General features: G+C 72.0%; 217 protein-coding genes, 4 tRNA genes and 2 riboswitches (2 of these 223 running past the window's edge). Of the genes, 76 read left to right on the top strand and 145 right to left on the bottom strand.

Annotation, left to right across the window (positions count from 1 at the left end; translation table 11 throughout):
• Positions 1-477, top strand: partial view of a helix-turn-helix domain-containing protein gene (locus ASC54_RS09110; protein WP_200932308.1) — the 3' portion only. Its footprint begins 72 nt before the window's first position; the window shows 477 of its 549 coding nt (coding positions 73-549); its start codon lies off the left edge, out of view; its stop codon occupies positions 475-477.
• 21 nt (positions 478-498) lie between these two features.
• Here ASC54_RS09110 and ASC54_RS09105 read toward each other — a convergent pair whose 3' ends face one another.
• From ASC54_RS09105 to ASC54_RS09090, 4 genes are read right to left on the bottom strand one after another with little or no spacing between them, the layout of a single operon-like run.
• Positions 499-963 (bottom strand): thioesterase family protein, encoded by a 465-nt coding sequence (locus ASC54_RS09105; protein ID WP_055860180.1) that lies wholly within the window; start codon positions 961-963, stop codon positions 499-501.
• Positions 960-2,276, bottom strand: a complete 1,317-nt coding sequence (locus tag ASC54_RS09100; protein WP_235451478.1) for a DUF2254 domain-containing protein — start codon at positions 2,274-2,276, stop codon at positions 960-962. The genes ASC54_RS09105 and ASC54_RS09100 overlap by 4 nt, the downstream gene beginning before the upstream one ends.
• Positions 2,277-2,334: 58 nt before the next feature.
• Complete coding sequence (gene ettA / locus ASC54_RS09095) at positions 2,335-4,017, bottom strand: energy-dependent translational throttle protein EttA (RefSeq protein WP_055860174.1); 1,683 nt, start codon at positions 4,015-4,017, stop codon at positions 2,335-2,337.
• A 4-nt stretch (positions 4,018-4,021) separates the two neighbouring features.
• On the bottom strand, positions 4,022-4,513 hold the full coding sequence (locus tag ASC54_RS09090; RefSeq protein WP_055898519.1) for a hypothetical protein: 492 nt from the start codon (positions 4,511-4,513) through the stop codon (positions 4,022-4,024).
• A 373-nt stretch (positions 4,514-4,886) separates the two neighbouring features.
• Between ASC54_RS09090 and ASC54_RS09085 the strand changes: the two genes are divergently transcribed.
• From ASC54_RS09085 to ASC54_RS09070, 4 genes are read left to right on the top strand one after another with little or no spacing between them, the layout of a single operon-like run.
• Positions 4,887-6,269, top strand: a complete 1,383-nt coding sequence (locus tag ASC54_RS09085) for a hypothetical protein (RefSeq protein WP_156376806.1) — start codon at positions 4,887-4,889, stop codon at positions 6,267-6,269.
• Between the two features lie 29 nt (positions 6,270-6,298).
• Positions 6,299-6,694, top strand: a complete 396-nt coding sequence (locus tag ASC54_RS09080; protein ID WP_082515015.1) for a response regulator — start codon at positions 6,299-6,301, stop codon at positions 6,692-6,694.
• Positions 6,684-9,395 (top strand): PAS domain-containing protein, encoded by a 2,712-nt coding sequence (locus tag ASC54_RS09075; protein WP_055898516.1) that lies wholly within the window; start codon positions 6,684-6,686, stop codon positions 9,393-9,395. Before ASC54_RS09080 ends, ASC54_RS09075 begins: the two co-directional genes overlap by 11 nt.
• Positions 9,392-10,036, top strand: coding sequence for a response regulator (locus ASC54_RS09070; RefSeq protein WP_055860152.1), 645 nt, complete (start codon positions 9,392-9,394; stop codon positions 10,034-10,036). Before ASC54_RS09075 ends, ASC54_RS09070 begins: the two co-directional genes overlap by 4 nt.
• 70 nt (positions 10,037-10,106) lie before the next feature.
• On the opposite strand, the gene ASC54_RS09065 is transcribed toward ASC54_RS09070, so the two are convergent.
• Together ASC54_RS09065 and ASC54_RS09060 are read right to left on the bottom strand one after the other, a co-directional pair.
• On the bottom strand, positions 10,107-10,583 hold the full coding sequence (locus ASC54_RS09065; protein ID WP_055860149.1) for a single-stranded DNA-binding protein: 477 nt from the start codon (positions 10,581-10,583) through the stop codon (positions 10,107-10,109).
• A gap of 159 nt (positions 10,584-10,742) precedes the next feature.
• Entirely contained in the window at positions 10,743-11,444 is a 702-nt protein-coding gene (locus ASC54_RS09060) for a TetR/AcrR family transcriptional regulator C-terminal domain-containing protein (RefSeq protein WP_055860146.1), read from the bottom strand.
• Between the two features lie 87 nt (positions 11,445-11,531).
• On the opposite strand from ASC54_RS09060, the gene ASC54_RS09055 reads away from it, so the two are divergent.
• Both ASC54_RS09055 and ASC54_RS09050 read left to right on the top strand, forming a co-directional pair.
• Positions 11,532-12,215: a DUF4386 domain-containing protein gene (locus ASC54_RS09055; protein ID WP_055898514.1), complete on the top strand. Its 684-nt coding sequence runs from the start codon at positions 11,532-11,534 to the stop codon at positions 12,213-12,215.
• Between the two features lie 81 nt (positions 12,216-12,296).
• Entirely contained in the window at positions 12,297-12,797 is a 501-nt protein-coding gene (locus tag ASC54_RS09050) for a DUF2087 domain-containing protein (protein WP_055898512.1), read from the top strand.
• Between the two features lie 39 nt (positions 12,798-12,836).
• Here the strand turns inward: ASC54_RS09050 and ASC54_RS09045 are convergent, their stop codons facing one another.
• Together ASC54_RS09045 and msrA are read right to left on the bottom strand one after the other, a co-directional pair.
• Positions 12,837-13,046, bottom strand: a complete 210-nt coding sequence (locus ASC54_RS09045; RefSeq protein ID WP_235451438.1) for a methyltransferase — start codon at positions 13,044-13,046, stop codon at positions 12,837-12,839.
• A gap of 91 nt (positions 13,047-13,137) precedes the next feature.
• Complete coding sequence (gene msrA / locus ASC54_RS09040; RefSeq protein WP_055860140.1) at positions 13,138-13,665, bottom strand: peptide-methionine (S)-S-oxide reductase MsrA; 528 nt, start codon at positions 13,663-13,665, stop codon at positions 13,138-13,140.
• Between the two features lie 94 nt (positions 13,666-13,759).
• On the opposite strand from msrA, the gene ASC54_RS09035 reads away from it, so the two are divergent.
• The 3 genes from ASC54_RS09035 (at position 13,760) to ASC54_RS09025 (ending at position 16,693) form a co-directional block, all read left to right on the top strand.
• Complete coding sequence (locus tag ASC54_RS09035; RefSeq protein WP_055860138.1) at positions 13,760-14,767, top strand: aldo/keto reductase; 1,008 nt, start codon at positions 13,760-13,762, stop codon at positions 14,765-14,767.
• A complete protein-coding gene (locus tag ASC54_RS09030) occupies positions 14,768-15,718 on the top strand; it encodes a DMT family transporter (protein ID WP_055898509.1) in 951 nt (316 codons plus the stop codon). It abuts the gene before it with no gap.
• 69 nt (positions 15,719-15,787) lie between these two features.
• Entirely contained in the window at positions 15,788-16,693 is a 906-nt protein-coding gene (locus tag ASC54_RS09025; RefSeq protein ID WP_055860132.1) for a hypothetical protein, read from the top strand.
• 31 nt (positions 16,694-16,724) lie between these two features.
• Here the strand turns inward: ASC54_RS09025 and ASC54_RS09020 are convergent, their stop codons facing one another.
• Together ASC54_RS09020 and ASC54_RS09015 are read right to left on the bottom strand one after the other, a co-directional pair.
• On the bottom strand, positions 16,725-18,158 hold the full coding sequence (locus ASC54_RS09020; RefSeq protein ID WP_235451437.1) for an aminotransferase class V-fold PLP-dependent enzyme: 1,434 nt from the start codon (positions 18,156-18,158) through the stop codon (positions 16,725-16,727).
• Between the two features lie 112 nt (positions 18,159-18,270).
• Positions 18,271-18,343: transfer RNA gene (locus ASC54_RS09015), tRNA-Arg, on the bottom strand.
• A gap of 87 nt (positions 18,344-18,430) precedes the next feature.
• Here ASC54_RS09015 and ASC54_RS09010 point away from each other — a divergent pair.
• Positions 18,431-20,425, top strand: a complete 1,995-nt coding sequence (locus ASC54_RS09010; protein WP_055898507.1) for a hypothetical protein — start codon at positions 18,431-18,433, stop codon at positions 20,423-20,425.
• 16 nt (positions 20,426-20,441) lie between these two features.
• On the opposite strand, the gene ASC54_RS09005 is transcribed toward ASC54_RS09010, so the two are convergent.
• Positions 20,442-20,705 carry a thioredoxin family protein gene (locus ASC54_RS09005; RefSeq protein WP_055860127.1) on the bottom strand — a complete coding sequence of 88 codons (264 nt, stop codon included), beginning with the start codon at positions 20,703-20,705 and terminating at the stop codon, positions 20,442-20,444.
• Positions 20,706-20,748: 43 nt separating this feature from the next.
• Here ASC54_RS09005 and orn point away from each other — a divergent pair, with 43 nt between their 5' ends.
• On the top strand, positions 20,749-21,372 hold the full coding sequence (orn, locus tag ASC54_RS09000) for an oligoribonuclease (RefSeq protein WP_082515013.1): 624 nt from the start codon (positions 20,749-20,751) through the stop codon (positions 21,370-21,372).
• Between the two features lie 87 nt (positions 21,373-21,459).
• A tRNA-His gene (locus ASC54_RS08995) sits at positions 21,460-21,535 on the top strand.
• Positions 21,536-21,575: 40 nt separating this feature from the next.
• On the opposite strand, the gene ASC54_RS08990 is transcribed toward ASC54_RS08995, so the two are convergent.
• Entirely contained in the window at positions 21,576-24,056 is a 2,481-nt protein-coding gene (locus ASC54_RS08990) for an ATP-dependent DNA ligase (RefSeq protein WP_055898504.1), read from the bottom strand.
• 89 nt (positions 24,057-24,145) lie between these two features.
• Between ASC54_RS08990 and ASC54_RS08985 the strand changes: the two genes are divergently transcribed.
• The 6 genes from ASC54_RS08985 to ASC54_RS08960 are packed head-to-tail and all read left to right on the top strand — an operon-like array spanning position 24,146 to position 28,110.
• Positions 24,146-25,087: a Ku protein gene (locus ASC54_RS08985; RefSeq protein ID WP_055898500.1), complete on the top strand. Its 942-nt coding sequence runs from the start codon at positions 24,146-24,148 to the stop codon at positions 25,085-25,087.
• A 42-nt stretch (positions 25,088-25,129) separates the two neighbouring features.
• Entirely contained in the window at positions 25,130-25,600 is a 471-nt protein-coding gene (locus tag ASC54_RS08980) for an SHOCT domain-containing protein (protein WP_055860121.1), read from the top strand.
• 52 nt (positions 25,601-25,652) lie between these two features.
• Positions 25,653-25,961, top strand: coding sequence for an ATP-dependent Clp protease adapter ClpS (gene clpS, locus ASC54_RS08975; protein WP_055860119.1), 309 nt, complete (start codon positions 25,653-25,655; stop codon positions 25,959-25,961).
• Positions 25,958-26,449 carry a DUF2017 family protein gene (locus tag ASC54_RS08970; RefSeq protein WP_055898497.1) on the top strand — a complete coding sequence of 164 codons (492 nt, stop codon included), beginning with the start codon at positions 25,958-25,960 and terminating at the stop codon, positions 26,447-26,449. The genes clpS and ASC54_RS08970 overlap by 4 nt, the downstream gene beginning before the upstream one ends.
• Positions 26,446-26,838: a metallopeptidase family protein gene (locus tag ASC54_RS08965; RefSeq protein ID WP_055898494.1), complete on the top strand. Its 393-nt coding sequence runs from the start codon at positions 26,446-26,448 to the stop codon at positions 26,836-26,838. Before ASC54_RS08970 ends, ASC54_RS08965 begins: the two co-directional genes overlap by 4 nt.
• A 57-nt stretch (positions 26,839-26,895) precedes the next feature.
• Positions 26,896-28,110, top strand: a complete 1,215-nt coding sequence (locus tag ASC54_RS08960) for a D-alanyl-D-alanine carboxypeptidase (RefSeq protein WP_055898491.1) — start codon at positions 26,896-26,898, stop codon at positions 28,108-28,110.
• Here ASC54_RS08960 and ASC54_RS08955 read toward each other — a convergent pair.
• The 3 genes from ASC54_RS08955 to ASC54_RS08945 are packed head-to-tail and all read right to left on the bottom strand — an operon-like array spanning position 28,107 to position 31,633.
• The gene (locus tag ASC54_RS08955) at positions 28,107-28,586 is read right to left on the bottom strand and encodes a hypothetical protein (protein ID WP_055898488.1); all 480 of its coding nucleotides are present in this window, start codon (positions 28,584-28,586) and stop codon (positions 28,107-28,109) included. The two genes, ASC54_RS08960 and ASC54_RS08955, sit on opposite strands and share 4 nt — an antisense overlap.
• A gap of 10 nt (positions 28,587-28,596) precedes the next feature.
• Complete coding sequence (locus ASC54_RS13255; protein ID WP_055898484.1) at positions 28,597-30,978, bottom strand: ATP-binding cassette domain-containing protein; 2,382 nt, start codon at positions 30,976-30,978, stop codon at positions 28,597-28,599.
• A complete protein-coding gene (locus ASC54_RS08945) occupies positions 30,965-31,633 on the bottom strand; it encodes an ECF transporter S component (protein ID WP_235451436.1) in 669 nt (222 codons plus the stop codon). Before ASC54_RS08945 ends, ASC54_RS13255 begins: the two co-directional genes overlap by 14 nt.
• A gap of 20 nt (positions 31,634-31,653) precedes the next feature.
• Positions 31,654-31,764: riboswitch (TPP riboswitch) on the bottom strand.
• 35 nt (positions 31,765-31,799) lie between these two features.
• On the opposite strand from ASC54_RS08945, the gene ASC54_RS08940 reads away from it, so the two are divergent.
• Genes ASC54_RS08940 through ASC54_RS08925 form a run of 4 tightly spaced genes read left to right on the top strand, consistent with a single transcriptional unit; the run spans position 31,800 to position 35,650 of the window.
• On the top strand, positions 31,800-32,603 hold the full coding sequence (locus ASC54_RS08940) for a hypothetical protein (RefSeq protein WP_055860088.1): 804 nt from the start codon (positions 31,800-31,802) through the stop codon (positions 32,601-32,603).
• A 36-nt stretch (positions 32,604-32,639) separates the two neighbouring features.
• Complete coding sequence (locus tag ASC54_RS08935) at positions 32,640-33,446, top strand: TerC family protein (RefSeq protein WP_055860085.1); 807 nt, start codon at positions 32,640-32,642, stop codon at positions 33,444-33,446.
• 3 nt (positions 33,447-33,449) lie between these two features.
• Complete coding sequence (locus tag ASC54_RS08930) at positions 33,450-35,000, top strand: GAF domain-containing sensor histidine kinase (protein WP_055898480.1); 1,551 nt, start codon at positions 33,450-33,452, stop codon at positions 34,998-35,000.
• The gene (locus ASC54_RS08925; protein ID WP_055898477.1) at positions 34,997-35,650 is read left to right on the top strand and encodes a response regulator transcription factor; all 654 of its coding nucleotides are present in this window, start codon (positions 34,997-34,999) and stop codon (positions 35,648-35,650) included. Before ASC54_RS08930 ends, ASC54_RS08925 begins: the two co-directional genes overlap by 4 nt.
• A gap of 33 nt (positions 35,651-35,683) precedes the next feature.
• Here the strand turns inward: ASC54_RS08925 and ASC54_RS08920 are convergent, their stop codons facing one another.
• Entirely contained in the window at positions 35,684-36,187 is a 504-nt protein-coding gene (locus tag ASC54_RS08920) for a GNAT family N-acetyltransferase (protein WP_055898474.1), read from the bottom strand.
• A gap of 143 nt (positions 36,188-36,330) precedes the next feature.
• Here ASC54_RS08920 and ASC54_RS08915 point away from each other — a divergent pair, with 143 nt between their 5' ends.
• Complete coding sequence (locus ASC54_RS08915) at positions 36,331-37,779, top strand: NAD(P)/FAD-dependent oxidoreductase (RefSeq protein ID WP_055898472.1); 1,449 nt, start codon at positions 36,331-36,333, stop codon at positions 37,777-37,779.
• A gap of 192 nt (positions 37,780-37,971) precedes the next feature.
• On the opposite strand, the gene ASC54_RS08910 is transcribed toward ASC54_RS08915, so the two are convergent.
• The 3 genes from ASC54_RS08910 to ASC54_RS08900 are packed head-to-tail and all read right to left on the bottom strand — an operon-like array spanning position 37,972 to position 39,588.
• Positions 37,972-38,619, bottom strand: coding sequence for a CDP-alcohol phosphatidyltransferase family protein (locus ASC54_RS08910; RefSeq protein ID WP_055898470.1), 648 nt, complete (start codon positions 38,617-38,619; stop codon positions 37,972-37,974).
• Positions 38,619-39,377 (bottom strand): TVP38/TMEM64 family protein, encoded by a 759-nt coding sequence (locus ASC54_RS08905; protein ID WP_082515011.1) that lies wholly within the window; start codon positions 39,375-39,377, stop codon positions 38,619-38,621. Before ASC54_RS08905 ends, ASC54_RS08910 begins: the two co-directional genes overlap by 1 nt.
• Before the next feature lie 10 nt (positions 39,378-39,387).
• A complete protein-coding gene (locus ASC54_RS08900) occupies positions 39,388-39,588 on the bottom strand; it encodes a hypothetical protein (protein WP_156376805.1) in 201 nt (66 codons plus the stop codon).
• A 65-nt stretch (positions 39,589-39,653) separates the two neighbouring features.
• Between ASC54_RS08900 and ASC54_RS08895 the strand changes: the two genes are divergently transcribed.
• Genes ASC54_RS08895 through ASC54_RS08880 form a run of 4 tightly spaced genes read left to right on the top strand, consistent with a single transcriptional unit; the run spans position 39,654 to position 43,855 of the window.
• A complete protein-coding gene (locus ASC54_RS08895) occupies positions 39,654-40,907 on the top strand; it encodes an ABC transporter substrate-binding protein (protein ID WP_200932307.1) in 1,254 nt (417 codons plus the stop codon).
• A gap of 14 nt (positions 40,908-40,921) precedes the next feature.
• Positions 40,922-41,821, top strand: coding sequence for an ABC transporter permease (locus ASC54_RS08890; protein WP_082515009.1), 900 nt, complete (start codon positions 40,922-40,924; stop codon positions 41,819-41,821).
• 7 nt (positions 41,822-41,828) lie between these two features.
• The gene (locus ASC54_RS08885) at positions 41,829-42,734 is read left to right on the top strand and encodes an ABC transporter permease (protein WP_200932306.1); all 906 of its coding nucleotides are present in this window, start codon (positions 41,829-41,831) and stop codon (positions 42,732-42,734) included.
• A complete protein-coding gene (locus tag ASC54_RS08880; protein ID WP_055898464.1) occupies positions 42,731-43,855 on the top strand; it encodes an ABC transporter ATP-binding protein in 1,125 nt (374 codons plus the stop codon). The genes ASC54_RS08885 and ASC54_RS08880 overlap by 4 nt, the downstream gene beginning before the upstream one ends.
• Positions 43,856-44,032: 177 nt before the next feature.
• On the opposite strand, the gene ASC54_RS08875 is transcribed toward ASC54_RS08880, so the two are convergent.
• The 5 genes from ASC54_RS08875 to ASC54_RS08855 form a co-directional block, all read right to left on the bottom strand.
• Positions 44,033-45,496 carry a hypothetical protein gene (locus ASC54_RS08875; protein WP_200932305.1) on the bottom strand — a complete coding sequence of 488 codons (1,464 nt, stop codon included), beginning with the start codon at positions 45,494-45,496 and terminating at the stop codon, positions 44,033-44,035.
• A 111-nt stretch (positions 45,497-45,607) separates the two neighbouring features.
• A complete protein-coding gene (locus ASC54_RS08870; protein ID WP_055898461.1) occupies positions 45,608-46,321 on the bottom strand; it encodes a M23 family metallopeptidase in 714 nt (237 codons plus the stop codon).
• A gap of 252 nt (positions 46,322-46,573) precedes the next feature.
• Positions 46,574-47,680, bottom strand: a complete 1,107-nt coding sequence (locus tag ASC54_RS08865; protein ID WP_055860056.1) for a VIT1/CCC1 family protein — start codon at positions 47,678-47,680, stop codon at positions 46,574-46,576.
• 81 nt (positions 47,681-47,761) lie between these two features.
• A complete protein-coding gene (locus ASC54_RS08860; protein WP_055860051.1) occupies positions 47,762-48,271 on the bottom strand; it encodes a DUF427 domain-containing protein in 510 nt (169 codons plus the stop codon).
• Between the two features lies 1 nt (position 48,272).
• The gene (locus tag ASC54_RS08855) at positions 48,273-48,872 is read right to left on the bottom strand and encodes a hypothetical protein (RefSeq protein ID WP_055898458.1); all 600 of its coding nucleotides are present in this window, start codon (positions 48,870-48,872) and stop codon (positions 48,273-48,275) included.
• Positions 48,873-49,153: 281 nt separating this feature from the next.
• On the opposite strand from ASC54_RS08855, the gene ASC54_RS08850 reads away from it, so the two are divergent.
• Positions 49,154-49,357 carry a cold-shock protein gene (locus ASC54_RS08850; protein WP_055860048.1) on the top strand — a complete coding sequence of 68 codons (204 nt, stop codon included), beginning with the start codon at positions 49,154-49,156 and terminating at the stop codon, positions 49,355-49,357.
• A gap of 118 nt (positions 49,358-49,475) precedes the next feature.
• Here the strand turns inward: ASC54_RS08850 and ASC54_RS08845 are convergent, their stop codons facing one another.
• On the bottom strand, positions 49,476-50,354 hold the full coding sequence (locus ASC54_RS08845; protein ID WP_055898455.1) for a DUF3097 domain-containing protein: 879 nt from the start codon (positions 50,352-50,354) through the stop codon (positions 49,476-49,478).
• 16 nt (positions 50,355-50,370) lie between these two features.
• A complete protein-coding gene (locus ASC54_RS08840; protein ID WP_055860042.1) occupies positions 50,371-51,390 on the bottom strand; it encodes an aldo/keto reductase in 1,020 nt (339 codons plus the stop codon).
• Between the two features lie 228 nt (positions 51,391-51,618).
• Here ASC54_RS08840 and ASC54_RS08835 point away from each other — a divergent pair, with 228 nt between their 5' ends.
• Complete coding sequence (locus ASC54_RS08835; RefSeq protein WP_055898451.1) at positions 51,619-52,497, top strand: hypothetical protein; 879 nt, start codon at positions 51,619-51,621, stop codon at positions 52,495-52,497.
• On the opposite strand, the gene ASC54_RS08830 is transcribed toward ASC54_RS08835, so the two are convergent.
• On the bottom strand, positions 52,484-54,034 hold the full coding sequence (locus tag ASC54_RS08830) for a methyltransferase (RefSeq protein ID WP_055898448.1): 1,551 nt from the start codon (positions 54,032-54,034) through the stop codon (positions 52,484-52,486). The genes ASC54_RS08835 and ASC54_RS08830 overlap by 14 nt on opposite strands.
• A 128-nt stretch (positions 54,035-54,162) precedes the next feature.
• Between ASC54_RS08830 and ASC54_RS08825 the strand changes: the two genes are divergently transcribed.
• On the top strand, positions 54,163-54,720 hold the full coding sequence (locus tag ASC54_RS08825) for a YceI family protein (RefSeq protein ID WP_055860034.1): 558 nt from the start codon (positions 54,163-54,165) through the stop codon (positions 54,718-54,720).
• A 76-nt stretch (positions 54,721-54,796) separates the two neighbouring features.
• On the opposite strand, the gene ASC54_RS08820 is transcribed toward ASC54_RS08825, so the two are convergent.
• Positions 54,797-55,195, bottom strand: a complete 399-nt coding sequence (locus ASC54_RS08820) for a fasciclin domain-containing protein (protein WP_055898445.1) — start codon at positions 55,193-55,195, stop codon at positions 54,797-54,799.
• A gap of 249 nt (positions 55,196-55,444) precedes the next feature.
• Between ASC54_RS08820 and ASC54_RS08815 the strand changes: the two genes are divergently transcribed.
• Positions 55,445-55,939, top strand: coding sequence for an FBP domain-containing protein (locus tag ASC54_RS08815; RefSeq protein WP_055860027.1), 495 nt, complete (start codon positions 55,445-55,447; stop codon positions 55,937-55,939).
• 58 nt (positions 55,940-55,997) lie between these two features.
• On the opposite strand, the gene ASC54_RS12855 is transcribed toward ASC54_RS08815, so the two are convergent.
• Complete coding sequence (locus tag ASC54_RS12855) at positions 55,998-56,171, bottom strand: hypothetical protein (RefSeq protein WP_156376804.1); 174 nt, start codon at positions 56,169-56,171, stop codon at positions 55,998-56,000.
• A 194-nt stretch (positions 56,172-56,365) separates the two neighbouring features.
• Between ASC54_RS12855 and ASC54_RS08810 the strand changes: the two genes are divergently transcribed.
• A complete protein-coding gene (locus ASC54_RS08810) occupies positions 56,366-56,728 on the top strand; it encodes a hypothetical protein (RefSeq protein WP_055860023.1) in 363 nt (120 codons plus the stop codon).
• Positions 56,729-56,804: 76 nt separating this feature from the next.
• On the opposite strand, the gene ASC54_RS08805 is transcribed toward ASC54_RS08810, so the two are convergent.
• Positions 56,805-57,329: an SRPBCC family protein gene (locus ASC54_RS08805; protein WP_055898442.1), complete on the bottom strand. Its 525-nt coding sequence runs from the start codon at positions 57,327-57,329 to the stop codon at positions 56,805-56,807.
• A gap of 161 nt (positions 57,330-57,490) precedes the next feature.
• Between ASC54_RS08805 and ASC54_RS08800 the strand changes: the two genes are divergently transcribed.
• Positions 57,491-58,519 (top strand): NAD(P)-dependent oxidoreductase, encoded by a 1,029-nt coding sequence (locus ASC54_RS08800; RefSeq protein ID WP_055898440.1) that lies wholly within the window; start codon positions 57,491-57,493, stop codon positions 58,517-58,519.
• A gap of 6 nt (positions 58,520-58,525) precedes the next feature.
• On the opposite strand, the gene ASC54_RS08795 is transcribed toward ASC54_RS08800, so the two are convergent.
• Together ASC54_RS08795 and ASC54_RS08790 are read right to left on the bottom strand one after the other, a co-directional pair.
• A complete protein-coding gene (locus tag ASC54_RS08795) occupies positions 58,526-59,101 on the bottom strand; it encodes a luciferase family protein (protein ID WP_156376803.1) in 576 nt (191 codons plus the stop codon).
• A complete protein-coding gene (locus ASC54_RS08790; RefSeq protein WP_055860010.1) occupies positions 59,101-59,643 on the bottom strand; it encodes a hypothetical protein in 543 nt (180 codons plus the stop codon). Before ASC54_RS08790 ends, ASC54_RS08795 begins: the two co-directional genes overlap by 1 nt.
• 130 nt (positions 59,644-59,773) lie before the next feature.
• On the opposite strand from ASC54_RS08790, the gene ASC54_RS08785 reads away from it, so the two are divergent.
• Positions 59,774-60,451 carry a cold shock and DUF1294 domain-containing protein gene (locus ASC54_RS08785; protein WP_162242506.1) on the top strand — a complete coding sequence of 226 codons (678 nt, stop codon included), beginning with the start codon at positions 59,774-59,776 and terminating at the stop codon, positions 60,449-60,451.
• Positions 60,452-60,546: 95 nt separating this feature from the next.
• The gene (locus tag ASC54_RS08780; RefSeq protein ID WP_055898434.1) at positions 60,547-61,506 is read left to right on the top strand and encodes an NYN domain-containing protein; all 960 of its coding nucleotides are present in this window, start codon (positions 60,547-60,549) and stop codon (positions 61,504-61,506) included.
• Between the two features lie 14 nt (positions 61,507-61,520).
• Here the strand turns inward: ASC54_RS08780 and ASC54_RS08775 are convergent, their stop codons facing one another.
• Positions 61,521-63,533 carry a bifunctional diguanylate cyclase/phosphodiesterase gene (locus ASC54_RS08775; RefSeq protein WP_055898431.1) on the bottom strand — a complete coding sequence of 671 codons (2,013 nt, stop codon included), beginning with the start codon at positions 63,531-63,533 and terminating at the stop codon, positions 61,521-61,523.
• On the bottom strand, positions 63,530-65,860 hold the full coding sequence (locus ASC54_RS08770) for a glycosyltransferase (protein ID WP_082515004.1): 2,331 nt from the start codon (positions 65,858-65,860) through the stop codon (positions 63,530-63,532). Before ASC54_RS08770 ends, ASC54_RS08775 begins: the two co-directional genes overlap by 4 nt.
• 278 nt (positions 65,861-66,138) lie before the next feature.
• Between ASC54_RS08770 and ASC54_RS08765 the strand changes: the two genes are divergently transcribed.
• Positions 66,139-67,092, top strand: a complete 954-nt coding sequence (locus ASC54_RS08765) for a homocysteine S-methyltransferase family protein (protein ID WP_055898427.1) — start codon at positions 66,139-66,141, stop codon at positions 67,090-67,092.
• Positions 67,093-67,230: 138 nt separating this feature from the next.
• Here the strand turns inward: ASC54_RS08765 and ASC54_RS08760 are convergent, their stop codons facing one another.
• Together ASC54_RS08760 and ASC54_RS08755 are read right to left on the bottom strand one after the other, a co-directional pair.
• Entirely contained in the window at positions 67,231-68,040 is an 810-nt protein-coding gene (locus tag ASC54_RS08760; RefSeq protein WP_055898425.1) for a hypothetical protein, read from the bottom strand.
• A gap of 1 nt (position 68,041) precedes the next feature.
• Positions 68,042-68,635: an RNA polymerase sigma factor gene (locus ASC54_RS08755; protein ID WP_055898422.1), complete on the bottom strand. Its 594-nt coding sequence runs from the start codon at positions 68,633-68,635 to the stop codon at positions 68,042-68,044.
• Positions 68,636-68,766: 131 nt separating this feature from the next.
• On the opposite strand from ASC54_RS08755, the gene ASC54_RS08750 reads away from it, so the two are divergent.
• Together ASC54_RS08750 and ASC54_RS08745 are read left to right on the top strand one after the other, a co-directional pair.
• Positions 68,767-69,315, top strand: a complete 549-nt coding sequence (locus tag ASC54_RS08750; protein WP_055898419.1) for a type 1 glutamine amidotransferase domain-containing protein — start codon at positions 68,767-68,769, stop codon at positions 69,313-69,315.
• A gap of 165 nt (positions 69,316-69,480) precedes the next feature.
• Positions 69,481-70,410 (top strand): SDR family oxidoreductase, encoded by a 930-nt coding sequence (locus ASC54_RS08745; RefSeq protein ID WP_055898416.1) that lies wholly within the window; start codon positions 69,481-69,483, stop codon positions 70,408-70,410.
• Here the strand turns inward: ASC54_RS08745 and ASC54_RS08740 are convergent.
• From ASC54_RS08740 to ASC54_RS08730, 3 genes are read right to left on the bottom strand one after another with little or no spacing between them, the layout of a single operon-like run.
• Positions 70,407-70,946, bottom strand: a complete 540-nt coding sequence (locus ASC54_RS08740) for a DUF1697 domain-containing protein (RefSeq protein ID WP_055859979.1) — start codon at positions 70,944-70,946, stop codon at positions 70,407-70,409. The two genes, ASC54_RS08745 and ASC54_RS08740, sit on opposite strands and share 4 nt — an antisense overlap.
• Positions 70,943-71,251 (bottom strand): DUF1905 domain-containing protein, encoded by a 309-nt coding sequence (locus tag ASC54_RS08735; protein WP_055859975.1) that lies wholly within the window; start codon positions 71,249-71,251, stop codon positions 70,943-70,945. The genes ASC54_RS08740 and ASC54_RS08735 overlap by 4 nt, the downstream gene beginning before the upstream one ends.
• Positions 71,252-71,262: 11 nt before the next feature.
• The gene (locus tag ASC54_RS08730) at positions 71,263-71,712 is read right to left on the bottom strand and encodes a hypothetical protein (protein ID WP_055859972.1); all 450 of its coding nucleotides are present in this window, start codon (positions 71,710-71,712) and stop codon (positions 71,263-71,265) included.
• Between the two features lie 61 nt (positions 71,713-71,773).
• On the opposite strand from ASC54_RS08730, the gene ASC54_RS08725 reads away from it, so the two are divergent.
• Positions 71,774-73,153 carry an MFS transporter gene (locus ASC54_RS08725; protein ID WP_369813324.1) on the top strand — a complete coding sequence of 460 codons (1,380 nt, stop codon included), beginning with the start codon at positions 71,774-71,776 and terminating at the stop codon, positions 73,151-73,153.
• Between the two features lie 46 nt (positions 73,154-73,199).
• On the opposite strand, the gene ASC54_RS08720 is transcribed toward ASC54_RS08725, so the two are convergent.
• Both ASC54_RS08720 and ASC54_RS08715 read right to left on the bottom strand, forming a co-directional pair.
• Complete coding sequence (locus tag ASC54_RS08720; protein WP_055898413.1) at positions 73,200-74,129, bottom strand: CPBP family intramembrane glutamic endopeptidase; 930 nt, start codon at positions 74,127-74,129, stop codon at positions 73,200-73,202.
• A 54-nt stretch (positions 74,130-74,183) separates the two neighbouring features.
• Positions 74,184-74,834, bottom strand: a complete 651-nt coding sequence (locus ASC54_RS08715) for a hypothetical protein (protein WP_200932304.1) — start codon at positions 74,832-74,834, stop codon at positions 74,184-74,186.
• 91 nt (positions 74,835-74,925) lie between these two features.
• On the opposite strand from ASC54_RS08715, the gene ASC54_RS08710 reads away from it, so the two are divergent.
• The 4 genes from ASC54_RS08710 to ASC54_RS08690 all read left to right on the top strand — a co-directional run bounded on the left by ASC54_RS08710 (position 74,926) and on the right by ASC54_RS08690 (position 78,855).
• The gene (locus ASC54_RS08710) at positions 74,926-75,573 is read left to right on the top strand and encodes a TetR/AcrR family transcriptional regulator (protein ID WP_055898409.1); all 648 of its coding nucleotides are present in this window, start codon (positions 74,926-74,928) and stop codon (positions 75,571-75,573) included.
• On the top strand, positions 75,542-76,531 hold the full coding sequence (bla, locus tag ASC54_RS08705; protein ID WP_082515001.1) for a class A beta-lactamase: 990 nt from the start codon (positions 75,542-75,544) through the stop codon (positions 76,529-76,531). Before ASC54_RS08710 ends, bla begins: the two co-directional genes overlap by 32 nt.
• Before the next feature lie 457 nt (positions 76,532-76,988).
• Positions 76,989-78,044: a LacI family DNA-binding transcriptional regulator gene (locus ASC54_RS08695; protein ID WP_055898403.1), complete on the top strand. Its 1,056-nt coding sequence runs from the start codon at positions 76,989-76,991 to the stop codon at positions 78,042-78,044.
• Positions 78,045-78,057: 13 nt separating this feature from the next.
• Positions 78,058-78,855, top strand: coding sequence for an SGNH/GDSL hydrolase family protein (locus ASC54_RS08690; RefSeq protein WP_055898400.1), 798 nt, complete (start codon positions 78,058-78,060; stop codon positions 78,853-78,855).
• On the opposite strand, the gene ASC54_RS08685 is transcribed toward ASC54_RS08690, so the two are convergent.
• The 8 genes from ASC54_RS08685 to ASC54_RS08650 form a co-directional block, all read right to left on the bottom strand.
• Positions 78,818-80,008, bottom strand: a complete 1,191-nt coding sequence (locus ASC54_RS08685) for a sulfatase (protein ID WP_162242505.1) — start codon at positions 80,006-80,008, stop codon at positions 78,818-78,820. The two genes, ASC54_RS08690 and ASC54_RS08685, sit on opposite strands and share 38 nt — an antisense overlap.
• Positions 79,941-80,333, bottom strand: a complete 393-nt coding sequence (locus ASC54_RS13230) for a sulfatase-like hydrolase/transferase (protein ID WP_055898394.1) — start codon at positions 80,331-80,333, stop codon at positions 79,941-79,943. The genes ASC54_RS08685 and ASC54_RS13230 overlap by 68 nt, the downstream gene beginning before the upstream one ends.
• Positions 80,330-81,871, bottom strand: coding sequence for an alpha-N-arabinofuranosidase (locus tag ASC54_RS08675; RefSeq protein ID WP_055898391.1), 1,542 nt, complete (start codon positions 81,869-81,871; stop codon positions 80,330-80,332). Before ASC54_RS08675 ends, ASC54_RS13230 begins: the two co-directional genes overlap by 4 nt.
• Positions 81,868-82,737, bottom strand: coding sequence for a carbohydrate ABC transporter permease (locus ASC54_RS08670; protein ID WP_082514999.1), 870 nt, complete (start codon positions 82,735-82,737; stop codon positions 81,868-81,870). Before ASC54_RS08670 ends, ASC54_RS08675 begins: the two co-directional genes overlap by 4 nt.
• Positions 82,734-83,657, bottom strand: a complete 924-nt coding sequence (locus ASC54_RS08665) for a carbohydrate ABC transporter permease (protein ID WP_200932303.1) — start codon at positions 83,655-83,657, stop codon at positions 82,734-82,736. The genes ASC54_RS08670 and ASC54_RS08665 overlap by 4 nt, the downstream gene beginning before the upstream one ends.
• Positions 83,658-83,767: 110 nt before the next feature.
• Positions 83,768-85,054, bottom strand: coding sequence for an ABC transporter substrate-binding protein (locus ASC54_RS08660; RefSeq protein WP_055859944.1), 1,287 nt, complete (start codon positions 85,052-85,054; stop codon positions 83,768-83,770).
• A gap of 110 nt (positions 85,055-85,164) precedes the next feature.
• Positions 85,165-86,289, bottom strand: coding sequence for a helix-turn-helix domain-containing protein (locus tag ASC54_RS08655; RefSeq protein WP_055898388.1), 1,125 nt, complete (start codon positions 86,287-86,289; stop codon positions 85,165-85,167).
• Between the two features lie 28 nt (positions 86,290-86,317).
• Entirely contained in the window at positions 86,318-87,334 is a 1,017-nt protein-coding gene (locus tag ASC54_RS08650; protein ID WP_082514997.1) for an alpha/beta hydrolase, read from the bottom strand.
• A gap of 176 nt (positions 87,335-87,510) precedes the next feature.
• Between ASC54_RS08650 and ASC54_RS08645 the strand changes: the two genes are divergently transcribed.
• Genes ASC54_RS08645 through ASC54_RS08635 form a run of 3 tightly spaced genes read left to right on the top strand, consistent with a single transcriptional unit; the run spans position 87,511 to position 91,470 of the window.
• On the top strand, positions 87,511-88,677 hold the full coding sequence (locus tag ASC54_RS08645) for a sugar ABC transporter substrate-binding protein (protein ID WP_162242504.1): 1,167 nt from the start codon (positions 87,511-87,513) through the stop codon (positions 88,675-88,677).
• Positions 88,674-90,533, top strand: a complete 1,860-nt coding sequence (locus ASC54_RS08640) for an ATP-binding cassette domain-containing protein (protein ID WP_055898382.1) — start codon at positions 88,674-88,676, stop codon at positions 90,531-90,533. Before ASC54_RS08645 ends, ASC54_RS08640 begins: the two co-directional genes overlap by 4 nt.
• On the top strand, positions 90,520-91,470 hold the full coding sequence (locus ASC54_RS08635; protein WP_055859932.1) for an alpha/beta hydrolase: 951 nt from the start codon (positions 90,520-90,522) through the stop codon (positions 91,468-91,470). Before ASC54_RS08640 ends, ASC54_RS08635 begins: the two co-directional genes overlap by 14 nt.
• A gap of 32 nt (positions 91,471-91,502) precedes the next feature.
• Here the strand turns inward: ASC54_RS08635 and xylB are convergent, their stop codons facing one another.
• Both xylB and xylA read right to left on the bottom strand, forming a co-directional pair.
• Positions 91,503-92,927 (bottom strand): xylulokinase, encoded by a 1,425-nt coding sequence (gene xylB, locus ASC54_RS08630; protein WP_055898380.1) that lies wholly within the window; start codon positions 92,925-92,927, stop codon positions 91,503-91,505.
• Between the two features lie 79 nt (positions 92,928-93,006).
• Positions 93,007-94,197 (bottom strand): xylose isomerase, encoded by a 1,191-nt coding sequence (gene xylA, locus ASC54_RS08625; protein WP_055898377.1) that lies wholly within the window; start codon positions 94,195-94,197, stop codon positions 93,007-93,009.
• A 92-nt stretch (positions 94,198-94,289) separates the two neighbouring features.
• Between xylA and ASC54_RS08620 the strand changes: the two genes are divergently transcribed.
• From ASC54_RS08620 to ASC54_RS12845, 4 genes are all read left to right on the top strand, one after another.
• Positions 94,290-95,519 carry an ROK family transcriptional regulator gene (locus ASC54_RS08620; protein ID WP_055898374.1) on the top strand — a complete coding sequence of 410 codons (1,230 nt, stop codon included), beginning with the start codon at positions 94,290-94,292 and terminating at the stop codon, positions 95,517-95,519.
• Positions 95,520-95,683: 164 nt separating this feature from the next.
• Positions 95,684-97,789 carry a nuclease-related domain-containing DEAD/DEAH box helicase gene (locus ASC54_RS08615; protein WP_055898371.1) on the top strand — a complete coding sequence of 702 codons (2,106 nt, stop codon included), beginning with the start codon at positions 95,684-95,686 and terminating at the stop codon, positions 97,787-97,789.
• 91 nt (positions 97,790-97,880) lie between these two features.
• The gene (locus ASC54_RS12850; RefSeq protein ID WP_156376801.1) at positions 97,881-99,320 is read left to right on the top strand and encodes a type IV secretion system DNA-binding domain-containing protein; all 1,440 of its coding nucleotides are present in this window, start codon (positions 97,881-97,883) and stop codon (positions 99,318-99,320) included.
• 188 nt (positions 99,321-99,508) lie between these two features.
• Positions 99,509-100,138 carry a hypothetical protein gene (locus tag ASC54_RS12845; RefSeq protein ID WP_156376800.1) on the top strand — a complete coding sequence of 210 codons (630 nt, stop codon included), beginning with the start codon at positions 99,509-99,511 and terminating at the stop codon, positions 100,136-100,138.
• Between the two features lie 75 nt (positions 100,139-100,213).
• On the opposite strand, the gene gatB is transcribed toward ASC54_RS12845, so the two are convergent.
• From gatB to gatC, 3 genes are read right to left on the bottom strand one after another with little or no spacing between them, the layout of a single operon-like run.
• Positions 100,214-101,728 carry an Asp-tRNA(Asn)/Glu-tRNA(Gln) amidotransferase subunit GatB gene (gatB, locus tag ASC54_RS08605; RefSeq protein WP_055898365.1) on the bottom strand — a complete coding sequence of 505 codons (1,515 nt, stop codon included), beginning with the start codon at positions 101,726-101,728 and terminating at the stop codon, positions 100,214-100,216.
• Complete coding sequence (gene gatA / locus ASC54_RS08600) at positions 101,728-103,278, bottom strand: Asp-tRNA(Asn)/Glu-tRNA(Gln) amidotransferase subunit GatA (protein WP_055898362.1); 1,551 nt, start codon at positions 103,276-103,278, stop codon at positions 101,728-101,730. The genes gatB and gatA overlap by 1 nt, the downstream gene beginning before the upstream one ends.
• Complete coding sequence (gene gatC / locus ASC54_RS08595) at positions 103,275-103,574, bottom strand: Asp-tRNA(Asn)/Glu-tRNA(Gln) amidotransferase subunit GatC (RefSeq protein WP_055859915.1); 300 nt, start codon at positions 103,572-103,574, stop codon at positions 103,275-103,277. The genes gatA and gatC overlap by 4 nt, the downstream gene beginning before the upstream one ends.
• A gap of 112 nt (positions 103,575-103,686) precedes the next feature.
• Here gatC and ASC54_RS08590 point away from each other — a divergent pair, with 112 nt between their 5' ends.
• Positions 103,687-104,121: an META domain-containing protein gene (locus ASC54_RS08590; protein WP_162242503.1), complete on the top strand. Its 435-nt coding sequence runs from the start codon at positions 103,687-103,689 to the stop codon at positions 104,119-104,121.
• Between the two features lie 24 nt (positions 104,122-104,145).
• Here ASC54_RS08590 and ASC54_RS08585 read toward each other — a convergent pair whose 3' ends face one another.
• From ASC54_RS08585 to ASC54_RS08565, 5 genes are all read right to left on the bottom strand, one after another.
• Positions 104,146-104,595: a hypothetical protein gene (locus ASC54_RS08585; protein WP_162242502.1), complete on the bottom strand. Its 450-nt coding sequence runs from the start codon at positions 104,593-104,595 to the stop codon at positions 104,146-104,148.
• A 113-nt stretch (positions 104,596-104,708) separates the two neighbouring features.
• Positions 104,709-106,091: an alpha/beta hydrolase gene (locus tag ASC54_RS08580; RefSeq protein WP_055898354.1), complete on the bottom strand. Its 1,383-nt coding sequence runs from the start codon at positions 106,089-106,091 to the stop codon at positions 104,709-104,711.
• A 315-nt stretch (positions 106,092-106,406) separates the two neighbouring features.
• Positions 106,407-108,695, bottom strand: coding sequence for an NAD-dependent DNA ligase LigA (ligA, locus tag ASC54_RS08575; RefSeq protein ID WP_055898351.1), 2,289 nt, complete (start codon positions 108,693-108,695; stop codon positions 106,407-106,409).
• 74 nt (positions 108,696-108,769) lie between these two features.
• Complete coding sequence (gene mnmA / locus ASC54_RS08570; RefSeq protein ID WP_200932302.1) at positions 108,770-109,948, bottom strand: tRNA 2-thiouridine(34) synthase MnmA; 1,179 nt, start codon at positions 109,946-109,948, stop codon at positions 108,770-108,772.
• 37 nt (positions 109,949-109,985) lie between these two features.
• Positions 109,986-111,296, bottom strand: coding sequence for a cysteine desulfurase family protein (locus ASC54_RS08565; protein ID WP_055898348.1), 1,311 nt, complete (start codon positions 111,294-111,296; stop codon positions 109,986-109,988).
• A gap of 106 nt (positions 111,297-111,402) precedes the next feature.
• Here ASC54_RS08565 and glgX point away from each other — a divergent pair, with 106 nt between their 5' ends.
• The 3 genes from glgX to ASC54_RS12655 all read left to right on the top strand — a co-directional run bounded on the left by glgX (position 111,403) and on the right by ASC54_RS12655 (position 115,210).
• A complete protein-coding gene (gene glgX / locus ASC54_RS08560) occupies positions 111,403-113,532 on the top strand; it encodes a glycogen debranching protein GlgX (protein ID WP_082514994.1) in 2,130 nt (709 codons plus the stop codon).
• Positions 113,525-114,019 (top strand): Cys-tRNA(Pro) deacylase, encoded by a 495-nt coding sequence (gene ybaK / locus ASC54_RS08555; protein WP_055898345.1) that lies wholly within the window; start codon positions 113,525-113,527, stop codon positions 114,017-114,019. The genes glgX and ybaK overlap by 8 nt, the downstream gene beginning before the upstream one ends.
• A gap of 126 nt (positions 114,020-114,145) precedes the next feature.
• A complete protein-coding gene (locus ASC54_RS12655; RefSeq protein WP_082514993.1) occupies positions 114,146-115,210 on the top strand; it encodes an endonuclease domain-containing protein in 1,065 nt (354 codons plus the stop codon).
• A 158-nt stretch (positions 115,211-115,368) separates the two neighbouring features.
• On the opposite strand, the gene ASC54_RS08545 is transcribed toward ASC54_RS12655, so the two are convergent.
• From ASC54_RS08545 to ASC54_RS08480, 14 genes are all read right to left on the bottom strand, one after another.
• Positions 115,369-117,732, bottom strand: coding sequence for a DUF3488 and transglutaminase-like domain-containing protein (locus tag ASC54_RS08545; RefSeq protein WP_055898341.1), 2,364 nt, complete (start codon positions 117,730-117,732; stop codon positions 115,369-115,371).
• Entirely contained in the window at positions 117,725-119,068 is a 1,344-nt protein-coding gene (locus ASC54_RS08540; RefSeq protein WP_055898338.1) for a DUF58 domain-containing protein, read from the bottom strand. Before ASC54_RS08540 ends, ASC54_RS08545 begins: the two co-directional genes overlap by 8 nt.
• 10 nt (positions 119,069-119,078) lie before the next feature.
• The gene (locus ASC54_RS08535; protein WP_055861931.1) at positions 119,079-120,095 is read right to left on the bottom strand and encodes a MoxR family ATPase; all 1,017 of its coding nucleotides are present in this window, start codon (positions 120,093-120,095) and stop codon (positions 119,079-119,081) included.
• Between the two features lie 72 nt (positions 120,096-120,167).
• Positions 120,168-120,977 (bottom strand): coenzyme F420-0:L-glutamate ligase, encoded by an 810-nt coding sequence (cofE, locus tag ASC54_RS08530; protein WP_055898336.1) that lies wholly within the window; start codon positions 120,975-120,977, stop codon positions 120,168-120,170.
• 88 nt (positions 120,978-121,065) lie between these two features.
• The gene (locus tag ASC54_RS08525; RefSeq protein WP_055898332.1) at positions 121,066-121,443 is read right to left on the bottom strand and encodes a PLD nuclease N-terminal domain-containing protein; all 378 of its coding nucleotides are present in this window, start codon (positions 121,441-121,443) and stop codon (positions 121,066-121,068) included.
• Between the two features lie 58 nt (positions 121,444-121,501).
• On the bottom strand, positions 121,502-121,930 hold the full coding sequence (locus ASC54_RS08520) for a toxin-antitoxin system YwqK family antitoxin (RefSeq protein WP_055859882.1): 429 nt from the start codon (positions 121,928-121,930) through the stop codon (positions 121,502-121,504).
• Between the two features lie 4 nt (positions 121,931-121,934).
• Positions 121,935-122,228 carry a DUF4287 domain-containing protein gene (locus tag ASC54_RS08515; protein ID WP_055859879.1) on the bottom strand — a complete coding sequence of 98 codons (294 nt, stop codon included), beginning with the start codon at positions 122,226-122,228 and terminating at the stop codon, positions 121,935-121,937.
• An 8-nt stretch (positions 122,229-122,236) separates the two neighbouring features.
• Positions 122,237-123,238: a TIGR03557 family F420-dependent LLM class oxidoreductase gene (locus ASC54_RS08510; RefSeq protein ID WP_055898329.1), complete on the bottom strand. Its 1,002-nt coding sequence runs from the start codon at positions 123,236-123,238 to the stop codon at positions 122,237-122,239.
• Positions 123,235-124,515 (bottom strand): MFS transporter, encoded by a 1,281-nt coding sequence (locus ASC54_RS08505; protein WP_055859875.1) that lies wholly within the window; start codon positions 124,513-124,515, stop codon positions 123,235-123,237. Before ASC54_RS08505 ends, ASC54_RS08510 begins: the two co-directional genes overlap by 4 nt.
• The gene (locus tag ASC54_RS08500) at positions 124,512-125,255 is read right to left on the bottom strand and encodes a 5-oxoprolinase subunit PxpA (protein WP_255357378.1); all 744 of its coding nucleotides are present in this window, start codon (positions 125,253-125,255) and stop codon (positions 124,512-124,514) included. Before ASC54_RS08500 ends, ASC54_RS08505 begins: the two co-directional genes overlap by 4 nt.
• A gap of 2 nt (positions 125,256-125,257) precedes the next feature.
• Complete coding sequence (locus tag ASC54_RS08495) at positions 125,258-126,751, bottom strand: amidase (protein WP_055859869.1); 1,494 nt, start codon at positions 126,749-126,751, stop codon at positions 125,258-125,260.
• A 40-nt stretch (positions 126,752-126,791) separates the two neighbouring features.
• The gene (locus ASC54_RS08490; RefSeq protein ID WP_156376798.1) at positions 126,792-127,793 is read right to left on the bottom strand and encodes an ABC transporter permease; all 1,002 of its coding nucleotides are present in this window, start codon (positions 127,791-127,793) and stop codon (positions 126,792-126,794) included.
• Positions 127,790-129,340, bottom strand: coding sequence for a sugar ABC transporter ATP-binding protein (locus tag ASC54_RS08485; RefSeq protein ID WP_055898324.1), 1,551 nt, complete (start codon positions 129,338-129,340; stop codon positions 127,790-127,792). Before ASC54_RS08485 ends, ASC54_RS08490 begins: the two co-directional genes overlap by 4 nt.
• Positions 129,340-130,425, bottom strand: a complete 1,086-nt coding sequence (locus ASC54_RS08480) for a sugar ABC transporter substrate-binding protein (protein ID WP_156376797.1) — start codon at positions 130,423-130,425, stop codon at positions 129,340-129,342. Before ASC54_RS08480 ends, ASC54_RS08485 begins: the two co-directional genes overlap by 1 nt.
• Before the next feature lie 129 nt (positions 130,426-130,554).
• On the opposite strand from ASC54_RS08480, the gene ASC54_RS08475 reads away from it, so the two are divergent.
• Entirely contained in the window at positions 130,555-131,358 is an 804-nt protein-coding gene (locus ASC54_RS08475; protein WP_162242501.1) for a FadR/GntR family transcriptional regulator, read from the top strand.
• A 15-nt stretch (positions 131,359-131,373) separates the two neighbouring features.
• On the top strand, positions 131,374-132,054 hold the full coding sequence (locus ASC54_RS08470; RefSeq protein WP_055859854.1) for an RraA family protein: 681 nt from the start codon (positions 131,374-131,376) through the stop codon (positions 132,052-132,054).
• Positions 132,055-132,106: 52 nt separating this feature from the next.
• Here ASC54_RS08470 and ASC54_RS13075 read toward each other — a convergent pair whose 3' ends face one another.
• Genes ASC54_RS13075 through ASC54_RS08460 form a run of 3 tightly spaced genes read right to left on the bottom strand, consistent with a single transcriptional unit; the run spans position 132,107 to position 133,870 of the window.
• Complete coding sequence (locus tag ASC54_RS13075; protein ID WP_200932301.1) at positions 132,107-132,262, bottom strand: hypothetical protein; 156 nt, start codon at positions 132,260-132,262, stop codon at positions 132,107-132,109.
• A 50-nt stretch (positions 132,263-132,312) separates the two neighbouring features.
• Positions 132,313-133,281 carry an NAD(P)-dependent alcohol dehydrogenase gene (locus ASC54_RS08465; protein WP_055898320.1) on the bottom strand — a complete coding sequence of 323 codons (969 nt, stop codon included), beginning with the start codon at positions 133,279-133,281 and terminating at the stop codon, positions 132,313-132,315.
• Between the two features lie 13 nt (positions 133,282-133,294).
• Positions 133,295-133,870 (bottom strand): YdeI family protein, encoded by a 576-nt coding sequence (locus ASC54_RS08460; protein WP_055859848.1) that lies wholly within the window; start codon positions 133,868-133,870, stop codon positions 133,295-133,297.
• Between the two features lie 604 nt (positions 133,871-134,474).
• On the opposite strand from ASC54_RS08460, the gene ASC54_RS08455 reads away from it, so the two are divergent.
• Positions 134,475-134,738 carry a hypothetical protein gene (locus tag ASC54_RS08455; protein WP_055859845.1) on the top strand — a complete coding sequence of 88 codons (264 nt, stop codon included), beginning with the start codon at positions 134,475-134,477 and terminating at the stop codon, positions 134,736-134,738.
• A 131-nt stretch (positions 134,739-134,869) separates the two neighbouring features.
• Here the strand turns inward: ASC54_RS08455 and coaD are convergent, their stop codons facing one another.
• The 3 genes from coaD to ASC54_RS08440 form a co-directional block, all read right to left on the bottom strand.
• The gene (gene coaD / locus ASC54_RS08450; RefSeq protein ID WP_055859842.1) at positions 134,870-135,358 is read right to left on the bottom strand and encodes a pantetheine-phosphate adenylyltransferase; all 489 of its coding nucleotides are present in this window, start codon (positions 135,356-135,358) and stop codon (positions 134,870-134,872) included.
• 34 nt (positions 135,359-135,392) lie between these two features.
• A complete protein-coding gene (locus ASC54_RS08445) occupies positions 135,393-136,082 on the bottom strand; it encodes an endonuclease/exonuclease/phosphatase family protein (protein WP_055859839.1) in 690 nt (229 codons plus the stop codon).
• Between the two features lie 77 nt (positions 136,083-136,159).
• Positions 136,160-138,370 carry an ATP-dependent DNA helicase RecG gene (locus tag ASC54_RS08440; RefSeq protein ID WP_055899351.1) on the bottom strand — a complete coding sequence of 737 codons (2,211 nt, stop codon included), beginning with the start codon at positions 138,368-138,370 and terminating at the stop codon, positions 136,160-136,162.
• 65 nt (positions 138,371-138,435) lie between these two features.
• Between ASC54_RS08440 and rsmD the strand changes: the two genes are divergently transcribed.
• Positions 138,436-139,020: a 16S rRNA (guanine(966)-N(2))-methyltransferase RsmD gene (rsmD, locus tag ASC54_RS08435; RefSeq protein ID WP_055898318.1), complete on the top strand. Its 585-nt coding sequence runs from the start codon at positions 138,436-138,438 to the stop codon at positions 139,018-139,020.
• Here the strand turns inward: rsmD and ASC54_RS08430 are convergent.
• Positions 139,017-139,430 (bottom strand): putative immunity protein, encoded by a 414-nt coding sequence (locus tag ASC54_RS08430; protein WP_055898316.1) that lies wholly within the window; start codon positions 139,428-139,430, stop codon positions 139,017-139,019. The two genes, rsmD and ASC54_RS08430, sit on opposite strands and share 4 nt — an antisense overlap.
• Positions 139,431-139,531: 101 nt before the next feature.
• Positions 139,532-140,620 (bottom strand): thiamine-phosphate kinase, encoded by a 1,089-nt coding sequence (gene thiL, locus ASC54_RS08425; protein ID WP_082514991.1) that lies wholly within the window; start codon positions 140,618-140,620, stop codon positions 139,532-139,534.
• Positions 140,621-140,722: 102 nt separating this feature from the next.
• Between thiL and ASC54_RS08420 the strand changes: the two genes are divergently transcribed.
• Positions 140,723-141,088, top strand: a complete 366-nt coding sequence (locus ASC54_RS08420; protein WP_055898314.1) for a hypothetical protein — start codon at positions 140,723-140,725, stop codon at positions 141,086-141,088.
• Positions 141,089-141,229: 141 nt separating this feature from the next.
• A complete protein-coding gene (locus tag ASC54_RS08415; protein WP_055898311.1) occupies positions 141,230-141,760 on the top strand; it encodes a DUF3515 family protein in 531 nt (176 codons plus the stop codon).
• Positions 141,761-141,827: 67 nt separating this feature from the next.
• On the opposite strand, the gene ASC54_RS08410 is transcribed toward ASC54_RS08415, so the two are convergent.
• From ASC54_RS08410 to leuC, 8 genes are all read right to left on the bottom strand, one after another.
• A complete protein-coding gene (locus ASC54_RS08410; RefSeq protein WP_055898308.1) occupies positions 141,828-142,985 on the bottom strand; it encodes a hypothetical protein in 1,158 nt (385 codons plus the stop codon).
• 52 nt (positions 142,986-143,037) lie between these two features.
• A complete protein-coding gene (locus tag ASC54_RS08405; RefSeq protein WP_055898305.1) occupies positions 143,038-144,630 on the bottom strand; it encodes a Mur ligase family protein in 1,593 nt (530 codons plus the stop codon).
• Positions 144,627-145,367, bottom strand: a complete 741-nt coding sequence (locus ASC54_RS08400) for an alpha/beta fold hydrolase (protein ID WP_055898302.1) — start codon at positions 145,365-145,367, stop codon at positions 144,627-144,629. Before ASC54_RS08400 ends, ASC54_RS08405 begins: the two co-directional genes overlap by 4 nt.
• 79 nt (positions 145,368-145,446) lie before the next feature.
• Positions 145,447-146,475, bottom strand: coding sequence for an NAD(P)H-dependent glycerol-3-phosphate dehydrogenase (locus ASC54_RS08395; protein ID WP_156376845.1), 1,029 nt, complete (start codon positions 146,473-146,475; stop codon positions 145,447-145,449).
• A 46-nt stretch (positions 146,476-146,521) separates the two neighbouring features.
• Complete coding sequence (locus tag ASC54_RS08390; protein ID WP_235451435.1) at positions 146,522-147,316, bottom strand: 1-acyl-sn-glycerol-3-phosphate acyltransferase; 795 nt, start codon at positions 147,314-147,316, stop codon at positions 146,522-146,524.
• 44 nt (positions 147,317-147,360) lie between these two features.
• Complete coding sequence (gene murA / locus ASC54_RS08385) at positions 147,361-148,728, bottom strand: UDP-N-acetylglucosamine 1-carboxyvinyltransferase (RefSeq protein ID WP_055859813.1); 1,368 nt, start codon at positions 148,726-148,728, stop codon at positions 147,361-147,363.
• A gap of 26 nt (positions 148,729-148,754) precedes the next feature.
• Positions 148,755-149,351: a 3-isopropylmalate dehydratase small subunit gene (gene leuD, locus ASC54_RS08380; protein WP_055898301.1), complete on the bottom strand. Its 597-nt coding sequence runs from the start codon at positions 149,349-149,351 to the stop codon at positions 148,755-148,757.
• The gene (leuC, locus tag ASC54_RS08375) at positions 149,351-150,850 is read right to left on the bottom strand and encodes a 3-isopropylmalate dehydratase large subunit (RefSeq protein WP_055859807.1); all 1,500 of its coding nucleotides are present in this window, start codon (positions 150,848-150,850) and stop codon (positions 149,351-149,353) included. Before leuC ends, leuD begins: the two co-directional genes overlap by 1 nt.
• Positions 150,851-151,044: 194 nt before the next feature.
• Here leuC and ASC54_RS08370 point away from each other — a divergent pair, with 194 nt between their 5' ends.
• Positions 151,045-151,386: a DUF2200 domain-containing protein gene (locus tag ASC54_RS08370; protein WP_055859804.1), complete on the top strand. Its 342-nt coding sequence runs from the start codon at positions 151,045-151,047 to the stop codon at positions 151,384-151,386.
• A 25-nt stretch (positions 151,387-151,411) separates the two neighbouring features.
• Here ASC54_RS08370 and ASC54_RS08365 read toward each other — a convergent pair whose 3' ends face one another.
• From ASC54_RS08365 to ASC54_RS08285, 17 genes are all read right to left on the bottom strand, one after another.
• Positions 151,412-152,131, bottom strand: a complete 720-nt coding sequence (locus tag ASC54_RS08365) for an FHA domain-containing protein (protein WP_055898298.1) — start codon at positions 152,129-152,131, stop codon at positions 151,412-151,414.
• 28 nt (positions 152,132-152,159) lie between these two features.
• Positions 152,160-152,858: a hypothetical protein gene (locus tag ASC54_RS08360; protein WP_055898295.1), complete on the bottom strand. Its 699-nt coding sequence runs from the start codon at positions 152,856-152,858 to the stop codon at positions 152,160-152,162.
• On the bottom strand, positions 152,855-153,340 hold the full coding sequence (locus tag ASC54_RS08355; protein WP_055898291.1) for a hypothetical protein: 486 nt from the start codon (positions 153,338-153,340) through the stop codon (positions 152,855-152,857). Before ASC54_RS08355 ends, ASC54_RS08360 begins: the two co-directional genes overlap by 4 nt.
• The gene (locus ASC54_RS08350) at positions 153,340-154,983 is read right to left on the bottom strand and encodes a hypothetical protein (RefSeq protein WP_055898287.1); all 1,644 of its coding nucleotides are present in this window, start codon (positions 154,981-154,983) and stop codon (positions 153,340-153,342) included. Before ASC54_RS08350 ends, ASC54_RS08355 begins: the two co-directional genes overlap by 1 nt.
• Positions 154,980-155,285 (bottom strand): hypothetical protein, encoded by a 306-nt coding sequence (locus ASC54_RS08345; protein WP_055859785.1) that lies wholly within the window; start codon positions 155,283-155,285, stop codon positions 154,980-154,982. Before ASC54_RS08345 ends, ASC54_RS08350 begins: the two co-directional genes overlap by 4 nt.
• 51 nt (positions 155,286-155,336) lie before the next feature.
• Positions 155,337-157,700 (bottom strand): transglutaminase domain-containing protein, encoded by a 2,364-nt coding sequence (locus ASC54_RS08340; RefSeq protein ID WP_055898284.1) that lies wholly within the window; start codon positions 157,698-157,700, stop codon positions 155,337-155,339.
• Positions 157,697-159,031, bottom strand: coding sequence for a DUF58 domain-containing protein (locus ASC54_RS08335; protein WP_235451434.1), 1,335 nt, complete (start codon positions 159,029-159,031; stop codon positions 157,697-157,699). The genes ASC54_RS08340 and ASC54_RS08335 overlap by 4 nt, the downstream gene beginning before the upstream one ends.
• Positions 159,028-159,996, bottom strand: a complete 969-nt coding sequence (locus ASC54_RS08330) for a MoxR family ATPase (RefSeq protein WP_055859780.1) — start codon at positions 159,994-159,996, stop codon at positions 159,028-159,030. Before ASC54_RS08330 ends, ASC54_RS08335 begins: the two co-directional genes overlap by 4 nt.
• A 43-nt stretch (positions 159,997-160,039) precedes the next feature.
• The gene (locus ASC54_RS08325) at positions 160,040-165,616 is read right to left on the bottom strand and encodes an Ig-like domain-containing protein (RefSeq protein ID WP_055898281.1); all 5,577 of its coding nucleotides are present in this window, start codon (positions 165,614-165,616) and stop codon (positions 160,040-160,042) included.
• An 80-nt stretch (positions 165,617-165,696) separates the two neighbouring features.
• Positions 165,697-166,428, bottom strand: a complete 732-nt coding sequence (locus ASC54_RS08320; RefSeq protein ID WP_055859774.1) for a hypothetical protein — start codon at positions 166,426-166,428, stop codon at positions 165,697-165,699.
• Entirely contained in the window at positions 166,425-168,242 is a 1,818-nt protein-coding gene (locus ASC54_RS08315; RefSeq protein ID WP_055898279.1) for a serine/threonine-protein kinase, read from the bottom strand. Before ASC54_RS08315 ends, ASC54_RS08320 begins: the two co-directional genes overlap by 4 nt.
• A complete protein-coding gene (locus ASC54_RS08310; protein WP_055898274.1) occupies positions 168,242-169,351 on the bottom strand; it encodes an FHA domain-containing protein in 1,110 nt (369 codons plus the stop codon). Before ASC54_RS08310 ends, ASC54_RS08315 begins: the two co-directional genes overlap by 1 nt.
• A complete protein-coding gene (locus tag ASC54_RS08305) occupies positions 169,348-170,229 on the bottom strand; it encodes a PP2C family serine/threonine-protein phosphatase (RefSeq protein WP_235451432.1) in 882 nt (293 codons plus the stop codon). Before ASC54_RS08305 ends, ASC54_RS08310 begins: the two co-directional genes overlap by 4 nt.
• Positions 170,230-170,364: 135 nt before the next feature.
• Positions 170,365-171,447, bottom strand: coding sequence for a TerC family protein (locus ASC54_RS08300; protein ID WP_055898271.1), 1,083 nt, complete (start codon positions 171,445-171,447; stop codon positions 170,365-170,367).
• Positions 171,448-171,678: 231 nt separating this feature from the next.
• Positions 171,679-171,754 (bottom strand) — tRNA-Glu (locus tag ASC54_RS08295).
• 95 nt (positions 171,755-171,849) lie between these two features.
• Positions 171,850-172,770 (bottom strand): diacylglycerol kinase family protein, encoded by a 921-nt coding sequence (locus tag ASC54_RS08290; protein WP_200932320.1) that lies wholly within the window; start codon positions 172,768-172,770, stop codon positions 171,850-171,852.
• An 80-nt stretch (positions 172,771-172,850) separates the two neighbouring features.
• Entirely contained in the window at positions 172,851-173,132 is a 282-nt protein-coding gene (locus ASC54_RS08285; protein ID WP_055859760.1) for a metal-sensitive transcriptional regulator, read from the bottom strand.
• A gap of 85 nt (positions 173,133-173,217) precedes the next feature.
• Here ASC54_RS08285 and ASC54_RS08280 point away from each other — a divergent pair, with 85 nt between their 5' ends.
• Positions 173,218-173,850 (top strand): MBL fold metallo-hydrolase, encoded by a 633-nt coding sequence (locus tag ASC54_RS08280; protein ID WP_055898269.1) that lies wholly within the window; start codon positions 173,218-173,220, stop codon positions 173,848-173,850.
• Here ASC54_RS08280 and ASC54_RS08275 read toward each other — a convergent pair.
• The 3 genes from ASC54_RS08275 to ASC54_RS08265 all read right to left on the bottom strand — a co-directional run bounded on the left by ASC54_RS08275 (position 173,847) and on the right by ASC54_RS08265 (position 175,780).
• Positions 173,847-174,821, bottom strand: a complete 975-nt coding sequence (locus tag ASC54_RS08275; protein WP_055898267.1) for a Ppx/GppA phosphatase family protein — start codon at positions 174,819-174,821, stop codon at positions 173,847-173,849. The two genes, ASC54_RS08280 and ASC54_RS08275, sit on opposite strands and share 4 nt — an antisense overlap.
• Positions 174,822-174,893: 72 nt before the next feature.
• Positions 174,894-174,965 (bottom strand) — tRNA-Gln (locus tag ASC54_RS08270).
• 143 nt (positions 174,966-175,108) lie between these two features.
• Positions 175,109-175,780: a hypothetical protein gene (locus tag ASC54_RS08265; RefSeq protein WP_156376796.1), complete on the bottom strand. Its 672-nt coding sequence runs from the start codon at positions 175,778-175,780 to the stop codon at positions 175,109-175,111.
• An 83-nt stretch (positions 175,781-175,863) separates the two neighbouring features.
• On the opposite strand from ASC54_RS08265, the gene ASC54_RS08260 reads away from it, so the two are divergent.
• Entirely contained in the window at positions 175,864-176,808 is a 945-nt protein-coding gene (locus ASC54_RS08260) for a cytochrome b/b6 domain-containing protein (protein ID WP_055898263.1), read from the top strand.
• Between the two features lie 164 nt (positions 176,809-176,972).
• Here ASC54_RS08260 and gltX read toward each other — a convergent pair whose 3' ends face one another.
• From gltX to ASC54_RS08225, 7 genes are all read right to left on the bottom strand, one after another.
• Entirely contained in the window at positions 176,973-178,472 is a 1,500-nt protein-coding gene (gene gltX / locus ASC54_RS08255) for a glutamate--tRNA ligase (protein WP_055859742.1), read from the bottom strand.
• 41 nt (positions 178,473-178,513) lie between these two features.
• Positions 178,514-179,953, bottom strand: a complete 1,440-nt coding sequence (locus ASC54_RS08250; protein WP_055898260.1) for a cell wall-binding repeat-containing protein — start codon at positions 179,951-179,953, stop codon at positions 178,514-178,516.
• A 170-nt stretch (positions 179,954-180,123) separates the two neighbouring features.
• On the bottom strand, positions 180,124-181,407 hold the full coding sequence (locus ASC54_RS08245) for an MFS transporter (protein ID WP_055898257.1): 1,284 nt from the start codon (positions 181,405-181,407) through the stop codon (positions 180,124-180,126).
• A 52-nt stretch (positions 181,408-181,459) separates the two neighbouring features.
• A complete protein-coding gene (locus tag ASC54_RS08240) occupies positions 181,460-182,239 on the bottom strand; it encodes a fumarylacetoacetate hydrolase family protein (protein WP_055898253.1) in 780 nt (259 codons plus the stop codon).
• A 100-nt stretch (positions 182,240-182,339) separates the two neighbouring features.
• A complete protein-coding gene (locus tag ASC54_RS08235; RefSeq protein ID WP_156376795.1) occupies positions 182,340-182,840 on the bottom strand; it encodes a hypothetical protein in 501 nt (166 codons plus the stop codon).
• 14 nt (positions 182,841-182,854) lie between these two features.
• The gene (typA, locus tag ASC54_RS08230; protein WP_055859730.1) at positions 182,855-184,762 is read right to left on the bottom strand and encodes a translational GTPase TypA; all 1,908 of its coding nucleotides are present in this window, start codon (positions 184,760-184,762) and stop codon (positions 182,855-182,857) included.
• Between the two features lie 131 nt (positions 184,763-184,893).
• Positions 184,894-186,567, bottom strand: a complete 1,674-nt coding sequence (locus ASC54_RS08225) for an ABC transporter ATP-binding protein (protein WP_055898250.1) — start codon at positions 186,565-186,567, stop codon at positions 184,894-184,896.
• A 50-nt stretch (positions 186,568-186,617) separates the two neighbouring features.
• Between ASC54_RS08225 and ASC54_RS08220 the strand changes: the two genes are divergently transcribed.
• The gene (locus tag ASC54_RS08220; RefSeq protein ID WP_055898247.1) at positions 186,618-187,223 is read left to right on the top strand and encodes a hypothetical protein; all 606 of its coding nucleotides are present in this window, start codon (positions 186,618-186,620) and stop codon (positions 187,221-187,223) included.
• A gap of 23 nt (positions 187,224-187,246) precedes the next feature.
• Here the strand turns inward: ASC54_RS08220 and ASC54_RS08215 are convergent, their stop codons facing one another.
• From ASC54_RS08215 to ASC54_RS08205, 3 genes are all read right to left on the bottom strand, one after another.
• Positions 187,247-188,446: an ABC transporter permease gene (locus tag ASC54_RS08215; RefSeq protein WP_082514989.1), complete on the bottom strand. Its 1,200-nt coding sequence runs from the start codon at positions 188,444-188,446 to the stop codon at positions 187,247-187,249.
• Positions 188,446-189,969 (bottom strand): ABC transporter permease, encoded by a 1,524-nt coding sequence (locus ASC54_RS08210; RefSeq protein ID WP_055859721.1) that lies wholly within the window; start codon positions 189,967-189,969, stop codon positions 188,446-188,448. Before ASC54_RS08210 ends, ASC54_RS08215 begins: the two co-directional genes overlap by 1 nt.
• 87 nt (positions 189,970-190,056) lie before the next feature.
• Positions 190,057-191,871 carry an ABC transporter family substrate-binding protein gene (locus ASC54_RS08205; RefSeq protein ID WP_369813323.1) on the bottom strand — a complete coding sequence of 605 codons (1,815 nt, stop codon included), beginning with the start codon at positions 191,869-191,871 and terminating at the stop codon, positions 190,057-190,059.
• A 375-nt stretch (positions 191,872-192,246) separates the two neighbouring features.
• Between ASC54_RS08205 and ASC54_RS08200 the strand changes: the two genes are divergently transcribed.
• Positions 192,247-193,044 carry a CPBP family intramembrane glutamic endopeptidase gene (locus ASC54_RS08200; RefSeq protein ID WP_055859718.1) on the top strand — a complete coding sequence of 266 codons (798 nt, stop codon included), beginning with the start codon at positions 192,247-192,249 and terminating at the stop codon, positions 193,042-193,044.
• 9 nt (positions 193,045-193,053) lie between these two features.
• Entirely contained in the window at positions 193,054-193,563 is a 510-nt protein-coding gene (locus tag ASC54_RS08195; RefSeq protein WP_055859715.1) for a peroxiredoxin, read from the top strand.
• Here the strand turns inward: ASC54_RS08195 and gcvP are convergent.
• The 4 genes from gcvP to ASC54_RS08175 form a co-directional block, all read right to left on the bottom strand.
• Positions 193,560-196,514 (bottom strand): aminomethyl-transferring glycine dehydrogenase, encoded by a 2,955-nt coding sequence (gcvP, locus tag ASC54_RS08190; protein WP_055898244.1) that lies wholly within the window; start codon positions 196,512-196,514, stop codon positions 193,560-193,562. The two genes, ASC54_RS08195 and gcvP, sit on opposite strands and share 4 nt — an antisense overlap.
• 15 nt (positions 196,515-196,529) lie before the next feature.
• Complete coding sequence (gcvH, locus tag ASC54_RS08185; protein WP_055898242.1) at positions 196,530-196,904, bottom strand: glycine cleavage system protein GcvH; 375 nt, start codon at positions 196,902-196,904, stop codon at positions 196,530-196,532.
• Between the two features lie 2 nt (positions 196,905-196,906).
• Positions 196,907-198,082: a glycine cleavage system aminomethyltransferase GcvT gene (gene gcvT / locus ASC54_RS08180; RefSeq protein ID WP_082514987.1), complete on the bottom strand. Its 1,176-nt coding sequence runs from the start codon at positions 198,080-198,082 to the stop codon at positions 196,907-196,909.
• 166 nt (positions 198,083-198,248) lie between these two features.
• A riboswitch (glycine riboswitch) is annotated at positions 198,249-198,348 on the bottom strand.
• 48 nt (positions 198,349-198,396) lie between these two features.
• Positions 198,397-198,945 (bottom strand): general stress protein, encoded by a 549-nt coding sequence (locus tag ASC54_RS08175; RefSeq protein ID WP_200932300.1) that lies wholly within the window; start codon positions 198,943-198,945, stop codon positions 198,397-198,399.
• 36 nt (positions 198,946-198,981) lie between these two features.
• On the opposite strand from ASC54_RS08175, the gene ASC54_RS08170 reads away from it, so the two are divergent.
• From ASC54_RS08170 to ASC54_RS08160, 3 genes are read left to right on the top strand one after another with little or no spacing between them, the layout of a single operon-like run.
• Positions 198,982-200,313 carry a magnesium transporter MgtE N-terminal domain-containing protein gene (locus ASC54_RS08170; RefSeq protein WP_055859707.1) on the top strand — a complete coding sequence of 444 codons (1,332 nt, stop codon included), beginning with the start codon at positions 198,982-198,984 and terminating at the stop codon, positions 200,311-200,313.
• Positions 200,303-200,869 carry a DUF1003 domain-containing protein gene (locus ASC54_RS08165; protein ID WP_055859704.1) on the top strand — a complete coding sequence of 189 codons (567 nt, stop codon included), beginning with the start codon at positions 200,303-200,305 and terminating at the stop codon, positions 200,867-200,869. The genes ASC54_RS08170 and ASC54_RS08165 overlap by 11 nt, the downstream gene beginning before the upstream one ends.
• Positions 200,862-201,977, top strand: a complete 1,116-nt coding sequence (locus ASC54_RS08160) for an Mrp/NBP35 family ATP-binding protein (RefSeq protein WP_055859701.1) — start codon at positions 200,862-200,864, stop codon at positions 201,975-201,977. The genes ASC54_RS08165 and ASC54_RS08160 overlap by 8 nt, the downstream gene beginning before the upstream one ends.
• Before the next feature lie 56 nt (positions 201,978-202,033).
• Here the strand turns inward: ASC54_RS08160 and ASC54_RS12840 are convergent, their stop codons facing one another.
• Entirely contained in the window at positions 202,034-202,195 is a 162-nt protein-coding gene (locus ASC54_RS12840; protein WP_156376794.1) for a hypothetical protein, read from the bottom strand.
• Between the two features lie 53 nt (positions 202,196-202,248).
• On the opposite strand from ASC54_RS12840, the gene ASC54_RS08155 reads away from it, so the two are divergent.
• On the top strand, positions 202,249-203,175 hold the full coding sequence (locus ASC54_RS08155; protein ID WP_055898240.1) for a LysR family transcriptional regulator: 927 nt from the start codon (positions 202,249-202,251) through the stop codon (positions 203,173-203,175).
• A gap of 3 nt (positions 203,176-203,178) precedes the next feature.
• On the opposite strand, the gene ASC54_RS08150 is transcribed toward ASC54_RS08155, so the two are convergent.
• Positions 203,179-203,571, bottom strand: coding sequence for a hypothetical protein (locus ASC54_RS08150; protein ID WP_055859695.1), 393 nt, complete (start codon positions 203,569-203,571; stop codon positions 203,179-203,181).
• Positions 203,572-203,634: 63 nt separating this feature from the next.
• On the opposite strand from ASC54_RS08150, the gene ASC54_RS08145 reads away from it, so the two are divergent.
• Entirely contained in the window at positions 203,635-204,267 is a 633-nt protein-coding gene (locus ASC54_RS08145; RefSeq protein WP_055859692.1) for an O-methyltransferase, read from the top strand.
• A 91-nt stretch (positions 204,268-204,358) separates the two neighbouring features.
• Here ASC54_RS08145 and ASC54_RS12650 read toward each other — a convergent pair whose 3' ends face one another.
• From ASC54_RS12650 to dapE, 3 genes are all read right to left on the bottom strand, one after another.
• Positions 204,359-204,526 (bottom strand): DUF3117 domain-containing protein, encoded by a 168-nt coding sequence (locus tag ASC54_RS12650; RefSeq protein WP_082514986.1) that lies wholly within the window; start codon positions 204,524-204,526, stop codon positions 204,359-204,361.
• Between the two features lie 118 nt (positions 204,527-204,644).
• Positions 204,645-205,850 carry a hypothetical protein gene (locus ASC54_RS08140; protein ID WP_235451431.1) on the bottom strand — a complete coding sequence of 402 codons (1,206 nt, stop codon included), beginning with the start codon at positions 205,848-205,850 and terminating at the stop codon, positions 204,645-204,647.
• A 23-nt stretch (positions 205,851-205,873) separates the two neighbouring features.
• Positions 205,874-206,992 carry a succinyl-diaminopimelate desuccinylase gene (dapE, locus tag ASC54_RS08135; RefSeq protein WP_082514985.1) on the bottom strand — a complete coding sequence of 373 codons (1,119 nt, stop codon included), beginning with the start codon at positions 206,990-206,992 and terminating at the stop codon, positions 205,874-205,876.
• A 39-nt stretch (positions 206,993-207,031) separates the two neighbouring features.
• Here dapE and dapD point away from each other — a divergent pair, with 39 nt between their 5' ends.
• Together dapD and efeU are read left to right on the top strand one after the other, a co-directional pair.
• On the top strand, positions 207,032-207,997 hold the full coding sequence (gene dapD / locus ASC54_RS08130) for a 2,3,4,5-tetrahydropyridine-2,6-dicarboxylate N-succinyltransferase (RefSeq protein WP_055859686.1): 966 nt from the start codon (positions 207,032-207,034) through the stop codon (positions 207,995-207,997).
• 120 nt (positions 207,998-208,117) lie between these two features.
• On the top strand, positions 208,118-209,038 hold the full coding sequence (efeU, locus tag ASC54_RS08125; protein WP_055859683.1) for an iron uptake transporter permease EfeU: 921 nt from the start codon (positions 208,118-208,120) through the stop codon (positions 209,036-209,038).
• Here efeU and ASC54_RS08120 read toward each other — a convergent pair.
• From ASC54_RS08120 to ASC54_RS08095, 6 genes are all read right to left on the bottom strand, one after another.
• Positions 209,035-210,318: a citrate synthase gene (locus tag ASC54_RS08120; RefSeq protein WP_055898233.1), complete on the bottom strand. Its 1,284-nt coding sequence runs from the start codon at positions 210,316-210,318 to the stop codon at positions 209,035-209,037. The two genes, efeU and ASC54_RS08120, sit on opposite strands and share 4 nt — an antisense overlap.
• 178 nt (positions 210,319-210,496) lie before the next feature.
• Positions 210,497-211,648, bottom strand: coding sequence for a succinyldiaminopimelate transaminase (gene dapC / locus ASC54_RS08115; RefSeq protein ID WP_055898230.1), 1,152 nt, complete (start codon positions 211,646-211,648; stop codon positions 210,497-210,499).
• An 11-nt stretch (positions 211,649-211,659) separates the two neighbouring features.
• Complete coding sequence (fdxA, locus tag ASC54_RS08110; RefSeq protein ID WP_055898228.1) at positions 211,660-211,977, bottom strand: ferredoxin; 318 nt, start codon at positions 211,975-211,977, stop codon at positions 211,660-211,662.
• On the bottom strand, positions 211,974-212,402 hold the full coding sequence (locus tag ASC54_RS08105) for a hypothetical protein (protein WP_055898225.1): 429 nt from the start codon (positions 212,400-212,402) through the stop codon (positions 211,974-211,976). Before ASC54_RS08105 ends, fdxA begins: the two co-directional genes overlap by 4 nt.
• A 5-nt stretch (positions 212,403-212,407) precedes the next feature.
• Positions 212,408-213,532 (bottom strand): branched-chain amino acid aminotransferase, encoded by a 1,125-nt coding sequence (locus ASC54_RS08100; RefSeq protein ID WP_055859669.1) that lies wholly within the window; start codon positions 213,530-213,532, stop codon positions 212,408-212,410.
• Positions 213,533-213,637: 105 nt separating this feature from the next.
• On the bottom strand, positions 213,638-214,687 hold the full coding sequence (locus ASC54_RS08095; protein ID WP_055898222.1) for a 3-isopropylmalate dehydrogenase: 1,050 nt from the start codon (positions 214,685-214,687) through the stop codon (positions 213,638-213,640).
• Between the two features lie 208 nt (positions 214,688-214,895).
• Between ASC54_RS08095 and ASC54_RS08090 the strand changes: the two genes are divergently transcribed.
• The gene (locus tag ASC54_RS08090; protein WP_055859663.1) at positions 214,896-215,135 is read left to right on the top strand and encodes a DUF6458 family protein; all 240 of its coding nucleotides are present in this window, start codon (positions 214,896-214,898) and stop codon (positions 215,133-215,135) included.
• An 84-nt stretch (positions 215,136-215,219) separates the two neighbouring features.
• Here ASC54_RS08090 and serA read toward each other — a convergent pair whose 3' ends face one another.
• Positions 215,220-216,812, bottom strand: a complete 1,593-nt coding sequence (serA, locus tag ASC54_RS08085) for a phosphoglycerate dehydrogenase (protein ID WP_055859659.1) — start codon at positions 216,810-216,812, stop codon at positions 215,220-215,222.
• Positions 216,813-216,928: 116 nt separating this feature from the next.
• On the opposite strand from serA, the gene ASC54_RS08080 reads away from it, so the two are divergent.
• Positions 216,929-217,306, top strand: coding sequence for a hypothetical protein (locus ASC54_RS08080; RefSeq protein ID WP_235451430.1), 378 nt, complete (start codon positions 216,929-216,931; stop codon positions 217,304-217,306).
• A 3-nt stretch (positions 217,307-217,309) separates the two neighbouring features.
• Here the strand turns inward: ASC54_RS08080 and ASC54_RS08075 are convergent, their stop codons facing one another.
• The 10 genes from ASC54_RS08075 to ASC54_RS08025 form a co-directional block, all read right to left on the bottom strand.
• Complete coding sequence (locus ASC54_RS08075; protein ID WP_055898218.1) at positions 217,310-217,615, bottom strand: hypothetical protein; 306 nt, start codon at positions 217,613-217,615, stop codon at positions 217,310-217,312.
• Positions 217,612-218,106, bottom strand: coding sequence for a hypothetical protein (locus ASC54_RS08070; RefSeq protein ID WP_055859651.1), 495 nt, complete (start codon positions 218,104-218,106; stop codon positions 217,612-217,614). The genes ASC54_RS08075 and ASC54_RS08070 overlap by 4 nt, the downstream gene beginning before the upstream one ends.
• A 655-nt stretch (positions 218,107-218,761) precedes the next feature.
• Complete coding sequence (gene ilvC / locus ASC54_RS08060; protein ID WP_055859642.1) at positions 218,762-219,787, bottom strand: ketol-acid reductoisomerase; 1,026 nt, start codon at positions 219,785-219,787, stop codon at positions 218,762-218,764.
• 61 nt (positions 219,788-219,848) lie between these two features.
• Entirely contained in the window at positions 219,849-220,361 is a 513-nt protein-coding gene (gene ilvN / locus ASC54_RS08055) for an acetolactate synthase small subunit (RefSeq protein WP_055859639.1), read from the bottom strand.
• Positions 220,362-220,364: 3 nt separating this feature from the next.
• Complete coding sequence (locus ASC54_RS08050; protein ID WP_055859636.1) at positions 220,365-222,164, bottom strand: acetolactate synthase large subunit; 1,800 nt, start codon at positions 222,162-222,164, stop codon at positions 220,365-220,367.
• Positions 222,165-222,207: 43 nt separating this feature from the next.
• Positions 222,208-223,902 (bottom strand): dihydroxy-acid dehydratase, encoded by a 1,695-nt coding sequence (ilvD, locus tag ASC54_RS08045; RefSeq protein ID WP_055859633.1) that lies wholly within the window; start codon positions 223,900-223,902, stop codon positions 222,208-222,210.
• A gap of 9 nt (positions 223,903-223,911) precedes the next feature.
• Entirely contained in the window at positions 223,912-224,367 is a 456-nt protein-coding gene (mnhG, locus tag ASC54_RS08040) for a monovalent cation/H(+) antiporter subunit G (RefSeq protein WP_082514984.1), read from the bottom strand.
• Positions 224,367-224,696, bottom strand: coding sequence for a monovalent cation/H+ antiporter complex subunit F (locus tag ASC54_RS08035; protein WP_082514983.1), 330 nt, complete (start codon positions 224,694-224,696; stop codon positions 224,367-224,369). Before ASC54_RS08035 ends, mnhG begins: the two co-directional genes overlap by 1 nt.
• Positions 224,693-225,247, bottom strand: coding sequence for a Na+/H+ antiporter subunit E (locus tag ASC54_RS08030; RefSeq protein ID WP_082514982.1), 555 nt, complete (start codon positions 225,245-225,247; stop codon positions 224,693-224,695). The genes ASC54_RS08035 and ASC54_RS08030 overlap by 4 nt, the downstream gene beginning before the upstream one ends.
• Positions 225,244-226,017 carry the 3' end of a Na+/H+ antiporter subunit D gene (locus ASC54_RS08025; RefSeq protein ID WP_055859630.1) on the bottom strand. 804 nt of this gene lie beyond the right edge of the window, so the window shows 774 of its 1,578 coding nt (coding positions 805-1,578); the start codon falls outside the window, past its right edge; it ends in the stop codon at positions 225,244-225,246. Before ASC54_RS08025 ends, ASC54_RS08030 begins: the two co-directional genes overlap by 4 nt.

Genomic DNA, 226,017 nt, shown 5'->3' with positions numbered 1-226,017 from the left:
GTGGGCGCCGCCGCCGGGATCAGCCAGGGGTTCGTGAGCAAGCTCGAGCGCGACCAGGTCTCGCCCTCGGTCGCCTCCCTCGTCGCGATCTGCGAGGCCGTGGGCCTCAAGGTCGGCGAGCTGTTCGAGCCGCCGCCCTCGCAGATCGTGCGCGCCGGCGAGGGCTCCCCCATCAACTTCGGCGGCGAGGGCGCCGAGGAGGTCCTCCTCACGCCGGGCTCGCAGACCGACGTCGAGGTCATCCGCTCGATCGTCGAACCGGGAGGGTCCGCCGGCGACGACCTCTACAGCCTCGACTGCGACGTGGAGTTCGTCTACGTGCTCGGCGGTCGCATCACGATCACGCTCGGAGACGACGAGCACGAGCTCTCCACGGGCGACTCGATGACCTTCCGCGGCCGCGACCCGCACACCTGGCGGAACCCCTCGACGACCGAGGGGTGCGAGGTGCTCTGGGTGCTCGCCCCGGCGACCTGAGCCGCCGCGGCCGCCTCGGCTTCAGCTCCGGCGACGGAAGGCCACGGTCTCCTCGATGTACGGCGACCACAGCGCGCGCTCGCGGTCGCTGATGCGGCGCGGCCGACCCGATCCCTCGTCGACGAGCACGAGGGTCGACAGCGCACGGGCGAACACCACCTGCGGCTCGGCCCCCTCGGGCGATCGGACCTCGTAGCAGATGTCGAGGCTCGCGCCCCCGAGCGCCCCGATCCAGAGCTGGATGTCGAGCGGATCGCGCAGGTGCGGGATCGGCGCGAGGTACTCGACCTCCTGCCGCGCGATGAGGCTCTGCGCGCCCTCGTCGATGTGCAGCTCGGGCAGCGGGGTCGCCGTCTCCCCCCGGCCGCGCCAGAACACCTCGATGCGGGCCTCCTCGAGCAGCGTGAGCATGCGGGCGTTGTTGACGTGCCCGTAGGCGTCGAGGTCGCTCCAGCGCAGCGAGATGGGAACGTGGATGCGGGTCATGAGGCTCCTCCCTGCACGATGGTGGCGCGCCGCCGCTCGAGGGCCGCGGCGTCCTCCGCAAGCGTGCCCGGTCCGATCGCGGATCGCGCGACGCGGTCGCCCGCGTCCCGATACGCGGCGGTGCGAGCGGCGGCGACTCCCCCGGACGCCCCCTCCCGCGCGATGAGCCGCTCGAGCAGGTCGAGCAGCCGGTGGGCGACGAGCGGCTGATCCCCGACGTACTGGCGGATGATGTCGACGGCGTCGACGGCGAGGGCGGAGAGCTCCCGCGGAGCGACGAGCAGGCGCGGTGCGCCCGCGTCGTCGAGGAGGACGCGGCTCGGGTCGGGTCGCCCCGCCGCGCTCGCCAGGGCGATCGTGAGCGCGTCGATCGCCGTGAGCGCGGTGATGGGGTCGTTCACTCCGGGGCTCAGCGCTCGAGCCGCCACATCGACGAGCTGGCGGACGAGATGCTCGGCGTCCTGCACGGGCGTCCGCTCGTCATCGATCGAGATCGCCGCGAGCACGGCGGTCTTCAGGCGCGCGGCCTCCTGCGGGCCGGTGGAGGGCGCGGTCGAGCTCGACACGCGCGCGATCGGATCCCCGGCGCACACGAGAGTGCCGGGTCGCACGCGCAGCTCCACGCGCGCCCCCGCGGCGCACGCCTTCGACACGAGGTGCGCGTGGTCGATGCTCGCGACGTAGCCGCTCGCGCGGGCGCGGACCTCCGCGCCGCCCTCGATCGTCGCCCACTGCGCCGCCGGCGCGCGCCCCGCCGCCCCCCTCTCGGGGTAGAGGTCGTCGAGGAGGGCGACGAGCTGAGCGCGCACTCCGCTCGCGAGCCGGGAGATCTGGATGCTCGCGCTGATGTGGTGGATGAAGTACACGAGGGCGACGATCGAGGCCACGGCGAGCACGATCGCGACGTTGACGGCGAGGTGGGGCACGAACTCGGAGTCGGCGCCGGCGCGGACGTGGCGCACGACGAGCATCGCGAAGAGCGAGGTCGAGACGAGCAGGGCGAGCACGACCTGATTCCCCCGGTCGGCCATGAGGCTGCGCACGAGGCGCGGGCCGTAGGCCGATGAGGTCAGCGTCAGCACCGCGATCGTGATCGAGAACGTCGTCGCGGCGGCGGCGAGCATCGATGTCGCGATGGCGCTGAGCAGCCCGCGGCTGCCGTCGGGTCCGACGGCCGGAAGGATCTCGTCGATCGCGACGGGGAGCACGGGCTCGACGGCGACGAGCGCCTCGGCGACGACGAGCGCGAGCAGCAGCCCGAGCCCGGGGACGAACCAGAACGAGTCGAGGACTCGCCGGAGCCGGTAGCGCATGCCGTTCACGAGTCGCTCCGTTCTCGGCCCGGGCGGGCCGTTCGCCGCGGCGCCGTGCTCAGTCGCGCGTCAGCTTGCGGTAGGTCGAGCGGTGCGGCTTCGCCGCATCCGGGCCGAGGCGCTCGATCTTGTTCGCCTCGTACGCCTCGAAGTTGCCCTCGAACCAGTGCCAGTAGCTCGGGTTCTCGTCCGTGCCCTCCCAGGCGAGGATGTGCGTGGCGATGCGGTCGAGGAACCACCGGTCGTGCGTGATGACCACGGCGCAGCCGGGGAACTCCAGCAGCGCGTTCTCGAGGCTGCCGAGGGTCTCGACGTCGAGGTCGTTCGTCGGCTCGTCGAGCAGGAGGAGGTTTCCGCCCTGCTTGAGGGTGAGCGCGAGATTCAGTCGGTTGCGCTCACCGCCCGAGAGCACGCCGGCCTTCTTCTGCTGGTCGGGGCCCTTGAAGCCGAACTGCGAGACGTAGGCCCGCGACGGGATCTCGGTCTTGCCGACCTGGATGTAGTCCAGGCCGTCGCTCACGACCTCCCACAGCGTCTTGTTCGGGTCGATGCCGCCGCGGCTCTGGTCGACGTACGAGATGTCGACCGTGTCGCCGATCTTGAGCGTGCCGCCGTCGAGCGGCTCGAGGCCGACGATGGTCTTGAAGAGCGTCGTCTTGCCGACGCCGTTCGGTCCGATGATGCCCACGATGCCGTTGCGGGGCAGCGTGAACGACAGCCCGTCGATGAGCACGCGGTCGCCGAACCCCTTGGTGAGCTTCGAGGCCTCGATGACCTGCGCGCCGAGGCGCGGGCCGACGGGGATGACGATCTCCTCGAAGTCGAGCTTCCGCGTCTTCTCCGCCTCCGCCGCCATCTCCTCGTAGCGCGCGAGTCGCGCCTTCGACTTGGCCTGGCGGCCCTTGGCGTTGCTGCGCACCCACTCCAGCTCGCTCTCGAGGCGCTTGGCGAGCTTGGCATCCTTCTTGCCCTGGACCTGCAGACGGGCGGCCTTCTTCTCGAGGTAGGTCGAGTAGTTGCCCTCGTACGGGTAGAGCCGGCCGCGATCGACCTCGGCGATCCACTGGGCGACGTGGTCGAGGAAGTACCGGTCGTGCGTGATCGCGATGACGGCGCCCGGGTACTTCTGCAGGTGCTGCTCGAGCCAGAGCACGCTCTCGGCGTCGAGGTGGTTGGTGGGCTCGTCGAGCAGGAGCAGGTCGGGCTTCTCGAGCAGGAGCTTGCAGAGCGCGACGCGGCGCTTCTCGCCTCCGGAGAGGTGCGTGATCTTCTCGTCGCCCGGCGGGCAGCGCAGGGCGTCCATCGCCTGCTCGAGCTGCGAGTCCAGATCCCACCCGTTGGCGGCGTCGATGTCCTCCTGCAGGGCGCCCATCTCGGCCAGCAGCGCGTCGAAGTCGGCGTCGGGGTCGGCCATCGCCGCGGAGATCTCGTTGAAGCGCGTGATCTTGTCGTGCAGCTCGCGCACGCCGTCCTGGACGTTCTCCAGCACGGTCTTCGACTCGTCGAGCTCGGGCTCCTGCATGAGGATGCCCACCGAGTAGCCGGGGCTCAGGCGCGCCTCGCCGTTGGAGGGCTGGTCGAGGCCGGCCATGATCTTCAGGATCGTCGACTTGCCCGCGCCGTTGGGGCCGACCATGCCGATCTTGGCGCCGGGGAAGAACGACATCGTGACGTCATCGAGGATGAGCTTGTCGCCGACCGCCTTGCGGGCGCGGACCATGGAGTAGATGAATTCGGCCATGCCCTCAGTCTAGAGAGGCCGTCGCCCCCACCAGGCACGCGCCGGAGGCCAGCACCGGGGCCGTCGTCGTCATGAAGCCGTCGCCGTCGAACTGCCCGAGCACGCACGACTCGCCCGAGCGGACGGAGAACAGCAGCGAGTCGACCGGCAGACCGATCGAGGTGCGGTCCGCGGTGATCTGCAGCGCCTCGAGCGGGATGCCGGCCGCGGTGAGCGCGTCGACCACGCTGCGGCCCGCGGGGATCCCGCCCGCCGAGACCAGAGGCGCGAGCGAGCGCTCGACGAGGGGACGGTTCGCCTCCGCGTCACCCGCGGGGTCGAACGTCGGCTCGGGCGACGCGGTCGGCGCGGGCTCGGTCGGCGCGGGGGGCGTGCTCGCGGGCGGCGAGGTCGGTGCGCCGGAGGGGCGGGGCGACGGAGCGCAGCCGGCGAGAAGAGCCGCGATCGCGGCCGCGGCGGCGATGACGGCGGATGCCCGCCTCGCGCTCGTCCGCATCCCGACCGCCCCTTCCGGCGGCCAGGGAGGCCGACCGCGATGAGTCTACGGGCGCTCGGCTCCCGGGGGCTCGGTCGGGCGATCCGGCGTCGCGTTCGGAATCCGAACACAGCGCGCCCGGCATGTTTGCGCCCGGCGCGGAGGCGGAGCACTATCAATGCAAGGACAGCGGTTGGGAGTCGGGGGACTCCCGGGGGGCCGCCTACCGCAACCGGTTCTCTCGCCCGTTCGGGTCGGGTGAGAGCGCCGAGAGACACTGCGGCCGTCCCCGGCTCATTCGGGTTGAGCTGGGGCGGCCGCTTCTCATTTCCGCAACTGGTGCAGGATTGGCCCTGTGCCCCCTGCGGTGAGTTCCCGACGAATCGGAGACGTGGTGACGCTGCGGCAGATTCTCGGCGGCCCGTGGTCGACCCACTGGATGCTCTGGCTCGCGTTCTTCCCCGGCACGGCCGCGATCGTGCTGATCAGAGAGTCCGCGACCGACTACCCGCAGTGGTGGTGGCCGCTCCTCGCGGCCGTCCTGGAGCACCTCCTCACGGGCGTGATCCTCGTGGGCGGCGGGTATCTCGCGAGGCGCCGGCACCCGACCCTCCCGCTGACCGTGGTCGCCGCCCTCTGGCTGCTCACCTGCGTCGTCCGCGCGACCGTCGGCAGCGCCCTCGCAGAGGTCGTCGCCGGCGTTCCGGGAGACTTCCTCTTCCGCGCCGTGTCCTGGATCATCATGACGGGCGCCTGGGGGCCCTCGATCGTGTACGGAATGGCCCAGATCGATCGGCGGCGCGTCCTGATCGGCGAGCTCGAGGCCGCGCAGGGGGCGCTCGCGGAGGCGAACGCCCGCGCGGAGGAATCGGGCGAGGAGATCCGGGCCCGGCTCGCGCGGACCGTCCGGCGCTCGGTCGCGCCGGTGCTCGACGACCTCCTCGCGCGGCTCGTCGCCGTGCGGCAGGATCTCGACCGCGCCGCCTTCGTGGAGATCAGCATGCGCCTGTCCGCCCTGCACGACGAGACGGCCAACCTCGTCGACTCGGCGAGCCCCGCACCGCGCGCCACCGACGCCCCGACCCGCCGGGCATCGCTCAGGGAGGCGTTCGACGTCCCCCTCGCCCGACCGTGGCTCACCGCCGGCGTCGTCGCGCTGCAGACCCTCGCGGTGGCGCTTCCCGATGGCACGCGGATCTTCGGGGCGCCGGCCGCGCGGGAGATCGTCCTGGCCGTCGCGCTGGGCGCTCTCGCCCTCGGAGTCACCCTCCGCTTCTGCCAGGCGCCGCTGGTCCGGCGTCAAGCGCGCGCGTCGACCGTGACGTTCGCGGCGGTCGGGGCCGCGATCCTCGTCTCCGCCTGGGCGATGCTCGACAGCGGCGTGGACGACATCACCTGGCACGGAGTGACGACCCTGCCGCTCATCGTCTTCGGGATCATCACGTCGTCCACGACCGTGATCGCCTCCCTCGTCCTCGCTCGCGCCAACGCGGAGGAGGAGCGGGCTCTCGACGACCTCCGCGACTCGCTCCTCCATTCGGAGGAGCAGCGCGAGGCGGATCTCGAGCGCGAGCGACACCGGCTGAGCGAGCTCATGCACGGACCCGTCCAGGGCCGCATCGCCGCGTGCGTGATGGCGCTGACGTTCTTCTCCGACGGCGACGCGGCGCCGGGCTCCCTCGCGACCATCACCGAGCAGGTGCTCGACCATCTCGCCGCGGCATCCCGCGATCTGTCCCTGCTGGCCGAGGGTGTCCCCCCGAATGGAGGGACCTAGGCGAGAGGGCCCCGCCATACACTGAGGGCATGGCCCCCCTGGGTGGTTCCCCCGCCACAGTCCTGGTCGCCGACGATGACCCGTTGGTGCGGACGGTGCTGCGAATGGCGCTCGCGGGCATGGGGGCGAGCGTGGTCGAGGCCCGGACGACCGGCGAGGTCGTCCGCTTCGACCCCGATCGTGCCGTCGACCTGGTCATCCTCGATCTGAATATGCCGGGCGGCCCCGTCGACGAGAGCCTCGACGCCCTCGCCGCGCGCCCCCACCGGCCGCGCGTCCTGCTTCTGAGCGGCGAGGATGCCCCCGCCGGGCTCGACCGCGTCGACGGATTCGCGCGGAAACCCATCGAGCTCGCCGACTTCACCCGCATCGTCCAGTCGCTGCTCGCCCAGCACCCCGATCCGCCGGCGCGACATGACGGCTGAGAACCTGGACCCGCGCGTCGGCGAGCTCGCGCGCGCGCTCGAGACGCTCGCCGAGGGGTTTCCCGACCCGATCCTCCTCGTCGCCGCGGACGGCACGATCGCCGGGGCGACCTCGGCCCTCGCCGTGCGCAGCCCGCTCACCCGCGAGCACGTCGTCGGCACCCACTTCACCGCCTGGGCGGCCGAGGCGGACCGCGAGCTCATCGCCGAGCGCTTCGCCGAGGCGCTCGCCGGCCGGACCGTCCGCTTCCGGACAGCGGGACGCGCCGGGGACGGCAGCGCCCGCGCGGAGGTGACGTACAGCCCCGTCCGGGCCGGCCACAGGGTCGTCGCCGTGCTGCAGTACGCCTTCTCGATCGGCGAGCAGGAGGAGCGAGAGCGCACGCAGCGCGAGGCGGACGAGCTTCTCCGCATCGCCGGCGGCCTCGCCTCCTTCGGCGGCTGGTCCCTGCGTCGCGACACGGCGATGCTGGGACTCACCGCCCAGTCGCAGCGCATCCTCGGCTTCGAGGGCCACCCGACCGTCTCGCTCGCCGATGCGATCGAGACATTCGCTCCGGAGAGCGCGGAGGCGATCTCGCTCGCCGTGACCCGATGCTTCGATGACGGCACCCTGCTCGATCTCGAGCTTCCGATCTCGACGCCGGACGGCCGCGCGCGGATCATCCGCGTCCTCGGAGAACCGGCGGAGCCCGAGGGCCGCCCGCCCTTCTCCTCGCTCCACGGGGCGATCTGGGACATCACGGAGACGACCGCGGCCCGCGAGCGCGAAGCCCTCCTGCAGCAGCGTCTGGACCTGACCCTCAACTCGCTCGGCGACGGTCTGATGTTCCTCGACGAGGCCTGGCGCATCTCGTTCGTCAACGACGAGGCCCTGCATCTGATCGGGAAGCAGTTCGCGGAGCTCGAGGGCCGCAGCCTCTGGGAGGCCTTCCCCGAGCTCGAGGACACCGAGCTCGAGGTGGCCTACCAGCGCGCGGTGCGCGAGCAGCTGCGGACGACGGTGCGCACCGCGGGCGATGCGGATCAGTGGTTCGACGTCACCGCCTACCCGACCGCGACCGGAGTCGCCCTGTACATCCGCGACGTCACGGAGGACGAGCGCACCCGTCGCCAGATGGCGCAGGCCCAGCGGCGCATCGCCGATCAGGCGGAGCTCATCGACGCGTCGCGCGACGCCATCGTGGTTCGCGGGATCGACGGGGTCGTGCACTACTGGAACCGCGCCGCGGCCGAGCTCTACGGCGTCTCCGCCGACCAGGCGATCGGCCGGTCGATCCGCGGTCTCGTGCGCGTGGAGGATGCGATCGCCGATGAGGCGCTCGCCGCCACCCTCCGGGACGGGTACTGGGCGGAGGAGATCCCCTGCACGACGCTCGACGGCCGCGCCCTCGTCATCGACTGCCGCTGGCAGCTCCTCCCGGGCGACGACGGGGTCCCCGACCGCATCTTCACCGTCAGCAGCGACGTGACGCAGTGGCGTCGCGAGGAGAATCTGCGGACGCGAGCGAAGCGGATGGAGAGTCTGGGAACCTTCGCCGGCGGGATCGCCCACGACCTCAACAACGTCCTCACGCCCATCCTCATGTCGATCCAGCTCCTGGAGAACTCGGAGACCGATGACGGGCGGCGCGAGCTGCTCTCGACGATGGAGTCGGCCGCCAAGCGCGGGGCGGACATGATCCGGCAGGTGCTCGCCTTCGCGCGCGGGGTCGAGGGCCGTCGGGAGCGGGTCTCGATCTCCTCGCTCATGGAGGAGCTCGATCGCTTCGCGCACGACGCGCTGCCCCGCGGAATCCGCTTCAGCATCGAGATCGACGACGACGTGCCCGACACCTTCGGCGACGAGACGCAGCTCATCCAGGTGCTCATGAACCTCGTGACGAACGCGCGCGACGCGATGCCCGACGGCGGCGAGCTCCGCGTCACCGCGACGCGCCTGGTTCTCGAGGACGGCTTCTCGTCCGAGGCGTTCCGCATGACGCCGGGGCAGCACGTCGTCATCGACGTCGTCGATACCGGGCACGGGATGCCCGCGGAGGTCGCCGAGAAGATCTTCGAGCCGTTCTACACGACGAAGTCGGTCGGCAAGGGCACCGGTCTCGGCCTCGCCAGCTCCCTCGCGATCGTGCGCAGCCACGGCGGCACCATGCAGGTCTACAGCGAGCCGGATCGGGGAACGCGCTTCTCGGTCATCCTGCCCGTGATCACGGGCGAGCCGACGCTCGAGCGCGACAGCGCCCTGCCCGCTCGGACCCTCCCGCGCGGGCGCGGCGAGTTCGTCCTCATTGTCGACGACGATCCGACCATCCGGCTGATCACCTCGCGGACCCTCGAGAGCTACGGGTATCGCACGCGCACGGCGGAGAACGGGCGCGTCGCGATCGATCTGCTGGAGGCGCCGGGCGCCCGAGTGGATCTCGTGCTGACCGACATGATGATGCCGGTCATGGACGGCGCCGCGACGACGGCGTACCTCGAGGAGCATCACCCGCGGATCCCGGTGATCGCCGCGAGCGGGCTGACCTCGGCCGGCGGCGCCGCGCGCAGCGCGGGCATGGGCGTGGCGGCGTTCCTGCCCAAGCCCTACACGACGAGCCTGCTTCTGACGACGCTCCGCGATGTGCTTGACGACGCCGCCGGACGGAGCGACGATGACCGGGACCGAGCCTTCCCCGAGATCGACGAGGTGCCGACGTGACCACCGAGAGCAAGTCGCTGCGCGTCGTCGTGGCCGATGACGACGCCTTCACGGTGTCCCTCGTCTCCGGCGGTCTCGGCGCTCGGGGCTTCGACGTGACGACCGCGTCCTCCGCCGCCGAGGCGCTCGCGGCCGTCGGAGAGACCGACCCGCACGCGCTCATCACCGACCTGAACTTCGGGTCGTCGGAGTCGGGCGCCGACCTGCTGAGCGCGGTCGCCGCCGACTACCCGTGGATCGGGCTCGTCGTGCTGACCTCGCACCGCTCGCCCGAGCTCGCGGTGCCGAATCCCGACCGCATCCCCTCCGGGGTCATCTACCTCGTCAAGTCGCGGCTCGGCGCGATCGACGACCTCATCGATGCCGTCCACCGGTCGATCAGCGGGCAGCTCGACGACGGGGTGCCGGTCGGCGACGACGACGTGCCGGTGGTCACGGCCGCGCAGGCCGATGTGCTCCGGCTCCTCGCGGAGGGCGCCTCGACGCGCGCTCTCGCCGAGCACCGCGGTACGACGGTGCGGGCGGTCGAGACGATGCTCGCGCGCCTGTTCACGGCTCTCGGCCTCGACACGAGCGAGAACGCCAACCCGCGCGTCGCCGCGGTCACCCTCTGGCAGCGCGGCGGCATCCGCGTCCGCTGAGCGGCCGCGCGACCCGCGGGGCGCCGGAGCGCTCCGTCGGGCCGCGGGGTGCCGCGGGGCGGTTCCCTCGTCAGAAGGGCGCGTCCGCCGGTTCGCGCGGCTCGAGCGACGAGGCGTCGTCGGGCACCTCGACGGGCTCGGGCTGCTCCGGCGGAGCATCCGTCGCCGCGTCGTCGCGGCCGCGACCGACGATCACGCTCCGCGTGAAGCTCGAGCGGCCCCACGTGAGGTCGTGGCCCACGGCCTCGGCGTCGATCTCGATCGTGGTGCCGTTCCTCTCGCCGCTCGTCCAGTCGCGGATGCGCACCCGGCCCGAGACGATGACGCGCTCACCCTTGTGCACCGAGCTCGCGACGTGGGCGCCGAGCTGGCGGAAGCTCGTGATGGTGTACCAGTTCGTGTCGCCGTCCACCCACGCGTTCTGGGCGCGATCGAACCGGCGCTGATTGCTCGCGAGCCGGAACGAGGTGATCGCGAGACCCTCGCTCGTGACGATGTGGCGCGGGGTCGTGGCGACGAGCCCCGTGAGGGTGATGGTGTCGGTCATGGCGTCCTCCTGACGTCTTCGATGTCGGGTGGGCGCCGGCGGTTCGTGCCGGAGAGCGCCGGCGCCCGCAGCGAGAATGCCTGCCGGAGCGCGGGGTCGAGCGCCGACGGACTCGCCCCGTGGAGACCGTCGAGCCCGTGACCGGCTGGGGACGAGCGGTCAGCTCGACTGCCACCCCGCCTCGTGCAGCCGGGCGAAGGCCGCCAGCAGCAGGTCGAGCGTGAAGGAGAACTCGAACTGCTCGTCGCACCCGGCCGGGTGGCGCCGCTGCTGCTCGGCCGCGACGCCTGCGATGTGCGGGAAGGCTCGGGCGAGCGCCGCGAGCCGCTCGGGATCGGGGACCGGATCGGCCCCCTCGCCCGGCGCGGCAGGGGTCGAGAAGGCCTCGGGGCTGAACCCCCAGATGCGATGCCCGAGGGCGTGCATCGCGTGGTGCGCGAGGTCGTACGAGAGCCCTCCCGAGACGAGGTCGCCGACGAGCGCATCCATGTGGGCGAGCACGACGGGACTGGGAGCGGTCGCCGACTCGATCGCGGGTCGGAGCCACGGGTGAGCGAGGTGCGCGGCGCGCGCGCCGAGGACGCGCGTGCGGACAGCCGACGACCAGGGCTCGCCGGATGCGGGCCGCGGGTAGCCGGCGACGACGCTGTCGATCATCCCGGCGACGAGATCGCGCTTGTCGGCGACGTGCTTGTAGAGCGCCATGGGAACGACCCCGAGCTCGTCGGCGAGGCGGCGCATGCTGACCGCGTCGAGGCCGTCGCGGTCGGCGAGCGCGACGGCGGCCCCGACCACTCGGGAGCGGTCGAGTCGTTCACGCCCCGGGGTGCTCCCCCGTCGTCCGCGCGACGTTCCGTCCATGGCATCCTCCTTGACCGGTGTACAGCGTACGCCTATGCTCGGGAGACGACAGGTGTACGCCGTACACCTCAGACCCGGAAGGCCCTCATGACCCCCGACCGCCGCCTCGCCCTGTGGGCCGGAATCCTCTACCTGGCGACCTTCGCCACCTCTTTCCCCGCCCTCGCGCTCAAGACGCCGATCCTCGCGGGCGAGCCGCAGCTCGCGCAGGCCGCGGTCGGCACCGCGCTCGAGATCGCGCTCGCGTTCACGTGCATCGGCACCGCCGTGGCCCTGCACCCGATCGCGCGGCGCGTCAGCGAGCCGCTGGCGATCGGCTTCGTCGCCTCGCGCACGGTCGAGGCCGGCATGATCCTGTCGGGCGCGATCGCGCTCCTGGCCCTCATCGAGCTCGGCCCCGACTCGGAGGGCGCATCGGTGCTCATCGAGCTGCACGACGCCGCGTTCCTGCTCGGCCCTGCCTTCATGGCCTCGATCAACGCGGCGCTGCTCGGCACGGTCATGCTGCGCGGCCGCCTCGTGCCGCGCGTGATCCCGCTCATCGGTCTCATCGGAGCTCCGCTGCTGCTCGCGAGCTCCTTCGGCGTCGTGCTCGGCGCGTGGGATCAGCTCTCCGTCGTCGGAGCCCTCACGGCACTGCCGATCGCGGCCTGGGAGCTCTCGCTCGGTCTCTGGCTGACGATCAGGGGCGTGCGGATGCCCGCGCCCGCAACCGCAGACCCCGGCGTCGGCGACGCCCTCCCCGCGACCGCGGGAGGCGCTCGCGTCTGACGCGGTCGCCCGACCGCTCCCGCGGCCCTCCGCTCGACCCCGGGCGGAGGGCCCTGGCATGCTGGCTCGACAGGAGAAGTCATGACGAAGCCCGCCGCAGAGTGGCGACCGATCGTCGCCGCGCTCGCCGATGACGATGCGCGACCGATCGTCGGTGCGCTTCTCGCCGGCGGCGACGCGGCCGAGCAGCTCGCCGCGCTGCCGCCAACGAAGCGCGCACGGGTCGTCCGGGTGCTCACGGCCTCCGGACTCGCGCGCGAGCACGAGGGCCGCCTCGAGGCGCGCACCGAGGTCTTCCGGGAGCTGCTGCGCGCCGCTCCGGTCGACCGCCCGACGGGCATCGCGCGCTTCGTGCACGACGGGCGCATCGAGCACGGGCCGTCCGGGGCGAGCGATCGCGCCGAGGTGATGGCGTGGGCGGCCGATCGGGCCGTCGGGGTCGGCGAGCTCGCTGACGAGGCGACGGTGACCGAGCGGCTCGCGGCGATCTTCGAGGACCGCGCCGCCCCGCGGCGCTACCTCGTCGACGCCGATCTGATCGAGCGGCGCCGCGACGGATCCCAGTACGCTCGCCCGGCGTGACCCGGCACCGCCGGTCGACCGGGCGGAGCGCTCGATCGACTAGTGCTCGCGGAAGTCGGGCCGCTCCGCGCCGGGCCCGAGCGTCGCGTGCAGCGCCCGCTTCGCGGCCTCCAGCGTGGGGTACGGCCCTCGAGCCTCGCTCTCCATCCGCACCCGGACGAGGAAGGCCTCCCCCTCGCGGTGGATCGACCCGACCGTGCCGGCGGGGCCGGCGGCGACCCAGGTCTGCGTTCCGGTGGTCATGCTCATCGTCGAGCTCCTTCCGAGCGGCGCGCTCGCGCCGTGCGCCGCCGACGCTACGCCTCCACTGACCCCGTGTCGAGCCCTCTCGGGCGAGCGCTCAGGAGGCTCGGACGTACGGCGCGTAGGAGGAGCGGATCTTGTTGACCTTCGGCAGCGCGACGGCGAGGCAGTAGCCCTGGCCGGGGTTCTTGGCGAAGAAGTCCTGGTGGTAGTCCTCGGCGTCGTACCACTCGCCCAGCGGCGTGATCTCGGTGACGAGGCCGCCCTCCCAGTAGCCGTCGGCGCGGTCGCGCGCGGCCTCGAAGAGCGCCTTCTCCTCCTCGTCGGCGTAGTACATCGCCGAGCGGTACTGCGTGCCGACGTCGTTGCCCTGGCGGTTCAGCTGACGCGGATCGTGGAGGGTGAAGAAGACGTCGAGGATGACGTCGGCGGGGATCACCTCCGGGTCGAAGACGACCCTGACGGCCTCGGCGTGACCCGTCGTGCCCGTGCAGACCGCCTCATAGGACGGGTGCGGAACGGTGCCGCCGGTGTAGCCGGAGACGACATCGTGGACGCCGTCGAGGACGCGGTAGACGGCGTCGAGGCACCAGAAGCATCCGCCGGCGAGATGGAAGGTTCGCATGCCGCCATCGTAGGCGGGCGTGCGGGGCGCGAGCCGAGCATCCGCCCCGATCGAATCGGTTCGATGGTCGCGGGCCGGCCAGTAGAGTGACGGCATGCCGCACATCGCCGCCGACGACCGCTACGAGCAGCTCGAGTACGCCCGCGTCGGGCGCAGCGGCCTGAGGCTGCCGCGCATCTCGCTCGGCCTCTGGAACAACTTCGGCGACGACCGGCCGATCGAGACGCAGCGCGCCATTCTGCGCCGCGCCTTCGACCGCGGCGTGACCCACTTCGACCTCGCGAACAACTACGGCCCGCCGGATGGCAGCGCCGAGTCGAACTTCGGGCGCATCCTGCGCGACGACTTCCTGCCCTACCGCGACGAGCTCGTCATCTCCACGAAGGCCGGCTACTACATGTGGCCCGGCCCCTACGGCGAGTGGGGGTCGCGCAAGTACCTGCTGAGCTCGCTCGACCAGAGCCTGACGCGCATGCGCCTCGACTACGTCGACATCTTCTACAGCCACCGGCCCGACCCCGAGACGCCGCTCGAGGAGACCATGGGCGCCCTGGCGACCGCCGTGCAGAGCGGCAAGGCGCTCTACGCGGGCATCTCGAACTACGACGCGGCGCAGACGCGCGAGGCGCACCGGATCCTCGGCGAGCTCGGCGTGCCGCTGCTCATCCACCAGCCGCGCTACAACATGTTCGACCGGCGCATGGAGGAGGGGCTGCTGGACGCGATCGCCGAGACCGGGATCGGCAGCATCGTCTTCTCGCCGCTCGCGCAGGGACTGCTGACGAACCGGTACCTCGACGGCGTGCCCGCGGGCTCGCGCGCGTCGGAGGGCCGCTGGATCAGCGAGGACAACATCGACGACGCCTACCTCGAACGGGCCCGCGCCCTGAACGCGATCGCCGAGGCGCGCGGACAGTCGCTCGCGCAGCTCGCGCTGCTCTGGGTGCTGCGGCACCCGCAGGTGACGAGCGCCCTCATCGGCGCGAGCAGCGTGCGCCAGCTCGACAACAGCCTCGACGCGCTGCACGGCGACGCGCTCACGGTCGACGAGATCGCCGCGATCGAGCCCCACGCCGTGCACGGCACCGGTTCGAGGAGCTGAGTGGGCTACCTCCTCGCCCTCGCGGCCGCGGTGCTGTTCGGCGCGAACGGCAGCGTCACCAAGATCACCATGGAGGCCGGGCTGAGCCCCGCCCAGGTCACGCAGTTCCGGCTGCTGGGCACGGCCCTCGTGGCCGGCCTCGTGCTGCTGGCGATCGATCGCGCCGCCTTCCGGCTCCCCCGCCGGCAGTGGCCGATCATGATCGTGCTCGGCATCGTCGGTGTCGCGCTGCTGCAGGCGACCTACGCGGCGGCCGTGCAGCGCCTGCCCGTCGGCATCGCCCTGCTGCTGGAGTACACGGCGGTGCTCATGGTCGCGCTCGTGGCCTACTTCTTCTTCAAGGAGCAGGTGAAGACGCGGCTGTGGATCGCGATCGTGCTCGTGCTCGCCGGCCTCGCCGTCGTCGCGCGCGTCTGGGCCAGCACCCTCGACGCGCTCGGGGTGATCCTCGCGATCGCCGCCGCCGTCTGCCTCGCCCTGTACTTCCTCATCGGCGAGCGGCAGGTCGCGAAGACCTCGGCGCTCGCGGTGTCGTTCTGGACGATGCTCATCGCGACCGTGTTCTGGTCGTTCGTGAGCGGCTGGTGGGAGCTCGACCCGGGCGTCTTCGCGACCCCCGTCGACCTCGGCGGCGCCCACGGCTCGCTCGAGGTGCCGATGTGGCTGCCGCTGCTGTGGAACGTCATCCTCGGAACCTTCGCCCCGTTCCTGCTGAGCCTCGCCGCCCTCCGGCACCTGCCCGCCACGGCGGCGGGCATCGTCGCCTCCTCCGAGGTCATCTTCGCCTTCGCCGTGGCGTGGGCCTGGCTCGGCGAGACCCTCGACCTCGTGCAGATCATCGGAGCCGCGGTCGTGCTCGCGGGGATCATCCTCGCCCAGACCGCGCGCGTCGGGAAGGTCGTCGACGCCGACCTCGCGCTCACGACGGGACCCATCACGACCGTGCGGTGATCGGTCCGGATGCTCGGCGCAGGTGTGGCGGACCCGAGGCCCGCACCGCCCCAGGGGTAGCCTGCGGCCATGGAATGGGTTAACGGCATCCTCGACTGGCTCGGCTCGCCGGAGGGTCGGCGCGTGACCGCGAGCACGATCATCCCCGCGATCGCGATCATCGTCTCCGGCATCATCGCCGGTCTCATCGGTCGCGGTTCGACCAAGCGCGTGATCGCGCAGTACAACCGCGACGCCCTCACCGCCGCGGTGCAGGCGCTCGTGCTCGCCGGCCGCAAGGCCGCCGGCTGGAACGCGATCGGCACGATCGAGCGCGTGCAGGTCGACCACCTCATCGGCGAGGCCGAGACGCGCATCCGCCTGCTCCCGGTGCCCGGCGCTGCGCTCGCCGCGAACTGGGCCGCCCACCAGCTGGAGGACATGAAGCGGAACTCCGCCGGCTTCTCCTTCCAGGCCCAGCAGACCCTCGCCGAGTACCGCGACCGCCTCATCGCGTGGAGCGAGAAGCCCCGCCAGGCGAAGAAGCTCTTCGGCGCCGACCTCGAGCGCTGGAAGTACGAGGCCGACCCGGCCGAGCAGCAGCTCGTCGCCGATCAGGCGCGCTGGGAGGCCGAGCGGACGCCCGAGCGCGAGACCGCCGCCGTGACACCGGTCGTCTCGACGACCGCGGCACCCCCGGCGAGCGACGCGGCGACCGCGGTGGGCCCCATGTCGCACGACGAGCCCCCCGTCACTCCCCCCAACGCCGGAACGCCCCTCGTCGTCTCGACGCCGTTCGCCCCGCGGCTCACCACCACGACCTCGAGCCCCGGCGGCGAGATCGACGCGCGCGAGAGCGACCCGGTGCCGACGCAGGCGTTCGTCGTCGAGCGTCGCAGCGGCGAGAGCCCGTCGGCTCCGGGGGACGACGGCGCGCCGCCGCCCATGCCCGCGCAGAACGTCCGCGACCGGATCGACCCGCAGGACGAGAACTAGCGCTCAGCGATTCCCCGAGGCGCCCGTCGGCTCAGCCGACGGGCGCCTCCTCGCTCGCGGGGGACGCGCCGTCGTGGGTCGCCGCGTAGGCGCGGCGCGACCACATCGACACGTGGTGGTGCATCTCGGGGATGAGCGGCTCGTGCTCGGGCTTCATGAGCACGCTGCGCATGATGCGGCCGGTCGGCGCGTCGACCTCGAGGTCGATGCCGCGGGCGCGCAGCTGCTCGGGCTTCACGACGTAGGTCGCGAGGTGCGTCTGCTGCGGGCGCGTCGTGTCGGCCGCCATCTCGAAGATCGCGTGGCTCGTGCGGTCGAGCTCGGCCATCGACCGGACGCGCGGCAGGTAGGTGATGATGTCGATCTCGGGCCGCTGGTACGGCTGCAGGATGTCCGACTCCTCGATGAGCGCGTGCCACTGCTGCGCCGCGCGGTAGCCGGGCAGCACGATGCCGCCGAGCCCCTCCTTCGTGAGCGGGAAGACCCGCAGCGTCGCCCACAGCGCCGCCGCGCTCGCCCCCGCGCGCGAGCACTCCAGCTGGATCTCGCCGAAGTGCCGCTCGGTGCTCGCGAAGTACGTGTAGGGCGACTCGTGGTGGTAGTACCGAAGGATCGACTGGTCGTTGAACAGCACCGCGCCGCAGCCGTAGGGCTGCAGGCCGTGCTTGTGCGGGTCGACGACGACCGAGTCCGCGTCCTTGATCGCGCGGAAGTGGCGCGCGGTCTCCGGGGCGAGCTCGTCGGCGATGATCGCGAAGAACCCGCCGTAGGCGGTGTCGACGTGGATACGCGCGCCGTACCGCCGCGCGAGCGGGATGATGTCGGCGAGCGGGTCCACCGCGCCGAGGCCCGTCGTGCCGAGGGTCGCGACGACGACGCCGATGCGCCCGGTCGCGAGCTCGCGCTCGAGCGCCTCGAGCTCCATCCGGCCCGCGGCGTCGGTCGGGATACCCACGGTGTCGATGCCGAGCACCTCGCCCATCCGGGAGTGCGTGTAGTGAGCATCCGCCGAATGGGCGATCGCCTTGCCCGGCGCGATCTCGCGGCTGATCCAGAGCGCCTCGAGGTTCGCGGTCGTGCCGCTCCAGGTGAGGTGGCCCATGTACTCGGCCGGGTAGTCGAACATCGCCGCGAGCTGGTCGAGCACCTCGTGCTCCATCGCGGTCGTCGCGCGGCTCGCGTCGATCGAGTGGTTGTTGGGGTTGAGCTGCATCGTCGCGAGGTACGCGGCGGTCGCGACGGGGTGCGGGGGCTTGAGCATCTGGCCCGCGTACTGCGGGTGGAAGTAGGGGAAGTTGTCGTCGAGGCGCTCGATGAGCTCGCCCAGGACGGCGTGCACCTTCTCCGGGTCGGCGTGGGTCGAGGGATGTTGGCCCCAGCTCCCGTAGGTCGCCTTCAGACCGTCGATACCGGTCATCACCTGCGGCAGCAGCTCGTTCAGATCGACGGGACGCTTCGCGCTCACGACCGCACTCCTTCGTGTGGATGGGTTCCCGGCTCGGCCTGGTGGGCCTGCCCGGACGGTGCCCTCGAGTCTACGGAGGAACGGCGGCCGTTCGGTAGCGAACAATACGACGCGCCCCCGGCAGGACTCGAACCTGCAACCACCGGATTAGAAGGCCGATGCTCTATCCATTGAGCTACGAGGGCTGATGGCCTCCAGGCTATCGGAGGCGCCCATCACCGGCGCCGAAGTGGCATGATGTGCTGTCGCTCCTCTCGTCCGTTCGGAGAACCGTGTCGCACCCGCAGCACCCGCAGCACCCGCAGCACCCCCCGCTCCCCGCCTCCGTCCCCACGGCCGACCGCCGCGCGGCACCCGCGACGCCGCTCGGCCGATGGCTGCTGCACGACACGGTGCAGCCCCCCGGCCCGGAGGCGCCGACGTCGACGAGCGAGACGCACTCGTGGTGGAAGGTCATGTGCCTGACGGGGGTGGACTACTTCTCCACGCTCTCCTACCTCCCCGGCATCGCGGCGCTCGCGGCCGGCGCGCTCTCGCCGCTCGCGACCCTGCTGATCGTGCTGCTGACCCTCCTGGGCATGCTCCCCATGTACCGCCGGGTCGCGGAGGAGAGCCCGAACGGGCAGGGCTCCGTCGCGATGCTCGAGAAGCTGCTCCCCTTCTGGCGCGGCAAGTTCTTCGTGCTCGCGCTGCTGGGGTTCGTCGCGACCTCCTGGATCATCACCATCACGCTCTCGTCGGCGGATGCGACGGTGCACCTCCTGGAGAACCCGGCCGTCCCCGAGGCGTGGCGCGGCGCCGCCGTGCCGATCACGATCGTGCTGCTGCTGATCCTCGGCGGAGTGTTCCTCCTGGGGTTCCGCGAGGCCGTGATCGTGGCCATCCCCGTCGTGGCCGTGTTCCTGCTCGTCAACGCCGTCGTCATCGCAGCGGGTCTGCAGCAGGTCGTCCTCGAGCCCCGCTTCGGGGAGCTCTGGGCGGCGTCGCTGGCGATCTCCGACGGCTGGAGCGACGTGGCCCTGCCCGCGCTGCTCGCCTTCCCTCTCCTCGTCCTCGGGCTGTCGGGGTTCGAGACGGGTGTGAGCATGATGCCGCTCGTCTCCGCCGAGGGCGCGAACGCCGATCACCGTCGTCGGGCGAGGATCCGCAACACCCGCAAGCTGCTCACGGCCGCGGCCGTCATCATGAGCGCCTACCTCATCACCTCGAGCATCGTCACGACCCTCCTGATCCCCGCCGAGGAGTTCCAGGCGGGCGGCGAGGCGAACGGCCGCGCTCTCGCCTACCTCGCCCACGACCTGCTCGGCGAGGGCTTCGGGACGGTCTACGACATCTCGAGCATCGTGATCCTCTGGTTCGCGGGCGCCTCGGCGATGGCGGGCCTGATCAACATCGTGCCGCGCTACCTGCCCGCCTACGGCATGGCTCCGGAGTGGAGCCGCGCCGTCCGGCCCGTCGTGATCATCTACACGCTGATCAGCATCGCGCTGACGATCGGGTTCGGCGCGGACGTGGACGCGCAGGCCGGCGCCTACGCGACCGGGATCCTCGCGATGATGGTCTCCGGCGCGTTCGCGGTCACGGTCTCCGCCGTCCGTCAGCGTCAGAAGTGGCCGTCGATCGGGTTCGGCGCGCTCACCGCCATCATGTCCTTCGCCCTCGTCGACAACATCGTCGAGAAGCCCGACGGCATCGTGATCTCCGCGTTCTTCATCGGCGGGATCATCGTCGTCTCCCTCGTCTCCCGCGTGACGCGGACGACCGAGCTGCGCGCCGACGCGGTCGCCTTCGACGCGCGCGCGCGCGCGTACGTCGACGAGTCCATCTCCTCCGACGGCAGGCTGACGATCATCGCCAAGAGGCGCCGCAGCGACGTGGGCGACGACTACCGGGAGAAGATCTCCGACCAGCTCGAGCACGGCGCGCTGCCGAGCTCGGCGGACGTGCTCTTCCTCGTGATCGAGATCGTCGACCCCTCGGAGTTCGGCGATCAGCTGATCGTGCGGGGCGTGCAGGTGGACGGGCATCGGATCCTCCGCGCGCAGAGCCCGGCCGTGCCCAACGCGATCGCCGCGATCCTCCTCGCGCTCCGCGACGGGACGGGCGTCACCCCGCGCATCTACTTCGACTGGTCGGAGGGGAACCCGCTGCGCCACCTGCTGGAGTACCTCGTGCTCGGCCGCGGCGACACCGCCCCCGTGGTCCGGGAGATCCTCCGGGAGATCGAATCCGACCCCGCTCGCAGGCCCCGGGTCCACGTCGGCTGACGCGGGCCGCGAGAGGTCAGTCCGCGGCCTGCGCGAGCGCCGTCAGCAGCCGCGGGAGCGTCGGCACGCCGGCGGCGCGCACGACCTCGGTGCCGTCCGCGCGGCGGATGACCGTGGTCGGCGTGCTCGTGATGCCGAGCTCCTCGGCGCGCTCGGCGTGGGCCGCGACATCCCGCTCCTCCACGACGAGCGCGGGCACGAGCCGCTGCGCCTCGGCGACGACCTCGCGGGCACGGTGGCAGGGGTCGCAGAAGGCGGAGGTGTAGAGCTCGAGCAGCACCCGCCCAGCGTAGGCCGTCGGAGCTGACGGCTAGACTCCGGGGGTGAGCGCTGCGACTGACCGACTCGTCTGGATCGACTGCGAGATGACGGGTCTCGATCTGTCGAAGGACGAGCTCGTCGAGGTCGCCGTCGTCATCACCGACTACGAGCTGGAGCCCGTGCATCCGGGCTTCGCCGTCGTCATCAGGCCGTCGGAGACCGCGCTGGTCGGCATGGGCGACTTCGTGCGGCAGATGCACGAGTCGTCGGGCCTGCTGGCCGAGCTCGAGCACGGCGTGAGCCTCGAGGAGGCGGAGGCGGCCGTGCTCGCCTACATCGCCGAGCACGTGCCGACGGCCGGGCAGGCGCCGCTCGCCGGCAACACCATCGGCACCGACCGCGCGTTCCTCGCCCGCGACATGCCCCGCGTCGACGCGCACCTGCACTACCGCTCGGTCGACGTCTCGAGCATCAAGGAGCTCGTGCGCCGCTGGTTCCCGCGCGTGTACTTCAACGCTCCGGCGAAGAACGGCGGCCACCGCGCGCTCGCCGACATCCTGGAGTCGATCCGCGAGCTCGAGTACTACCGGCGCATCGGGTTCACCGCCGAGCCCGGCCCCACGAGCGAGGAGGCCCAGGCGGTCGCCGCGAGCGTCACCGAGCGGTGGGCGCCGCGCCTGGGCTGATCACCCGCCGCTGCGCTCGTCCGCATGGCGCGCGCAGGGCCCCGCCTGTATTAGCATTGACCGGTCGCGCCTCGGCGTCGACGCCTGGTGGGTATAGCTCAGTCGGTAGAGCACCTGGTTGTGGTCCAGGGGGCCGCGGGTTCAAGTCCCGTTACTCACCCCAGCTCGAGGCCCCGGTTCCGCAGTGCGGACCGGGGCCTCGTCTATTCGCGCCGAACGTCGCCGGGCGACTGGTCGGGCCGCCAGCCCCGCCAGACGGGGTGCCGAAGCCGCCCCCTGGATGTCCACTCCGTGAACGCGACCTCGCCGACGAGCTCCGGGCGCAGCCACACCGCATCGGCCGCATCCGCCTCCGGGATGCCCGTGAACGGGCACCGCGAGGTCTCGAGCGCGCGCAGGCGTTCGCGCAGCCCTCCGAGCTCGCGCTCGCCGAACCCCGAGCCGACCCGGCCCGCGTACGCGAGGCCGCGCCCCTCGGGAACCCCGACGAGGAGCGACCCGACGCCGTCGGCCCGCCGGCCGGACCCCGGCCGCCACCCGCCGACGACGACCGACTGCGTACGGACGTGCGTGAGCTTGATCCACGCGCTCGACCGGCGGCCGGGTCGGTACGGGCTGTCGCGCCGCTTGGCCATGACCCCTTCGAGGTCGAGCTCGCGGCTCGTGGTCAGGGCGTCGCCGAGGTCGCCGTCGAACGCGGGCGGGACGAGCACCGGGCCCCGCTCCGTGACGAGGGAGGCGAGCAGCTCGCGGCGGGCGTCGTAGTCGAGCCCCGTGGCATCCGCCCCGCCGGCGAGCAGGACGTCGAAGAGCATGATCCGCACGGGGACGGCGGAGGCGAGCGCGGCGATCTCACGCGGCCTCGAGAGGCCCATGCGGCGCTGCAGGAGCCCGAAGTCGGGGCGGCCGCGGTCGTCGAGGGCGACGATCTCGCCGTCGAGGACGACCGGGCCGGCGGCGCGCACGGAGCCCTCGACGAGATCGGCGAGCGCCGCGAGCTCGGGGTAGGCGGGGGTCAGGTCGACGCCGTTTCGGCTGCGCAGCCCGAGAGCTCCGTCGTCGAGGCCGGCGAGGGCGCGGATGCCGTCCCACTTCATCTCGAACGCCCACGCGGCGGGCTCGGCGATGTCGGAGACCTGCCCCGCGGTCGCGAGCATGGGGGCGAGGGAGGCACCCGCGGCGTCGCGTGCGGGGGCGGCTCGCGCGCTGCCGCGAAGGATGCGGCGGCCGGTGCGCTCGCTCAGCCGGGAGGACGCCGCCGGGGCCGACGGAGAGGACGTCGACGAGCGCCCGTCGTCCATGAGGTGCATGATCCACTGCGCGCGGCCCGGCCCCGCGACGCCCGCGGGCGCATGATCGCCCGTGCGGATGAGGGCGTACCGGTGCGAGCCGCGCTTCCCGTGGAGCGTCGCGATGACCTCCTCGCCATCGCGCCACTTCTCGAGCTCGTACGTCCCGGAGTCCCAGATCGTCATCTCCCCCGCGCCGTACTCACCGGCGGGGATGGTCCCCTCGAAGTCGAGGTACTCGATCGGGTGGTCCTCGGTCGGCACGGCAAGGCGGTTCACGGCCGGGTCGTCGGGCACGCCCTTCGGCACGGCCCAGCTGACGAGCACGCCGTCGCGCTCGAGCCGCACGTCGAAGTGCAGGCGCCGGGCGTGGTGCTCCTGGATGACGAAGCGACGGCCGTCAGTCAGGGGCGGCACCGACTCGGGCACGGGCTCGGGCGTGCGCCGGGCATCCCGCATCGAACGATACGTCGCGAGGCGGTCGTCCTCCTCGTCGTCGTCGGTGTACGCCTCCTCGAGCGGCGCGAGCAGGTCGCCGCGCGTCTGCACGCGCCGCACGACCTCCTGGTGGTCGAGGTGCGCGAGGGTCGGCGACGACAGCTCGCGCCACGTGCGCGGTGCCGCGACCATCGGCCGCGAGCGGCCGCGCAGCGAGTACGGCGCGACGGTCGTCTTCGCGGCGCTGTTCTGGCTCCAGTCGACGAGCACGCGCCCCTCGCGCTTCGACTTCTTCATGTCGCTCACGATGAGGTCGGGGTGGTCGGCCTCGAGAGCTCGCGCGAGCTCGTGCGCGACGCTCGAGATCTCGTCGGAGGTCTGCGTGCCGTCGAGCGCGCTGTAGAGGTGGATGCCCTTGCTCCCGCTCGTCACAGGCAGCGGGTCGAGCCCGATGTTCTTCAGGATGCTGCGCGCGAGCCGCGCGACCTCGGCGCACTCGAGCAGGCCGACGCCGGGCCCCGGGTCGAGATCGAGCACGAGCCGGTCGGGGCGCTTGGGCTTCCCGGCCCGCCCGATGCGCCACTGCGGCACGTGGATCTCGAGCGACCCGATCTGCGCGAGCCACGCGAGCGTCGCGGCGTCGTTGACGAGCGGGTAGGTGTTGACGTGGTCGGCGTGCGGGATCTCGGCGCGCTCGACCCACTGCGGCGTCGAGGCGTCGAGATTCTTCTGGAAGAAGACCTGACCAGGGTGCTCGGCCGTGCCCACGCCGTCGACCCAGCGCTTGCGCGTCGCGGGTCGGTTCCGCACGTGCGGCAGCATCACGGGCGCGACTGCCGCGTAGTACGCGAGCACGTCGGCTTTGGTCGTGCCGGTCTCGGGGTACATGACCTTATCGAGGCTCGTGAGCCTCAGCTCGCGGCCCTCGATGGTCACGCGGGTGTCGGAGCTCGCCATGCGGACCAGCCTCCGGCGGGGCATCCGCGCCCGCCACCCCTTTGCGCAAGGGGGTTGGTATGTGCTCGCGGCGCGCGCACGCTGGGAGCATGCGATCGATCTGGAAGGGCGCGATCACGTTCGGGCTCGTCAACGTGCCCGTGAAGGTCTACAGCGCCACCGAGGACCACGACCTGCCGCTGCACCAGGTGCACGACGCCGACGGCGGGCGCATCCGCTACCAGCGGCGGTGCGAGGTGTGCAGCAAGGTCGTGAGCTACAGCGACATCGACAAGGCCTACGACGACGGCGAGCGCACGGTCGTGCTGACGGACGACGACCTCGCGACGCTCCCGAGCGAGCGCAGCAAGGAGATCGACGTCGTCGAGTTCGTGCCGACGAAGCAGATCGACCCGATCATGCTCGACCGCAGCTACTTCCTCGAGCCCGACGGCTCGTCGCCGAAGGCGTACGTGCTGCTGCGGCGCACGCTCGAGGAGGCCGATCGGACGGCGCTCGTGCTCTTCTCGCTCCGGCAGAAGACCCGTCTCGCGGCGCTGCGCGTGCGCGGCGACGTGCTGATGCTGCAGACCCTGCTGTGGGACGACGAGGTGCGCGAGGCCCGGTTCCCGTCGCTGGATGCGGCGGTGCGGATCGGCGCGAAGGAGCTGCAGATGAGCCGGTCGCTCGTCGAGTCGTTCGCCTCCGACTTCGCGCCCGAGCAGTTCAGCGACGCGTACCAGGACGAGCTGCGGAAGCTCGTCGAGGCGAAGCTCGCGAAGGGCGACGCGCTGTCGACGGAGGAGACGTTCGGCGGGACCGCGGACGAGGAGGACTCCGGCGGCGAGGTGCTGAGCCTCATGGACGCGCTGACGCGCAGCATCGAGGCGAACCGGGCGAAGAAGAAGAACGGCGTGGCGGCGAAGAAGGCGGCGGCGCCCTCGACGAGCGCTGGGAGGGGCTCGTCCACGAGCGGGGCGAAGAGCTCGGCGAAGAGCTCGACCAAGGCTCCACCGAAGAAGAAGGCCGCGCCTCGGAAGAAGTCGGCCTGACCTTCTCGCTATCGGCCTTCGGCCAGGTCTAGAGTGACGCTCATGATGCTCTGGCGCTCGTTCGACCCCGGCTTCGACCCGGGCGGCGATGGAGGGTTCCCCGACCCCGGCATGCCCGGCTTCCCGGTCGAACCGGGAGTCGTCGCGGTCTCCGGCGCGGCCGGTCTGTTCGGCGTGCTCTTCTCTCTCGCCTTCGTCGCCGCGATCGCATTCGGCATCTACCGCATGGTCATCGCGCACCAGGCCTCGCAGAGGCTCGGTCTCGGCGCCACCGGCACCTTCCTCGCGGTGACCGACGAGAACGCGGCGACCGCGTTCGTCGCGAGCGCCGCGGTGAAGGACGCGGTCGACCGACGCGGCGCATCCGGCACCCTCGAGTCGGACGAGACCGACGCGCCTCCGGCGACCGATGTCGCCTCCCGGCTGCGCGCGCTCGCCGTGGCGCGCGACGAGGGCCTGGTCTCCGATGAGGAGTACACGCGGGCTCGCGAGCAGATCCTCGCCGAGGCCTGAGCGGAGCATCCGCGCGGCGACGCCTGTCCGGGCGGTGCGGGAGAATGGCTGCATGGTCGCCCTCCCCGCCGTCCCGCTCGTCGACGAATCCGTCGACGTCGAGCGGCGCGAGCTCCACGCGAGCGAGGTGCCGTGGATCACGATCGTCTGGAACGACCCCGTCAACCTCATGAGCTACGTCGCGTGGGTCTTCCGCCGCCATTTCGGCATGGATGCCCCCACCGCCGAGCAGCGGATGATGCAGGTGCACACCGAGGGCCGCGCCGTCGTCGCCGAGGGCAATCGCGAGGCGATGGAGCGGCACGTCGAGGCCATGCACGAGTACGGGCTCTGGGCGACGCTCGAGCGGGCACCGCGATGAGGGGCTTCGTAGTCGTCGACGGCGGCGTCGAGGCCGCGCTCGAACCGGAGGAGGCGCGGATCCTCGCCTCGCTCGCCGCGCAGCTGTCGTCCCTCCTCGGCGAGGCCGCCGACGACGAAGCGCTGTCCGACGCCGACCCGGCGGTAGCCCGACTGCTGCCCGACGCCTACCGCGACGACGAGGAGGCCGCCGCAGAGTGGCGCCGACTCAGCCGTCGCGCCCTCGCCGAGCGCAAGGGCGCGTTCGCCTCGCGGTTCGCGGCCGACCTCGCCGACGCGGCGGCCGCGTCTCAGACGACGCGCATCCGCCTCGATGAGGCCGGCGCGATCGATTGGATGCGGGCGATCGGCGACCTGCGCCTCGTGCTCGCCGAGCGCATGGAGGTCGGTGACGACCGCGAGGGCATGAGCGACCTCTACGACTGGCTCGCGTGGATGCAGGACGACCTCGTGCGCGTGCTCGACCTCGCCGAGGAGCGCGGCGCGTGACCGACGACGACGACCGCCCGCCGCTCGACCGCCCCCCGCTCGACCTCGACGCCGAGACCTTCGAGGCCCTCGTCGTCGGCGAGCTCGACGACCTCCCGGACGACATGGTCGACGGCCTCGAGAACCTCGTCTTCGTGGTCGAGGACCGCCCGGAGGACGGCTCGCTCGATCTCCTCGGCGAGTATCAGGGCGTCGCGCTCACCGACCGCGGGCAGTACGGCTTCGGCGAGCTCCCCGATCGCATCGTGCTCTTCCGCGAGCCGCTGCTCGCGATCGCCGCGGGCGACCTGGAGGAGCTCAAGGAGCAGATCCACATCACGCTCGTGCACGAGATCGCGCACTTCTACGGGATCGACGACGACGAGCTGCACCGACTCGGCTGGGGCTGATCGCCGCGCCCGGCGCGCCCCCTCCCGGCACCCCATCGACCCGCCTACCCTGACCGCATGGAACCGGCGAGGCGCGTCGCGCGCACCATCAGCAGCCTCTTCGCGCTCCTGCTCGTGATCGCGACCGTGTACGCGGCGGGCGCGCTGCTGAGCCCCATCCCACCGCTCACGCCCGTCGAGCGGGAGTTCGACACGACCGCGCTCGACGAGGGCGCCGCCTCGATCGTGCTGCCCGAGACCGGCGCGACGGCGGTCGCGCTGCCCGAGGGCGAGCCGATCACGGGCGGCGCCGCCGACCCCCTCCCGATCGCGGGCATCGCCAAGCTCGTGCTCGCCCTCATCGCGATCGAGGAGGCCGAGCTCGAGCCCGGGCGCACCGGGCCCGTCATCACCATCGACGAGGACGACCTGCAGCGGCAGCGGGGGCTGCAGGCCAGCGGCATCCGGGTCGTCCCCGTCGCCCTCGCCGAGAGCTGGACGGTGCGCGACCTGCTCATCGCGACCGTCATCGGATCGGGCAACAACACCGCCGAGCTGCTGGCCGAGGCCGTCTTCGGCAGCACGGACGCCTACGTCGAGAGGGCATCCGCCTGGCTGACCGAGAACGGGATGCCCGACACCGTGATCGTCGACGCGACGGGCCTGAACCGCGCCACCGTCGCCCCCGTGCGCGATCTCGGGGTGCTCGCGCAGCTCACGGCGGCCGACCCCGTGCTCGTGGACCTCCTGCGCGAGCGGCCGCTCACCGCCGGCGGCGCCCGCTTCGACGACAATGCCGCCGTCGCCCCCTCGCTCGGAGCTCTCGGAGCGACGAACAGCTACACCGACGCCGCGGGCGTGTGCGTCGTCATGCTCGTCCCGGTCGGCGAGGTGCTCGTCGGCGCCGTCATGATCGGCCAGCCCGGCTACGACGCCGCGAACGCGGCTCTGCAGACGCTCGTGCCGTCCATCCAGGCCGGCGTGCGGCCGCTCGCCGTCGTCGAGGTCGGCGACGTCGTCGGCGAGCTGACCTCCGACTGGGGGCGCACGGTCGACCTCCTCGCCGTCGAGCCGGCGACCGTGCTCGCCTTCGACGCGAGCGACGTCGAGACGCGCCTCGTGCTCGACGAGCGGCGCACGGTGCTGCGCGGCCAGAGCGTCGGCCGGCTCGAGATCGAGACGCCCGGCGGCACGCAGTCGGTGCGCGTCGAGACCACCGGGGCGATCGCCGAGCCGGGCATCGCGTGGCGCTTCGCCGACCCGCTCACGGTGCTCGACCGCTGGCTCGACTAGGAGCCGCCGCCGTCGACGAGCTCGTCGGCGCAGCCGTGCGGGTCGTGCAGTCGCGCGTGCCACTCCTCCTGGCGCGCCCAGCGCTCCCACTCGCGCTCGAAGGTCTCGCCGTCGCGCGCGATCGCGCGGGCGCGCCGCTCGGGGTCGGGCAGCTGGATCCACACGCCGTGGTGGGCGAGCGATCGCGACGCGGGGCTCAGCGCACCGCAGCCCTCGACGACGAGCGGGAGGGCCGCATCCACCGCTCGCCACTCGCCCGGGCGGGAGCGGGCCCAGTCCCACGTGCGGTAGCGGCCGTCGCGACCCTCGGCGACCGGCGCGAGCACGTGGGCGATGACGTGCGCCTCGGCGGCCTCGAGGCCGTCCCACCCCGGGTAGACCTCGTCGAGGCTCAGCAGGCGCGCGCCGGAGCGCTCGGCGAGCGCCGTCGCCCAGGTCGTCTTGCCGGAGCCCGAGCGCCCGTCGACGAGCGTCACGCGCGGCCGGTCAGTCGACGATCGCATTGAACTCCCCCGTCTGGAGGGCGGCGACGAGCGCGGCGACGGAGACGAGCACGCCCACGAGCACGGCGGCGGAGTCGACGCCGCGCCAGGGCGAGGCGCGCAGCCAGGTGCGACGGATGCGCGCGCCGAAGCCGCGGGCCTCCATCGCGATCGCGAGGCTCGACCCGCGGCGGATCGCGAGGACGAGCAGCGACAGCACGAGCCCCGCCGCGCGGCGGATCGCCCCGCGGTCGCCGACCCCGCGCGCGCGGCGGGCCCGCTCGAGCATGCGCGCGTCGTCGCGGAGGAGGGTGATCAGGCGCAGGGCGGCGACGGCGCCGAGCACGAAGCGGGCGGGCAGACGCAGGTTCTGGCTGAGGGCGTCGCCGAGGCGCGTCGCGTCGGGCCGCGCGAACAGGGCGATGGCGGGGATGCCGATGGCGAGCACCCGCAGGAACGTGGCGGCCGCGAGCTCGATCGAGTTGTCGCTGATGCGCACGAGCAGGAGCTCCGCGTAGACGCGGCCGCCCTCCTCGCCGTAGAGCAGGAGCGTGAGCGCCGTGAGCGGCGCGGCGATCAGCACGGGTGCCAGGCGCAGCAGGAGCAGGCGCGGCGCGACGCCCAGCAGCGGCAGCAGGGCGAGCTGCAGGGCGAGCGCGACGCCCGCCGAGACGACGTCGAGGGTGACGATGAGCATGAGCGCCGGCAGAAGGGTCGCGGCGATCGCCGCGACGGGGTTGAGCCGCTCGACCAGCGGGGCGCGCGGTCGTCGCGGTGCCTCTCCGTCGTCTGTCGGTCGTTCGTTGCGGGAGCCGGTGGACTCGCCCGCAACGACTGACCGATGGACGCCGCCGGTGGCAGTGATGGGTGACGCGGCCGCGGGCGCGGGCAGCACGACCTCGCGCGCGGTGAGCGCCGCGACGAGCTCGCGGTCGTGCGTCGCCATGACGATCGCGCCGCCGGCGTCGCGGTGCGCCGCGAGCAGGGCCGCGAGCTCGGCCCACGTGCGCGAGTCCTGCCCGAAGCTCGGCTCGTCGAGCACGAGCACGGGCGGTGCGGTCGCGAGAGCCGTCGCGACCGAGAGCCGCCGCTGCTCGCCTCCGCTGAGCGTGAACGGGCTCGAGCCGGCGAGCGCCCGCAGCCGCAGCCGGTCGAGCAGCGGCTCGACGATCGCCGCGACCTCGCCCTCGGAGCGGCCGAGGGCGCGCGGGCCGACCCCGAGCTCCTCGCGCACGGTCGCCGCGATGAACTGGTGCTCGGGGTTCTGGAAGACGACGCCGAGGCGGGCGACGAGGGCGCGCGAGCTCCATGCGGCGGGCGAGGGCTCGTCGACGGGCGGGACGATGCCGCGCAGGGCATCCCCCGCTACGACCTCGCCCGCGGCCGGCTCGAGCAGGCCCGCGAGCGTGAGGGCGAGCGTGGTCTTGCCCGCGCCGTTGACCCCCGTGAGCGCGATGACCTCACCGGCGCGCACCTCGAGGTCGAGCCCCGACTGCACGACCTCGCCGCCGCGGGGCCGCACCGCCACGCCCCGCGCCCGCAGCAGGGTCTCCCCCGGCTCGCGCGACGCCGGCGACGGATGCTCCGGCGCGCGCCCGGGAACCCAGACCCCGCGCGCGGCGAGCCGCTCCCCCTGCGCGCGCATCACGTCGGCGACAGGGCCGTCGGCCACGACCCGCCCCTCCTCGAGCACGATGACGCGATCGACGAGCGGCGCCCACACGTCCACGCGGTGCTCGACGACGAGGAGCGTCATGGAGCGATCGGCGACGAGCTCGGCGACCGCGGCGGCGACCTCGCGGACCCCCGCGGGGTCGAGCTGCGCGGTCGGCTCGTCGAGCAGGAGCGCGCCGGGGCGCAGCGCGAGCACGCCCGCGAGCGCGAGCCGCTGCTTCTGCCCGCCCGACAGGCGCGTCGTGTCGGCGTCGAGGGGCAGGTCGAGCCCCACCGCGGCGAGCGCGAGCGGCACGCGGCGGCGGATCTCCTCGACCGGCACGCCCAGGTTCTCGGGGCCGAAGGCGATGTCGTCGCCCGCGCGGGCGAGGACGAGCTGGGCGTCCGGATCCTGCAGGAGCAGCCCCACCCGGCCGCGTGCGTCGGCGGGGTCGCGGCCGTCGACCGTCAGCGTCCCCGCGCGCGTGCCCTCGTCGTCGGCTCCGAGCACGCCCGCGAAGGCCTGCAGCAGGGTCGACTTGCCGCTGCCGGAGGCGCCGAGCAGCAGCACGCGCTCGCCGGGCTCGATCGCGAGATCGAGGCCGTCGAGCACGGGGGCGGCGCGGCCCGCGGGGGTCCAGCTCCAGGCCTCGGCGGCGAGGGACGCCGCTCCCGCGCGCGACGCGAGAGCGGCATCCCCGCCCGGAGGTCGACCGGTGTCAGGAATCGGCACGCGCCGCGTGCTCGCGCCCCGCCGCGAACCGGCTGAGCGCGCCCGTGCGCGCGAGGGCGCGCGTCAGCAGCCACGAGCCGCCGCCCGCGAGGACGGCGCCCGAGATCATCGCGCTCACGGCGTAGAGGACGGCGAACTCGGGGCGCGAGTCGGGGTAGTAGAACGTGAGATCCATGACAGCCATGCCGACGCCCGCGCCGAGACCGGCGAGGAGGGCCGGGACGAGCCCCCACGCGCGGTAGAGCAGGATCGCGAAGACGAGCTCGGCGCCGAGGCCCTGCACGAGACCCCACTGGATCGCCGTCCAGCCCCAGAACCCGCCGAGCAGCGCCGAGGTCGCCGCGGCGACGAGCTCGCCGTAGAGCGCCGCGCCGGGCTTGCGCACGACGAGGCCGACGAGCACGGCCGGGAACAGCCAGACGCCGTACAGGAGCGCCTGCAGGCCCGGCAGGGCCGCCTCGATCGGGGCGGTGATCGGCTGGTAGGTGAGGTTCCAGACGACCATGACGAGGCCGCCGGCGACGCCGAGGACGCTCGCGACGACGATGTCGACGACGCGCCACCGCATCGAGGGGCGCGGTGCGCGCGCCGCGGGGGCGGTCGAGGATGCTGCGGTCGAGACCATGAGGATCGTGCCTTTCGAGAAGGGCGTCATGAGACGCCGAACGGTTCGGCACGGGTGCGAGAAGTCCTCCCTGCGCCGGCATGATCCGGATCAGGTTCGACGGTCGAAGCTTGGAGAAGCTTCCTCTCAGCCCGGCTCACCGGACTCCCGTGTACAGCGCTCAGTGTACGCCCCCGACCGCCCTAGGGTGGTGCGCATGCTCGACATCAGCGGCGTCCGCCGCGCGTTCTCCGCCTACCTCGACCGGCTCATCGACTCGCTCGAATCGCGGCCCGAGGTCACGGGCCTCGTCCTCGCCGGCTCGACCGCCGACCGCTCGCGCGTCGACGAGTGGAGCGACCACGACTTCCTCGTCGTCTGCTCGAGCCACCACGACGCGGAGGCGATGCGCACCGACCTGCGCTGGCTGCCCGACCACGACCAGCTCGTGATCGCCGCGCGCGAGACCGCGCACGGGCTCAAGTGCGTGTACCGCGACGGCCACGTGCTCGAGTTCGCCGTGTTCGGCCCCGGCGAGCTGAGCCTCGCGCACGCGAACGCCTTCGAGGTGCCCCTCGACCGCGGCGGCGTCTACGCGACGATGAAGGATGTCGCGGCGAAGCCCAAGCCGGGCTCCGAGCGCACGCCGCTCGAGCACGCCCAGCTGTTCCTGGCCCTCCTGCTCATCGGGGTCGGGCGCGCGCGGCGCGGGGAGACCCTGACGGCGGGGCAGTTCATCCGCACCCACGCCCTCGCGCACCTGCTCGCCCTGCACCGCCGCGTCGTGCCGGGCGCGGGCGACCCCCGGCTCGACGACCTCGACGTGTTCCGACGGCTCGAGCAGGTGCATCCCGACCTCGCCGCCGTGCTCGAGCGCGCCCTCGAGCGCGACCCGGAGACGGCCGCCCGCGGGCTCCTCTACGTCGCCGAGGCGACGGCCATCGCGCGATGGAGCGACTGGCCGACCGAGGCCGCCGCGGTCGTCAAGGCTCGCCTGGGGTGGGAGGGCGCGACGGGCTGAGCCCGCCCACCGACGGGCCTCAGTAGGATCCTGGGCATGGACATCGTCTTCACGCCCGAGCTCCTCGTCGCGTTCGCCACCCTTCTCGTCCTGGAGATCGTGCTGGGCATCGACAACGTCGTGTTCATCTCCATCCTCGCCGGCAAGCTGCCGCCCGAGCAGCAGAACAGGGCTCGCGTCCTCGGTCTCACCCTCGCGATGTTCCTGCGCATCGGTCTGCTGTTCGCCGCGTCGTGGGTGATCACGCTCACCGCCGACCTCTTCGAGCTGTTCGGCATGGGCTTCTCCGGCAAGGACCTGATCCTCATCGTCGGAGGCCTGTTCCTCGTCTACAAGGCCGTCACCGAGATCCACGAGCGGCTCGAGGGCGAGGAGGGCCACGCCTCCGGCGGCGGCAAGGCGGCGACGTTCGGCGCCGTGATCGTGCAGATCCTCCTCATCGACCTCGTCTTCTCCATCGACTCCGTCATCACCGCCGTCGGCATGGTCGACGAGCTCTGGGTCATGGTCGCCGCCGTCGTCATCGCCGTCGTCATCATGCTGTTCACCGCCAAGGCGGTGAGCGACTTCGTCAACCGCCACCCCACGGTCAAGATGCTCGCGCTCGCCTTCCTCGTGCTCATCGGCTCGATGCTCATCGCCGAGGGCTTCGACGTGAAGATCGACAAGGCCCTCATCTACGGCCCCATCGCCTTCGCGATCGGTGTCGAGGTGCTCAACCTCATCGCCCGCGGCCGGGCGGCCAAGAAGCGCCACCAGACGATCGAGCCCGTGCACCTGCGACCCGTCATGGTCAAGGAGACCGGCGAGACCGCCCCGGCCCCCGCCTCGACGAAGCCCTAGCGCGTGCAGCTCGAGGGGCACGACGACCTCACCGCGCTCGTCTCGCGGATCCTCGACCGCACCGACGATCCGACGGCCGGGCGCGAGCGCCTCGCCCTGCTCGTCTCGGCCGCGCAGACCGTCACGCGCGAGCTCGACCTCACCCACGCCCTGCAGCGCATCGTCGAGGTCGCTCGCGAGCTCGTCGGCGCCCACTACGGCGCGCTCGGCGTCATCGCCCCCGATGGCAGCCTCGAGCGCTTCCTGCACTCCGGGCTCACCCTCGACCAGGCCGAGCGCATCGGCAGCCTCCCGACCGGTCACGGCATCCTCGGCGCCGTCATCACCGAGGCGCACACCATCCGACTCGACCGGCTCGACGGAGACCCGCGCTCGGCCGGCTTCCCCGCCCACCACCCGCCGATGGGGTCCTTCCTCGGCGTGCCCATCCGCGTCGGCGGGGCCGTGTTCGGCAACCTCTACCTCACCGAGCGCGCCGGCGACGAGCCCTTCGACGACGTCGACGAGGCCCTCATCACCACGCTCGCCGCGATGGCCGGAACCGCCATCGCCAACTCGCGCCTCTACGAGCGGGCGCAGGCCGAGCGCCGCTGGCTGGAGGCCTCCGAGCGCGTCATCCAGCGCCTCCTCGCCGGTCGACTGAGCCCCGACGACGCCGCGGAGGTCGCCGAGACCGTGCTGGCCGTCTCCGAGGCGCGCGGGGTCGTGCTGCGCATCGGCGAGGGCGACAGCGAGCTCGCCGCCACGGCGGGCGACGCCGGAGGGGACGGCCCGCGCCTCGCCGTGCCCCTGCTGGGAGCGGAGGAGCGCCGCCTCGGAACGCTCGAGATCGTCCGCGGGCCGGGCGGGCATCCGTTCGACGACGGCGATCGCGAGACGGCCGAGCGCTTCGCGCGCTCGGTCGCGATCGCGCGCGAGCTCGCGGTGTCGCGCATCGACGAGCAGCGGCTCGCCCTCGCCGACGAGCGCGAGCGCATCGCGCGCGACCTGCACGACCACGTCATCCAGAGCCTGTTCGCGATCGGGCTCACCCTGCAGAGCGCCGTCGGTGACCCCGCATCGCCCACCGGCGCCAAGATCGCCGCGCAGGTCGACGCCATCGACGCCACCATCCGGCAGATCCGGCAGGCGATCTACCGGCTCTCCGCCCCTCCGTCGGCCGAGACCTACAGCCTCCGCGCGCGCATCAACACGCTCGTGCGGCAGACCCTCGAGGGCGAGGGCCTCGACTCCCGCCTGGAGTTCAGCGGTCCCGTCGACACGCTCGTCGACACCTCGCTCGGAGACGAGGTCGCCGCGGTCGTCCGCGAGGCCCTCTCCAACGCGGTGCGTCACGCCAGCGCGCGCGCCGTCGCGGTCAGCATCGCCGTGCGCGGCGCCCAGGTGGTCATCACGATCACCGATGACGGCATCGGGATGCCCGCCTCGGGCAGGCGCAGCGGGCTCGAGAACCTCCGTGCCCGCGCCGTCGAGCGCGGCGGAACGTTCTCGATCGGCCCGGCCTCGCCGCGCGGCACGCAGCTGCGCTGGGTCGTACCCTGGAAGGCGTCATGAGCGACCCCGTGCGCGTCTTCCTGCTCGACGATCACGAGATCGTGCGTCGAGGCCTCGCCGACCTCCTCGCGGAGGAGGACGGCATCGTCGTCGTGGGCGAGGCGGGCGAGGTCGCCGGCGCCGCCGACGCCATCATCGCCGCGGGCACCACGGTCGCCGTGCTCGACGGGCGGCTGCCCGACGGCAGCGGCATCGACGTCTGCCGCGACGTGAAGTCGGCCGACCCGACGATCGGCTGCGTCATCCTCACCTCGTACGACGACGACGAGGCCGTTCTCGGCGCAGTGCTCGCCGGGGCCGACGGGTACCTCCTGAAGGAGGTGCGGGCGACCCGCCTGGTGGAGGGGATCCGCCGGGTCGCCCAGGGAGAGTCGCTGCTCGACCCCGAGGTCGTCGCGCGCGTGCGCTCGCGCATGACCGCGGCGAGCGCGGACTCCCGGGCGGGCTCCCCCCTGGCCGACCTCACCCCGCGCGAGCGCGAGATCATCGCCATCATCGCCGAGGGACTCTCGAACCGCGAGATCGCGGGCCGGCTGTTCCTCGCCGAGAAGACGGTCAAGAACTACGTGAGCGGGATCCTCTCCAAGCTCGGGCTGCAGCGGCGCACCCAGGCCGCCGTGCTCGCGAGCGAGTGGATGCGCAAGGGCTAGCACCGCACCCCAACCCGGCGTCGTCCGTCGCCGTCAGGCGGGCACGGGCGCCGCGAGCAGCGCGACCACGACCGAGCCGCCCTTCGTCGCCTGCGTTCCGACCTGCACGAAGCCGAGCCGAGAGTGGAACGCGAGGCTCCCCGGGTTCGGCGGGTCGAGGTTGACCTCGCACGTGACCTCGGGGTGCCCGAGTCGACGCGCCTCGGCGAACACGGCGTCGTAGAGCACCGGGCCGAGACCCCGGCCGCGCTCGCTCTCGGCGACGACGATGCGGTCGACGTAGACGTGACCCGTGCCTCGCTGCTCGAACCAGCGGTAGTTCTCGCTCGCGTACGCGGCGCCGGGGTGCATCGCGATGACGAATCCGACGAGAGCACCGTCGCGCTCGAGACCGAGGGCGAGGCCCGCGAGCTCGAGCAAGGCCCGCATCTCATCGGCGGTCGTGATCGGGACGGCCGGATGCGCCGCGTCGTTGAGCGTCACGAGGGCGGGCGCATCCTCGCCCGTGAGGGGTCGGAGGAGGGGGCGAGGGGTCATGCAGGGGTCTCCTCGGGAATCGTGGACCGGGCTCGGCGCCCGGCGGCTCAGGTGCGGGCGCATCGCGTCGGCGCGCGGGCGGGCGATCGTCCGCGCGCCCCGTCCCGGAGCATAACGCGCCTCCGCCGAAGTACCCTCGGGCCATGACTGCGATCGCCGACCTGCCCGCCGACGTCGACCTCCTCGTGATCGGCGCCGGAACCGCGGGGCTCGTCGCCGCCAAGACCGCGGCCGGCTTCGGCGCTACGGCGCTGCTCGTCGAGGCGCACCGCATGGGCGGCGACTGCCTCTGGACCGGCTGCGTGCCCTCGAAGTCGCTCATCGCGGCGGCGGAGGCCGCGCATTCGGCGGGCGCCTCGCGCGCGCTGGGCGTCTCGGCGGGCGCCGTCGACGTCGACTTCGCGGCCGTCCTCGCCCACGTGCACGGCGCCATCCACGAGATCGAGCCCGTCGACTCGGTCGAGGCCACGGAGGCCGCGGGCGCCCTCGTCGCCCTGGGCCGCGCGCGCTTCACCGGCCCGCGCACCGCCGAGATCGACGGCCGCGCGATCGGCTTCCGCCAGGCCGTCATCGCGACCGGCTCCTCCCCCGAGCTGCCCGAGCTCCCCGGCCTCGACGGCCTCGACGTGCTCACGAGCGACTCGGTGTGGGAGCTGACCGAGCGTCCCGAGCGCCTCGTCGTGCTCGGCGGCGGCGCGATCGGCTGCGAGCTCGGGCAGGCCTTCGCGCGCCTCGGCTCGCACGTCACGCTCGTGCAGCGCAACGCGCGCCTGCTGCCGAAGGAGGATCCGGACGCGAGCGCGATCGTGGCCGAGGCGCTCGCCGCTGACGGCGTCGATGTGCGCGTGTCGACGACGGTCGAGCGGGTCGAGGGGGCGGATGACCGGCGCGCGGGCATCCTGCACCTGTCGACGGGAGACCGCGTGCCCTTCGATCGCCTCCTGATCGCCCTCGGACGACGCCCCCGCACGGCCGGCCTCGGGCTCGACGCCGCGGGCGTGCGCACCGACGAGCGCGGCCACGTCGTCGTCGACGACACGCTGCGGACGAGCAACCGGCGCATCCTCGCCGCGGGCGACGTGAGCGGGCTGCCGCAGTTCACCCACACCGCGGGCGTCAACGGCAGCATCGCGGCGACCAACGCGATCCTCGGCCTGCGCCGCACGATCGACCGCGACGCCGTGCCGCGCGTGACCTTCACGCACCCCGAGGTCGGCGCGGTCGGGCTCCTGCCCTCCGAGGCCGCGGAGCACGGCTGCACGGTGAGCGAGGTGCGCCACAGCCACACCGACCGCGCCATCGCCGACGGCCGCACCGCGGGCTTCACGCGACTCGTCGTCGACGGGAGGGGGCGCGTGCGCGGGGCGACGATCGTCGGGCCCCGCGCCGGGGAGTCGCTCGGCGAGGCGTCGCTCGCCGTGCGCCACGGCCTGCGCACGAGCCAGCTCGCCAGCACGACCCACGCCTACCCGACCTACAGCGACGCCCTCTGGAACGCGGCGGTGGCGGATGTCCGCGGCCGGCTGCGCACCGGCGCGCTCGCCGGCGTGATCGGCCTGCTCGCGCGGCTCACCGCCTGGCGCCTGCGCTAGCGGCCCGACCCGCGCCGCCGGCCGCTCGCCGTGGCCGCCGGGCGCTCGCCGCCGAGCATGCGCGGGTCTGATGACGATGCGCCACTTCGAACCCGCGCATGCTCATCGAACCGGCGCATCGTCGGGGTGCTGTCGCGGGCCGGACGGACGTGCGGGTGCCTGGCGCGCGCGGTGCGCGTCGCGCGTCGGCGCTCAGCGGAGGGCGCGGTAGCCGGCGACCACTCGTTGCACGGCGCTGATGCCGACGAAGACCGCCCACGCCGTCGCGAGCTGCCACGACCAGAACGGCACGATGAGCCACAGGCTGTGGACGACGATCGTCTCGGTGCCCTCGGCGAGCCGGCCGAGGAACGAGAGCGAGCGTCCGTCGTCGAGCTGCCGCCCGGTGCGCTCCGCGATCGAGCTGAACGCAAGGAACGCCGCGCCGTTGACGTAGTACGCGAGCAGCACCGCGGCGAAGGGTTGCCAGGGCGCGTCGAACGCCGCCGTCGCGCCGAGGGCGACGCCGAGCACGGTCGCGCCGTAGACGACGAAGTCGCACGTGATGTCGAGGAACCCGCCCGCCTGGCTGTCGCCCCCCGCCCGATCGTCGGCCGAGAAGCGATCGTCGGCGCGACGCCGGCGCGCGAGCGCCCCGTCGAGACCGTCGACGACGCGCGAGACGAGCCAGAGCACGAGCGCGAGCGCCCACAGCTGGGTCGCCGCGGCGACGGCCGAGCCGAGTCCGAGCCCGAGGCCGACGAGGGTGAGGCCGTCCGGCGTGACGCCGGGGCGATCGAGGGCCGCGGCGAGGGCGCCGACGGGGCGCTCGAGCAGGGCGCGGAGGGGGCGGTCGAGCATCAGGGGCGCTCCTCGCGGGAGGCGGCACGGGCATCCGTCACCGAACGCGCGTGGTCGGTGCGCGCCGCGCGCGCATCGGGCCTGCGGCGGCGACCGCGCCACGCGACGACGGCACCGGCGAGCGTGAGGGCCCCGAGCACGCCGAGCGCGACCCAGACCGGCCAGCCGAGCTCGAGGCCGAATGCGCCGAGCGCGACGTAGGCGACGGTGCCCGGGATGATGCCGAGCACGGTGCCGACCGCGTAGTCGCGACGGCGCACCGCCGTGAGGCCCGCGACGTAGTTGATCGCGGTGAACGGCACGACGGGGACGAGCCGGACGCCGATCACGGCGAGGAGGCCGCGGCGCGCGAGGAGGTCGTCGATCGCGGCGACGCGCGCGCCCGTGAAGCGCTCGACCGCGTCACGGCCGAGCGCACGACCCAGCACGAAGGCGACGGCCGCGCCGATCAGAGCGCCGAGGTAGACCCACAGCAGGGCGGTCCAGAACCCGAAGGCGAGGCCCGCGGCGATCGAGAGCACGTTCTTCGGCGCGGGCGTCAGAGTGACGGCAGCGTAGGCGAGAGCGAGAGCGACGCCGCCCCACGGGCCGAGGTCGGCGACCGCCGCCCGGACCTCGTCCACCGAGGGAAGAGGGACGAGCACCCCAACCGCGACGGCGACGGCGACGAACACTCCGAGAGCGGCGGCTCGCGCCACGGCACCCCGGGGGGCGAGCGGGGCTCGACCCGCGGGAGGGGACTCTGCGCCGGGTGTCATCGCGGTCAGTCTAGAGTCGGCCGTGGACGACGTCCGGGGAGGCCCGCCTCCCCGGGCTACCGCATCGCATCAGCAGCACCCGCAGCGCCACCACCAGCACCAGCACCAGCACCCGCAGCGCCACCACCAGCACCAGCAACAGCACCCGCAGCGCCACCATCAGCACCACCGGCACCAGCCACCGCACGACCGCACTGCGCGCCACAGCCACCAGCGCGCTCCGCACGATGACGACCCCGCCGCCGCGGTCGGGGTCCCGACCCTCCTGGAGTTCCCTTGCACAGCATCCCCCTGCGTCGAGGAGCCGTCGCCGGCGCCCTCGCGCTCGGCCTCGTCGCCTCCCTCGCCGCCTGCTCGGCCGAGACTGGCACCGGCGGCGCCTCCGACGACCAGCAGTACGGCTCGTGGGAGGAGGTGCTCGAGGCCGCCGACGGCCAGACCGTGAAGCTGTGGATGTACGGCGGCGACGAGCAGGGCAACGCCTACGTCAACGACGTGCTGGTCCCTGCGGCCGCCGAGGCCGGCGTGACGCTCGAGCAGGTGCCGATCGCCGACACGCCCGACGCGCTCAACCGCATCCTCAGCGAGGTGCAGGCCGGCGAGACCGACGGCGAGGTCGACCTCGTCTGGGTCAACGGCAACAACTTCGGCACCGGCAAGGAGGCCGGCGCGTGGGAGTGCGGCTGGACGGACATGCTGCCCAACATGGAGCTCACCGACCCCGAGGACCCGCTGCTGCTCGACGACTTCGGCACGCCCGTCGACGGCTGCGAGGTGCCCTGGCACAAGGCGCAGTTCACCTTCGTCTACAACAGCGACACCGTCACCGACGTGCCGAGCTCGCTCGATGAGCTGCTCGAGTGGGCGAAGGCCAACCCCGGCCGCTTCACCTACCCGGCGCCGCCGGACTTCACGGGCTCCGTCTTCGTCCGCGAGGTGCTCTACAGCGTGAACGGCGGCTACGAGAACGTGCCGCTCGCCTACAGCGAGGACGACTTCGCCGAGCTCACCCCGGCTCTCTTCGACGAGCTCCAGGCGCTCGAGCCGTTCCTGTGGCGCGAGGGCAGCACCTACCCGCAGAACTCGAACGAGCTGAACGAGCTCTTCGCGAACGGCGAGGTCGACTTCACGATGACCTACGGGCCCGCGACGCTCACGCAGCTCGTCGCCGACGGCACGTACCCCGCCGGCACGAAGGTGCTCACGCTCGACGAGGGCACGGTCGGCAACGCGAGCTTCCTCGGCCTCGCCTCGACCTCCGGAAGCAAGGCCGGCGCGATGGTCGTCGCGAACCTCGCCCTCTCGCCCGAGCAGCAGGCGGCGAAGGCCGAGCCCGACGTCTGGGGGCAGTTCACGGTGCTCGACCTCGACCGCCTCGAGGCCGACGACCGGGCGCTGTTCGACGCGCTGCCCGAGTCGCCGGTCGTGCCGGCCTACGACGTGCTGAGCGAGAACGCCAACCCTGAGCTCGCTTCGGCGTGGGTGACGCCGATCGACGAGGAGTGGCGCCGACTCGTGCTCGCGCAGTAGGCGAGCCGCGAAGAATGCTGCCGACCCCGGGGCCGGGCGCCGCGATCGCGCGCGCCCGGCCCCGGGCATCCGTCGCTCGCGACCGCTGGGTCGCGCTCGCCTCCGTCGCGCCCGCCCTGCTGATCGCGGGGCTCGTCGTCGTCGGCGGCATCGGGATGTCCGCGGCGCAGTCGGTCGGCCTGGTCCCGCTGGTCGGCGAGGCCGCGTTCACCCTCGACGCCTACGTCGCGAACGGCGACGAGCTGCTCACGGGTCTCGCGCTCTCGCTCGGCATCGCGACGGCCTCGACGGCGCTCTCGTGCGTCATCGGGCTCGCGGCCGCGATCATCATCACGCAGGGGCGCGTGACGGGCCGTGTGGTCGCGGCGCTGAGCGCGCTCACGATCCCCATCCCGCACCTCGTGGGGGCGGCGTCGGTGGGGCTGCTCATCGCCGACTCGGGGCTCATCCCGCGCGTGCTGGGCATCGCGCCGACGGCCTGGCCCGACCTCGTCGGCGGACCGTGGTGGGTCGCCGTCGTGCTCGAGTACACGTGGAAGGAGTCGGCCTTCGTCGCGCTCGTCGTCGCGGGGGTGCTCGCGACGCGCGTCGCCCGCTACGACGAGACCGCGGCGCTGCTCGGCGCATCCCGCGCCCGGCGTCTGCGGCACGTCGTCATCCCGCTCGCGACGCCCGCCGTCATCGTGAGCGCGATCATCATCTTCGTCTACACGCTCGGCTCGTACGAGGTCGCGTGGCTGCTCGGCCGGCCCTACCCCGAGCCGCTGCCGGTGCTGGCGTTCCGGCTGTTCACGTCGATCACGCTGACCTCGCGCCCCGAGGCTGCCGCGGTCGCGGTCGCGACGACGCTCGTCTCGCTGCTCGCGGTCGCGATCGGCATGGCCCTGCTGCGGCGCACGCCGCTGTGGAAGTGAGCCCGCGATGGCGATGATGATCCCGTACGGGCAGCGGGTCACGCCCGACCCCCGCACGACGCGCTCGCGCGGGCTCATGCGGCCCCGCCCGGTCGGGCGAATCGTGCGCATCGCCGTCGCGGCGCTGCTGGCGCTGTGGTTCGCCCTCCCGGTCGTTCCCCTCCTCATCTGGTCGGTCGCGAACCGGTGGTCGTTCCCGGCGACGCTGCCGACCGAGTGGGGCCTCGACGGGCTCTCGCAGGCGCTCGCGCAGGGCGCCGTGCCCGCGTTCGGCCGGTCGATCCTGCTCGGGCTCGCGGTCGCGGCGATCGCCACGCCGCTCGGCGCCCTCGCCGCCCGCGCCCTGACCTTCGGCCGTGTGCCGGCCCCGCGGCTCGTGAGCGCGATCCTGCTCGCGCCGCTCGCCCTTCCCGCCTTCGTCGCCGTGATGGGCCTCACGATCGTGCTCCTGCGGGCGCGCGTGCCCGCGACGCTCGCGGTGCTGCTGCTGCTCGTCGCGGCCGCCCTGCCGTACACCGTCTACACGATGCGCGTCGCCTACGCCGCCCACGACATCGCGTTCGAGGAGGAGGCCCGCACGCTCGGCGCCTCGCGCGCCCACGTGCTCGCGCGCGTGCACCTGCCGCTCGTGGCGCCGGGGCTCGCGCGCGCGGCCTTCCTCGCCTTCCTCGTCGGCTGGAGCGACTACGTCGTGACCGTCCTCGTCGGCGGCGGCTCTCTCGTCACCCTGCCGCTGCTCGTGGGCTCCTTCGCGGCGGGCGTCGGCAACGACGCGGTCGTCGCGGTGCTGTCGGTGAGCGCGATCGTCCCGCCGCTGCTGCTCCTGCTCGCCCTCGGGCGCTTCGGCCGCCGCTACGCGGGCGGGCGCCTGACCGGTCCGACGCCCAGCCGATCACCGAAAGGCTCGCCATGAGCGCCTCCCTCGCCCTCGACGCACTCACGAAGACCTTCGACGGGGCCGATCACGCCGCCGTCGACGCGGTGTCGTTCTCCGTCGCTCCCGGCGAGTGCCTCGCGATCCTCGGGCCGTCGGGCTCGGGCAAGTCGACCGTGCTGCGCTCGATCGCCGGGCTCGACGTGCCGAGCTCGGGGCGCATCCTCGTCGACGGCGCGGATGTCGCCGGCCTCGCCCCCGAGCGCCGCGGCATGGCGATGGTCTTCCAGCGCCCCCTGCTCTTCCCGCACCTGAGCGTGCTCGACAACGTCGCCTTCGCCGCGACCGTCGCCGGTCAGCCGAGGCGTGAGGCGCGGGCGGATGCGACCCAGTTCCTCGAGCTCGTGCAGCTCGCGGGCTTCGGGTCGCGCCCCGTCACCGCACTCTCGGGCGGGCAGGAGCAGCGCGTCGCGCTCGCCCGGGCGCTCGCCGCCCGGCCTCGGGTGCTGCTGCTCGACGAGCCGTTCAGCGCCCTCGACCCGGAGCTGCGCTCCGACATGCACGCGCTCCTCGCCGCGATCCGCGCGCAGGTCGCCCCGACCGTCGTCATGGTGACGCACGATCGTGACGAGGCGGCGATCGTCGCCGACCGGGTCGCCCTGCTCAAGCGCGGGCGCCTGCTGCAGCACGACGCCGTCGAGCGGCTCTACACGCGGCCGGTGTCGCTCGACGTCTCCCGCCTCATGGGCGGGCGCATCGAGCTCGCGGGCGTCGTCCGCGACGGGGCGCACGTGTCGGCGATCGGCCGAGTGGCCGCTCCCGAGGGCGAGACGTGGGCCGAGGGGTCGGGCGTGCTCGTCGTCCGGCAGGAGGCGATCCAGGTAGCCGCGGCAGGGGCGTCCGCCCCCGAGGGGTTCGTCGCGGTCGACGTCGTCGTCGCCGATCGCCGGGCGCGCGGGCCGCGGGCCGAGCTCGCCCTCGCGATCTCGGGCGCCGGCTCCGTCGTCGAGGCGGCCACCGATCAGGCGACGGATGCCCTCGCCGACGCGTCACCGGCCGCCGAGCTCGTCGCCGAGGTGCCGGCGAGCCGCCCGCTCGCGATCGGCGAGCGCGCGACGGCGCTCATCCCCCGCTCGGCCTGCACGGTCGTCGCGGGCTGACGGCCGCGCCCCGACCCGCGCGGTCGAGCCAGTTATTCGCGCTTGAGCCCGGAATTCTGAGCTCACGTGCGACGAACGTGCTCACCCGTCGTGCGCCAGGCGCCCCGAGAGGCGGTGGGCGCGGGCTGTCGACGCCCTAGCGAGCGCGAGCGTCGGAGACGGCGCCGGGCGGGCCCCCTACCAGCGCGAGCCGTCGGTGACGAGCTCGTCGACCTTGCCGTTCGAGATGCCCGTGCGGCGCTCGCCCTTCGGCTCGAGCGGCAGCAGGGTGCGCAGGCCGATGTTCTCGATCGGGTCGAGCACTGAGTGCTGCGCGCACGCCGGCACGAGCTCGCCCGTCTCGGGGTGGCTCATCGCGTACATGCAGGCGCCGAGGCGCTCCTGGGTCTCCTTGAGCTTCGGGTCGTCGGAGACGATGCCCTTCTTCATCATGTCCCAGGCGGGCTTGACCTGCTCGGCGTCCATGAAGTTGTGCACGACGAAGGTCTTGAAGCTGACCTTGCCCTTCCGGGCGGCGCGGATGACCGCTCGCAGGCCGCCGCCGCGTTTGACGATGCGGCTCATGAGGCCGATGAGCGGCGGGAGGTCCTGCGGGTGGCTGAGGATGGCGCGGATGACCTTCACGGTGAGCGCCCAGCGCGGGATATCGCCGAAGATCATGCCGCCGTAGTGCTTCAGGAAGCGGTCGCGTGCGGCGATGTCCTTCGGCTCGTCGGCGTCGAGCACGGAGGCGAAGCGGCCGTCGACCATGACGCCGACGGTGTGGCGGTTGCAGCGCGGGTCGCCGAACTGGACGGCCTTGTGGGGCAGCTTCTGCCCGGCGCCGGCCTCGATGCGATCCCACACGGCATCGATCGTGACCTCCTCGAAGTTCTCCTTCCAGCGGCGGTCGTCGCCGATGAAGGCCGCGGGCTGGAACGACATCATGTCGTAGCGCATGCCGAGCACGTCGCGCGTGACCTGCTCGACCTCGTCGAGGTTGGTCGGGGTGACGGTCATGTTGTGCGCGAGGTACGACTTCACGCCCGTCTGCTTCTTGAGGTCGATGAACATCTCAGCGAACTTCTCGCGGAAGGGGTTCAGCTCGGCCTCGCTACGGGGGCGAACGGCGCCGCGGCGGCCGCGCATGAGCGAGTCGAAGTGCGCGGCGAACGACACCTTCTCGAACGCGGGCTTGCCGTCGTCGTCGAGCACGACATCCAGCAGGTAGTCGTAGTCGAAGTCGCCGTGCGTCATCGACATGGGCTCGCGGCCGACGGCGCGCATGGCCTTGAGCGTGTCGCGGTGGGCCTTCGGCGGCAGGAGGCTGACCTCGCCGCCGATGAGCTGCGCGTGAGCGCGCGGGCCGCGGATCTGCCGCAGCAGCGCCATCTGCTTGGTGACCTCGGTCACCGTGTGGTCGCCGTCGATGCGCACCTTGTTGGCGTCGGCCGAGTGGTAGCAGGGCGAGCAGGTGAGGTTGCACTTCGGGAACACGCCGTGCGTTCCCTCGCAGCCGACGGCGCACTTGCCGAGCAGCTGCTCGGGCGTCCTCGCGTGCTCGGGGAGCTCGGCCCAGCGCTTCTGGAGCGCGGCCTCCGTCTCGGGGTGGATGGGCCGCGTCTGCAGCTCGATCCGTCGGGCGAAAGCGGCGATCGACACTGTTGTCTCCTCAGGGGGGTCCTGCTGGCGCGGGGCGCGGCGATGGCCGGCGTGGCGACAGTCTAAGCACCTCGGGTTCGGAGCCGATGACCGCTCGGTTCGGTCGGCGCGTCAGCGCGGCGCGGTGCGCACGTTCGCCACGAGCCACGGGACCGGATCGATCGGCGTTCCGCCGATGCGGACCTCGAAGTGGAGGTGCGCCCCGGTGCTCGCCCCCGTCGACCCGACCGCGCCGATGATCTGCCCGGTCTCGACCCGATCGCCGACCGAGAGCGGCACCGAGCCGTCCTGAAGGTGGGCGGAGAACGAGCGCACCGCCTGGCCCTCCACGACGTGCTCGATCTCGACCCTCATCCCGTACGTGCCGTCGAAGCCGACGGCGGTCACGACGCCGTCGGCGATGCTCGCGACGGGGGTGCCGGCGCCGGGCGTGAAGTCGACGCCCTTGTGGTCGTTCGAGCAGCCGGCGCACGGGGAGGCGCGGAAGCCGAAGCCGTCGGTCTGCGGGGCGCCCGCGCCGACGGGGTAGACCACGGGAGGCGACCACGTGACCGTGAAGTCGTCGCGATCGGCGGGCTCGATGGGAACGGTCGCGCTCACGGAGAACGACTGAGGTCGCGGCGCGGCCAAGGCGCGCTGCTCCTCATCGAGGGTCGATCCGATGGCGGCGACGCCGTTGCCGGCGAGCACCGTTGCGGCGACGACGGCGACGGCGATCGCGAGCACCCGCTCGCGGAGGTGCAGGGGGTCGACCGCGCGAGCGGGGAGGAAGGGCGAGGCGCCCACGGCGGAGCGCACGCGGGAGCGGTGGAGCGAAGAGGGCATGGAGCGTGGGGCTTTTCTCGTGGCAGCGCCCCGGTGAAGCGCTGGTCGAATACGGGCTGTGCACGTCGTTGCGCATTCGCACCAGATCGAGTGAGCCGGCGTCAGGAGGTCATCGCACCGCACCCGGTGGATGTCATCGCACCGGGGATGCTCTCCCCTACGGCTGTCGTAGCCGCTATCCCAGGGTGCGGGGCCGAACCTGACAAACCCCTGGGAGCCCGACACAGGGGGTCGCGCGAAGAACGGCTCTGATCAGGCCAGAGTCGTCCCGAACGCGAGCCCGAGCGCGTAGGTCGCGGCGGCCGCTCCGTACCCGATCGCGAGCTGACGGAGCGCCCGGCGCCAGGGCGAGGCGCCCGAGAGGACGCCCACGATCGTGCCCGTGACGAGCAGTGCGAGGCCGACGAGGATGGCCGCGGTGACGACGGCCGCGACGCCCGTGAGCCCGAGCAGGTACGGCACGACGGGGATGACCGCGCCGCTGGCGAAGAAGCAGAAGCTGGAGGTCGCGGCGCCCCACGCCGAGCCGATCTCCTCGTGCTCGTCGGTCACCGCGCCGAGGGCCCGCGACTCCGCCGCGCGGGCCGCGGCGACGGCGGGGTCGTACTCGGCCACGACCGCCCGCGCGTGCACGAGCGCCTCCTGCTCGCTCATCCCTCGAGCCCGGTAGACGAGGGCGAGCTCGTTGGCGTCGACGTCGAGGTGGGGCACGGCGGTGTGCACCTCGGGGTCGGGGGTCGAGGCGTCGAGCAGCTCTCGCTGCGATCGCACCGACACGTACTCCCCCGCGCCCATCGACAGCGCGCCGGCGAGGAGGCCCGCGATCCCCGTGAACAGGACGGTCGCGGCGGGGACGCCCGTCGCACCGATGCCGAGCACGAGGGCGAGGTTGGAGACGAGGCCGTCGTTCGCCCCGAACACCGCGGCCCGGAACGTGCCGGAGAGCCGGGCGCGACCGCGCGCGGCGAGCCCGCGGACGACCTCCTGGTGGATGCGCTCGTCCGCGGCCATCGCGGCCGTCGCGTGCGCGTCCGTCTCGTACGGCGAGCGCGACTCGGCGCGCTGGGCGAGCGCGAGCACGAAGACGCTGCCGAAGCGTCGGGCGAAGAAGCCCAGGATGCGCGTGCGGAGCGAGACGGCGGGGACGCGCGCCGCGCGGTCGCCGAGGAGGGACATCCAGTGCGCCTCGTGGCGGCCCTCGGCGTCGGCGAGCGCGAGGAGGATCGCGCGCTCCTCGCCGGCGCGTCGACGGGCGAGGTCGCGGTACACGGCGGCCTCGGCGCGCTCGTCGGCGAGGTAGCGGCTCCAGCGCCGCAGGTCGGCGCGGCTCGGCTCGTCGGGTCGGGTCGCCTGGCTCACGCGGTCAGTGTGCCAGCGCGGATGCTCCTGCCGCAGTTCGGCCGCCCGAAACGCCGATCCGCCCGGGCCACCGGCCCGGGGTCACCAGCCCCAGGTGCCCTCCGCGCCCTTGAACGGGCCGACGATGCTCGAGGTGATCCACCCGCCGTAGAAGTCGCCCTCCTGCGGAGTGACGACCTCGCCGTCGACCGTGCAGCGGTCCATGCGGCCGGGGTAGACCGACACGAACCCGGCGATCTGCTCGAAGCCGCGGCTCGGCTCGGGGTAGTACCACGCGGCGCGCGGGGCGGCGCGATCGCCGCCGAGAACGTCGGCGTACGCGGCGCGCCCCTTGAACTCGCAGAAGCTCGAGCCGTCCGCGGGGCGGAGGGCCCCGGGCGCGAAGTCCTCCGGAGGCAGGTAGTAGGCCGGCGGGTGGCTCGTCTCGAGGACGCGCATCGCGCGCGTCGAGTCGGCGATGAGCACGCCGCCGAGCTCGATCGTCACTCGCGCCCGGACGGGCTCGACGCGGGGAGGTCGGGGGTAGTCCCACACCGACTCCTGACCGGGGCCCGGCTCGATCCGGCCGGAGCGGGGGTCGCGGCGGGCCATCTCAGAACCCGAAATCGCCGAAGCCGCCGCCGTCGAAGCCGCCGCCGTCGAAGAAGCCCCCGCCGTCGCCGGCGCCCGCGTCCGCGCCGGAGTCGGCCGCGCCCGCATCCGTCGCAGCGGCGTCGCCGGCATCGCCCCCGCCGGCGGCGTCCCCTCCCGCCTCGGCGCCGCCGGGATCCAGGGGCGGCAGGAAGGCGCTCACGAGCGCGGAGGCGACGACGTAGCCGGCGACCGTTCCGAGGAGGGAGGCGCCCATCATGCTGCCGAAGGAGGGCCGCGCGAATGACCGCTCCATCGTGCCCGGCTGGCGCAGCTCCGACCGGGTCGCAGCCTGCGCGAGGGTGGCCGGCTGATCGTCGCGCGGCGCCTCGCCCTCCGGCGCCGAGGCCGTGAGCTTCTCGAACACCATGCGCCGCTGCTCGGGGGTCAGCTTCGCGAAGGCCTCGGCGTGCACGCGCTCGATGGTCTCGGGCGGCGCGGTCTCGAGCAGATAGCGGTAGCGCTCGACGGCGCGCTCGTCGTCGCCGCGCGGCGCGCGGGGCGGCGGGGCGCTCTCCGGCTCGGGGGTGCGGCTGCCGAAGAGTCGGTCGAGGAAGCTCATGATGTCACTCCAGAGATCGGGAGCGCGCGACGCGCCAGCGCGACCGTATCGCCGTCCTCTTGCCGTCGGCTGTGCGCAATATCGGTAACAACTCGGTGACGATGGTGCCGGAGGCCGGGGTGTGCACTACTGTGGGCAGCGAAGTTGATACGCCTCGCTGCGCCGGGCGTCCTGGAACACCAAGCAGGTCGCTACTCCCCGATGGATACGGTTCACGAGTTGGTTCGACTGGTGGTTTCGACAGTCGAAACTCCGTGAAGTAGGAAACAAGGGAGTCAGAAATGACGACAGGCACCGTTAAGTGGTTCAACGCCGAAAAGGGCTTCGGATTCATCACCCCCGATGACGGAAGCGCCGACGTGTTCGCGCACTTCTCGGCCATCCAGAGCAACGGCTACCGTTCGCTCGATGAGAACCAGAAGGTCGAGTTCGACGTGGCCCAGGGCCCCAAGGGCCTCCAGGCCGAGAACATCCGCCCGCTCTAGTCCTCACCGACTGAAGCGCTTCGCGTGAGAGATCACGCGAACCTCACGAGAGCCGCCCCCCGATGATGTGGGGCGGCTTTCGTCATGCCGGGGCGGATGCGCCCGGGCGCCGCGCGGCTCAGCCCTCGGCGGTGACGAAGTCGATGAGCTCCTCCACCCGGCCGAGCAGCACCGGGTCGAGGTCGGCGTAGCTGCGCACCGAGCCGCGGATCCTCCGCCACCCCGCGGCCGTGGCCTCCGGCGAGCCGTGCGGCCAGCCGAGGCGGCGCAGGGTCCCGGTCTTCCAGTCCTCCCCGCGCGGCACGTCGGGCCACGCCGCGATGCCGACGCGCGCGGGCCTCACCGCCTGCCAGATGTCGATGTAGGGGTGGCCGACGACGAGCACGTGCCGGGCATCCGCGCCCCGCAGCGCCTCGCGCGCGATGCGCTCCTCCTTGGAGCCGGCCACGAGGTGATCGACCAGGACGCCGACGCGGCGGCCGGGCCCGGGCCCGAACTCGCGCAGCCGCTCGGCGAGGTCGTCGACGCCCTCGAGATACTCGACCACCACCCCCTCGACGCGCAGGTCGTCGCCCCACACCTGCTCGACGAGCTCGGCGTCGTGGCGGCCCTCGACCCAGATGCGGCTGCCGCGGGCGACGCGCGCGCGCTGCTGCTCGACGGCGAACGAGCCGCTCGCGGTGCGCTGACGGCCCGTCGGCTTGGCCGCGGCGGGGGCGGTGAGGATGACCGGGGCCCCCTCGACGAGGAACCCCGCTCCCAGCGGGAACACACGCACCCGCCCGTGGCGATCCTCCAGGTGCACCGTGCCGAGCTCGACGCGCACGACCGCCCCGACGTAGCCGGAGTCGGGCAGCTCGACGACGAGGTCCTTCTCGGCCGGCACCTCGGGGACGACGACGCGGCCGCGCGCCCGCCAGTCGCCGCCGAGCACGTCGCCGCCGTACGGGTCGCGGTAGGAGTCGGAGGAGCCGGAGCCGAGGGGTGAGGCGGTCACGCGGCGACGGTACCGGTCAGAGCCGGCGCGCCCGCTGCTCCACGCCGAGCTCGCCGTACGGGTAGTCCGGCACGCGCGGAGCGCTCGCGGCGTCGAGACGGTCGAGCTGCTCGGCGGTCAGCTCGACGTCGGCCGCGGCGAGGTTGTCGCGCAGCTGCTCGACGGTGCGCGCGCCGAGGATGACGCTCGTCATCCCGGGTCGCGACTGCAGCCAGGCGAGCGCGATGCGCGAGGGCGGCACGCCGTGGTCGTCGGCGATCGCGTGGAGGGCCTCCAGCACCTCCCACGTCCGATCCTCCGCCGAGCGGCGGGCGTACGCCTCCACGCCGCGGTTCGGGTCCTCGCCGAGCCGCGTCGCGCCTGTCGGGGCGGCGTCGCGTCGGTACTTGCCCGTGAGCCAGCCGCCCGCGAGCGGCCCCCATGGGAGCAGGCCGAGACCCGCGTCGAGCGCCGCCGGCACGATCTCGAACTCGATCTCGCGCGACAGGAGGCTGTACTGCGGCTGCAGCGTCACGGGCGCCGGCATGCCGAGCGCGGCGGCGCGGTGGACGGCCTTGGTGAGCTGCCAGCCGGTGAAGTTCGATAGCCCCCAGTACGAGATGAGCCCCGAGCGCACGGCGTCGTCGAGGAACCCGAGCGTCTCGTCGAGCGGCGTGATCGGATCCCACGCGTGCAGCTGGTAGAGGTCGACGTGCTCGACGCCGAGCCGTCGCAGCGAGGCGTCGAGCGCGCGACGCAGGTGCCGGCGCGAGGTGCCGAGATCGTTGGCGTCACTCCCCATGGGGAATCGGCCCTTGGTCGCGATGACCATGCGGTCGGCGACGTCGGGGTTGGCGGCCATCCAGCGCCCGATGATCTCCTCGCTGAGCCCGCCGGCGTAGACGTCGGCCGCGTCGATGAGAGTTCCGCCGGCCTCGGCGAAGGCGTCGAGCATTGCGTGGCTGGAGGCCTCGTCGGCCTCAGCGCCGAAGGTCATCGTGCCGAGCGCGACATCGCTTACGGCGGTTCCGGAGTTCCCCAGGGTGCGCAGCTTCATGCGCGCCACTGTAACCGCGCGGCGCACTCGTCGTCGAATCGATTCGACCTGCTTCTCGTCGGCCGGACGCCGCGCGCTTCGAGCCCTTCCGGGCACTTCACGTGCCCCCTGTCACCCCAGTCGCCCGGAACAGCGTGAGTTACTCCGTAGGCGAACCCCGCCGCCGCGCCCTGCCCGGACCGGAGCGCCCTCGCTAGGGTGGCCGCAACCGATCACCCGAGGAGTCACATGCGGGCCACCGCTCTCGTCCGCTGGGGCATCACCTGCCTCATGCTCGCGCCGCTCGCGTTCCTGTCGTGGCTGCTCTCCGCCGATGGCCGGTCGATGCAGGCGACGACCCCCGAGCCCATCGTCGCGCTCGCGACCACGTGGGGCGTGCTCGCTCCGCTCGTCGCCGTGCTGCTCGTGGTCGCGGGCGCCGTTCTCAATGCGCTCGCGATACGTCGCGGAGTGCGGGGCGTCGAGCGCGTCGCGAGCGGCGAATGGGATGCCCCCGTTCCGCCGCGCGGTCCCCGCATCATCTTCCCCGGCGGGTGGGAGGAGACGCACCCCGCTCCCGCCGACCCGCAGCGCCTGTCGCGCCGAGGGCTCTCATGGATCCTCGCGGCCGGGCTCCTCGCCTGGGTCGCGTTCGTCGCCTGGGTGCTCATCGTCGACCATCCGCTCGCGATCGCGGGCGGCCGACGAGATCTCGGCGCTGTCTACGAAGCATGGGGACCGGTGAGTCGGTCGGGGTTCATCGTCGCCGTCGTCGTCTGGGTGATCCTGGCGGCCGTCGGCATCCTCGTCGTGATCCTCGCTGGTCTATCGGCGCGCGGCGGACTGGAGCGCATCCTCGCGCCGCGCCGCTTCGTCGCGTTCGCGGCCATCCTCGCGAGCGCCCTCACGGTCGCCGCGATGCCGGCCTATCTCACCCTCGGAGTGAGCCTCGTCGACGACGTCAACGCGGCCTTCGGCACTCGCGCCGGAGGAGGGCCGAGCGCGGGCTCCTGGTTCGTCCTGCAGGGCGGGGTCGCGCTCAGCGCTCTCGCGATCCTGCTGACGGTGCCCTCCTGGCGTCGTCGGCCGCGCGCGGGCTCGGTCGACGGGGCGATCACTCGAGGCTGAGGAACCCGACGACCAGAAGCTCGCGCACGCGCGGCAGCAGGTCGTCGGCGAGCGCGGCCTCGTCGACCTCGAGCAGCTGCGCGAGCGCCCCGATCAGCTGACCGACCGAGAGCTCGCCGTCGCTCGCGCCCACGAGGCCGGCGAGCGCGGCATCCGCATCGATGGTGCGCGCGAAGCCGCCGCCCTGCCGCAGCCGCATGACAGTGGGACCGTCGGCGCCGGGCCACTGGTGGCGCTCCTCGGTGACGTCGGGCGCGACGCGCAGGCGCAGCGCGGCGAGCGCGGAGTCGTCGAGCGGCGCGATCGCGTCGTGGGCCGCGAACCCGGCCATGAGGTGGTCGCCGATGCCGGTGGGCGTCGCGCCGAGCGCGTCGAGCAGACGCTCGGTGCGCACGAGCCGGGGGGCGGCGGGGTCGACGGGGCGCCGCAGCACGACGTAGCCGAAGCCGACGCCCGTGACGCCGCGGGCCTCGAAGTCGCCGAGCCACTCCTCGGCGAGCGCCTCGAACTCGGGCGAGCCGACGCGGGTGCCGCCGTCGCGGATCCACGTCTCGGCGTACTGCGCGGGGCTCTGCCGCTCGCGCTCGACGATCCACGCGTCGAGGCCGGCCTCCTCGACCCAGCGGCGCACGCGCGCGAGGCCGTCGCCGCCCATCGCGTCGCGGTACTCCCAGTTGCCGAGCAGGTGCGCGGTGCCGCCGGGCTCGAGGTGGTCGGCGACTCCCCGCACGACCTCCTCGACGATGCCGTCGCCGACGCGCCCGCCGTCGCGGTACCCGAAGCGCGGTACGCCCTCGCGGCGCGGCGTGATGACGAACGGCGGGTTGGAGACGATGCGGTCGAAGCTGTCCCCCGCCACCGGCGCGAAGAGGTCGCCGAGCCGGAGGTCGATGCCGTCGGCCCCGATCTCGAGCCCGTTGAGCCGGAAGGTGAGCGCGGCGAGGTCGAGCGCGCGGCGCGAGATGTCGGTCGCGACGATCGCGCCCGCGTGGCGGGAGGCGTGCAGCGACTGGACGCCGCATCCGGTGCCCAGGTCGAGGACGCGGCGCGCCGCGCTCGTGGGGATGAGCGAGGAGAGGGTCGTGGATGCTCCGCCGACGCCCAGCACATGGCCGGCGTCGAGCGGCCCTCCGGTCGCGAGCTCGCCGAGGTCGGACACGACCCACCACGACACCGCTCCGGTCGCGTCGATCGCCGAGTAGGGCCGCACATCGAGGCTCGCGAGCCAGGCATCGGACGCCGTCGTCGGCGCGGCGAGGCCCAGCTCGCGCGCGCCGTCGAGCCCGAGAGAGGGCAGCGCGCCCGCGAGCTCGTCGGCGGCCACGGGATCGGCGAGGAGGAACAGCCGGGCGAGCGCGGTGAGCGGTGCGGAGGGGGCGGAGCGCAGCGCGCGTCGGGCGACGACGCGGTCGCCGCGACGCAGGGCCGCGTCGGCCTCGTCGCCCCAGAGCCGGCGCACCGCGTCGACCGTGTAGTCGGCGGCGGTCAGGTCGTCGCGCAGAGCGCCGACGAGTCGGTCGCGGGAGGCATCGTGCACCGCCCTATTCGAGCACGCGGAGCGGGTTTGCGAAGAATTCACCAGGCTCGGGAATAGACCGACAACTCTATTCAGTTGCATTGACCTGTGCGCCACCGCGCTCACCATGCAGAACTGAGGAGACATACATGACCATCACCGCTGAGACCGTTCCCGGCTACGTCGCCGGCACCTGGGTCGTCGACCCCACCCACACCGTCATCGGATTCTCGGTGCGCCACCTCGCCATCAGCAAGGTCCGCGGCACCTTCGAGACCTTCGACGCCACCGTGCACGCCGCCGAGAACCCGCTCGAGTCGAGCATCGAGGTCTCGGTCGACGTCGCGTCGATCAACACCAACAACGCCGACCGCGACGCGCACCTGCGCACCAACGACTTCTTCGCCCCCGAGCAGTTCCCGACGATGACCTTCCGGTCGACCGGGATCCGCATGGAGGGCGACACCGTCCTCCTCGACGGCGACCTCACCCTCCGCGGCGTCACCAAGCCCGTCACCATCTCGGGCGAGTTCGGCGGCATCGCGAAGGACCCGTGGGGCAACCTCAAGGCCGCCGCGAGCGGCTCGACCGTCATCAACCGCCACGACTTCGGCGTCAGCTGGAACGCGCCCCTCGAGGCGGGCGGCTTCCTGCTCGGAGACCAGGTGACGATCACCATCGACGCGCAGTTCGCGCTGCAGGCGTAACCCGCCGCGCGTCCACCCACGCAGAGAGGGGCGGCCCCGATGATCTCGGGGCCGCCCCTTCGTCGTCTCCGTCGGGCTACGGCAGCAGCACCGCGTCGATGACGTGGATGACGCCGTTGTCGCAGACGATGTCGGCCGTGACGACCTTCGCACCGTTGACGGTCACGCCGTCGGCGGTCGAGAAGTGCAGCTCCTTACCGTTGACGGTCGCCGCGGCGAGGCCGTCGGTGACGTCGGCGGCGTGCACGGCCCCGGCGACGACGTGGAAGGTCAGGATCTCGGTGAGCTTCGGGATGTCGGCGAGCAGCGCGTCGACCGTGCCCTGCGGCAGCGCGGCGAACGCCTCGTCGGTCGGAGCGAAGACCGTGAACGGGCCGTCGCCGTTCAGGGTGTCGACGAGGTCGGCCGCCGTGACGGCGGCGACGAGGGTGGTGAACGAACCGGCCGAGACGGCGGTTTCGACGATGGTGGCCATGAGAGGTCTCCTTGTACGTGGGGGACGGCGCCGGAGCGCCCGCGACGGCCGAGCGGCCGGGCGATCCCGACGCTAGGGCGCTCGGGCGGGCGTGTCGCTGTGCCGACGCCGCGCATCCCCCGACCGTTGACCGCGCAAGCGCCCGGCACCGGACGATTCACAGCCGGAGTTCGCCGGGAGGACGCCGGAGGGGTCGATGATGCGCCTCCGCGCGGCCGCGCTCCAGTCGACTGTCGTACGCTGGCGATGATGAAGCCGATGACCGCCGACCAGATCGTCGCCTCGATCATCAACGCCGAGCCGGCGGAGATCGAGCGCATGGAGCTCCCGGGCCTGCACGAGGTCGTCTGGGACGACCGCGAGTTCCTCGGCTGGCGCGACCCGCAGGGGTCGCTGCGCGGCTACCTCGTGCACTGGGTCGACGATCGCCCCGTCGGCATCGTGCTGCGGGCCGCCTCGAGCTCGCTGCGCCCCGGGATCGGCGCGATGTGCTCGCTGTGCCACACCCCGCAGCCGGCGACGCAGGTGCTCATGTTCAGCGCCCGCCGCGGAGGCCGGTCCGGCCGCGACGGCAACTCCATCGGCACGTACATCTGCGCCGATCTCGCCTGCTCGATCATGATCCGCATCTTCCCCGGCATGAGCGAGATGCGCCTCATGCGCGACGAGCTCATCGCCCGCCGGAGCGCCGGTCTCACCCAGCGCGTCGAGGCGTTCACCGCCCGCATCCTCGAGACCGTCTGAGCCTGCGCGAACATGACAACGACCCCGTCGTCGGCGACGGGGTCGTTGTCAGCGCTGTTCAGTCGCGGCGGCCGAGCAGGTTGAACGGGATCGCGAGGGCGAGAGTCGCCGACATGATGCCGAGGAAGAACGTCAGCGCCGCCCACTCCTCCGGCACCCAGAAGGCGTAGGCGAAGAGCGGGAACGCGGCGAGGAACAGTGCGAGCGCGATGACGACGGCGAAGATCTTCATGGTGCTCCTATTGTGCCAGGTCGAGACCGAATCCCCCGCTCAGGGTTGACGGAACGTTCCGATCTGTCTCCTAAGTGCAATAAAGCCTGTCTACCCCCCACACAGGGGCCGGAGATCGTTACCCTTGCGAACGAGCGGCGGCAGGTTTTCACTTCTTGCGCACGACCCCCCCGCGCAGTGGAAGGAGCACCATCATGGGTGCACTCATTTACGGATCCCCTTCGATGGAGATCCAGTTCGACGATCGTGTGCTGGCGCACGTGCAGATCGTCATGTCAGCCAAGCTTCGCCGCGGGGAGAACTTCTTCTTCAGCTGGCGCGACTCCCCCTCCGTCGGCGACGGCCGCAGCGCCATCTGGATCGACGCGTCGATCCCGATGTACTTCCGCTACAGCGGCAGCCGCCACCCCGAGATCGACCGCGAGTGGCTCGAGCAGATGGCGATCGCCGCGGCGAGCACGCACGGTCTCGACCTCACCGAGGACTCGCGTCTCGCGGGCATGCACCACGCCCGCCACTCGAGCGTGAAGCGCAAGGACCGCCCGCTCGACGACTGATCGTCGGATGGTGCGACACGAAGGGCCCCGCTGCGGCGGGGCCCTTCGTCATTCGCGGGGCACGGGTCCTCGACTGCTAGAGCATGCTCGGGCGGTCGTCGACGCCGGTGTCGTGAGCCGGGCCGCTGTCGCGATCGGCGACGCTGCCGCCGTGGACCTCGCCGCGCCAGGCGCCGTCGGGCGTCCCGCGCTCCTCGATCAATCGCTTGAAGTCGCGCAGGTCGCTCTTCACCTGCGCCTCGTCGATGTTGAGCGCCGCGCCGACCTTCTCGACGAGGCCGCGGGGCTCCCAGCCCATCTCGACGTCGATGCGCGTGGTCTCCGCGCTCTCGGCCGTGAAGACGACGCGGCCCGAGTGGATCTCGCCCTCGGTGCTGCGCCAGGCGATGACCTCGTCCGGGCGCTGCTCGGTGATGGTCGCATCGAACTCGCGCTCGACGCCGCCGACGGAGACGACCCAGTGGAGCTTCGTGTCGTCGATCTGGCGAACGCTCTCGACGCCGCTCAGGAAGTCCGGGAAGGACTCGAACTGGGTCCACTGGTCGTACGCGACGCCGACGGGAACGTCGACAACGACATCTGCATGGATGGTGCTCGTCATGATGACCTCCCTCTGACCCGGGTGACGCGGGTGCGCCGGTCGGGTGGTGTGATGCGTCAGCCACGGTAGGCACGGCGAGAAGGCGTCAGAAGGGGGTTGACAGCCTCTGAGCTCGGCGCGAACCCGACGCCGGGCCCGGTCACCCCCGTAGGCTCGGGCCCATGAGCCGACACGCGGTCATCCTGGGAGGAACCGGACAATTGGGCGCCGCGAGCGCCCGCACCCTGCTCGACGACGGCTGGTCGGTGACGATCGCGCACCGCGGCGAGCGCCCGCTGCCGAGCGGCGTGCTCGACTCGGCGGCGACCGCGATCCTCGATCGCGCCGACGCCGACGCCGTGGTCGACCTCTGCCGCGGCGCCGACCTCGTGCTGGACTGCCTCGCCTTCGCCCCGGCCGATGCCGCGATCCACGGCCGCCTCGTGGGGGACGTGGGGTCGGTCGTCGTGATCTCGACGGCATCCGTCTATCGGGGCGAGAACGGCACCTGGCTGGATGTCGCGACGGGCGAGGAGGACTTCCCCGTGCTCCCGGTGCCGGTCACCGAGGAGCACGCCACCGTCGAGAGCGACGACGAGGGCTACTCGGCGCGGAAGGCGGCCCTCGAGCGCGCGCTGCTGGCGATCGACGGCCTGCCGGTGACGATCCTCCGCCCCGGGGCGATCCACGGCCCGCACTCGCCGGCGCTGCGGGAGTGGTTCTTCATCAAGCGCGCGCTCGACGGCCGCGAGCGGATCCCGCTCGCCCACCGCGGCGAGAGCCGCTTCAGCACGAGCGCGAGCGTCAACGTCGCCGAGCTCGTCCGTCTCGCCGGCGAGCGGCCGGGGCGGCGCGTGCTCAACGCGGTCGACGACCCTGCACCGACGGTGCTCGAGATCGGCCAGGCCGTGCTCGCGCATCTCGGGCGATCGGCCGAGTTCGTGCTGCTCGACGGCGCTCCCGTCGACGGCGTCGGCGGCCACCCGTGGGCGGTGCCGAGGCCCGTCGTGCTCTCGATGGAGGCCGCGCGCGACGAGCTCGACTACGAGCCCGTCGGCTCGCACCGCGCCACCATCGGCTCCGCCGTCGACTGGATGCTCGATGCGGTCCGCGACGCCGACTGGCGCGAACGGTTCCCGGCCCTCGCGACGCGCTACGGCGCCTCGGGCTGGTTCGACTACGACGCGGAGGACCGTCTGCTCGCGCGCTGACCGGGTTCAGCCTGCGAGAGTCGCGACCTCGGGGCTCGCCGCGCCCGCGACGCTCGGAGCGCCCGCGGTGCTCCGGAGAGCGGTCTCGGCGACCCCGCGGCGCCCGAACACGGTGACGCCATTGCGCGCGAGCGACCAGCGAACGCTCTCGCGAGCGAGGGCGGTCACGACCTCGAGCTCGGCCTCGTCGCGCGGGCCGAACAGGATCAGCTCGGTGCCGTGCACGGCGCGCGGGCACGGGATCGCCCAGCCCTGCGCGACGACGAGGGCCACGCGCTCGAGCGGCAGCACGATGTGCAGGCTCGTGTCGGCGGGGCTGTGCAGGTGCGCGGGCTCGAGCGGCCGACCCCCCTCGGAGAACGAGGTGCCGGGCTCGGGGCTGATCACCGAGGGGACGAGCACCGCGCGCGAGCCGGGCTCGCCGACCGCGGAGGGGCCTGCGGTGACGCCGGGGACGCCGCGCAGGGCATCCCACACCGCGACCCAGGTGGTCGGAACCGATCGCTGATCGAGCTGCCAGACCGGGCCGTCGTCGTCGACGACGGGAGCACGGCCGGCGCGCGGAAGGACGAGGGAGGCCATCACGACGACCACTCGTCGATCTCGACGGGCACGCCCTCGGCGACGCAGGAGGCGAGGACGCGCTCGATCGTGCTCTGCCAGACGGGGTCGGCGGGGTCGAGGCCCGCGCCGCCCTCGCGCGCGCCGGGGGCGTCGACGAGCTCCTGCAGCGCGATGAGCGGCAGGGCGACGGGCGAGCTCGTGGGAACGGGGATGTAGTCGAGGATGCGCGCGGCGGCCCGGTAGGCCCCGTCGGCCTCGGCCGCGGCCCAGCGCCCCGCCTCGACCCCGCGCTGCGCGTTGGTGGCGAGGCTCATCGCGTTCGCGACGCGCCAGCACGCCGCGGTGACGGCCTCGTCGGAGCGCGATTCGGTGGAGGCGAAGACGGGCGCCCTCTGCTCCGCGACGGCGGGGCTGCAGCCCGCGAGGAGGCCGAGAGCCGCGATCGTGACCGCGAGCGCGATCGGCCGCTGCCGATGGCGGGAGTGATCGCGGGCATCCGTCGCCCCGTGGGTGACCGCGTGCTGGTGTGCCGTCGAGCCGTGCTGTGCCGTGCCGTGCATATTGCCCCCGTGCTGTGTGTGACGATCGCTCAAGGATCGTCGTGACGCTCACTGTACAGAGGATCCGTCAGCATGGGGAGAGGCTTGCCCTGCGGATCGAGGTGTGCGTGGGATGTGCGAAAGTGGCCGGATGACTCCGTCCTCGACCGCCAGGCACACCGGGGTGCTCGTGCGGTGGAACGACGACCGGGGCTTCGGCTTCATCCGGCGCGACGCGCCCGGGCCCAAGGTCTTCGTCCACGTCTCCGCCTTCGGCCCGCTCGAGCGGCGCCCCGCTGACGGCGACCGCGTGCGCTTCGCGATCCGCGTCGACGACACCGGGCGGGCGCAGGCCGTCGACGCCGAGATCGAGGGCGTCGCCCGGGCCGCGGCCATGCCCCGCAGCGACGGGCTCGCGCGGGGGCGGCAGCGGGGGGCGGCCTCGGTCGGCCGCGTCTTCGTCGACGTGCTGAGCGTCGGCACGCTCGTGACGGTGCTCGCGCTCGGGCTCCTCGTGTGGGAGATGCCCGCGTGGGTCATCGCGCTGTACGGCGGCCTCAGCCTCGCCTCGGCGCTGCTCTACTGGAGCGACAAGCGCAACGCGATGACGGGCGGGTGGCGCACCCCCGAATCGACGCTGCACCTCGTCGCCTTCGCCGGCGGCTGGCCCGGCGCGATCGTCGCCCAGCACCTCTGGCGGCACAAGACCGTGAAGCCCGGCTTCCGCGCCGTGTTCTGGAGCATCGTCGCGCTCAACATGCTCGCTCTCGCGGTGCTCGTCGTCCCCATCGACGGCATCCCGCTGCTCGGGCTCCCCGGGCCGTTCTGAGCGGTGCGGGGCGCGGTCGGCGCTCGCGGCGAGCACCCGCCTGACAGGATGGGCGCAGCGGGTCGGCGACACCGACCCCACCGAGAGGGGACCGCATGGCCGGGAATCCGGAGAACCGCGTCGCGGTCTACATCGACTTCGACAACATCGTCATCTCGCGCTACGACCAGGTGCACGGCCGCGGCGCCTGGCGCAAGGACAACGTCTACCGCCTCGGCCCGGGTCTCACCGGCGCGAGCGAGGAGCAGCTGGCGAAGATCCGCGCCGCGACCGTCGACATCAGCGCCATCCTCGACTACGCGACCTCGTTCGGCGACGTCGTCGTCAGCCGCGCCTACGCCGACTGGTCGGTCGGGGTCAACGCGAGCTACCAGGGCCAGCTCATGGAGCGCGCCGTCGACCTCACCCAGCTCTTCCCCGCCACGGCGCAGATGAAGAACGGGGCCGACATCCGCCTCGCCGTCGACGTCATCGAGGACCTCTTCCGGTTGCCCGACATCACCCACGTCGTGATCGCCGCCGGCGACAGCGACTACATCCCCCTCGCGCAGCGCGCGAAGCGGCTCGGGCGGTACGTCGTCGGCGTCGGCGTCGCCGGGGGCACGAGCAAGTCGCTCGCCGCGGCGTGCAACGAGTTCGCCGACTACGACTCGATGCCGGGCATCCGCCCCGCGAAGCACATCGCCGCCGAGCTCGACGACGCCGTCGAGTCCCCGGCGGCGACCGAGGCTCCGGCGAAGGACGCCCCGAAGAAGTCGACGACGCGCCGGGCGTCCTCGAGCGGGCCGGCCGCGAGCGCGTCGGTGTCGAGCGCGTCGCAGAAGACCTGGACGAAGCTGCTCATGCGCGCCCTGCAGCAGGCGCACGAGCGCGAGGTCGACAGCGAGTGGGTGCACGCCTCGGAGGTCAAGAACCTCATGGTGCGCCTGGACCCGTCGTTCAACGAGAAGGCCCTCGGCTTCGGCTCGTTCTCGGAGTTCGTGAAGTCGCGCAACTCGATCGCCGCGCTCGACGAGTCGACCCAGGTGCGCATGATCCGGCTCCGGCAGCGGTAGGCGCACCGCGCAGGTCAGAGGCGGCTGCCCTCCGCGCAGACGAGCTCCACGAGCGCGTCGATGAGCGCCGTCCCGGCCGGATTCCTGTCGCCTCCCATGAGGTGGTACTCGGCGTGCAGGCGGGCCAGGTGCTCGTCGATGCCGGTCGTGAACGCGGTGAGGGGGCAGTGCTCGAGCGCGGGGAGAACCCGGCCCTCGCTGTTCGCCGCCGCCCAGTGGTAGGCGATGGCTCCGAGCGCGGTCGTCACGACCTCGTCGCCGCGCGGCGGAGCGAAGCGGGCGAGCCACTCCCCCATCTCCACCGCCGGCAGCGGTCGGGCGAACAGGTACCCCTGGCCCTTGCGCGCGCCCAGGATGCTCGCGACCTCGAGCTTCTCGACGTCCTCGATGCCCTCCACGACGACGCCGTAGCCGAAGTCGCGCCCGAGCCGGATGATCGCAGCCAGCAGCGTGATGACGTGGAGCGGCCGTACGTGCGCCGCGTCGAAGATGCGCCGATCGACCTTGATGACGTCGAAGGGGAGCTCGGTCATGCGCTTGAGAGTGCTGAAGCCCGAGCTGACGTCGTCGAGGTGGATGCGCACGCCGAGCTGCACGAGCTCGCCCACGTTGCGGTCGCTCACGGGCAGATCGAGCGCGCCGCTCTCGAGCAGCTCGAGACTCAGGCGGTCGGCGGAGACCCCGTGGGCGGAGAGCGCGCGGGCGACGGTCGCGGCGACCTCGTCGTCGCTCAGGAGCTCGGGCGGGATGTTGACCGAGGCGCTCAGGCGGAGCCCCTCGTGATCCCATGCGACGAGCTGGGCGAGGGTCTGATCGAGGCCGACGCGGAAGAGCTCGACGAGCTCCTGCCCGGTGCAGAAGGGAAGGAACTGCTCGGGGCCGAGGATGCGTCCGTCGCCCGTGACGAGTCGCGCGAGAGCCTCCACCGACGCGACCGCGCCGGTCTCGAGATCGACGATCGGCTGGTAGAGCATCGTGATCGCGCCGAGGGAGAGAACGCCCTCCGCCGGAGGGTGCACGGGCGACGGCGCCGACGGCTCGAGCCGCAGGCTCGCCACGCGGCGATCGGCACCGGTCGGGCCGGCGAGCACCCACCACGCCGCGGCGGACTCGCGGCTCTTGGCACGATAGAGGGCGTCGTCGCTGGCGCGGTAGAGAGCGGCGGCATCGGTCGCGCCGCCGGTGTGGACGGCGACGCCCGCGCTCATGCCGACGACCGTCTCGTCCCCCTCCGCGACGGAGAACGGCGTCTCGACCGCTCGGTGCAGGCGCTCCAGGACGAGCGGGAGCTCCTCGTGCGTGCGGTCGACGGGGAGGCCGGAGAGCACGACGACGAACTCGTCCCCGCCCAGCCGAGCGACGAAGTCGCCCCGGCGCAGAAGTCCGCGCAGGCGACGGGAGAACTCGATCAGGACGACGTCGCCCGCGGCGTGCCCGTGGCCGTCGTTGACCTCCTTGAACAGGTCGAGGTCGATGAGCACCACGGCGAGGGCCGCGCCGGTCTCGCGCGCGTCCTCCAGCTCGAGGGCGACGTGCCGCCGGAGCGCCGCACGATTGGGCAGCCCGGTGAGGGCGTCGTGGTCGGCCTCGAAGGAGAGTCGGCTGCGCTCCTCGATGACGTGGGTGATGTCGCGCTGCACGCTCACGAAGTGCGTCACGACGCCGGCCTCATCGATGATCGGCGTGATCGTGAGGTGGTTCCAGAAGGGGCGGCCGTCGGCGCGGTAGTTGAGGATCTCGCCCTGGAAGGGCACGCCCGCGCCCAGAGCCGCGCGGATCTCATCGACGGTCTCCTGCGAGGTCTCGGGCCCCTGCAGGAAGCGGCAGTTGGTGCCGATGATCTCGTCGGCGCGGTAGCCCGTGATCGTCGTGAAGGCCGGGTTGGCGTAGATCGTGTGGCGCTCGGCGTCGGTGATCAGGGAGCCCTCCGACACCGTCTCGAGCGCCCTCGCCAGCAGGGCGGGGCCGACCTCGGGCGAGCGCCCGTCGACGCCGGCGCTCGACGCGGCGGCGGCGCGGGCGGTCACGAGCCCACCGTCTGCGACTCGGGCGCGAGCGATGCGGTCGGGCTGTGCTCGTCGACGAACTGCAGGCCCGCGGCGACGAGGATGCCCTGCCTCTGGGTCCAGCGCACGACCGCCTCGACCGACGCGCCGGCGACCGAGTCGAGCTCGAGGCGCACGAGCTCGCCCTGCCGCAGCGAGGCGCGGGAGAGGATCTGGCAGCCGCTCGCGCTCAGGTCGACGAGCTGGGCCGGCATGCTTCCGGTCTCGCCGCGCCCGCGCCGCGATCGCGGCCGCGGGCTCTCGGAGCGGATGAGTCTCAGGGAGTCGTCCACGGGCATCCGCCACTCATGCCTCGCGTGCTGGGCTCGCGGGCGCGCCACACCGGAGAGCGTGCGCGCGAAGGAGCGGCGCAGCGAGGCGTCGGTCTCGAGGTCGGTGCCGATCCAGTGCGGCGAGCCCGAGATGACGCCGATGAGCCGCACCATCGCGTTGGGGTCGAGGGTCGAGAACTCCCACCCGACCTCGAGCCCGGAATCCCCGCCCTCGACGCGACGCACCCGACCGGGCAGCGCGCCGAACCCCTCGATGTCGATCGTCGGCGACGCGTCCATCGGGACGAGCGCGTCCTCCTGCGTGAAGGCGTCCGTCCACGGCAGCAGGATGCGCGCTCCGCCGACGCTGAGGTCGAGGGCGCTGCCGGGCACGCGGCGGCCGGGCCACAGCTCGGCCGTGAGAGGTGCGTCGACGCGGGTGCGCTCCTGCCGGCGCGGGCGGGGTCGCTCGAGGCACACGAGCACGGCGAAGACGAGGCCGACCATGTTGTAGGCCGTCCAGAACACGGTGACGACGAGGGACTCCATCGAGTAGCGCTCCGGAGCGAAGACGAATGCGGTGAGGAGCCCCAGCGCCGACAGCGCCAGCAGCACGAGGTGCGGCACCGCGACGCGCAGACCGAACGCGAACGAGTCGGTCGAGACGCCCTTCGGTGTGACGGCGAACGCCTTCTGGCTGAGCCCCACCCATTCGGCGATCACGGCGAGCGCGATCGTCGGGGCCATCGCGACCTCGTAGACGTGGGTCCAGGTGAAGCTGCGCCGGCCCTCCGAGATGACGCTCATGCTCACGAGCGAGGCCGCGAAGTAGGGCAGCCAGACGACGGCGACCGAGGGGATGTCGGTCTGCACGATCGAGACGCCGCCGAGAAGCCACACGAGCGGGGCGAGGATGAAGACGAGCTTCAGGATGCCGAAGTGCCAGTACACGATGCCGTCGGTGTAGAGCCAGCGTTGCATCGGGGTGAGGCCGGGCATCGTGAGCGGGTTCCAGCGCCGGGTGGTCTGGATGTTCCCCCGGCTCCAGCGGGTGCGCTGCACCAGCAGGTCGGCGAAGCTCTCGGGCGCGAGCCCGGCCGCGACGAGGTGCGGCACGAAGGTCGAGCGCCAGCCGGCGGCCTGGAGGAGCATCCCCGTGGCCATGTCCTCGGTGATGACGCCCGTCGCGAAGCCGCCGATGTCGGCGAGCGCCGTTCGACGGAAGACCGTGTTGCTGCCGACGTACATGACGGCGTTGAAGCGCGACTTGCCGGCCTGCATGCCGCGCATGAAGAGGTCCTGCTCGTTGGGCAGCGCCGCCCCCGAGAAGAGGTTGTACTGGAACGGGTCCTCGTTGTGGAAGGCCTGCGGGGCCTGCGCGTAGGCGAGCCGCTCGTCGACGAAGTAGCCGACGGTGCGCTCGAGGAAGTCGGCGCGCGGGATCATGTCGGCGTCGAGCGTGACGATGAGCTCGCCCGTGGAGTGCGCGAGGGCGTTGTTGAGGTTGCCGGCCTTCGCGTGGTCGTGGATCTCGCGCTGGAGGTGCACGGCTCCGTAGCGCTCGGCGAGAGCGCGCACGGCGGGGCGGCTGCCGTCGTCGCAGACGTAGACGGTGACGGCGCCCGGGTAGCGGATTCCCATCGCACCGGCGAGCGTCGGCTCGAGCACGGCGAGCGGCTCGTCGTAGGTGGCGATGAAGACGTCGACGCTCGGCGGCGAGGCCAGTGCGTCGATATCGGGAGTCGGCAGCAGCGAGGGCCGCCAGGCGAGCACGACCGCCGAGACGACCTGGGTGAGCCCGACGATCTCGGCGACGAGCAGGGTCACGCCGGCGACGAAGCCCCAGCCCCCGGGCTCGGGCAGCGTGAAGCCGATGCGCCAGACGAGGTACCCGATCGAGGTCGCGAGAGTCAGCAGCATGATCGGCCGGCGGGCGAGGTCGGGTCGCCGTCGGGCGAGCGCGCCCAGCCCGACGACCGTCATCAGCACCACCGCAGCGATCACCGCCGGACCCGGCCACCACCAGAGCTCAAGCATCCTGTACCCCCCGGACAGTCATGCAGCCGCCACGGACGACGCGAGCTCTCCCGACGGGTCTGTCCGTCGAGCGTCGTCCGAAACCTCGCATTCAGACTGTCAACGCTGTCTCAGTGCCCGCGACCCGTGCGCGGGGGTAGACCGTCCGGCCGGGCCCTCCGGCGTGCGCAATGCGAACATCGCGAGCACTGACGGCGCTCTTGACGACCCCGCGTCGCGCCGCTAGACCTGGGGTCGGCGCCCGCCCGGTCGCCGCCACCGGAACCCGCCGGAGCGCCGTGACACCCCCATCCGCACTCCCCCAGCTCGACGGCCGCCTGTTCCTCACCGACGGCGGGATCGAGACGAGCCTCATCTTCCTCGACGGCCTCGACCTGCCGCACTTCGCCGCGTTCCCGCTCCTGGAGACGGTCGAGGGCCGTCGAGCGCTGGATGACTACTTCGACGCCTACGTCGCCGTCGCCGCGCGCCACGGAGCGGGCCTCGTGCTCGAGTCGGCGACGTGGCGGGCGAACCCCGACTGGGGCGCCCTGCTCGGGTACGACGCCGAGGGGCTGGATGCGGTCAATCGCGACGCGATCGCCCAGGTGCGCGGCGTGCGCGAGCGGCATCGCGGCGCGGCGGTGCCGATCGTCGTGAGCGGATGCATCGGCCCGCGCGGCGACGGCTACATCGTGGAGGAGGCGATGACCGCAGAGGACGCCGCCGACTACCACGGCCCGCAGGTGCGCTCCCTCGCCGCGGCCGAGGCGGACCTCGTGACCGCGATCACGATGACCTCCGCCGCCGAGGCGACGGGCATCGTGCTCGCCGCCCGCGACGCCGGGGTGCCCGTCGTCATCTCGTTCACCGTCGAGACGGACGGCCGCCTGCCGTCGGGGGAGTCTCTGAGCGAGGCGATCGTCGCGACCGACGAGGCGACGGGCGGCAGCGCCTCGTACTTCATGATCAACTGCGCCCACCCCACGCACGTCGCCGCGGCGGTCGACGAGCCCGACCCGGCGTTCGGGCGGGTGAGGGGCATCCGCGCGAACGCGTCGACGAGGAGCCACGCCGAGCTCGACGAGGCGGAGGAGCTCGACGCCGGCGACCCGGAGGATCTCGCGGCGCGCTGCGCGGCGCTCACGCGAGTGCTCCCCCGCCTGACGATCCTGGGCGGATGCTGCGGCACCGACGAGCGTCACATCGACGCGATCGGGGCGGCCTGCGCTCCGCTCTTCGACTCGCGCTGAGGCGGGGGCGACCCGAGCAAGCGATCCGCAGTCCCGCTCCGGACATCAGGAAGGCGGTCCGCCTCGAACCCGAATCGAGACGGACCGCCCGTGACGCGCGCGGTCAGCAGCAGCGCGTCAGTCTGCGGGGTGCGGCCGTTACGGCTTGCCGCCCTTGCCGGTCTCCGCGGCGTCGTCCGCCGCGTCGTCCTCGGTGGAGTCGTCCGCGTCGTCCTCGGTGGAGTCCTCCGCGTCGTCCTCCGCCTCGTCGCCGGGCGTCTCGGGAGCGGCGCCGCGCTCGGCGGCCTTCTCCTCGCGGAGCTCCTGCGCCTGCTCCGACACCTCGGCGCCGAACTCGGCACCGACCTTGTCGTCCGCCTGCGCGCCCTCCGTGACCCAGTCGCTGAACTCGTCGCTGCCGACGGGCAGCGTCTCATCGTCCGCGCCCTCGGCGTCGTCCTCGACGACCTCGTCCTCGACGACCTCATCGTCGACGACGACGTCCTCGGTGGTGTCCTCCTCGACGGTCGTCGTGACGGCCGAGTCGAAGGCCTCCTGCAGCGGCCCGGGCAGCGCCCCCGCTGCACCGACGCCGGCGAGGCTGAGCGCGAGCGCTCCCGTGCCGGCGGTGATCTTGGCGGCGAAGCCGAGGCCTGCGATCCATTCGAACATGTGCTTGATCCCCCTGGAATCGGACTGCTCGGCGTCAGCCGGAGCGGCCGTACTGGTGACGGACTGCGGCAGGGGCGCCGGTGCGCCCGCCGCTGAGACCGCGACGCTCGCCGCTCCGACGGAGACGGGGAGGTCGAGGCGGGCCAGCAGTGCAGCCGAGGGCTGCGGCACGGCCTCGTGAGCGACGGCGCGGAACTCCGCGATGGAGGCGGCCACGTCGGCGAGCTCCGGTCGACCCTCGGGGGTCTGACCGGCGAGCAGTCGCTCGATGTCGTGGTCGCTGATCCGCTTGCTCATCTCATTCATCGCTATCGTCCGAACGGCTCGCAGGGGTACGGGTGGGCGCAACTTTTTTTCTGAGGTTCTCGAGCGCTCGCCGCTGCAGCGCCTTCACGGCCCCGACGCGCTTGCCGAGCACGTCGGCGACCTGCTCGACCGTGAGGTCGGCGACGATGCGCAGCACCATGACGTCGCGCTGGTCGGGGGCGAGGCCGTCGAGCAGCGCGAGCGCGTCGCGGTCGCCGAGCCGAGCGGTCGCCTCCTCCTCGGCGCTGGATGCCCGCCGCGGGTCGATCTCGACGGTCCACTCCTCGGCATCGCCCCGCCGCGATCGCATCCGCAGCTCGTCGACGAGGCGACGGTAGGCGATCGAGAACACGAACGATCGGAAAGCGGCGCGGTCACCGCGGAAGTCGCCGATGCGCTCCACGACGACGAGGAAGACCTCGCTCGTGAGGTCGTCGCACTCGCGCGAGCCGCGGGCGCGGAGGAAGGCGGCGACGATCGGCGCGTGCTCGACCCAGAGGTGCGTGAACGCCCACGACTCGCCGGCCTGAGCGGCGGCGAGAACTGTGGAGAAGGTGGCGTCACCCGGCCGCACCTCGATCGACATGCGCTCCACCCTACGAAAATCTTCGCCTGGACGCCCCGTGTTCGCCGCCTTGGTGCCACCTGGCAATTCGTCCCGGCCGTCGCGGGGCGTCGTTAGCGTGGCCGACGCATCGAACCGAAGGAGAAGATCTGATGGCAGACATCACCGGGCGCTCCGTCGCCTTCCTGCTCACCGACGGCTACGAAGACAGCGAGCTCACCGCCCCCTGGGAGGCCGTGACCGGAGCCGGCGCGACGCCCACGCTCGTCTCGCCGAAGGATGGTTCGGTCGAGGGCAAGAAGGGCCACTCGCAGGCCGTCGATGCGGCCGTCGCCAACGTCTCGGCCGACGACTTCGACGCTCTCGTGCTCCCCGGCGGCGTCGTGAACGCCGACCACCTGCGCATGGACAGGGATGCGATCGCGTTCGCGAAGCGGTTCTTCGAGCAGGGCAAGCCCGTCGGCGTCATCTGCCACGGAGCGTGGATCCTCATCGAGGCCGACGTCGTGCGCGACCGCGAGATCACGAGCTACCCGTCGCTGCGCACCGACCTCATCAACGCCGGCGCGCGCTGGGTCGACGAGGAGGTCGTGACCGACCAGGGTCTCGTCTCGAGCCGCACCCCGGCCGACCTGCCCGCGTTCTGCGCGAAGGTCGTCGAGGAGATCAGCGAGGGCGCCCACGCGGGTCAGCACGCGTAGCTGCCCCTCCCCCGGCCAACAGCCGGGGCCCAGACGGCGGAGGGCTCGGTGCGGTGGCGCCGGGCCCTTCGCACTGCCTGCGCCGGGCATCCGCGCCTTGCCTGTCGTCGCGCGCCGACCGTCGCGAGCCGACCTTCTCCCAGCGGCCGCCGATAGGAATGACGCATGCCTCGCACCCCCGCACTCGACCGCCCGCTGCCCGACCTGACCGGCCGCCTCGCCGTCGTGACGGGAGCGAACAGCGGCCTCGGCCTCGAGATCTCGGGCGCTCTCGCCGCCGCCGGCGCGGACGTCATCATGACCTCCCGCGATGAGACGAAGGGGGCGGATGCTCGCCGCGAGCTCCTCGCGCGCTCGCCCCGCGGCACGCTCGAGGTGCGGTCGCTCGATCTCGCGTCGCTCGACAGCGTCCGCGCGTTCGCGGCGCAGGTCGTCGCGGAGTCGCGCCCCCTCGACATCCTCGTCAACAACGCCGGAGTCATGGCGGTGCCCGAGCGCCTCGAGACCGCCGACGGCTTCGAGCTCCAGTTCGGCACCAACCACCTCGGGCCGTTCGCCCTCACCGGACTGCTGCTGCCGGCTCTGCGCGCCGCCGTCGAGGCGCGCGTCGTGTCGACCGCGAGCATCGCGGCGCGCCCCGGGCGCATCACCCGCGAGGCGATGGCCGGCGAGACGCCCTACGACGCATGGCGCGTGTACTCGATGACGAAGCTCGCGAACCTCGTGTTCGGCCGCGAGCTGCAGGCGCGCTCGGTCGCCCACGGCTGGGGCCTCACCTCGGTCACGGCGCACCCGGGCTTCAGCACGACGAACCTCGCCTCGAACGGTCCGCGGTTCGGCAAGAAGCCGATCCCGCAGTGGGCGATGAAGCTCTCGCTGCTCGTCGGCCAGACCGGAGCCGACGGCGCCCGCCCCTCGATCTACGCCGCGACCGCGCCCGACGTCGAGCCGGGCGGCTACTACGGCCCGAACGGCCGGCGCGAGCTGCGCGGCGGTACTACGCACGCCGAGGTGCCCGCGGGCGCGCTCGAGCCGGGCGTCGGCGACCTGCTCTGGAGCGAGTCGGAGCGGATGACGGGCGTCAGGTACGCCTAACGCCCGCTCGGCTCCATCATCCTGATCAGGGCCTCGATCGTCCGGAGGTTGCGCGCCGTGCCGGTGACGCCGAGCACGCGAAGCAGGCGGGCGAGGTCGAGCTGCGCGCGGCCCGCGCCGTTCTCGTAGCGCACGTGCAGGTCGTCGCCGATGATCGCCCACTGGTCGTCGACCGTGGGCACGGAGGCAGCTGCCGCGATCGCGGCCGGATCGGGGGCGGCGGTGAGGGGCGCGACGAACGAGCGCGCAGCATCCGTGACCTCGAACGGATGCTCGGCGAGCGCCGCACGGAGGGCGGCGGCGTCGCGCACGATGACCTCGCGCGAGAAGCCGTAACGCTGCTCGATGGCCGCCGACAGGGCTGCGGCGAACTCGGGGGGCGGGCCGGGCGGCGTGGCGAGCAGATTGCCGGAGGCGATGTAGGTGGTGACGTCGGTGGCTCCGAGCTCAGCGGCGAGGGCGCGGAGCTCGGCCATGGGGAGCTTCGCCGTGCCGCCGACGTTCACGGCGCGGAGGAGGAAGGCGTGCGTGCTCACGTGCGCACCTCCGCGAGCTCGAGGTGCACGCGCGCCGTCGATCCGGCGGTGAGGCCCTCGGCCTGGCGCACGGCCTTCTTCACGGGCAGGAGGTAGCAGCCCGTCTTGGAGTCGGGAAAGACGCTCGTCGCCCACTCGGTGCTGCCGATGCGCACGCGCACCCGCACGCTGCCGAAACCCGTCGTGAACCCTTCGGTGCGCGCAGCGATCTCGTCGCTGATCGGCTCGGGCACGGCGACGAAGTGCCAGGCGGCGTTGCCGCTCCACTCGAAGAGCGCGGCCTCGAAGTCGAAAGCGACGGACATGCGCGGCCCCATCAGCTCGCGAGATCGGGCGCGGCCTCGCCCGTGAAGCCGCGATCGTCGGCGGCCAGCCGGGCGAAGCCGCCTGGCCACGGCGCGAGGGCGGAGACCGTGAGGCTCGCGATGATGACGGCCGTGAGGATGCCTGCGGAGAAGGGTTCGACGCCGATGCCGGCGGCGACGGCGCCGAGGGGGACGGATGCCCCGACAGCCACGCCGAGCCCGCGCAGCGCGAGGCTGGTCGTGCGGGTGGCGACGAGCCAGCCGCCGACGACGGCGCCGATGACCCCGACGAACCCGAGCACGGCGCCGGCGACCATGCCCATGGTCGCGAACACGAGCGCGCTCGCCGGGTCGACCACGACGAGCATGGTCACGCCACCGACGAGCGCTCCGGCGAGCACGGAGACGATGCCGAACACGACGCTGCGCGGCCACGGCTTCGTCCTGTGCTCCGGCTTCATGGGGCGACAGTAGCGCGCACGAGCGACAGCGGCCGCGATCGGGAATCGTTCGCGCGCGAACGTGATTGCATGGAGGGTCGCACCACGGGCATCCCCTGCCGGTGCGTTTTCTTCGGAGGACACCATCTCAGCCCCACGCGCGTCGCTCACCCGCGGCCACTTCGTCGACCTCGCTCCGCTGCGCGAGAGTCCCGCGTTCGCCCGCATGTGGGTGGGCGGCACGATCACAGGCATCGGCAGCCAGATGACGATTCTCGCGGTGGGGCTGGATGTCTACGCCCGCACGCAGTCGACGCTCATGGTCTCGTACGTGGCCGCGTTCGCGCTCGTGCCGATGATCATCGCGGGGCTCTACGGCGGCGTGCTCGCCGACTCGTTCGATCGGCGCATCGTCGCGCTGCTGTCGGCGATCGTCGCGTGGGGGTCGACGGCGGGGCTCGCGGTGTACTCGTGGTCGGGGGCCGACCCGGTGCTGCCGCTGTACCTGCTCATCACGCTCAACACGGTCGCCGCCACGATGGTGGGGGTGGCGCGGCAGGCGATCGTTCCGCGGCTGATCAGGCGCGAGCTGCTGCCCGCCGCGGGGGCGCTCGGCGGTATCAGCGCCGGCCTCATGCTGACGATCGGCCCGGCGCTCGCGGGCGTGCTCGTCGCGGGCGTCGGCATCTCGTGGACGTACACGATCGACACCGTGCTCTTCGTCGCGGCGTTCCTCGGGCTGTATACGCTGCCGCCGGTGCGTCCGGAAGGCGAAGTGCTGCGACCCGGTTTGCGGTCGGTCGTCGAGGGTGCGCGCTTCTTGCGGGTCGCGCCGAACATCCGTGCCTCGTTCCTTCTCGACATCTTCGCGATGACGTTCGGCAACCCGCGCGTGCTGTTTCCGGCGATCGGGGCGGTGCTCATCGGCGGCGGAGCCGTGACGGTGGGCGTGCTGACGTCGGCGATCGCGGTCGGCGTGCTCGTGCTGGGAGTCTTCTCGGGCAAGCTCGGCGGCGTGCGCCAGCAGGGGCTCGGCGTGATCTTCGGCGTCGCGGCGTACGGTCTGACGATCGTCGGGCTCGGCGTGGTGCTGCTGCTCGCGGCGACGTCGGGCGTCTCGGTGTCGGAGTCGTGGGCCGACGTGAACTGGCCGGCGCTCATCGCCGCGAGCGTGCTGCTCGCGCTCTCGGGAGCGGCCGACAGCGTGAGCATGATCTACCGCAACACGATGCTGCAGGCGTCGGTTCCCGATGCGATGCGCGGGCGCCTGCAGGGGCTCTTCACCGTCGTCGTAACGGGCGGGCCGCGTGTCGGCGACCTCTACGTCGGTGTGCTGAGCGTGACCGCGCTGCTGTGGTTCCCGCCGCTGCTGGGCGGGCTCGTGATCGTCGTGGCGGCAGCGGTGATTCTGCGGGTGCAGCGGACGCTGCGCGAGTACGACGCGGAGGACCCGCGGCCGTAGGGGCGCTGTCTGCGCGGTGGCGGGCGGATGCTCGGCGCGGGTCACCTCACGAGCCGCGAACCGGCCCCGTCGCTCGCGTCGCCCACCAGATCACCGCTGTGATGAGCACGAGCACGGCGCCTGGGATGAACTGCGCCGGCGACCCCACCGCGACGTCGCGCGTCGCGAGCTGCCCGGCCACGTCGACGTGCAGCGTCGTCGCGAGAGCGAGCTGCGCGGTGTTGTACACGGCGTGCAGCACGATCGCGATCTCGAGTCCACCGGTGCGCCAGGTGATGATCGCGAGGCTCCCGAACAGGATCAGGTACGAGGTGAGGATGTACGGGTCGAGCGAGCCGTGGAGCAGCGAGAACACGACGGTGGTGACGATGATGCCGAGGGCGGCGCCCGATCGCTCTCCTCGGGTCCATCCGCCGAGCACGCGCAGCATGAACCCGCGGAACCCGTACTCCTCCCCCGCCGCCGCGAGCGGAACGAGCAGCATGCTGATGACGAAGTAGGCGATCAGGTCGACCGAGCTCCAAGCCACCTGGGGGCTCGGCAGGAACAGCGGCACGACGCTGACCGAGACGAGCACGAACGGGCCGAAGACCAGCAGCGATCGGCCGAGCAGAGCGAAGCGGAACCGGCCGGTCACGGAGTGCAGCGATGAGGGCCGCACCCCGTAGAGCACGCGCTGCAGCAGCATGCTCACGGGGATGAGCAGCGCCACCGATAGCACCCCAGCGCCGTGGGCCAGTGCTGCGCCGCCCGTGCCGTTCAGCCAGCGCTCATCGACGACATCGGCGAGGTCGAGGAAGAGCTGCCCGAAGAGGATGAGCGAGGCGACCAGCAGCACGATCGCGAGAACGCCGCGGAGGATGCGGCGCCGTTCACCCGCGTAGGCGCGGTGGTAGGCGACTCCGGTGGGCTGCGGCGACCTCGCGGTGGCGGGGTCGGGCAGGAACAGCCAGTTGGTGCGCGTGTCAGTGCTCATGTCGTCCTCTCGTGGGGGTTCGGTCGTGGTCAGGGCAGAGCGATGAGGCTGGGGTCAGCTGGCGAGCTCGTCGATCCAGCCCGCGCGCAGGCGCAGTCCTCGCTCCGCGCCGCCCAGCACGGCACCCAGACCGATGAGCAGGTTGACGGCGAGGGGCAGCTGGATGGGCGAGGTGACGATGCCGACCGAGTCGGCGATGAGCGGGATGCGCGACAGAGCCTCCACGAGCTGCGGAAGCTCGACGCACAACCCGGTCACGACGAGCAGCACCGAGATCACTCCGATCGCTCGACTGAATGCCGGGCGTCGCCGGTGAAGCTCCTCTCGTCGCCCTTCGGCGCTGGCCCGGTGGGGGGCGAGCGGAGTCTCCGAGCCATCGACGGCGACGAAGTGGCATCTCCTGAGCCCGAAGCCGCTGATGGCGACCTCGATGCGGCCGCCGGGCACGTCGAACCGCGCAGGGAGCCCTGAGGAGGCCTGCAGGGCTCCGTCGACGTAGAGCCGGGCACGCACGACGCCGTCGGAGAGGTCGCCACCGCGACGGACGTCGACAGTGAACGCACGAGACGCATCATCGGCGCGACCGTCGACGGGCAGGTCGATGGTTCGCAGGGAGCGGCCGAGGAGCTGCCACCAGCGGAATCGCGGAAGCGGAGAGCCGTCGCCCGGACGAGGGCGACGAAAGGGTCGTAGGAGACGGGCCATGGGCATCCCTTCGAAGTCAACTAGTACAGCGTGCTAGTGGCGCGGTCGATGACACTAGCACACTGTGATAGACATGAGGGAGGAGGTCGGAATGGACACTGCGTCACAGCCGGGAACGCGCGAGCGAATCCTCATCGCCGCGGCGACGATGCTCGGCGAAGACCCGACCGCGCGCTTGAGCGTGCGCGCGGTCGCCGCGCGGGCTCAGGTGAGCACGGGCTCGTTGCGGCACTTCTTCCCCACGCAGCGGGAGCTCATCGACACCGTCATCGCGGCGATTCACGACGTCGAGCTGCCCGACGACCCGATCGAGAACCGCGCCGTCTCGGCCGAGCAGCGACTCGTCGACTGCCTGCGCCTCGTGCTGTCGGTCGTGGGCGTCGGCGAGCCGGCACGGCAGCGCTTCGCCGCGATGCACGAGGCCTACGTCGCCGCACCGGTGAGCGACGATCAGGCGACGACCTTCGCCGCGCTCGAGCGCCTCGACCGCCATCGCCTCGAGCGCTGGCTGCAGGTGCTCGCCGACGAGGGCGCGATGCCGGCGGGCTCGGTCGAGAGCGGCGCCCGGTTCTTGTCGACGGTGCTCACCGGACTCATGACCGAGCGCGCCCTGCCTGCCGACGCCGCCCGACTCGCGGCCGAGACTCAGACCCTGCACCGTGCCGCGCACGCGGTGCTGACCGACGACCCCGCCGAGGAGGCGACCCATGAAGACCCCGCTCCCGCACCCCCCGGCTGACGCGCGACCGCTCCGCGCATCGCGCGCGCGTCGCGGTCGACTGGTCGCCGTGGCCGTCGCGGCGGCGCTCGGGCTTTCCGGCTGCGCTCCCGTCGTCGACGAGTCAGCGCCGTCGGTCTCCCCCTCCCCCTCGACGACGGGGCCGGATGCTCCGCTCGAGTCGAGCGGACGCGTCGCAGCCGAGCTCGCCGCACTCGAGACGGAGTACGGCGCGACGATCGGCGTGCTCGCCCGTGACACCTCGTCGGGAGCATCCATCGCCTTCGGGCAGGATCGCCGGTTCGGGTTCGCGTCGACGATGAAGGCGCCGCTGGCCGGGGTGTTCCTCGATCGCGTCGAGGGCGCGGCTCGCGACGAGGTCGTGCGCTGGAGCGCTGCGCAGGTCGAGGAGGCCGGCTACGCGCCCGTCACCGCCGAACGCATCGACGAGGGGCTCACGCTCGCCGAGCTCGCGGAGGCGGCGGTGCGGCAGAGCGACAACCTCGCCTTCAACCTCGTGCTCGAGCGCCTCGGCGGCCCAGCGGCGCTCGACGCCGCCCTCGCCGAGCTCGGCGACGAGACCACCGAGGTCGTGAACCTCGAGCCCGCGCTCAACACGATCGAGCCGGGCAGCACCGACGACACGACGACCGCCGCCGCACTCGCCGGCACGCTGGAGGCGCTCCTGCTCGGCCCGACGCTCGACGCCGACGACCGCACCCTGCTGCTCGACTGGATGAGCGGCAACGCCACGGGCGACACGCTGATCCGCGCCGGCGCGCCCGAGGGCTGGGTCGTGGCCGACAAGTCGGGCGGTGCGGGCGCGATCCGCAACGACGTGGCGCTCGTGACCCGACCCGACGGCGCTCCGATCGTCATCGCGGTGCTCACCCAGCGCGACGACCCGGAGGCGGAGAGGGACGACTCGCTCGTGGCCCGCGCTGCGGAGATCGCGCTCGACGCGTTCGCCGACGAATGAGCGGCTGGCCCTTTGACGGAGATCGCCGCGGTGCCGTGGCACGGTGGTCTTCCGCCCACTCACCGCTTCCGACCCTCCGCTGCTTCGCGAGGCCACACTCGCGAACATGAACTGGAGCGGGCCGCGCTTCAGCTTCGCGGCGATCGTCGACGGGCCCGAGGCCAGCGTGGGGCGGGCAGTGCTGCTGCCCGCTGACGACCCACTCTACGGCTTCGTTCACGCCGCGACTTCTGAGCTGAGCCTGACGACGTTCGAGCCGTTCCTGGCCGGGGTTCGATCGGCGAGGATCTCGATGAGGTCGAGCTCGGGTATCACGGGGGCCATGGATCGCGAGCCGCCTTTACTTGGACCCCTCATGCCCCTAGTCTTGTTGTAGAACGTTATCCAGCCTACCGCGGCGCGTGGCTCGCGTCGGGCGATCGGGTGACGCCGTTCGACGAAAGGCACGGCCGCGCACGTGAACCCCACCCTCACCAGTCCCCCTCGGCGCGTCACGATCGTCGACGTCGCGCGTCACGCCGGCGTCTCCGTCGCCTCGGCGTCGAAGGTGCTTCGCGACGCCTATGGCGTCAGCGAGGAGATGAAAGAGCGCGTGCGGGCGTCGATGGCGACGCTCAACTACCGGCCGAATGCCGCCGCCCGCGGGCTCCGCGGCAAGACCTTCACGCTCGGCGTATCGGTGCCCGATATCGACAACGAGTTCGTCTCCGCGCTCGTCGAGGGCATCCTCTCGGTGACCGAGCCGACCGAGTACGAGGTGCTCATCGGGCCGGCTGGCAACGCCTCAAGCTCGCAGGCGAAGGTCATCGACGCCATGGTCGATCGACAGATGGATGGACTCATCCTCTTCTCGCCATATGGCTCGGCCGATCGCATCGCCGAGATTGCCGGAAGCACGCCGACGGTCGTCGTCTCCCGCCACGGAGCCTCCCGCGTCTACGACACCGTCGTCGGCGACGACATGCTGGGGGCACGGCTCGCCGTGCAGCACCTTATCGACCAGGGCCACGAGCGCATCGCCTACGTCACCCACAGCGACGGCGATCAGACCGACCCGCACTCTCCGCAGCGCGTGCGCGAGCGCGGCTACCGCGAGGCCATGTCGCTGCTCGGACTTGAAGCGCGCATCGACGTTGTGCCTTCCACGTGGAGCAGGACAGGCGGCACGCAGGCCGCCCGCACTCTGCTCGCGCGCGACGAGTTGCCCACGGCCGTGTTCGCCGGTGCGGATGTCGCGGCGTTCGGCATGATGAACGTCTTCGGCGAGCACGGCACACGACTCCCCGCCGACGTCTCGCTCGTCGGCTACGACAACACCTCGGTCGCGCAGCTGCGACCGGTTTCGCTCACGAGCGTCGATCAGGACGCCTCCTCGCTCGGCGAACACGCCGCGCAGCTCCTGCTTGAGCGCATCGACGGTCGCTCCGAGGCGCGCCACGTCGTCATCACGCCTCGACTCGAGGTGCGCGCGACGACGGGGGAACCGCGCCGCACCGACGGGGCGGCGGACTAGCCGGCCGCCGCCCGTGCGCGCGATCGACAACGCCACCGCGCTCGCTGTCCGGCTGCAGTCGCCGCCGAACCTCCATGCCGGATCGCCGCCGGTCGACAAGGCAATGAGACCATCGGTAGCTGCGCTCACCCCTGAGATCGAGGCGCGCATCACGGTCGCGCTCGCGCGCTGTGGCGCCGAGTTGTCCGCCGACCCCGCGGTCGTCGCGATGCTCGACCTGCTTGCCGACCTCGACCGGCTCGTCGTCGTCGGCGACTCGCTCTCGGCCGATAGGTGCTCGTGGGTCGAGCAGCTGCGCGGGGTGCTTCGCGCACTCGGGCAGGCGCCGAGCATCCGCAATCTCGCTCGGTCAGGGGCGACGACGACGGATGCTCTCGCCCAGCTCCCTGGAGCCGAGGGCGGCCGCCGATCCCCCGCCGTGGTGCTGCTCGGCACCAACGACCTGCGTCGATTCGATCGCGAGGCCCGGCCACGTGTCTCGCTGCCGGAGACCCTGTCGTCGCTCGACCGCATCGTGACCGCGCTCGAGGGCTCCGGACATCACGCAACCCTCGTCGCTCCCCCGCGCGTGGACGGCGAGCGGGCGTCGCACTGGCCCCACTTCGTCGACGCTCGCATCGCCTGGCACCCCGACGACCATGCGGCTCTCGTCGCGGGCATGGTGTCGCTGGCGGCACGGCGCGGGATTGCGATCATCACGCTCACCGAGAGCGACGCGATCGAGCTCTCCGCCGACGGCGTGCACCCGACGGTCGTGGGTCACATGGGGCTGCTCAGAACCCTGCTCGAGCGCCTCGCGGCACGCGCCTGACCCCCGCCCGCACGTATCCGCTCGCCGGTAGCGGCAGGGTGTCCTCCACGGTGAGCTGCCACGCGGCGAGCAGCTCCAGGAGCTCGCGCAACTCGCGCTCGTACTGGGGATCGGCCGCGAGATCGGCAATCTCGCCGGGGTCGGCGTCGAGGTCGTAGAGGACGAACCCGGAGTCCGAGTCAGCGACGAGCTTGAACCGGCCCCGACGGACCATGCGCATGCGTCCTGCCTGGGTGACCGCGTTGAGCTCGTCGAAGCAGGGGGCTCCCGGCGGCTCCTCCCCGACCGGCAAGCCGGGCACGAAGGCGAGCTGCTCAACGTCGGCGGCCGTGAATCGCTCGCCGCCGATGCCCTGCTCCCCGTACGCACTCGTGAGATCGGCGTCGATCGACGGTTGCTGGTCGCGGAACGACGCGAGCAGCGGGGCGCCCTGCACCCCCTCCGGGACGGCGATGCCCAGGTGTTCGCACGCCGTCGGGAAGATGTCTGCGAGGCTCACACACTCGTCGCGCGGCTCGATGGATGGGTCGACGCCCCGGCCCCGCACGACGAACGGCACGCGCATGAGCCAGTCGGGAACCCCGGCACCTTTGCGCATGAGCCCGTACTCGCCGAAGTAGTCGCCGTGGTCGGAGGTGATGATCACGAGCGTGTCGTCGAGCCGACCGCTCGCGTCGAGGTGCCCGATGAGACGGGCGATCTCGTCGTCGATGAAGCGCAGCATCCCGAGGTAGTTCGACCGTGCCCGCGGGATGAGGGCGCTATGCCCCGGCTCCCCTTCCTCCGCAATCCGTCGGAGGTGCCGCCAGGCGAAACCGGCCGTGTCGAGGAACTCAGCCCCGACCCTCGGCTCGGGGATCACCTCAGGCGCGAAGAGGTCGAAGTACGGCTCGGGCACCTGATATGGGTTGTGCGGCTCCGGGAACGAGACTTGCGCGACGAACGGAGTCGCGGGGTCGAGTCCGCCGAACCAGTCGATCGCCGCATTCACGATGCGGTGCGGCGACTGCACCTCGGCACCACCCGGCGCCGGCGACGCTACTGTGCGGTGGTTCAGACCCGTGAGCCACTCATCGAACGCGCGCTCATCGCCGCTTCGGGGGCCCGTGAGCTGCCCCCCCGTGGCTGAACTCGAGATAGTGGTCGACGTCACCCTCGCGCAGATAGGTGTGGTTCTTCCCGATGAGGGCGGTCGCGCACCCGTGTTTACGGGCTGCGGCGAAGAGATCGCTGCCCGCAACGACGGCATCTCGCGCGGCGTTCTGGGTCACGCGGTGCGCGCTCGGGTAGCGGCCGGTCAGCAGGCTCGTGCGGGCCGGCGAGCACGTCGGGGACGTCGTGTAGGCGCGGCGGAACCATCGGCCCTCGCGCGCGAACGCGTCGACGAACGGGGTGATATCGAGCGGGTAGCCCTCTCGTGCGGTGAGGTCGGCCCGCTGCTGGTCGGTGATGATGATGAGCACGCTCTGCGCGGTCATAACGAGCATCCTTCTGCACTGATGGTGGAGCGACGGTCGACGCGCACGAGCGTCCACGAGACGGGCGGGAGTTCGATGCGCACCGACCCGCCTTCGAGCACGGCGGTGTCGTTCGCGGCGGGAACGACCCGGAGCGGGTCGTCTGCCGTGTTGGCGGCCCACGGATCGCGATCAGACAGCGTCGTCGCCTCGAGGAGGGCACCGGCACCCCCGACAAGCGACATCTCGACGCGGTGCGCGGACTCGACCGAGCGATTGACAATGAAGACGGACAGCACGCCGTCCTCATCCAGCACTGCGGCTGCCCGCACGGCGTCGACCGACCCGTGCTGCTGGGTCTCGATCGAGGGACTGGCGACGCGCACGGGGATGCTCTGGCCGCGGCCGAACCGCGATGTCAGGCTGAACGGGTAGAAGGTCGTCCGCCGCCACGCCGGCGCCCCCGCGGGTGCGGCGATCGGCGCGATCACGTTGACGAGTTGCGCGAGCGAGGCACTCTTAACGCGATCGGCGTGACCGAGAAGCGTGATGAGCAGGTCTCCCACGACGACAGCGTCAGCGAGCGTGTAGTCGTCCTCGCTGATCGGCGGATTCACCGGCCAGTCATCACCGGCCGGCAGCGTCCCGGGGACGCGCGACTGGTACCAGACGTTCCACTCGTCGAAGGAGAGCAGGATCGTCTTGGAAGATCCACGCTCGTCGCGCACAGCATCCGCATGCGCCACCACGTCGCGGATGAATGCGTCCATCGCCGAGCCCGAGGCCAGGAAAGACGGAAGATCGCCGTCGATCGGCTCGTAATAGGCGTGGCACGAGAGGTAGTCGACGTCGTCGTGGGCGTGCTGCAGCACGGTACGTTCCCATTTTCCGAAGGTCGGCATATCCGCGCTCGATGAGCCGCAGGCGACCAGCTCGAGCCCGGGGTCGAGCTGTCGCATGGCTTTCGCGGTTCTCGAGGCGATCCGCCCGTACTCGTCCGGCGTCATCTGACCCAGCTGCCAGGGGCCGTCCATCTCGTTGCCGAGGCACCACATCCGCACGCCGTAGGGGTCATCGCGCCCGTGCGCGCGCCGCAGTTCTGACAGCGCCGTGCCGCCGGGATGGTTGGCATACTCGAGCAACTCAAGCGCCGCGTCGATGCCGCGCGTCCCGAGATTCACCGCGAGCATGAGCTCTCCGCCCACGAGCTCGAGCCAGCGCGTGAACTCGTCTAGCCCGAATGTGTTGGGCTCCGCGCTGTGCCAGGCGAGGTTGAGCCGAGCCGGTCGCGAGGGTACCGGGCCGACGCCGTCCTCCCACCGGAATCCAGAGACGAAGTTGCCTCCGGGGTAGCGGATCGTGGTAACTCCGAGCTCGCGGACGAGCTCTATGACGTCGCCACGAAACCCCGCGGCGTCGGCGGTCGGATGCTCGGGGTCCACGATTCCGCCGTAAACCCCACGCCCCATGTGCTCGACGAACCCGCCGAACAGGCGACGATCGACGGTGGCGATGGCGGCATCCGGATCAATCTCAACCCTTACGACCTGCCCGGTCATCCTTTCAGCCCGCCCTCGGTGAGCCCGGAGATGACCTGACGCTGCGCCACCACGTAGACGATGATGAGCGGCAGGCTCGACAGGATCACGTGGGCGAAGACCTCGTTCCAACGGATAATGTTCATCGACGCTGACGCGAAGGTGAACAGGGTGACGGGCAGCGTGGCGCTGTCGGAGCCGCGCAAAAGGAGCTGCGCGAAGAACAGGTCGTTCCATACCGCGATGACGAGCAGAACCGCGCCCACGAACATCACAGGCTTCAGCAGCGGCAGCAGGATCTGGAAGAAGATCCGCAGGCGGGAGGCACCGTCGATCTCGGCCGACTCTTCGAGCTCTCGTGGGATGCCCTTCACGAAACCTGTGGCGAGAAAGATGAAGAGCCCGATCCGGGTGCCGATCATCATCAGCGCGTAGCCCGAGAGTGAGCCGTCTAGGTTGAGGGCGGTGAGGACGAAGATTGTCGGGATGACTGCCGGCGGTAGCAGAATCGACAGCGCACTGACGTAGTAGAGGCTCTGCAGCGTCATCGACGAGCTCCGCGAGTAGACCCACGCCGCCATCGCGCCGAGCAGCAGTACGGCCGCAATCGTAGGGATGGCAATGAGGATGCTATTGCGCAGCCCGGTGAGATAGTTGCCGGCCGTGATCGCAGCCGTGTAATTCTCGATCAGCTGCCACTCGGTAGGCAGTGCGAGCGTCAGATCGGCGGCCTCGCGCTCGGTCTTGAACGAGTTGACGACGAGAAGCCACAGCGGCACCACAAGCCACGGGATCGCGAAGATCGTCAGCAGTGTGTAGCGGAGCGCTGTGGGCCCACGTCGGGAAGCGATACGGGTAGCGGGCCGGGTGCGAGCGATGACGGTCACGAGGCCACCTCACGTCGGCGGAGCCACATCACGAGCGGGACGGCGAGGACGATCACGAGGATCGTCACGAAGAAATTCAGCGCGCTCGCGACCCCGAAGAAGGAGTACCCGAACTGCTGCACGACGGCGAAGTTGAGCGTGGTCGTGCTGTCGCCCGGCCCGCCGCCGGTCATCGACGCCACCACGTCGTACGCGCTCAGCGCGCCGATGAGGGTCGTCACGATGTTGAAGGTGAACGCGGGTGCGAGCAGAGGGAAGCTAATGCTCCAGAACCGACGCCACCGGCCGGCGCCGTCGATGTCGGCGGCTTCGAGCAGCTCTTTCGGGATGCTGTTGAGCCCCGCGATGTAGACGAGAGTCGCGACGCCGCACCACTTCCAGGCGTCGACGAATGCGACCCAGAAGACGGCCCAGTATGGGTCGCCGAGCCAGGCGAAGTCGAAGCCGGGCGCGCCGAGCGCGATCGTCGCGTTGAGCGGACCGTCGGGGCTGACGATGGCACGCCAGATGTATCCGCCGGCGAGCGGAGAGATCAGCACCGGCACGAAAAAGATGGATCGGAAGAACGTCGTCGCGGGGGTCGCATCGCGGAGGGAGAGCGCGAGCGAAAGGCTGACGATGTTCTGCACGAGCATGCAGATGACCGCATACACAACGGTGACGACGGTGCTGGTGACGAGGACGCCGCGGTCGGCGAGCAGCGTGAAGTTGTCGAGACCGATGAACCCGATCTCTTCCGAGTAGCCCGTCCAGGACGAGAACGCGAACGGAAGGTTGAGCACAAAGGGAATGACGAAGAAGACGACGACGAGCGCGACCGAAGGGGCGACGAATGCGGCGCTTCCGAGGGCCTTGCGCCCCCGGATCCATCGATCGTCGTACCGGCGAGGTGAGCCGGTTCGGTCGACGGATGAAGCCACGAGGCCCAGATGGGGCGTCGGGCGGCCGAGGATCGTGCGACGACGAGGCGGCCCCGCGGGGCGTGCGCCGTGCGCACGCCCCGCGTTCTTCCGCTCCCCAGTCGGAATGCCTACCATCCGTCGACTCCGGCAGCCCTCGCCGCCTGCTCGACGGAGACGACGAGCTCGGTGACTCCGTCAACGGCCGTGGTCTGTTCGGCCAAGATCTTCGAGGTCACCTCCTTGAGGGCGACGAAGCCCGGCACGCCGGCATTGACGCCAGGTGAGGCGTTCTCAGCCGCGGCCTGGAAGGCGAGCTGAAGCTCGGAGAATCCGTCGGGCGTCGTGGCGCCTTCGTAGATCGGGAAGAGCGGGCCGGAGTCGACCATGGCCTGGTAACCCTCTCCCGTGGCGAACTCGATGAACATCCGCGCCGCGAGCTCTTTCGCAGCATCGCCAGTCTTCGGCGCGTAGTAGGTGCCGAAAGGGCCATAGTTCGCCGTGGCGGTGGAACTGTCCGCAGAGAGCCCCGTGAAGCCGACCTTGTCGTCGAGACCTTCGCGGTCGCCCTCGTTGTAGCTAACGAGGCTCTCGTAGAAGTTGGAGTGCAGAGCCGTCATGGCTGCGCGGCCGTCGATGACCGCAGCGAGGGAGTCCTCGAAGCTCGTCGTGGTGGCGTTCTCGTTGACGCAGTCGCTCTCAACGAGCTCCTGGTAGAACTCCAGGCCCTCGACCATGACTCCATCCGGGTCGCCGAGATCGACCTCCTTGGCAAGCACCGCCTGGCCGAGCGCGCCGTCGACGTTGGCATCGGCCATGTAAAGCAGCGGGATTAGCTGCGTCGGCCAGACGCTCGCCCCCGATTCGAAGATCGGGGCGATTCCGGAACCGGCGAGCCCTTCACATATGTCGAGCAGGTCGGTCATGGCGGTCGGCGCCTCGAGTCCTGCCTCCTCGAGGACGGCCTTGTTGTAGTAGAAGCCGTACACCTCGGGGAACTGTGTGAGTGCGCCGTAGGTGACGCCGTCGATAGCGACGGTCGATTGCGCGCGGTCGACGAAGTCCATGTCCGAGAGATCCTGCATGTTGACCACCGGGTTGAGCGGCAGCAGCAGCGACGTGATCGCGTGGTAGGTCAAGACGTCGGGTCGGTCGCCGGTCGCCCAGCGAGTCGTCGTGGCTTGCTCGAAACCATCACACGGGATGTCGACGATCTCGAGGGTGATGCCTGTCGCCTCTTCGAAGGCGTCATACATGCCCGTGATGGCCGGCGTCGCGCACGCGCCGTGCCAGAGGGTGAGGGAGTCGGCGGGTTCGACCGACTCGTCGATTGTCTCGGCTGCCGGCGAGGCGCAGGCCGCGAGCAGTGTTGCGGTGGCGACGGCGGCGACCGCCGCCGTCGTGAGTCGTACGTTCACAGTGACGCTCCTTTGAGTCAGCGGGTGATGTAGAGAACGTTATTCGAGAACGTTCTACAGCGCAATAGCGCGGGCGTAACAACGAATTGGTGGCCGCCGGACTGCTGTTGTCAGCGATTGGCCGCGAGCGTTGCGGCGTAAATGCACAGTCGGGCCTGGAAAAGGTCGCTCGGCAGTGTGAAGTCGAGGTCGAGCCGCTCTTCCAGCCGTGCCAGCCGTGAGGCGACACTGCTGTGATGCATGTGCAGCGATTGGCCGGCGGTGCGCAGAGTGCCGAGCGAAAGGTACGCTTCGAGCACCTCGAGGTCGACTGCTCCCGACTCTTGGCCGGCAAGCTCGCGGAGGACGCGCACGCGCGGATCCGACATCCAGCGCTCCGGCTCCACCTGTGCGAGATGAATCATCGGACCCAGGTCGTCGGCGTCGACGATTGACGATCCAGAGGCGCGACGGCGAGCAAACCGGAGCGCCGTCCGCGCTGAGTCCCAACCTGTCGGCGCCTCGAGGGCGGTACCGGGCACCCCGATGCCGAACCGGGCTCGAGCCGATGACGCGAGGCGGCTGCCTGCGATGAGGTCGCGCACCGTTCGCACGAGCGTTTCGGTCTCCCGACCCGGGTTCGGTTGAGCGATGACGGCGCCGACGGGGCCCAGACGAGCTCCGCGCACCTTCATGGTGCTCGCGAGCTGATGGAGGAGCTCTTCGACCGGTGCGTCGACGCCCGCACCGTCGTCATCGAGCGCGACCGCAATGAGCACCGAGGCAGCATCGGGCGAGAGCCCAAGCCTGCGCAGCGCCACGCTGCGCTCGGCAAGCGGCTCGCGGCCCGAGAGGATCAGCTCAAGGGATGTGGGGTCAGAGAGCTCGGTGGGCTGACGAACGGGCCGCTCTCGAGACGCCGTCGTGGCAACGATGGCGAAGCGCTCGAGTACGAGGGCATCGAGGGGGTTCGGGTCGCCGGCGCGCTCGATCCAGGCTCGAATTCCGCCCACCGTCTCCTCCAGCACCGCGTCGGGCGATCGCCCGCTCAAGCGCGCGCCGCTCGAATCGAAGCGCAGCGTCGTTCCGTCCGACAGGGCGAGACCCGCCGGCGCTTCGGCGATCGCCGCCGCGCCACGCACGATCATCTCGGCCGTCGCGGAGCGCATCGCGAGAGCGTCGAAGTACGCGATGACGCGGAGCGCGGCCTCGGTCTCCGAGTCCATGGTGGACAGCTTCAGCAACAGGGCTTTCATGGGCTCGTCGCCCTCTGCGCGGTGAGTGTCATGTCGGCTGCACGTCCTGACCTCCCACGAGCCGTCGGCGCAGCACCGCGATCTCCTCGGCGGCCTCTCGCTGCGACACCTCCGCGTAGTGCAGGGCGGAGGAACCGTGGAACGTGCCGGGGAAGAGGTGCACTTCCAGCCGCACGTCGTCGGCGAGCATCCGACGGGCGAGCTCGAGTCCCTCGTCGCGCAGCGGATCGAACTCCATGAGCGCGAGGTACGTGGGCGGAAGGCCCGCGTAGGTCTCCGCTCGGGCGGGAGCGGCGTAGGGCGGGACGTCGGGTGAGCCGGGTGTGATGTCGCCGAGGTAGTGTTTCCAGCTGATCTGAGCGTCGCGACTGGTGAATCCCGGTGTGTCCCTGTACTTCCGCATGCTCTCGGTCTCGAGCCGGTCGTCGAGCTCCGGGGAGACGAGGAAAAGAAGGCGGATGCTCGGCCCGCCCTCATCACGCGTCCGCAGGGCGAGGGCCACGGCGAGCCCGCCGCCGGCGCTCGTGCCGTGGACGGCGATACTCGAAGGATCCACGCCCAGATCGTCGGCACGCTCGGTTAGCCACTCGAGGGCCACGGCGCAATCGTCCAGGCCCGCCGGGTACGGATGCTCGGGCGCGAGCCGGTACTCGACCGCGGCCACGACGACGTCGAGAGCCGTCGCGAGGTCGCACGCCTGGCCGTGCACCGATTCGACCGAGCCTCCGACGAAAGCTCCACCGTGCAGCAGAAGGACTGCGGGGCGCGCACTGCGACCGGCCGCCACGGGGGTGTAGGTGTGCACGGTGACCGCAGACCCTTCGGTGCCGAGCTCGACAATCTGGTGATCGACGTTGGCCGGGGCGGGGCGGGCTCCGGCGAGAGAGATGCGCCGCCACACCTCGCGAAAGCGGGGAACGTCATCGAGGGTCGCGTCTGCGAGAAGGATCGCGCCAGCCCCGATCTCCTCGTCGAGCGGATACTTCCGCCAGAGCCGGTGTCGATGGCTCGCGTCGGGGGCGGCGGCGCTATCGCGGGAGTCCATGGGAACAGGATGCGCCCGCGAGGGGCGATCGGGGTAGTTCTCGCGTCGGGATATCCGCCGCCAATGCGCGACGCGTGGCGGATGCGGCTCGCACCTTCGCGGGTCATCCTGAAGCAAGCATCGAGGCCGCCCGCTTCGAGCACGATTCCTGGAGGTGCGCAATGACGCGCGTTGACTTGACCACACGACTGGGCCGCGCCCGACGCGCCCTCTCGGGCTCCGCCCTTCTCCTCGCCACGGCGATCGTTCTCACCGCATGCTCGGTCGACGGCGGTCCGACGAACGACCCCGGTGCAGCATCCGGTGTCGGAGACGGCATCGACACCCGACCCAGCACGCCGTTCGAGCCCAGTGACGAGGCCGGCGAGAAGCCGCCGCGCACCGGCGGCCTCGCCGCGGCGATGAACGTCGTCAACGTCGAAGTTTTCGCCGCGACGTCGCGCTCGATGGGCATCGCCGCTGAGGAGGCCGGGCTCGACTTCACCGAGACCGTCGCCGACGGCGACCCTGCCCGTAACGTCGACCAGCTCAACTCGCTGCTCAACAACGAGGTCGGCGCAGCGTTCGTCTGGGACGTGGATGTCGCGGCCCAGCGCCCCGTCGTCCGCGAGCTCATGGATGCTGGTGCCGCCGTCTTCACCCTCTCCAGCGGCCCGTCGACGATGCCGATGGTCGCCAACCAGGAGCAGATCGGCGAGCGCATCGCCCAAGCAGTGAGCGAATATGTCGAGAGCGAGCTCGACGGCGAGGCCAACGTCGTGATCTTCAACCTCGACTCACTGCCGAACATCAAGCCGCGCTTCGACGCGATCCGCACCGTGCTCGGCGAGCTGCCGGGCGTCGACGTGGTCTCCGACGTGCTGTGGGACACCTCCGATCCCGACTCGGGCTTCACCTCGATGAGCACGATCCTGCAGGCGAACCCCGACGTCGACATCGTCGTCGGCCCCGACCCGGTCGTGTTGAGCGCCCTAGCGGCGGTCGAGGCGAGCGGCATCGACCCGAACACGATGGCCTTCTTCGGCTCTGACGGCGAGCCGCAGGCGCTCGAGCTCATCGCCGAGGGTGGCCCGTACAAGGCCACCTACGCGTTCAACTTCGCGATCGTCGGCTACGCGGCCGGCGTATGGGGCGCCGACTGGATCGAGGGGCGCACCATCCCGTCGCTGACGATCATCGAAGCCGTGCAGCTCGACAGCGCCGACGCGATCGAGCAATACAACGCCGATGTCGCCGACCCGGCCACGGCCTTCAAAGAGCGCCTGAGCACGTACCTGCAGCCGCTCGGCGGCATCAGCTACGAGACACGCACCGAGTACTGGGACGAGGACAACCCGCAGTGATCTCCCTCACCTCGCGAGGAACCTTGCTCGCGGCGTGGTGGCGCCCCCGGAATCACATCGGGGGCGCCACCGGGCGTGCCGGGCTCATCGCCCTCGCCGCCGCGCTCGTCGTGCTCTTCTCCGTCATCAACCCGAACTTCACCGGCACGGGCAACCTGTCGACGATCCTCGTCAACGTCTCGGGCACGCTCGTCGCCGCGATCGCGATGGCCCGCCTGCTCATCGCGGGCCAGATCGACCTCTCGATCGGCGGCATGATGGCTCTCGTCGCTGTCTCGGGCGCGTGGGTCATGCGCGCGACCGACAACTTCCTCGTCGGCGCCGTCGCGACGATCGCATTCGGGCTCCTGCTCGGGCTCGTCAACGGACTGCTCGTACGCATCCTGAAGATCTCGCCGATCATCGTGACGCTCGCCCTGCTCGGCGTCTATTCAGGCCTCGCCTTCGTCATTACGCAATCGCGACCGATCTTCGAGTTGCCGAGCGAGATCGAGCTCGTGGGCCGCTTGCGCGTGGCGGGCATCCCGGTCGTCATCCTCGTCGCAGGCGTCGTGTTCCTGCTCGGCGCGATCGCGCTGACACGAACGGTCGGCGGCGTGCGCAGCTACGCCATCGGCGGGGATGCCCGTGCCGCGAGCGCCCTCGGCATCGACGTGCCGCGCCACCTCACGTACCTGTACGTCTACATGGGCGGCTCGGTCGGGCTCGTCGCGCTGCTCACGTTCGGTCGCCTCGGCAGCGCGAGCCCGAACCTCGGCGTCGGGCTAGAGATCGCGGTCATCACCGCCGTGATTCTTGGCGGCGTCGGGTTCGCCGGCGGCACCGGCCGCCCGCTCGGGGTGTTCTTCGGCGTCATCACGATCGGGATCCTCAACGCCGGCCTCATCTTCGTCGGCATCAGCGACTACTGGCAGACCGTCATCGGAGGTGCCGTGCTGCTGCTCGCCCTCGGCGCCGATCAACTCAACGAGCTGCGTCGCGCGCGCTCACGCCGCGCTGGCCAGGAACGCGTAGACGGCGCGCGCGACGAGGGGCTCGTCGATCCGGAGGCGCTCGTCGCCCACGTCGAGCCCGGCGAGGTGGCCCTGTCGGCGCAGAACTTGCGTAAGTCGTACGGCGCCGTCACCGCGGTCTCCGACGTGTCGCTTCAGCTGCGCGCTGGCCAGGTCACGTGCCTGCTCGGCGACAACGGCGCCGGCAAGAGCACGGTCATCAAGATGCTCTCGGGCCTCGTCTCCCCTGACGGCGGGTCGATCGAGCTCGCCGGCAGCCAGTCAACCGACGGCCTCGACTCGCTCGAGCTGCGCGAGCGCGGCGTCGAGACGGTCTACCAGGATCTCGCGGTCGCGCCCAACCTCGGCGCCGCCTACAACCTTGCCCTCGGCCGCGAGCCGCGCAAGTTCGGCCGCGGAAGCCTGGCGTTCTTCGACCGTCAGACGGCGATCGCCGACGCGTCGACACGGCTGAGCTCGCTCGGCATCGTGCTCGACGACTACCTCGCGCCGGTCGCGTCGCTCTCAGGCGGTCAGCGGCAGTGCGTGGCAATCGCGCGCTCGGATGTGGCGGACGTCAAAGTGGTCATCCTCGACGAGCCAACGGCGGCGCTCGGCGTACGGCAGCGCTCGCTTGTGCTTCGGCTGGCGCGTACGCTCGCCGACCGCGGCGCTGCAGTGCTCATGATCACGCACGACGTCGAGTCGGTGGGCCTCATCGCCGACCGCGTCGTCGTGCTGAACCTGGGCCGCGTCTCGTTCGACGACGACGCCGGCTCGGTGAGCACGCGCGACCTGATCCATCTCATGGCCGGTCTCGAGATCGAGCGCCCTCGCGAGGCGGTGATCGATGACGGGCGCTAGCGAGACGACGGCGGCGGATGCTCAGCTCGAGCTCCTCCGACCCGAGCTCGCCGCGCACCTCGAGGCGATTCCCGACTACCGCCCGGGTGACGTCGACCTGATCAGAGCGACCATGGAGGCAGCGATCGGCGTTGGGCTCCCCGCGCCATCCGAGGTCGTGACAGTCGACGCGGGCGGCGGTCGCGGGGTCGAGCTGCGCATCCACCGACCCTCGGGGGTACGGTCGGGCGGCGCGCTGCTGCATGTGCACGGCGGCGGCTTCGTCATGGGGTCGGCGGCGCTGTATGACGGGGTGTGCCGCGAGCTCGCGGAGGCGACGGCGTGCACGGTCGTCGCGGTCGACTATCGGCTCGCGCCGGAGCATCCGTACCCGGCGGGGCTCGATGACTGCGCGCTCGCGTGGTCGTGGCTCGCGGCGCATGCGGAGTCACTTGGTGTCGATGCGTCGCGGCTCGCGCTCTATGGCGAGAGCGCGGGCGCCGCGCTTGCGATGGGCGTCGCGCACCGGTTGCGTTCGTCGGATGACCAGCCCGCGGCGGCGATCGTGCTGCAGGAGCCCGTTGTCGACGACCGACTCTCGAGCGCGTCGTCGCAGCGCTTCACGCGCACGCCGATCTGGAACCGCGCGCTCGCGGAGTGGAGCTGGGACTTGTACCTGGGCAGCGCGCGATCCTCTCCGCCGCGGGAAGCGGCACCAGCTCGGCTTGCGGACTTCGTTGGCTTCCCACCGACATTCATTTCAACGCGTGACCTTGACCCGCTGCGCGACGAAGGGCTTGCACTCGCGCGACGGCTCATCGATGAAGGCGTCGCTGTCGAGCTCCGGCACTATGCCGGCACGCTGCACGGCACACTCGGGATCATCGGGCCCCGCGTACGCGAGCGGATACTACGCGACGCAGTGGAGTTCGTAATCGAGCGGCTTAGTACGAACTAGCGGCGCACCGCATGCTCGACACGTCGCGAAACTCAGCGGGTGTGGCGTTGGTAGGCCGACATGTAGGCGGCGCGCACGTGAGGCTGCGGCGGATGCTCGACTGAGGCGTGCACGGTGAGCGGCCACTCGGGCAGCGCGCCGGCGAGCATTCCGGCCGCCTGCCGCGCGGCGCCGCGGGCCACGTACTCTCCCGGGTCGGGCACGTCGACCGGCAGGCCGAGCACCTCGGAGGCGATCGCCGGCACCGCCGCGGAGCGCGCGGCGCCGCCGACGAGCAGCAGGCGCCGAGGCTCGAGGCCGTGGCGCACGATCGCATCGAGTCCGTCGGCGAGCCCGCAGAGCATCCCCTCGATCGCCGCGCGGGCGAGGTTCTCGCGCGTCGTCGAGGCCAGCGTGAGGCCGCTGAGGCTCGCGGTCGCATCGGGCAGGTTCGGGGTGCGCTCGCCCTCGAAGTAGGGCAGCAGCACGACGCCATCGGCGCCGGGCGACGCGGCGAGGGCGAGCTCGGCGAGGCCGTCGTGATCGACGCCGAGCAGGCGTGCGACCGCATCGAGCACACGGGCCGCGTTGAGCGTCGCGACGAGGGGCAAGAAGGCGCCGTCGGCGGAGGCGAAGCCCGCGACGGTGCCGCTCGCGTCGAGCACGGGCTCGGAAGCCACCGCGAAGACCGTGCCGCTCGTGCCGATCGAGATGACGACGTCGCCCGCGCTCGCGCCGAGTCCGAGGGCGGCGGCGGCGTTGTCGCCCGCGCCCGATCCGATCGGGATGCCGAGCGGGATACCGCGCGCACCTGTGACGCCAGCGCGTTCGAGCGGCCCGAGCACCCGAGGAAGTCGAACCCGACGGCCCAGCGCGCGCTCGAGCAGCTCGAGGTCGTAATGCCCCGTCGAGGGCGACCAATACGCTGTGCCGCTCGCATCCGAGCGATCGGTCGTGAGCTCGGCCAGCTTCGGCCCGTGCGTGCTCTCGCCCGCCGGTCCGAATCCGCGCAGTCGCCAGGTGAGCCAGTCGTGCGGCAGGCACACTGCGGCGACGCGACCAGCGCTGTCGGGCTCGTGGTCGCGCAGCCAGCGCAGCTTCGTGGCCGTGAACGAGGCCACGGGCACCGAGCCGGCGCGGCGGGCGTACTCCTCGGCGCCGACCTCGTCGATCAGGGCCGCGGCGGCCGCGGCCGAGCGGGTGTCGTTCCACAGGAGGGCGTCGCGGACGACCCGGCCGTCGGCGTCGAGGGCGACCATGCCGTGCTGCTGGCCCGCGACCGCGATGGCGGCGACGTCGTCGAGACCGCCGGCGTCCGCGATCGCGGCGAAGAGGGCATCCCACCATGCCGTCGGGTCGACGGAGGTGCCGTCGGGGTGCGGCGCGCGGCCCTCGCGCACGATGGCTCCGGTCTCGGCGTCGACGACGACGACCTTGCAGCTCTGGGTCGACGAGTCGACGCCGGCAACGAGGGTCATGGTGGCTCCTGGGAAGGGTCGGTCGAGGCGCGCGGCGAAACGGCGTCGCGCGCCCCGACCTGTCTGGGGGCGGGTGGGGCTAGCGGGCGCCCATGAGGTGCTCGGTCGCGAGCTGCTGCAGACGCACGAAGCCGAAGCCCTTGCCATTGAAGTACGCGCCGGAATCGAACTGCTCGAAGGCGGTCGTGTCATCGAGCAGGTCGCGGATGCTCTCGCCCTCGCCGAGCGTCGGCTGCGACAGCTCGGCGACGCGGGCCGCCGCGAGGGCCTCTTGCACCTCCGGGTCGGCGCGGAACGCCGCCGCGCGCTCTTTCAGCAGGAGGTAGGTGCGCATGTTGGCCCTCGCGCTCTCCCACACGCCGATCTCGTCCTCGGTGCGGCTGGGCTTGTAGTCGAAGTGGCGCGGGCCGTCGTAGGCGCTGCCGCCATTCGGGCCGCCGTTCTCGAGCAGGTCGACGAGCGAGAAAGCGTTGTGGAGGTCGCCATGGCCGAAGACGAGATCCTGGTCGTACTTGATGCCGCGCTGGCCGTTGAGGTCGATGTGGAAGAGCTTGCCCGCCTCGAGCGCCTGCGCGATGCCGGCGGTGAAGTTGAGGCCCGCCATCTGCTCGTGCCCGACCTCGGGGTTGAGACCGACGAGCTCGGGGTGCTCGAGCGTCTCGATGAACGCCATCGCGTGGCCGAGGGTCGGCAGCAGGATGTCGCCGCGCGGCTCGTTGGGCTTCGGCTCGATCGCGAAGCGGATGCCGTAGCCCTGCTCGGTGACGTACTGCGTCAGCAGGTTGACGGCCTCGCGGTAGCGCTCGATCGCGGCGCCGACGTTCTTGGCCGAGTCGTACTCGGCGCCCTCGCGCCCGCCCCACATGACGAAGGTGTGTGCGCCGAGCTCGGCGGCGAGGTCGAGGTTGCGCAGCACCTTGCGCAGCGCGAATCGGCGCACGGCGCGGTCGTTGGAGGTGAAGCCGCCGTCCTTGAACACCGGCGCGCTGAAGAGGTTCGTCGTGATCATCGGAACCTTCAGGCCCGTCGCCTGCGTCGCGGCGATGAGGCGGTCGATCTGCGCGCGGCGTTCGGCGTCGCTCGAGCCGAAGGCGAAGAGGTCGTCGTCGTGGAGGGTCAGGCCGTAGGCGCCGAGCTCGGTGAGCTTCTCGACGACGTGGACGACGTCGAGGGGGGCGCGAGTGGGGCCGCCGAACGGATCGGCACCGTTGTACCCGACGGTCCATAGGCCGAAGGTGAACTTGTCGGCGGGGGTGGGCGTCGTTGCCATGGGGTGTCTCCTCGAGGCGCGCGGCGATGTGCGCGTTATTTGTTGGTGAGCACAACGTATCATGGGCGCTGCGGACCCGCCAGACTGGACGCATGGCGACGAGAGGGCCGACGACGATGGACGCAGGAGCGGTGCGTCGCCGAAATCTCTCCGCGGTGCTCGAGCTCGTGCACCTGCGCCGCGGCGTCACGCGCGCCGACCTCACGCGGGCCCTCGGCCTCAACCGCTCGACCATCGGCGATCTCGTCGCGGTGCTCGCCGAGCACGGCTGGGTCGATGAGCGCGACGACGCACCACGCGCGGGCGTCGGCCGGCCGAGCCCCCGGGTCGTGCCCAGGGATGCCCGGCTCGTTGCCGCGATCAACCCCGAGGTCGACGTGATCGACGTCGCGCTCGTGTCGCTCGGCGGCGCCATCGTCGCCCGGCGACGGGTGCCGCTGTCGGAGACCCCCACCGTCGCCGCGACCGTCGAGATCTCCGCCCGCACGATCGCCGAGCTCGCCGCCGAACACCCCGAGAGCACAGTGGTCGCCGCGGGCGTAGCCGTGCCGGGCCTCGTGCGGACCGAGGACGGCCTCGTGCGGCTCGCGCCGCGATTGGGATGGCGGGAGGAGCCGCTCGCCGCTCCGCTCGCGGCAGCCCTGGGCATCCCCGTCGCCGCCGCGAACGACGCGCACCTCGGCAGCCGCGCCGAGCAGTCGTTCGGGGCCGGGCAGGGCGCCCGGACGATGCTCTACCTCAACGGCGGCCCGAGCGGCATCGGCGGCGGACTCGTCGTCGACGGGCAGCCCATGGACGGCGTCGCCGGCTACGCCGGCGAGCTCGGGCACGCGAGCGTCGACCCGAACGGGCCGCTCTGCGCGTGCGGCGCTGTCGGGTGCCTCGAGGCGCTCGTGCCGCGCTCGGCGCTCGCGGCGGCCGTCAGGCTCGAGCACCCCGACGACGATGCGCTCGAGAGCGCGCTGCTCACGGCGATCGTCGCGGAGGAGGCCGGAGGACCCGTCCACGAGGAGGTCGCGCGGCAGCTGCGATGGCTCGCGATCGCCCTCCGCGGCGCCGTCAACCTACTGAACCCCGAGCGGGTCGTGCTCGGCGGCCATCTCGCGGCGCTGTGGCGCGCGGCCGACCGCGACCAGCGGGCATCCCTCCTCGGTCAGGCGCTACCGGTCAACGCAGCCGACGCGACGATCGAGGTCGCGGCGCTCGGCGGGCAGCGGCTGCTCATCGGAGCCGCCGAGCTCGCGTGGGACGGCTTGCTCGCCGACCCGCTCTCGGCGGGTGACGCGACCGCGAGCACGATCAACCCAACTCGAGGTTCGTAGTCCAAGCGCGGGCCGAGTGCGATGCGTTCGGAGACTGCCCTCGGCGCGAAAGTGCCTACGCGGGCGCGCGACGCCCACGCAGACCCCCCGAACGGGGCTCACGCGCGACCGCCCGAACCCACCGCCCGTCCCTCAGACTGGAGGTCTACTCAGCAAGGAGGCTCATGAGCGAGGCGGGACGGTCTGCGAGCACAGAAGCTCGCCGTCTTGTCGCCATCGCCGACGAGCACCAGCGTCTCGCCGCCATCGCACGCGACGAGGCGCAGCGGTGGATGGTAGCGAACCGCACCGAGCGCCAGGTCGCCGGCACCCTCGCGCCGCTGACCGCCCAGGGCTACACCTTCCTCCACGACCGCGGCTGGCCCGGAGCCCGCCGCGGCAGTCGCGCCCAGATCGACCACGTGCTCGTCGGGCCCGGCGGCGTCTTCGTCGTCGACACCAAGGGCTGGAAAGACGTCACGATCGCCCCGGGCCGCATCTTCCGCGGCCAGGCTGACGTCACCGACGAGCTCGGCGGCCTCGCCGACGTCGGCTACAGCACCGAAGCCGCCCTCGCCGAGCTCGGCCTCGCGCCGGGCGAGGTGCACGTGCTCGTCGTTCTCGCCGGGTCGTCGATGCCGCCCACTCCCCTGCAGGGGCTCGGCGGCCTCATGGTGGTCGGCGAGCGAGCCGCGGCGAAGCACATCGCCGGCTTCGGGCGCCGGCTCACCGATCACCAGCAGAACGCCGTGCTGAGCCTGGTGCTCGACCACTTCCCGCTCGTGGGCGAGGCTCCGCTCGAACTCGACGTGAGCATCCCTGACCCGATCGTCACCGAGGCCGAGCCGCTGCTGACGCTCGACGAGATCGCCGACACCTTCCTGGCTGGGATGCTCGCCGCCCCCATCGAGGAGTGGATGGCCTTCCTGCACCCCGACCAGGCGAAGCTCGTGCGGCGCAGCTTCAGCGGCCCCTCGCGCATCCGCGGCCCGGCAGGATGCGGCAAGACGGTCGTCGGGCTGCATCGTGCGGCGTACCTGGCTCGGGCATCCACCGGTCGCGTCATCGTCACCACCTACGTGCGCACGCTGCCCGACGTGCTCGCCACGCTCATGACGCGGCTCGCGCCGGAGGTGGCCGACCGGGTGGAGTTCACCGGCATCCACCAGTTCGCGCTGCGAGTGCTGCTCGAGCGCGGGCATCGCGTGGTCGTGAAGCTGCCCGAGGCGAATCAGGCCTTCACGCGTGCGTGGGCGCAGGTCGGCGCGCGCGGCCCGCTCGCCGCGCTCGACCGCAACACGAAGTACTGGCACGACGAGCTGCTGCACGTCATCAAGGGCCGCGGCCTGACGACCTTCGAGCAGTACGCCGACCTCGCCCGCGCCGGCCGCCGCCGACGGCTGAGCGTCGACCAGCGCCGCGAGGTGTGGCGGCTCTACCTGCAGTACCAGCAGAACCTCCGCGACGCGGGCGTCATGGATTTCGAGGACGTCATCCTGCGCGCCGAGGCGTCGCTGCGCGAGCGGCCGCTCGAGGGAGTCAGCGCGGTCGTCATCGACGAGGCGCAAGACCTCTCGTGCGCCATGATCCGAATGCTCTACGCCCTCGTCGGCGACCGCCCCGACGGCCTCACACTCATCGGCGACAGCCAGCAGACCATCTACCCCGGCGGCTACACGCTCAGCGAGGCCGGCCTGACGGTCACCGGACGCGGCGTCGTGCTCTCGACGAACTACCGCAACACCCGCGAGATCGCGGCGTTCGCGGCGACGGTCGTCGAAGGCGACGAGTTCGTCGACATCGAGGGCGGCGCGCTGCGAGGGGATGCGGCGGTCGCCATTCCGAGGACGGGCCCCGCCCCGCAGTCGGCGGTCTTCACCTCCGCGACCGAGCACGACGCGGCGCTCGTGTCGCACGTGCGGTCGCTCGTCATCTCGGGCGTCTCGGCCGGAGACATCGGCGTGCTCTGCTCGACGAACCGCGACGCTGAGGCGTGCGCTGGCGCGCTGCGCCGGGCCGGGCTCGAGACGGTCATGCTGACCGACTACTCAGGCGCGGTGACCGACCACGTGAAGGTCGGCACGATCAAGCGCGCCAAGGGGCTCGAGTTCAAGCAGGTGCTCGTAGCGCGCGTGCGCGACGCGCTGCTCGTAGCCACGGCACCTTCGGGCGACGGCGCGCGCGAACGCTGGGATATCGAGCGGCGCGAGCTCTATGTCGGGATGACTCGAGCTCGAGATGGGCTCTGGGTAAGCGCCATACGCGCCCACTTCACGCCGACAAGCAGCTAATACAACCAAGCAAAGGGGACACCTCAACGTGCTAGATCGTGACAAACTCGAGGATTTCAAGGGGTCGTTGTCGGCGGCTACCCGCACAACGATGTCTGCTGACGACGCACTTGTCCGACGATTTGTGGAATTGAAGCCGGGTCTCATCGCGACGCTGCTGGCACCTGTTAACCACCTATTGACCGGGCGACGAGGAGTTGGCAAGTCAACGACTCTCGCATTGCTGCAGAAGCGAGCTGAAGAGGTCGGCGACTGGGTCATATTTGTCGACATAGAGACTCACAAGGACAGGCTCTATCCAGACGTACTTATTGAGATCGTTCTGGAGATTCTGGACGCAGTGTCTCCTCGGTGGACAAACTTCCGAGCCTGGAAAATTCGTCGCGACGTGCGCGATCTGAGTTCGGTCCTGCGTAGCCTTCGAGACGCACCCGAAGTGCAGGAGGAACATCGCAGCAGTGAGGCAACGGACCTCTCATCGACCACTGTCACCCTCAGCGGGGCCGCCTCAAAGAAATACGCCGCGATCGTCGCCTCCGCAGCACGAGGCAGTCGACGATTGGCCACGGTGACTAAGGTGTCAAAGACGATCAAACGCAAGGACAGCGTCCTTAGGGACCTGGCCCCCGCGATCTCGAGTTTGCTAGAGCGTGCCACAAAGAGTGAAGGCAAACGCAAATTGCTACTAGTCCTGGACGATTTCTATTTCATCTCCCAGGACCGACAACCACTCGTGCTAGACCACCTGCACGGGATAACCAAGCGAAGCCGCGTCTGGCTCAAGATCGGCAGTGTTCATTCTCGCACGCGGTCGTATGTCGAGGGGGACCCGCCCCGTGGAATGCAGCCGCCAAATGACTTCCAACATGTGTCCCTTGACCTTGGCCTGTCCGAGTTCAAAACGGCGAAGTCGTTTCTCGAGGACATCGCTGATGGCGTCCTAGCCCCACACGGGCTCAATATTCGAAATACTCTCACTGACACCGCCCGGGAACGCGCTGTTCTAGTTGCCGGCGGCGCGGTCGCTCGGGATTACTTCGATCTCCTGATTGCGTCTGCTGATGCAGAATGGGAGCAACGCCAAGGAGGCCCGTCACCAGTGGGAAAGTTTCGAATTGGTGCGGAGAGCGTTCAAGCTGCGGCGGGGCGCATGCTCGAACGTAAACAAACCGATTTGCGCAACGATGCGGGTCAGGATGTAGCGGCTCTTGACAGCCGCTTCGCGGACTTAGTCTCGTTTGTTCGAGATCGAGACACCTACTTCTTCCTGGTGAAGCGGGCGGATTTGGACTCCGATTGGGGACGGCAGATCGTTCAGTTGGAGGACTTGAGATTCGTCCACAGGATCATGCAGACCCGTCCGAACGCTGCTTCGATGAGAAAAGTTGACACCGTCGTGTTCATGGTGGACATTCCTGCGCTTGTAGACAAGCGCATGCAGAAGTTGCCTGTGGAATTCTGGAAGCCAAGGATGTCTGACGAACTTCGCAAGGCCCGCTGGGTGTACGCCCCCGAGTGGTCAAAGGCATGACACATAGGCCTCGATAGGCGGTCCTAATCCTCTGTTTGAGCACTGACGCAAGACCTGCGCTGAGTGCAGACGATGGCCGATCACACGTTTCACGAGTTCGATTTTAAGAACGCGGCTCGCTGTCACCGAGGAACCAACAGAGCCCACGAAGTGCCGTTCCCGTCGCGTCGATTAAGAAAAGAGGAAAAATGACAGATCACAACGATCCTGCTGTACAAGAATTGATGAGGGTTTTCAAAGATATTGATAGTGTTTGCCGCTCGATGCGGGGATGGGAAGTGCCGGAAGGGGTGAAGCGCGAGTTCCTGAAATCCGCGTTTGAAGCTCAGTTTGACGAGAACGGCCAATTCTCTCGAGACCGCGGGACAGCGGGATCGCTTGAACCATTTATCCACAATCAGGCGTTTGCTGAATTCTTTGACAGACTCCAGCAGAAGACTGAGTTCGAAAACACGGCGCTCTTTATGTACCGTCACAACTATTCGGGGCCACGTGAGATGGGCTCAATTGATAGCCTTGCAGACCTTGAGAACTCACCTTTCGGCCTGGCGTACAACGTCACGCCCACCGACACCGTCATTGTACCGGTTTCGTTTTTCGGAGGCGATCTTCGCGAATTGCTACGCATCCTCGATGCGATCTGTCAAAGAATGTGCCTTTTATATATTCAACAAGATGACTTCCGCACTCGAGTTCCATTCGACGAGTTAACCGAATGGTTTGCCGACGATGAGCGTCTTTATGTGCCGGTACTGCCGGATCTCATTCCTGGTTTCTACCGGATGTCGATGCCGATCGGCCCTGACTCCTGGGGGTAGCGACCGGCTGGGAATCCGAACACTGCTAAAGATCGATTGAGAACGCGAGAGCCCTCTACGGGCATTTTGCCAGAGCTACTGCGCAGCCCGCTCCAGCACCAACTCGCGCACGCGCGCCGCATCGGCCTTGCCGCCCATCGCCTTCATGACGGCACCGATGACGGCGCCGGCAGCCTGCACCTTGCCGTCGCGGATCTTCTCGAGCACGTCGGGCTGCTGCGCGAGCGCCGCGTCGACCGCGGCGATGAGCGCGCCGTCGTCCGAGACGACCTCGAGCCCACGAGCCGACACGACGTCAGCCGGCGAACCCTCCCCCGCGATGACGCCCTCGACGACCTGACGGGCCAGCCGATCGTTCAAGGACCCCGACTCCACGAGCGCGACGATCTCCGCCACATGGGCAGGCGAGATGAGCGCGGCCGGCTCGGCGTTCTGCGCGTTGGCGATGCGGGCGATCTCGCCCGTCCACCACTTGCGCGCCTGCTGAGGTGAGGCACCCGCGGCGACCGTGTCGGTCACCTCGACGAGCAGACCCGAGTTCACGACGTCGCGGAACTCCAGGTCGCTGAAGCCCCACTCCTCCTTCAGGCGACGACGGCGAGCGGCCGGCGCCTCGGGGAGCGCGACACGCAGCTCGGCGATGAGCTGCGGCGTCGGCGCGACGGGCAGCAGGTCGGGCTCGGGGAAGTAGCGGTAGTCGTCGGCGTCGCTCTTCGGGCGGCCGGGCGAGGTCGCGCCGGTGTCCTCGTGCCAGTGCCGGGTCTCCTGCGTGATCGTGCCACCCTTAGCGAGGATCGCGGCCTGGCGCTGGATCTCGTACCGCACGGCCCTCTCGACGCTGCGCAGCGAGTTGACGTTCTTCGTCTCGGTGCGCGTCCCGAGAGCGGCCTGCCCGCGCGGGCGCAGCGAGACGTTCGCGTCGCAGCGCAGGTTGCCGCGCTCCATGCGGGCCTCCGAGATGCCGAGGGCGCGCACGATGTCGCGAATCGTCGACACGTAGGCCTTCGCGAGCTCCGGCGCGCGGTGCTCGGCACCGTAGATCGGCTTCGTCACGATCTCGACGAGCGGCACACCGGCGCGGTTGTAGTCGACGAGCGAGTACTCGGCGCCCTGGATGCGGCCGGTCGAGCCGCCGACGTGCGTGAGCTTGCCCGCGTCCTCCTCCATGTGGGCGCGCTCGATGGGAACCTGCACGAGCGTGCCGTCCTCGAGCTCGACCTCGAGCATCCCCTCGAAGGCGATCGGCTCGTCGTACTGGCTGATCTGGTAGTTCTTCGCGAGGTCGGGGTAGAAGTAGTTCTTGCGCGCGAACCGGCTCGTCGGCGCGATCTGGCAGCCGAGCGCGAGCCCGAGCGAGATCGAGTAGCGCACGGCCGTCTCGTTGACGACCGGGAGCGAGCCCGGCAGGCCGAGGCACACGGGCGTGATCGCCGTGTTCGGCTCGGTGATCTCGTGGCCGCCGAACGCGGGGTTCGGGGCGTCGGAGAACATCTTCGTCTGCGTCGACAGCTCGACGTGCACCTCGAAGCCGAGCACGGGCTCGAACAGCTCGAGGGCCTTGTCGAAGTCCATCAGCTCTGCCTTCGCCATCAGCGGGCCCCTCCGTTCGATCCGAGCGCCGTCGCGAGCCCATTCGCACCGAGCTCAGGAGCCTGGCTCCACAGCGAGTGTCCCCAGTTGCCCTCGAGCAGCTGCTCGATCGCAGCCCCGGCCTCGTAGAGGCGCGCGTCGTGGCGCGCGGGCGCCATGAGCTGCAGGCCCGTCGGCAGGCCGTCCTCGGGCGCGAGGCCCATTGGCAGGCCCATGCCGGGCACGCCGGCGAGGTTCGCGGGGATCGTCGTGACGTCGTTGAGGTACATCGCGAGCGGGTCTTCGAGCTTCTCGCCGAACTTGAAAGCCGTCGTCGGCGCCGAGGGCGAGACGAGGATGTCGGCCTTCTCGAACGCGGCGTCGAAATCCTGCTGGATGAGCGTGCGCACCTTCTGCGCGCTGCCGTAGTAGGCGTCGTAGTAGCCGGCGCTCAGCGCATAGGTGCCGAGGATGATCCGGCGCTTCACCTCCGGCCCGAAGCCCGCCTCGCGGGTCGCAGCCATGACGTCCTCGACCGTTCCTGTCACGTTCGCGCGCATGCCGAAGCGCACCGAGTCGAACTTCGCGAGGTTGCTCGACGCCTCCGCCGGCAGGATCAGGTAGTAGGCGGCGACCGCGTACTCGAAGTGGGGGCAGCTCACCTCGACGATCTCGGCGCCGGCCGCGGCCAGCAGGTCGAGGGTCTCGTGGTACCGCTGCTTCACGCCGGACTGGAAGCCCTCGCCCTCGAGCTCCTTCACGACCCCGACGCGGATGCCCTTCAGCACGTCGCCCGTCAGCCCGCGTCGCGCGGCCTCGGCCATCGAGGGCCACTGGTCGGGGATGCTCGTCGCGTCACGGGGGTCGTGCCCGCCGATCACGTCGTGCACGAGCGCAGCATCCAGCACCGTTCGCGACACGGGGCCCACCTGATCGAGGCTGCTCGCGAGGGCGATCGCGCCGTAGCGGCTGACGCCGCCGTACGTCGGCTTGACGCCGACCGTGCCGGTGACGGCTCCGGGCTGGCGGATCGAGCCGCCCGTGTCGGAGCCGAGCGCGACGGGCGCCTCGAACGCGGCGACGGCCGCGGCCGAGCCGCCGCCCGAGCCGCCGGGGATCCGCTCGAGATCCCACGGGTTCTTCGTCGGGCCGTAGGCCGAGTGCTCGGTGGAGGAGCCCATCGCGAACTCGTCCATGTTGGTCTTGCCGAGCGGAACCATGCGGGCGGCGCGGAGGCGCGCGACAACCGTCGCGTCGTACGGCGGGATCCAGCCCTCGAGGATCTTCGAGCCCGACGTCGACGGCATGTCGATCGTGCAGAGGACGTCCTTGATCGCGATCGGCACGCCCGCGAGCTCGGGCAGCGCGACACCGGCGGCGCGGTCGGCGTCGACCTGGCGGGCGGTCTCGAGCGCGTTCTCGGAGACGTGGAGGAAGGCGTGCACGTCGCCGTCGACGGCGGCGATGCGGTCGAGGTGCGCCTGCGTGACCTCGACGCTCGAGACCTCGCCCGTGCTCAGGCGGTGCGCGAGGTCGGCGGCGGTGGTGCGGGTCAGATCGGCGGCGCTCACTGCTCCTCCCCCAGGATCGCGGTGACGCGGAAGCGGCTGCCGTCGTGGTCGGGCGCGCCCGCGAGGGCCTGCTCGGTCGTGAGCGTCTGACCGGGCACGTCGGGGCGCATGCCGCCGGTGAGCGGGATCGGGTGGCTCGTCGCGGCCACCTCGGGCGTCGCGACCTCCTGCACCTTCGCCACGGAGTCGACGATCGCGCCGAGCTCACCCGTGAGCTTCTCGATCTCGTCGTCGGTCAGGGCGATGCGCGCGAGCATCGCCAGATGGGCGACGCGCTCGGGCGTGATCTCAGACATGCAGCTCCCTCGAGGGCCGTCAGTGGGGGGATGAACCCAGTCTAGTGAGGGCTCGCGGGGCGATCCGCGGGGGGCCATACTGGGCGCAGAACCACCCGAGAGGCGGTCGATGATGACCAGGATCAGACGACGGATGCGCGCCCTCGCGCTGCTCGCTCCGCTCGCTCTCGCGACGCTCCTGGGCGGCTGCGCCGACTCCGCCGGCTCGATCGAGCCGTTGCAGGGCTCGTGGACGCTCGCGAACGGTTCGGATGCCGACGGCGCGTTCATCGACCCGACGCGTCCCGTCACGCTCGAAGTCGAGGGCAGCGAGTTCTCGGGGAACAGTCCGTGCAACGTCTACAGCGGCACGATCGTCGCTCGCGGGGGCGGGATCGATCTCGGCGAGGGCATCGCGACGACCGAGCAGGCGTGCGCCGACCCCGAGCAGCAAGCGCTCGAGGGCCGCTACTACGCCGCGCTCTCCGACATCGAGCGGGCTGAGCGGAGCTCGGGCGAGCTCGTGCTCACCGGGCCGGGCGTCGAGCTCGTCTTCGCGGCCGACTGAGCGGGGCCAAGTCGCGGTCCGGGCTCACGCCGCGGGCCGGCACTCGCTCTCGCCCTGGAGCGTCGCGGCGCCCTCGCTGACGCGGAGGATGAACAGTTCGCCGAACTCGCTCGTCGCCGAGACCTCGACGACGTCGCCGACGAGCTGACGCTCCACGGACATCCCGTCGTCTCGCCACGCCTGCTCGACGGCGTCGGCCGTGCGCTCGACCGAGGACGGCGCCTCGCCGATGCGGAGCGCCGGGTAGCGGTGACCGCCGACCCACAGCGGGATCGTGCACTCGCGCGAGGTCGGGTCGTCATCGACCTGCCAGTCGCCGCCGATCGTGCGCTGGGCCTCGTCGATGACCGCGATGAAGCGGTCGCGCGCCTCGGTGTCGGAGACCCCGCTCGGGCCCTCCAGCGCGCAGCCGCTGAGGCCCAGGAGCAACATCGCCGCCACGGGCCCGAGGAACGACGGTCTCAGCATGGTCATCCGTTCGCGCGGGGTGCGAGGGCACAGTAGCACCGCGCACCGACGCGACCGCCGAGGCGCTGGTGGACGAACCGGTCTGCGGGTCAGGCGGCGATCGGTCGCGCTGCCGGCGCTCAGCCGAGTGCGAGGGCGAGCGTGCGACCGCTGTCGCGCTCGGTGCCGTCGGTGACGAGCTCGGACTTGTCGATGCCGACGAGCGCCATGTTGCGCATCGCCTCGGTGCCCGGGCTGAAGTACTCGTTGTGGCCGGTGGAGCCGACGAGCACCTTGCTGGTGACGACGTCGATGCCGCCGCGGACGCTCATGGCCGCCGCGCCGAACTCGGCCGAGCCGGGGTCGCCGCCGAAGAAGGAGCTGTTCGGGATCGGATCCCACGCCGCCTCGCCGACGAACACGGCCCCGCGCACGTGGAGCTCCTCCGCCGTCGCGACGGGCGAACCGGGCGAGCCGATCATCGCGAGCGCGTCGACCGACGCCTCGGTCTCGCTGAGGGCGAGCATCGCCGCGGTCGAGCCGTAGGAGTGCGCGAGGAGGCTCACGTACGGCTGGTCGTTGCGGCGCAGCGTCTCGAGGCCGATGAGGGCGTCGCTGATCGCGTCGCGGCCCTCGTAGGCGAGATCCAGGCTGCCGACGTTCAGCAGGTGAGGGGTCTGGTAGCCGATCCACGCGACGGTCGCGACCGAGCGGGTCTCCGTCTCGGCGCCGGCGTCGGCGAGCAGGTTGAGCCACGACACCTGCTCGTCGTAGAGCCGCGCGGCGGTGTCCGTCCACTCCACGATGTTGCCGCCGACACTGATGAACATGCCCGGGATCAGGTAGCTGACGTAGTCGGCGGTCTGCAGGTCGCCGAGCACGATCGCGGCCTTGCCCGCGCCCTCCGTGTCGAGGGTGATGAGCTGGCGCTGCGGGTTGGCGGTCGACGGGCCGAGAGCGTCAGCGACCGAGTAGAGCATCTGGAGCCGCTCGTTGCTCTGCGTGGCGAGCGCGCGGCTCGTCTCGCCGACGAGGCTGAGCTCGAGGTCGCGGATCGTGTCGCGCAGCACGCTGCGGTTCGCCTCGTTGCGGGTGGCGAAGGGGACGCCGTCGAGATTGCCGACGAACTCGGGGGCGGACGCCGCGAGCGAGCTCTGCGCGCGGGCGTCCAGATTGCGCCACCAGCTCTCGACGAGCCGCGGGGCGGGCGGCGAGGCGAGCAGGTTCTTCACCGTCTCGGGGTGACGGTCGGCGAGGCGCGCGACGGTCGCGGGTGAGGTGGCGGCGAGCTCGCGGAGGAGGCTCGTGCCGCCGAGCGAGGCGAGCTCGGCGAGAGGGCGGGCCGCGCGGGGGGCGGGAACGCTCACAGTGGCGGGATCGATGAGGCGCGGGGCGTGGGCGTCGACGCCTCCGATGACGGGGCCGACGACGCGCTGCGAGGCGTGCACCTCGATCGCGACGGGAGGGGCGACGGTGCCGGCGCGAGGCATGCTGACGGGCCCCGTGACCGTCGCGACGGTCAACGAGGCCAGCAGAACTGCCGTCGCCTCAAGCAGCACGGTCGGGTTCCCCTCTAGGGCATCAGTGGGGGACGACCCCGAATCGGGGTCGACTGACGCGTTTTCATGCTAGGGGAAATGGCCTCCGATCGGGGGGTCGGATTTGGAATCCCCCGCAATTCTCACAGCCTGTGACGTAAGCGTGTCCACAAAAAGGAGGACACGGAAGCGCGAGATCCGCGGAATTCCGGGGATGTTGCGCGTGTGACTGGTGGGGCTGGAGGGGTTTCACCCGCTGCGATCCCGCTCGCGACCGACCGTTCTGCGTGCCGCTCGCGATCACTCGGCGGGTGCGGGGAGGGCGTCGGGGCCCTCGCTGACGAGGATCGCGAACTGCGCCGCGTCGATGATGCGCACCCCGAGCTGCTCAGCCTTCGCGAGCTTCGAGCCGGCACCGGGGCCGGCGGCGACGAAGTCGGTCTGCCTGCTGACGCTCGACGCCGCCTTCCCGCCCGCGGCGATGATCGCCTCCTGCGCGCCCTCGCGTGTGAAGCCCTCGAGCGTGCCGGTCGCGACGACGGTGAGCCCGGCGAGGACTCCCCCGGCGGCGGCCGCGGCGCCCGGCCCGGGATGACCGGGTGTCGAGAACTGCACGCCCGCGGCGGCCCACTGCTCGACGATGTCGACGTGCCAGTCGACGGTGAACCAGTCGATGACCGCGTCGGCGATGATCGCGCCGACGCCGTCGACCGCGGCGAGCTCCTCCGCGCTCGCCGCGCGGATCGCGTCCAGCGAGCCGAACCAGTCGGCGAGCGCGCGCGCCGCGACGGGCCCGACGTGCCGGATGTTGAGGCTCACGAGCAGGCGCCAGAGCTGCTTCGTCTTCGCCTTCTCGAGCTCTGCCAGCAGGGTGAGGGCGGCCGAGCTCGGCTGCGGGCCCTGAAGCCCCTGCTTCTTCTCGGCACCCGTGGGGTTGCGGCGGAACGGTGAGCGGCGACGAGCGGAGCCGTCGGCTTCGAGCTTGGGGAGCCCGGTCTCGGCATCCGTCACCACGACCTCGATCGGCAGCAGCTGATCGATCGTCAGCGCGAACAGGCCCGCCTCGGTCTGAAGGGGCGGGATGCTCGGCACATCGGGCTGCGTCAGCGCGGCCGCGCTCACCTCGCCGAGGGCCTCGATGTCGAGGGCTCCGCGGCTGCCGATGTGCTCGACCCGGCCGCGCACCTGCGCGGGGCAGGATCGCGCGTTCGGGCAGCGCAGGTCGATGTCGCCCTCCTTCGCCGGGGCGAGGGGCGTGCCGCACTCGGGGCAGTTCGTCGGCATGACGAACTCGCGCTCGGAGCCGTCGCGCAGCTCGACGACCGGACCGAGCACCTCGGGGATGACGTCGCCGGCCTTGCGCAGCACGACCGTGTCGCCGATGAGGACGCCCTTGACCTTCACGACGTCCTGGTTGTGGAGGGTCGCCTGGCGCACCTCGCTGCCGGCGACGCGCACCTTCTCCATCACGGCGAACGGCGTCGCGCGGCCCGTGCGGCCCACGCTCACGACGATGTCGAGCAGCTTCGTGTTCACCTGCTCGGGCGGGTACTTGTAGGCGATCGCCCAGCGCGGGGCGCGGCTCGTGGCGCCGAGCTCGTCGTGCAGCTCGAGCTCGTCGACCTTGACGACGACGCCGTCGATCTCGTGCTCGACGTCGTGCCGGTGCTCGCCGTGGAAGGCGATGAACTCGGCGGCGCCGGCCGCGGAGTCGTGCACGCGGAAGTGGCTGCTGACCGGCAGACCCCAGCGCTCGAGCAGGCCGTAGACCTCGCTCTGAGCGGCCACGGGCGGGTTCGGCCAGGCGCCGATGCCGTGGACGAGCATCCGCAATCTGCCCAGCCGGTCGTGCATGCGCGCGAGCTGCGCGTCGTTCTTGCCCTCGCTCTTCTGACGGAGGCTGCCGCTCGCGGCGTTGCGCGGGTTCGCGAACTCGCGCTCGCCCGCCTCGCGCTGCAGGGCGTTGAGCTCGTCGAACGCCGCCTTCGGGATGAACACCTCGCCGCGCACCTCGACGAGCTCGGGCAGCTCGGATGCATCGCCCGCGAGTCGCGTCGGGATGCCCGCGACCTGCAGGACGTTCTGCGTCACGTCCTCCCCGACGCGGCCGTCGCCGCGCGTCGCCGCTGTGACGAGCACGCCGCGCTCGTAGCGGAGGTTGAGGGCGAGGCCGTCGATCTTGAGCTCGCACAGATAGGCGACCGGGCGGTTCGCGTCGCGCTCGACCTTCGCCGCCCACTCGGTGAACTCCTCCGCGCTGAAGACGTTGTCGAGGCTCAGCATGCGCTCGGCGTGCTCGACGGGGGCGAAGAGCGTCGTCTCGGCGCGGCCGCCGACCGTCTGAGTCGGCGAGTCCTGGCTCTGCAGCTCGGGGAACGCGTGCTCGATGAGCTCGAGGCGGCGGACGAGCGCGTCGTACGTGGCGTCGTCCTCGAGCAGCTCGTCGCGGGCGTAGTACGCGTCGCGCAGCTCGAGGATGCGCGTCGTGAGCGCCTCGACCTCGGCGCGCGCGGCGTCGCGCGTGAGGTCGTCGACGGGGTGCTCGGCGGGGTTCGTCGCGCGGTGCTCGGCAGGCTGCTCGTCAGTCACGGCGTCAGTCTAGGAGCGAGCACTGACGGGCGACCGGGGGTTGCGCCGGGGGCGTGCGGTGCCGTGACGAGCGGTCAGGATGCCGTGGCCGGGACCGCGCTCACGGTGCGGTCGATCGTGCACTGGCCCAGCACGCGCGTGCCCGAGTAGAGCACGGCGGTCTGTCCGGGAGCGACCCCGAACAGGGGCTCGTCGACCTCGACGACGAGCTCGGTGGCGCGGCCGTCGGGCTCGCCGTCGGGGGTGGTGGTCGGGGCCAGCCGAGCGGTCGCCGCGACCGGGTCGGCGTGGGCGCGCACCTGCACCTCGCACGGGAACGGGGCCCAGGCATCCCCCTCAGCGGTCACGCGGGTGAGCCCGCTCGCCACCGGGTCGAGGCCCGCCCACGAGATGCGGGCGCCGGCGAGCTCGCGGATCGCGAGGGCCTCCTTCGGGCCGACGACGACCTCGTTCGTGCGCGGGCGCACCTCGAGCACGAAGCGCGGGCGGCCGTCGGGGCCGGGAACGCCGAGATTCAGACCGCGGCGCTGGCCGACCGTGAAGCTCGTCGCGCCATCGTGGGTGCCGACGGGGGTGCCGGCGCGGTCGACGATGCTGCCCTGCTCGGGCTCGATGCGGCCGGCGAGCCAGCCGCGCGTGTCGCCGTCGGGGATGAAGCAGATGTCGTGGCTGTCGGGCTTCTGCGCGACCGTGAGCCCGCGCGCGGCGGCCTCGGCGCGCACGACGGCCTTCGACGGGGTCGTGCCGAGCGGGAACATCGCGTGCGCGAGCTGCTCGGTCGTCAGCACGCCGAGCACGTACGACTGGTCCTTCGCCTCGTCGCTGGCCCGGTGCAGCTCGCGATTGCCGTGCTCGTCGGTGACGATGTGGGCGTAGTGGCCGGTGACGACCGCGTCGAAGCCGAGAGCGAGCGCCTTCTCGAGCACGGCCGCGAACTTGATGCGCTCGTTGCAGCGCATGCACGGGTTCGGGGTGCGGCCGGCGGCGTACTCGCTGATGAAGTCGTCGACGACGTCGGCGCGGAAGCGCTCGGAGAAATCCCACACGTAGAACGGGATGCCCAGGAGGTCGGCCGCGCGGCGGGCATCGAGGCTGTCCTCGATCGTGCAGCAGCCGCGGCTGCCGGTGCGCAGCGTGCCCGGCATGCGGCTCAGCGCCAGGTGCACGCCGACGACGTCGTGGCCGGCGTCGACCGCGCGCGCCGCGGCGACGGCGCTGTCGACGCCGCCGCTCATCGCTGCCAGAACTCGCACCCGTCAAGGGTACGCGGCTGCGTCGGGCGTCGAGCCGCTAGCGGCCGAGGGTCGGGGTGCGGGCCGCGAGACCCGCCGACGTCGCGCGGGCGACGGCGTCGGGCAGCGCCGCGAGCAGCGCATCGACGTCGGCCTCGGTCGTCTCGGGGCCGAGCGAGACGCGCAGGGCACCGCGCGCCGCCTGCTCGTGAAGGCCCATCGCGAGCAGCACGTGGCTCGGCTCGGGAACCCCGGCCTGGCACGCCGAGCCCGTCGAGACGGCGAAGCCCGCGAGATCGAGCAGCATGAGCAGCGAGTCGCCCTCGGCCCCCGGAACGGTCAGGTGCAGCGTGCCGGGCAGGGCGCGCGCGGCCCACGCGTCGGCCTCGGCGACGCGGCCGGCCGCGCGCGCGGCGGCCGCGCGGCCCGCGGCGCCGCGCAGCTCGACCTGCGGCAGAGCGGCGAGGATGCCCGCCGCCAGGCGGTCGCGCAGCTGCGCCTTGCGTGCGGCGCGCTCCGCGATCGCGGCGTGGGCCTCGTCGGAGGCGGCGGCGAAGGCGGCCGCTCCCGCGGCATCCATCGTGCCGGAGCGCCCGCGCTGCTGCGAGCCGCCGTGCAGCAGCGGAACGACGTCGGCGCCGCGGCGCAGCACGAGGGCTCCGACGCCGACGGGGCCGCCGAGCTTGTGGGCCGAGAGCGAGACGGCCGAGACTCCGGCGGGAAGGGGTGCGAGCGGGACCTGCCCGTAGGCGGCGATCGCGTCGACGTGCACGGGCACGCCGTGGGCGGCGGCGAGCGCCGCGGCCTCGGCGACGGGCTGCAGCGTGCCGACCTCGTTGTTGGCGGCGAGCATCGTGAGGAGGGCGACATCGACTGGGCCAGCGCCTTCGGCCAGGGCGGCCTCGAAGTCGTCGAGCCGCAGCGCCCCGACCTCGTCGACCTCGAGCCAGCGCAGCTGCGCGCCCTCGTGCGCGGCGAGCCATTCGACGGCGTCGAGGGTCGCGTGGTGCTCGGCGCGCGGCATGAGGATGCGCGGGCGCGGCCGGTCGGCGCGTGCGGGCGCGGCGTCGGGCGCGGCGTCCGGCGCCACGGCCCGGTCGCCGGCCGCCCCTGCCTGCCGCTGCCAGAACAGTCCCTTCACCCCGAGGTTCACGGCCTCGGTGCCGCCGCCCGTGAGCACGACCTCCACCGCGTCGACGCCGAGGGTCGCGGCGATGCGCTCGCGCGCGCCCTCGAGCATGCCGCGCGCCGCCTGCCCCGCCGAGTGGATCGACGACGGGTTGCCCACGTGCTCGAGCGCCGCCAGGTACGCGCCGCGGATGGAGGCCGGCATGGGGGAACCGGCGGCGTGATCGAGATAGACGACCACGGCATCCCCTCTCTGCTGCTGCGGCGGACACGATCGGCGCGGCGCCCGCCGCCGCCGCACGGCGCGCGGGCAGGGTGCGCCGCCGACTGTCGCCTAGCCTAAGTCCATGTCTCACGCCGACGCCCTGGGCCCCCACGGCCACCTGGGCCACCTCGGCGTGACCCCCACGGCCCACGGCGGCCGACTGCGGGTCTACAGCCGTCACGCCACCCGCATGGAGCTCTGCCTCTTCGACCCCGACGACCCCAACTGGGTCACCGAGGCCGTCGCCATGACGCCCAACCGCCACCATGTGTGGAGCGCCGAGCACCCCGACCTGCGCGTCGGTGCCCGGTACTCGATCCGCGTCGACGGGCCCGACGGGCCGCCCCACGCGTTCGACCCGCACCGGCACCTCATCGACCCCTACGCGCGCGGCCTCGCGCGCACCTCCAGCGGCGAATGGCGCTCGTACGTGCAGAACGACGAATTCGACTGGGGCGGGGTGCCGAAGCCGGGCATCCCCCTCGATCACACCGTCATCTACGAGGCGCACGTCAAAGGCCTCACCAAGCTCAACCCGGCCATGCCCGACGAGCTGCGGGGAACCTACGCCGGCCTCGCCCACCCCACGACGATCGCGTACCTGAAAGACCTCGGCGTCACCACCGTGCAGCTGCTGCCCGTGCACCAGAGCATCAGCGAGCAGCGCCTCCTGAAGCAGGGGCTCACCAACTACTGGGGCTACAACACCCTCAACTTCTTCACCCCGCACGCCGCGTACGCCACCCGGCACGCGCAGTTCGGCGGCACCGGAGCCGTGCTCCGCGAGTTCAAGGGCATGGTGCGCCTGCTGCACGAGGCCGGCCTCGAGGTCGTGCTCGACGTCGTCTACAACCACACCGCCGAGGAGGGGCTCGACGGCCCCACCTCGAGCCTGCGCGGCATCGACAACGCCGACTACTACCGGAACACCGCCGACGGCGAGTACATCGACACCACCGGCTGCGGCAACACCGTCGACCTCTCGCGCCCGGCCGCGCAGCGGCTCGTGCTCGACTCGCTGCGGTACTGGGCCAACGAGGTGCAGGTCGACGGGTTCCGCTTCGACCTCATGGCGACTCTGGGGCGCGACCGGCACGCCCACTACGACCCTGAGCACCCGCTGCTGCGGGCGATCCTCGACGACCCCTCGCTGCAGGGCGTCAAGATGATCGCCGAGCCGTGGGACGTCGGGCTCGGCGGCTGGCAGGTCGGCAACTTCCCCGCCGGGTACTCCGAGTGGAACGACGGCTTCCGCGACCGCGCCCGCGCATTCTGGCTGACGGATGCCGCGGCCGGCCGGCACGCCGGCTCGGCCCCCGAGGGCATCGGTTCGCTCGCGCGGCGCATGACCGGGTCGGCCCACGTGTTCGCGGCCGACCGCGGGCCCCTCGCGAGCGTCAACTTCATCACCGCCCACGACGGGTTCACCCTCGCCGACCTCACCGCCTACGACCGCAAGCACAACCTCGGCAACGGCGAGAGCAACCGTGACGGCACCGACAGCAACCGGTCGTACAGCTTCGGCGTCGAAGGCCCCACCGACGATCAGCGCGTGGTCGCCGACCGGCGCAAGGCCATGCGGAACCTCCTGGGGACCCTCCTGCTCAGCGCGGGCATCCCGATGATCACCGCCGGCGACGAATGGGGCCGCACGCAGCGCGGCAACAACAACGCCTACTGCCACGACAGCGAGCTCACCTGGCACTCGTGGGATCGCGCCGGGTGGCAGGAGGACCTGCACCGGGTGACCGCGCGGCTGCTCGCGCTGCGACGCGCGAACCCCGCGCTTCGGCCGGGGCGCTACGGCAAGTGGGGCGAGACCGTGCCGAGCGCCACGCAGATGGACTGGTACAACAAGGACGGCCGGTCGATGACGATGCTCGACTGGGACTCGCCCAGCGAGCGGACGCTGCAGTACCTCGCCGCCTCGACTCCCGAGTTCGAGGAGTTCAACCGCGTGCTTCTCATCGTGCACGGGCTCGAGGAGTCGGTCGAGGTCACCCTGCCGTCGCACGTCGGCGTCACCGGCTACACGCTGCTGTGGGACAGCTCGCACGACGACATCTCCGGCATCGAGCCGTCGCACGTGCCGGGCGAGCGGCTGCAGGTCGGGCCGGCGTCGATGCTGCTGTTCCGGGCGCACGGCGACCCGGTGGCGGGGCCGGGCAGCGGCGGCCCGGGGGTCGAGTCGCCCGCGGACGGCGATGGGTAGGCCGCGATCGCAGGCCGCGCCGGGGACTCCGGCGACGGTCGCGCTGACGGCCGCGGGAATCCCGTTCACGCCGCGGGCGTACGCGCACGACGCGGCGGTCACCGCCTACGGGCTGGAGGCGGCGGCCGCGCTCGGCGTCGAGCCGGAGCGCGTGTTCAAGACGCTGCTCGCCGAAGCGGATGGACGACTCGTGGTCGGGGTGGTGCCGGTCTCGTCGCTGCTCGACCTCAAGGCGCTCGCGGCGGCCGTCGGGGCGAAGCGCGCGGCGATGGCCGCGCCCGAGCTCGCCGAGCGCAAGACCGGATACGTCGTCGGCGGCATCTCGCCCATCGGGCAGAAGACAGCGCTGCCGACCGTCGTCGACGAGTCCGCCCTGCTGTGGGAGACCGTGCTCGTGTCGGGCGGCCGGCGCGGGTTCGACCTCGAGCTCGCGCCCGCCGACCTGCTGCGCGCGACCGGCGGGGTGCTGGGCGATATCGCGCGGTAGGCGTGCGGGCCGCACCGCGCGCCGGGCGCCGCGGGCCCGGGCGCGCTGGGCGCCGCGGGCCTGGGCGCCGCGGGCCCGGGCCGCGCGCTCGGCACCGCGAGGCCGCGCGCCGGGCGCCGCTCCCCGATGCGTCTCGCCCCGGAGCAGGCGCGCCACCACGCCCGTGCGCAACTCAGGAACCGAAGCCGTGCGGGCAGCGACCAGCCGCACCATCACGCGCCAGCGCGATCGTACTTCCTGAGTTGCGCATCCCCTCCTCCCCAACCGCACCCCTTTCGCCTCGTGCCCCCGCCAGCGCCCCTCCGGCTGGGCGAGCGGATGCGGCGCGGCACTCTGTCCGCCATGGTCGACATTCATCACGCCGTCCGTCACTTCGGCGGGCTCATCTCGACATCCGAGCTCGAGACGATCGGCGTCACGCGAGGGCGGCTGGCGGGACTCGTCAGCCGCCGCGCACTGGTACGCGTGAGGCGGGGATGGTTCTCGGCGCCCGACATCGCTGCCGACGCGGTTCGAGCGGCACGAGTGGGGGGAACGATCACGTGCGCGCAGTCGCTTCGGGCTCACGGATACTGGGCCGTCCCCGACGGCAGTCTGCATGTTCTCGTTCCGAGGAACGCCGCGCGACTGCGGTCGGCGGGTGATGCACGACGCGCCTACGAGCCAGGAACTCCCGGGCTCCGCGTGCACTGGATGCCTCCCCGGGCGCCCCGCAATCGGCTCGTCGCCGATCCGGTCGATGCCATCGCGACACTTCGCTCCTGCGCGCCGCGCGAGCTGTACCTCGCATCGCTCGAGTCGGTGCTCCACCGATCGCCGGGCCTCAGGCAGGACCTGGTCGCCGGCGGCCACCGCATCGTGCCCGGCCTCGTCGACGGGACCTGCGAGTCGGGCACGGAGACCCTCTTCCGACTGCGCATGCACGGCCGCCTCCCGTCGCTCCGACCGCAGGTGCGGATTCCCGGCGTGGGCTCCGTCGACTTCCTGATCGCGGAACGGCTGGTCGTCGAGATCGACGGCGAGTCGTTCCATGACACGGAGAGCACCTTCGAGAACGACCGTCGACGAGATGCTGAGCTCTCGCGACGAGGATTCCGGGTGCTGCGGTTCAGCTATCGGCAGGTGATGGAGCACTGGTCGATTGTCGAAGCGGCGGTCCTCGCCGCTCTCCAGCGCGGTGACCACCGTTGATGCGAGACCCACCATGCGCAACTCAGGAACGGTGCGGCTGAGGAGGGTTCCGACCCGCGGCGCCGCACGGATGATCGTCGAACGATCCTGAGTTGCGCATGAGCAGCCGGACTACGCGGCCGGCGGCGCGGCGCGGCAGGCAGCGACGGAGGCCGACGTCAGGCGGGGGCTGCGGGCAGCTCGAGGGCCGGGTCGCGCGGCTCGCGCGACGCGAGCGAGCGCGGCCCGACCGCGGCGAGCAGCTGACGCCACCACGGCGTGCGCGCGCGCAGGGCGCGCAGTGCGGGGCGGATGTCCGGGGCGCCCGACACCGCGGCCGGCGCTCCGTAGGCGCGCGCCTCGAGGGCGCGGCGCACGGCCTCGAAGACCTCGAGCCCCTCGGCCGACGGCTCCGCGACGCCACCAGCGGCACCCGCCCCGGCCCTGGCACCGCCGCCAGCCCCCACCCCCGCCCACGCGCGGGCGAGCTCGCGCGGCGTGCGGGTCGCCTCCGCGGGCAGCCCCAGGTCGCGGGCCGTGTCGCGCAGCTCGCGCCAGGCGTCGAGCGGATCCGGCGAGCGCAGTCGGCGCGCGCGCAGCACGGCCCGCCAGACCCCGGGCGCGGCGAGCAGCGCGAGGACGAGCATGAGCGCGAGGGCGAGCACGAGCCGGGCATCCACGCCCCCGATCGTCGACCGCCCCCCGAGCAGGCCGCCGGAAGCGGTGCCGCCCGCGTCGATCTGCTCGTCGGGGAGGTCGGGGCCGCCGGACGCACCCGGCGACGGCGCACCCGGCGTCGCGGTCGCCGTGGGCTCGATCGGCTCGGGCGTGAGCGGGTCGGGCGAGGGTGATCCGCTCGGGGTGAGGGCCTCCTCGGTCGCGTAGTCGGGGGTCACGCCGCGCGAGGGGGTCGGCTCGAAGCGCACCCAGCCGATGCCGTCGAAGTGCAGCTCGGGCCAGGTGTGCAGGTCGTCCGACGACACGGTGTACTCGCTCGGGATCACCGGGTTCCGCGACCCCGGCAGGAACCCCACCGCCATGCGCGTCGGGATTCCCAGCGTGCGCGCCATGAGCGTCATCGCCGAGCCGAAGTGCACGCAGTACCCGGAGCGCGCCTCCAGGAACGCCGCGACGATCTCGGCGCCCGAGCCGTCGAAGCCGCCCTCGACGGGGGCGTCCTCCGAGTAGGTGAAGCCGCCGTCGGTGAAGAACCGCTGCAGCGCGACCGCCTGCTCGTAGGGGTTGTCGATGCCCGCCACGACCTCGCGCGCGGTCGCCTCGATGATCGGGTCGATGTCCTCGGGCAGGGCGCGGTACTGGTCGAGTCCGGGCGCGTCGACGGTCGTCGCGCGCAGCTGCTCGGGAGTCGGGCGCGCGAGGCGGTTCTCGACCGTGTACGTGCCGTTGCGGATGGACCCCTCGGCGGTGCGCATCGTCACGCCGTCGGGGTCGATGACCCAGCCGCCGGTGAGCCCGTCGGCCCGCACCGGCGCCGACGGCAGGGGCACCCAGCGCGAGCGGACGCTGCGCAGCGTGATCGTCGTCTCCACGCTCGTGAACGCGACGTCGTCCGCGAACCACGCGGGCGGGCCGATCTCGCCCGCCTCGCGCGTCTCCGCCTCGAACGGTACGGGCAGCACCTCCTGCCCGGCGAACTCGGCCAGATGCGAGAGCGTCAGGTACTGCCCGCCCTCGAGACCCGTCGAGTAGGTCAGCACCGTCACCGGGTTCTGCCGTCTCAGGTCGTCGCCGAGCTCGACGACCGGGTTGATGCCGGTCACGAGCCCCGCCGGCCCCGAGCCGGGCAACCGGTCGCCGGCGAGCACCGACGGCAACGCGGGCGGAACGACCACGGCGGCGACGAGCACGACGGCCGCGGCCGTGACGGCCCGCGCGACGCCCGCTCCGCCGCCGATCGCGGCCGGGCGGTGCAGCGCGAGCATGAGCAGGTATGCGGCGGCCGTCGCGACCACGGTCGGGAGCGGCAGCGCGCCCGGGGCGAGCACGACCGGTACGGCGAGGATGCCCAGGGCGGGCACGACGGCGAGCGCCGGCCGCCGGCTGAGAGAGGCGAGGGCGTCGGTCACGATCGCGATCCCCCCGACCCCGAGCGCGAGCAGGAACCGGATGCCCGGGTCGGCCTCCGCCGGCAGCGACTGCTCGGCGATCGACTGCTCCCCCGCGGCGACGAGCTCGCTGAACCTCTCGAGCGTGTCGGCGGTCGGGACGACGACGGCGAACGAGACCTCGGCCGCGAACACCGCGGTGAGGATGACCACGAGCGCCGCGCTCGACGCGAGCACCGACCACGCGGGTCGCCATCTCCGCGCACGCAGGCGCGCCAGCGCACCCGCACCGACCACGACCGCGACGACGACCATCGTGGAGGCGAACCACGGGCCCTCGTCGAGCAGGACGGTGAAGGCCGAGAGCGCCGCGGCGAGCATGAGCAGCGCCGCGAGCGGCACGAGCACGGTGCCGCGCCCCGCGCGCGCGCCGCGCCCCGCGACCCGGCGGGTGCCCTGGCTCTCCGCCTCAGCCACGAGCAGCCCCGGCCCCTGCGAGCCCTTGCCCCGCGAGCCCTGGCCCCGCCGCCCCCGCGACCCGCGCGGCGAGCGCCTCGGCCCCGGTCAGCTCGGGCTGCTGGCCGATGAGCGCGAGCCACGCCGCGTCCGGCGGCGTGCCGATGGGCACGGTGACGACGTTCCAGTCGGCGGCGGCGAAGGCCGCCTCGACGGCGAGCGCTCCGGGGTCGTCGGGTGCGGTCGACGCGGAGCGCACGAGCAGGGCGACGCCGAGGGCTCCGGCGGAGCGCTGGGCGAGCATCCACCGCAGCGTCGCGTCGTCGGGGCTGCTCGCGATCGCGACGACCGGCACCGAGCCGGGGGCGGCGGAGACGGCGGGCAGCGGCTCGCGGTCGGCGAGCGGGAGGACGGCCAGCTCGCCGAGCAGCTCGCCGACGGGCCCATCGCCCCGCGGGGCCTCGGTCGGGCGCGCGCTCGGGGTCTGCAGGTCGACGGCGTAGCCGCGCTCGGCGAGGTGCGCGGCGACCGCCGCGGTCATGCGCACGCTCCACTCGAAGGTGCGCGAGCCCGACGGCGCGGCGGCCGCGGGGCGGGCGAGGTCGGGATGCCCGGCCCGCTGCGAATCGAGGAGCACCCGCGCTCGCGGCCCCGCCTGCGGCTCGTCCTGCCGCACCATGAGCTCGCCCTGGCGCGCCGACACCCGCCAGTGGACGCGCCGCAGGGCATCCCCCTGCCGGTACTCGCGCGTCACGACGTCGTCGGCCGCGCGCTCGCGCGAGCGGGTCGTGCGGGGTCCGCTCTCGGCGGACGGGTCGGGAACGGGGCCGGGCGACAGCGGAGCCACCTCGGGCACGACGAGCTGCGTGGCGACGGCGATCGTGTCGGTGACGCGCACGGCGAGGGCGAAGGGGTCGCGGTCCTCGATGAGCAGGGGGCCGACGCTCACGAGGCCGCGGTGGGCCGGCCAGTAGCGGTAGCCGAGCGAGCGCGGGCGACCCGTGCGCACCGGCAGGAGCTGACCCGGGCCCGCGTAGCCGGGGCGCATCGGCACGCGCTCGATCCACTCGGCGCCGCGCGCCCGGCCCGACACGAGCACGCCCACGCGCACCGGCTCGCCCTCGGTGGCGACGACGGGGTCGAGGTGGCGGGTGACGCGCACGCGCGGCCGGGCCGCGGCGACGACGACAAGCGCGAGCAGCGGCGCGGCGGCGGCGATGACGGCGCCGGGGACGAGCTCGGGCCGCTGCAGCCCGTACGCGAGCGCGAACAGGTTCGCGGCCACCACGAGGAAACCCCAGCCGCGGCCGGTGAGCCGCGGCACCCCGCCGCTCGCGCGCTCGCGCCGTGCCCGCATGAGCCGAGCCCTACGCGCGAGGAGCCTGCGGCACCGGCACGGGGGTCGCCGCGACGATGCGCTCGACGACCTCCTCGACGCTGCGCACGGGGCGGCCGTCGGGATGCTGCGCCCGGGGCACGAGGATCATCCGGTGGGCGAGCACCGTCGTCGCGAGCGCGTCGATGTCGTCGGGGACGACGAAGTCGCGGCCGTCGAGCGCCGCCCGGGCTCGCGCGGCGCGCACGAGCTGCAGGGTCGAGCGCGGGCTGGCGCCGAGCCGCAGCGCGGTGTCGTCGCGCGTCGACTGCACGATCGCGACGGCGTACGCCTCGACCGCGGGGCTCACGTAGACCTCGCGCACGGTCGCGATCATGCGGCGCAGGCCCGCCACGTCGACGATCGGGGCGAGGCGATCCAGAGGCGACCCGTGCTCGCGGTCGCGCAGCATGCGCTGCTCGCTCTCGGCATCCGGGTACCCGATCGAGATGCGCGCCATGAAGCGGTCGCGCTGCGCCTCGGGGAGCGGGTACGTGCCCTCCATCTCGACGGGGTTCTGCGTCGCGACGACGAGGAACGGAGCCTCGAGGCGGTGGGTGCGGCCGTCGACGGTGACCTGACCCTCCTCCATGCACTCCAGCAGCGCCGACTGGGTCTTCGGGCTCGCGCGGTTGATCTCGTCGCCGATGACGATGTGGGCGAAGACGGGGCCGGGGGTGAACTCGAACACGCCCTGCTGCTGGCGGAAGACGCTCACGCCCGTGATGTCGGCGGGCAGCAGGTCGGGCGTGAACTGGATGCGGCTGACCGTGCCCGCGATGCAGCGGGCGAGCGCTCGGGCGAGCACGGTCTTGCCGACGCCCGGGACGTCCTCGATGAGCAGGTGGCCCTCGGCCAGCAGCACGGTGAGCGCCGTGTCGACCGCCTCGGGCTTGCCGTCGATCACGCCGTTCATCGCGCGACGGATCCCGTCGCCGAGCTCGGCGAACGCCTCGGCCTCGAGCGGCTGATCGGTTCCGGCGGGCGCGTCGGGTGCGGGGCTCGTCATCGTGCTCACCCGCTCACTCTTCCACGCCGACGCGGGAAAACGGCCGAGAGAACCGCCGTGAATGATGATTCGTCAGGATGCCCCGCCGGGGCCGCGCTCCTCCGCCTGCCCCTCGGCGAGCCCCTGGGAGTAACCCTGCGCGTAGCCGGCCTCGTGCGCCTCGCGATGACCGATGTAGAACATGTCGTCGGCTGCGGGGCGGACGAGGCTGCGGCCGCCCGGCGCGGCCGGGTCGAGGTGCCGGTCGAGTCCGCGGACGACGGCCACGGGCATCCCGCTCGTCTTGCCCTTCACGAGGTCGGCGGCGGCGGCGATCTCGTCGCCGACCGCGGGAGCCGTGACGGCGAGGAGCCTGCCGCTCGCGTCGTGCGCTCCGCGGAGGTCGTCGAGCAGGCGCACGCCGCTCGCGCCGATCGCGATGTCGGTCTGGCCCTCGCGCCAGGCGCGACCCGCGGTGTCGGTGATGACGACGCCGATGGGCGCGCCGACGCACGCCTCGACTGCCTCGCGGATGCGCCGCGCGCTCTCGTCGGGGTCGAGCGGCAGGAGGAGGACGGTGCCGTCGGCGGTGTTGCTCGCGTCGACGCCCGCCGCGGCCATGACGAGGCCGAGGCGGTTCTCGACGATGCGCGTGACGCCGCCCGGGTGCTCGCGCGTCGCGACGACGCGCACGGTCTCGTCGGTGATCGCCTGCTCGCGCGAGTCGGCGGCGACGATGCGGCCCTCGGCCTTGCTCACGATCTTGCTCGTCACGGCGAGGATGTCGCCCGGCAGCACGTCGGCCCGGCGGGCGGCATCGGCGATGAGGTGGGGCAGATCGTCGTCGGGGACGATCTCGGGCAGGCCGGGGATGCCGAAGACGACGAGAGGCGGGGTGGTCACCGGCCCATCATCGCAGGGGCCGCCGACCGGCGCGGCCGACCCAGGACGGCGTCGGCTCAGGACGGCGTCGGCTCAGGACGGCGTCGGCTCAGGACGGCGTCGGCTCGCCGCGGCGGCGCCGCAGCTCGTCCTCCAGGCGGCGGATGCGCGCCTCGTTCTCCGCCTGCGCGATCTCGGCGTCGAGGCGGGCGAGCTCCGCCTCCGTGGTCGACGCCGCGCGATCGGCGAGGCGTCGCTCGATCGCCTCGGTGCGGTGCGGGTCGCCGAAGCCGACGACGGGCTCGCTGCGACGGTACTCGCGGCCGACGGCCCACCACAGGAGGCTGCCGACGAGCGGCAGGAGGATCACGATGATGATCCAGAAAGTGCGGTTGAGGTTCTTCACCTCGTGCTCGCCGCGCGTGATGATGTCGGCGAGCGACGCGATCATGACGAGAACGGGGATCGCGCCCAGCAGGATGTACACGCGCTCACCATAGTGAGGGTTCCGCATGTTGCGCTACGGCGTTCTCGCGCCGAGGCGGTCATGCGTCGGGGCGGCCCCGATGGCGCGTGATCTTCCGCACCGAGCCGTCGGGCGCGTACCGGTTCCACTCCCCCGTCCTGGCGCCGCGGTCGAACTCGCCCTCGTCGAGCAGCCGGCCGGCGGCGTCCCAGCGCGTCCAGCGGCCGTGCTTCTCGCCGTCGAGGAAGGCGCCGCGCTGCAGCAGCCCGCCGGTCGCGCGGTACCACGTGGTGGGCCCCGCGAGCTCGCCGCGCTCGTAGTGCATCTCGCTGCGCACGCGGCCGTCGGCGAAGAAGTGCGTCCACGGCCCGTGCCGGTCGCCGTGGACGTACTCGCCCGCGATCGTGCCGCCGTGCGGGTCGCTCTCACGCCATGGGCCGTGACGTCGACCCTCGGCGTCGAGCCCGCCCTCGCCCGGCGCGAGCGCGTCCGCGGCGTCATCCGCCATCGCGTCAGCCCGCCGGCTTCGTCGCCGCCCCGTCGAGCCACAGCGTGTCGGTCGCGTCGCGGTGCACGCCGTCGGAGCCGACATGCTTCGTCGAGATCTCCGGGCCCTTCTGGATCACGTGCACCATCGCCATCGCGTGACCGCGGCCGAGCCCGTAGCCGTCGGCGAGCCACTGGACGATGACGCCAGCCTTCACCCCCGGCTCCTTGTAGCCGCGCTCGATCGCCTCGTCGAGCAGCTGCCGCGGCGTTCGGCCGGTCTTCTTCTCGATCGCGTCGAGGTAGGCCTGGAACGACATGGAGTCTCCTATCGGTGCAGCGCGGGGAGGACGTCGCGCCCGAACACCTCGAGGAACTCTCGCTGGTTCCGACCGACGTTATGAAGGTAGACCCCGTCGAAGCCCAGATCCAGGTGCGCCTGGATGTTCGCGCGGTGCACGTCGGGGTCGGAGGAGACCACCACGCGGCCGCCGAAGTCCTCCGGTCGCACGAGCTTCGCGATCTGCTCGAGGTCGAACGGCGAGCGGATGTCGCTCTTCGCGAACCGCATGCCGCCGTTGGGCCACTCGGCGAGCGCGTTCCCCATCGCCTCCTCGTCGGTCGGCGCCCACGACAGGTGCAGACGCAGAACGCGAGTCGTGGTGGCGAGGTCGCGGCCCGCCTCGCGCGCGCCCTCCTCGAAGCGCTGGAAGAGCATCCCGATGCGCTCGATCGGCGCGGCCTCGATGAGCAGGCCGTCGGCGCTGCGCCCGGCCCGCTTCGCCGTCAGGGGGCCGGCGGTCTGGATGAGGATGTCCGGCGCGAACTCGGGCATCGTCCAGAGCCGCGCGGTCTCGAGGCGCAGGACGTCGCCGTCGTGCTTGGTGTCGCGGCCGGCGAGCGAGGCGGAGAAGAGCTTCTTGATGATCGACAGCGCCTCGAACATGCGCGCGATGCGCTCGGCGGGCTCGGGCCAGCGCTCGCCGACGATGTGGTCGCTCATCGCCTCGCCGCTGCCGAGGGCGAGCCAGTGCCGCCCGGGGTACATCGCAGCGAGCGTCGCGGATGCCTGGGCCACCATCGCGGGATGCCACCGGAACGTCGGCGACACCGGTCCGACGCCCAGGGCCCCGCTCGTCCGCGCGCCGAGCGCGGAGACCACGTTCCACACGAAGCTCGACTGTCCCTGCTGCGGCGTCCAGGGCTGGAAGCCCTCCGTCGCGACGGTGCCCGCGAAGCCGTGCTGCTCGGCGAGCGCTGCGAGCTCGATGGCCTCGAGCGGCGCGAACTGCTCGAGCGCGGCGGCGTAGCCGATCTGCGGGGCGGTCATGCCTCCAGTCTGGTGGCTCCCGCTCGCGTTCGCTGGATCCCCATGCGGTCGTCGATCGTCCGCGCACCCCCGGCGAGGTAGCCGACGGCGCTCTGCAGGACCGAGAGCAGCGCGATCGCGACGAGCGTCCATTCCCACCCGCCGGTGAGCTCCGCGACGGCGCCCAGCGCAGCGGGCCCGGCCATGGCGATGAGGTAGCCGCCGAACTGCACGAACGCGGAGAGCCTCGCCGTGAGGGCGCGGTCATCCGAGCGCAGGCCGATGAACGCCACGGCGACGGGGAACACGGCGCCGCAGCTGACCCCGGCGATGACGATCCACAGCAGCGCGAGCTGCGGCGCCAGGAGGGCGCCGAGCGCGGCCGCCGCGAGCAGCGCGCTGGACCCGGCGCTCAGCCATCGCTGATCGGGGAGCGCCTGGGCCGCGCCGGAGGCGAGCAGGCCGGAGACGATTCCGACACCGATGAAGATCGCCAGATGGATGCCCGAGACCTCGTCGTCGATTCCGATCGACCGCTCCATGCCGGGTATCCACGCCAGAAGCGCGTAGTAGGTCGCGGCCTGGAGGCCCATGTAGAGCATCACCGACCAGGCGAGCGGCACGCGCGCCAGCGACCCTCCGCGGGTGGACGGTGCCGATGTCGCGACCTCCCGATCTTGGACCCTCCCGCGCACCTGCACGGCCCACCAGACGAGAGCGGCGGATGCTGCCGCGATCGACCATGCCCCCAGGGCCGATCGCCAGTCGCCGCCGAGCGCGACGGTGAGCGGCACGATCGTCGCCGCGGCGATCGCCGCCATGACCGCGCTCGCCGCGGTGTACACGCCGGTGACCGCGGCGATCGATCGGGGCCAGAGCTCCTTCACGACTACCGGCAGCAGGACATTGCCGACCGCGATCGCGAATCCGAGGACGGCGGTGCCCGCCCACAGCGCGACCGGGTCGGGGACGGATCGCAGGAGGATCCCCCCGGTGAGCACCGCGGCGGCGAGGAGGATCGCCCGTCGCGGGCCCGGCGTCCGTGCGAGCGGGATGGCGAGGAGCGATGCCGCGGAGAACCCGGCGAGAGGGAGCGCCGAGAGCACGCCCAGTCCGAGCGCCCCGATCCCGTTCTCGAGACCGATCGCGGTGAGAACGGGAGGCACGGCGGTGATGGGCGCCCGCAGACAGCCCGCGATGACGAGCACCGCGAGCAGGGCGAGCAGACCCGGCGCGGGGCCCGCCGAGCGCCCGCCCGACCGTCGGAGCGAGCTCCGCGGTCGGGCGGGCGTCGTCATCCGACTACCGCACGGACGCGCGCGGCGACCTCGACCGCGTTGGGCAGATCCGAGTGGACGCAGAACGAGTCGACCCGGACCGCGATGTCGCGGCCGGTGACCGAGGTCGTCGTGCCGTGCTCGAGGGCGCGACGCGCGCGGGCCTCGACCTCGTCCAGATCGCGCGTCACCCCCCATCGGTTGACCGTGACGGTGCCGTCCTCCTGGTAGTCGAGATCGACGTAGTACTCGGCGACGAAGGGCACGCCCCGCTCGACGGCGACGCTCTCGTGCAGGGTTCCGGCGAGCCCGAAGATCGGCACATCGAAGTCGCCGGCGACGTCGCACAGCGCGTGCATCAGCTCGGGCTGCCGCGCCATCATCCCGAACAGCGCGCCGTGCGGCTTGATGTGGTGCAGCCGATCGCCCTCGGCGGTGACGAATGCCGCCACCGCGCCGACCTGATACCGGATCAGATCGCGCGCCTCATCGGCCGTGATCACCATCTCGCGCCGGCCGAATCCCGTGATGTCCGGAAGCCCGGGATGGGCTCCCACCGTGACTCCCGCCTCCACCGCGTCATGGACGATCGATGCGATCGATGACGGGTCTCCGGCATGCATCCCTCCCGCCACGTTGATCGTGTCCACGAACTCCAGGAGCCTCTCGTCGTTGCCGAAGCGGTGGATCCCGATGGACTCCCCCATGTCGGCATTGATCGAGAGCCCCCCGGGTGGAGGCCTCTCGCCCGTCGCCCCCACGATCACTCGGCGCTCAGCGCGGGAGCGCGTCGTGCGTCGGTCGCCTTCTCGACACCGCGCGCCACCTTCAGCAGACGGGCCTCGTCGTAGGGGACCGACATGAGCTCCAGCCCGACCGGGAGCCCCGACTCGGTGAAGCCCGCCGGGACGGTCACTGCCGGGAAGTAGAGCTGCGAGGCGATGACGGTGTTGGTGGGGTACGTGAGGCAGGTCCACCGGTCGGCGTAGACGTCCTCGTGCGTCGGCGCCGGGAGCTTCGTGTCCGGGAACGCGATGGCGTCCAGCTCGTTCTCGACCATGATCGCGAGCACCGAGCGCTGGAACTCGCCCTGAGCGAGGATCCGATCGAGGTACTGCGGGTCGTCCTTGGCGGTCTTCGGGCCCGTCGCGATGCCCTCGAAGAGGTCGAGCTTGGGGTGGAACCGGCCGGCGGCGTGGAGCTCGTCGATGCCCGAGAAGCCGAGCTGCGGGCGAGCCTGGATGAAGGCGTTCATGTCCTGCAGCGACCGCGTGAAGTAGACCGAGGTGAAGCCCACGAAGTGCATGAGGTCGGGGATCTCGACGTCGACGAGCGTGGCGCCGGCCGCGCTGAGCTTGTCCAGCGCGTCGGTCAGCACGGCGTTGACCGCGGCGCCCTCGGGGTCGGTGTCGTCGGCGAAGACCTCCCGGAGGACTCCGATCCGCTTGCCGGCGACGGTGGCCTCGTCCAGCCCGTCGAGGAAGGAGCCCTCGTGTCGAGCGACGCCGACCACCGTCGTGTATGCGTCCTCGCTGTCGTAGCCGACCATGACGTCGAGGAGCCTCGCCGCGTCCTCGACGGTGCGGGTCATGGGCCCGGAGGTGTCCTGGGGCACGACGAGCGAGGACATCCCGCTGCGGCTGATGAGCCCGGGCGTCACGCGCACGCCGACCAGGTTGCAGAACGACGCGGGCAGTCGGATCGACCCGCCCGTGTCCTCGCCGATGCCGACGAGCCCGAGGTTGGCGGCGACGGCGGCGGCGGATCCGCTGCTCGAGCCGCCCGGGTCGCGGGAGAGGTCGTAGGGGTTCTTCGTGATCTCGCTCTGCGACGACGTCGAGAACCACGAGGTCGCGAAGTCGGGCATGGTCGTCTTAGCGAGGATGATGGCGCCGGCGGCGCGCAGTCGCGCGATCGCCGTCGCGTCCTTCTCCGGCATGTAGCCCGCCGCGGCGGCGCTGCCGAAGGTCGTTCGCAGACCGGCCGTCTCGATCTGGTCCTTCACGACCACGGGGACTCCGTGGAGCGGACCGGAGAGCTCGCCGCTCGACGCGAGCGCGGCGTCCAGTGCGTCGGCCTCGTCGAGCGCCGTGTCGGACACGGAGATGATCGAGTTGAGTCCGGGGCCGTTCCTGTCGAGCGCGTCGATGCGGTCGAGGTAGGCCTGGACGAGCTCGCGCGCGGTGAATGCCCCCGCGCGGAATCCGGCGTGGACGGAGGCGATCGTCGCCTCTTCGATCTCGGTGATGCTCTTCATTGTGCTCTCCTTCGGTTCGGTGGATCCGGGGTGATGAGGTTCAGTGCGAGGGCCCGCGGCCGGCGAGCAGACGGCGGAGGTGACGAGCGCCCCCGCGGTCGAGCGTCGCCAGCGCGGCGATGATGATGACGCCCTTGATGACGTCCTGGTAGTAGGCGTCGATGTCGAGCAGGTTGAAGCCGTTCTGCAGCGTGGCGAGGATGCCGACGCCGACGGCCGTCCGCCAGATGGCGCCACGACCGCCCGACAGGGCCGTGCCGCCGACGATGACGACGGTGAGCACGTCGAAGACGAGCGTGGCACCGAGACTCGCCTGCGCCGAGCTCAGCTGCGATGCGGTGACGACGCCGGCCACCCCGGCGGTGAGGCCGGCGATCGCGTAGGCGCTTCCGACGACGCCGGAGGTCCGGATCCCGGCGAGCCGCGAGGCCTCGAGGTTCCCGCCGACGGCGTACACCGACTGCCCCCACGAGGTGTACGCGAGCACGAGACCGGCGATCACGAACAGGACGATGACGAGGATCCCGGAGTAGGGAACGCCGGCGAGGCGGTCCCGCCCGAGGGCGGTGAACGGCTCGAAGGCGACGATGAAGGCCTTGTTGCCGGTGATCGCGAGCGTGATGCCGCCGACGACGAGGGAGGTTCCGAGCGTGGCGATGAAGGGGTTGACCCGCAGGGCCGTGACGATGAAGCCGTTGACGACGCCCACGACGAGTCCGGCGGCGATGGCCGCCGAGAACGCCACGACAGGGGGCTGGCTCTGGCCGATCGCGGCGGCGACGACCGCCGCGAGGGCGTAGGTCGCCCCGACCGAGAGGTCGAAGCCGCCCGTGATCACGACGTAGGTCATGCCGATGCCCATGATCGCGACCGGCGCCCACTGGCTGAGGATGTTCATCTGGTTGGGGAAGCTCAGGAACGAGGGCTGCGCCACGGAGATCGCGATGACGAGCACCACCAGTGCGATCACGACACCGTACGAACGACTCGCCTGAGCGAGGCGCACGAATCGAGACGGGCGGGCATCCAATGCGGTGGTCACAGGGCTGGTTCTCCATCGGTCGAGTGCACGTCGTGCGTGCGCTGGTGGTCGAAGATGCGGGTCAGCACGTCATGCGGTGATGACCGAGGGGGAAGCTCGTCGATGACGCGGCCACCGGCGACCACGAGGACTCGATCGCTGTGCTCGATAACCTCCTCGATCTCGCTGCTGGACCAGATCACCGCTCGTCCCGAGTCGGCGATCTCCCGCATCGCGGTGAAGACGTGGGCTTTCGCCCCGATGTCGATGCCTCGAGTGGGTTCGTCGAGCAGGAGGACCGAGACCGAGCGATTCATCAGCCGGGCGAGCATGAGCTTCTGCTGGTTCCCGCCCGACAGCGTGCCCGCGGCGACGACGAGGCGGGAGGCGGAGAAGGCCATCGCCTCCGCCGCCGCGCGCACCCCGGCCCCGAGGCGGTCAAGCGTCACCGGGCCGCGACCGGCGGCCCCCGAGAAGTCACCGAGGGCGATGTTCCAGGCGGCGCTCTGATCGAGGACGAGTCCCTGCAGCTTCCGGTCCTCCGGCGCCATCGCGATCCCGAGCCGCCAGGCGGCGGCGGGCGAGCGCGGCCAGGTACGGGCCTCGCCCCGGATCTCGCACCGCCCCTCGTCGATGAGCAGGGCACCGGCCAGCGCCCGGAGCAGCCGCGAGCGGCCCGAGCCGACGAGACCGGCGACTCCGATGATCTGGCCGGCGGCGACATCGAGCTCATCGAGACGGACACCGGGAGCTCGGAGACCGCGCACCGACAGCACGGCGTCGCCCGCTGTGGTCGTGGACTCCCCGGCCCCGGCCGAATCGAGTTCGACTCCGCCGAGCATGGAGCGGATGAGGGCGGGCTTGGTCCACTCCACGGCGGGCCGGCTCTCGACGACCTCCCCCTCCCGGAGGACGGTCACGGCGTCGCAGATGTCGAGCACCGCATCGAGGTCGTGCGAGACGTACACGACGGCATGGCCCGTCTCACGCAGCCCGCGGATCACCGCGTGGAGCCGACCGATGTCCTCCGGACCGAGCGACGCCGTCGGCTCGTCCATGATCACGAGTCGGCGCTCGCTGACCATCGCCCGCACGATCTCCAGCAGCTGCTGGTTCGCGGTCGACAGACTGCCGGCCTTGGCTCGGGGCGACACCTGGAGACCGATCCGCGCTGCGGCCTCTCGGAACTGCGCGTCGACCCGACGACGGTCCACGACGCCGAAGCGCCTGGGCGGGTCTCCCAGATGCACGTTGTCCGAGGCCGACAGCTCAGGCACGATCGTGAGCTCCTGGTAGATCATCGCCAGACCGGCCTCGGCCGCCTGGCGGGGGTTTCCCCCCACCAGGTCGGTGCCGAGCACCCGGACCGAACCCGAATCGAACGGGACAGCACCGGCGATCGACTTCAGGAGGGTCGACTTCCCCGCGCCGTTCTCACCGACGAGCCCATGCACCTCTCCTGATCGCACCTGGAGGGAGACGCCGCGGAGGGCGTTCACGCCGGGGTACGACTTGGACAGCCGAGTCACCTCGAGGGCGAGCGGAGCGACGGCGCGGGGATCAGTCATCAGTACTCCGGCGTGAATCCGTCGGCGTTGTCCACCGTGATGAAGAGCGAGCCCGGACCGTCCAGCACGAGAGGCGACTCGGCCAGGTAGGTGAATCCAGGCGTCATCTCGCCGGTGTCGATCGCTCGAGCGAGCTGCACGATGCCGTAGTACGACTCCTCGTACGGGAGCAGGATGGTCGTGGAATCCCACGCGCCGGCCTCGACCTGCCCGACGCCGTAGTCCGTGCCTCCGACGCTGTAGATGCGGACGTCCTCGCCCGGCACCTTGCCGGCCGCGCGAATCCCCTCCTCGACGCCTCGCGTCATGTCGTCCCACGACGAGACGACGATCTCGGCGTCCGGGTTGGCGAGCAGCGCGTCCTGCACGACCGTGAGTGCGGCAGCCGGGTCGAAGTTGCCGGGCTGGTCGGACACGAGGGTCACGTTGGGGTAGCTCTCGAGAGCGCGCTGGATCGCGTTCTCCCACCGCGTGAACAGGTCGCTGCCGATGAAGCCGCCGACGGCGATCGCCTCGCACTCCCCTTCGCAGAGCGAGAAGGCGTTCTCGACGTGCTCGAGGAAGAACGACTCCGTCTGCATGGCGACGAAGCCCGCAGTTCCCTCGGTGTAGTCCGCGTTCCCGCACATCGGGCTGTTGATGTTGACGACGGGCTTCCCGGTCTCCTGCAGCAGCTCGAAGTTGGCGCATCCGGTCGCGTCGGCGACGGGCGACAGGATGTACCCGTCGAAGTCCTGCAGGATCGCGTCCTGAGTCTGCGCGAGCTGCGCGTTCGGGTCGAATCCGGCATCGAAGAGGGTGATCTTCGCGCCGACGGCCTCCGCCGCATCCTGCGCTCCCTCCCACCGGGTCTGGCAGAACGCGTTCTGGGTGGCGCATTCGACGATGAAGGCGAGAGACGCCCCCTCGAGGTCGGGCAGGCCCGCCTCGATGTAGTCGAGCGTCGTGGACATGGCGGTCGAATCCGCGACCGCGTCCTGCGGCTCGGGGGCGTTTCCGCCCTGGGGCGAGGGTGCGGCGCACCCCGCCAGGAGGACCGCCACCGCCCCGAAGGACAGCAGCACTGCTGAAAGCTTCTGTTGCACGTTGAGCTCCTCAATGTGAGAGTGTGTCTAAGTTTGTATGTCAGACATTGAACATTCTTAGTTCGACCATGTTGCATCCAGGTACGGTGAATGTAAAGATCTGATTTCACGGGAATGGAGCACAGGTCGGTGTCGGAGCGAACGTTCGTCCCTGAGCAGCTGTCGAGGAAGGACGCCTCGGGTCAGATCGCGAGGCAGCTGCGCGAGGCGATCTCGAACGCGGTGTGGATGCCCGGCGAGCGTCTGCCGACCGAGCTCGAGCTCGGCGAGACCTTCGACGTCTCCCGCGCGACCGCCCGCGAGGCGCTCAAGCTGCTCTCCGCCACGGGCATGGTCGTCACCACGCGAGGCGGGTCGGGGGGCACGTTCGTCGCGGTGCCCGACTCGGAGGAGGTCGCCGAGCAGCTCAGCGACGCCATCCGCCTCTGGTACCGCGTGGGCAACGTTTCGCTGAGCGATGTCGACGAGGCCCGGTGGGTGCTCGAGATGCACTGCGTCGACATGGCCGCACGACGAGCGACCCCCGAGGACCTCGAGGCGATCCGTCGCCCCGTCGAGGCTGCCCGCGACTTCGACATGGACATCGCGGACTGGCTCGACCTCGACCTCGAATTCCACACCGCGGTCACGAAGGCAGCGAAGAACAAGATCCTCGAACTGGCCATGATGTCGGTGCACCTCAGCCGTCCGGCGACGAACACCGTCTTCGTCGAGCTGCTCGGGCGCGAGACCGTCATGAAGCAGCACGAAGCCATCTACCTCGCGATCGCCGCCGGAGATCCGGAGGCGGCGCGGGACGCCTTCCAGAACCACGTGACATACCTCGACGAGGTTCGCAAGGAGGCCCTGACGAACCTCCAGGTCGACGACATGACGGTGTCCAGCCTCCCCACCATCCGGTCGAGCGCCGATCGCCCCGGCGCCGACGCGTAGGGGTCCGCACCGGCCATGAGCGGGACGACCGCGCTCCCCACGGCCGCGGTCGTCGACGCCCTCGTGCGGCTCGGACTCCCCGCGCCCGCGTTCGCCCTCCGCCCGATCGCCCCCGGGCGCATCGTCGCCGGTCCCGCCGCGCCCGTGACGCACCTCGGGAGCGTCGATGTCATCCTCGAGGTGATCGGCGAGGCGCCCACGGGTTCGGTGCTCGTCGTCGACAACGGCGGTCGCGACGACGAGGCCTGCGTCGGCGACCTCCTCGCGCTCGAGGCTCACCTCGCCGGACTGGCAGGGATCGTGATCGACGGGTTCCACCGCGACTCCGCGCAGCTCGTCGACATCGGCATCCCGATCTTCAGCCGAGGAGCCTTTCCGCGCGGACCGGTCCGGGTGCCGCCGGCGGCCCCGCCGATGCGCTCCGCGACGATCGGCGGGGTGACGATCCGCCCGGGCGACATCATCACGGCCGACGACGACGGAGTCGTGGTCGTGGCCGCCGCGCTCGCGGAGGAGGTCGGAGCGCTCGCCCGACGGATCATGACGACCGAAGTCGCGCAGGCCGAGCGCATGCGCGCGGGGGAATCGCTCCGTTCGCAGCTCGCGTTCGACGAGTACCTCGCCCTGCGCGCCGAGAACCCGGGCTACTCCTTGCGCGACCACCTGGCGGCCCGAGGCGGGGCGATCGAGACGTAGGCGCGTCCGGGGGTCTCTCCAGCCCGGACGGACGCTCGACCGCCCGGTCGGTTCAGCGGCGGAAGAGCCGCGCGAAGAAGCCGGGCTCGGCATCGTGGCCCGGGCATCGCCGCGACTGGGGCACGCCGCGCATCACCTGGCTCACGTGCTGGCCGCAGCCGGTCCCGGTCCTCTTGCCGCACGTCCGGCAGGTGATCTGCTGGCACATGAGGGGTCTCCTTCGGTCGCGGGAACGAGTCGATTATACCCCCAGGGGTATTAGCGATCGACCGCGAGCAGCACCTTCCCGCGGGCACGGCGCGACTCGACGTGCGCGACGGCCTCGGCGACCTCGGAGAGCGGGACGACGCGGTCGACGACGACGCGCAGGGCCGTCGTGCCGAGCCAGTCGGCGAGACGCTGCAGGTCGGCCTGGTCGCGCGTCGCGAGCAGCGGGATGATGCGGTGCGTCACGAGCCGGTCGGTGATGACCGCGCCCGCGACCGCGGCGACCGGCCTGATCCATAGCCCGCCGGGGTCGCCGCACCGCACGAGCGCGCCCTCCGGCCTGAGCACGCGGCGCAGCTCGCCGATGCGGCGGTCGCCGACGAGGTCGATCACCGCGTCGAAGCGCGGGAGGCCCGACACGACATCGTCGACCGTGTAGTCGATGACGTCGTCGGCGCCGATGCGCGCGACGAGAGCGAGGTTGCGGGCGCTCGTCGTCGCGGTGACGTGCGCGCCGAGGAGCTTGCCGATCTGGACGGCGAACGTTCCCACGCCGCCGGACGCGCCGTTGACGAGGATGCGCTGCCCGCGCTCGGCCCCGGCCCGCGTGAGCGCCTGCAGGGCGGTGATGCCCGCGATGCCGACGCCGCCCGAATCCACCGGGTCGAGCCCGGCCGGTCGCGAGACGACGCCATCCGCCTTCACGACGACGCGCTCGGCCCACGCCGCGATGCCGAAGCCGAGCACGGGGTCGCCCACGCGCCACCGCTCGACTCCCGGCCCGACGGCGTCGACGACCCCCGAGATGTCGCTGCCGAGCACGGGCCTCGTCGGCCGGCGGAGCCCGCGCCCGACCCGCACGAGGAACGGCGTCCCGCGCATGGTGTGCCAGTCGAGCGGGTTCACCGAGCTCGCCTGCTGGCGCACCACGATCTCCCCCGCCCGCGGCACGACGTCGGGCGCGTCATCGACTCGCAGAACCTCGGGGCCGCCGTACTCGCGCACCGTGATCGCTCTCATCGGTCGTCCTGCCTCACGCGACGGGGGATTCGCCGCGCTCGAGGCGGGCGACGTAGTCGGCGAGCTTCCGGGCGCGGGTCTCGGCGCGCGCGACGCCGTCGAGTCGGAAGACGATGCCGAACCGCTGCTGGGCGGCGAGCGCGCCGAAGGTCGCGGCGGCTGCGGGCGAGGCGTCGAGCGCCGCCCGGAGATCGTCGGGCACGATCATCCCCTTCTGCCGGTAGGCGGCGGCCCAGCGACCGTCCGCCTGCGCCCGCTCGACCTGGGCGAGCCCGGGCGGTCGCATGCGGCCGGCCCCGGTGAGGCGCTCGACGATGCCCACGTTCCGCTGCGACCAGACCGAGCGCGGCCGCCGAGGTGTGAAGACCTGCAGCGAGTAGTCGGCGTCGAGCCCGTAGATCTGCCCATCGATCCAGCCGAAGCAGAGCGCCGACTCGAGCGCCTCGTCGTAGGTGATCCCGGGGGCGGCGGATGCCTTCTTCCGCATCTTCAGCCGGACGCCCGGGTGGTCGGGATTCGCCTCCAGCCACGCCTCCCACGCCGCGACCGTCTCGAAGAGCAGCACGGGCTTGTCGGCGTTCGCGACCATGGGCGCCACTCTACGGCGGCCGGGCGGCACCGCGGCCGCGCCAGCCTCCGACCCGTTCGCGCAGGCCGCCGAGCGCTCAGGCGGCGCCCCCGCGCAGGACCCGAACGGCATGATCGCCACGGTGCGACGCGAGGCCTCGGCCGATCTGACCCGGAGAAAGGGGAATAAAACAGTTGCGCTCGGCGGCGTCGCGCCGCTAGATTTCCCGAGGCCCTGCACGAGGGCCCACGAGACGCCGAAAGGAGGCCAGCATGTTGATCACCACTCTGACGGGAATCTCCCGTATCCGCGCCGGCTTCGTCGGCGTCGTCACCGCCTAACCGCGTCGGTCGGAACGCCGCCGGTTCGACGGTGGCGGCGCTGAAGAAGCCCGACCCGGGCACCGCGCGCTCGCGCTCGTCGGCTCTCGCCGCCGCTCGTCGACCGATGTGCATCTGCGGGTCACCGCCCCGTTCACGGCGAGTCGCTCCGCTTCTCCATGGTGAGGATGCGCCGACGCCGCCGCTCCCCCTCCGCCGCCACGAGCGGCACCCTCGGGCCTCCTCCGGCGCGCGACCGCGCGCGCCGGTGGCGACCCACGCGCAGTGAAGGAACACCACCACTCATGAACACCACCACGACTCGCCCGAGTCACCCGCAGCCGGTGCGCCCGTCGCGCCCCCGCACCCGGAGCGTCCCCGCGCGCCGGATCGGTCTGATCGACCGGATCGCGCTGCACGTCGGCATCGCCCTCGTGCAGTGGAGCCGCCGCTCGACCGTCGCCGTGCGGCACGACCACCGTGCGACGCGCGTGAACCAGGAGCTCGCTCGCGAGCAGCGCGAGCGGCAGATGCAGCGCACGATGCTGCTGACGCTCATCCCGCGCTGAGCACGACCGTGCGCCGCGCATCCCCGCCCGACATCGCAGCGGGCTCGTTCAGAGGGCCGTCACCGGAGGCTCGCCCCGGTGGCGGCCTTCCGCATTCCGAGACCGCGACGATCGGGACGGATGTGCGGGGCTCAGTCCTGGAAGGAGTGCAGGAACTCCGCGACAGCGCGGGGGACGTAGGGCGCCACGTCGCCGCCCAGGGAGGCCACCTGACGCACGAGCGAGCTCGACACGTGCGCGTGGGCCGGGTCGGGGAGCATGAAGATCGTCTCGACGCCGGCGAGGTTGCGGTTCACGATCGCCATCGGCGTCTCGTAGGCCACGTCGACCTGGCTGCGGATCCCCTTCACCAGCACGGTCGCGCCGACATCGGTGCAGTAGTCGACCAGCAGCCCGACGCTCCAGCCGGTCACGACGATGCCCGAGGGCAGGGCCCGATCGGCGATGGCCTGCTCGATGAGGGAGACGCGCTGCGCGATCGGCAGCATGGCCGTCTTGCCCGGGTTGTGCACGACGACCACGTGCACCTCGTCGAAGATGCGCGCGGCGCGCTCGATGACGTCGAGATGCCCCAGGGTGACGGGGTCGTACGACCCGGGGATGACGGCGACTCTGCTCACGGAGCCAGCCTACCGGGGCGGCGTCGCGCGAACGCTATGCGGCCGCCTCAGCGCGCTCGCGGTAGCCGGCGGCGACGAGGATGGGCAGGTGGTCGCTGACGCCCTGCGGCAGCGTGCGGACGGAATCGATGTCGAGCCCGATCGAGGTCGCGAAGTCGAAGTGGCCGCGGAAGAACTTGTAGCGCGTGTAGGTGCGCGCGTCGCTGAGCGTCAGGTCGTAGCCGGTGCCGCGCACGTCGGCTCCGAGGAAGTCCTTGAAGACGGGGTAGTTGAAGTCGCCCACCATGAGGGTGGGCAGATCGGGCCCGAAGCCGCGCAGCGCCTCGTGAGCGGCGTGGATCTGCTTGCGCCGCAGCGAGTTGAGCGCCGTGAGCGGGGCGGCGTGGAAGGAGGCGACGACGATCTCGCGCCCCGTCTCGCGGTCGAGCAGGTGCGAGCCGAGCACGCGCTCGTGCGCGGGCGCGGCGATGCGATCGTGGAGCGACTTCTTGAGGGCGAAGGCGGCCGTCGCGCGCGACTCGAAGCGGTCGCGGTCGTAGTAGACGGCGAGGCCGAGCCGATTGCGCTTGGTGGCGTCGGCGAGGTGGAGGGGGCCGAGCTCGGCGGGGAGCTGCGAGGTGTCGATCTCCTGCAGGCAGACCAGGTGCGGGTCGTGCGCGGCGACCAGATCGACGAGCTCGCCGACGGCCGCGTGCTTGCGGAGGTTGTAGCTGATGACCTTCATGCGTCCTCCCCCTGGTGTTCCCCGGCGACAACGCTAGTCGACCGCGCGAACCTGATGGACGCCTTGACGATCGCGCGTCAGTTCTTCTCCAGGTACGCGCGCGCCTCGTCGTCGAGCCGGCGGTCGAGGGCGTCGCGGAGCGCCGGCATCCCGTCGAGCCGCGGGTCGCGCTCGAGGAGCAGGGCCGCGGCCTCGCGCGCATCCCCGATCACATCGCCGTCCTTCGCGACGCGCAGCAGCCGCAGGCTCGACCGGCCGCCGCTCTGCGTCGCGCCGAGAACGTCGCCCTCGCGGCGCAGCTCGAGGTCGATCGACGCGAGCTCGAAGCCGTCGAGGGTCGACGCGACCGCCTCGACGCGCTCGCGCGCGAGACTGCCCTGCTCGGCGGCGGTGACGAAGAGGCACAGGCCCGGCACGCCGCCGCGGCCGACGCGGCCGCGCAGCTGGTGCAGCTGGCTCACGCCGAACCGGTCGGCCTCCACCACGACCATCGTCGAGGCATTGGGCACGTCGACGCCGACCTCGATGACCGTCGTCGCGACGAGCACGTCGATCTCGCCGGCGGCGAAGGCGCGCATCGTCGCGTCCTTCTCCTCCGTCGACATACGGCCGTGGAGCGGCTCGACCCGTCGCCCCTCGAGCGCGGGGTGCGATCGCAGCAGGGGTGTGAGCTCGGCGACCGACGCGGGCGGGCGGGGCGGGGCATCCGCCTGCCCGACGGCCGCATCGGCGGCGCCGACCGAGCCCGACTCCTCGGCGTCGGTCGCGAGCGCGTCGGGGTCGTCCTCCGGGGTCGTCGCGTCGATCGCGGGGACGACGACGAAGCCCTGGCGGCCCTGCGCGAGCTCCTCGCCGAGGCGCTGCCACGCGCGGTGCCACAGCTCGCGGCGCTCGGCGAGCGGCACGACGTGGCTCACGATCGGGATGCGCCCGGCCGGCAGCGTCGCGATCGTCGAGACGTCGAGGTCGCCGAAGACCGTCATCGCGACCGTCCGCGGGATGGGCGTGGCCGTGAGGACGAGCACGTGCGGCGGCACCGCGCCCTTGCGGCGCAGGGTCTCGCGCTGCTCGACGCCGAACCGGTGCTGCTCGTCGACGACGACGAGCCCGAGGTCGGCGAACTGCACCTTATCGCCGAGCAGTGCGTGCGTGCCGACGACGATGCGGGATGCCCCGCTCGCGATCGCGAGGAGGGTCGCGCGGCGCTCCCCCGCGCTCAGCTGCCCCGTGAGCAGCACCGGGCGCATCCTGGCCGCGCGGTCGGGGCCGAGCACGCTCACGATCGAGCGCAGGTGCTGGGCCGCGAGCACCTCCGTCGGGGCGAGCAGCGCGCTCTGGCCGCCGTCCTCCGCGACCGTGAGCATCGCGCGCACGGCGACGAGCGTCTTGCCCGAGCCGACCTCGCCCTGCACGAGCCGGTTCATGGGCACGGGCGAGGCGAGATCGCGCTCGACCTCCTGGCCGACGAGCTCCTGGTCGGCGGTGAGGGTGAACGGCAGCTCGGCGTCGAAGCCCGCGAGCTCGGTGCCGGGCGTGCGCGGGGTCGCGGGCTGCTCGCGCAGCAGGGCCCGGCGCTGCAGCAGCGCCACCTGCAGCAGGAACGCCTCGTGGAAGCGCAGAGTGTCGCGGGCGCGTCGCCACTGCCGGTCGTCCTCCGGGCGGTGGATCCACTCGAGGGCGGTCGCGTGGTCGAGCAGCTCGCGCTCGGCGCGCACCTCGGCGGGGATGGGGTCGTCGAGCGGCCCGAGCGTGTCGAGCGCGACCGCGATCGCCTTCTGCAGCTGCCAGCTCGCGACCGTCGACGTCGCCGGGTAGATCGGGATCGGCTGCATCGCCCACTTCTGCGCCGTCGGCCCCGAGTCGCGCTCGTCGCCGGCCTCGAAGAGCTCGTAGTCGGGGTGGGCGAGCTGTCGGATGCCGCGGTACCCGCCGACCTTGCCGGCGAAGATGCCGCGGCGCCCCTTCACGAGGTCGGCCTTGCGCCACGCCTGGTTGAAGAACGTCAGGGCGAGGATGCCCCGGCCGTCGCCGATCGTGACCTCGAGGATGCTCCCCCGGCGGGCGCGCATCGACCGCTCGGTGACGCTCAGGATCTCGGCGACGATCGTCACCGACTCGTTGACCTGCAGCTCGCTCAGCGCCGTGAGCTCGCCGCGGCGCGCGTACCGGCGCGGAACGTGCGCGAGCAGGTCGCCGACCGTCGTCATGCCGAAGGCCTTGCTCAGCGACTTCGCGCTGCGGTCGCCGAGCACCGAGACGAGCTTCGCGTCGAGAGGGCCGGGCACGATCACTACGGTAGCCGCGCGCGCCGACCGCGCCCGGCCGCACCGTGCTGACGGCTACCGTGGAACCCGTGACGCGCATCATCGCCGGGTACGCCGGGTCTCTCACCCTCACGGTGCCGAGCGCGGGCACGCGCCCCACCTCCGACCGCGTGCGCGAGGCGATCTTCAGCGCGCTGCAGGCCCGCGACCTCCTCGACGGCGCCCGCGTGCTCGACCTCTACGCCGGCTCGGGAGCCCTCGGGCTCGAGGCCGCCTCGCGCGGAGCCGCGACCGTGATGCTCGTCGAGCGCAGCCACGCCGCCGTCCAGGTGTGCAAGGCCAATGCGCGGCTCGTCGAGCAGCGGGCTCCGCGCGGGGCGAGCCCGAGCATCCGCGTCACGGGGAAGCCCGTGCAGTCGTACCTGACGTCGACGCCCGGCGCGTGGGATCTCGTCTTCATCGACCCGCCGTACGAGCTCGGCGGGGTCGAGCTCGACCACGTGCTCGCCGCGCTCGTGCCCCGATTAGCGGCGGATGCCGTGGTCGTCCTCGAGCGCTCGTCGCGGACGCCCGTGCCGGCCTGGCCGTCGGGGCTCGCGCTGGAGCGGCGCTCCGACTACGGCGAGACCGCGATCTTCTGGCTCGCGGCGACCGAGGCGGGGCCGGAGAGCTAGGCCGGCTGCCGGTCGAGCTCGCGCTGCGACTGGCGCGACACCGCCGCGTGCAGCTCGGCCCCGATCGCCGAACGCTGCCAGCAGCGCTCGTCGGCGGCATCGGAGGCGGCGCGCGCGGCGTAGTCGGCGGCGTGCGGCGCGTGCGTCGCGAGGTGCGCGGTGGCGGCGGCGTGACCGGCGGCGCGGGCGGCGGCGTCCGCAGCGGGGCCGGTCGACTCGCGCGCCGCGGCGTGAGCGAGGAAGGCGATCTCGCGCGCCGCCTGCACCGTGATCGCACCGTTCGCCCAGGCGCGGGCGGCGGCGATCGCCGCGCGGGGCCGCGGGTCGTCGGGGTGCTCGGCCTCGAAGGCGGGGAGCGCGCACGCGGCGGCCCAGCGGGCGAGCTCTCGGTGCTCGGACGGACTGATCACGGTACGACCCCCTGCTCCGGCTCCGCCCCCGATGGCGGGCGCCTCATCATGAGGGTTATGTCGAGGGGGAGGCGGTTCTTACAGGAACTCCCGAGATCGGCTCAATCGGCCTCGCCGCTCCACCCCGCGAACGGGTCCCACCCGCCCCGCTCGTCGACCACGTGGCCGTCGACGAGCACCGCGGGTCGACCGCCGGCGCGCTCGTCGAGAGCGACCACGAGACCGACGCGCTCGAAGCCCGCCGGCAGCGGCACGGTCGGCGGGAAGGTCGCGAGCAGCGAGTGGTCCTCCCCGCCCGTGAGCGCGAGCGCCCCCGTGCCGTGGGCCGCGAGCGCGCGGCCGTCGAGGTCGATCACGACGCCGCTCGCGCGCGCGACGCGGCGGGCGTCGAGCGCGAGCCCGTCGCTCAGGTCGAGCATCGCGGTCGCGCCGGCGATCGCGGCGGCGGGGCCGTCCGCGATCGGCGGGCGCGGGGCGAGCTGGGCGGCGATGGGCACGGGATGCTCGGAGCGCAGCCGAGCGGCCGCCGAGGCATCCGGCGCCCCCGTCGCATCGACGCCGCGCTCGAACAGCAGCGCGAGGCCCTGCGCGGCGAGCCCCAGGGGGCCGGAGACCGCGACGACGTCGCCCGGGCGCGCGCCGTCGCGCCGCACGGGAGGGCGGCCCTCGAGGTCGCCGAACGCCGTCACCGCGATCGTGAGGGTGTGCGAGACGCTCAGGTCGCCGCCGACGACGCCGCAGCCGGGAGCGAGCGCGGCGCACGCGTCGGCGAGCCCGTCGGCGAAGGCCTCGAGGTCGGCGACGGGCGTCTCGGCCGGAGCCGCGAGGGCGACGACGAGGCTCGTGGGGCGGGCTCCCATCGCGGCGACGTCGCTGAGGTTGGTGGCGGCGGCCTTCCACCCGAGGTCGTGCATGCTCGACCAGGCCAGGCGGAAGTCGGGGCCGTGGATCATCATGTCGGTCGTCACGACGAACCGGCCGTCAGGGGCAGCGAGCACGGCGGCGTCGTCGCCCGGGCCGAGCTCGGTGACCGCGCTCGGGGGCAGGCGCGGGATGATGCGTGCGAGGGCGGCGAGCTCGCCGACCGCGCCGAGAGTGTCGGCGGCGTGGTCGGGGGCGCCGTCTGCGTCGGGGGCGCCGTGTGCGTCGGGGGCGCCGTGCGGGTCGGGCGCGTGCTCGGCGGAGGGCATGTCGTCCACGCTAGCCTGGCCCGCGCGCGTCGTGATCCGCCGGCGCTGTGCGCGACCTCGAGTGCGCCGCAGCCGACGCGCCGTCGCGCGAGAGGAGCCCCCATGACGCCGGACCGACTGCGATCGGCCGCCCGCCTGCTGCTGACCCTTGCCGCGATCGGCGCCGTGCTCGTGATCGGGGCGCAGCTGGTGGCTCCCCCACTCGCCGTGACCGCCCCCGTGCGCGTCGCGATCGACGGAGTGCGGTTCGTCGGGCCGCCGCTCGCGCTCCTGCTCGGGGTGCTCGCGCTGCTGCGGGCCCGAGCGCTCGAGCGCCGTGCCCGCACCGGTTCGACCCCTCCGGATCGCGAACGGGCCGACGCGATCGTCCGGGGGCTCATCGCCGTCGCGCTCCTGCTCATGGGGCTCGGGGTGCTCAGCGCGATCTGGAGCTCGCTCGTCCTCAGGCTGGGCGGTCTTCTGCCGTAGCCGTGGGGCGGACAGGCGCAGTGGGAGCGCCTCGGGCGTCCGCACCCGACCCCGCGCGCGCCGAAGTCGCGACCGGGGCCGGAACCCGGCCGACAGGCCTCGGAGCCCGTGCCGAGCCGCGCCGCGATAGCGTGGTGACCGATGTCGACCCGCAGCCGTCCTGCCCGCGTGAGGCGGGCATCCGTCGCCCTGATCGCGAGCGCTCCGCTCGCGCTCGCGGGGTGCGCGGGCACGGTGAACCTCGAGGCGGCTCCCGAGTCGAACGCCTACGCGTGCGCCGAGATCTCGGTGCGACTGCCCGACGAGGTGGCGGGGCTCGACCGCCGCGCGACGAACGCGCAGGCGACGGCCGCGTGGGGCGACCCGGCGGCGGTCATCTACCGGTGCGGGCTGCCGGCTCCGGGGCCGAGCGAGCTGCCGTGCTTCACGGTCGACGGGGTCGACTGGCTGCTCGACGAGTCCGACGCGCCGCGCTACGTGTTCACGACCTACGGACGCGAGCCGGCCACGGAGGTCATCGTCGACAACGACGTGGTCAGGGGCCCGGATGCCCTTCGCCCGCTGAGCGTCGCCGTCGCGTCGACCGAGCCGACCGCGCAGTGCCTCGCCGCGACCGATGTGTTCGCCGGCGGAAGCGTCGCCCCGCAAGGCGACCCGCCCGCCGACGAGTAGAACCCGCGGCCGACCCGCCGCCGACGAGCTCAGTCCGCGGCCGACCCGCTCGACGAGCGCCGGCGCCCTACGCGCGCGGCCCGTCGAGCCCGACGAGCTTGCCCGCGATGCCTCCCGCGGCCCGCAGCGCGGCCCCGCCGCCGAACCCCGCCTGCGGGAAGACGATGCGCTTGTCGCGCGCCTCGACGATCGCGTCGACGAGCACCTCGGCGGCGGGTCGCTGCGGGGCCCACAGGTAGAGCGACAGGGCTCCGGGGATCGAGTTGACCTCGTTGACGAACAGCTCGCCCGTGGCCTCGTCGAGCAGCAGGTCGACGCGCACGACGCCCGTGAGTCGCGTGACGTCGGCGACGCGCGCGGCGAGATCGCGCGCGGCCTCGTGAACGCTCTCGGCGACCTCGGCCGGGAACTCGCGCGGGGCGCTCGAGAGGCCGGCGTCGGCTCCGGCGCCGCCCGCGAGGTACTTCTCGGCGTACGAGTAGAGGGCGCTCTGGCTCTCGCCGCGCAGCGGCTTCTCGAGCTGCGTGATCTCGAGCTCGGGGTGCGTGCGGAACGAGATGTTCAGGTCGACGAGCTCGGGCCGGTACGGCTCGAGCACGGCACCGTTGCGCAAGTGGACGCTCGCGCCCCCGAGCGCCCGCGCCGCCTCGATGTCGTCGGCGATCTCGATGCCGATCGACGACCCGCCGAAGCGCGGCTTGACGATGTACGGCCCGCCGAAGCCCGGCTCGCGCAGCGTCGACACGGCCTCGCGCGGCAGCGAGGGGATGCCCGCGGCCGTCATGAGACCGCCGAACGCGAGCTTGTCCATGCCCACGGCCCCGGCGAAGAGCGTCGACCCGGTGGCGGGGATGCCCAGCAGCGAGAACACGGCCGCGGCGCCGCCGCCCTCGCCGACGCCGCCGTGCAGGCACAGCAGCGCCGCCTCGATCTCGACTCTCTCGGCGCCGAACTTCTTGCGGCGGTAGATTCCCGGCTCGCCGGAGAGCCGCACCTCGAGCGCGACCGCGTCGCGCGGGGCGCCCTCCAGGTAGTCCTTCGCCTCGGTCGCGTCGGGGACCCGGAACCACTCGCCCGTCGGCGACCAGTAGATCGGCACGACGCGGTGGCCCGCGGCGGTGAGCACGCGCTCGGCCTGCAGCCCGGTGAGGATGGAGATCTCGTGCTCCGGGCTCGGCCCCCCGAAGACGACGGCCCACGGTGCGGACTGCGCGGCAGCGCTCATGATTCCCCTGTCAGGTCGTGCGCCGCGGCCTGGTCCCTCCCCGGGCGGCGACTCACGGGTAGTGGTCGGGGAGGTCGTTCTCGTAGAGGATAACGCCCCGGTCGGCGGCGGCACGGACGGCCTCGGCGACCGCGACCTCGCGGGAGGCGACCGCGTGGGCGCCCTCTCCGTAGCCGTCCAGCAGTGCGGCGCGGTTGGTGCGGCCGACCGCGTAGAGGGTCGCGCCGGCGGCCTTGATGGCGGCGCTGAACGCGCGGTTGCGCTCGGCCTGGACGGGCCCGAGCTCGACCATGCCGGGGGTCACGACGACGAGGGCTCCCCCGCGCTCGGCGGCGAGGCGGGCGGCGCCCTCGAGCGCGCGGTGCGCCCCGACGGGGTTGGAGTTGTAGGTGTCGTCGATGACGAGCGCGCCGCTCGGAGCCTGCTGGACCTCGGCGCGGTGCTGCGAGCCGGGGAGGTCGGACAGGCGGCCCGCGATCGTCGCGACGGGGACATCCGCCGCGAGGGCGATGCCCGCCGCGACCGCGATGTTGACGGCGTGGCCGGTGCTCGAGATCGTCACGGGCACAGGAGCTGCGTCGCGCCCGATGCGAATGCTCGCCGCGCCGGTCGCGGCAGCGTCGTCGGCGCCGCTCGCGTCGAGCACGACGTCGGCGTCGGCGCCCGGCCGCAGCGAGACGCTGACGACGCGCTTGCCGGCCGCGGCGCACTCCTCGGCGAGGCGCGCGAGCCGCTCGTCGTCGATCGGCAGGACGACGGTGCGCGCCCGCTCGGTGATCTCGGCCTTCGCGCGGAAGATGACGTCGGTCGAGCGCATGCGCTGCAGGTGCGCCTCGCCGATGACGGTGATCGCCGCGATGTCGGGCGGGAAGTGCGTCGAGAGCTCGCGGATCTCGCCGGCGCCGAAGATGCCCATCTCGGCGACGAAGATCTCGGTGCCCGGCACGAGCCTGTCGTTGACGGCACGCGAGAGCCCGAGGCGGTTGTTGAAGGATGCGGGGCTCGCGACGGTCGTGTACGTGGCCGACAGCAGGTGGGCGACGTAGTTCTTCGTGCTCGTCTTGCCGTACGACCCGGTGATCGCGACGACGCGCGGCTTCACCTGGTCGAGACGCTTCTTGGCCTGCTCGACGAACCGCTTCGAGCCGGCCTTCTCGATCGGGGCGGTGATCGCGAGGGCGAGGTCGGTGAGGGGCGCGCTCAGCAGGAGCACGACCGCGGGGCCGGCCGCGCCGAGGAGCGCGGCGAGCGCGACCGCGAGGATGAGGTGGACCAGGATCCACACGACGAGCAGGCGCTTCACCCGATCGGTGAGCACGAACGTCGCCGAGGTGCCGCGGGGCTTCAGACCCACCGGGAGGAGGGCGAGCAGGACGATCGCGGCGAGGGCGGCGATCGCGAGCGGGGAGCCGGCGCCGCTCGAGGCGATGCCGATCGCGGCGACCACCACGAGCAGGGCGGCGACGGCCGCGCCGAGCAGTGTGATCGGCTCGCGGGTGAGCCACAGCCCGGCCATGCGCGAGACCCAGGTGGGCACGTAGTGCTCGCGCTGGGCGACGCGCAGCCAGCGGGCGCCGACGGGCACGGCGGCGATGACCGCCAGGCCGAGCGCCACGAGGGTGAACGGCGAGGTCAGCAGGGTCATTCGGTGCGATCCAGTTCGTCGAGGAAGGTCAGGAGCTCCTCGCGCACGGCGAGCTCGAGGTCGCCGGTGAGGAGGTGCTCGGTGCCGGCGACGACGCGGAAGCTCGCGCCGCAGCGCTCGGCGGCGACGCGTCCGGCGTCGGTCGGGGCGGCGGTGTCGCCCTCGCCCCACACCATGCGAACGGGGCACGAGAGCGCCGCGAGGTCGTCGTCGTAGTTCTCGCCCACGGTCTTCACGAGCACGCCGCGCATGACGCCCTGGGCGGCGCGGTAGTCGGCCGAGCCGCGCTGGTTGCGCAGGGCATCCATGCGATCGTCGCTCAGGAGGCCGGCGCTGTTCGCCCACCGCGCCAGGCGGTACGACAGGGGCGGTGCGGCGGGAGCGGAGAGCCGCACGAGGGGCGCGCCGGTGAGGACGAGCCCGCGCACGAGCTCGGGGCGCCGTGCGGCGAGCCGCACCGCGATGCGACCGCCGAAGGAGTGGCCGACGATCACGACGGGCGAGTAGGCGGCGACGGCCTCGGCGACGAGCTCGGCGTACTGCTCCGTGCCCCACACCTCGTCCGGCGCAGGGGCGGGGCCGAAGCCGGGCAGGTGGAGGCTCACGGCGTCGAGACCCGAGACGATCGTCTGGAAGTCGGTGCCGTCGCGCCCCCAGCCGTGGAGGGCGACGACGCGCGGAGGGGTCGCGCCGGTCTTCTCGGCGAGGACGCGGCCGCCCGCGAGTGAGGTGATCACGCGTTCAGCCTACCGTCAGGGATCCCCCGAACAGGGGTCAGGATGCGACGCGCGCGCGCGTCGTCCGGCCGCACGCCCCTCACTCCCCCTGCGGCTCGTCGCTGTCGGTCGCGAGGTGCGGAGCCAGCTCGCGCGGGTCGAGCGTCCCGTCGAGCACCTGCGCCACCTGGCGCACGATCGGCATGTGCACGCCGCGCTGCTCGGCGAGCTCGAGAATGGGCCCCACCGACGACAGGCCCTCGGCCGTCTGGTTCATCTGGGCGATGACCTCGGTGAAGGCGTAGCCCTGCCCCAGCAGCCGACCGGCCGTGTTGTTGCGCGAGAGCTTCGACTCGCACGTGGCGATGAGGTCGCCGAGGCCCGCGAGGCCCGACATCGTCTCGGGGCGGGCGCCGTAGGCGACCGCGAAGTGGGTGAGCTCGACGAGCCCGCGCGTGATGATCGAGGCCTTCGTGTTCTCGCCGTAGCCGACGCCGTCGGCGATGCCCACGGCCACGGCGATGAGGTTCTTCAGCACGCCGCCGAACTCGGTGCCGATGACGTCGGTGTTGACGAAGGAGGCGAAGTAGTCGTTGGTCGCGGCGGCGGCCACGGCGACGGCGGTGGCGAGGCTCGAGCTCGCGACGACCGCCGCGGTCGGCTGCCTGTTCGCGATCTCGAGCGCGAGGTTGGGCCCGCTCACGACGGCGATGCGGTCGGCGTCGACCCGCAGCTCGGAGGCGATGACCTCGCTCATGCGCAGGCCCGTGCCGCGCTCGACGCCCTTCATGAGGCTCACGATCGGCACGTCGGGCGGCACGATGTCGCGGATCGAGTGGAGGTTCGAGCGCAGCGACTGGCTCGGTACCGAGAGGTAGACCTGCTGCGCCCCGGCGAGCACGCGCTCGAGCGAGTCGTGCGCGCGCAGGTTGGGCGGCAGGTTGATGCCGGGCAGGTAGTCGCTGTTGCGGTGCGTCTCGGTGATCTCCTGCGCCACCTCGCGCCGCCGCGCCCACAGGACGACGTCGCTGCCGCCGTCGGCGAGCAGCTTCGCGAACGTCGTGCCCCACGAACCGGCGCCGAGGACGGCGATGCGGAGGGCATCCGGCTCGAGCTGGGCGAGCGGCAGGCGCAGCGCCTCGGTCAGCGGCGGATGCTCGCGGGCGGACGTCGCGTCACTCAAAACGGCCGGTCTCCTTCTGGTTGTTCTTCACCGGGTCCCACCGCTCGGGCGGCGGCGTCTCGCCGCGGAGGTCGCCGAGCAGCGCCGCGATGGCGTTCATGACGCGCTCGGTCCCCTCGGCGAGGACGGCCTGGTCGATGGGGCGGCCCATGAGGTCGCTCAGGTCGACCGGATCGCCGATCTTGCAGACGACGCGCTTGCGGGGGAAGAAGCTGATCTTCTTCGAGTACCGCGCCATGATCTGCTGCGTGCCCCAATGGGCCGCGGGGATGATCGGCACGCCCGCGGTCAGCGCCATCCGCACCGCCCCCGTCTTGCCGCGCATCGGCCACAGGTCCGGGTCGCGGGTCAGAGTGCCCTCGGGGTAGATGATGACGGCGAGCTCGTTGTCGACGAGCTGCTGGGCGGCCCGGAGCGGCGCGGCGGAGCGCCCGCCGCCCTCGCGGTCGACGGGGATCTGCCCGGAGGCCCGCAGGATGGCGCCGACGATCGGATTCTTGAACACGCTCGACTTCGCGAGGAAGCGCGGTACGCGCCCCAGGCCCCAGACGAATCGGCCCATGATGACGGGGTCGATCTCGCTGTAGTGGTTCGGCGAGAGGATGAACGCGCCCTGCTTCGGAAGCTTGTGCCCGTCGATCGTCACGAACTTCGTCATGAGCTCAAGGATCGGCAGCAGGAGGCCGGCGAGGAGGTACCAGATCGCGGTCTTCTCGCGCCGCCGCGTCGCGGGGCGGCCGGCGGGGCTCGGAGCCGCGGTCGTGCTCGAGGGGGTGTCGTCGGTCACGGCTCCAGGCTAGCCGGTGCCGCGGGCGCGGCAGAGAAGGCCGCTCAGGCGAGCTCGAAGTCGGCGCCGAGCTGCTCGAGCTTGTCGATGAACAGCTCGTACCCGCGGCTGATGATGCCCACGTTGCTGATCGTCGACGTGCCCTCGGCCGCGAGCGCCGCGATGAGGTGGCTGAAGCCGCCGCGCAGGTCGGGGACCCGCACGTCGGCGCCGTGGAGCGGCGTCGGCCCCGTGATGACGGCCGCCTGCTCGAGCGGACGGCGCGGCACCCGGCGGGTGATCGACGCGATGCCGCTCTTGTAGACGACGATGTCGGCGCCCATCTCGTTGAGGGCGTCGGTGAAGCCGAAGCGGTTCTCGTAGACGGTCTCGTGCACGACGGACTGGCCCTCGGCCTGCGTCAGGGCGACGATGAGCGGCTGCTGCCAGTCGGTCATGAAGCCGGGGTGGACGTCGGTCTCGACCATGACGGGGCGCAGAGGCGTGCCGGGGTGCCAGAAGCGGATGCCGTCCTCCAGCACGTCGAACATGCCGCCGGCCTTGCGGTAGACGTTGAGGAACGTCATGAGCTCCTGCTGCTTCGCGCCGCCGACGACGATGTCGCCGCGGGTGGCGAGAGCGGCGGATGCCCAGCTCGCGGCCTCGTTGCGGTCGAAGATCGCCGAGTGCAGGTAGCCGTGCAGCTTCTCCACGCCCTCGATGACGATGACGCGGTTGGGCTCGACCGAGATGATCGCGCCCATCTTCTGCAGGATCGCGATGAGGTCCATGATCTCGGGCTCGATCGCGGCGTTCTTGAGCTCGGTCGTGCCCGTCGCGCGCACGGCCGACAGCAGGACCTGCTCGGTCGCGCCGACGCTCGGGTAGGGCAGCTCGATGCGGGCACCGCTCAGCCCGTCGGGTGCGGTGAGGCGGATGCCGTCGGCGAGCTTCTCGACGGTGGCGCCGAGCGCGCGGAGGGCGTTGAGGTGGAAGTCGATCGGGCGGTCCCCGATCTTGCACCCGCCGAGGTCGGGGATGAACGCCTCGCCGAGCTGGTGCAGCAGCGGGCCGCAGAAGAGGATCGGGATGCGGCTGGAGCCGGCGTGCGCGTTGATCTCGGCGATGTGCGCGCTCTGCACGTTCGTCGTGTCGAGCAGCAGCTCGCCCGGCGCCTGCTCGGTGACGACGACGCCGTGCGCCTCGAGGAGCCCGCGGACGACGTGGACGTCGCTGATCTCGGGAACCGACTTCAGGACGCTCGGATCGTCGGCGAGGAGGGCCGCGACCATCGCCTTGGTGACGAGGTTCTTGGCACCGCGGACCTCGATGCGACCCGCGAGGGGCTTCCCCCCGCGGATGACGATCGTGTCGGAGGCGAGGCCGACGCGCGCGGCCGCCTTCTGCGAGTCCTTGTCGAGGGTGGTGGTCACTGATGCCTCTTCCGTTCTGCCCGGGATCACCGGGCGGGGAGCGTGCGGGGCCGCCAGGACTCGCGGCGGGCCTCGAAATCGGTGATCGCCTGCTCGTCGCGGAGGGTCAGCCCGATGTCGTCGAGCCCCTCCAGCAGGCGCCACCGCGTGTAGTCGTCGATGTCGAAGGGTGCAACGATATCGCCGACCCGGACATTCCTCGCCTCCAGGTCGACCGTCGCCTCGAGCCCGGGCTCAGCCTCGATGGCCGCCCACATGCGCTCGACGGCCGGCTCGTCGACGGTGCCGGCCAGCAGTCCCTGCTTGCCGGCGTTGCCGCGGAAGATGTCGCCGAAGCGCGGGCTGATGACCGCGCGGAACCCGAAGTCGCGCAGGGCCCACACGGCGTGCTCTCGGCTCGAGCCGGTGCCGAAGTCGGGGCCGGCGATGAGCACGCGCGGGTTCGCGTAGGCGGGCTGGTTCAGCACGAACTCCGGGTCCTGGCGCCAGGCGGAGAACAGCCCGTCGTCGTAGCCGGTCTTCGTCACGCGCTTGAGGTACACCGCCGGGATGATCTGGTCGGTGTCGACGTTGGAGCGCCGCAGCGGCACGGCGACCCCCGTGATCGTCGTGATCTTCTCCATCACACACCCGCCTTCGTCGTGCCGGTCATTCCCGCGTCGAGCAGGCTCGGGTCGACCTCGATGCCGTCGGCGACGAGGTCGGCCGGGCTCGAGAGCGTGCCGCGGATGGCCGTGGCCGCCGCGACGAGAGGGCTCACCAGGTGCGTGCGCCCGCCCTTGCCCTGGCGCCCCTCGAAGTTGCGGTTCGAGGTCGACGCGCACCGCTCGCCGGGCGCCAGCTGGTCGGGGTTCATGCCGAGGCACATCGAGCAGCCCGCGAAGCGCCACTCGCCGCCGAAGGCCTCGACGACCTTGTCGATGCCCTCCGCCTCGGCCTCCAGGCGCACGCGCGCCGATCCGGGGACGACCATGACGCGCACGCCGTCGGCCTTCTTCTGACCCTTGATGATCGAGGCGAAGACGCGGAGGTCGTCGAGGCGGCTGTTGGTGCACGAGCCCATGAAGACCGCGTCCACCGCGATCTCCTTCATCGGGGTGCCGGCCGCGAGGTCCATGTACTCGAGCGCGCGCTCGGCGGCGCTGCGCTCGTTGGGGTCGATGATCGTCGACGGGTCGGGCACCGAGTCGTTGAGGTTGACGCCCTGCCCGGGGTTGGTGCCCCACGTGACGAACGGCTCGAGCTGATCGGCGTCGATGAACACCTCGGCGTCGAACACGGCGTCGTCGTCGGTCCGGAGCGTCGTCCAGTGCTCGACGGCGGCGTCCCAGTCGGCGCCCTCGGGCGCGTGCGGGCGGCCCTTCAGGTAGGCGAAGGTGGTCTCGTCGGGCGCGACCATGCCGGCGCGCGCACCCGCCTCGATCGACATGTTGCAGATCGTCATGCGGCCATCCATCGACAGCGCTCGGATCGCGGAGCCGCGGTACTCCAGCACGTAGCCCTGACCGCCGCCGGTGCCGATCTTCGCGATGACGGCGAGGATGATGTCCTTCGCCGTGACGCCGGGCCGCAGGGTGCCCTCGACCGTGATCGCCATCGTCTTGAACGGCTTGAGCGGCAGTGTCTGCGTCGCGAGGACGTGCTCGACCTCGCTCGTGCCGATGCCCATCGCGAGCGCGCCGAACGCGCCGTGCGTGGAGGTGTGCGAGTCGCCGCAGACGACCGTGATGCCGGGCATCGTGAGCCCCAGCTGCGGACCGACGACGTGGACGATGCCCTGCTCGACGTCGCCGAGCGAGTGCAGACGGATGCCGAACTCGGCGCAGTTCTTCCGCAGCGTCTCGATCTGGATGCGGCTCGTCGGCTCGGCGATCGGCCGGTCGATCGCGAGCGTCGGGGTGTTGTGGTCCTCCGTCGCGATCGTCAGATCGGGGCGGCGCACGGGGCGGTTCGCGAGGCGGAGGCCGTCGAAGGCCTGCGGGCTCGTGACCTCGTGGACGAGGTGGAGGTCGATGTAGAGGAGGTCGGGCTCGCCGTTCTCGCCCTTGGCGACGAGATGCGAGTCCCACACCTTTTCGGCGAGCGTGCGCGGGCGAGGGGTACCGGCGGAGTGAGCGGTCATGACGCGTTCGTGTCCTTCTTCGTTCAGGGGTTCCGGCCGACGGCGAACTCCGCGACGAGAGTGGCCTGGATGATCAGGACTCGCCGCGGCGACGAAGGAGGAGTCGACCGTGAAGCATCGGCTCAGACTATCATCGGCGCCCCTGAGCCCCCGCGCCCCCCGGGCGCCGTCCGGCCCGGGTCTACACTGCCCGCATGCACCGGATCTTCGGGGTCGCCTTCTCCGCGGTCTACCCGCTCTACGTCACCAAGCTCGAGCGCAAGGGGCGCACGCGCGCCGAGCTCGATGAGGTCATCGAGTGGCTGACCGGGTTCGACGACGACGCGCTCGCGCGGCACCTCGAGCAGGGCGCGACGTTCGAGGAGTTCTTCGCGGACGCCCGGCTGAACCCGAACGCCGACCTGGTCACGGGCGTGATCTGCGGCGTGCGCGTCGAGGAGATCGACGACCCGCTCATGCGTCGCATCCGCGTCCTCGACAAGCTCGTCGACGAGCTCGCGCGCGGGAAGGCGATGGAGAAGGTGCTGCGGGGCTGAGCGCGGTCAGAGCCCGGTCAGACGGTCAGAGCTCCTCGAGCAGGAGGATGACGAAGGAGCCCAGGCGCAGCGCGTCGCCCGCCTCGACCCGCAGCGGGTGGCCAGGGGCGACGGGCAGCACGTGGCCGTGCGGCGTCGCCCGCTCGGTGCCGTTCGTCGAGGCCAGATCGTGGACGAGCAGGGCGCCCTGATCCGGCTCGATCGCGGCGTGGGTCTTGGAGACGGAGCGATCCGGGTCGGCGAGGCGCACGAGCTCCGCCCCGCGCCAGCCGTCGAGCTCGGCCGGGTCGCGGCCGAGCAGCATGCGCCCCGTCACCGCAAGGCGGCGGCCGTCCGGCAGCTGGATCGCGAGCGCGCCGGGCTCGGGGCTCGCGGCGACGTCCGGTTCCGGGGTCGGCTCGGGGCTCGCGGCGCCCTCCGGCGCGGGCCGGAGCGCGGGCGGCGCCGGCGGGGTCGGCGGCACCGGGAGCATGCCGGGCACGGCGGGGAAGAACCGGGGCGCGGTCGCGGGAGCGGCGGGGGCCGCCGGGGCCGGCCCCGCGGGCGGCGCGACGACGCTCGCGCGACGCACCGCGGGCACCCGCACCGTGCCGGAGTCGGCGAGGCCCGGCGGGAGGTCGATGAGCGGGCCGCCCGCCGCGCGCTCGACGGCGGGCCCGCGCGGGGTCGGCGCGGCGTCGGGCACGAGGCCCGGAGGCGGGGTGATGAGCGGCCGGGGCGGCCGGGCGTCGTCGTGATCGGTCATCGAGCTCCCTCGAGGGTCGCGAGAGATCCTAGCCTTCGCGCGCCGCCGCCGCCGAGGGGGTTGCCGTGCGCGCGGGATGCTCCCACCGGGCCGCGCGCACGACGGCGTCGAGGAAGCCGACGATGACCTCCTCCATGCCGACGACGGGCGTCGTGGCGAGCAGGCGCACCGCGCGGCGGGTGCCGGGCACGGCGAGCCAGTGCTCGACCTCCAGGCGGGCGAGGCCCGCGACCTCCTCGACCGGGCCCGCGGGCGACGCTCCGGGACCGCTCGGCGCCGCGGGCACGACGCGGTGGCGGCGCAGGGCGATCGTGCGGCCGAGGTCGGGGCGCACGGCGGGCGGGAAGCCGTCGTCGCGCGCGGCGAGGGCGAGCTCGAGCACGTCGAGGACGTCCTGGGACGTCGGCAGTCGCGCGGGCGTCACCGGCTGAGCGAGCGGCGAGACGAGGATGCTCAGCGGGAGCGCGATGCCCTCGACGATCGACCGGGCGATGAGCAGGCGAGGGCGGCCGGGCGCCGCGAGCCCCCGGTCGATCTCGGCGAGCGCCGCGCGCACGAGCGGAGAGCGCAGGACGGCGCCCTCGTCGGCCGATCCCGCCGCTGCGAGCGCGAGGGAGCGGACGGCGCGGCGAGCGCTCGCGGGGTCCTCGAGCGGCACGGACGCCCACTCCCCCGGCAGGCGCAGCGCGAGCGTCGCTCCGCCGAGCGGGATCGCGACGACCGTCATCCCTCCTCCCGGGGGATGTCGCGCGGGCCGTAGCGCTCCTCGAGAACGGCGGCCGGCATCCGGATCGCCCGCAGCTCGCCGGCGGACTCGCTGAGCCCGAGCTCGGGGATGAGCGGTCGGAGGTCGATCTCGCCCAGCACGTCAGCCTGCGCGCCGGTCGGGCCGTCGCCGGACTTCGCGACGATCGAGATCTCGACGACCGGCACGGGGCTCGCGGCCCACGCGGCCCCGGCGGCGCCGTCGACGATCGTCGCGAGCTCCGAGCCCTCGGCCGAGCCGACGGCCAGCATGACGACGAGGCGGCGGTCGAGGCCCGAGGCGACGGCGCGGGCCGCTGCGGCCTCCACGCCGTCGACGCGGCCCACCGCGGCGACCACGCGCGACTCGATCGCCGCGGGCTCGATCGAGACCGAGCATCCGCCCAGGAGGAGGGTGAGCGCACCGGCGAGGGCGCCCCCGATCGGCGCAGCGCGTCGAGCCATCACCGCTCCGCTCCCTGGAAGTACTGCACGCGCTCGTTCTCGCTGAAGAAGCGCTCGATGTCGGCCGACGAGAGCTCGCCGGCGGGCGCGCCGTCGAGGTGCTCGCGGGCGGTCGCGGCGTAGCTGCCGGCATTGTGCGCGGCCTCACCGGGGGGCGGGTCGACGGCGACGGTCCGCCAGCGCTCGGAATCGACCGGGGCGACGCCGTCGAGCCGGTGCACGATGTCCCCGCGCCCGTGCTGGAGCGACAGCACGACGGGCGCATCCGGCCCGCTCCGGGGGATGTCGAAGTGGTCGATCGGCGCGCCCGCGACGAGGATCGCGTCGATCTCGTACGGCACGTCGGGGTCGGCGGCGAGCTTGCCGGCGAGGATCCCGCCCTGGCTGAACCCGACGAGCATGACCGGGTCGCCGGGCTGGATGCCCGCGCCCTCCATCGCGGAGAGCACGGCCCGCTCGTACGCGGCCTGCGATTCCGGCTGCAGCATGAGCGCGAGGTTCGAGCTGAGATCGTTCATCGCGCCGCGGTCGCCGTGCAGCTGCCAGTCCTGGGTGCTGGGCGGCGTGACGCGCCAGCCGACCCGCTCGCCGCTCTCGTCGAGCACCTCCACGACCTGCACGACCGTGCTCGAATCGTGGCCGAGGGCGTCGACGACCGCCGCCTGCTGGAAGGCGTACTGCGCGAGCCCCTGATCGTCGCGAGACAGGTGCCCCTTCTCGAGCGAGCGGTCGCGGCGCATCGCCGGGGTCGGCCGCGACGCCTCGTCGGCGAGCAGGAGCAGGATGGCGGGCGCGAGCACGGGCAGCGCCTGGAGCGTCAGCGCGATCCCCTGATCGATGACCTGCTCGACCGTGAGCGCGCCGCTCGCGAGCGCGGAGAGCACGAGCGGACTGCTGAACGCGACCACGAGAACGGAGAGCAGGAAGCCGGCCGCGGCGAGCGCTGCGGAGGAGATGACGAGCATCGTGACGGCATCGCGCAGCACGGTGGACGCCCACTCCGCGACGGCGTCGATCCAGGCGTCGAGCTGCTCGATCGCGTCGACCGCGGCCTCGGCGGCCGACACCACCGCGGAGACGATCGCGTCGACGAGGGAGTCGGAGAGCTCCTCGAACTCGCGGCTCACCCGCTCGGCCGCGCGCCCCCCCGCCTCCCACCACTCGTCGCGGGCGCGCTCGGCGGCCGCCTCGGCGTCGCGCAGCCGCTCGACGGCGTCCTCCCGCAGGCGCAGGAGCGCATCGCGGCGCTCCTCCCAGTCCAGCAGCTCGGCGACCTCCTCGACCCCGGGGCGCGCCGCGTCGAGCTCGGCGAGCCGGTCGTCGATGCCGAGCCTGTCCACGAGGGCGTCCTCCGCGCGCGAGGCGGCAGCGCGCACACGCCCCTGCGCGTCGTCGACGACGGAGGCGAAGCCGGAGACGACCTCGGCGGTCACGCGGTAGCGCGGCTCGACGCGCAGCACCGACTGCGCCGCCTCGCCCGTGCGCTCGCGCAGCGCATCGGCGGCGCGGCCGATGCTCTCGTCCTCGTCCGCGAGGCGGTGCAGGGCGCGGGTGAGGTCGAGGAGCCCGCTCGCCGCCTCGTCGAGCCCGGCGCCCTCGCGGGCGAGAACGGACGCGTCGCCGGGGATCCCGCGGATGCTCACGATCGACCCTCCTCGCGGGCCACCGCGGTGAGCCCGTCGGCCATCGCCCGGTCGAGCTCGGCGACGGTCTCGGCGATCGCGCTCGCGCGGTGCTCGAGCGCTCGGAGGCGATCGGCGAGCTCGCCGCGGCTGACGCGCCATCCGTGGGCGAAGGCCCCGAGGGCATCCCGCAGGCGCTCATGGCCCGCGGCGTCGACGAGGGCGCCCTGCAGGGCCTCCGATCGCTCCAGGTCGCCGCCCAGCCGCCGGATCCGGTCCGCCGCATCCTGCAGCGCCGCGCGATCCAGTCGCACGTCGGTCATGGCCGTCCCTCCCGAGCGGCCCGCCCGCCGCCCCGCACCCGATGGTGAGAGTCAGTCAACCGCGGGCGGAGCGGGCGGTCGATGGGGAGCGCTCCCCGTTCCCGCCGCCGCACGATCGACCAGTCGCCGGCCGGCCGCGCGGACGCTCGCGAGCCGGAAGCGACTGCGGAGCCGGGCCGCGCGCGTCGCCCGATCGTGCGCCGCGGCCGCGGCGGCGAGGGCCTCCGCCCACACGTCCTCGGCCTCCATCGCGTCGACGTCGCGGCCCGAGAAGACGGCCTCGTCGGTGCGCAGCGCGAGCCGACGCAGCGGGTCGCCGGCGGACTCCTCCGCATCGTGCGCGGCCGCGAGCCCGGCGGCCACGTGCACGCGCGTCGTGCGCTGCGGGATGTCCGCACCGAGCTCGGAGAACCGGTCGACGAGCTCGTCCCACGCCCCCGCGACCGACCGGTGCCCCTCGTCGGCGCGACGGCGCCGCTCGGCACGACGCCGCTTCAGCAGGGCGATGACGAGCATCGGCGCGAGCACCAGCAGCAGCGGGATGCCCAGCGCGAGCAGCGCCCCGAGAAGCCAGCCCGGGACGCCGGGGCCATCGGGCTCCTCGTCGTCCGAGTCGTCGATCTCGACCGCCGTGACGAGGTCGTCCTGCTCGGAGTCGGTGCGCGGCGGCTGCCGCACCTGCGGCTGCGGCTCGGTGCGCGGCTCGGGGATCTGGTCCTGCGGCACGTCGGTCTCGTCGGGTACGGGGAAGAACGGCACCCAGCCGACGCCCTCGAAGGCGACCTCGACCCAGGCCGTGACGTCGTCGCCCGTGATCGTCACCGGCCCCGCGCCCTCGCCGATCTCCGGAGCGAAGCCCATGACGACGCGGGTCGGATAGTCGAGGCTGCGAGCCATGAGCGCGAACAGGGAGGCGTACTGCTCCTCGTCGCCGACCATGCTCGGCAGCGTCACCATGTCGTTCATGCGGTCGGCGGCATGACCGGCGCGCGAGGGCACCTGGTCCGAGGCGGTGCCGCGGCTGTAGTAGCCGGTCGTGGCGAGGTGCTGCTCGAGGGCGCGCAGCTTCTCGATGGGCGACTCCGCGGTCGCGGTGAGCTCGGCCGCGAGCGCGACGACGGTGTCGGGCACTCCGACGACGGGAGCGGGCGCGAACGACGCGACCGGGGCATCCTGGAGCGCGGCGTCCTCCGGGACGACCTGGCGCTCGGTCGCGATGCGGTAGCGCAGGCCCTCGCTGGCCCCGGAGGTCACGAGCGCGGCGCCGGTCGCGGCGTTGTAGCGGACATCCACCCGCTCGGCGCCGCCCTCGCTCGCGTCCGCCCCGTCGAGGAAGGCGATGTCGGCGGCGTAGCCGGCGCTCGGCAGCCACACGTCGGTGTAGCCGGCGACGTCGACCGTGACCGGCTCGGGGGCGCCCGTGCTCGCGAGCGGCGGCTCGGGAATGGTGCGGCCGACGAGCCGGAAGCGGCCGGAGCCCTCGAGCGCCTCGCTCGCGCCCGCGACGTTCCAGGTGACGCCGTCGTAGACGTCCATCGCGGTGAGTCGCACGCGGTCGCCGGGCTGCAGCCCCTCGACGACCATGAGCTCGGTGTCGACGAGGTCCTTCGTGTACTCGCGGAAGCCCGCGAGCGGGCTCGGGTACTCCAGCGGCTCGAAAGGCGGCTCGATCTCGTCGCGGAGCACGAAGCGGTTGTCGGGCTGAGGCGCGAGGAGCGCGGCCGCCGCGGCGCCGAGACCGATCGCCGCGACGACGACGATCGCCGTGCCGACGAGCTTGCGGCGGAGCAGCTGCTGGGCGGCGGTGCCCGAGGACGTCGCCGAGGCGCGGCGCCGCCAGCCGAGCCAGACGAGGGCGATGCCGGCGAAGGCGGCTCCGCGGACGACGGCGAGCACGGGCTCGTCCGTGCCGAGGAGGACGCCGACCGCGTAGAGCACGGCGGGCCCGATGAGCAGCAGCGCGGCGCGCGGCGCCGTGCGACGACGGGGAAGCCACCGCACGGCGAGCGTCGTGGAGGTGAAGGAGATCAGCAGCGCCGCCGCGTAGGGGACGGCCGTGACGTAGTCGGGGAGGCTCAGGGGGGCCTGGAGGGTCAGGATGTCGGCCCAGCCGTACACGGCTCCGATCGCGAGGGCCGCGAGGGAGGCGATCGAGGGGAGGACGACGAGGATGCCGTCGGCCGGGGCGACGAAGGGCGTTCCGAGGAGGAAGTAGGCGGCGAGCACGAGACCCGCGGTCGGGAGGATCCCGAGACGCAGGCGGGCGGCGGCGAGGGCCGCCGCGGTGCCGACGAGGAGCCCGCCCGCGCCGGCGAGCGCGGAGGCGCCGGAGTCGAAGGCCGCCGCGAAGCCGACGAGGCCGATCGCGGCGAGGACGACCGGGACGAGCACGTCGGCGATCGTGCGGGGCGTCATGACATCCTCCGCACCAGTCGCGGCAGGTCGGCGAGCGAGCCGACCGTCGCGACGCGGAGCCGGTCGACCGTCGCGATGCGGCTCGCGGCGCCCTGGTCGGCGCGGAGGCCGATCGTCACCGCGTCGCGCCCGAAGAGCGTCTGCACCGCCCGCGCGTCGGTGACGGCGAGCCCGGAGCCTCCCACGAGCACGACGAGGCTCGGTGCGGGGAGCCGGAGGGTCGCGGCGCGCGCGAAGTCGCGCGCGCTCGCGTGCCGGGTGGCGACCGGCTCGAGCCGGCACGAGTCGTCGAGCAGGGTCGTGATGGTGGCCGTGCGGAGCGCCCGCGTCTCGCTGACGACGGCGACGCGCGTGCCGTCGCGGATGACCTGGACCCCGAGGGACGCGACGATCGAGACGGCGAGCTCGAACTCCTCCTCGCTCGCGTACTTCTCCCGATCCGCGTCGAGGAGGATGACCAGCTGCGAGCGCCGGGTCTCCTCGAACTGCCTCACCATGAGCTGGCCGGTGCGCGCCGACGTGCGCCAGTGCACGTAGCGGCGGTCATCGCCGGGCTCGTAGGCGCGCAGCGCGTGGAAGGAGATGTCGTGGTTCGTGATCGTCTTGGTGACCTCGCCCTCGAGGTCGCGCACGAGGCCGGCCGCGCTCGGGGCGAGCCGCGCGGTGCGCGGATGGACGAAGAGCTCGACCGGCTCGCCCCAGGCGACCGCTCGACGCAGAATGCCCAGCTGGTCGCCGCGGACGGAGACGGCGGGCCCGGCGACGATCACCGCGCGGCGCTCGGTCGGGACGGCGAACAGCTCGTCGTGCTCCTCCCCCGGCGACAGCGCCGGGACGACGAACTCGGCCGACCCGGCGCCGACGGGCAGCTCGAGCCTCGAGGGCGATGAGCGCCGCGGGCGGGTGTTCGCGATCACGAGGCGGCCGAGCGCGCGATCACCGGCGACCACTCGGCGCGGCTCGAGCTCGATGACGATGCGGTAGGCGGCGCGGCCCAGGAGGAACGCGATCGAGACGATCGGCGCCGCGAGCAGCACCGCGCCGAGCGCGACGAACTCCAGCCAGCCGAGCGCCGCCCCCGCGAGGAGTGCGGCGACGCCGGCGATGAGCACGATCCAGCCCAGTGGCGAGATCACCCCGACGACTGGTGCGACGGCTCCCCGCACCGCGCGCGCGGCGAGCAGGAGCGAAGCGGCGACCGGGCCGGGGGCGCGGCCCCGGCGGCGCGTGCTCGGGCGCGGGCGGCGAAGGCCGGGCATCCGCACGCGCACCGCGCGCGGGACGCGCGATCGCCGCGCCCGTCGCGATTCGGGCTGGATGACCGAGGTCATGCGGCGCGGTAGACCGGGGGCTCGATGTCGGCGAGGATCCCCTCCACGATCTGCTCGGCGGTCACGCCGGCGAAGTCGCTCTCGGGGTCGACGATGAGGCGGTGGGCGAGGACGGGCACGGCGAGGGCGCGCACGTCGTCGGGGGTCGCGTAGGTGCGGCCCGACGCGATCGCCCACGTCTTGATCGCACGGGCGAGGGCCATGGCCCCGCGCATGCTCACGCCGAGCACGACGTCCTTGTGCTCGCGCGTGGCCGCGACGACGTCGCTGACGTACTCCATGACGGCGGGGTCGACGAAGACCTCCGCGGCCAGGCGCGTCATGGTCGTGACGGCGTCGCTCGCGATGAGCGGCTGCACGGCGGTCGCGCGCGCGCGGTTGGAGGCGTCCATGAGCAGTGTCACGCTCGTCTGCCGGTCGGGGTAGCCGAGCGAGGTCTTGATGAGGAACCGGTCGAGCTGCGCCTCCGGCAGCGAGTAGGTTCCCGCCTGCTCGACGGGGTTCTGCGTCGCGATCACCATGAAGGGCGTGCCGACCGAGTAGCCGACGCCGTCGACCGTGACGACGCCCTCCTCCATGACCTCCAGGAGCGCCGACTGCGTCTTCGGGCTCGCGCGGTTGATCTCGTCGGCGAGCACGATGGAGGCGAAGATCGGCCCCTTGTGGAACTCGAAGACGCCCTTTCCCTGGTCGTAGATCGTGACGCCCGTGACGTCGGAGGGCAGCAGGTCGGGCGTGAACTGGATGCGCGAGTGCGTGCCGTCGAGCGTGTTCGCGAGCGCCTTGGCGAGCACGGTCTTGCCGGTGCCCGGGTAGTCCTCGAGGAGCACGTGGCCGTCGGACAGCATCGCCGCGACGATGAGTCGGATCACGTGGCTCTTGCCCAGGATCGCCTGATCGATGTTCCCGATCAGCCGGTCGAAGGCGTCGGCGAACCAGGCGGCCTGCTCGGTGGTGACGGTCATGCGGTACTCGCCTCTCGATTCATGAAGGGATGCTGATGCCGGGTCATCGCGCGCGCAGATTGTTCCACTGCTCGCCGGTGATGGTGTTCGACCAGTAGACCTGGCCCGTCGCGACCGACACGATGCGCACGCGGATCGCGCTGTCACGGCGCGTGCCGAGCGCGTTGTCGATGACGCGCGAGCCGTTGGCGTTGAGCGAGTAGACGTTGTCGGTCAGGCCCGCGTTGCTGCCGTCGAGGAAGGTCGTGATGCGGTAGTTGCCCGGCGTGAAGTCGCTGTAGTCGATGCCGACCGAGTTGCAGCAGGATGCGTAGGGAGAGGGGCCGCCCTTGAAGATCGTCGCGCTCGGCGCGGGGGGAGGGAGGACGTCGCGCGGCGTGACCGTGTTCGAGGTCGTGGACGCGCCCGTGGCCCCGTTGTCGACGGCGCGCACCTGGAAGCGGTAATTCGAGCCGAACGCGCCCTGGAAGGTGTGCTGCCGGTCGCTGCCCACCCGCTGCCAGCCCCAGTTGCGGCCGTCCTCGGAGATGTTGATCTCCCAGCGGTCGATCGGGCTCGTGCTCGGAGCGTTGCCCCAGGTCAGGGTCACGGTGCGATCGCCGCGGGCGCCGACGGCGGCCTCCGCCCAGTTGGGTGCTCCCGGCTCCGGGGTCGCGGCGTTCGCGCTCCGCTGCGGCGGGCTCTGGAGCCCCGACGGGCCGATCGCGACGACGTCGACGGTGTAGCCGTTGCCGACGACCCCGATCGCGGTCGCCGAGAGGGTGGTGCCGCCGACTCGGCCGGTCTGGCCGTCGCTCAGCCGCCACTCGTACTCGGCGACGTCGCGGCCGTTGCCGCTCGCGGCGCTCCAGCTGAAGTTCACGCGGCCCGACCCGTTGCTGGTCGCCGAGATCGACACCGACCCGGGGGCGCTCGGCGTGCCGAACGGTCGCGCGGTGGCGCTCTCCTGCGAGACGGTGCTCGAGCCGAGGACGTTCCTGGCGCTGATCCGGAAGGTGTACGCGGTGCCGTTCGCGAGGCCGCCGATGGTCGTCTGCGCGACGTCCGCGCCGACCGTGGTCGACCCTCCCGACCAGGTGATCGTGTAGTCGAGGATCGGCTCGCCGTTGGTCGCGGGCGCCTGCCAGCCGATCACGACGGCCTGATCCTGCTCGCTCACGATCGACGGGGGCGCGGGCTGACCCGGCACGTCGCGCACGGTCAGCAGCAGGCGCCCCTGCACGTGCCTGCTCGGGTCCTGCGTCGCGTCCTGGACGGTGTACACGACGCTCACGACGCCGATGAACGAGGAGTCGGGGTCGACCGTGACGGTGCCGTCGGGGGTGAAGCGCACGCCGGCGGAGGTCTCGGCGGCGTTCTCGACCTCGGCGCCGATGAGCTCGAGGGACTGGCCGGCGAAGGGGTTGAAGTCGTTGGCGAGCACGTCGACGGAGGTCGTGACGCTGCGCTGGCCCTTGCTCTCGTCCGTGACCGCCTGCACGAGCGGTCGCTGCGAGGCGACGACCGTGACGGTGATCTGGCCGGGGACGACGAAGTCGCGGTACCGCAGCTCGACCGACAGCGTGGTCGAGGCGCCGGGCTGCACCCCGAACGGCGCGGACACCGTGAGCTGCGAGCCGCCGAGCGATGCCTCGATTCCGCTCGTCGGCACCGAGAGCGCACCGTAGGCGACATCGGCGATGACGGCGCGGTTGGGATGCGCGGTCGAGCTGCGCAGATCGACCGTCTGAGCCGCCTCCCCCGCTTCGATCTCGAGCGACAGCGCCGTGAACTCCGGCGGCGCGTCGCGGAAGTCGGGATCGCCGACCGTGATGGGCAGTGTCAGGAGGGCGGTGTTGCCGTTCGGGTCGTCACCGGAGGCGCCGTCGGTGACCTCGAAGACGATCGAGGCCTGACCGCGGAACCCCTCCGCGGGCGCGTAGCGGATGGTGTCGCCGTCGACGACGAGGCTCGAGCCGTCGGCATCGCTCGCGCGCACGCTCTCGGCGCCGGTCAGGATGGCGGGGCGGCCCGTGGGGACGACGACGATGTCCGCGAGATCCCACTGGATCTCGCCGTCCATCTCGACGAGCTGCTGCTCGAGATCGGGGCGCAGGTACGGCGGCGACTCGCGCTCCTCCGTGACCGACGGCGGCACGACGATGAAGGCCGTCGCCGTGAGCTCCGGGTCCTCCGGATCGGTCACGCGGTACGCGACGGCGTGCCGCTCGTCACCGGGCGTCACCGTCACGGTGCCCGCGCTCTGATCGACGCCCGCGCGCTCGGCGTTCGGGCCCTCGGTCGAGATGAGCAGGTCGCTGTCGCGCCCGTTCGGGTTCCCGATGAGCTCGCGGACGTCGACGACGATCGGGTCGGTGCCCGACAGCTCGCTGTCGAGCACGTAGTAGTCGCCGGCGGTGGGGAATGCGATCTCGGCGGAGGAGGTGACCTCGACCTGCACGAACGCGCTGTCGACCCCGCCGTTGCCGTTGGTCATCTCGTAGCGCAGCGCGTAGCCGCCCTCGGTCTCCGGAGCGGTGACGATGACCTTGGAGCCGTCGACCTCGGCCTCGATCCCGTCGTCGACCTCGAGAAGCTCGCGCGCGACCCGCAGCGGGTAGCCGTTCGGGTCGGAGTCGTTCGCGAGCACCTCGACCGATGCGGTGCGGCCCGGTCGCACCTGGATGCGGTCGTCCACGGCCGTCGGCTGCGCCTGCACGTCCGGCCGCGGGACGACGCCGACGACGATCTCGCCGACCGCTCGCTCGCCGAGCGCATCCTCCACCTCGTAGGAGAAGCGGTCGGTGCCGCGGGAGTTCGCGTAGGCCTCGTAGACGAACCAGGTCGGCCCGCTGTCGACGATCGCGCCGAGGCCCGGGGGGGCGGCCAGACCCGCGAGCACGACCGAGTCGCCGTCGGGGTCGATGTCGTCGAGCGGCACATCGATGCGCACGGAGGACCCGGCGAAGGTGCGGGCGGTCTGCTGCGGCACGACGGGCGGCTCGTTGGCGTCGACGTCGCGCGGCGTCACGACGAAGGTGGCCGTGGCGGTCGCCGACTCGCCGTACTGGTCGGAGATCCGGTACACCACCGAGTACTCGCCCGGCGCGTCGGGCGCCTGGAAGCGGAGCACGTCGCCCTGCGTGAACGCGAGCCCCTCCCCCGCTCCCTCGGTGTCGGCGAGCTCGGGATCGAGAACGATCCGCGCCCGGTCGGGATGCACATCGTTGTCGAGGACGGCGACGCTCGTGAAGTCGCCGACGCGGACGGTGCGGCGATCGTCGACCGCGAGCGGGGGCTGACGATTGACGATCGGTGGGACGGGGACGATCGTGACGCCGGCGACGGCCGTCGCCGCCCCGTCGGAGATCGTGTAGCTCACCTGCGTCTGCTCGGTGAGAGCGGCCGAGGCGGTGATGCGGATGATCGTGTTGTTCAGCAGCTCGACCGACACCCCGTCCGCGGTCGATTCCGTCGAGACGGACTGCACGGCGAGGACCGAACCCGTGGGTGAGACGTCGTTCGCGAGGACGCGCACCGACGTCGGCTCGCCCGCGCGGAGGTACGCGACGTCCTTCACGGCGATGGGCGCGAGCGGCTCCTCGGGGCGGGGGCGCGCTTCGATGCGGATGAGGCCGACGCTCGTGGCGGCCTCCGCTCCCAGCCCGTACTTCAGGTACACCGCGCCAGGCTCGGTGGGCGTCACCGAGATCCGCCCCGACTCCGGGTTGAGCTCGGCGGTCACCGACTCGGGCACCTCGTCGATCGAGAGCAGCCGGAGGGCGGCCCCGGACGGCGAGACGTCGTTGAGCAGCGGCTCGATGACGACGGTGTCGCCGACGATCACCTCGGCGAAGTCCGGGGTTCCGACGGGGGTGAGGCTGCCGGCGGCGACGACTTCGATCTCGAGCTCGCCGCTCGCGCTCGACCGGCCGTCGGAGACCACGAAGGACACGGTCTTCGCCCCGAGCTCGCCCGAGCGGTGCCGGAAGGTCACGAAGCCGTCGGGCGTGAAGCTCAGCTCGTCCGAGGTCGTCGCGGCCGCGCTGTCGAGGAAGATCTCGTCGCCGTCGGGGTCGCGGAAGTTCGGCAGAACGTTGTACGTGATCGACTGGCCCGCCTCGACGGCGGTGCGGCTCGATCGCAGCTGCTCGGGCGCCCCGTTGGAGTCGGGGCCGGTGAAGGCGAGCGAGACGGTCGACTCGGCGACGCCTCCCTGCCGGCCGTCGCTCACCGTGTACCGGAAGCTCGCGCCGCCCGCGGCCGCGGCGCCCGGCGTGAACTGCAGCGCCCGGCCCCCGTCGATGAGGTCGATGCGCCCGATCGTCTCGGGCAGCGGGCTGAGGTTGGTGATCACGAGCACGTCGCCGTCGGGGTCGGTGTCGTTGTCGAGCACCGGGAGGATGGTCGTCCTGCCTGCGCGCACCCCGTACTCGTCCGGGCGCGCGATCGGCGGGCGGTTCTGCTCGGTGCGCTCGGCGAGCGTGTCCTCGAACGACTCCTCGGAGGACTCCTCGTCGCCCTCCTCGCTCTCCTCCAGCTGCGGCGGCGTGATCTCGTCCCAGTTGTCGACCAGGCGCAGCGAGCTCTCGAGCACCCAGGTGTTGCCGTTGAGCAGGTTGTTGAGGGCGATGACGGACCGGTTGACCCGGAACTCCAGGCGCGCGCCGCTCGTCGGCTGCTCGATCTCGAAAGTCGCCGGCTCCGCATCGTCGCAGGCGTAGAGGTAGGTGCGCCCCTCGGGGAACGCGGCGTGGATGCACCCCTCGAGCTGCACGGGGGCGGCGACCTGCTCGGGCGCGCGGGCGACGGCCGAGGTCGCGTCGATGACCTCCACCTCGCCTCCGCCCAGCGGCACCCGGATGACGCCTCCGCCCGTGGCGATGACGACCTCGTCGCGGGCGTCGCTCGGCTGCTGCAGGCGCAGGGCGTCGTGATCGAGCTCGATCCGCCGGCCCTCCCCCGTGACGACGACGTCGGCGGCCTCGTCGAGGAGGACGGGGATGGATCCGACGACGGTGAGCTCGTGCTCGCGGGGCATGTCGAGCGTCGACTCGACGGGGGCGAAGCCGGGGCCGTCGATGCGGTAGATCAGGCCCTGCTCGGGCGAGGTGGCGTGGACGACCCCGTCGCGGCCCACGACGGCGCGGGCGTCCTCGCCGAGCTCGAGGTCGGGCTCGCGCGCCGCGGGGTCGAAGCTCAGCTCGTCGGCGACGTCGACGACCCACAGCGCACCGGTCGCCGGGTCGAGCACCGCGAGTGTCTGCTTCCCGAGCGACAGCGCGGCGCCCGCCGGCAGCTCGGTCCGCTCGACGAGCGTGGAGCGCGCCTGCTCGATCCGCTCGAGCGTGCCGGCCTGGCGGTCGTGGAGGAGCACGGTGCGGGCATCCTGCAGCACGTCGATGTCGGTGCCCGCGGTCTGGACGCCCGCGGTCAGCTCGTCGATCTGCCGGTTCAGGCGCCCGGCGAGCGAGTCCTCGCCGTTGGTGACCCACACGTCGCGCGAGTCGAGATCGACCTCGGAGACAGGGAAGCCCTCGTAGGCGACGGCGATGCCGACGGGCACGCCCGCGAGGATCGCGACCGCGAGGGAGGATGCGATGGTGCGTCGAGATCGCGTCACCGCGCTCAGCAGCGTCACCCGGTCATCCCCATGCGTCGTCGTACCCCGAAACCAGCCGTCACCGTAACACGCGGATTAATCACCTGCGATGGGGAGTCCTACCCCTGCTGGTCGAGCAGGGCCAGATCGTCCATGCTCACGAGCCGGGTCACGACGGCGTACTCCACGAGGCGGGCGCGGCGCTGCGTCGCGAGCTTGCCCGGGCCACCGCGCAGCCCCTGCACGCCGATGCGGTCGAGCTTGTCGCACACGTTGTCGAGCTTGCGGTTGAAGGTCGTCAGCGGCCATCCGAGGCGGGCGGCCGCGTCGGCCGAGCTCGGGATCGCTCCTCGGCCCGGCACGCTCTGGCGCAGGACGTCCTCGGCGAGGGCGACGATCAGCAGGCGCTGCGAGGAGGTGAGGCTCACGGGCATCCGCGTCGTCGAGCCGGGCTCGGAGTCGAGCGTCGGCACGGTATCGAAGTAGTCCTGCTCGGTGTGCACGGTGAAGTCGTAGGTGGTGGAGCCGGCGCTGAACATCACGTGCAGGGCGGGGAAGACGATGGGCAGCCGGGCGCCCGGGCCGAGCCAGGCCTGCACCGCGCCCGAGCCGTCCGAGACCGTCGCGGAGAGCACGCCTCCCACGTTCGAGAGCCACCACAGCCCGTGCTCGGCGTGCACGCGCAGGAAGGTGCGGTGCAGGAAGGGATTGTCGTCGATCGTCAGATCGGACTCGCGGCCGATGCCGAGGCCCTCGGCGGGGTCGACGTCGGTCCACTCCCCGCAGAACTCGATGCGGGGCGCGCGGGCGTCGGCCGCGGGGATCGGGAGGGATGCGGTCACGTCGCTCATTCGGGGTAGCAGCTCTCGAGAGGGGCCGCGGATGCGCGGCCGGCGCGGATGATCTCGGCCTCGATGCAGACGCGCGCACCGGGGGCGGAGAGGGGCACGACGATCGCGTCGCCCTCGACGGGCCGGCGCTCGCCCGGCTGCTCGGCACGGGCCCAGCGCAGCTGATCGCCGTCCTCCGGCTCGGGGTTGGCGATCGTGAAGACGACGGCGCTCCCGTCGGCGCTCGGCTGGGCGGTGACCAGCACGGGCGAGGGGACGGTCACGACGGGGATCGCGATGCCGGGCTCCGACGTCGGATCGTTCGATCCCGCCTCGGGCCGCTCTCTGACGTCGCCGCCCCCGACGACGACCGCGATCGCGATCGCGGCCGCCAGGAGCAGGCCGCCGACCGCCGCGAGAGCGCCGATGACGCGGCGACGGCGCACCGGGACGCCGTCGGCGGGGGCCGGCGATGGGCTCTCCGACGCGGCATGCGCAGGGCCGTCGGCGAGGTCCGCATCGAGGGGGATGCCCGTTCCGGAGGTCGCCGCCCGAGCACCCGCTGCCGCCCCGAGCCCGCCGCCCGCGGGACGCCTCGGGTCGGGCGAGCGCACGACGGTGTCCTCGACGCGCGGGGCCGCGGCGGACCCGTCCGCGCCCACCGCGCCGGCGCCGGAGGCGCCCGCCCGCCGCACCGCGGTCGCGTCGCTCGCGCGCACGACGGTGGCGTCCTCGGCGCGCAGCACGGTCGCATCCTCGGCGCGCATGACGGTCGGGTCGTCCAGAGCGCTGGACGCGGCCGGAGGCGCCGCCGGGGCCGTCGGCGCAGCGGGCGCCCCGGGCGCGATGACCGTGACCCCGCGCACGCGCGTCTCGTCGCCGGGCACCGGCTCCTCGCGCTCGACCGGGTCCTGCACCACGGCGGGCACGTCGAGCGGCGTCGACGCGTAGCCGAGCTCGAGCTCGACCCGCTGCAGCGCTCGGCCGAACTCGATCGCCGTGGCGTAGCGGTCGGCCGGGCTGGTCGCCATGCCCTTCCGCAGCACCGCCTGCAGCGAGGGGGGCACGTCGTCGCGCGGCAGCGGCGTGATCGCACCGCGCTCGATGCGGCCGATGAGGTCGAGGGCGCCGTTGGGACGCCCCGGGATCTCGAAGGGCGTGCGCCCCGCGAGCAGCGTGTGCAGGGTCGCGGCGAGGGAGAAGACGTCGGATCGGACATCCGGCTGCGGGCGATCGGCGAACATCTCGGGAGGCGACCACGGCACGCTCATGCCGACCGACTGGCTCTCGGTGCTCGAGCCGCCCCGCAGCTCCGAGAGGGTCGTGGTGTGAACGACGGCCTCGTCGATGACGCGGGAGGAGATGCCGAAGTCGGTCAGCGCCGGCCAGCCGTAGTCGTTCGTGAGCACGTTGGCGGGCTTGATGTCGCGGTGCAGGATGCCCGCGGCGTGCGCGGTCGCGACGGCGCCGACGAGCCGCACGCCCGTGCGCAGGGCGTCGACGACGGTGAACGGGGCGCGCTTGGCCTGCTCGCTGAGGCTGGGGCCCGAGCAGTACTCCATGACGAAGTAGGGCCGGTCGTCGGGGGCGATGTCGGCGTGGAAGATCGTGACGATCGAGGGATGCGCGCTCAGGCGCGCCATCAGGTTCGCCTCGTCGACGAACGCGGCCCGCGCTCCCGAATCCAGTCCGTCCGCGATGAGCACCTTCACGGCCACCTGCCGGCGCGGCAGCAGCTGCTGGTACAGGAAGACGTCGCTGAACCCTCCGGCTCCGAGGAGCCGGACGAACTCGTAGCCCGGGAGCTCGGGCGGCGTGCTGGGCGCGCGGCGCATCACCGGCTCCGCACGGCGAGCGTGGTGCCGCCGAGGTCGATGACCGTTCCCTCCAGGACGGGCGTGGCCTCCCCCGCCCGCAGCAGCTGCGGGGGCTTGCCGGGCATGCGGAGGGTCGTGCCGTTGCGCGAGTGCAGGTCGGTCACGACGACCGTGTCGCCCTCGAGCGCGATGCGCACGTGGGTGCGCGAGATGTCGGGGTTGTCGGGGATGACGACCAGTCGGGGCACGGCGCCGCTGGAGACCTTCGCCGCGATCGGCGCTCGGCCGACGACGACGGGGCCGGTAAGCGGCTCGATCTGGCCGGAGTCGACCTCGACCACGTATCGCGGGGCGGCGGCCGCCGCTGCCGCGGGGGGCGGGATGACCCGCTCGCGCTCGGCGAAGCCGGGGATCTCGCGACCGACGACCGTGAGCCCGTCGTGGTCGCCGACGAGCGCCGCCTCGGCGGGCGTGCGCACGACGGTCTCCTCGAAGAGGCCTTCGTCGGTCTCGAACGGCTCGGTGAGCGTCTGCTCCGCGACGGGTGCGCTCTCGACGGGGGATGCCGCCTCGGGAGCGGGCGCCGCCACGGGATCGGGCACCGCGACCGAGGTCGGGGCGGGCTCGGGCGTCTCCGCCAGCGGCGAGCGAGAGGCGCGCGGTGCGGCGCCGGCCCGCAGCTCGACCGCCGCAGCCCGGACGACGCCCGCCTCGAGCGGAAGCGCGCCCGCCTCGAGCCCCGGCGCGCCCGCCTGGGAGCCGCTCGCCGACGGCGCGATGCGGATCACGTCGAAGGACGGGACGACCGACTCGCGCCACGTGGAGACCTCGGCGCCATCGAGCGCGTCGCGGGCTCCCGCCGACTCGACGGCGATCGCGAGCGCTCCGCGCACGAACGCGCGGGCGGCGGCGGCGCGCGCATCGACGATCGCGAAGGGGGGCATCGCAGCGAGGCCCGCGCTCGAGAGCACCTCGAGGACGTGCGTGACGGGGTCGTCGAGACCGAGCGCATCCCACAGCGACGACGGCGTCAGCGCGCTCGGCGCGGACGCGTCGGGAACGAGGACGGCCACGCCGCCGCGGACGGCGAGGAGCGCGCCGTCGCCCGGCGTGTAGTGCGCGGTCATGCGGCGCCCCCGCCGGCTCGGGGAAGGGTGTCCTCCAGCTCGGCGCCGGGCCGCTCGCGCGTGGATGCGATGCTCTCGCGCGCGCCCGCGCCGACGAGCGCGGTCGCGCTGGAGGACTCCACGACGATCGCCGTCACGTTGTCGGAGCCGCCCGCCGCGACCGCCGCCTCGACGAGGGCGTCGGCGACAGAGCCCTCCTCGCCCGCGGCGCCGTGGCGCATGAGGAGCTCGGCGATCGCGTCGTCGCTCAGTTCACGCGTGAGGCCGTCGGAGCACAGCAGGAAGACCTGCTCGCCCGAGACCGGCAGCAGCCACACGTCGGCGACGACGTCGGGGCGCACCCCGACGGCGCGCGTGATGACGTTGCGGTCGGGATGCACGAGCGCCTCGGCGGCGGTCAGATGGCCCGTGTCGACGAGCTCCTGCACGTACGAGTGGTCGACGGTGAGCTGGGTGAGCTCGCGGCCGGTCCACTCGTAGAGGCGGGAGTCGCCGACGTTCGCCGCCATCCAGTAGGCGGAGTCGCCTCCGCCTCGCACGAGCGCGAGAACGACCAGGGTCGTCCCGGAGACGCCCTCCACGCCGTCGCGCTGCGACTGCGCGCGCACGGCGTCATTGGCGGCGGCGATCGCGTCGATGAGCTCGTCGACCGTGGGCACCGCCTCGGCGGGCACGCGCTCGGCGAGAGCGGCGATCGCGGTGCGACTGGCCACATCGCCGCGCTCGTGCCCGCCCATCCCGTCGGCGACGACGAAGAGCGGGGCGGCGGCGCGGAAGCTGTCCTCGTTGAGCGGCCGGACGGCGCCCGCGGAGGTCTGCGCGGAGACCGCGATGCGGGTTCGCCCGGAGCCGACGGGAACCACCGTCTCATCGCGCACGAACAACGCCCCTTCGATCACCGACCTGTCGGTGGACAACCCTAGCGACTGATTGAGGAGCACTCAGTGCCGCATTCACGGCGCTCGAGCATCCGACCTCTCATTCGGAGGAGCTCGCGTGCGCGGGCGCCCCGATCAGCGCTCGCGGGACTCGCTCGCGCCGCGCACCGACGCCTCGCCCTCGGCGGCCGTCTCGACCCCGGCCGGCGCCTCGTCGTCGTCGGGACCCGTGAGGCTCGGGATGTGCCGCTGCTCACGACGCAGCTTCAGCAGGCTCGCGGCGACCGAGACCGCCATCGCCAGGATGATGACGATGAGCGACGTCCAGGTGTCGATCTCGGGCACGGGGAGCGGCTCCCCGCCGTTGATGAACGGAACCTCGTTCTCGTGGAGGGCGTGCAGCACGAGCTTGACGCCGATGAAGGCGAGGATGAAGGCGATGCCGTACTTGAGGTACTCGAGCTTGTCGACGAGGTGGCCGAGGAGGAAGTAGAGCTGGCGCAGGCCCATGAGGGCGAAGACGTTCGCCGTGAAGACGATGAACGGGCTCTGCGTGATGCCGAAGATCGCCGGGATCGAGTCGAGCGCGAAGATCAGGTCGGTCGTGCCGATCGCGATGAAGACGATGAGCAGCGGCGTGAAGAAGGTCCTGCCGTCGATGCGGGTGCGGATCTTCATGCCGTCGAACTCGTCGGTGATCGCGATGCGCTTGCGGAGGAATCCGATGAGCTTGGACTCGCGCTCCTCGTCGTCATCGCGGCCCGAGAACGCCTGCTGCGCCGCGGTGATGAGGAGGAAGGCGCCGAAGATGTAGAACACCCAGCTGTAGGCCTCGATGAGCGTCGCGCCGAGCAGGATGAACACGCCGCGGAACAGCAGCGCGAGGATGATGCCCACCATGAGCACCTCCTGCTGCATCTTCTTGGGCACCGAGAACTGGGCCATGATGATGACGAAGACGAAGAGGTTGTCGATCGAGAGGCTGTACTCCGTCAGCCAGCCCGCCACGAACTCGCCGCCCGCGTCGGGCCCGACGAACGCGAACATGAGCCCCGCGAAGATGAGCGCGAGCGTGACGTAGAACGCCACCCACAATCCCGACTCCTTGGGGCTCGGCACGTGCGGGCGCCGGACGACGAGCAGGAGATCGGCGACCAGGATGATCGTCAGGACGACGAACGATCCGATCTCGAACCAGGCGGGGATGACGTAGTCCACGGGGACCTTCCGTTCGGGGGTGCGATTCGGGGGTGCGCTGAGGGCCGAAGGTCTCTCCCCCGCGGATCGCGGCGCCTGCCCGGGGCCTCGACGACGGAGCCCGTGATGACGGAACAGGCGAATCGGGATACTCCCCTTCGCTCCGGCGAGTCTACCGTCGGCCGCCTCCACGTCTGCCGCGCGGACCCCCGGGGACGACGAAACCCCCGGCATGACCGGGGGTTTCGTGGGTGGTGACCCCAGCGGGATTCGAACCCGCGTTACCGCCGTGAGAGGGCGGCGTACTAGGCCGCTATACGATGGGGCCGTTTGCGACTGGACGAGTATGGCATACGTCCGAGGCTGAATCCAAACCGGCGACGACCGCCTCCGATCCGCGCGAGGGCGGGCTTTCGAGAGGCATCAGGCGAGCACGCGCAGAGCTCCCGGCTCGACCTCCACATCGATCGGCAGAGGGGCGATCCGCTCGCCGTCGGCGTAGGCGACGATGCCCTCCGCCTCGATGCGGATGCGGCGCGCGCGCATCGTGACCACGCGCGGGTCGGTCACATGCGTGCCCGCGAACACGCGCGGGAAGATGCGGAGGAACGCGAGACGCGAGAGCGGCCGCACGAGCATGACGTCGAGCAGCCCGTCGTCGAGCAGCGCCGCCGGCGTCACCGTCATGCCGCCGCCGAGCGAGGTGTTGTTGCCCACCGACACCAGAAGCGCGCGCTCGCGGAGTTCGACGCCGTCGACCACGAGCCGGTAGTCGATCGGTCGCAGTCGCGCGAGCTCGACGAGCAGGGCGATCGTGTACCGGCTGCGCCCGCGCGGCCGGCGCATGCGGTTGGCCCGCTCGTTGACGATCGCGTCGAACCCGGCGGAGAGCACGCAGGCGAAGCGGCGGGAGCCGCCGCGCGCGCTCGCACTCCCGGTCGACGTCGTGGCGAACTCGATGCGGGCCGCATCGATGAGCCGCGGGCCGCGATCGAGGGCCGCGAGCATCCCGATCACCGCCGCCTCGGGGTCGTCGAGGGCGATGCCGAGGCCGCGCGCCATGTCGTTGCCGGTGCCGCTGGGGATGATCCCGAGCGGGATGCCCGTGCCCGCCGTGAGCTCCACGCCGAGGTTGACCATGCCGTCGCCGCCGACCACGACGAGGGCGTCGACGGCCGAGGCGAGCCGCGCGACCGCATCCGCTCGCAGAGCATCGAGGCTCGAGGCGACGAGCTCGTGGACGACGTGGCCGCGCTCGCGCAGGAGGGCGACGGCGAGCGGACCGACCTCGCGCCCCCGGCCGAAGGACGCGGTCGGGTTGATCGCCACCGCGAGCGTGCGCATCGTCGTCACACTTGCCGATTATGGGGGCGGACCGCCCGCGCGCGGCGGGCGGTCGGGCGCGGCGCGCCGCTCAGTTCGGCTCAGCTGCCGCGGTTGTTCTGCAGCTCGAACACCGCGAGCAGCTCGGCGACGGCCTTCTCGCGCTCGTCGCCGCCGGCGTCGAACATGTCGGTCACGTGCGTGCGGAGGTGGTTCTCGACGAGCAGCTTGTTGAGGCTGCGGAGGCTCTTCTGGATCGCGAGCGACTGGGTGATGATGTCGACGCAGTACTCGTCGGCCTCGATCATGCGCTCGATGCCGCGCATCTGGCCCTGGAGGATGCGCGCGCGGTGGAGGGAGCGCTTCTTGATGTCGTCGATCATTCGGCCATGGTACCCCCCGGGGGTACGCGCGGGCAATCACCGCGCCCGTGACGCGCCGTCCAGGGGCGGTGACTACAGTGTCGCCATGATCCTGACGAAGCGCGAGCACGCCTGCCTGGTCCTCGAGCACGAGGGGGCGACCCTCGTCATCGACCCCGGAGTCTTCACCGCCCCCTTCGACGCCCCCGGGCTCGCGGGCATCGTGGTGACGCACGAGCACGCCGATCACGTGACGGCCGAGCACCTCGACCGCCTCCTGGCCTCCGCCGAGGGGGTGGAGCTGTTCGCTCCCGCCGGGGTCGCGGCAGCGCTGCCGGGCTACGCGTGGCAGATCGTGACCGCGGGGGATGCCCGCAGCGCCGGCCCCTTCTCGCTCGCCTTCTCCGGGGGCCGCCACGCGGTCATCCACGCGAGCATCCCGGTGGTGGACAACCTCGGGGTGATGGTCAACGACGCTCTCTACTACCCGGGCGACTCGTTCACCGACCCCGGGGTCGCCGTCGACGTGCTCGCCGTGCCCGCGAGCGCGCCGTGGCTGAAGATCGGCGAGGTCATGGACTACCTCGACGCGGTGCGGCCGCGGAGGGCGCTCCCGACGCACGAGCGCGTGAACTCCGACGCGGGCAACGCGATGGCGAACGGCCGCATCGCTCACGTGGTCGAGTCGCACGGCGGCGCGTTCTTCCCGCTCGTCGCGGGCGAGACGCTCGAGATCTAGCCGGCAGGGGCGCCCGATGCGCCCGGGGAGCCCGACCGGCCGGGGGCGTCGAGCGCGTCGATGTAGCGCAGCACGATGCCCTCGCGCAGCGCCCACGGCGAGACGATCAGCGTCGGCACGTCGAACACCTTCATGGCCGTGCGCAGCAGGATCGCGCCGGCGAGGATCTGCGGGCCGCGCTCGGGCGTGATGCCGGGGAGGTACTGCCGGACGTCGGAGGGCATCTCGCGCAACGTCGGCTCCCACTCGCGCAGGCCCGTGTAGTAGATCGGCGCCGGGGCGCCCGTGATCGGATCGGCGGGGCCGCCGACGAGGCGGCCGAGCGAGCGGATGGTCTTGGAGGTCCCGACGACCCGCGTGGGCTTCGGCCGCTCGGCGAAGAGCGCGTCGCGCGCCTCCGTGAACGCGGCGCGGGCGTGGGCGCGGAGCGCCGACACCGCGTCCCGCGTCGGGGGGTCGCCCCGCAGGAAGCGCGCGGTCGCCCTCGCGGCGCCGAGCGGCAGGGAGACCTGCGCATCCGGGTACTCGTCGGCGCCCTGCGCGATCTCGAACGAGCCTCCGCCGATGTCGAACAGCAGGATCTCGCCCGCCGACCAGCCGAACCAGCGCCGCACGGCGAGCATCGTGATGCGCGCCTCGTCGTCGCCCGAGAGCACCTGGAGCTCGACGCCCGTCTCGCGCGCGATCCGGGCGAGGACCTCCTCGCCGTTGGCCGCTTCGCGGATGGCGGAGGTCGCCGTCGAGATGACGTCGTCGACGCCGATCTCCGCGACCGTGGCCGCGGCGCTGCCGATCGCGTCGATGAGGAGGTGCTGCCCCTCCTCGACGATCGCGCCGTCCTCATCGAGGAAGCGCATGAGACGGAGCGTCGAGCGCTCGGAGCGGTAGGGCACGGGGCTTGCGCCGGGATGCGCATCGACGACGAGCAGGTGGACGGTGTTCGAGCCGACGTCGATGACTCCGAGGCGCATGCGTCGAGCGTACGCGGGGCGGCGCCCTGCGCAGACGACGAAACCCCCGGGAGCACCGGGGGTTTCGGAACGCTGGGGTACCTGGACTCGAACCAAGAACAACTGAACCAGAATCAGCCGTGTTGCCAATTACACCATACCCCACCGGGGTACTGCGGGCTCGCGCCCTGCAGTGACTCCGTGGCACCGCTAGGCGGGCCGAGATGCGAGTTTACCCTACCGGCCGGGCGGGCACGAACGCGTACCGGAGCCCGGGCGCGCCCCTCGCCGCGCGACCCCCGGCGGCCTCACCCGACGTCGATGACGAAGATCGGCTGGCAGAAGGCATCGCCCGTGCACGTGATCTCCAGCTGCGTCGGCAGCCCGGTGCGGTCGCCCGATGCCGTCCGCGTGGTCTCGGGCTCCCCGCTCTCCTGCGCCGCGAGCACGAGGTCGAGGAGCGTGCCGCTGGCGATCGGCGGGTATCCGAAGCGCTCGGCCGACTCCACCGCGAAGGCCTCGACGTCGCGGAAGGTGCCGACGGCGACCTCCCGCGGCGGGGCGACGCGCAGCTCGCGCACCTCCCCATCCTTCGTCGTGATCGTGAACGTGACGGTGGTGAACCGCGCGCCTCCCTCGCCACCCGATGCGAGCAGCACGAGCCGGTAGTCGAGGTCCTGCGGGTGCGGGCCGATCACGAGCTCGCCATCCGCGGGAAGACCGAGCGGCTCCGTCTCGACGGGGAGATCGCGGAGATCCAGGCGCGGGATGCGCTGCTCATCGATGAAGGCGAGCCCCTCCTCGCTGAAGACCGAGAAGTTGAGGTCGTCGACCTCGTTCGTCTCCGCAGGCCCCGGACCGGCGGCCAGTCGCGGACCCTGGGAGGCCGCGAAGGCCACCACCGCGATGATGATCGCGCTCAGGAGGACGGCCGGGATCCAGCGCACCCACTCGGGCACTTTCGAGGGGAAGTCAGACACCGGACCACCTTAGCCGCGGCCGGCGGAGCGCCCGCCGCCGCGCCCCCAGCGACGGTGCGCTCGCGAGCGATACGGTGGACGGCGTGCCGCGCCCGACCGCCCTCCGCCGCCGTGCGGTCGTGCTCGCGGCGGTCGCGGCGCTGGCGGTGCTCGCTGCGGCCATGATCGCCGCGCGGGCGTTCCTCGACAGCCCGGCCGGCGCATCCTTCATCAACGACTACCCCGGCGCGTACGACCCGCCGCTCGGCACCCCCGAGGGGTTCCCGGCCTGGCTGCGCTGGACGCACTGGCTGAGCGCCTTCCTCCTGCTCTTCATCGTCAGCTCGGGGCTGCACCTGCGCGCCGGGAAGCGCCCGCCGGCGTTCGTGACGCGACGCACGACGGGCGCATTCGCGGCGAGGAGCCCGAGCCGGCTCGGCCTGCACTCCTGGTGGCACCTCGTCGTCGACACCCTGTGGGTGATCACGGGGCTCGTCTACGTCGTCGCGCTCGTCGCGAGCGGGCACTGGCAGAGGCTCATCCCGACGGACGTCACGGTCGTGCCGAACGCGGTCTCCTCCGCCGTGCAGTACCTCGCGCTCGACTGGCCCGCCCATGACACGTGGGCCGGCTACAACAGCCTCCAGCAGCTGTTCTACGCGGCGACCGTCGTGATCGCCGCGCCGCTCGCGACCCTCACCGGGCTGCGGCTCTCGCCCGTGTGGCCGACGCGGTGGATGCGCGCCCGCGGGCCGCTCTCCGACTCCGCCGCGCGGCGGGCGCACCGCGTCGTGCTCTGGTACTTCCTGGCGTTCACGGTCGCGCACGTCGCGCTCGTTCTGCTCACCGGAGCGCGCGAGAACCTCAACGGCATCTACGCGGGCATCGACGACGCCGGCAGTTGGCTCGGCGTCGGGCTCTTCGCCCTCTCGACCGGCGTCATGGCGGCCGCCTGGGTGCTGCTGCGACCCCCCGCGCAGATCGCGATCGCGCAGCGGGTTGCCGACGTGCGGGTCATGCCGGCGCCACCTCGCACCCCCGGGGGCTAGCCGACTCCGCTCGCGACCGGCCCTCCCCCGCCGAGCCCATTGACCAAATGAAGGGAGCGCCCGCGCGCATCACGGCGTGTCGCACGCGACACGCCGTCGCCGACGCCCCCGCTCCCTTCATTTGGTCGACGCGGGCGGGCGCGGTTCTGCGCGCGGGCGCGCGGCTAGAGGCTCGCGCGCAGGGCCCGCAGGCGAGCGAGGGTGGAGTCGCGGCCGAGGAGCTCCATCGACTCGAACAGCGGCGGGCTCACGCGGCGGCCTGAGACGGCGACGCGCAGCGGGCCGAACGCGAGCCGCGGCTTGAGGCCGAGCCCCTCGATGAGCGCGGTGCGCAGGGCCGCCTCGATGCCCTCCGGCGTGAACTCCTCGAGCCACTCGAGCGCGCCGATGCCGGCGTCGAGCACCGCGGCTGCGTCGGCGCCGAGCGAGGCTCGAGCATCCGCCTCGATCTGGAGGTCGTCATCGGCCGTGAACAGGAAGCCGACCATGCCAGGCACCTCGCCGAGGAGACCCACGCGCTCCTGCACGAGGGGCGCGGCCCTCGTCAGCAGCGCGCGCTCCGACGGTCGGGGGACGTCGTGGAACAGGCCCGCGCCGCTGCAGTACGGGATGCTCCGCTCGACGAACTCGTCGAGGGGCAGGCGCCGCACGTGGTCGCCGTTGATGGCCTCGGCCTTCTTCAGGTCGAACCGCGCGGGGTTGGGGTTGACGTCGCGCACGTCGAAGGCGGCGACGAGCTCGTCGAGGGTGAAGACGTCGCGGTCGTGGCTGAGCGACCAGCCCAGCAGCGACAGGTAGTTGAGCAGGCCCTCGGGGATGAACCCGCGATCGCGGTGGTGGAAGAGGTTCGACTCGGGATCGCGCTTGCTGAGCTTCCTGTTGCCCTCCCCCATGACGAACGGCAGGTGCCCGAACTGCGGGATCGCCTCGGCCACGCCGATGTCGATGAGGGCGTGGTACAGCGCGATCTGGCGCGGCGTCGACGACAGCAGGTCCTCCCCGCGGAGCACGTGCGTGACGCCCATGAGCGCGTCGTCCACCGGGTTCACGAACGTGTAGAGGGGGGCGCCGTTCGGGCGCACGACGACGAAGTCGACGAAGCTGCCCTGCGGGAAGGTGATCTCGCCGCGCACCAGGTCGGTGAAGCTCAGCGCCGTGTCGGGCACCCGCAGACGCAGCGCGGGCTGCCGGCCCTCCGCACGGTAGGCCGCGCGCTGCTCGTCGGTGAGCTCGCGCTCGGCGTTGTCGTAGCCCATCTTCGGGTCGCGGCCCGCGGCGATGTTGCGGGCCTCGATCTCCTCCGGCGTGAGGTACGACTCGTAGAGGTGGCCGGCATCCGTCAGCCTCTGGATGATGCGCGCGTAGATCTCGCCGCGCTGCGACTGCCGGTAGGGGGCCTGCGGGCCGCCGACCTCGACGCCCTCGTCCCAGTCGATGCCGAGCCAGCGCAGGGCGTCGAGCAGCTGGTGGTAGCTCTCCTCGCTGTCGCGGGCGGTGTCGGTGTCCTCGATGCGGAAGATCATCGTCCCGCCGGTGTGGCGCGCGTAGGCCCAGTTGAACAGGGCCGTGCGGACGAGGCCGACGTGCGGCGTGCCGGTCGGCGACGGGCAGAAGCGCACGCGGACATCGCTGCCCGTGGCGGTGGAGAAGGCGGGGGAAGTCATCGCCTGCGATCCTACCGGCGGGCGGGGCGCGGCCCGGGCGATCAGCAGCGGTAGAAGCCGGCCACCGTCGGCGCGAGCGTCGCATGGCCGCCGAGGAGCACGATGTCGGCCGGAGATCGCGCGCTGATCGCGCTGCGCACGGATGCCGGGAGGCACGCCTGGTTCGATGTCAGCAGCGGGGCCCCCAGTGCGCCCGCCGCGGCACCCCCCGAGAGGGCGTCGGCGAAGCCCCGGCCGGTCGCGACGTACGCGCGACTCGCATCGGGGAAGTAGCGCGACGCGAGGCCGGCAGCGACCTCGAAACGATCGGCACCGCCGATGCGCTGCACGGCGTACCCGGCGGACGCCAGCGACGACTCGATTCCCTGCGTCACCGTCGCGGGGCCGCCCACGATGACGATGCTGCGAGCCCCGACCTTCCGCAGGAAGGCGAGAGTGGCGGCATCGGCGACATCGGCCGAACCTCGAACCAGCAGGACGGGCGCTCGAACCGACGCCGCCGCCGGGCCGGCCGCCAGCGCGTCGGCGAATCCGGATCCTGTCGCCAGGAACACCGTCGGCGCTCCCGAGCTCCCGTAGGCGTCGATACCGAGATTGCGCGACACCTCGTACCGGTCGGCTCCTGACATGCGGTCGACACGGGGAGCGACGGTGCGGAGTGCGGCGAGCACGGGATCGCTGACCGACGCCGGGCCGCCGGCGACGACGATCCGCGCGGGCGACAGCCGACGCAGCTCCGCCAGGACGACAGCGGGGACGGAGGTCGGCGAGACGAGCAGGAGCGGGCCGCGTGCGGCCCCCGCCAGGGCCGCGGCGCTCAGCGCATCCGGGAAGTTCGCGCCGGACGCCACATAGACCGTCGGGACACCGGCAGCGAATGTGCGGGCCGATGTCCGCGCGGAGACGGCGTAGCGGTCCGGTCCGGCGATCCGGTGAACAGCGCCGGGCACCGTCGGCGGCGCAACGGCGTACCGGCCGAAGTTCTGCGTGTAGAACCACCGGCCTCGCGCGTCCCGTGCTGCACCGATGCCGATGTCCGTGCTCGACGACAGGATGTTGGCGCGGTGCCCCGTCGACGCCGCCCAGGCGTCCACCACGGAGTCGGGCTGGTAGCCCATCGCGACGTTCTCGGCCGCCCGCGACCACCCGGAGGGATAGAGGGAGGCGAAGCCGACGCGGTGGGACATGGATCCGGTCGTCGCCTGCTGCTCCGCCCAGTCCTGCGCGATGTCGTCGAGCGCCTCGTTCACTCGGAACGGGGGAAGACCGTTGGCCGCTCGGAGCGCGTTCGTCTCTTTCAGGATGAGGTCGCGCTCCGCCAGGTGGACCCCCGCGCTCGGCACGCCCGTCGCCGCCGCCGTGAGGTTCTGACCCGCGTCCGCCATCGACGACCCCGAGTTCGCGTCGCCGGCGGTGGGGGCGAGGGAGAGCGCAGCTGTGGCCGGAGCGACCGCGGTGAGGAGCAGGGTCGCGACGATCATGACAGTGACGTGTTGTCTCACGGCTTCCCCCCGGACCCGGATTCACCGCGACGATCGCCAGGAATCATCGCGCGACGGTCACGACCCCCGCCGCGACGTGGGCCCAGTGTAGCCCCGCGGTGCGGATCAGGATCTCCCCCCGAAGGGGCGACCACCGGCGGACGGGGCGGCTACCGCCGGGTCGAGCGCCCGCGGGCCGCGCGCGGCGTGACCACGAGCGTCGTCACCACGACCGCCACGAGCCCGAGCGCGACGAGCGACAGTCCCGAGTAGCCGAGCGCGGCGAGCGTGGGGCCGGCGAGGAGACCGCCGACCGCCCCGCTGCCACTCATGAGCAGGTCGCTGCGGCCCTGGATGACCGGCCGCCGCTCGGGCGCCGTCGACTCGGTCAGGAGAGCACTGCCCGCGACGGTCGAGGCGCTCCAGCCGAGGCCGAGCAGGATGAGCCCGGTGACGACCGCCGCCTCGCTCTCGGCGCCGAGCGCGGTGACCAGCAGGCTCGCGACGAGCAGACCCTGCCCGATCAGGATCGTCCACCAGCGCCCGAGCCGGTCGGCGAGGACGCCGAAGACCGGCGAGAGCGCGTACATGCCCGCGATGTGCAGGCTGATCGTGAAGCCCACGATGACGAGGCTCGCGCCGTGGTCGGTCAGGTGCACGGGCGTCATCGCCATGACGCTCACCATCGTGGCGTGGCTGAGCGCGAGGGCGATCAGGGCGAGGCGGATGCCCGCGCGGTCGCTGCGCACCGCCTCGGTCCCCGACTCCCCCGCTGCCGACGCCGCGGCCGCGGCATCGCGCGCGAGACGCAGCGAGAGCCGCAGGGGGTCGGGCCGCAGCGCGACGAGATAGAGGGTCGCGGCGAGCACCTGGGCGGCGACGGTGAAGAGGAACGGCCCGGAGAGCGCGGGCAGCCCGATCGCCTCGCCGAGCTGCTCGCCCGGGCCGATGAGGTTGGGGCCGCTCACCGCGCCGACGGTCGTGGCCCACACGACGAGCGACAGGTCGCGGCCTCGTGTCGCGGGCGATGCGAGGTCGGAGGCCGCGAAGCGCGACTGCAGGTTCACGGCGGTGCCGACGCCGATGAGCATGATGCCGACGAGCAGCAGCGGGAAGCTCGACAGCCCGGCGGCCACGATCGCGAGGACGGCGCCGGTCGCGGCGGTGAGCGCGCCCGTCGCGAGGGCCGGGGCGCGCCCGGCGCGAGCGGCGAGGCGCGCGAGCGGGATGGCGGCGAGCGCGGCGCCGAGCGTGGCCATGGTGGCGGCGAGTCCGCTGTAGGCGGGCGAGCCGGAGACCTCGGCGGCGAGGATCGCGCCGATGCTCAGCGTCGACCCCATCCCGAGTCCGGCGAGCACCTGCCCGGCCATGAGGGTCGAGCGGACCCGGCGCTGGACGGCCGCGACGTCGACGGGCGCGGCCGTGGCCGTCGGGGTGAGGGCGGTGGGGCTCATGGCTCCATCATGCCGCTGCCGGGCATCCGGCGCGCGGGGCCGCGGGCCCCGATCAGTAGTCGCGGTCGTCGCGGTTCTTCGCGGGATTGCTGAGCGTGCCGAGGCCCTCGATCGTGATGTCGATCGTCTGGCCGTCGACGAAGCCCCCGAGGCCGTCGGGGGTGCCGGTGAGGATGATGTCGCCCGGCAGGAGCGTCCACACGTCGCTGATGAACTCGATGAGCTGCGGGATCTTGTGCAGCAGGTCCGCGGTGTTGCCCGAGCGGCGCACCTCGCCGTCGACGCGGGTCTCGATCGCGAGGCTCGTCGGGTCGATCTCGGTGTCGATGTAGGGGCCGAGCGGGCAGAACGTGTCGTAGCCCTTCGCGCGCGCCCACTGTCCGTCGGCGAACATGACGTCGCGCGCCGACACGTCGTTGGCGATCGTGAAGCCGAAGACCACGTCGCGCCAGTTATCGGCCTTGACGCGCTTGGCGACCGAGCCGATGACGATCGCCAGCTCACCCTCGTGCACGATGCGGCCTTCGACGGGCGGGATGACGATGGGGTCGCCCGGGCCGACGACCGCCGTGTTGGGCTTGAGGAAGATGAGCGGTGTCTCGGGCCCCTCGTGCCCCATCTCCTTGCGGTGGGCGGCGTAGTTCATGCCCACGCAGACGACCTTCGAGCGCGGGATGACCGGCGCGAGGATCTTCGCCTCCGCCAGCGGCACCCGCTCGCCCGTCGTGTCGTAACCGTGGTACATCGGGTCGCCCGACAGGACGACGAGCTCCTCGTCGTCGACGATGCCGTACCGGGGGGATCCATCGGTGCTGAATCGTGCGATCTTCACGGCGAGAGCCTACCTTCTGTGCAGTCCTGCTTCATGCGAATGCATCGAGTGCGCGATCGGGGGCGCTCGGCGCCCACGACGCGGCCGAGAGCGCGGATGCTCAGGCCGGGGTGACGACGTACGTGGCGGTGACCTCGCCCTGGGCATCCGTCGCGACCGAGAGATCGACGCGGTACGCGCCCGAGGTGAACGCGCCGTACCCGCTGTCGGCGTCGCTCGAGACGCCGCTCGCGGCGAATCCGGCGCCCTCGAGCGCCGCGGCGGCCGCGTCGAACGCGCCGGCGTCATCGACCCGGGTGCGGACCACCCAGCCCGACCCCTCGGGGCCCGCCCCGCCGCCGAGCACTTCGCCGACGAGCGGGACCTCGCGCGGGAAGCTCGAGGGCGGCTCACCGTCGGTCGAGAGCTCGACGCCGCCGAGGACGTCGTCGACGAGACCGCGGACGGACTCGTCGATGCCGGAGGTGATCTGCTCGACGCCCTGGTCGACGAGGCCCTCGACGATGTTGTCGATCGGCGTTCCCGTCGCGCACCCGCTCGCCCCGAGGGCGAGCGCTCCGGCGAGGGCGACGGCGACGATACGACGGGGGGTGCGACGCATGGTGGCTCCTCGGGTCAGGCGTTCTGCTTCTTCAGGCGGGAGGTCGCGCGGGCGCGCAGAGTCTGGTCGAGCTCGACCTTGCGGATCCGCACCTTCTCGGGCGTGACCTCGACGCACTCGTCCTCGCGGGCGAACTCCAGGCATTCCTCGAGCGTCAGCTGGCGGGGAGGCGTGAGTCGCTCGAGCTCCTCCGCGGTGGAGGAGCGGATGTTGTTGAGCTTCTTCTCCTTGGTGATGTTGACGTCCATGTCGTCCGCGCGCGAGTTCTCGCCGACGACCATGCCCTCGTAGACCTCCTCGGTGGGGTTCACGAAGAACGACATGCGCTCCTGGAGCGTCATCATCGCGTTGCTCGTCACGACGCCCGAGCGGTCCGCCACGATCGAGCCGTTGTTGCGCGACTGGATCGATCCGGCCCACGGCTCGTAGCCGTGGGAGATCGCGTTCGCGATCCCGGTACCGCGCGTCGTGGTGAGGAACTCGGTGCGGAAGCCGATGAGGCCGCGGCTCGGGACGAGGAACTCCATGCGCACCCAGCCGGTGCCGTGGTTCGACATGCCCTCCATCCGGCCGCGGCGCGCGGCGAGGAGCTGCGTGATCGCGCCGAGGTACTCCTCCGGCGCATCGATCGTGAGCTGCTCGAACGGCTCGTGGAGCTTCCCGTCGATGGTCTTGGTGACGACCTGCGGCTTGCCGACGGTGAGCTCGAAGCCCTCGCGGCGCATGTTCTCGACGAGGATGGCGAGCGCGAGCTCGCCGCGGCCCTGGACCTCCCACGCATCGGGGCGGCCGATGTCGACGACGCGGATCGAGACGTTTCCGATGAGCTCGCGGTCGAGGCGGTCCTTGACCATGCGCGCCGTGAGCTTGTGGCCCTTGACCTTGCCGACGAGGGGCGAGGTGTTGGTGCCGATCGTCATCGAGATCGCGGGCTCGTCGACCGTGATGGCCGGGAGGGGGCGGATATCCTCCGGGTCGGCGATCGTCTCGCCGATCGTGATGTCCTCGATGCCGGCGATCGCGACGATGTCGCCCGCCGTGCCCGACTCGGCCGGATAGCGCTCGAGCGCGCGGGTCTTCAGCAGCTCGGTGATGCGCATGTTGGTGTGCGAGCCGTCGTGGCGCACCCAGGCGACCGTCTGGCCCTTCTTCAGGGTTCCGTTGAAGATGCGGAGAAGCGCGATGCGGCCGAGGAAGGGGCTCGCGTCGAGGTTCGTGACGTGCGCCTGCAGGGGGTGCTCGTCGTCGTAGGTCGGGGCGGGGATGTGCTGGAGGATCGCCTCGAAGAGCGGCTCGAGGTCGTCGTTGTCGGGAAGCTCGCCGTCGGCGGGGCGCGTGCGGCTCGCCGCGCCGGCGCGGCCGGAGGCGTAGATGACGGGCAGGTCGAGGATGGCGTCCACGTCGAGGTCGGGCACCTCGTCCTGGAGGTCGCTCGCGAGGCCCAGCAGCAGGTCGTGGGTCTCCTCCTCGACGGCCTCGATGCGGGCATCCGGGCGGTCGGTCTTGTTGACGAGCAGGATGACCGGGAGCTTCGCGGCGAGCGCCTTGCGCAGCACGAAGCGGGTCTGAGGCAGCGGGCCCTCGCTCGCGTCGACGAGCAGGACGACCCCGTCGACCATGCTCAGGCCGCGCTCGACCTCGCCGCCGAAGTCGGCGTGGCCGGGGGTGTCGATCACGTTGATCGTGATCTCCTGACCATCGGCGTGCTTGCCCTTGTAGGTCACCGCCGTGTTCTTGGCGAGGATCGTGATGCCCTTCTCGCGCTCGAGATCGTTCGAGTCCATCGCGCGGTCCTCGAGGTGGGCGTGCGCGGCGAAGGAGTCGGTCTGGCGCAGCATGGCGTCGACGAGAGTGGTCTTGCCGTGGTCGACGTGGGCGACGATCGCCACGTTGCGCAGGTCGGAGCGGGTGGCGAGCGCCATACGGAAGCAGCTTTCAGTTCGAGGAGGATTCGGGGCTCAGGGCACGCAGAAAGGGCCGAGCGATGCGACCAGTCTACCCGCCGCCCTCTCGGGCGGGGGTCCGGTCTCGCTCGGCCCTCTGCGGGATGCGGCTAGAGCCCGGCGCGCCGGCTCTCGCGGCGCTCGCGCTGCGCGATCGGATCGGGCAGCGGCACCGCCGCGATGAGGCGCTGCGTGTACGCCTCCTTCGGGCTGCGGAGGATCTCGTCGCGCGTGCCCTGCTCGACGAGTCGACCGCGGTGCATCACGGCGATGCGGTGGGCGAGGATGTCGACGACGGCGAGGTCGTGGCTGATGAAGAGGCACGCGAACTGCAGCTTCTGCTGGAGGTCCTGGAGGAGATCCAGGAATCGCGCCTGCACCGAGACGTCGAGCGCGCTCGTCGGCTCGTCGGCGATGAGGAGCTCGGGAGCGAGCGATAGGGCGCGAGCGATGCCGACGCGCTGGCGCTGACCGCCGGAGAGCTCGTGCGGGTAGCGGTTGCGGTAGCTCGTGGGGAGCTCGACCGAGCTCAGAAGCTCCTGCACGCGCTTGTCGAGCTCTTTGCCCTCGGCCTCGCCGGCGAGGAAGAGCGGCTCGCCGATCGACTCGCCGATCGGCATGCGGGGATTGAGGCTCGAGCCCGGGTCCTGGAAGACGATGCCCGCCTTGCGGCGCAGCGACTTGAGCTCCTTCGTCCCGCCGCTGGAGATGTCGACGCCGGCCGAGATCAGCGTGCCGCTCTTGATCGGCAGGAGGCCGACGGCGGCGCGGCCGAGGGTCGTCTTGCCCGAGCCCGACTCGCCCACGAGTCCGACGATCTCGCCCGGGTACACGCTGAGATTGATCTCGTCCGCGGCGAGGAACGCCGGGACGCGCCCGCGCTTCGGGTACTCGATCGCCACGTCCTGGAACGACAGCGCGGGCGTCGTCATCGTCGACGGCGCGGTGCGCGACGTCCCGGTCTCCGAGATCTCGAGTCCGAGGTGCGGCACCGACGCGAGCAGCGACTGCGTGTACGGATGCTGCGGCCGCTGGAAGATGTCGAGCGCCGCTCCCTGCTCCACGGCCTCGCCGTTCTTCATGACCATGATCGAGTCCGCGAGGTCGGCGACGACGCCCATGTCGTGCGTGATGAGCACGATCGCGGAGTCGAGGCGCGTGCGCAGGCTGCGCAGCAGCTCGAGGATCTCGGCCTGGACGGTCACGTCGAGCGCCGTCGTCGGCTCGTCGGCGATGAGCAGCACGGGGTCGCACGAGATCGACTGGGCGATCATCGCGCGCTGTCGCTGGCCGCCGGACAGCTGATGGGGGTACTTGTTGAACGCCGTCTGCGGGTCGGGCATCTCGACCTTCTCGAGCAGCTCGATCGCGCGCTCCTTCGCCGCGGCGGGCGTGAGGTCGTAGTGCGTGCGGAGCGTCTCGACGATCTGGAACCCGATCGTGTACACGGGGTTGAGCGCCGTCATGGGCTCCTGGAAGATCACGGCGATCTGGTTGCCGCGCACCTTCCTCAGCTCACGGTTGTCGAGGCCGGCGATCTCGCGCCCGAGGAGCTTGATCGAACCCGTGACGCGCGCGGTCGGCGGAAGCAGCCCCAGGAGGGCCATCGAGCTCGAGCTCTTGCCCGAGCCGGACTCGCCGACGATCGCGAGCACCTCGCCGCGCTTGACGCGGTAGTCGAGGCCGACGGCCGCGGGGTAGTACTCGCCGTCGACCCAGAAGTCGACGCCGAGGTTCTCGACCTCGAGCACGGTCTCGACGGCGGTGGGGGTGGTGGTGCTCACGGGAGGTCCTTCCCTGCGTTCAGGTCGCGGCGGTCTGACAGGCTGGCATCATGCGATTCCAGCCCGTCGTCTTCCGTCCGCTCTTCGGCCGCGTGCTCACCGTCGTCATGACGGTGCTCGCGCTCGCGGGTCTCGGTGGGTTCGTGGTCACGGGCGACGTCGAGGGCCTTGTGCGCTACGGCTGGTGGCTGGGCCTCATGGCCTACGGCACTGCCGTGCTGTTCTGGCTGCCGGGCGTCGCGGTGCGCCAGGACGCCGTCGAGGTGCGCAACCCCTTCGTCTCGTGGGTGCTGCCCTGGGAGGGCATCCAGCTCATCGACACGAAGTGGGCGCTCACGCTGCGCGCGGGCGGCAAGCGGATCGAAGCCTGGGCCGCGCCAGCCGGCTCGCGCTGGACGCCCATGACGCTCGGTCGCGACGACTTGCGCGTCTCGGAGTCGGCGCACGTGGCAGGGTCGATCCGGCCCGGTGACGCGCTCAACACCGACAGCGGCGCCGCCGCGAACGTCATCCGTCGCCACTGGGAGGAGCTGCGCGACGACGGCCTCCTGCGCCCCGACGCGCCGGAGGCGCAGCCGCGCCGGACCGTGCACGCGCTCGAGCTCGGCATCGTGCTCGGCCTTGCGGTGCTCTGCCTCGCGGGCCTCGTGCTCTGAACCGGCGGGAGCCAGGACGAGCATCAGGCGTCGCCTCGCGAGCCGTGCGTCGGTCGCTCGTCGCCCTCGTCGAGGGTCGTCGTGCTGCGCGGCGCCAGCGAATCGTCGACCTGGTTGTCGGCACCGCGCGTCGCCACGAGCACCTCGGCGCGCGCGAGGTCGTTGCGGTTGGACGTCGCCCGGGCGAGGGCGCGCGAGCTGGGCAGCCGCTTCTGACGCGGGTCGAACGCATCGCGCAGACCGTCGCCGATGAAGTTGATGCACAGGGCGATCGCGATGATGAACGCACCGGGCCACCAGAACAGCCACGGACGTGTCGCGAAGGCCGCCTGGTTATCGCTGATGATCTTGCCGAGCGAGGTGTCGGGAGCCTGCACGCCGAACCCGAGGAAGCTCAGGGCCGTCTCGAGCAGGATCGCCGCGGCCATGAGGAGCGTCGCGTTGACGATGATGACGCCGATCGCGTTCGGCAAGACGTGCTTGAAGATGATGCGGCGGTTGCTCGCGCCGGCGACGCGCGCGGCGTCGACGAACTCGCGCTCCCGGAGGCTCAGGACCTCGGCGCGGACGAGGCGCGCGAGCCCGGTCCACGCGAACAGTCCCAGCACGATCGCGAGCGCGAAGGCACCCTGGTTGCCGACCGCCTTGCCGACGACCGCACCCACGACGATCACGGGGATCGTGATGATGATGTCGGTGAAGCGCATGAGCACGGAGTCGCGCCAGCCGCGGAAGAACCCGGAGATCGCGCCGATGACCGTGCCGATCGACACGCCGATCGCGCCGACGACGATCATGATGACGATCGACTGCTGCGTGCCGCGCATGACGACCGCGAAGATGTCGCGGCCGACCTCGTCCTGACCGAAGGGGTGGTCGCCGAAGCGGAGGCCATCGCCGCCGAGGAACTCGGGGACGAGGCTCAGCGTCGGAGCGCCGCCGTTCTGCGGGTCGGGGATCTGCGTCCAGTTCCACTGCCACCAGCCCGGGGTGCGGATGTCGATCCCGAAGAAGCTGAAGGCGAGGCCGACGGACGAGAACGCCAGGATGATGATGAACGCGAGCACGACCATCGACACGAGAGCGCCGCGGTGCCGGAAGAAGCGACGTCGGACGATCTGGCCCTGGCTGAGGCCCTCGATCTCCTTGAGCTCGAGGTTGTTCTCGGAATCGGTCACGCTGCCCGCGCTGTGCCCGGGCTCGGGAGTAGGTGTGTTCGACATCAGTTCACTCGGATTCGCGGGTCGAGGGCGGCGTAGACGAGGTCGGCGATCAGGTTGAAGAGGATCGCGAGCCCGCCGACGATGACGAAGAAGGCCATCACGGGGTTCGGGTCGACGCGCTGAAGACCGTTCTGGAACAGCGATCCCATGCCCGTCCAGCCGAACACGCGCTCGGTGATGACCGCGCCGCCGATGAGGCCTCCGATGTCAAAGGCGACGATCGTCGCGATCGGGATGAGCGCATTGCGGAAGGCATGGCGGACGACGACCGTCCGCTCTGACAGCCCCTTCGCCCGCGCCGTGCGGATGTAGTCCTGGTTGAGAACCTCCAGGAGGCTCGCGCGCGAGTAGCGGGTGTACGTCGCGAACGAGATGAGGATGAGCGCGAGCGTGGGGAGCAGCAGGTGCGTGTAGATGTCCACGCCCTGGACCCAGAGGGACCCCTCGAGGTTCGGCGTGGACGCGCCGATCGTCGCGATCGGGCGCCCGCGGATGCGACCGGAGGTGGCGTAGTCGTCCCACACCATCATGAAACGGTCGAGCGCGATCACGAAGGCCGTCGTGATGCCCGTGAAGACGGCGACTCGGATCACCGGGCCGCGGTCGTGACCGCCGGCGAAGTAGCCGATCGCACCGCTCACGAGGGCCGTGAGCACAGCGAGCGCGAGGAGCATCCACCATTCGGTCACGTAGAACGAGAGGTTGTACTGGAAGGGGAAGTAGAGGGCGATCCCGAGGCCGGCGACGGCGACAGCGGCGATGAGCGCGCGTCGGTTCTTGAGGCCGGTGATGAGCGCGGTGAAGCCCACGGCCGCTCCGAGCCCCATGATCGCGACTCCGCCGATCGTCAGCGCCGGGCTGCTGAACCAGCCGGTGACGTTCATGACGGTGAGGATCGCGGCCGTAGCGGCAGCCGCGATCGCGAACGTCACGACCTTGCGCCGTGCGCTACCGGGAATGATCGAGGCCCAGAGGGCGCCCGAGACGACGGCGAGCGCGAGGACGGCGAGAAGCGGGAGCTGGGGGTCATTCTCGAGGAAGTCGTTGAAGCCGATGGCCACGAACTGCTTGAGCAGCACGGCCACCCAGAAGATCGGGAGCGAGAAGAAGAGGAAGGAGACGAAGGTGACGCTGTAGTCGTAGCCCGAGTACTGACGGAGCGCCGTGGTGATACCGACGATCAGACCCAGGAAGATCGCGACGACCGTGGAGATCGTGACGAGCTGGATGGTCGACCCGAGCGCCTGCTCGAGGAGGGCGTTGACGCTGCGGCCCTCAACGGTCACGCCGAAGTTGCCGGTGATGACGTTGCCGAACCAGATGAAGTATCGGAGCGGCGGTGCGACATCGAGGTTGAGAAGTCGGATTCTCGACTCGATGAGCTCTTCCTTGTTGGGAGCGCTGCTCTGACGGAGGTCCTCGAGGGGGTCACCCGACAGCGCCACGAGGTTGTACATGATGTACGTCGCGGCGAGGAGGACGAAGACGGAGGCGATGAGTCGCCGGATAACGAATGTGGCCATCGGAAATGGCACCCTACCTAACTGAATCCTGGAGCGCCCCGGGTGCTGAGTCAGCTGACTGACGTGATCAGCCCGAGAGCCTCGGACTTACTCGCTTTCGCTGTCAGTCGGCGTCCAGTCCCAGATGTTCCAGAAGATGGTCGGCGAGAGCGGGCCGGGGCTGACGCCCTCGACGCGGTCGCTGTACGCCGTGATACCGGGGAACTGGAAGATCGTGAGGCCGTACGCGTCGTCCATGAGGAGACGGTCGATCTCGAGCTGGATCTCGATCTGGCGCTCGGGCTCCAGGGCCGTGTCGAGCTCGGTGAGGAGCTCGTCGACCGCGGGGTTCGAGTAGTAGTTGAGGTTGTTGATGCCGCCGGTGCGGAAGGTCGCCGAGCTGTTGGTCACGCCGAGGCTCGTCGACTGCCACCCGAAGAACGACGCGTCGTAGGCGCCCGGGGTGCCGAGAAGGCCGCCCCAGTCGTCGCTGCCGCAGTCGGTCACGTTGAAGCCTGCCTGGTTGGCCGACTCCTGGATGAGGGCGAACTCGTTCACGCGCCGGGGGTTGTTCGTCGCGTAGAGGATGCAGACCTCGGGGCTCGTGACGCCGGCCTCGGCGAGGAGCGCCGCAGCGCCCTCGATGTCGACCTCGCCGAAGTTCTCGGCCATGCCGTTGCCCCCGACCGTGTCGTCGTAGCCGGGCGCGCCCGGGACGAAGAGCTGCGAGTTGCGCACCTCGGCCTCGGGGTTGAGCGGCTTGATGAGCGTGTCGACGATCTGCTGACGCGGGATCGTCTTGAGGAAGGCCTCACGGACGAGCGGGTCGCTGAAGGTGCCGCTCTTCGACTGGTCGAACTGGAGGTCGATGTGCTCGTAGGTGCCCTCGACGCTGTTCAGGACGGTGACGCCGTCGAGCTCGGCGAGCGCGTCAGCCACATCGGCCGTGGCCTGGGGGCTGATGACGTCGACCTCGCCGTTCGCGAGCGCCTGGACGGCGGCGAGCGGGTCGGTGATGAAGCGGACGGTGACCTCTTCGATCTGCGGGGTGTTCTCGCCGACGTAGTTCTCGTTGGCGGTCAGCGTGATGTACTGGTCGGCCACGAAGTCCGAGATCACGTACGGGCCGTTGACGACCAGCAGGTTGGCGTCCTCCTCGGAGGGCATCTCCGAGAAGTTCCAGTCCGAGTTCCAGACCGACGAGATCGGCGCGAGCGCCTCCGCGTCGTTGTTCTGGATGGCCTCGACGAGGGCGTCCTTCGCCTCCTGCGGGTCCTCGATGCCGAGCGCGCGCTGCGCGACGACGTGAGCCGGCAGGCCGACGCCGAACACGAGCTCCCAGTCGACGAAGATGTTGTCGTACTCGAGCGTAATGGTCTTGCCATCGATCTCGGGAACCTGCGAGACGTTCTCGAGGCCGCCGCCGAGGGCGCCGTCGAAGAAGACGACGTCGGTCGGGTAGTCCTCGGTGAACTCGCCGGTCACGGGGTCGGTGAACTCGGTCGGGTCGAAATCGGGCGTGTTGGGGACACCCGAGTTCGCGGCCCACGCGAGGAGCATGTCGGCGGCGTCGACGGGCGTGCCGTCGGACCACTGGACGCCATCGGCGATCGTGTACTCGACGACCAGCGGGTCCTCCGAGACGACCTCGTAGGTGCCGAACGACTCGTCCTTCTGGAGCTCGGGCGTGTTGTCGTAGTAGTTGAACGCGCCGCTCGTCATGTACACGATGTTCGCGTTCGCCGTGGCATTACCGAACGACGTGTTGCTGTTGTACGAGTAGAACGGCTGGTTCCACGCGACCGTGATGGAGCTTCCTTCGACGACCTCGGACTCCTGCTGCGGTGCAGCGCAAGCCGAGAGGACGAGGGCGCTCGCCGCGATCGTGGCCGCGCTAGCTGCCCCGATTCTGCTGATTCGCAATTTTCCTCCTGTGCAAGATGGACACGCGTCGGCCGCAGTCAGAGCGCGCCGTCACGCCTATTGGGTATGACCCTAGAGAGAGGGTCACATCCCCGCCAAACCCTAAGCGCATTCGTTACACACCGGTAACGACATTCGAGCAATCATGTGCACGAGTCCGGATAATTGCGTCACTCCGCGGTCACCACGCACGATCGTTGCGTCGGCGTCCGGATCTTCCCGAGACCGTGCGCGTTCGAGAAGGATGAGATGAGCATCCGTCGCCTGACGGTATGTCGGCGTGCTCTAAAGAGCAGGGGGTTCCGGGGCCGGATCCTGCCCCTCCCCCACAATCGCGCTCGGGTGAGCGCGAGCCGCGCGCGGGATACTTCTGCCGTGACCGCCCTCTCCGCGCCCGACATCAGCACGGGCATCCCCTCGCCACGACGTATCCGCGCCGAGATCCTCATCGTCCTCGGCCTCTCGCTCGGCGCGAGCGCCGTCTACTCGCTCGTGGCGATCATCAATCGCGTCACCCGCGACGTGCCGCTCTCGCAGCAGACCGCCACGATCAACGGTGCGCGCGACGAGCGCGAGATCTTCGACCTGATCTACCAGCTCCTCGCGATCGTCTTCGACCTCGTCGCCGTCGCCCTCGTCGCGCTCCTGCTGTGGCGGGCGGCCCGACCGCACCTCGGGCGGCTCGGCATCGACGGGACCCGACCCTGGCGCGACGCGCGGGACGGCCTCGGCCTCGCCGTGCTCATCGGGGTGCCGGGCCTCGCGCTGTACGTCGCCGGCCGCGCGCTCGGGGTCACGGTGACCGTCGTGCCGACCGCGCTCGACACCTACTGGTGGACCGTCCCGGTGCTGCTCCTCGCCGCGTTCCGCGCCGGCGCCACCGAGGAGGTGATCGCGATCGGCTACCTCTTCGCGCGCCTGCGCGACCTCCGCTGGAGCCCGTGGGCGGTCATCCTGACGAGCGCGCTCCTGCGGGCGACCTACCACCTGTATCAAGGGTTCGGGGCCTTCGTCGGGAACTTCGTCATGGGCATCGTGTTCGGCTGGATCTACACGCGCACCGGCCGCGTCCTCCCCCTCGTGATCGGGCACACGGTCCTCGACGCTGTGATCTTCGTGGGATACCCCTGGGCGGCCGCGGAGTTCCCGGAACTTCTCGGGTTGCCCGCCTAGCCTCGCCGCATGCCCCAGCCCGAGATCGGCCAGCTCGCCCCCGACTTCACCCTGCCCGGCGTGACCATGCGGGGCGCGGATGCTCAGCACCGGCTCTTCTCGCTGCGCGAGCACCGCGGCTCGCCCCTCGTGCTCGCGTTCTACCCGGCCGACGCCTCGCCCGGCTGCACCGCGCAGCTGTGCAGCTACCAGAGCGAGCTCACCGGCTTCGAGGAGCTCGGCGCGGAGGTGTGGGCGATCAGCCGCCAGAGCGCCGCGTCGCACGAGTCGTTCGCCCGCCGCTCGACGCTCACCTTCCCGCTGCTCGCGGACGAGCGCGGCGACGTCGTCGACGCGTACGGGGTCGGGCTGTTCGGGGTGGGCGTGCGCCGCTCGATCTTCATCGTCGACGCCGACGGCGTGCTCCGCTGGAAGCACGTCGCCCTCGTCGGTGTCACCTACCAGAGCGCCGCGACGATCCGCGAGCAGCTCGCGCTGCTGCCAGGCGCACCCGGGCTCGACGCCTCCGCCGCCTCCTAGGCGAACGCCTCGATCGGCAGGCACGAGCAGACCAGGTTGCGGTCGCCGTAGGCCTGGTCGACGCGGCGAACCGGCGGCCAGTACTTGTCGGCGCGCGTCGCCCCGAACCCGCCGGAGCCGTCGGCCCCGGGTCCGTGCTCGTCGCCCGCGACGAGCGACGCGGGGTAGACGGCGAGCTCGCGCGAGTAGGGGTGCTCCCACTCACCGGCGATCACGCTCTCGGCCGTGTGCGGCGCGTTGACGAGCGGGTTGTCGCCCGCGGGCCACTCCCCCGCCGCGACGCGGTCGGCCTCGAGGCGGATGGCGATCATGGCCTGGATGAACCGCTCGAGCTCGGCGAGATCCTCCGACTCGGTCGGCTCGACCATGAGGGTGCCCGCGACGGGGAACGACATCGTCGGCGCGTGGAAGCCGTAGTCCATGAGTCGCTTCGCGACGTCGTCGTTGCCGATGCCGGTCGACTCCTTCAGCGGGCGCAGGTCGAGGATGCACTCGTGCGCGACGAGGCCGTTCTCGCCCGCGTAGAGCACCGGGTAGTGCTCGCGGAGCCGCAGCGCCACGTAGTTGGCCGCGAGGACGGCGTTCGCCGTCGCATCCGTCAGCCCCTCGGCGCCCATCATGCGGGTGTAGGCCCACGAGATCGGCAGGATGCTCGCCGAGCCGTAGGGCGCGGCGGAGACGGGCGCTCCGCGGTGCTCGACGGCTCCCGCGCTGCCGGTCGCCATGTCGAACGGCGGGTGCTGGTGCATCTGGGCGAGCGGGTGGCCGGGCAGGAACTCCGCGAGGTGCGCCTTCGCCGCGACGGGGCCGACGCCGGGCCCTCCCCCGCCGTGCGGGATGCAGAACGTCTTGTGCAGGTTGAGGTGGCTGACGTCGCCGCCGATGTCGCCGTAGCGGGCGTAGCCGAGGAGCGCGTTGAGATTGGCGCCGTCGATGTACACCTGGCCGCCGGCCTCGTGCACGGCCGCCGTGACCTCCATGACGTCGTGCTCGTACACGCCGTGCGTCGACGGGTAGGTGATCATGAGTGCGGCGAGCTCGTCGCGGTGCGCCTCGATCTTCGCGCGCAGGTCGGCGAGGTCGACGTCGCCCGTCTCGGTCGTCGCGATGACGACGACGCGCATCCCGGCCAGGACGGCCGAGGCCGCGTTGGTGCCGTGCGCGCTCGACGGGATCAGGCAGACCGTGCGGTGCTCGTCGCCGCGCGAGCGGTGGTAGCCGCGGATGGCGAGGAGGCCCGCGAGCTCGCCCTGGCTGCCGGCGTTCGGCTGCAGCGACACGGCGTCGTACCCCGTGAGCTCGGCGAGCCACGTCTCGAGCATGCCGATGAGCACGAGCGATCCCTGGACGTCCTCGAGCGGCGCGAAGGGGTGCAGCGCGCTGAACTCGGGCCACGTGACGGCCGCCATCTCGGTCGCCGCGTTGAGCTTCATCGTGCACGAGCCGAGCGGGATCATGCCGCGGTCGAGCGCGTAGTCGCGGTCGGCGAGGCGCTTGAGGTAGCGCATCATCGCGGTCTCGCTGCGGTGCGTGTGGAACACCGGGTGCGTCATGAACTCGGAGGTGCGCTCGAGAGCTGGGGGGATGCGCGTGGCCGGCTCGGCCGGTCCGGCGCCAGGGATGCCCGACCCAGCCATGAAGCCGAACACCGCGGAGAGCTCGGCGATGAGCGCCGGGTCGGTCGACGACTGCTCGTCGAAGCTCAGCCGGACGGTGTCGGCATCGACGCGCCACAGGAGGATGTCGCGGTCGCGTGCCGCGGCGAGGACGTCGTCGGCGCGGCCGGGCACGGAGATCGTGAGGGTGTCGAACGCCGAGTCGTTGAGTACGTCGACGCTGTTCGCCGCGAGGCGGTCGGCGAAGGCCCTGGTCGTCCTCGCAACCCGCGTCGCGATGCGCCGCAGCCCGTCGGGGCCGTGGTAGACCCCGAACATCGACGCCATGACGGCGAGCAGCACCTGCGCGGTGCAGATGTTCGACGTCGCCTTGTCGCGGCGGATGTGCTGCTCGCGCGTCTGCAGCGTGAGCCGGTAGGCGGGGCGGCCGTCGGCGTCGCGCGAGACGCCGACGAGGCGGCCGGGCATCGATCGCTCGAGGCCCTCGCGCACGGCGAGGTAGCCGGCGTGCGGTCCGCCGAAGCCCATGGGAACACCGAACCGCTGGGTGGTGCCGACGGCGACGTCGGCGCCGAGCTCGCCGGGGCTCGTGATGAGTGTCAGCGCGAGGAGGTCGGCGGCGACGATCGCGAGGCCGCCCTGCTCCTTGACGCGGGCGATGATCGCCGACGGATCCCAGATGCGACCCGAGGCGGCGGGGTACTGCACGAACACGCCGAAGGCCTCGGGCAGGTCGGCCGGGTCGGTGTCGGCGAGCGGCAGGTACTGGAGGTCGAGGCCCACGGCCTCGGCGCGGCCGTCGAGCACCGCGCGCGTCTGGGCGAAGAGGTCGCTGTCGACGAGGAAGACGTTCGACGAGCTCTTGGATGCCCGGCGCGCGAGCAGCATGCCCTCGACGACGGCCGTCGCCTCGTCGAGCATCGACGCGTTCGCGGTGTGCAGGCCCGCGAGCTCGCTCACCATGGTCTGGAAGTTCAGCAGCGCTTCGAGACGGCCCTGCGAGATCTCGGGCTGGTACGGCGTGTACGCCGTGTACCAGCTGGGGTTCTCGAGGATGTTCCGCTGGATGACCGCGGGCGTGATCGTGCCGTAGTAGCCCTGGCCGATGAGGCTCGTCCGCACGCGATTCTCGGCCGCGATGGCGCGCAGCTCGGCGAGGGCCTGGGCCTCGGTCGCGGGGGCGGGCAGGCTGCGCAGCGGGGCGGTCTGGCGGATCGCGGACGGGACCGCGGAATCCATGAGGGCGTCGAGCGAGGCGTAGCCGAGCGCGTCGAGCATGAGCTGCCGCGCGGAGCCGTCGATGCCGATGTGGCGGGCGCTGAAATCGAGAGACATGGGTGTCGGATGCTCCTACTCGCCGATGAGGGCGCGGTACTCGTCGGCGCTCAGGAGCGCCGGGGTCTCGGCGACGCGCACCTTGAGGAGCCAGCCGTCGCCGTACGGGTCGGAGTTGATGGTCTCGGGGGCGTCGACGACGGCGTCGTTCGCCTCGACGACTTCGCCGTTCAGGGGCGCGTAGAGCTCGCCGACCGACTTCGTCGACTCGACCTCGCCGACGATGGAGCCGGAGGTGACGGCGGCGCCGACCTTCGGCAGGTCGACGTACACGACGTCGCCGAGGGCGTCGGCGGCGTACTGCGTGATGCCCACGGTGGCGACGTCGCCCTCGAGGCGCACCCACTCGTGCTCGGCGGTGTACTGCAGGTCGGCGGGGACGGCGCTCATGGTCAGGCCTCTTTCTTGTAGAAGGGGAGCGGGACGACGGTCGCGGGGATGCGGCTGCCGCGGACGTCGAGGTCGAGGGTCGTGCCGGGCTCGGCGTGGGCCGGGTCGACGAAGGCCATCGCGATCGGGTGGCCAAGGGTCGGAGAGAGGGCGCCCGAGGTGATCTCGCCCACGACCTCGTCGCCGCTCATGACGGCGTAGCCGGCGCGCGCGGCGCGGCGGCCCTCCGCGGCGAGGCCGACGAGCACGCGGGCGCTCTCGCCCGGGCCGGCCTCGATCGCGGCCTTGCCGACGAAGCTCTGCTTGGCCGTCACGACGACGCGGCCGAGGCCCGCCTGAACGGGCTGGATGCTCGTGCCCAGCTCGTGGCCGTAGAGCGGCATGCCCGCCTCGAGCCGCAGGGTGTCGCGCGACGCGAGCCCGCACGGCTGCAGGCCGAGCGGCTCGCCCGCGGCGAGCAGCGCTCGCCAGAGCGCCGCGGCGTGCGCGACGTCTAGGTAGAGCTCGAAGCCGTCCTCCCCCGTGTAGCCCGTGCGGGCGACGAGGACCTCGATGGAGTCGTCGCCCTCCGGCCCGGTGAACGTGCCGGTCGTCCAGGCGTAGTACTTCAGCTCGTCGAGCTCGGGGGCGAGGAACTGGGGCGTCGCCTCGAGCACCTCGCGCGCAGCGGGCCCCTGCACCGCGATGAGCGCCGTCGCGTCTGTGCGGTCGTCGATGGCGACCCCGTGGTCGGCGGTGCGCGCGGTGAGGGCGGCGACCACGGCATCCCGATTGGAGGCGTTCGCGACGACGAGGAACTCGTGGTCGGTGATGCGGTAGACGATGAGGTCGTCGATGATGCCGCCGCGCTCGTCGAGGATCAGCGAGTACTTCGCCTTCCCGACGGCGAGCGCCGACAGCCGGCCGGCGAGCGCCTCGTCGAGGAAGGCGCCCGCGGCCTCGCCGAGAATCGAGATCTCGGCCATGTGCGAGATGTCGAAGAGACCCGCGGCCGTGCGCACCGCGTGGTGCTCGGCGAGGTCGGAGGTGTACCGCACCGGCATCTGCCAGCCCGCGAAGTCGGTGAAGCTCGCGCCGAGGGCGACGTGCTGCTCGTGCAGGGGCGAGAACCGCGGGGTCACCGCGGGGGCGGGATCGGACGCGGACGTCGGATCGGAGGCGGTGCGGGGATCGGACACGGAGTTCTCCCTTGCGCTGAAGGCCGGTGGAACTCCCCCTCTGTCATGGTGCCTGAGAGCTTCGCGCGCCCGTTCCGGTCGTGCCGGTCGGGGCGAGCTTTCACCGTGGGCGAGATCGCTCGTCGCCGACGTCGGCGTCGGGATGCGCTCTGCTTTTCAGAGTGGCCTGGCGAGAGCGGTACGCGTACCTGAGAGATTGGCGGGGAGGCTTGCTCCTTCGGTGCCGTCGGCGGCCTCGGCCCCGTCGGCTCTCCCGCACTCGCTGTGCGGCCCTATGTTCGGTTGTGGTGGAGCTGTCCTGCGGGTTCAGGGTATCAATCGCCGGGGCGATCCGCGGCCTCGTCGGCCGGATCCGTCGCGGCGGCGTGATCGCGGTGCGAGGGGCCCTCCGCGAGCACCTGCTGCGCTCGCGCGGTGAGGTTCGGATCGATGATGATCTGGTAGTTGCTCGCGAGCACCTGGTGGGTCGCGGTGAAGTCGCGACGACGGCGGTTGAGGGCGTACGAGACGACGCCGAAGAGCAGCCCGAACCCGGCGCCGATGAGGGCGGCGGCGAGGATGAAGGAGAAGTCGCCGGTCGGCGAGAACAGGAACAGCAGCAGGCCGATGAAGAGGCCGAACCAGGCGCCGCTCGCGGCCCCGGCGAGCGCCGCGCGGGCGTAGGTGAGCTTGCCGGTGATCTTCTCGACCGTCTTCAGGTCGTTGCCGACGATGGACAGCTTCTTGACCGGGAAGTCGGCGAGCGCGAGCCGGTTCACGATCTTCTGGGCCTCGGGGTAGCTGTCGTAGGTGCCGAGCACGTCGCCCCGCGGAACGACCGGCGAGGCGGCGGTGCGGCGCGCGAAGGGGCTGCTGTTCGTCATCGGCTCATTGTGTCAGCCCGGCGGTAGGGTTTCAGCGTGAGCGCCGCGAAAGTCTTCGTCGCCCGGCTGAGCGGGTGCTCCGTCTTCGACCCCGCGGGCGACAAGGTGGGCAAGGTCCGCGACGTCCTGGTCGTCTACCGGCGAACGGATGCCCCGCGCGTGGTCGGCCTCGTGGTCGAGGTGCCCGGCCGGCGCCGGGTGTTCCTCTCCATCGGCCGCGTCACGAGCATCGGCTCGGGGCAGATCATCACGACCGGGCTCATCAACCTGCGCCGCTTCGAGCAGCGCGGCGGCGAGGTGCGCGTGCTCGCCGAGATGATCGGCCGTCGCGTCGCGCTGCGCGACGGCAGCGGCGAGGCGACCGTCGAGGATGTCGCGATCGAGGAGTCCGGCCCCGGTGAGTGGGCCGTCGGGCAGCTGTTCCTGCGCCGCCCCCGCCCGGCCGCCGCGCCGTTCGCCAAGGGCGGCACCGTGTTCGCGCGGTGGGTCGACGTCATCGAGCGGGCCTCGGGCGCCGAGGGGCAGAGCGCCGAGCAGCTCATCGCCCAGTACACCGACCTCCTCCCCGCCGACCTCGCCAACACGCTCCTGGAGCTCTCGGAGGAGAGGCGCATGGAGGTCGCGGAGGAGCTGCCCGACGACCGCCTCGCCGACGCGCTGGAGGAGATGCCGGAGTCGGACCAGGTGCAGATCCTCTCCCAGCTCGACGACGACCGCGCCGCCGACGTGCTCGACAACATGGAGCCCGACGACGCCGCCGACCTCATCGCGCAGCTGCCGACCACGCGCGGCGAGCACCTGCTCGAGCTCATGGACCCGGAGGAGGCGGAGGACGTCCGCTTCCTGCTGTCCTACGACGCCGATACCGCCGGCGGTCTCATGACGACCGAGCCCATCATCGTCTCGGCCGACGCGACCGTCGCCGAGGGCCTCGCCCTGATCCGCCGGCACGAGCTCGCTCCGGCGATCGGCGCGGCGATCTGCGTGACGCTCCCGCCGTACGAGCCGCCGACCGGCCGGTACCTGGGCATGGTCCACTTCCAGCGGATGCTCCGCTACCCGCCGCACGAGCGCCTGGGAACCCTGCTGGACCAGGGCATCGAGCCCGTGACGCCCGACACCTCGGCCGCCGAGGTCTCGCGGCGCCTCGCGAGCTACGACCTCGTCTCGCTGCCGGTCGTCGACGAGACGCGGCGCCTCGTCGGCCTCGTGACCATCGACGACGTGCTCGACTACCTGCTGCCCGACGACTGGCGCAGCGCCGAGCACGACGCTCCGCTGCCGCCGCGCGCGCGTCGACGCTCGGCCGCCCCGCTGCCGCGCGCCGGGCGCGGACCGGTGACCAGGAGGCCGGCCGATGGCCGCTGAGCGCCGTCGCCGCCCGGTCGCGACCCCGCGCCGCGACGACCTCGACGCGCCCAAGTCGCAGCGCCGGCCGCTGTTCCGGCCCCAGTTCACGAGCCGAGACCGCATCGGTCGCTTCTCGGAGGGCTTCGCCCGCGCGATGGGGACGCCGTGGTTCCTCATCGGCATGACGGTCTTCGTCGCCGTCTGGATCACCTTCAACAGCACGGCGCCGATCGGGGCGCAGTTCGATCCGCGCTCGCTCAACTTCACGCTGCTGACGCTCATCCTGTCGCTGCAGGCCTCGTACGCGGCGCCGCTCATCCTGCTCGCGCAGAACCGGCAGGACGACCGCGACCGCGTCCAGATCGAGCAGGACCGGCAGCGCGCCGAGCGCAACCTGGCCGACACCGAGTACCTCGCCCGCGAGGTCGTCGCGCTGCGCCTGGCGATGAAGGACATCGCCACGAAGGAGTTCATCCGCGCCGAGCTGCGCAGCCTCCTGGAGGAGCTCGACCGCTCCGAGGTCGAGGACGCCGCCGTCGCCGTGGACGACCTCGACCGCGACCGCCGTGGCTGACTCTGCTCCCCCGGCGGCCCCCACCGAGGAGCAGGTGCGGCGAGCGCTCGCACGGGTCATGGACCCGGAGCTGCGCCGACCCGTCACCGAGCTCGACATGGTGCCCCGCGTGAGCGTGCAGGGCGACCGCGTCGCCATCGACCTCGAGCTCACGATCGTGGGCTGCCCCGCGGCCGACCGCATCGAGCGCGATGTGCGCGCCGCGGCATCCTCGGTGCCGGGCGTCGCGGGCGTCGACGTCGCGGTCGGCGTGATGGCCCCGGCGGTGCGGGATGCCCTCATCGCGCGTCTGCGCGGCGACCGGCCCGCCATGCCGTTCACCCCCGACTCGCTCACGAGGGTCATCGCCGTGACGAGCGGCAAGGGCGGCGTGGGGAAGAGCACGATCACCGCGAACCTCGCCGTCGCCCTTGCGCAGCAGGGGCTGCGCGTCGGGCTCGTCGACGCCGACGTGTTCGGCTTCTCGATCCCGGGGCTGCTCGGCATCGCGGGCGAGAGGCCGACGCGCGTGGGCGAGGCGATCATGCCGCCGCGCGCGCACGACGTCGCCGTGATCTCGATCGGGATGTTCGTCGACGAGCGCACCGCCGTGTCGTGGCGGGGGCCGATGCTGCATCGCACCGTTCAGCAGTTCCTGACGGACGTCTACTTCGGCGACCTCGACGTGCTCGTGCTCGACATGCCGCCCGGCACCGGCGACGTCGCGATCTCGGTGGGGCAGCTGCTGCCGCACGCCGAGGTGCTCGTCGTCACGACGCCGCAGAAGGCCGCCGCCGACGTGGCCGAGCGCTCCGCGCTCGTCGCGCGGCAGACCGGCCAGACCGTGATCGGCGTCGTGGAGAACATGGCAGGGCTCGCGCAGCCCGACGGCGGCGTGCTCGAGCTCTTCGGCTCGGGCGGCGGGGCCGAGACGGCGGCGCGGCTCGACGTGCCGCTGCTCGCGCGCGTGCCGCTCTCGGTCGCGCTGCGCGAGGGCGGCGATGCGGGCGAGCCGATCGTGCTCGTCGACGGCGATCCGGCGGGCGACGCGATCCGCGAGCTCGCGCGCGTCGTGGCGGCGCGGGGCCGCGGGCTCGCGGGCCGGCCGCTCTCCGTCTCGCCGCGCTGAGTCGAGGGGCGGGCGGGGCGCGCCGAGCATCCGCGCCTCAACGACGGAGTCTGCGGCTACGTGCGCGGAAGCGACGGCACGCGACGGTAGCCGTCCTTCGCCGTCACGACGGCGGTCGAGACCGCTCCGGCGATACCGAGCAGAGCGATGATGAGCAATCCGGCGAGCATGTCCGCGTTCTCCTTCGTGTCTTCCTGAACGCCTCTATTGGATCCCATCCACGGATTCAGCACAATCTAATGTTTCTTAGGTGTCCATGTAGCATCACTACATGGATGTGCGCCGGCTCGAACTGCTCCGCGAGCTCGCCGATCGCGGCTCGATCACTGCTGTCGCGGCGGCCACCCACCGCACCGCGAGCGCCGTCTCGCAGCAGCTCAAGCTGCTGGAGCGGGAAGCGGGCGTGGCCCTGACGGAGCGCCGAGGGCGCGGCATCGAGCTCACCGGCGCCGGCCTCGCGCTCGCCGAGACCGCCCGACGCATCGCCGTCGCGATCGAGTCTGCCGAGGCGCTGTGGCTGGAGTTCAAGCAGAGCCCGCAGGGCACGGTCTCGGTGAGCGCCTTCCCCACCGCCGGCCAGATGCTCCTGCCGGGAACGCTGCGGGCGCTGCGCGACGAGCCGGGCCTGGAGATCGTGCTCACCGATCACGACCTGCCGCTGCCCGACTTCGCCCAGCTCACCGCCGACTACGACATCGTGATCGCGGACTCGCAGGGGATCCCCGCGCACTGGAACGAGAACGGCCTGCGCTGCGTCCCGCTCATGACCGAGCCCTTCGACGTCGCTCTGCCCGCCGGGCACCGGCTGGTGGAGAAGACCGTCGTGCGCGGCACCGACCTCGTGGACGAGCAGTGGATCGGCGCGCCCGTCGGCTACCCGTACGACCGCGTGCTCGAGCGGCTCGGCGCCGCGGTGGGCCGCGAGCCGCGCATCGTGCAGCGCATCATGGACAACCTCATCGTCGAGCGCCTCGTCGCCGCGGGCATCGGGATCGCGATCCTGCCCCGATTCACGACCCGCAGCCACGGCAACGGCATCGTCACGCGCCCCATCACGGGTCTGCCGGCGGAGCGGCAGATCTCGGCGCTCATGCGCGCCGACCGCGCGGAGCGGCCGAGCGTGCGGCGCGTGCTCGAGCTGCTGAGCGCCGAGGCCGTCCGCGTCGTGGAGGGCTGGCGCACGGTCGGAGAGCGCTGAGACCTAGGTCGCCTCGGCGTCGAACGGCGCCGGTCGGCCCTCGCGCAGCAGCCGCTGCCGCTGGGCGTACGCCGACTCGCGCACGGGCGCCGACACGGTCGCCGCTGCGCCGCCGACCCCGGGCCGAGTCGGTGCGCCTTCGTCCTCCAGGAGCGCCTCCCTGATGATGCGGCGCGGGTCGTACTGGCGCGGATCGAGCTTCTTCCAGTCGACGTCGTCGAAGTCGGGGCCCATCTCCTCGCGCATGCGCTCCTTCGCCCCATTGGCCATGTCGCGCATCGTGCGGATGAAGCGCGCGAACTGGGCCGCGTAGCCGGGTAGCCGGTCGGGCCCGATGAGGAGCACGGCGATGAGCCCGATGAGCAGGAGCTTCTCGAACGTCAGGCCGAAGGACACCCGCTCACAATAGCCGGGCGAACCGCGGGCCCACCCCTAGGCTGTCTGCGAGAAGGAGGGCCCGTGGCCAGCAAGGAACTGTCGTGGAAGTACGTCGAGGAATCGACGGTCGAACCCGACGAGATCGCCGCGGCGCGCGCCCATTCCGTCGAGCAGGGCGTCGAGCCCGTCACCGCCGCGACGGGCGCCCACCTCGCGCTCGCGACCGCCGCCCTCGACGCGCAGTCCATCATCGAGATCGGCACCGGTCTCGGTGTCAGCGGGCTCTGGATGCTCCGCGGCGCGCCCGGCGCCCACCTCACGACGATCGACCTCGAGGCCGAGCACCAGCAGCACGCCCGCAAGTTCTTCACCGACGCCGGTCACGCGACCGCCCGCGTGCGCATGATCACGGGACGCGCGATCGAGGTCCTTCCGCGCATGAACGAGTCGAGCTACGACGTCGTCTTCGTGGACGCCGACGCGCAGGGCCTCCTCGACTACCTCGAGCACGCGCTGCGACTCGTCCGCGCAGGCGGCATCGTGCTCATCCCCCACGCACTGTGGCGCGACACGGTCGCCGACCCGGCCAAGCGCGAGGCCACCACCCGCGACTTCCGCTCCGTGATCGGCGAGCTCGCCGGCTCGAGCGCTGTGCACACGGCTCTGTCGCCCGTCGGCGACGGCCTGCTGCAGATCATCAAGCGCGGCGCGTAGCCCCCCGCGGGCCGCGGCTCGATGAGCCTCGGGAACACGAGACGGGGCCGGGCCCGAAGGCCCGACCCCGTTCACGCATCGGGTGCTGTCGTCAGGAGATCGCCGCGGCGAGCGCGTCGTGCAGTTCCTTCGCCTCGTCATCGTTGACGGAGACGACCAGGCGGCCACCGCCCTCGAGCGGTACGCGCACGATGATCAGTCGCCCCTCCTTGACAGCCTCCATCGGTCCGTCGCCGGTTCTCGGCTTCATGGCGGCCATATTCGGTCTCCCCTTTCGATGAAAGCTCTGCCTTCATTATCTAGTACGCGGCGCATTCGGCTAAATCGACGGATGCCCGGCCGTGGATACTCCGTGCCGCCCGCGCCGGGCATCCCGATCAGGGAGGTGTCCAGTCGATGCCGTCGACCCACCAGGCGATGTGCACCCAGCCGTACTGGCCCGCGATCGAGACCGCGAGCATCGTCACGACGATCAGTGCGCGCAGCCAGCGCGGACGCACGGCGAGCGCGCCGGCGGCGAGCGCGCCGAGCGCGGGGGCGAGCGGCAGCAGGAGTCGGAACGTGCTCGACTGCGGGAAGAAGACGGCGAGGAGGTAGACGGCGTAGGCGATGATCCAGCAGCGGATGGCCACGGGCATCCGTCGCATCTGCGGGAGCGCGAACGAGGCCGACGCCGCGACGAGCACGAGCGCGAGCACGACCGGGCCCGCCGTCTCGCCGAGCCACCATCGCGCCCCCTGCCACCACGCGGTGAACGGCACGAGCTCCACGGGGCCGACGTACGGGCGGCGCCAGGCGAGCTCGGTGTCGGTGTACCCCGTGAGGTCGCCCGTCGCGAGCGCGACGATGCCCGGCCAGGCCAGGCCCGCGAGCCCCGCGATCACCGTCACCGCGGCGAGCTCGACGCGCTCGCGCACCGGGAACGGCTCGAGACCGCGACGATGGCGACGCCAGCGCCACGCGAGCAGGAGCGCGAGCGCGAGCGCGAACGCGAGCCCGCTCGGCCGGGTCAGGGCCATGATCGTCACGAGGACGGCGAGGGGCGCGTAGCGGCGCTCGAGGAGCAGGAGCAGAGCTCCGAGCAGCATCGCGAGGTGCAGCGACTCGGCGTACGCGACCTGCAGGATCGGCGAGATCGGCGCGACGCACAGCAGCGCCGTCGCGAGCAGCGCCGCCCGCTCGTCGAGCCAGGTGCGCACGAGCCGGTGGAGGAGCAGCGCAGCGACCGCCCCCGCGACGACCGACACGGCGACGGCGGCCGCCGCGAACTCCAGCCCCGTGAGCACCATGACCCCGCGCACGACGAACGGGTAGACGGGCATGAACGCGAACGCGTTCTCGGTCGCGAGCCCCGCCTCGTCGCGCGGGATCGCGTCGGGGTAGCCGCCCGCGGCGATGATCCAGTACCACGTGCCGTCCCACAGGCGCGCGAAGTCGAAGTAGCCGGGCTGCGCGGGCGTCCACGCGTTCGCCGGCTGCCGCGAGGCGACGTGCAGCAGGATGCCCGTGGAGACGATCCGCGACGCCGCGTACACCGCGAGGACGCTCAGCCACCACGGCGCGCGTCGAGCGCGGGCGAGCAACCGCTCCCCCGCCTGTCGGGGACTCAGGCCGAGGTGAGCCACGCTCGCAGGCCGCGCTCGCACGCGACGATCTGCTCGACCGGGACGCGCTCGTCGTCGGTGTGAGCGAGCGACGGGTCGCCGGGGCCGTAGTTGACCGCCGGGATGCCGAGCTCGCTGAAGCGCGCGACGTCCGTCCAGCCGTACTTGGGGGCGGGCTCGGCGCCGACGGCTGCGACGAAGCGCTGCGCGAGCGGGGCATCCAGGCCGGGGCGGGCGCCCGCCGCCGCGTCGGTGACGACGACCGCGACGGGCGGGTCGAGATCGGCCACGAGGTCGCGCACGTGCTGCTCGGCCTCGGCGAGGGTCTTGTCGGGGGCGAAGCGGTAGTTGACGGTCACGTTCGCGGCGTCGGGGATGACGTTGCCCGCGACCCCGCCGCTCACGCCGACCGCGTTGAGGCCCTCGCGGTAGTCGAGGCCGTCGACCGTCACGGTCGCGGGCTCGTAGTCGGCGAGGCGCTGAAGGATCGGCGCGAGGGCGTGGACGGCGTTGACGCCCATCCATGAGCGGGCGGAGTGCGCTCGGCGGCCCGTCGTGCTGAGCTCGAGGCGCAGCGTGCCGTTGCAGCCGCCCTCGATGCCCGCACTGCTGGGCTCGCCGAGGATCGCGAAGTCGCCCTCCAGCAGCTCGGGGCGCGTGCGGGCGAGGCGACCGAGGCCGTTGAGCTCGCTCGCGACCTCCTCGTGGTCGTACCAGACCCACGTGATGTCGTAGGCGGGGTCGGTCAGCTGCACCGCGAGGGCGAGCAGCACCGCGCAGCCGCCCTTCATGTCGACCGTGCCGCGGCCCCACAGGGTGTCGACACCGTCGTCGATGCTGCGGCGGGTCGGCAGGTTGTCGTTGATCGGCACCGTGTCGATGTGGCCGGCGATGACGACGCGCTCGGCGCGTCCGAGGCTCGTGCGCGCGACGATCGCGTCGCCGTCGCGCACGAGCTCCAGGTGCGGGGCGTGCGCGCGCAGGGTCGCCTCGATCGTGTCGGCGAGCGCGCGCTCGTCGGCCGAGACGCTCGGGATGTCGCACAGCGCCGCGGTGAGCGCGACGACGTCGTCGAGGAGGTCGCCGGTCAGCGGCGGGGCGGTCATCGGATGCGCGTTCATCGGCACGAGCCTAGTTCGCGGCGCGGGTAGCCTGGATCCATGCCCGACAGCTCGCCCACGCACGCCTGGGGCTACGGCCTCGCCACCGTCCGCCTCGCCGACGGCGAGGTACTCGACACGTGGTTCCCCTCCCCCGCGCTCGGCGCGCTGCCCGAGGGCCGCGACCGCCACATCGTGCCGGCCGACATCGAGCACCTGGAGGCGGAGGACGCGCGCCGAGGGGTGAGGATCGAGGCCCGCACGGTCGAGATCGAGCTGGCGGCGGCCCCCGCATCCACGCCCGATGCGTACCTGCGCCTGCACCTGCTGTCGCACCGCCTCGTGACGCCGAACACCATCACCCTCGACGGCGTGTTCGCGCACCTGCCGATCGTCATGTGGACGACGGCGGGGCCCGTGCACCCGGACGACTTCGACGCGAACCGGCCGGCGCTGCAGCGCGCCGGCATCTCGCCGCTCGGCATCGACAAGTTCCCGCGCCTGCTCGACTACGTCACGCCGCCGCGGGTGCGCATCGCGGACGCCTCGCGCGTGCGCCTGGGCGCCTACCTCTCGCCCGGCACGACCGTCATGCACGAGGGCTTCGTGAACTTCAACGCCGGGACGCTCGGCGCCTCGATGGTCGAGGGCCGCATCAGCCAGGGCGTCGTCGTCGGCGACGGCAGCGACATCGGCGGCGGCGCCTCGATCATGGGCACGCTCTCGGGGGGCGGCACGCACCGCGTCGCGATCGGGCAGCGCGCGCTGCTCGGCGCGAACTCCGGCATCGGCATCTCGATCGGCGACGACTCGGTCGTCGAGGCGGGCCTCTACGTGACCGCGGGCACGAAGGTCGTCGTGCTCGACGGCTCGCTCGATGCGGATGCCCGCCCGCGCACCGTCAAGGCGGCGCAGCTCTCGGGCGTGGCCGGCCTGCTGTTCCGGCGCAACTCGCTCACCGGAGCGGTCGAGGTGCTGCCCCGGACGGGGGCCGGTGTGACGCTCAACGAGGCGCTGCACGCGTAGGAGGGCGCAGGAGGGTGCAGGCGCTCTCTCGGACTCACGGTCGTCTCACGGCATCGCCCGGGGTATATTAGGCAAGCCTTACCTCGCCTGAACCCGTCTCGTCGCCGACAGGAGATCCGCATGCTCGCCAACCTCATCATCGGACTCCGGGAAGGGCTCGAGGCGGCGCTCGTCGTCGGCTTGATCCTCGCCGCCGTGCACCGGATCGGACGCAGCGACCTCGTGCCGCGCATCTGGCTCGGGGTCGGCCTCGCCGCCGCTCTCTCGCTCGCGACGGGTGCGGTGCTCACCTTCGGCACCGCCACGCTCGACCGCCGTGCGCAGGAGTTCGTGACGGGCGTGCTGTCGCTGCTCGCCGTCGCGCTCGTGACCTGGATGATCATCTGGATGGCGACCACCGCCTCGACGCTGCGGCACCGCATCGATGCGGACGTCTCGCACGCCGTCGCGGGCAGCGGGCGCACACTCGCCGTCCTCGCGTTCCTCGCCGTCGCGCGAGAGGGCACGGAGACCGCGCTCTTCCTCTGGGCCTCGACCAGCACGAGCGACGCCCCGATCGCGGGCGTCGCCGGCGCTCTGCTGGGCCTCGGCATCGCGATCGGCCTGGGCTGGCTGCTGTTCCGCCGGCTGGTGCGCATCGACCTCGGTCGCTTCTTCGCCTGGACGGGCGCGCTGCTCGTCCTGATCGCCGCGGGCGTGCTGGCCTACGGACTCCACGAGCTGCAGGAGGTCGGCATGCTCCCCGGACCCGACCAGGCGGCCCCGGCGGGCGCTCCGGCCGCGCTCGCGTGGCTCTGGGGCACCGCGTTCACGCAGATCCTGCCGGCGGGCTCGCTCCCCGCTGCGGTGCTGACCGGCGCCTTCGGCATCGCCCCGACGATGACCTGGCTGCAGGTGGTCGCCTGGGTCGGCTACGTCGCGATCGTCATGACGATCTTCGTGCGGACGATCCGCGCTCGTCGCCGCCCTGCGGCACCGAGCGCCCCCGACTCGAGCACGGCGCGGGCGCTGACGCCGACGAGCGCCGGCGCTCCGGTCTAGCGCTGCGGCCAGTCGCGCGCGGGCGCGCCCGTGTAGAGCTGCTGGGGGCGGCCGATCTTCGTCTGCGGGTCGTCGTTCATCTCGCGCCAGTGGGCGATCCAGCCGGGGAGCCGGCCGATCGCGAAGAGCACCGTGAACATGCGCGTCGGGAAGCCCATCGCCTTGTAGATGACGCCGGTGTAGAAGTCGACGTTCGGGTAGAGGCGACGCTCCTTGAAGTAGTCGTCGCCGAGCGCGATCTGCTCGAGCTCGCGCGCGATGTCCAGCAGCGGGTCGCTGATGCCGAGGTCGGCGAGCACGGCGTCGGCGCTCTCCTTGACGAGCTTGGCGCGCGGGTCGTACGACTTGTAGACCCGGTGGCCGAAGCCCATGAGCTTGATGCCGTCCTCCTTGTTCTTCACCCGCTCGACGAAGCGCTCGACGCTCTCGCCGCTGTCGCGGATGCGCCCGAGCATCGTGAGCACCGACTCGTTGGCGCCGCCGTGAAGCGGGCCGGAGAGGGCGTTGATGCCCGCCGAGATGGAGGCGAACAGGTTGGCCTCGGTCGAGCCGACCAGGCGAACGGTCGAGGTCGAGGCGTTCTGCTCGTGGTCCTCGTGGAGGATCAGCAGGCGCTCGAGCGCCTCCGACATGACCGGGTTGACCTCGTACGGCTCTGCCATCGTGCCGAAGTTGAGCCGGAGGAAGTTGTCGACGAAGCTCAGCGAGTTGTCGGGGTAGAGGAAGGCCTGGCCGACCGACTTCTTGTGCGCGTAGGCCGCGATCACCGGGAGCTTGGCGAGCAGACGGATCGTGGAGATCTCGACCTGCTCGGGGTCGTGCGGGTTGAGCGAGTCGCCGTAGTAGGTCGACAGCGCCGAGACGGCGGACGACAGCACCGACATGGGGTGCGCCTGGTGCGGCAGCGAGTCGAAGAAGCGCTTGAGGTCCTCGTGCAGGAGGGTGTGGCGCCGCACGCGCTCGTCGAACGCGGCGAGCTCCGACTCGCTCGGCAGCTCCCCGTAGATGAGCAGCCACGCGACCTCGAGGAAGCTCGAGTTCGCCGCGATGTCCTCGATCGTGTAGCCGCGGTAGCGCAGGATCCCCTGGTCGCCGTCGATGTAGGTGATCGCGCTCTTGGTCGAGGCGGTGTTGACGAAGCCGTAGTCGAGCGCCGTGAGGCCCGTCTGCCTGGTGAGGGTCGAGACGTCGATGCTCGAGGCGCCGTCGACGCTTCTCAGGATGGGGAACTCCGCGGTTCCGCCGGGGAACTGCAGGATGGCCTTGTCGGCGTCGCTCACTGCGCCTCCTCGCGTTGGTGGGGTCGGGGGTGGTGGCGGGATAGCCGCGTTCGTCGGGGTGGCGCCGGTCCGCGGAAGGAACCCGACTACAGCCTAGGCGACCGCGGCGACCAGTACCGCATCGGCCAAGACACCCGACCCCGGGTTGTCGATGACCGCCAAGGATGTCCGTGGGCTGTCACAACGCCGCAGCGCGCAGTCGCGCGACGGCCTGCGAGATCCGCTCATCGCTCGCCGTGAGCGCGAACCGCACGTGCCGCGAGCCCTCCCCCTCGTAGAAGGTGCCGGGAGCGACGAGGATCCCGAGCTCCGCGAGCTGCGCGAGGGTGTCGAGCGCCGGCTCGTCGCGCGTGGCCCAGAGGTAGAGCCCGGCCTCGGAGCGGTCGATGCGGAAGCCGGACGCGCGCAGGGCACCGGCGAGGGCATCCCGTCGGGCTCGATAGATCTCGCGCTGGGTGGCGACGTGCGCGTCGTCGTCGAGCGCCGCGATCATCGCCGCCTGCACGGGAGCGGGCGGGATGAGCCCGAGGTGCTTGCGCGCCTCGAGCAGCTGCCGCACGAGGGCAGGGTCGCCGGCGAGGAAGGCCGCGCGATAGCCGGCGAGGTTGGACTGCTTCGAGAGCGAGTAGACGCTCAGGAGCCCCGAGTGGTCGCCCGCCGTCACGAGCGGGTCGAGGATGCTCGGCACGCGCGCGACGGCGTGCGGGTCGTCCTCGCCGCCGTCGGCGGGCCCCGCGCCCCACCGCTCGGGCTCCCACCCGAGCTCGGCGTAGCACTCGTCGTTGACGATGACCGCTCCGAGCTCGCGGGCGCGCAGCACCGCCGCGCGCAGCGCCTCCACGCCGAGCACGGCGCCGTCGGGGTTGCCGGGCGAGTTGATCCAGATGAGGCGGGCGCCCTCGGGCCAGCGCGCGGGGTCGTCCTCCGCGACGGCGCGCGCTCCGAGGAGCGCGGCGCCGACGGCGTACGTGGGGTAGGCGGTGCGGGGGTGCACGATGACGTCGTCGCGGCCGAGGCCGAGCAGGAGCGGCAGGAGAGCGACGAGCTCCTTCGACCCGATCGTGGGGATGACCGCGTCCGGGCCGATCAGGGTCACATCACGACGACGCGCGTACCAGCGCACGATCGCCTCGCGCAGCGCGGGCGTGCCCATCGTCTGCGGGTAGGCGTGCGCGTCGGTCGCGGCCACGAGCGCGTCGCGCACGACGGCGGGCGTCGCATCGACGGGCGAGCCGACCGAGAGATCGACGATGCCATCGGAGTGGGCCCGCGCACGGGCCGCGAACGGCGCGAGGGAGTCCCAGGGGAAGTCGGGAAGGGAGAGGGGCACGGGGCCCCGCGTCAGTTCTGCGGCGGGAGGGCCGTGACGACCTCGTGGTCGCTGTGGATCACGCCGACCTTCGCCGCACCGCCGGGCGAGCCGATCTCCTGGAAGAACTCGACGTTCGCGCGGTAGTAGTCGCTCCACTGCTCGGGCAGGTCGTCCTCGTAGTAGATCGCCTCGACGGGGCACACGGGCTCGCAGGCGCCGCAGTCGACGCACTCGTCGGGGTGGATGTAGAGCATCCGGTCGCCCTCGTAGATGCAGTCGACCGGGCACTCGTCGATGCACGCGCGGTCTTTGACGTCGACGCAGGGAAGTGCGATCACATAGGTCACGGCGCTGAGGGGTCCTTCTGATCGGGAGCGGTCGGTTCGATGCTACCCGCCGGTCGGCGGTGAGTGCGCTGGATGCGGGGCCACGCGAGCACGACGAGGGCGATGAGCATGATGCCGAGCGTCCAGCCGTAGCCGAGCGGGTTTCCGGGGATCAGGACGGAGCCGCCCGCGCCCGGGGTCGCGAGAGCCAGGGCGACCGAGCCGAGGCCGAATGCTCCGGCGACGGCGGGGCCGCGGTCGTCCCCCCAGGCGCGCAGCCCGCTCAGGAGCAGCGCCGTCGTGACGAGCGCGAGCGCGATGCCGACGGGTGGCAGCGACTGGTGGGTCGCCGAGCCGACGAGGCCGACGGCGGCGCCGCTGAGGCTCGAGAGCGCGAGCACGCCGATGCGGTGCAGCGCCCGGCGGCGGGCGGAGCGGGTGGTCACGTCGCTCAGGCGTCCAGGCGGAGCATCCACCCGTGGGTGTCGGGGCGCCGGCCGTACTGGATGTCGGTGAGCTCCTGGCGGAGCGACATCGTCAGCTCGCCCGGTTCGGCATCGGCCGAGCCGATCGCGAAGGGCTCGCCGTCGACGACGCCCTTCAGGAGGCCGATGGGGGTGACGACGGCGGCGGTGCCGCACGCGAAGGCTTCGACGATGTCGCCCGATGCGACGCCCTCCCGCCACTCCGCGAGGCTCACGCGGCGACGCTCGACCGTGTGGCCGCGGTCCTCCGCGAGCTGCAGGATCGAGTCGCGGGTGATCCCCTCGAGGATCGAGTCGCTCGCGGGAGTGAGCAGAGTGCCGTCCTTCTTCACGAGCACGATGTTCATGCCGCCGAGCTCCTCCAGGTACGTGCCCTCGACCGAGTCGAGGAAGAGCACCTGCTGGCAGCCGTGCTCGGCCGCCTCGGCCTGCGCGACGAGGGAGGCCGCGTAGTTGCCGCCGGTCTTCGCCGCGCCCGTGCCGCCCCTGCCGGCGCGCGAGTACGTCGTCGTGAGCCAGATCGAGACGGGGGCGACGCCGCCGGAGAAGTAGGCGCCCGCGGGCGAGGCGATCACGTAGTACGCGACCTTGTGCGCGGGGCGCACCCCGAGGAATGCCTCCTTGGCGAACATGAAGGGGCGCAGGTAGAGGCTGGTCTCCGGCGCGCTCGGCACCCAGTCGCCGTCGACGGCGATGAGCTGGCGCAACGACTCGAGGAAGTGCTCGACGGGCAGCTCGGGCAGCGCGAGTCGCTTCGCGGAGCGCTGCAGGCGGCGCGCGTTCGCGTCGGGGCGGAACGACCAGATCGAGCCGTCGGCGTGGCGGTAGGCCTTGAGACCCTCGAAGATCTCCTGGCCGTAGTGCAGGACGGCCGCCGAGGGGTCGAGCGAGATCGGGCCGTAGGGCTGCACGCGCGGGCGGTGCCAGCCGCCCTTCTCGCTCCAGCAGATGTCGACCATGTGGTCGGTGAAGTGCTTGCCGAAGCCCGGCGCGGCGAGGATCGCCTCGCGCTCCTCGTCGCTCATCGCACGGTCGTTGCGGGTGACCTGGAAGGTCAGCCCCTGGTCCGCCATCGGCAGGAGGTTCGTCATGGTCGTCCTCGAGGAATCGCCGTCGGATGCTCTCCGACGGTGGAGTGTGGGTTCAGGCTACTCCGCCGCGGGCGCGGAGCAGGTCGGGCCCGCGGGCCCCGTGGTCTAGCGGCCGAGCGCGGCGAGGATGGCCTCCCCCACCTGACGCGTCGAGCGACGCTCGGAGCCGCGACCGGCGAGGTCGGCCGCGACCGCCGCGGTGATGCGCGCGGCTGCCTCCCGGTGCCCGAGGTGGTCGAGCAGCAGGGCGGCCGAGAGGATGGCCGCCGTCGGGTCCGCCTTCTGCTGCCCGGCGATGTCGGGGGCCGAGCCGTGCACGGGCTCGAACATGCTCGGGAAGGCGCGGTCGGGATTGATGTTCCCCGAGGCCGCGAGCCCGATGCCGCCGCTGATGGCGCCGGCCAGGTCGGTCAGGATGTCGCCGAAGAGGTTGTCGGTCACAATGACGTCGAAGCGCGCCGGGTCGGTGACCAGGAAGATCGTCGCGGCGTCGACGTGCAGGTAGTCCACGCGCACGTCGGGGAACTCCGCGGCCACGCGGTCGACCGTGCGCTGCCAGAGCGAGCCGGCGTTCACGAGCACGTTGGTCTTGTGCACGAGCGTGAGCCGGCCGCTGCGCGCCGCGGCCTGGGCGAAGCCGAAGCGCACGACGCGCTCCACGCCGAACGCGGTGTTCACGCTCGTCTCGTTCGCGATCTCGTGCGGGGTCCCGACGCGGATGCTCCCGCCGTTGCCCACGTAGGGACCCTCGGTGCCCTCGCGCACGACGACGAAGTCGACCTCGCCGGGGTTCGACAGGGGCGAGACGACCCCGGGGAAGAGCGTCGTGGGGCGCAGGTTCACGTAGTGGTCGAACGCGAACCGCAGCCGGAGCAGGAGACCGCGCTCGATGAGGCCGCCCGCGAGCCGGGCATCCCGCGGATCGCCGCCGACGGCGCCGAACAGGATCGCGTCGTGGCGCGCGAGGCGTTCCATGGTCTCGTCGTGCAGGATCTCGCCGGTGGCCAGGTAGTGCTCGGCGCCGAGGAAGTACTCGGTCTCGGTGATCTCGACCTCGCCGCCGACCGCCGCGCGGAGAACGGCGAGCGCCTCGGCGGTGACCTCGGGGCCGATGCCGTCTCCGGGGATGACGGCCAGATCGATGGTCGAGGTCATGAGGGCCTTCCTGCGTGGCGGACGGGGCGTTCGACCCCCGGTCGGGGGGCGGTACGGCTGATTCACAGCTTGACCCTCGGATCCCCGGAATGACGGGCGAGGGGGCCTCTTCAGGCTACCGCCTGCGGGGCCCTCCCGGAGGCGAAGGGCTTTCGCGAAGCATCCAGCTAACGCTAGGTTCGCTCCCGGATACGGAAGGAGCTCCGCCATGAGCATCGGATTCGGAATCTTCATGTTCGCGCTGGGGGCGATCCTCGCCTTCGCTGTGAACGTCAGCCTCGATTGGATCGAGCTGTCGACGATCGGGTACATCCTGATGGTCGCCGGCGTCGTGACGGTCATCATCGGCGTCGTGCTGATGAGTCGTCGTCGCACGACGTCGACCTCGCACACCACGGTCGACCCGGTCACGGGCGATCGCGTGACGCGTCGCGACGAGATCGTGTAGATCGCGCAGCCCCCACGCCCCGCACGACGACGGCGCCGCCCCCCACGGGAGCGGCGCCGTTCTCGTGCGCGCGGCGGCGCCGCGTCAGCCCTCGACGATCGTGATCTCGCGCATGACGGTCGCGTCGATGGCGGCGCGCACGCGCTCGAGGAGCTCGTCCGGAACGCGGGAGTCGACCGTGAGGACGCTCAGCGCCGGGCCGCCGGCCTCGTGGCGGGCGATCTGCATGCCGGCGATGTTGATCTGCGCCTCGCCGAACTCCTTGCCGTAGACCGCGACGATTCCCGGGCGGTCGGTGTAGAGCATGACGATGAAGTGCTCGGCCATCGGCACCTCGACGTCGTAGCCGTTGATCTCGACGATCTTCTGCGCCTGCTTCGCGCCCACGAGGGTGCCGGAGACCGACAGCTGCGTGCCGTCCGCGAGCGCGCCGCGGATCGTGAGGAGGTTGCGGTACTCCTCGCTCGTGGCGTCGGTGATGAGGCGCACGGCGACGCCGAGCTGCTCGGCGAGCAGCGGGGCGTTGACGTAGCTGACCTGCTCGCTGGAGATGCGGCCGAAGATGCCCTTGAGAGCGGCGAGCTTGAGCACGTTGACGTCGTGCTCGACGATCTCGCCGCGGACCTCGACGTCGATGCTCGCGAAGGCGTGGTCCGCAAGGCTCGCGAACACCTGGCCGAGCTTCTCCATGAGCGGGATGCCCGGGCGCACGCTCGGGTCGATCACGCCTCCCGCAACGTTGACGGCGTCGGGCACGAGCTCGCCATCGAGCGCGAGGCGCACCGACTTCGCGACCGAGACGCCCGCCTTCTCCTGCGCCTCGTCCGTCGACGCTCCGAGGTGCGGGGTGAGCTGGATGGTGGGGAGGTCGAGGAGGGGCGAGCCGACGGGCGGCTCGGAGACGAAGACGTCGAGGCCGGCGCCGGCGATGCGGCCGGTCGCGAGCGCCTCGCGCAGGGCATCCTCGTCGATGATGCCGCCGCGGCTGGCGTTGACGATCCGCAGGGAGGGCTTGGCCTTCGCGAACTGCGCCGCGCCGATGAGGTTGGTCGTCTCGGGCGTCTTCGGGATGTGGATGGTGATGAAGTCGCTGCGCTCCATGAGCTCATCGAGGCTCAGGAGGGTCACGCCGAGCTGCTGGGCGCGCGCCGGCGGGACGAAGGGGTCGTAGCCGACGAGCTCGACGCCGAAGCCGGCGAGGCGCTGGGCGACGAGCGTGCCGATGCGGCCGAGGCCGACGACGCCGACGGTCTTCTCGTACAGCTCGATGCCGGTGAAGGCCGAGCGCTTCCACTCGCCGCGCTTCATCGAGGCGTTCGCGTCCGGGATGTGCCGGGCGAGCGCGAGCAGGTGCCCGACGGCGAGCTCGGCGGCCGAGATGACGTTGGAGGTCGGGGCGTTCACGACCATCACACCCGCCGTGGTCGCCGCCTTCACGTCGACGTTGTCGAGGCCCACGCCCGCGCGGGCGATGACCTTCAGCCGACGGCCGGCGGCGATCGCCTCGGCGTCCATCTGCGTCGCCGAGCGGATCAGCACCGCGCTCGCATCGGCGAGGGCCGACAGCAGCGCCGAGCGGTCGGTGCCGTCGACCTGGCGGATCTCGAAGTCGGGCCCGAGGGCGTCGACCGTGGCGGGAGAGAGTTCTTCGGCGATGAGCACAACCGGCTTGGTCACGAGGACGTCCTTACGCAGGGGTACGCGAAACGAGGAGTGGTGGTGGTGGTGTGCGATCGCCGCGCTCCGTCGGGGGCGATCGGTGCTCTCAGGGTATCGCAGGCAGAATGGCGGCCATGACGCCCGTCGAGCTCGCGCGCGCGATCACGGCGGTGCTGTTCATCGCCATGGGCGCCCTCCACTTCGTGCCCGTGCTCGAGCGCGGGATGGCCGCGATCATCCCGCCCGCTCTGCGGGACCGCCCCCTGTCCGCCCGCTGGCTGGTCTGGATCACCGGCGTGTGCGAGATCGCCGGGGGGCTGGGGCTGCTGTGGGAGCCGACGCGCGTCGCCGCGGGCATCGCCCTCGCCGTGTTCCTCGTCTGCGTGTTCCCCGCGAACGCGTACGCCGCGAGGCACCCCGAGCGGTTCGGGCGCATCGCGGTGCCGTTCTGGCCGCGTCTCGTGGCGCAGGTCGCGCTCATCGCGGTCGTGCTGTGGGTGTCGCTCGGCTGATCGCTAGCGAAGCAAGAAGCCGACGAGGGAATACAGACTCAACCGAGCAGTCGCGATGACACACAGCCCGACGATCGCAACAAGCGTGTAGCGGGAAAGCGATTGGCGCCATCCGACGATCAACGCCAAGCCGTAGATCACCGCGGGCAAGAGGACACTTGCCCAAAGCACGAAGACTGGCGTGCGATCTGCCAACCCCACAGCTTCCAGATCGAGAGGAAGCGCGATGGCCTGCGACAGGGCGTCGAAGATAAACCACGAGACGATTAACCCCAAGGCAATTGCGATGGCGATGCGCGCGGCCCTCACGAGAGCACCCCGATGAGCAGCGGCCACGGCACGAGCACGAGCGTGCCGAGCGCGAGCCAGCCGATGCGCACGGCAGGGCGGCCGCCGCGGGTGAGCGCCATGACGGTGCCGAACCACAGCGCGCACGCGATGATCGCGAGGAACTCGCCGAACTGGTACATCACCTCGATGAGCAGCGTCGCACCCGTCAGCGGGAGCGCGCCGATCGACAGGATCCAGCCGACCGAGTAGGCGAGGTACACCCCGGCGAGCAGGCCCGTCGCCGCCGTGACGGCGGTGCGGCGCCGATCGGCGGCGGATGCCGCGGTCGCGACGGGCGCGGCGACGCCGTCGCGGGCATCCGCCCCCTCATCGCCCGGCGCGAGCGGCTCGTCGGCGGCGACCTCGTCGGCCGGCACATCGTCGGAGGGCTCGTCGCGGCCCGGGTCGACCCAGCTCGGGTCGTCGGGGTCGCCCCAGTCGAGGGCGTCCTCGCGGCGGTCGGCGGTCATGCGGCCACCCTATCGACCCTCGGGACGATGCCCGCTGAGCGTCGGGGGCAGCGGCTAGCGTCGGTCGGCAGGGGGGTCCATGCCGTTCATCACCGTCGACGGGCGACCGCTCACGGGCGTGCCGCTGATGTGCCGGATGGGGCGCGACTTCCCGGTGACCGCGCCGTTCGCCTGCCGCGCCGGCGCATCGCCGACGACCTGTTCCGCGTCGCGCTCGTCGACAACGGCATCCACCTGCTGCGGCGCGGGTCATGTGGGCCGCGGTCGGGCTCGAGGGCCGGCTGCGGCACGGCCGACCGCTCGGGCGGCTGCTCGTCGCGCCGGTCGCGGTCGGGGCGCTGTAGCTCATCGCGGCGACCATGCTCGCGGCGGCCGGAGCCGGCGGGCTCGGTCCGTGGTGGATCGTGACGGGGCGACGCGGCCCGCGCCCGCAGGCCGAGCCGACCGTGCGCTGGAAGGACGAGTACGGGCCGGAGCACGGCGCCGACCGCGCCTCTCCTGCTGAGGCGGGCGCAAAGACGACGGCCGGCCGCCCCGAAGGGCGACCGGCCTCGATCGTGCGAGCGACTAGCGCGCGGCAGAGCCGTCGATGTTCCGATGCGCTTGCGCATCGGAACCGGCAAGCACCGCGTCCGCATTGCGGACTGCGGCGACGTCAGCGCGCAGCGCTGCCGTCGACGTAGTCCGCATCCTGCTGCTTCCACGCGAAGAGGGCGCGCAGCTTGCGGCCCGTCTCCTCGATCGGGTGCTGCTCGCCCTTGGCGCGCAGCTCGCGGAACTCGGGGGCGCCGGCGTCCTGGTCGGCGATGAAGCGCTTGGCGAACGCGCCCGACTGGATGTCGGCGAGAACGGCCTGCATGTTCTCCTTCACCGAGGGGTCGATGACGCGCGGGCCGGAGACGTAGTCGCCGTACTCGGCCGTGTCGCTGACGCTCCAGCGCTGCTTGGCGATGCCGCCCTCCCACATGAGGTCGACGATGAGCTTGAGCTCGTGCAGAACCTCGAAGTAGGCGATCTCGGGCTGGTATCCGGCCTCGGTGAGCACTTCGAAGCCGTACTGCACGAGCTGCGAGGTGCCGCCGCAGAGCACGGCCTGCTCGCCGAAGAGGTCGGTCTCGGTCTCCTCCGTGAAGGTCGTCTTGATGACGCCCGCGCGGGTGCCGCCGATGGCCTTCGCGTACGAGAGCGCGAGATCCCACGCGTGGCCCGTGGTGTCGCGCTCGACGGCGACGATGTCGGGGATCCCGCGGCCGGCGACGAACTCGCGGCGCACCGTGTGGCCGGGGGCCTTGGGGGCGACGAGGATGACGTCGACGCCCTCGGGGGCGTCGATGTAGCCGAAGCGGATGTTGAAGCCGTGCGCGAAGGCGAGCGTCTTGCCCGGCTTGAGGGCACCCTGGATGCTCTCGCTGTAAATGGCGCGCTGGTGCTGGTCGGGCGCGAGGATCATGATGACGTCGGCCCACTCGGCGGCGTCGGCGACGGTCTTGACGGTGAAGCCGTCCTCGTGCGCCTTGGCGACCGACTTCGAGCCCTCCTTGAGCGCGATGACGACCTCGACGCCCGAGTCGCGCAGGTTCTGCGCGTGGGCGTGGCCCTGCGAGCCGTAGCCGACGATCGCGACCTTCTTGCTCTGGATGAGAGCGAGGTCGGCGTCCTTGTCGTAGTAGATCTCGGTCACGAGAGTTGTCTCCTTGTGGTGTGGGGTCGGGGGGATGTCCGTGCGGCGTCCGGGGCGGACGTCACGAGTTCTTGAGGACGCGCTCGCTGATGCTCTTCGAGCCGCGGCCCATGGCGAGCAGGCCGGACTGCGCGATCTCCTTGATGCCGTAGGGCTCGAGCACGCGCAGCAGGGCCTCGACCTTGGCGGTGTCGCCCGTGACCTCGATCACGAGCGCGTCGGTCGCGACGTCGACGATGCGCGCGCGGAACAGCGTCGCCGCCTCGAGGATCTGCGACCGGGTCGTGGCGTCGACGCGCACCTTGATGAGCATGTGCTCGCGCTGCACCGACTGGGTCGCGTCGAGCTCGACGATCTTGAGGACGTTGACGAGCTTGTTGAGCTGCTTGGTGACCTGCTCCAGGGGCAGGCCCTCGACATCCACGACGACGGTGATGCGGGAGAGACCCGGCACCTCCGTCGTGCCGACGGCGAGCGAGATGATGTTGAACCCGCGGCGGGCGAAGAGCCCCGCGACGCGCGTGAGCAGACCGGGCTTGTCCTCGACGAGGAGCGAGAGCACGTGGTGCGACATGGGTTACTCCCTCTCCCACTCGGGCGCGTGGTCGCGCGCGTACTGCACTTGCGAGTTGCCGACGCCCTGCGGCACCATCGGCCACACCATGGCGTCGCGGCTGACGACGAAGTCGATGACGACGGGGCGGTCGTTGGTCTCCATCGCGAGGCGGATGGCCGGCTCGACCTCCTCCGGCTTCGTGACGCGGATGCCCAGGGCGCCGTACGCGTCGGCGAGCTTGATGAAGTCGGGCACCATCGCCGTGTCGTGCCCGGTGTTGAGGTCGGTGAACGAGTGGCGCCCGTCGTAGAACAGCGTCTGCCACTGGCGGACCATGCCGAGCGAGGAGTTGTTGATGACGGCGACCTTGATCGGGATCTCGTTGATCGTGCAGGTCGCGAGCTCCTGATTGGTCATCTGGAAGCAGCCGTCGCCGTCGATCGCCCACACCAGGCGATCGGGCTGGGCGACCTTCGCGCCCATCGCGGCGGGTACGGCGTAGCCCATCGTCCCGGCACCGCCGGAGTTCAGCCACGCGCCGGGTCGCTCGTACTTGATGAACTGCGCGGCCCACATCTGGTGCTGGCCGACGCCCGCGGCGTAGACGGCCTCGGGGCCGGAGAGCTCGCCGATCTTCTCGATCACCCACTGCGGCGACAGGAGGCCGTCGTCGGGCATCGTGTAGCCGAGCGGGTACTGGGTGCGGAGGCTCTCGATGCGCTTCCACCAGTCGGAGAAGTCGGGCTTCGCCGTCTTCGCCGCGTCGCGGTAGGCGGGCAGCAGGTCGATCAGCACCTCGCGGGCGTCGCCGACGATCGGGACGTCCGCGGCGCGGATCTTGCCGATCTCGGCCGGGTCGATGTCGACGTGGATGACCTTGGCGTGCGGGGCGAACTCGCTCACCTTGCCGGTGACGCGGTCGTCGAAGCGGGCGCCGAGGGCGATGAGCAGGTCACTCTCCTGGAGGGCGAGCACCGAGGGGACGGTGCCGTGCATCCCGGGCATGCCGAGGTTCTGCTGGTGCGAGTCGGGGAACGCGCCGCGCGCCATGAGCGTCGTGACGACGGGCGCGCCGGTCTCCTCCGCGAAGCGCAGGAGCTCGGCGTGCGCGCCGGCGCGGATGACGCCGCCGCCGACGTAGAGCACGGGGCGGCGCGACTCGGCGATGAGCTGGGCGGCGGCGTTGATCTGCTTGCCGTGCGCCTTCGTCACCGGGCGGTAGCCGGGGAGGTCGATCTTCGGCGGCCAGAGGAACGGCGCCGACTTCTGCTGGGCGTCCTTCGTGATGTCGACGAGCACGGGGCCGGGGCGGCCCGTCGTGGCGATGTGCACGGCCGCGGCGAGCACGCCGGGGACGTCCTCGGGCTTCGTGACGAGGAAGGAGTGCTTCGTGATGGGCATCGTGATGCCCGTGATGTCGACCTCCTGGAACGCGTCCGTCCCCATCGAGGTCGAGAAGACCTGGCCGGTGATCGCGAGGAGCGGGACGGAGTCCATGTAGGCGTCCGCGATCGCGGTGACGAGGTTGGTCGCGCCGGGGCCGGAGGTCGCGATGCAGACACCGAGGCGGCCGCTCGCGGCGGCGTAGCCCTCGGCGGCGTGACCGGCGCCCTGCTCGTGCCGGACGAGGATGTGGCGGATGGCGGTCGAGGCCATGAGCTCGTCGTAGAACGGCATGATGGCGCCGCCGGGGAGGCCGAACACGTCGGTGACGCCGAGCTTCTCGAGCGAGGCGAGGATGGCGCCCGACCCGGTGAGCACGGGCGGCTCGGAGCGGGAGGGCGCGGACGGGCCCGGCACGGGGGTCGATTCCGGAGGCATGAAGGAGTCCTGAGGTCGTGTGCGAGGAAGGGTGAGCGCCTGACTACCCGGTGACCGCGCCCTCCGCAGCGGAGCGCACGAGCTTCGAGTACTTGGCGAGAACGCCACGGGTGTAGCGCGGAGGCAGGGGCGCCCAGCCGGTGCGGCGCGCCTCCAGCTCGTCTGCGTCGACCAGTAGGTCGAGGGAGCGAGCAGCGATATCGACCCGTATGAGATCACCATCGCGCACGAAGGCGATCGGACCAGCGTCGACCGCTTCGGGAGCTATGTGGCCGATGCACAGTCCGGTTGTGCCGCCTGAGAATCGACCGTCGGTCAAGAGTAGTACATCTTTTCCGAGCCCAGCCCCCTTGATGGCGGCCGTGATCGCGAGCATCTCGCGCATGCCGGGGCCGCCCTTGGGTCCCTCGTAGCGGATGACGACGACATCCCCGGCGGAGATCTCGCCGTTGGTCAGGGCGTCCATCGCGGCGCGCTCGCGCTCGAAGACGCGGGCCGGGCCCTCGAAGACGGCGGCGTCGAATCCGGCCGTCTTCACGACCGCACCCTCGGGAGCGAAGGACCCGTGGAGGATCGTGATGCCGCCCGTGGCATGGATGGGGTTCTCGAGCGAGCGGAGCACCTCGCCGTCGAGCGGGTCCGGGTTCAGCTCGGCGAGGTTCTCGGCCATCGTCCTGCCCGTCACGGTCATGACGTCGCCGTGCAGCAGGCCCGCGTCGAGGAGCGCCTTCAGCAGCACGGGCAGCCCGCCCTGGCGGTCGACGTCGTTCATGACGTACTTGCCGAAGGGCTTGAGGTCGCCGATGTGGGGCACGCGGTTGCCGATGCGGTTGAAGTCGTCGAGCGTGAAGGGCACCTCGGCCTCGTTCGCGATGGCGAGGATGTGCAGCACGACGTTCGTCGAGCCGCCGAGCGCCATCGCCACGGTCACGGCGTTCTCGAACGCCTCCTTGGTCAGGATCTGCCGGGCGGTGATGCCCTTCTTCAGGAGGTTCACGACGGCCTCGCCCGAGCGGTGGGCGTACATGTCGCGCCGGCGGTCGTAGCTCGCGGGGCTCGCCGAGCCGGGCAGGCTCAGGCCGAGCGCCTCGGCGACGGAGGCCATGGTGTTCGCGGTGTACATGCCGCCGCACGCGCCCTCGCCCGGAGCGAAGGCGCACTCGATGCGGTGGGCGTCCTCCGGGCTCATCTTGCCGGCCTTGACCGCGCCGACCGCCTCGAAGGAATCGATGATGGTGATGGGCTTCTCGGTGCCGTCGCTGAGCTTGACCCAGCCCGGCGCGATGGAGCCCGCGTAGAGGAAGACGCTCGCGAGGTCGAGGCGGGCGGCGGCCATGAGCATGCCGGGGATGGACTTGTCGCAGCCGGCGAGCAGGACGGAGCCGTCCAGGCGCTCTGCCTGCATGACGGTCTCGACGCTGTCGGCGATGACCTCGCGGCTCACGAGCGAGAAGTGCATGCCCTCGTGGCCCATCGAGATGCCGTCGGAGACGCTCACGGTGCCGAACTGCAGCGGGTAGCCGCCGGCGGCATGCACGCCCTCCTTGGCGGCCTGGGCGAGCCGGCCGAGCGAGAGGTTGCACGGCGTGATCTCGTTCCACGAGCTCGCGATGCCGACCTGCGCCTTGTCCCAGTCGTCGTCGCCCATGCCGACGGCGCGCAGCATGCCGCGCGAGGTGGTCGCCTCGATCCCATCGGTGACGACGCGCGAACGGGGCTTGTGATCGATCTCCGCCATGGACAGAGTTTATGCCTCGGCGGGGGGCTCTTCTGACGGTCCGGGGCGGGCCGCATCCCCGACCGGGCGATCGATCGGATCGGACGAACCGGGGAGGTCCGAGCGGCCAGCGTCCGCGACATCCGCCGCCAGCTCGTCGACCACGAGCGTCGAGGCGTCGAAGTCACCCGTGCGGTATCCGGCGCGGCCCACCATGTGCGCCGCGATCGGCGCGGTGAGCATCTGCAGCACGATCACGGGGGTGAGCAGGAGCAGCGCCGCCCAACTGCGCTGGCTGAGGGCGAGAGCGAGGACGACGAGCACGAGGCCGAGGATCTGCGGCTTCGTCGCGGCGTGCAGCCGGCTGAGGGCATCGGGGAAGCGGACGAGTCCGACGGCAGCGGCGAGCGACAGGATCGCCCCGCCGACGAGCAGGACGCCCGCGGCGATGTCGAGGATGCTGGCCCAGGGCTCGGCGTCGACCATCAGCTCATCCCCTTCTCGGTGTCGTCGGGCTGCGCCGAGGCGGGCCCGGTGGCCGCCGTGCTCGTGGCCGTCCCCTCGGGTCGGGTGACGAAGCGGGCGACGGCGACCGTGCCGAGGAGAGCGGTCGCGGCCAGCACGACCATGAGCGGGATCGTGCGCGTGTGGCCCGTCGCGACCATCTCGGTCCCGACGACGAGGGTGAGCGTCGTCAGCAGCACGTCGGAGCCGATGACGCGGTCGACGGTGCTCGGGCCGCGGACGACCCGCCACAGGGCGACGATCGCGGCGACGGACAGGATCGCGCTCGCGATGATGATGAGGACGCTCATCGCACCGCCTCCCATTCCTCGTGCGAGCCGATCGCCCGCAGCAGCCGCCGCTCGCAGTCGAGCACGTGCGCGCGCGTGCGCTCCACGCGCTCGGTCGAGTCGACCCCGAGCGCGTGCACGTAGAGCACCGAGTTCGGTCGATCGACCTCGAGCACGACGGATCCGGGGACGAGCGAGACGGCGAGCGCCGTGCCCGTCAGCACGAGGTCGCTGCGGGTCGTCAGATCGACGCGGATGACGGCGTTGCGCCGCACGCCGCGCGGTCGGAACGCGAACCAGGCGACCTGAACCGAGGCGACGACGAGATCGACGGCGAAGCGGGCGAGGAAGACCAGCGCCCATCCGAGGTGGAAGCGACCGGAGAGCGCGACCGGCGGAAGGTACAGCGTGCGCGTGACGACGAGAGCCACGACGACCCCGGTGAGGATCGTGAGCGGCGTCACGGAGCCCCACAGCATCATCCAGAGCAGGACGAGCGCGACGAGGAGCGGAACCTGCTGTCGCAGAGGCACGCGCTCTCGCTCGAGCACGCGGGAGTCGTGATCGGTCACTCGAGCTCGGCCCCCTCGCTGGAGCCGGGGAAGACGAGCTGGATGTAGGCGCCCGGGCCGTCGAGATTCTCACCCGCGCGGCTCGCGACGCCGTAGACCGGCCCGGCGAACACCGTCAGAGCGAGCCCGACGGCGACCATCCCCGCCGTCGACAGGGTCATGAGCCGAGGGGTGGTTCGGGCGCCCGAGACCGTCGAGGTGTTCAGAGGCGCCTCCTCCACCGAGCGCAGGAGTCGCGATTCATCGCCCTCCACCGCATCGGCCGAGCGCCAGAACGCGAGGTTCCAGACGCGCACGAGCGCGTAGAGGGTGAGGAGGGAGACGAGGGCTCCGGCGCCGATGAGCGCGTAGGCCAGGGCATCCCCCTGCTGGGCGGCGGCCTGGAACAGGCCGAGCTTGCCGAGGAAGCCGGAGAAGGGCGGGATGCCGCCCAGATTGAGGGCGGGGATGAAGAACAGCGCCGCGACCAGCGGGGCGCTCGCCAGCAGTCCTCCGATGCGCGTGATCGAGGTGCTGCCCGCCTCGCGCTCGATGAGGCCCGCGGCGAGGAAGAGCGTCGTCTGCACGACGATGTGATGGACGATGTAGAAGATCGCCGCCGCCGTGCCCTCGACGGTGCCCAGGGCGACGCCGAGGATCATGTAGCCGATGTGGCTGACGAGCGTGAACGAGAGGATCCGCTTGATGTCGGCCTGCGCGACCGCTCCGAGCGCCCCGACGACCATCGTGAGCAGCGCGAGCACCATGAGAGCGGGGTTGAGCTCGGGGCC

This window comes from Yonghaparkia sp. Root332 (genome assembly GCF_001425665.1).
Taxonomy (GTDB): Bacteria; Actinomycetota; Actinomycetes; order Actinomycetales; family Microbacteriaceae; genus Microcella.
Note: the sequence above shows the minus strand (reverse complement) of the source record. Positions and strands in the feature narration are given on the sequence as shown.

Coding starts and splice junctions, on each gene's coding strand:
- ASC54_RS08460 (WP_055859848.1), bottom strand. CDS start 133,870: ATGGTCGCGAACGCCGACAAGCCCGTGCTGCTCTTCGAGACGGTCGCG.
- ASC54_RS08820 (WP_055898445.1), bottom strand. CDS start 55,195: ATGGCCACCATCGTCGAAACCGCCGTCTCGGCCGGTTCGTTCACCACC.
- ASC54_RS08940 (WP_055860088.1), top strand. CDS start 31,800: ATGCTCGACATCAGCGGCGTCCGCCGCGCGTTCTCCGCCTACCTCGAC.
- ASC54_RS08815 (WP_055860027.1), top strand. CDS start 55,445: ATGAAGCCGATGACCGCCGACCAGATCGTCGCCTCGATCATCAACGCC.
- gltX (WP_055859742.1), bottom strand. CDS start 178,472: ATGACTTCCCCCGCCTTCTCCACCGCCACGGGCAGCGATGTCCGCGTG.
- ASC54_RS09075 (WP_055898516.1), top strand. CDS start 6,684: ATGACGGCTGAGAACCTGGACCCGCGCGTCGGCGAGCTCGCGCGCGCG.
- ASC54_RS12855 (WP_156376804.1), bottom strand. CDS start 56,171: ATGAAGATCTTCGCCGTCGTCATCGCGCTCGCACTGTTCCTCGCCGCG.
- ASC54_RS08910 (WP_055898470.1), bottom strand. CDS start 38,619: ATGCTCGACCGCCCCCTCCGCGCCCTGCTCGAGCGCCCCGTCGGCGCC.
- ASC54_RS08805 (WP_055898442.1), bottom strand. CDS start 57,329: ATGACGAGCACCATCCATGCAGATGTCGTTGTCGACGTTCCCGTCGGC.
- ASC54_RS09060 (WP_055860146.1), bottom strand. CDS start 11,444: ATGGACGGAACGTCGCGCGGACGACGGGGGAGCACCCCGGGGCGTGAA.
- ASC54_RS09025 (WP_055860132.1), top strand. CDS start 15,788: ATGGAATGGGTTAACGGCATCCTCGACTGGCTCGGCTCGCCGGAGGGT.
- ASC54_RS08650 (WP_082514997.1), bottom strand. CDS start 87,334: ATGGACTCCCGCGATAGCGCCGCCGCCCCCGACGCGAGCCATCGACAC.
- dapE (WP_082514985.1), bottom strand. CDS start 206,992: ATGAACGCGCATCCGATGACCGCCCCGCCGCTGACCGGCGACCTCCTC.
- ASC54_RS08320 (WP_055859774.1), bottom strand. CDS start 166,428: ATGAGCGACGTGACCGCATCCCTCCCGATCCCCGCGGCCGACGCCCGC.
- ilvD (WP_055859633.1), bottom strand. CDS start 223,902: ATGGCGGAGATCGATCACAAGCCCCGTTCGCGCGTCGTCACCGATGGG.
- ASC54_RS08345 (WP_055859785.1), bottom strand. CDS start 155,285: ATGACCGACGTGCGACTGGATCGCGCGGCGCTGCAGGATGCGGCGGAC.
- ettA (WP_055860174.1), bottom strand. CDS start 4,017: ATGGCCGAATTCATCTACTCCATGGTCCGCGCCCGCAAGGCGGTCGGC.
- ASC54_RS08370 (WP_055859804.1), top strand. CDS start 151,045: ATGCACCGGATCTTCGGGGTCGCCTTCTCCGCGGTCTACCCGCTCTAC.
- ASC54_RS08960 (WP_055898491.1), top strand. CDS start 26,896: ATGGAACCGGCGAGGCGCGTCGCGCGCACCATCAGCAGCCTCTTCGCG.
- ASC54_RS08970 (WP_055898497.1), top strand. CDS start 25,958: ATGAGGGGCTTCGTAGTCGTCGACGGCGGCGTCGAGGCCGCGCTCGAA.
- ASC54_RS12845 (WP_156376800.1), top strand. CDS start 99,509: ATGACAGATCACAACGATCCTGCTGTACAAGAATTGATGAGGGTTTTC.
- ASC54_RS08165 (WP_055859704.1), top strand. CDS start 200,303: ATGGCCGCTGAGCGCCGTCGCCGCCCGGTCGCGACCCCGCGCCGCGAC.
- ASC54_RS08620 (WP_055898374.1), top strand. CDS start 94,290: ATGGCGACGAGAGGGCCGACGACGATGGACGCAGGAGCGGTGCGTCGC.
- gatC (WP_055859915.1), bottom strand. CDS start 103,574: ATGTCTGAGATCACGCCCGAGCGCGTCGCCCATCTGGCGATGCTCGCG.
- ASC54_RS08280 (WP_055898269.1), top strand. CDS start 173,218: ATGATCCTGACGAAGCGCGAGCACGCCTGCCTGGTCCTCGAGCACGAG.
- ASC54_RS08785 (WP_162242506.1), top strand. CDS start 59,774: ATGACTCCGTCCTCGACCGCCAGGCACACCGGGGTGCTCGTGCGGTGG.
- ASC54_RS08615 (WP_055898371.1), top strand. CDS start 95,684: ATGAGCGAGGCGGGACGGTCTGCGAGCACAGAAGCTCGCCGTCTTGTC.
- ASC54_RS08835 (WP_055898451.1), top strand. CDS start 51,619: ATGCGGGCCACCGCTCTCGTCCGCTGGGGCATCACCTGCCTCATGCTC.
- ASC54_RS08540 (WP_055898338.1), bottom strand. CDS start 119,068: ATGCGGGCACGGCGCGAGCGCGCGAGCGGCGGGGTGCCGCGGCTCACC.
- ASC54_RS08415 (WP_055898311.1), top strand. CDS start 141,230: ATGTCGACCCGCAGCCGTCCTGCCCGCGTGAGGCGGGCATCCGTCGCC.
- ASC54_RS08485 (WP_055898324.1), bottom strand. CDS start 129,340: ATGACTGATCCCCGCGCCGTCGCTCCGCTCGCCCTCGAGGTGACTCGG.
- ASC54_RS08840 (WP_055860042.1), bottom strand. CDS start 51,390: ATGAAGCTGCGCACCCTGGGGAACTCCGGAACCGCCGTAAGCGATGTC.
- ASC54_RS08715 (WP_200932304.1), bottom strand. CDS start 74,834: ATGGCCCGTCTCCTACGACCCTTTCGTCGCCCTCGTCCGGGCGACGGC.
- ASC54_RS08800 (WP_055898440.1), top strand. CDS start 57,491: ATGAGCCGACACGCGGTCATCCTGGGAGGAACCGGACAATTGGGCGCC.
- ASC54_RS08795 (WP_156376803.1), bottom strand. CDS start 59,101: ATGGCCTCCCTCGTCCTTCCGCGCGCCGGCCGTGCTCCCGTCGTCGAC.
- ASC54_RS13230 (WP_055898394.1), bottom strand. CDS start 80,333: ATGACCGCGCAGAGCGTGCTCATCATCATCACCGACCAGCAGCGGGCC.
- ASC54_RS09055 (WP_055898514.1), top strand. CDS start 11,532: ATGACCCCCGACCGCCGCCTCGCCCTGTGGGCCGGAATCCTCTACCTG.
- ilvN (WP_055859639.1), bottom strand. CDS start 220,361: ATGTCGCACCACGTGCTCTCGCTCCTCGTCGAGGACAAGCCCGGTCTG.
- msrA (WP_055860140.1), bottom strand. CDS start 13,665: ATGCGAACCTTCCATCTCGCCGGCGGATGCTTCTGGTGCCTCGACGCC.
- ASC54_RS09080 (WP_082515015.1), top strand. CDS start 6,299: ATGGCCCCCCTGGGTGGTTCCCCCGCCACAGTCCTGGTCGCCGACGAT.
- ASC54_RS08455 (WP_055859845.1), top strand. CDS start 134,475: ATGAACACCACCACGACTCGCCCGAGTCACCCGCAGCCGGTGCGCCCG.
- ASC54_RS08220 (WP_055898247.1), top strand. CDS start 186,618: ATGCGATTCCAGCCCGTCGTCTTCCGTCCGCTCTTCGGCCGCGTGCTC.
- ASC54_RS08720 (WP_055898413.1), bottom strand. CDS start 74,129: ATGAGCACTGACACGCGCACCAACTGGCTGTTCCTGCCCGACCCCGCC.
- typA (WP_055859730.1), bottom strand. CDS start 184,762: ATGGCGCTCGCCACCCGCTCCGACCTGCGCAACGTGGCGATCGTCGCC.
- ASC54_RS12840 (WP_156376794.1), bottom strand. CDS start 202,195: ATGGGATCCAATAGAGGCGTTCAGGAAGACACGAAGGAGAACGCGGAC.
- ASC54_RS08935 (WP_055860085.1), top strand. CDS start 32,640: ATGGACATCGTCTTCACGCCCGAGCTCCTCGTCGCGTTCGCCACCCTT.
- ASC54_RS08360 (WP_055898295.1), bottom strand. CDS start 152,858: ATGACGGTCGTCGCGATCCCGCTCGGCGGAGCGACGCTCGCGCTGCGC.
- ASC54_RS08880 (WP_055898464.1), top strand. CDS start 42,731: ATGAGCGCCTCCCTCGCCCTCGACGCACTCACGAAGACCTTCGACGGG.
- leuC (WP_055859807.1), bottom strand. CDS start 150,850: ATGACCGCTCACTCCGCCGGTACCCCTCGCCCGCGCACGCTCGCCGAA.
- gcvP (WP_055898244.1), bottom strand. CDS start 196,514: ATGTCTCTCGATTTCAGCGCCCGCCACATCGGCATCGACGGCTCCGCG.
- glgX (WP_082514994.1), top strand. CDS start 111,403: ATGTCTCACGCCGACGCCCTGGGCCCCCACGGCCACCTGGGCCACCTC.
- ASC54_RS08825 (WP_055860034.1), top strand. CDS start 54,163: ATGACCATCACCGCTGAGACCGTTCCCGGCTACGTCGCCGGCACCTGG.
- mnhG (WP_082514984.1), bottom strand. CDS start 224,367: ATGGTCGACGCCGAGCCCTGGGCCAGCATCCTCGACATCGCCGCGGGC.
- ASC54_RS08330 (WP_055859780.1), bottom strand. CDS start 159,996: ATGACCGTCACCACCGAGCAGGCCGCCTGGTTCGCCGACGCCTTCGAC.
- ASC54_RS12655 (WP_082514993.1), top strand. CDS start 114,146: ATGCGTCTCGCCCCGGAGCAGGCGCGCCACCACGCCCGTGCGCAACTC.
- ASC54_RS08195 (WP_055859715.1), top strand. CDS start 193,054: ATGCCCCAGCCCGAGATCGGCCAGCTCGCCCCCGACTTCACCCTGCCC.
- ASC54_RS08945 (WP_235451436.1), bottom strand. CDS start 31,633: ATGACGCCCTTCTCGAAAGGCACGATCCTCATGGTCTCGACCGCAGCA.
- ASC54_RS08780 (WP_055898434.1), top strand. CDS start 60,547: ATGGCCGGGAATCCGGAGAACCGCGTCGCGGTCTACATCGACTTCGAC.
- ASC54_RS08915 (WP_055898472.1), top strand. CDS start 36,331: ATGACTGCGATCGCCGACCTGCCCGCCGACGTCGACCTCCTCGTGATC.
- ASC54_RS08750 (WP_055898419.1), top strand. CDS start 68,767: ATGGCAGACATCACCGGGCGCTCCGTCGCCTTCCTGCTCACCGACGGC.
- ASC54_RS08405 (WP_055898305.1), bottom strand. CDS start 144,630: ATGACCCTGCTGACCTCGCCGTTCACCCTCGTGGCGCTCGGCCTGGCG.
- ASC54_RS08250 (WP_055898260.1), bottom strand. CDS start 179,953: ATGATCGTCGCGACCCTGCTCCTCACCGCGGTCGCTCCGGCCACAGCT.
- ASC54_RS08925 (WP_055898477.1), top strand. CDS start 34,997: ATGAGCGACCCCGTGCGCGTCTTCCTGCTCGACGATCACGAGATCGTG.
- ASC54_RS09105 (WP_055860180.1), bottom strand. CDS start 963: ATGACCCGCATCCACGTTCCCATCTCGCTGCGCTGGAGCGACCTCGAC.
- ASC54_RS08335 (WP_235451434.1), bottom strand. CDS start 159,031: ATGACCTCGGTCATCCAGCCCGAATCGCGACGGGCGCGGCGATCGCGC.
- ASC54_RS08470 (WP_055859854.1), top strand. CDS start 131,374: ATGAGCGGGACGACCGCGCTCCCCACGGCCGCGGTCGTCGACGCCCTC.
- ASC54_RS08790 (WP_055860010.1), bottom strand. CDS start 59,643: ATGCACGGCACGGCACAGCACGGCTCGACGGCACACCAGCACGCGGTC.
- ASC54_RS08285 (WP_055859760.1), bottom strand. CDS start 173,132: ATGATCGACGACATCAAGAAGCGCTCCCTCCACCGCGCGCGCATCCTC.
- ASC54_RS09100 (WP_235451478.1), bottom strand. CDS start 2,276: ATGCGCTACCGGCTCCGGCGAGTCCTCGACTCGTTCTGGTTCGTCCCC.
- ASC54_RS08155 (WP_055898240.1), top strand. CDS start 202,249: ATGGATGTGCGCCGGCTCGAACTGCTCCGCGAGCTCGCCGATCGCGGC.
- ASC54_RS08755 (WP_055898422.1), bottom strand. CDS start 68,635: ATGTCGATCGAGGTGCGGCCGGGTGACGCCACCTTCTCCACAGTTCTC.
- ASC54_RS08090 (WP_055859663.1), top strand. CDS start 214,896: ATGAGCATCGGATTCGGAATCTTCATGTTCGCGCTGGGGGCGATCCTC.
- ybaK (WP_055898345.1), top strand. CDS start 113,525: ATGGGTAGGCCGCGATCGCAGGCCGCGCCGGGGACTCCGGCGACGGTC.
- ASC54_RS08635 (WP_055859932.1), top strand. CDS start 90,520: ATGACGGGCGCTAGCGAGACGACGGCGGCGGATGCTCAGCTCGAGCTC.
- ASC54_RS08340 (WP_055898284.1), bottom strand. CDS start 157,700: ATGACGCCCCGCACGATCGCCGACGTGCTCGTCCCGGTCGTCCTCGCC.
- ASC54_RS08890 (WP_082515009.1), top strand. CDS start 40,922: ATGCTGCCGACCCCGGGGCCGGGCGCCGCGATCGCGCGCGCCCGGCCC.
- ASC54_RS08445 (WP_055859839.1), bottom strand. CDS start 136,082: ATGAAGGTCATCAGCTACAACCTCCGCAAGCACGCGGCCGTCGGCGAG.
- bla (WP_082515001.1), top strand. CDS start 75,542: ATGAAGACCCCGCTCCCGCACCCCCCGGCTGACGCGCGACCGCTCCGC.
- ASC54_RS09065 (WP_055860149.1), bottom strand. CDS start 10,583: ATGACCGACACCATCACCCTCACGGGGCTCGTCGCCACGACCCCGCGC.
- dapD (WP_055859686.1), top strand. CDS start 207,032: ATGCCCGACAGCTCGCCCACGCACGCCTGGGGCTACGGCCTCGCCACC.
- ASC54_RS08495 (WP_055859869.1), bottom strand. CDS start 126,751: ATGAAGAGCATCACCGAGATCGAAGAGGCGACGATCGCCTCCGTCCAC.
- ASC54_RS08070 (WP_055859651.1), bottom strand. CDS start 218,106: ATGACCGCCGACCGCCGCGAGGACGCCCTCGACTGGGGCGACCCCGAC.
- ASC54_RS08050 (WP_055859636.1), bottom strand. CDS start 222,164: ATGCCTCCGGAATCGACCCCCGTGCCGGGCCCGTCCGCGCCCTCCCGC.
- ASC54_RS08290 (WP_200932320.1), bottom strand. CDS start 172,770: ATGCGCACGCTCGCGGTGGCGATCAACCCGACCGCGTCCTTCGGCCGG.
- ASC54_RS09035 (WP_055860138.1), top strand. CDS start 13,760: ATGCCGCACATCGCCGCCGACGACCGCTACGAGCAGCTCGAGTACGCC.
- ASC54_RS08515 (WP_055859879.1), bottom strand. CDS start 122,228: ATGTCGTTCCAGGCCTACCTCGACGCGATCGAGAAGAAGACCGGCCGA.
- ASC54_RS13075 (WP_200932301.1), bottom strand. CDS start 132,262: ATGTGCCAGCAGATCACCTGCCGGACGTGCGGCAAGAGGACCGGGACC.
- xylB (WP_055898380.1), bottom strand. CDS start 92,927: ATGACCCTCGTTGCCGGCGTCGACTCGTCGACCCAGAGCTGCAAGGTC.
- ASC54_RS08420 (WP_055898314.1), top strand. CDS start 140,723: ATGACGCCGGACCGACTGCGATCGGCCGCCCGCCTGCTGCTGACCCTT.
- ASC54_RS08520 (WP_055859882.1), bottom strand. CDS start 121,930: ATGGCGGATGACGCCGCGGACGCGCTCGCGCCGGGCGAGGGCGGGCTC.
- leuD (WP_055898301.1), bottom strand. CDS start 149,351: ATGGAGAAGATCACGACGATCACGGGGGTCGCCGTGCCGCTGCGGCGC.
- ASC54_RS08210 (WP_055859721.1), bottom strand. CDS start 189,969: ATGGCCACATTCGTTATCCGGCGACTCATCGCCTCCGTCTTCGTCCTC.
- ASC54_RS08730 (WP_055859972.1), bottom strand. CDS start 71,712: ATGAAGCCGGAGCACAGGACGAAGCCGTGGCCGCGCAGCGTCGTGTTC.
- ASC54_RS08870 (WP_055898461.1), bottom strand. CDS start 46,321: ATGCCCTCTTCGCTCCACCGCTCCCGCGTGCGCTCCGCCGTGGGCGCC.
- ASC54_RS08410 (WP_055898308.1), bottom strand. CDS start 142,985: ATGAGCGCTGCCGCGCAGTCCGCACCGTGGGCCGTCGTCTTCGGGGGG.
- ASC54_RS08710 (WP_055898409.1), top strand. CDS start 74,926: ATGGACACTGCGTCACAGCCGGGAACGCGCGAGCGAATCCTCATCGCC.
- ASC54_RS08100 (WP_055859669.1), bottom strand. CDS start 213,532: ATGACGAACCTCCTGCCGATGGCGGACCAGGGGCTGACCTTCCAGGTC.
- ASC54_RS08920 (WP_055898474.1), bottom strand. CDS start 36,187: ATGACCCCTCGCCCCCTCCTCCGACCCCTCACGGGCGAGGATGCGCCC.
- ASC54_RS08275 (WP_055898267.1), bottom strand. CDS start 174,821: ATGCGCCTCGGAGTCATCGACGTCGGCTCGAACACCGTCCACCTGCTC.
- ASC54_RS08095 (WP_055898222.1), bottom strand. CDS start 214,687: ATGACCTCGACCATCGATCTGGCCGTCATCCCCGGAGACGGCATCGGC.
- ASC54_RS08235 (WP_156376795.1), bottom strand. CDS start 182,840: ATGCGTCGCACCCCCCGTCGTATCGTCGCCGTCGCCCTCGCCGGAGCG.
- ASC54_RS08980 (WP_055860121.1), top strand. CDS start 25,130: ATGATGCTCTGGCGCTCGTTCGACCCCGGCTTCGACCCGGGCGGCGAT.
- clpS (WP_055860119.1), top strand. CDS start 25,653: ATGGTCGCCCTCCCCGCCGTCCCGCTCGTCGACGAATCCGTCGACGTC.
- ASC54_RS08855 (WP_055898458.1), bottom strand. CDS start 48,872: ATGAGCTTCCTCGACCGACTCTTCGGCAGCCGCACCCCCGAGCCGGAG.
- ASC54_RS08315 (WP_055898279.1), bottom strand. CDS start 168,242: ATGCGCCGCGCGCCCAGCACGCCGCCCGAGCTCCCGGGCTACGAGTTC.
- ASC54_RS12650 (WP_082514986.1), bottom strand. CDS start 204,526: ATGGCCGCCATGAAGCCGAGAACCGGCGACGGACCGATGGAGGCTGTC.
- ASC54_RS08365 (WP_055898298.1), bottom strand. CDS start 152,131: ATGACCGATCACGACGACGCCCGGCCGCCCCGGCCGCTCATCACCCCG.
- ASC54_RS08770 (WP_082515004.1), bottom strand. CDS start 65,860: ATGCTTGAGCTCTGGTGGTGGCCGGGTCCGGCGGTGATCGCTGCGGTG.
- ASC54_RS09045 (WP_235451438.1), bottom strand. CDS start 13,046: ATGAGCATGACCACCGGAACGCAGACCTGGGTCGCCGCCGGCCCCGCC.
- ASC54_RS08215 (WP_082514989.1), bottom strand. CDS start 188,446: ATGTCGAACACACCTACTCCCGAGCCCGGGCACAGCGCGGGCAGCGTG.
- ASC54_RS08985 (WP_055898500.1), top strand. CDS start 24,146: ATGCGATCGATCTGGAAGGGCGCGATCACGTTCGGGCTCGTCAACGTG.
- ASC54_RS08885 (WP_200932306.1), top strand. CDS start 41,829: ATGGCGATGATGATCCCGTACGGGCAGCGGGTCACGCCCGACCCCCGC.
- ASC54_RS08850 (WP_055860048.1), top strand. CDS start 49,154: ATGACGACAGGCACCGTTAAGTGGTTCAACGCCGAAAAGGGCTTCGGA.
- ASC54_RS08535 (WP_055861931.1), bottom strand. CDS start 120,095: ATGACGAGCCCCGCACCCGACGCGCCCGCCGGAACCGATCAGCCGCTC.
- thiL (WP_082514991.1), bottom strand. CDS start 140,620: ATGCCCTCCGCCGAGCACGCGCCCGACCCGCACGGCGCCCCCGACGCA.
- gcvH (WP_055898242.1), bottom strand. CDS start 196,904: ATGAGCGCCGTCCCCGCCGACCTGCAGTACACCGCCGAGCACGAGTGG.
- xylA (WP_055898377.1), bottom strand. CDS start 94,197: ATGGCAACGACGCCCACCCCCGCCGACAAGTTCACCTTCGGCCTATGG.
- ASC54_RS12850 (WP_156376801.1), top strand. CDS start 97,881: ATGTCTGCTGACGACGCACTTGTCCGACGATTTGTGGAATTGAAGCCG.
- gatB (WP_055898365.1), bottom strand. CDS start 101,728: ATGGCGAAGGCAGAGCTGATGGACTTCGACAAGGCCCTCGAGCTGTTC.
- ASC54_RS08245 (WP_055898257.1), bottom strand. CDS start 181,407: ATGAGCCCCACCGCCCTCACCCCGACGGCCACGGCCGCGCCCGTCGAC.
- ASC54_RS08505 (WP_055859875.1), bottom strand. CDS start 124,515: ATGACGACGCCCGCCCGACCGCGGAGCTCGCTCCGACGGTCGGGCGGG.
- ASC54_RS08810 (WP_055860023.1), top strand. CDS start 56,366: ATGGGTGCACTCATTTACGGATCCCCTTCGATGGAGATCCAGTTCGAC.
- ASC54_RS09050 (WP_055898512.1), top strand. CDS start 12,297: ATGACGAAGCCCGCCGCAGAGTGGCGACCGATCGTCGCCGCGCTCGCC.
- ASC54_RS08990 (WP_055898504.1), bottom strand. CDS start 24,056: ATGGCGAGCTCCGACACCCGCGTGACCATCGAGGGCCGCGAGCTGAGG.
- ASC54_RS08585 (WP_162242502.1), bottom strand. CDS start 104,595: ATGACCATGCTGAGACCGTCGTTCCTCGGGCCCGTGGCGGCGATGTTG.
- ASC54_RS08905 (WP_082515011.1), bottom strand. CDS start 39,377: ATGACACCCGGCGCAGAGTCCCCTCCCGCGGGTCGAGCCCCGCTCGCC.
- ASC54_RS08745 (WP_055898416.1), top strand. CDS start 69,481: ATGCCTCGCACCCCCGCACTCGACCGCCCGCTGCCCGACCTGACCGGC.
- ASC54_RS08465 (WP_055898320.1), bottom strand. CDS start 133,281: ATGAGAGCGATCACGGTGCGCGAGTACGGCGGCCCCGAGGTTCTGCGA.
- ASC54_RS08655 (WP_055898388.1), bottom strand. CDS start 86,289: ATGAAAGCCCTGTTGCTGAAGCTGTCCACCATGGACTCGGAGACCGAG.
- ASC54_RS08355 (WP_055898291.1), bottom strand. CDS start 153,340: ATGGCTCGACGCGCTGCGCCGATCGGGGGCGCCCTCGCCGGTGCGCTC.
- ASC54_RS08675 (WP_055898391.1), bottom strand. CDS start 81,871: ATGACCGGGCAGGTCGTAAGGGTTGAGATTGATCCGGATGCCGCCATC.
- ASC54_RS08590 (WP_162242503.1), top strand. CDS start 103,687: ATGACCAGGATCAGACGACGGATGCGCGCCCTCGCGCTGCTCGCTCCG.
- ASC54_RS08760 (WP_055898425.1), bottom strand. CDS start 68,040: ATGAGCAAGCGGATCAGCGACCACGACATCGAGCGACTGCTCGCCGGT.
- ASC54_RS09090 (WP_055898519.1), bottom strand. CDS start 4,513: ATGCGGACGAGCGCGAGGCGGGCATCCGCCGTCATCGCCGCCGCGGCC.
- ASC54_RS08510 (WP_055898329.1), bottom strand. CDS start 123,238: ATGACCGCCCCGCAGATCGGCTACGCCGCCGCGCTCGAGCAGTTCGCG.
- ASC54_RS08860 (WP_055860051.1), bottom strand. CDS start 48,271: ATGGCCCGCCGCGACCCCCGCTCCGGCCGGATCGAGCCGGGCCCCGGT.
- ASC54_RS08035 (WP_082514983.1), bottom strand. CDS start 224,696: ATGAGCGTCCTCATCATCATCGCGAGCGCGATCCTGTCCGTCGCCGCG.
- ASC54_RS08735 (WP_055859975.1), bottom strand. CDS start 71,251: ATGTCCGTCGCTTTCGACTTCGAGGCCGCGCTCTTCGAGTGGAGCGGC.
- ASC54_RS08175 (WP_200932300.1), bottom strand. CDS start 198,945: ATGACGAACAGCAGCCCCTTCGCGCGCCGCACCGCCGCCTCGCCGGTC.
- efeU (WP_055859683.1), top strand. CDS start 208,118: ATGCTCGCCAACCTCATCATCGGACTCCGGGAAGGGCTCGAGGCGGCG.
- ASC54_RS08310 (WP_055898274.1), bottom strand. CDS start 169,351: ATGACCGCGCACTACACGCCGGGCGACGGCGCGCTCCTCGCCGTCCGC.
- ASC54_RS08080 (WP_235451430.1), top strand. CDS start 216,929: ATGACGCCCGTCGAGCTCGCGCGCGCGATCACGGCGGTGCTGTTCATC.